This window comes from Candidatus Berkelbacteria bacterium (genome assembly GCA_016187225.1).
In the GTDB taxonomy this organism is placed as follows: Bacteria; Patescibacteriota; UBA1384; order JACPKC01; family JACPKC01; genus JACPKC01.
In genome coordinates, this window is record JACPKC010000010.1 from 56,858 (window position 1) to 287,543 (window position 230,686).

Consider the following 230,686-nt stretch of genomic DNA (forward strand, 5'->3'; position numbering starts at 1 on the left):
CGGTACAGGCGGCGGGTTTTGATTATGACGCGGTCATTCTGGGCGGTTCGGGCGAGTTCCAGCTTTCACGGCCCACTCCTGAACTTGGATGCGCTTTAGATGAACTTTGCCCTATTCTCGACCAAATTTTAGAACGAGAGTTGCCATTTTTAGGTATGTGTTTTGGCCATCAAATTTTAGCTTGGCACTTAGGTATGCCTGTTGAGGAAAATCACGAAGAATCTCAAATTGGGAGTTTTGAGGTTAGTCTTTCTGAAAATGGTCAAGCTGATCCAATTTTTCAAGGTATTCCAGCAACTTTCATAGCTCAACATGGGCATAAAGATTGTGTTATGCGACTGCCACTAAATGCAACTCATCTTGCCAGCGGCGCCCGACACTGTAATGATGGCTATCGCATTGGATCGCGGGCATATGGTTTACAATTTCATCCCGAGCTCACTCTTGACGATCTTATTGAACGACTAAAACTTTATCCGAGTTATTTGAAAGGTAAAACTCTTGAAGAAGCCCGCGGAGATTTTCAGGCTTCTCCAGAAGCGCCCAAGGTTCTCAAAAATTTTTTTGCCCTCGCTCGTATTGGCTAGTGTCAGCAGACGATTAGAGAGGATACACCTATGACCATACTCAAAACTCGTGGCGTTGTGCTCAAGCGTCGGGTTTACGGCGAGGCGGATCGAATTCTTACTATCCTGACGCCGCGTCTCGGTAAAATTACGGCAATCGCCAAAGGCTCACGTCGGCCAACGAGCAAATTGGTCGGCCATTTAGAATTATTCTATCTGGTTGATTGGGTGCTCGCTGAAGGTCGAACTTGGTACATTGTTTCCAGCGCTGAAACAGTCGTATCTTTTCAAAACTTGCAAAAAGAGTTGTCCATAACGAGTGCGGCTGGCTATATCGCCACACTCATTGATCGAGTTTTACCGGAGGGTGAAACATCGTCCCGACTCTATCATTTAGCAATCGAGACATTCACAACCTTGACCCGCGCCCATGCCGAGCTGATTCTTCGTCAAACTGAATGGCAAATTTTACTTGCGATTGGCTTACGGCCCGAATTACATCGGTGCAGTCATTGTGCTCAAGCATTAACACCAACTCATCTCGGTCTATGCCCAACACGAGGCGGTGCGCTGTGTGTGAATTGCCTGATGAGCGAAGCAATCCACATTCCAGTTACCGCAACCACACTCAAGCTTTTACGTCTTTTTGAACAGGCGCCAAAAATGCTTGCGCGGCGCCTAGTAGTCCCGAAAGCAATCACTCAAGAGCTTGAGCGGGTCACTCGCGCTTTCCTAGAACACGCCCTGGAGAAGCCAATCCCATTTCAAGGGTTAATCGCACATGCTAACAATTAACCTCGCCGCTATCCGAGAGAACATTCGGATTTTGAAAACAGCGGCGGCGCCTGCCAAATTCATGGCTGTCGTTAAAAATAATGCCTATGGTCATGGTCTAATCGAGGTCGCTCAAGCGGCGCTTGAAGCAGGCAGTGATTGGCTCGGCGTGATCCATGTGAGTGAAGGCGTCCAGTTACGCGATACGGGCATCACGGCGCCAATTCTTGTACTCGGCTACGTGCCGCCCGAAGATATTCCTCACGCAGTTCACTATCGTATCGATATTCCACTCATCAATCTTGAGCACGCGCACAAGGTGCGCTCAAAAATTCCGACTGGCAAGAAACTTCGCGTGCATCTCAAGATTGAAACCGGGCTCAATCGTTTTGGCGTCACAAGCCTTGAACTCTTGGAGCTCGCTCAATTTATTGGTTTAAGATCAGCGCATTCCGGACAAAACTCGGCTTTTAGCCCGATCGGAGTTTATTCACATTTGGCGGCTGTCGAAGAAGTGGCTTTTGGCCATGCTCGGCTTCAACTTGACAATTTTGATGAACAGACACGTCGCCTCGGCGCGCATAAAAATGGAGACTTATTGCGCCACATTGCCGCTACGGCCGCAATTTTAATGTTGCCAGAAAGCCATCTCGATTTAGTGCGTTCAGGGATTGGTATTTATGGTCTCTGGCCGTCAGCCGAGATTGCCCGTCGAGTTGACCATCCAACAGCTCGACTTCAACCAGCGCTCGAATGGAGCGAGCCGATCGCCGAGCTTAAAAAGGTTCAGGCAAATCAGCCTGTTGGTTACGGTTGTTCGTGGAAACCGATCAAAGATGCGACCGTTGCATTAATAGCAATAGGTTATGCTGACGGACTGGATCGGAAGTTTTCTAGCATTGGAGTTGTTGAGGTGCTGGATACAGAGTGTCCAATCGTCGGCAGAATTTGTACGAACGTGACTTTTATCGACGTTACGCATGTGCCACGGGTAACAGTCGGCGACGAGGTGATTTTATTATCAGCCTCACAAACTTCGCCTGCTTCTGCGCAGGCACAGGCGGATCGAATTAATACTATTCACTATGAGTTAGTTAGTCGATTGCCAATACACATCCAACGATCGTATATTCAATAACTTATGATCGGAATTTTTGATTCAGGAGTTGGAGGTTTGTTTGTTTTTAAGCGCCTGCAGAGCGCCTTGCCGAAGAATTCTTTTATTTATTTAGCTGATCAGGCTTTTGCGCCCTATGGCGAGCGAACGCAAAGTGAGATCCAAGCGCGCACAAAAAAGATAGTTGAATTTTTAGTTCATAAAGGCTCGCGGCTGATAGTAATTGCTTGCAATACAGCCACCCTGAACGCAGTGAACTTCCTCCGCAAAACATTCCCAGTCCTTCCTATCGTTGGTATGGAGCCGGCTGTTAAGCCCGCAACCAAAAGACATAAAAATATCATCGTTTTGGGTACGAACTCGACGGTACGGAATAGACGCTATCGCACGCTTATTAACCGTTATGCCGCTGGCAAACAAGTTTGGCACCTGGGCGCGCCAGATTTGGTGCGCCAAGTTGAACGCGGTGAACTCGATGATTTGACCGCGCTCAAGAATATTTTAAGTTCACCAACTCAAGCTGGTGCGACCGCTTTTGTAGTTGGATGTACTCACTTTTCATTTTTAACTCCGGCTATTCAACGCATCTGCTCAGGCCTTGAAATTTTCGATGGAGCCGAAGGAACGGTCGCTGAAGCGGCGCGCCAGGCGATTGCTTTGAATTTGAAAGATCACAAGCCGACCAATCAATTTTTTACGACTGGAGCAAGTAAAAAAGTTTCGTTTTTGGGGCAAGCCATTAACTTAAACGCTCTTTACCCGTCGCAAGTCACGGGTATACAATGCAAGCAATGACAAAATATTCAGAAAATTTTATGGAGATACTCGTTTCGCTCGCCAAGCGGCGTGGGTTTGTGTTCCCCTCGGCCGAGATTTACGGCGGTCTTGGAGCTGTCTGGGACTACGGTCCGCTCGGGGCACTTATGAAGCAAAATTTACGCACTCTTTGGCTCGAGCGGTTTATCTATAGTCGCCAGGATGTTATTCCGATTGAGGCTTCTATTCTTACTAATCGAAAAGTGCTTCAGGCTTCCGGCCACGAAAAAGGATTTAGCGACTCGCTCGTTGAGTGTCGAATCTGTCACGAACGGTTTCGGTCAGATCACGAGATACCACAGGCAAAAGATCACAAGCATGACCTGACTAAAGCAAAGCAGTTCAATATTATGTTTAAGACTTACGCTGGGCCAATCGAGAATGAGGGCAACCTAGTTTATCTAAGACCCGAAACAGCCCAAGGAATGTTTACTAATTTCAAACTTGTTGCCGATGCTCTCCGTTTGCACCCTCCGTTTGGCATTGCTCAGATTGGCAAAAATTTCCGGAATGAAATTACGACCGGTCATTTTATCTTTAGATTGCGTGAACTCGAAATTGCCGAACTTGAGTATTATGTCTTACCTGAAGACGCGGCGCGTTGGAACGATGTTTGGGTCAAGGAATGGCAAACTTTTTTTGCCGATCTTGGTTTGAGTGGTGATAAAGTTCGAATTCGAATTCTTGAGGCGGATGAGCGGGCTCACTATGCCGCCTCCAATATGGACTTTGAGTATGAATTTCCTTTTGGCTGGGGCGAATTTGCCGGCGTTGCTAATCGAACCGACTACGACTTGAAGAATCATATTGAGCATTCAGGCAAAGACCTAACCTGGTTTAATGAGGAAGCTAAAGAGAAAATAATTCCTTATGTGATCGAGCCAACACTCGGACTTGATCGCCTTTTGATGGCTCTTCTTGTGCAGGGTCTCATGATTTCTGATGGAACCGATGGGCGCGAAGCGGGGGAGATGGTTTTGAAACTCCATCCGCGAGTTGCACCAATCACGGTCGCAGTCTTTCCGCTTGTCAAAAAGGAAGGGCTGGCGGAGCTTGCGGGTGAAATTGCGATGGAACTTCGCACAAGCAGAATTGGTTATATTCAAACGGATGAGTCGGGTTCGATTGGACGACGCTATCGCCGTCAAGATGAAATTGGCACACCATTTTGCGTTACAGTCGATTTTCAAACCAAAGAAGATGGCACTGTGACGATCCGCCAGCGCGACACACTTAAACAGGAACGCGTTCATCGCACCGAACTCGCTGTTAAACTTAAAGAATCACTTGCATAAAAAACCTGGCGGGAGGATGCGCCAGGCTAAAGAAAGGGTGACTATAAAAAAACTTGTCGAGTGTCTGATGTTGCCTCGACTAATTTTCTACTCTCACCATCCGGAGGTCTCGTGTTCCAGGCACGCGATCTCGCCTTCTTCACAGATTGGCAATCCAGGCTTTTGCCGACCTGCGAGGATCGCATCGAGTTCATCGATGTCGAACGGCGCCGCGACGTATCTTTCCAGGATTTTGACCAGGAAATCCTGGAAAGATCGACCATAGTGGGCTTTAATCGGATGCAGATTGAAAGCCCAACAGATGGCCTCGCGAGCTATTCGTGAAACGCGGCGGTTGCCGACTGTTATCTCGGCGTACAGTCGCAGTCCGCGTTCGAAAAGCTCGCTTCGCTCGTCTGGCGAACATCTTCTGTGCCGATCGCCAACCAGCAATTGGACGATCTGGTGAACGTTGCCATTTTCGGCAACGTTGGTGGCGTCAAAGCCCGTGGTGCTGACGCCACACTCTTTGAGAAGCCCGAAGGCTTCTCGGACCTCTGTGACAGGGGTTATTGCCCCCATTCCAAAGATCATATTCAGTTCCTCCGTTCGCTTTTTGCTCGTGAGTGAGCACAAGCAGTATGATAATATCATAGAAAGACATCGAGATACTGAATATGAAGGAGGGGGATGGGGCAATTGAAAACCAGTTCGCCAAACGGCCGACTTTTAATTTGGGTTTATGCGCTTGGAGCCGGTGTGGCCGCAATGAGCACCCCGGTACTGTTTGTAATTCTGCCGTTTTTAATTCAAGAATTTTCTTTGAACGCAATGGACATTGAATGGACACTGGTGGCGCGCACGTTGCCATTTGTTCTGGCATTTCTCGTGGCCGGATCACTCGCCAGGCGATTCTCAATGCGAAACTTGCTGATTTTAAGCTCAATCTTTATTATATTCGGCTCAATTGCCGCCATTGATGCCTGGGCGCTAACTTCATTACTCGCGGCTCAAATTCTAATTGGCCTTGGAGCCGGTTTATTTTTGTCAATTAGTCTGACTTTTCTAAAAGCAGTGACTGCTAAAACGCAGTTGGCAAATATGATGCGCATATGGTTTTTAGGCGCTGTCCTTCTAGCCGCTCTCGGCCCATTGATTGCGGGTTGGTTAATGTTGAAAGGAGAGTGGCCAGCCGTGTTTTGGTTTCAGATTCTCGTTTTTGTTATTACGAGCGGAGCGCTTTTAAAGCAAGGTGCGATTGAGGAACCCGCAAGCTCAAAAATTGAGATTGATTGGCTAGGCTGGATTCTCCTGGCCTTGATACTTTTCGGTTTAAGTTTTGCCTCGATTCAACTGCCCAATTTAGGACCTAATAGTTTCTCTGTGCTCTTGGCGCTGACGGCGAGCTTTGTTATAGCAGTTGTTTTTATCTTCGTTGAATTAGCCGCTCCCGCGCCTCTGATAAACTTAACTCTTTTCAAATCAAGAACGCCTTTAGGCGCCAACGGCGCGAGTCTTTTACTTGCTTCGGCTCTGGGTATTTTTCTGATTGTTTTGACGCTTGAGCTTGAGCAGGTTCAAAAACTTTCTCCTCCCTTGATCGGTCTCACTCTGGCTTTGCCCGGCTTAAGCGCGTTGATATTGAGGGGGCCGGCGTATCTAATGACCGATCGTTTAGGCGCTCGACTTCCGCTTTTGGTTGGCGCAATTTTGATGGCCGTGGGTTTTATGGAACTTGCCCGGATTAGCCTCACTGCTCCTTACCTCTCCGACATCTTGCCAGGTGTAATTCTTTTGGGGTTTGGTTTGCCTTTCGTTCGCGCCTCGCTTAGACAGTCGGCATTGCAAGTTGAAGAAGAGCAAATTGAACACGCCTCAAGATTGAACGCCGGACTTGGCCACCTGACTTTCTTGATAGTGGCAACTTTTTTCTTGGGCAACATGATGAGCGCGACTAAGCAGGAACTCGTGCGTGAACTCAATGGCGTGATTTTACTCTCACAGGATCGCATTTCAATCCTAAAAGCGGCGCAGAACCTAGAGCCGATCACTTTTTCGGTTTCACTTGATGATTTTGCGCGCCAAGCAATTAAGCAGAGTGTTAAAAATGCCCAGCATTTAGGGCATAAAAAAATGTTTAATATTGCTTCAGCCTTAGCGTTTGGAGCCGCTTTAATTGCGATCTTTCTTCTGCCAGCGTATAAAACACCGCCGAATCCAAAAAGAAAAGAGGCTTTAACGCCTCTATGAGACCTGTTTCAAGGGTCTCTATTTCTTGCAACCAAGCTCAAGCGCCTGCCGGAGAACGATTAAGTGGGGTTCGGCCAAAAAAACGTGGAGCTCGCCACTTATCTCTCTGGGTTTGGGTTCGCCGTGAGCCTTGACCGCCCAATCGTATGAGATTGGCTGATTGATCTTGCGCCAACGCGTGTTGAGTGCGGGCAAGATCGGTTGCCACGGATCGCGTTTATGATATTTTTTCATCTCATCTAACGCGAGCGCCACGTTCACGAGGATGAGTTCGGAGATAATTCGAGACTCGAGAAGCGGGAAATCCACTCTTCTCGCCGTCACTCGCCCCAGGAGAAGTTTTTCCTGTTCTCTACAGTAGTAGAGATCACAATACTCTTTGGTAACAATCTCCACCTCGAATTCTTCCGACGTGAAGTGATAGGCCGGATGAATGTTGTCGGGAGTGAAATTGATATACACTCCACCCACAAAATCACCCGCCTTCTCGCGTGTAAGCACAAGGTCAACTGTGACCTCGTACTCATTGTGGCCGCGTCGCCGCCGTTGCCCACTTGCCATTTTAATACCTTCCTCTCGAAGAAAGTACGGGCATCCTAGGAGAAAATAGAATTGAAAGCAAGAGTAATTGGCCTGTTTGTGGTTTTCCACTTGTTACTTCTGACCCCAAAAGGTATTGTCAGTGGTGTCGCGTGGGGAGATGTGGAAAAAAGTGGGGAAAACATAAAAATCTGTGGAAAACTGAAAGATACCATGTTTGTCGGCGAGTACACCCACACACTTGATCCCAAAGGTCGCCTCGCGATCCCTTACCGCCTGCGTCGCGAACTGGAAGAGGGTGCCTTTATAACTCGAGGCATCGACGGTTGCTTAGCGCTTTACACGCGTCACGAATGGGAAAAAATAGCTGACAAAATTTCTAATTTGCCATTCTCCGACTCTAAAGCGCGGCGTTTCTCACGTTTTTTTCTTGCTGGCGCGGCTGAAGTCGAATTCGATAAACAGGGTCGCGTTCTTCTGCCCGGGTATCTGCGTGAATTTGCTCAATTGAAAACAGAAGTCGTGATTGCGGGTGTTTATACCCGAATTGAGATTTGGAGTAAAACGACTTGGGAGCAACAAAAAACAGAGCTTACGCCGGAAGAAGATCTAAAAGGCCTGGCAATTTGAGGAAAATTGGTGAGGGAGGCATTAACTCTTTCACCCCGTCTTCCTCAAGGGGCAGTTAAAAGGAGGGGTGCCTGATCCAAGTTACAACTGATTTGGGTTGGGTCCGGGCGCGCTGGCGTCCCAGTTTCGGAGGGGAAATTAGGACGCCGCGTTCCGGCACATGAAAGCAGAATACGTCTATTATGCGCCCGCTTACACATATCCCCGTCCTTGGTTCTGAAGTCGTCGCAAGTCTTAAGTTGTTGCCCGGAGACGAGGCGATCGACGCCACGCTGGGCTTGGGGGGACACGCGTCCCTGATCCTTAAAAATATTGGTCCGCACGGCAGACTATTAGGGATTGAGCGTTCGGCAAAAGGTTTGGTGAGCGCACGCATTAACCTTAAAGAATTTGACTCGCAAATTAATCTTGTTCAAGGCGATTTTCGCGATCTCGAGGCGATTGCTCGAGATCATGGTTACACCGAAGTCGCAGGCGTTCTTTTTGATCTGGGGTTGGCTTCATGGCAAATCGATACGGGTGAGCAAGGCGTAAGTTTTCAAGTTGATACCTTGCTAGATATGCGGCTCACGCCGTTTACTCCCCATGATTTTACTTCCAGCGATAGTGACCCAAATAAATGGACCGGAAACGCGGCGCTCGCACGGACTGTGAGAGCTTGGCGCTTCCGGTCGGCGCACGAATTTATTAATTCAGCGTCGGCGGGAGAAATTTCCAATGTGTTGCGGAGCTTTGGCGATATTCATATTGCTCGGCGCTTAACTGAAAGAATTGTCTCGGGGCGCGCGCAGACGCCGGTTGAGCGCACCAGTGATTTAGTTGCGCTGATTGGCAGTTCAACTCCACGTTTGTTGGCCTTGGTTTTTCAGGCACTTCGAATTCTTGTGAACGATGAGTTCGGTGCCCTCGTGGCTGGCGTTCGTGGTGGTTGGCGAGTGGTAAAATCCGGCGGTCGGTTGGCAGTGATCAGTTTTCAAAGCGAGGAGGATCGGCTCGTAAAACGAATTTTACGCTCACTTGATGGAGCTGGCCGAATTCTGCGCCTGCAGCCGTTACCAGCCGAGGTTAACTTAAACCCCCGCGCGCGCAGTAGTACGCTTCGGGTCATTGAAAGAAAGTAGGAGGCAAATGGGGCATACGATTCCACTTACAACAAACGGCAAATATACCGAGGGCGTTCGAAAACGCACTCTCGAAAGAACGGTCCAGCTCGGGCCAGTAAGTTTGCGTATTTTAACAATTGCTTCACTGGCGAGCTTGCTTTTATTTTACCTTGCCCAAACGACGCAAAGCGCCACTCGATCTTACGAGGTTCAGGCTTTGGAGCAGAAAAAACAAGAATTGCTCGATGAGGTAGAGCGTCTTGATCTTGAATCTCAACGTCTCCAATCACTCGGCAGTATTCAGCAAGGGCTTGGCGATGAGCTGAAAAAAGATTTTGAAACTGCCGGAGAACTTAAGGTTGTTGAATAGTTCATATGAACTATGAACTGTCGGCTCATTCCCCGCACATTGTCAGGCAACGCCTCAATATTCTTGTCGGTGGTGTCATACTGATTGCCGCTCTCATTTCTTGGCGACTCTTGCAAAAGGGTGTTATTGAGCATCCACTCTATGCCGCTCAAGCTGAAAATCAATATGAGATCTCAAAAGAGCTTCCAAGTCGGCGCGGAACTATTTATGCTCAAGACTATGAACTTGGCCGCCGCGTTCCAATGGCTTCTACGGAGGAGCGTTTCGATATTTCGGTTGTGCCCCGGAATGTCAAAGATAAACCTGCCGCCGCTCAAATTTTAGCCACCATTTTTAATCTTGAGAAAGAAGAGGTGTTGACAGCCATTAGCAACGAGCGTCTTTATCTGCCGCCGCTTGTCCGAGGTGTTCCAAAAGAAAAACGCGATGAAATTGTGAGCCAAGGTTTTGCTGGTCTTTTGGTAGAAAAGCGCCATGAGCGAGTTTACCCGGAAAATCAATTGGCGGCGCAATTGCTTGGTTTTGTGAATCGAGAAGGCGCTGGTAATTACGGGATCGAAGGTTATTACGATCGCGAGCTTAGAGGTGTTTCAGGGTCGGTGGTGGGTGAAAAGGATACTCTGGGGCGAATTATCTCGACGCTTCAAAAAGTTGCTCCCGAAGACGGAATTGATGTCGAGTTGACTCTTGATCACAATGTTCAATTTGCAGTTGAGGAACGCCTCTATCGCGGTGTTGAAGAATCCGGGGCGTCGGGTGGACAAGTTGTGATTATGAATCCGACGTCTGGTGAAATTATCGCCCTCGGTGGAACGCCGTCATTTGATCCGAATAAGTTTTCCGAGTTTGCTAGTCAACCTGATCGGTTTCGTAACCCGGTAATTGGCACAACGTATGAACCCGGTTCGATTTTCAAACCACTTATTATGGCTTCAGCAATCGACCTCGGCAAAGTCGAACCCGATACAACGGAAACTTTCAACAAGTCAGTTACGGTCCAAGGTTATGAGATCCACACCGCTCTCGACAAAGCCTATGGTAACGAAACCATGACCCAGGTTTTGGAAAATTCCGATAATGTAGGCATGGTTTGGGTGTCAGGCAAAATGAGTAATGAAGAATTAAGAAATAAACTGACAAGTTTTGGGATTGATGAAAAAACCGGCATTGATCTAGCTGGTGAGGATGCGGGCTTGCTATTAGCTTTGCCTCTTTGGAGGGAGATTCATCGCGCTACAATCGCCTTTGGGCAGGGTGTTTCTGTGACGCCGATGCAAATCGTGCGAGCCTGGGCGGCGCTCATCAACGGTGGCAAGCTTGTCACGCCGCATGTCGTCAAAGCGGTAACGGGTGAGCGTTCGATCACTCTCGCCGCCGATGCGCCGATTAAAGAAGGCGTAATTTCACAAGAAACGAGTTCCAAAGTTCGTGGTATGCTTGAATCGGTAGTTAAAAATGGCCCATATGGCCGCACGCGCATTAAGGGTTATCGGATTGGCGGTAAGACCGGCACAGCTCAAATTGCCTCCGATCAAGGCGGCTATTCTGAGACCGATTACACCCATTCACTGATTGGGTTTTTTCCAGTTGATGAGCCCAAATTTCTAATCCTCGTAAAACTTGACAAGCCTAAAAACGCCGAATTCGCCGAAAGTACTGCCGGTCCTATCTTTCACGACATTGCTCAATATCTTTTTGGCTACTATAAGATCCCGCCCACAGAATGAGTATGAAAAAATTTGCTAAATACATTCTTGAAAGCTTGCTTGCCTGGGGTGCGCATCGAACGATTAGGGTGCAAAAACCCTTGATTATCGGCATCACAGGCAGTTCTGGCAAAACTAGCACTAAAGATGCTATTGGTCATGTGCTCAAATACACATTACACGACCGTGAAATAAATGTTGCGGAGGGCAATTTGAACACAGAATTTGGTTTGCCGTTGGCTGTGCTTGGCCTGTCTAAACCAGAAACTAAACTTACTTGGTTGGAGGCTGGAATCAACGCTCTCTTGCTGGGCATGAGTCCAGTGCGCACGTCGCGTTCGCCAATCTTAGTTTTGGAATATGGCGCCGAACAGCCCGGAGATATTCACCGTCTGGTTAAATTTGCCCGTCCCGATATTAGCGTGGTGACGAACATCGGCGAAGCGCACACCGCCTTTCTCGGGTCGATCGAGGGAGTCGCGAAAGAAAAATCTTGGCTAGTCAAAGCACTGCCTAAATCCGGCATTGCAATTTTAAATGGAGACGACAAGCGTGTCTGGGCAATGCGAGAATTTACACACTCAACGGTCGTTAAAGTGATAGGCAAGGGGCAAGATTTTGCTCGGTCAGCCGCACTTGCGGTGGCTGAATACGGTTTCGGAATTCAGGCGAAGAGTGCGCGCGCGGCGCTCAAAAGTTGGGAACCACCAGTTGGGCGGCTTCGCCTGCTAAAAGCGGTTAACGGCGCTTGGCTGTTAGATGATACCTATAACGCCAACCCGCTTTCAACCACTCTCGCTTTGTCTGAACTCGGACGTTTAGGGCGAGAGAAGAAGGCTAAGCGTTTGGTTGCGATTTTGGGCGATATGCTCGAACTTGGCTCTGAAGAACACCGGGCGCATCAGGGCATTGCTTTGCTTGGCGACCGGGTGGCTGATCAACTCATTCTGGTCGGACCACGTTTTCGTCGAACTAAACTGGGAATCTGGTTTCCTGGCCCTATTCCAGCGGCCGCGTTTGTGCTCTCGCAAATTCAAAAAGGGGATTTGGTTCTCGTGAAAGGTTCGCAGAGTATGCGGATGGAAAAGGTAAGCGAAAGTTTGCTCGCCAATCAGCGTGAATCAAATCAGGTTCTTGTGCGCCAGACACGCTATTGGAAACAGAAACCGTACATTGCGCCCTGACGCACGCCTGTTTAGGATGTAAATATGGAAAGTATCTCGCTTGCAATTAGTGATCTCGCCTTTGTTTTTTGGCTCACAACGCTTTCATTTTTGGTAGCGATCGCCTTGACGCCCATCTTAACTGACTATCTCTATACTCATCGAGTTTGGAAGCAAATTAAAGACACGGCAATAACAGGTGAAAAGGCGCCGGTATTCTACAAACTGCATAAAGCCAAACAGGCGCGCAGGATCCCGACAATGGCAGGCATCTTAATTTGGGGCGTGGTTGCGCTGGTCACCTTGCTTTTCAATCTTGATCGTGCCGGAACTTGGCTCCCACTCTTTACCTTAGCGGCTGCCGGCGCGCTTGGCTTAATCGATGACTATATTAATATTCATGCTGGTAAGACAGGGATCAAGGGTATTCGATTTTGGCTCAAGCTTGGTCTTCAGCTCTTAATCGGCATCGTTGGCGCGTGGTGGTTCTACTCTAAACTCGGTTTTGATGTGCTCCATGTGCCTGGAGTGGGTGACTTTTCGATTGGCTGGCTATATATCCCACTCTTTATTTTAGTCATTATTTCATCTGCCAATGCAGTGAATATTACTGATGGTCTAGATGGTCTGGCGGGCGGTTTGTTGGCGATCACATTTACAGCTTACGCCGTTATTGCGCTGACAGAAGGCAAAATCGAACTCGCTGCCTTTTGCGGTACAATCGTTGGCGCAGTTCTAGCCTACACATGGTTCAATATTCATCCAGCTCGTTTTTTTATGGGCGATACCGGTTCGCTCGCGCTTGGAGCAACTTTGGGTGTAGTTGCAATGCTTACCGATACCGCCTTACCTTTAATAGTGATCGGCGGTGTGTTTGTCGCTGAAACATTTTCAGTCATTCTTCAGCTGGTTTCTAAAAAGATTTTTGGACGGAAAATTTTTTTTTCGACACCCATTCATCATCATTTCGAAGCAATTGGTTGGCCCGAAACTAAAGTTACGATGCGATTTTGGGTGATCGGAGCTGTTTTTGCCATCCTTGGTCTCGTCATCGCTCTTTTTGGTCGAGGTTAGAACTCTAGGTTGAGTTAACGTATAATAGTTACATGTTTCCCGATAGATTGCGACAGAGTCGAATCGGTATTTTAGGTTTTGGCGTGAATAACCGCGAATTGGCTCGTTGGTTAGTTCGTCATGGCGTTTCTAAATTAACAGTTTATGACGAAAATCCGGCCGTTACAGATGCACTTAAACGCCTTGGTCTGACTTCGATTCGAGTAGTTGCTGGCCCCGGCGCTTTCAAAAAAGTCGAAGCTGACGTTGCCTTTCGTTCACCTGGCATTCCACGCCATCGCCCGGAGTTTCAAGCGGCGCTTAAACGCGGCGTTGAAATCAGCTCGCAAACCGACCTTTTTCTAGAGTTTTGCCCGGCTCAAGTGATCGGTGTCACAGGAACAAAGGGCAAGGGGACAACAAGCTCTCTTATAGCGCACTTGCTTGCCCAGGAGAAAAAATCGGGCGCCCTTCACTTGGCAGGAAATATCGGTCAAGATCCTTTTGAATTTTTAGATGCGCTGACAGCTCAAGATCGAGTCGTGTTAGAGCTTTCCAGCTTTCAATTAATCGATTTAAAGCATAGTCCAAGCGTTGCCGTGGTTTTGGCGGTATCGTCGGATCATCTGGATCACCATTCAACACGTGAAGAGTATGTTGGCGCGAAGCAGAATATTGTTAAATACCAAAAATCGGACGACCTCGTGGTACTAAATTTAGATAACGCAACCGCGCTCGCGTTCGGCGCCGCAACGCGCGCGCGCGCTTATTACTACTCGATCCGCAAAAGCGTCGATGTCGGCGCCTTCTATTCGAAAGAGACAATTTATTGGCGTCAGCTTGGTCAGGAAATTCCGCAAGTTGTGGCGCACAGTGAAGATGTGTCTCTTATTGGAGAACATAATCGTCTAAACGTAGTCGCGGCGCTTACAACAGTGTTGGCTCTTGGTTACTCTCAAGATAAAATCGCGAGCGCCTTGCGTTCCTTTCCAGGTTTGTCGCATCGTCTCGAACTTGTTGCCGAGGATCAAGGCGTACGTTGGTACAACGATTCTTACGCCACCATTCCTGAAGCGACCATTGTCGCGCTCAATAGTTTTCAAGCGCCGATCCATCTCATCGTCGGCGGTTCGAATAAAGGCGCCGAGTGGCATGAATTGGGTGAGGCAATCGCGCATAGCCAAGTTAAGCAACTTTTAAGCATCGGCGAGACCGGGCCAAAGATCGCTGATGCGGCCCTGGAGGCTGGCTACGACAAAGCCCGGATTTTTGATGCCATAACCCTTGAGGCGGCTTTGCGACAAGCGCGGTCTCAAGCAAAATTTGGTGATGTCGTTCTGCTTTCGCCAGCTTCGGCGTCGTTTGACCAATTTAAGAATGCCAGTCAGCGCGGTGAGATTTTTAAATCCTTGGTCAGAGGTCAAATATGAGCTTGTCGCGTTTCCGTGGTTCGAATCGCGACAAGGTTGATTCTTGGTTGCTTTTGAGCGTGCTCATGCTCGTCGGCGTCGGTTTGATCATGATTTCATCAGCTTCAGTCGTGCTTTCATCAGAATACTTCGGCTCGAATTATGCCTATTCAAGCAAACAACTCCTACATTTTGGAATTGGTCTAGTCGCTCTGATTGTCGGTGTACTGGTTGACTATCGTCTATGGCAACGTTTAGCGCCGGCTCTTCTTGGCGTCATAATTCTGTTATTGCTTGCCACCCATATTCCTGGGTTGGCGCAAACTGCTCAAGGCGCCCAGCGCTGGATCGAACTTGGGCCGATCCAATTCCAGCCTTCGGAACTTGTCAAGATCTTTGCAATTCTTTACTTTGCCGCTTGGCTCGCGGCAAAAGGCAGTCATTTATCGAGTTTAACGCGAGGCCTTGTGCCATTTATCACCGTCCTCGGGGTGATTACTTTGCTTATTTTCGCTCAACCCGATGCTGGGACCGCGATGGTGATTCTATTTACGGTAACGACGATGTATTTTATTGCCGGTGCGCCTTGGATGCATTTGTTCTACGCAGGAATTTTAGGCGGTAGTTTGTTTGGGCTCTTGATTCTTTCGGCGCCATATCGGCTTCAGCGGTTTTTGGTGTTTTTGAATCCCTCTGAAGAAACTCTCGGCGCCGCTTATCACATCAACCAGGCTCTCCTTGCGATCGGCGCCGGCGGCATGTTTGGCGTGGGTTTCGGCCAGAGTAAGCAGAAATTTCTCTACTTACCCGAACCGCACACTGATTCAATTTTTGCAATTACGATTGAAGAACTTGGTTTTTTGCGGGCAATGTTAATCGTTGCTTTGCTTATTTTCGTAATGTTGCGGGGTTATCAAATCGCCCGGGTGGTTCAGGATCCTTTTGGTCGTTACGTTGCCGTAGGGATAACAAGCTTGATTGCCATTCAGACATTTATCAATATCGGAGCCATGTTAGGTCTAATGCCGCTGACGGGTGTCACCTTGCCATTTATCAGCTATGGCGGTTCCTCGTTAATCTCCTTGCTTTTTGGAGTTGGGATTCTACTTAATATCTCTCGACAAGCAGTTTTGATCCCGAAAGGAATGCATTAGATGTGTTCCTCAATAACCTTTATGTCTAAATCGTCTCGAATTTGGCTAAACCAAACGCTTGCCTCGGTCAGTGTAACTCTCGTTACGTCTCTCTCGGCTTTCATTCGTTTCGCTCAAATTCAAACCAATTTCGAGCATGAAATTATTGGGGAACACATCTAATGAAGCGCATGATCGTCCTTGCCGGCGGGGGAACCGCCGGACACGTTTACCCGGTTTTAGAAGTGATACAGGCGTTGAGAAACTTAGACCCACTGCTAGATTTTGCTTATATCGGAAATCAGACTGGCCCCGAGAGTCAGTTGGTGCGAGCAGAGCAGGTGCCATTTTATGGCATTCCGGCCGAAAAACTTCGGCGTTATTGGGATTGGCGCACCTTTCTTCTACCCTTTCGAATTTTCAAAGGCACAGTCGAAGCCTTTGGGCTTTTAAGGATGTTAAAAGCGCAAGCGGTATTTTGTAAAGGCGGTTATGTGTGCGTGCCAGTTGCCTTAGCCGCTCGCTTCTTGCGTATTCCGATAATTTTACATGAGACGGATTCGATCATGGGACTTTCAAATCGCTTAGTGGCGCCTTTTGCGCAAGCGGTTGCAATTAGTTTTCCACGGCCATCACTTATCGAAGCTGGTAAAAATACGCGCATCGTTTATACCGGTAATCCAGTCCGACGAGAATTTTTTTCTCAAAAAAAGATCGAGCGTGTCGATGATCGTCCCTGCCTTGTCATAGTTGGTGGTTCGCAAGGCGCACATGCAATTAATTATTTCATTCAAGTGATTTTGCCCAAACTGCTCGAGCGCTATCGAGTGATTCATATTACGGGGCCCCAAGAGTTTTCAAATTTCCGTCAATTTACTCGCACAGATGTTTACGAGCCGGTTGCTTACGCCGAGAAAATCGTTGATCTTTTAGCGCAGGCGGATTTAGTTATCTCGCGCGCTGGTGGCACAATCTTCGAATTGGCCGCTCTCGGCAAGCCGACAATCTTAATTCCAATTCCTAATTCAGCCAACAATCATCAGCGCGTGAATGCGGAAATTTTACTAAGTCGCGGGGCGGCGGTTATGCTGAATGAGCGTCAGCTTCAGCCCGCTCAACTTCTGAAAGAAATTACTACCCTTTTTCGAGATTCGATGCGTCGACAGAAGATGGGTGAACGGATTCGAGAATTTGCTAGACCAAATGCCGCCCAAGATGTGGCGACTTTAATTTTAAACTCGATCGAGGACCGAGCATGAGATATCATTTAATCGGCATTAACGGTTCGGCCATGAGCGGGTTGGCTGAAATTTTGCGTGGTTTTGGCCATACAGTAACCGGCTCCGATCTTGCAACTACCGGCCACAGCGCAACTAATGTGACTGGCGCCGAGCGGGTTATTTACACACCCGCCATTCGCGAGTCATCTCCGGGTTGGGTTGAACTTGCAGTGGCGCGAGCACAAGGGCTTGAAATCTTGCGCGCCGATGAGCTTCTTGGAGAACTTACACGGGACGCCAAACTAATTGCCATCACGGGCACACACGGCAAGTCAAGCACAACAGCGATGGTTGCTAAAATCTGTGTAGACTTGGGTCTAAATCCGACTGTCCTAATTGGCGCACCCATTCCTGCTTGGAAAGGAAGAAACTATCGACTTGGCAATCCAAAGTTTTGGGTGCTTGAGGCGGACGATTACGATCGTAAATTTTTGACCCTTACGCCTGACATCGCCGTCGTGACCAATCTTGAGGTTGAACATTTGGACGTTTATCGAGACCTCGCCGATATTCAATCCGCGTTCGCGAATTTTTTGCAGAAGGTCAAGGTTGATGGCACAATTATTGCTCATACTGAATCCACGGTCGACGAAATTTTGACGAATCTTCCGGTTAGAATTATTCATTATGGAGGGGCAAGCGATGAGTATGTGCCCGCACTTTTGCCAAAACTTAAAGTTTTAGGCGAACACCAGCGCTTAAATGCCACGGCCGCGCTCGCTGTTGCTGATGCACTTGGTCTCGATCTAGGCGTAGCCAAACGATCTTTGGCGGGTTTCACTGGAACAGGGCGACGATTAGAGTATCTGGGTGAAAAAGCGGGTGTGCTCTTTTATGATGATTATGGTCATCATCCAACAGAAATTCATGTAAGTTTATCTGCCCTGAAACAAGCATTTCCCAACAGACGTTTGGTTGTTGCTTTTCAAGCCCATCAGCATAGTCGAGTCAAAGCTTTGTTTAATAGTTTTACCAAGGCTTTTAGTAATGCAACGGTCGTTTACCTTATCGATATCTATACAGTTCCCGGTCGTGATGAAAATGTTTGTGTGGAGACGCAAGACCTTGCCGCGGCTATTAGTGCCGCTGGCACAGAAGCGCGCTATCTTGGTTCTTTGCAAGATCTCAAACGCGTGTTGCCCACCCTTGTGGATAGAGGCGATGTGTTTTTAACTTTGGGCGCGACCGATATTACGAGAGTCGGTCGAGATTGGTTGGGGAAAGATAAATGAACCAGCTTTATTCTAAACTTCAGCAGGAATTAAATGATCTCAAAGTTAATGAGTCGCTTGCACTTTTTTCCTATATGAAAGTTGGCGGTTCGGCTGATTATTTATATACAGCACGCACAACGGACGACCTGATCCAAGCTCTTCGCCTGGCGCGCAAATTTAATCTTCAATGGACAATTCTCGGCGGCGCAAGCAACGTTGTCATTTCCGACCAGGGGATTCGCGGTCTCGTAATTCGCAACCTCACCAATAATACTGGTTTTATCGTCGATGAAGGGCGAGCGATTGTCGATTCAGGTTTAAGTCTCGCGCGTTTTATTATGCTCGCAGCTCAACACGGCTTAGCTGGGCTCGAACCGCTTTACGGCATTCCAGGTACAGTCGGCGGCGCTCTCTATGGCAATGCTGGCGCGCATCAGACATCTATTAGCGATTATTTAGCTACCCTGACTGTTCTCACTGAAGCAGGTGAGATTGAGCAGTATGATAAGAGCTGGCTTAAACCTGAATATCGAGACACGGCGTTGAAATCCGCTCGCGCTCGGGGCGTAAAATCTGGCCCTGTAATTTTATCGGCTCAATTTCAGTTGACACAGGCTAAACCTGAAGTGATTCTGAAACGCATTCGTGAATTCAATAGTTGGCGACTTGAGCATCAGCCGATTGGCGAACCGTGTTGCGGCTCTGTTTTTCGAAATCCCGATCCAAAAGTAAAAGAAAAAACAGCCGGTTTCCTTTTGGATACCGCAGGTGCTAAACAACTTAAGAATGGCGGGGCGCATGTTTCAAAGAAACACGCCAACTTTGTTGTTCACGATGGTACAGCAACCGCGTTTCAAATTAGAACACTCTTCGATAGAATGCGAGCACTTGTCCAAACCCAGCACGCTATCGCACTTCAGGAAGAGATTGAATATCTTGGCGACTGGAGCCTGACAGCTAAAGAGGGGAGTCACGATGCCCCAGCCGAATTGGCGTGAGCGTTATCGTCATCCTAAAATTTATCGCGCTACACCGACCTATGTCCAGCCGGTTAAGATTCGGCTTGACCCAAAATTAATCGGCATGTCAGTCGGGTTGATTCTTTTCAGTGGTTTAATTTGGCTTATTCTCTTCTCAAAATTATTTATGATTCAGCAAATCGATATCGTCGGGACTGTTACGCCAGAAGTCCAAACCGAAATCACCAATCTGTATGGTAAAAATCTTTTAACTTATTCATCTGGCGGCATGGAGCGACGGCTCAAAGAGGCGCAATCATCAATTCGCGAGGTTCAGGTTTACAAAGGGCTACCTCGGACCTTGCGAATTGAAATTGCCGTTCGAACGCCGATCCTCGCTTGGCGATCCGGTGATACCACCTATCTTTTAGATGAACAGGGGATTGCTTTTCAAGCAGGCGTTGGTGTCGCAGTTGACGAACAAGGCAAATCGCTTATTACAGTTGTCGATAATTTTCGTCAGCCGATTGTTTTGGGTAAACAGTTAGTCCGCCGCCAATTTATTACGATGGCAGCTGAATTGAGTCGCACTTTTCCAGTCCAATTCCCGTTGATAATTGATCGATTGGAAGTTGGGCAAACCACTTTTGAACTCGTTGTTGTTACAAATGCCGGCTGGAAAGCGTATTTTGATACCACGCGTGATCTTGAGCCTCAACTCGAATCACTTAAAAAAATCTTTGAAAACTTTCACGATGCAATTAAAGAGTACGTTGATTTACGCATCGTGGGTCGCGCTTATTATAAATAGGAGGACAAGATGCATTTGCCGGAAACGCTGCGGATTGAAGAAGAAGTTGTCGAATCATTTGGTGTCTCAAAAAAGTATACGATTCTGATCATTTTGATCGGCTTCGCGATTATTGTTTTGAGTCTTGTGATTGGTACGGTTTTGGAAGAGTCGATTGCGACCGCTGTTCAAACCTTTGGCCCGCTTGCGCCTTTAATTGCAACCTTGCTTTTTTTAGTGCCGATTGTCCTTGGACTCTATCTTATTGCACTCGGACTTTACTTCCAGTTAGCTTACCAGTATTTTTTAACCACTGAACGCGTTATTCAGTCGATCGGACTCTTTGCTAAAGATACAACCAGCGCTGAATATAAAGGCATTACCGATATCACTTTGCGCCAGGATTTGTTTAATCGCTTGATCGGCACCGGGACATTGCTCATCAATACCGCTGGTGGCCCGATGGTCGAAATTAAATTGGTCAATATCGATCGGCCGAGTGAACGTAAGGAACTCTTGCGTCAACTTGCCCAGGCCTCGCACCGTGGCAAGAAGATCACGCGTGATCTGTACCGCAAGTTCAAGCACGCGACAGCAATGGCAACTAGAGAAGAGATGATAGCATCTCCAGAACATCCATCAATCGAAGATTTACACAGCGATGGGATCGATGAATCAGATCGATTGAGAGCCGCTCAAAAGCGAATTGCGGAATGAGTTCTAGCTTATATATTCCAGTCATCTTGGGGACGATTCGTCCCGGACGTCTTTCAGAGCGAGTGGCGAGGCTTATTTATACCGAGTTGACAAAACTCTCAAATATTCAAACTGAACTCATTGACATTCGTGCTTTGGATTTTGATTTCAAAAATGAAGGTCCGAGCGCCCGCATGCCTAAATTTTCTCGCCAAATGTGGCAGATGCACGGGTTAATTATCGTGGCGCCTGAATATAATCACAGCTATCCTGGAAGTCTTAAAATGATTATGGATACCAATCTGGCAGAATATCGCGACAAAGCTGTCGGGCTCGTTGGGGTTTCAGATGGACCTTGGGGAGGCGCGCGCTTGGTTGAAAATTTGATCAACTACACGCAAACACTTGGCCTCAAGCCGCTTCGCACCGCGCTCTATTTTCCTCAAGCAGAGAAAATCATTGATCCAGAAGGGCAATTGGTCAATCCAAACTACTTGCCGAGAATAAATCGATTTTTCCAAGATCTTATCCTCCTCGCTCAAACTTTGGCGCCTATTCAAAAACACGCATCAAAGATAGAAGCACTATGAGCTCACTGGAACGTCACTGGTTAGCGCCCGATCGCGTTCACGCTGATCTCGTTCGTCAACTTCTGGCGAATCGTTCGATTACCGATGAAGAAAAATTCTTTAATCCGGATTTTGAACGAGACAGCCATGATCCGTTTCTCTTAACTGGCATGGACAAGGCAATCTTGCGAATTCAGCAAGCGCTTTCAGTAAAAGAAGTAATCGCAGTCTTTGGCGATTACGACGCCGACGGCATTCCGGGGACTGCCCTGCTGGTTAAAATTTTGCGGTCTCATCAGGCAACCGTTATTCCCTACATTCCCAATCGTGAGAGGGAGGGCTATGGCTTAAATGAAGCCGCTTTACGGCATCTAAAAGATCAAAAGGTTGCCCTAGTGATCACAGTTGATCTTGGAATTACGAATAGGCATGAAGTCAAATTTGCGACCGAATTAGGTCTCGATGTGATTGTGACCGACCACCACCACATCGAGGCTCAACAGCTCCCTGACAAGGCGATCGCTCTTTTGCATCCCGCTCTGCCGGGTTCGCGCTACCCTTTTGCCAATTTGGCGGGCGGCGGTGTTGCTTGGAAGCTGACTCAAGCGCTTCAACGCACAACCGGAATTCCTTCCCTTGCACAACTTAAGTGGTGGTTCGAGCTCCCAGCTATTAGCACCGTTTGCGATATTGTTCCAATCGTCGATGAAAATCGGATGATTGTTCACTTTGGTATGAAAGTTCTGGCGCAAACTCGCAATGAGGGTTTGCGGGCACTTTACAAGACGGGTGGAATTGATTCCACCCGTCTCACAGAGAGAGTGATTGGTTTTCAGATCGGCCCTCGCCTGAACGCGCCGGGGCGGATCGATCATGCGGCTCTCGCGCTCGAACTTTTATTAACAGAAGATTCTCTTCAAGCCCAGGAGATTGCCGCTCGGATTGAGCTCCAAAATCGCACTCGACAGGAGCAGTTGGAAGCGATGGTCAATTCAGCGCGTCAAGAAATCTTACAGAACAAATACTACGATCAGGCGGCAATCGTACTTTTAAATGAACATTGGTCGATAGGTCTAATTGGACTAGCCGCCTCGCGCCTAGTCGAACAGTTCCATCGCCCAATTATCCTGCTTGGCGCCTATGGGAAAGAAGCGAAGGGTTCAGGACGGAGTATCGACGGTTTCAATTTATTCGGAGCCATTCATGCTCAAAGCCGATTTTTAACGAGTTATGGCGGACACGAAAAGGCGGCTGGATTTCATCTGCCGATTAAAAATGTCAACAAATTCAAGGCTCGATTTATTGAACATGCGCGGATACATCTCACGTCCGACCAACTTTTGCCGACGCTCAAAACTGACGCTGAAATCAAACCTGATGAAATCACCAATGAGCTGGTGACGAACCTCATGCGTTTCGCGCCTCATGGGCCGAGTAATCCAAAACCGCGCTTTATCATCGGACCGCTCACGATTGCGTCAGTGAAAGCTGTTGGCGCCGAAAGTCAGCATGTTAAGTTCAGTTTCAATGAGGGCGCACCAAATCAGCTTGAGGCGATTGGTTTTCGATTGGGTGAAAAAGCGAGGAGCTATACATCTCACGACCGTATTTATATCGTTGGGTCGCTCGAGTTCAACGAGTGGAATGGTCTTGACCGAATTCAAATTAAGGCCGACGATATTAAACTGGCTCAAGCGTGGGAGATAGAACAGAAATCGAGCGATAACTTGCTTTTTGATACGATAAACAAAAGTTAAGAAAGGCAACATAATGTCTTATACATTACCTCAATTAGGGTACGCCTACGACGCGCTTGAGCCGGTGATCGACGCCCAGACCATGGAAATTCATCATAAAAAGCATCATCAAGCCTATATCGATAAACTCAATACTGTTCTCAAAAGCCAGGCTGATCTTGGTGAATACAACATTAATGCGCTGATGAGTCAGCTCGAATCGATTCCTGAAGAAATACGAATGCTTGTTCGCAATCATGGCGGCGGTCATGCCAATCACTCATTTTTTTGGGAGATAATGTGCCCACTTCGTGACCGCGACGAGATGGCAGAAAAACAAGCCAAACAGATGCTTGCCAAAGTCTTAGAAGAAAATTTTGATAGTCTTGAAAAATTTCAAGCACAATTCACAGAAGCGGCGCTCAATCGTTTTGGTTCAGGTTGGACATGGCTCATGGTTAACAGTTTGGGCGATCTCGAGATCGCATCGACGCCAAATCAGGATAATCCCTGGATGGAGGGCAAGACACCGATTCTCGGTTTGGATGTTTGGGAGCATGCCTATTACTTAAAATATCAAAATCGTCGGGCTGACTATATCGAAGCCTGGTGGCAAGCAGTTAACTGGCCTAAGGCGGTCGAGTTTCTGAAATTAGCCCAGAAGTAACATTGCATCATAAAATTATTGGGGAACACATCGAATGGCAAAAACAGCGACAAGCGTTTTTGTTTGCACCGAATGCGGGAGTGAAACTGCGCAGTGGGTCGGGCGTTGCGGCGCTTGCGGCACTTGGAATAGTGTGCGAGTAATGCGTGGCTTATTGAGCCGATCACAAGTTCATCACGTTGAGCATAATCTTGGGTCAATCGACTTGACTCCGCTTGCGAACGCTAAACTTAAGGCGGCTCCGGAACGAAGGAGATCCTTGCAAGAAGTTGACCGTGTGTTGGGTGGTGGACTAATGCCGGGGAGCGCCATTCTTTTGGCGGGTGAGCCTGGGGTTGGCAAGTCGACACTGCTTCTTGAGATCGCAAAATGCGTCGCAGTTCAGGGCGAGGTGCGGTATATTTCGGGCGAAGAATCGGTTTTTCAAGTGAGTGATCGCGCTCGGCGCCTTCAAGCTCTCGCGTCCCAACTCGTAGCTATATCACTCACGAACGTTGATCAAATAATCGAAATTATGCGCCAAACGCCTCGGCCGGGGCTCGTGATGATCGATTCAATTCAAACCGTCTATGATCCTCAATTTCCTTCCACGCCGGGGAGTTTGGTTCAAGTTCGAGAATGTGCTCTCAAGTTAGTCGCTGAAATTAAACTCCTTAACATCCCACTTATTCTAACGAGTCATGTTACCAAAGAGGGTACCCTGGCGGGGCCGCGCGCGCTTGAACATTTAGTCGATGTCGTACTCTATTTAGAAGGGGAAAGGACACATGCTTTACGCATGTTGCGCGGCGTTAAAAATCGCTACGGCCCAACCGATGAGATCGGTGTTTTTCAGATGAAAGAGTCCGGACTCGAGGCAGTTGAGAACCCATCGGCACGTTTTTTAGCCGATCGCGCCGAGAATACATCTGGGTCAGTAGTTGCGCCAATTATTGAAGGCACGCGACCCTTTTTAGTTGAGGTGCAATCGTTGGCGACAAAAACGACATTTGGTTATCCTAAGCGTCGGGCGCTGGGTGTTGAGACTAATCGACTCGAGCTCATTCTTGCCGTCCTCGAAACCCGTGTCGGTCTGTGTTTAGCTGAATATGATATCTTTGTTAATCTTGTCGGTGGCTTTCGTGTGACCGAGCCCGCCGTTGATTTGGCAATCGCAATGGCCGTGGCTTCCGCCGTTACTAATCTACCGCTTGATCCACATCTCGCTGTTTATGGTGAAATTGGTTTAAGTGGCGAGATTCGCCCAGTAACTTTTGCTCTGCGGCGCAAAAAAGAGATGGAACGGCTTGGCTTTCACCCGCTGACCGGTAAGCGTTTGGTTGATATTTTGAATCAAGTTTTGCCTGGCTGGCAAAAAATCAAGGGCAGGGGATAGAATCGTCGGGTGGCCAACAAGCATCGGCATCTGTTGGGGGCTGAATATCGGTGGTTGAAAGCGGCGGTTCGCCGATTGGTGTGATACTTGTCGCCCCGCCTACATTATTAGGCGGCTCTGCTTTGGGTATTGAAACCACGATCGTGATTAAAATGCCGAGAGCAAGAAATCCAATTAATAACCAGAATGAGAGTGGCCATTTCATAACGAGGGTGTAGCTGAATCTTGATATCGAACGCCAGTTGCTTGGTTGCCGGACGAATCAACGCTGATAAGTGTGAAGTAATACTTGACCGCATTCGTCAGGCCGGTAACGGTATAGGTGCTGATTGTGTTTGGGTTTACTAGGACTTCAGTTGGATAGAGCGAGCCAATTTCGCTTGGCTTAGTTGAAAGATAAATGCGGACTCGTTCCAGATCTAGGTCAGTCGGATTCGTCCATGTTAGTTGAACTGCAGCATTGAGACCAGTGGCGTCGACATTGCTTACCGATTCAGGTGGAGTAGCATCTGATCGAACAGTTACAGTTAAGGTTTGGCTAGTTGAGGCGCCATTTTGATCGTAAGTTGTGACGGTCAGCGTATGATCACCTTCCCCTAGATCAGATGCTTGCACTGTAAATTGATAAGGCGACACAGCATCAAAGCCTCGACCTTGACCATCTATCGCCAAGTCAACTGATCGGACTCCGAAGGTTGCACTCGCTTCCGCGGTAATGGTCACTGTTCCCGAAACTACCGCGCCATTGGTTGGCTCGAGAATATTAACGATCGGGATAGTGTCCTCGGTATAATCAGTGTCAGTCTCAGTCGGCGGACTGCCAAGCTCGATTCCATTTGCTTGTGCCCAGGCAAGTACCGGATTCTCCCAACGCGGGTCGCCTGGTTTTTCAGAATGCAGAACGGTATAAGTTTTTTCCTCAACCAGACTTTGAGGCGTTAAGGATGTGGCGAGTTTACCGGTCAATTTGTTGATTTGAACTTTAACGTGAATGTCGTCTTTCTCTTTCGGAATTTGCCACGGGGCAAAGAGATCGCTCACTAATTCGCCAGAGCTATCGGTTGGCAATTTGTTTGAAAATTTATCCACAGAGAGCGTTTTAAGTGTTTCCGGCTTCGTGAAGGTGCGATTGTCAGTTGGGTCAAGAGCGGCACTTAAATAATTGCGAAAGATTGGCGCCGCCACGACAGAGCCATCAGCGCCCTGACGCATCGGTGAATTATCGTTGTTACCAACCCAGACCGCGGTTGAAAGCCCGGGTGTGTAGCCAACGGTCCAGCCGTCGCGGAATTCCTGGGTCGTCCCGGTTTTGGCCGCGACCGCGCGATTTGGGAAATAGAGCGCCGAGCGCGGGCCAAAAATTGGAGTCCGAGCGTTGTTGTCGGAAAGAATGTTGGTAATCTGATAGGCAACGTTTGGGTCCAGGACTTCTTTTTCGCCCTTCCCAGGCCGGTGTTCTTTTAAAGTCCGGCCATTTGCGTCTTCCACTTTAAGAATTGAAACCGGTGGGCGGTAGGTGCCGCCGTTAGCGAAAACGGCAAACGCCGTGGCCATATCAAGCGGGCGCACCTCGCCGCCGCCTAAAACCAATGATAAGCCGTAGCGTTCAGGTTGATTCAAAGTTGTAATACCCAGATCGTGGGCCGTCTTCAAGGTCTCATCGAGACCCACCAGCCATAGCATTTTTACGGCCGGGATATTAAGTGAATTTGCCAACGCGTGCCGAACTGTGACTGGCCCGCTGAACGATCCATTGTAGTTATTTGGCTCGTAGTTGCCAAAGTCAGTTTTTACATCCCAGAGTACAGAGGCGGGATTGTATTTTTCCTTGAAACCTGTCGCGTAGACGATCGGTTTGAAACTTGAACCTGGCTGACGGGCGGCAAGGGTTACGTTCACATTGCCGTCGTGTTCAGTGTCGAAATAGTTTGCCGATCCGACCATCGCTAGAATTTCACCAGTTTCAGGTTTAACCGAGACCAGTGCGGCGTTATTTCCGCCCTGTCGACGAACATTTTCAATGCCTTTTGAGATTGCCGTTTGAGCGTCTCGCTGAAAGTCGAGATCGAGCGTCGTTGTTACACGCAGACCGCCTTCTTCCACCATCTGTTCACCAAATTCTTCCACGAGCTGTTCGCGGACATAGAAGACAAAGTGCGGCGCCTCAATCGAATCTCGGCGCGGCAAAACTGAAATCGGTTTCGCCAAAGCGATTTCAGTCTCATCTTTTGTGGCGTAGCCCAACTCAACCATGGAATTCAAAATCCAATCGCGTCGGATTTTGAGATCATCAGTATGCGTGCCATAAGGTGAATAATAGGTTGGTGCTTGAGGAATAGCCGCCAGCGTTGCCGCCTCATGAAGTTCAAGATCTTTAGCGTCTTTGCCAAAGAAAGCGCGCGAGGCAGCCTGAACACCATAGCTGTTCGAGCCATAAGGAATTTCGTTGAGATAAAAAGTCAGAATCTCGTCTTTGGAAAACATCGCTTCAATCTCGAGCGTTAAGATTACTTCTTTAATCTTGCGGTCGAGAGTCTTTTTGTTGGTTAAGAGCGCGTTTTTAACATACTGTTGGGTGATCGTTGAACCGCCCACTCGAGCGCCGGTGAAAACGTCTAAGAAAACGGCGCGCGCCAAACCTTTAAAATCGAGGCCAAAGTGTTCGTAGAATTTTCGATCTTCAGCTGTAATCGTGGCTTGTTTGATTGAAGAGGGGATATCCTTATCAGTTAAAATAGTGCGGTTTTGATCACCGTGGAGTTCGTACAAAAGCTCGCCGTCGCGGTCGTAAATTTTAGTGGATTGAGCGGCTTCATACTTACGAATTTTGCCTGGTGTCGGCAAATCTTTAGAGTACCAAGCAAAGATCGCGGCCGTGGCGAACAAACTGACTACGACCAACGCCTTCAGCGCCCGCCAAAAAAAACGCTTGTTCCAGCCCCGCTTCTTGAAAGCTTTTTGGACGCCTTTCTTGATTTGGCGAGGACGAATGTTGAGAGGATTATGAAAAACAGGCATAGATTTAACTCATTGTTATTCTACCACATTCTTCTTATACTACTCATCATGACGACTCCTTACTGGCGTCTTGCCGCCGATAAGATTTATCCAAGCAAAGATAGGCTCGTTCGTACGTTGAAGGCGCGTTCGTTAAGGATCTACTTTGGCGCCGATCCGACTGCGCCTTTTCTCCATCTTGGGCACACTGTGCCGCTTAAAATTTTACGCGAACTGCAAGAGCAAGGTCATCGGGTCGTAGTCTTGTTTGGTGATTTTACAACTCTCATCGGAGACCCGTCTGGTCGCGACCAGAGTCGACCGACACTTGACGAACAAGCGATTGCGACTAATCTTTTGACCTATCGCGAGCAAGTTCTAAAAATTCTTGACCCTAAGAAAACAGAGTTTCGTTCCAATAGCGAGTGGTATTTGAACCCCCGTTCAAGCGGCGCGCTTAGAGAATTCCTGCGTCTTGGCCTAAACTTTACCGCGGCTCAACTTTGGGAAAGAGATTTATTTCAGGAGCGTCAGAAAAAGGGCCAGCCAGTCTCTTTAACCGAATTTATTTATCCTGTGCTTCAAGCTTATGATTTCATCGCCTTGGAGGCCGATGCGCAAGTCGGTGGCACCGATCAAACCTTTAACATGCTAGCTGGCCGGGATTTGGCGAAAAAATTAGGTAAAGGAGAAAAGTTTGTCATCACGACCCAACTTTTGCGTGGCACAGACGGGCACAAGATGGGTAAATCGTTTAATAACTTCATCGCGCTTACAGATGCGCCAAATGAGATGTATGGCAAACTGATGTCGGTTCGCGATGAACTTCTCCCAGAATATTTTATGCTTGCAGTTGGCATTGATCCAAATGCATCCAAAGTGCGAACACTAATCGATGCGAATCCGCGCGAAGCGAAAGCAAAAATGGCCTACGAAGTTGTAGCTTTTTATCATGGCGCCGACAGAGCTTTGATGGCTCAAAAAGCCTTTGATCAGCAATTTCAAGCAAAAGAATTGCCAGGCGAGATTGAAAATCGGACACCATCGGTAACCGGGAATGAAAAGCTTGCCTTTTACTTGGTTGACCTTGACTTAGCGACATCTAAAACCGAAGCAGGTCGCCTCATTGAACAGGGTGGTGTCAAAGTCGATGGCGCTGTTATTGCCGATCTGCACGCGCTGATCACGCCGCATGACGGCATGTTGATTCAGGTTGGCAAACGACACTTTGTCCGCATAAAATTATAGTTGCGAGATCATGACCCACTTTGAAAATCTTATCCATCGAGTTCGTTCATTGCTCAGTGGTGAATGCCAGATCACATTCGAGATTCCAAGCAATCAATCGGCATGGTTTTCGGTGCCAATTTTCCACTTGGCTCAAAAGCGCAATCAGTCAGTCGCCGAAGTTGCCAAGACGATCGTCTCTAGACTGAACTCTCTCTCTGGAGTGCAAGCGAAAGTCGTCGGCGGTTATGTCAATCTTGCGCCAACTTCAAGTTTCGCGAGGCAAATCTTGGCTGAACTGTCGACAAGTAAATATCAGCCAGAATCTCGCACCGAAACAATCGTCATTGATTATTCAAGCCCGAACGCCGCCAAACCGATGAGTATTGGCCATTTACGTTCGACTGTGATTGGGGATGCGCTCAAGCGCATTTACCAGTTTCTTGGTTATCAAGTAATTGGAGTAAATCATCTTGGCGATTGGGGCACGCAATTTGGCAAACTCCTTGTGGCTTATAAACGCCAGTTTGGCGATCTCACTCCACGGCCAGAGTTGACAGTTAAAGATTTACTTAATCTTTATGTGCAATTTCATACTGACGCCGACCAGGATCGGGCGCTTGCTGACGGGGCCCGGGCGATGTTTTTTCAATTGGAACATGAACGGCGTGCGCAAGGACAGGCGAGTGAATTGGTCGCGCTTTGGCGGCAATTGGTGGATCTCTCTAAGCAGGAACTTCAGAGTGTTTATCGGCGTTTGGGGGTGGAATTTTCTGACGAGGCGATTAAAGGTGAGAGTGAATATGATCTCGAAGTTAAGCAAGTAAGAAAACAAGCTCAAGAGATGGGGATTTTAGAAACAAGCGAGGGCGCTCAAATTATTCAAGTTGGAGATGCTTGTCCGCCTTTGATTTTTGAAAAAACTGATGGTTCCACTACCTACGGCGCCCGTGATCTGGGCGCGCTTCTTTATCGCTTAAAGACATATCGTCCAGCGCAAGTTCTCTATGTGGTCGGAAGCGAGCAGTCACTTCACTTTCAGCAGATTTTTGAGGCGGCGACTTCACTTGATCTTCTAGGTGTGAGAACGAATAAAACTATCCTTAAACATGTTAAATTTGGCCTTGTTCGTCTACCCGAAGGCAAGCTAAGCACGCGTCAGGGTCGCGTCATTTTACTCGAAGATGTTTTGAATGAGGCGGTGAAACGGGCGCAGGCGGTGATAGAAGCGCGAGTCGAAGGGCAACCAGGGGACGAGCGCATTAGCGAAGCAGTTGGAATTGGCGCCCTTAAGTATTTTGATCTCATGCATAATTGTCGCCACGATATCCTTTTCAATTGGGAACGCATGCTCTCACTCAAAGGCAACTCGGCGCCGTATCTTCAATATTCCTACACGCGCGCCGTCCAGATTTTAGCTAAGGAGAGCGACATCGAGCAAGAAGTAGGCGTCGTTCCGGTTGAACTTATGCCTTATATTCGCACCTTGGCTAGATTCCCATTGATTATTGAGCAAGTTGCCGAGCAGTCCACGCCGCATACCCTTGCTCAATATCTAGGTGAAGTCGCGGCGGATTTTCATGCCTTTTATGAACGCTTCCCAGTTTTGCAGGCGAGCGCCAGTGATAAGACAGTGCGCTTAGCCTACGTTCGGGCAACACAAAAAATTCTTAAGATTGGCCTTAATCTTCTGGGTATCGAAGCGCTTGAAAGGATGTAAAAGATCGTTGAGAAAGTCTTATTCTTGCTCGAATGAAGTGATAGCAAAGTCGAGAATCGTTCTATTTAGAACCCAGCCTTATAGAGTTTATTTTCCGCCAATACCCAGAAGACTTTACCATCTTCGTCAACTGCGATTTGATCGAGAGCTTGGACCCCATCCAAAACATACTGATTTTGGAATCGTCCGTCAGAGCCGAGAACCACAATTCGTTCGCCATCGACAACGTAAATTTTGCCACCCTCGCGAGTCGTTAGAATTTGTTTGGGCGAGGTGAAGTTCGAGGCTGGCGCTGGAATGTCATGGATACGAAATTCAACTCTTTTTCCGCGATTGAGTTTAATTACCTCTCCAAGTTTTGAAAGCACATAGACGTTGCCATCAATTGCTAAGTCGATGCCATCGCTAATTTGCGTGCCGTCGGTGATAAATGCTTCGGGCGCCTGAAGGGCGCCATCCACAGATGGAAATTTCCAGATCTGGTTTTCAGAGGGCGCTAGAAGATAGAGATTATTGAAGAATGCGGCGAGACTTTGGCCCAGCTTTGTATTTGCGCCTTGAGGATTTAGGGCATTAAGTGGGCCGCTAGCGTCGGTTAATTCATAAAGCGCGGGTTTGTCGGTGCTGACAAGCGCGCCAATTTTTTCATCGTAGACGCCAATAGCAGTGATTTTTTCATTGGCGGGCGAGACGACAGATACTTGCTCGCCTCCATTCTCGGGCAAGGTTATGAGTTTGCTATTCTCGACTATCGTCAGTTTATTATCCCAACGCGTTAAAGATGATCCCTGCTCAAATTCTGCCAAACTTGCTAAGTTTTTAAGGCGCGTGGTTTTAGTTAACTCGTCCAGGGCGGTTTGCGCTTCGTCGCGAACCTGTGTAGCGATTTCAGTTACCGGGGAATTTTCAAGCGTTGCAACGCCGGTGATAACTTCAGCAAACAGTGTCTGGGCTTTTTCAGTCTGATTGAAAATTTTGGCAAGCTTTCCTTCCTCTAACTTATCTTCTAGGTTCTGCAGTTGAGCAGTTGCCTCAACCCGTTTTTGCTCCTCGCCGCGACGAGTCGCGAGCGCGCGCAAGTTTATTCCAAGCAAAACTATTAAGATCGCGGCGAGGACAATAAAACCCGCCGAGCGCGAGGCAAAATTGACTTTTAATAAAGTTGGCAGAGGAAATTTGGCGGTCGGATGAGTTTGTGGGACTTGATCGTAGACGTGCACTGCGCCCACGGTTCCCAAGTTGTCTGAAGATGGGGCCGTGTAATCATGAATCGCGAACACCGACTTGCCAATCAGGCTTTCTGTTTTTGTCGGCGGAGTGGGTAGATCGCTTGAGGGGTGAGTTTTTGACAAGACGTCTGGTGGCGCCGCTGGGCGCCGATTTTTTAATTTTTCAATTTGATCGCGAAGAGCAGGCAGGGTCTTTTCACGAAATTCCTGATGGTGAGTTCGTGACCAGTTCTTAAATTGTGCCAGCGTTTGCTTGCTTCGCGGAAGCGCATGAATTCGAAAGGCGGTGTCTAATCTTCGATCCCAAACTTTCAGCCATCCACCTGCGGTTAAAGCAATTTCGTGCAAACGTTTCAGCCCTGCCAGACCAGTCAGACGCCAGTCGCTTACGCCGTTGCTGTCGAGATAAAACACTTCGGGGGATCGAGTTAAAGTTTGATTGGCTTGGGATGCGAGACTGGGAGATTCCAGAAGCAAAGCATTCACCCAACGCCCCTTTTTGGTTTTTAGAATGTTTGTCAAATGGTGAGCCGCTGTGCCTAGATCGGGTACTGAAAAGACATTTGCCTTGAGTTCCGGCACAGAGCTAACAGTTAAAAGGCCGATACTCCCGAAAAGAAAACGATCGCCGGATTCGAGTTTACCCGAAAGCACCGTCGAAAAAGTCTTGTTTGGTGTATTCACTGGGCTCGATGAGTCAAAAACATTCGAGGCCTTGCCTTCGCGAATCAACCAGCCGTGGATCGTGCCACAGGTTGTAATATGAATCTCATCTTGGATAACCAAAATTAACACGGCATTGAGGTGACCAAGCCAATCTGTTTGACCTGTCTGTGCCAAGTGTCCGAGAGTTTCATTGATTTTTTTAAGCGCCGTTTCAAAATTCACAAGTGGATCGCGATCAGCGCCGCGAAAATACTCTCTCGACGCAGTGTTGATGAGAGTTTGGCCAATTTGAGAGTTTGGGAACCATGGGCTCTCAATCTCGACTAAGGTAAAAATTCGACCAGCGGCGTTTGCCTCTGGATCGTGAGATTCCTTGACCTGGGTAGTTACATATCGATCCGAGAGTTTAGCGCTATTTGTAATGCGTACGTATCGAAACGCATCATTCGTTTTTATATTCGCTTGTGACTCTGATTCCATGTTGCCTCAATGTCTAACTTGGTCGGGGTGGGCGGATTTGAACCGCCGGTCTCCAGACCCCCAGCCTGGCGCATTTGGCCAACTATGCTACACCCCGGTTTGGTGCCCAGGAAAACAAGTATAACAAAAGGAGGATCAGCCTCCTATGAGAAACTGGGTAAGTCGAGTGACAGCTGAAACGAGTAAATCTCCGAGCGTCGTCGTTCTCAAGGCAATTAGAAGAAGGATGATAAGCAAAAAAGATGATGTTTCGAGCATTCGATATATTGGTTCACCCAAGAAAGCTCGCAAGAACTTTGAGCCATCCAGCGGCGGTACGGGCAACAGATTAAAGAGCATTAAAAAGAGATTAAGTTGAATCATTAAGATGCCGACCGTAGCGAGGTCAGATATTGGTATAACGCCGCTTCGGTATACAAGTGCGATTAGGCTGGCGAGGAGAAGATTGCTGGCTGGACCAGCGATGGCCACCAAGAATTCATCCAACGCTGGGCGGGTAAAGTATTGTGGGTTGACTGGCACCGGCTTGCCCCAACCAAATCCGAAAAAGAATAAGAAAACCGTGCCGAGCGGATCGAGGTGGGCGAGAGGATTGAGAGTGACTCGACCTTGATTGCGGGCAGTTGGGTCACCTAATCGATCAGCAACATAGGCGTGAGCGCATTCGTGAACGGTAATCCCTGAAAGCAGGGCAAGACAAAAAGCGACAAAACCGAGTGGGTCAGTGAGAGCGTTGAGAAGAAGCATAATTTGAGAGGGTTAAGATAGTAGAAATAACACCATCATAAGTTGCATAGAAACCTAAATTATGATAACTTAACTCACGTTTTCTTGAAAGGATACTGTATGCATGTTACTCACCTCTACGCGCCAGTGGCTTGGGTTTGCCAAGTGTGTGGTAAGAAGCCAGTCGCTGGTCGGGATCGATCGCACTCTATGCGTCAATCACATCGCTCAATCCGACCAAATCTTCAATCCTATAAAAATGGGAAAATTTGCACTCGGTGTCTGCGGACTCTGAAACGCAAAACTAACGCTAACACGGTGTAACTACAAAACCCCGCTTCTATGCGGGGTTTTGTGTAACGCTTGAGTAGTTAAAACTACGCAGCTTTAGGCATATCCGTGCTTGCATCTGATGCACCTGCATCTGACCCCGAATCGGAGCCAGCCCCTTGATTGCGACGGGCATTGAAGCATTCGCCGCAGAGGACATCATCCCGCTTGGGCGGGAATGGCACTTGTCCTGGTTTACCGCACTGGGCGCAGACGATGTCATACATCTGACCTCCGCCACCACGCTGTGAATCGCGCTCCGCGCGCTTTTTGGCGCGGCACTCTTTACAGCGAGTTGGGGCGCTCAAACCTTTAGTCGCGTAGAAATCTTGCTCACCTGCTGTCCAGGTAAACGTGTTCCCACAGTCTCGACAGGTGAGAGTTTGATCTTGATATTCCACTGGAACCCTTTTTTATCCATAAAACTTGTTCGACCACTCAAGCGTCTTGCGACCGCGCAAGAACTTATTCGCAGTATAGGCGCGAATGCCCTAAAATGTCAACGTCTTGATTGTCAATTTCTTGCCTGATACGCTACGAACATTATGTTGCCCCAAGCTTTTCAGATTTTACTTAAGCGCAGAGTTATGAGCCAGACCACGCTTTTGAGCGGTCAAACTCCTGCTAATCAACTCATGGTCGCTCGCAACATCGCTTCTATACTTAAAATCGCTCCAGTTGACACGCTTCTTGTTTTATCGCCGCCAAAAATCGCTGACCTGCGTTCAATTCTAGAACGTCTCCAATTTAAGCCCTACCAATCAGAATATGTGCTGGCGCTTTTGATCTCGGTCGATCAATGGTCATCTGAAACAGCCACGGCCCTGTTGAAAATTCTTGAAGAGCCGCCACCCCAGGCGCGCCTCGTTTTGTTTGCGCAGGACGAAGAGAGCGTTTTACCTACAATTCGATCACGAGCAAGCAGATTCAGGCTTCCTGTAACTTTTACGTCTCAAGAGCAGTCTTTGTCGCCCCTTGAAACACTTTTAAGCAAACCATTATCTTATCAAATGATGCAGACTGCTAAATATGCCGAGGAGTATTCAATTCCAGAAATTTTGAATTCTTGGCTTGTGCAGACTTCAAGCCGATCCCTTCAAGTTTATTTACTTACTTCTCTAACTGAAGTTGGAACACATCCGGTCAATAAACGCCTCTTTCTTGATTCATTACTCGTCAATGTTCCAGGAAGAAGAGTATGATTCTTGAGATTCTAATCATCGCGGCGATCATTGGCATGTTTATTATTTTGGCGCGGCGTCTGCCCGATGCACTTAAAGGTGAACAGGGTTCATTGCCGCCTCAAAACACACCCGCTCGTCCAGATTTTTTTACTAGAGCTCGAATTTGGTGGAAGACTGCTAAGCGAGAACAGTTGCGCCCGGCAAAATCACCAGTGGCTGTCGCTCAATCCGTCAAAGCGCCGAGCGAAGTGCTGACCGAAGATGTGCTCTTAAGAGAAGGCGATACTTACATGCAGGAGGGTAAGCTCAAGGAGGCCGAGCGGGCATTTTTAAGGGCGGTCGCCAAAAATCCTAAAAACCCCAAACTTTATAATCGCCTGGGTGCGATTTATCTTAAACAACGTAACTATTCAGATGCGCTCCAGGCATTTGAAGCCGCTCGCGATTTGGATTCGAGCAAAGCCTCGCGCCACTATAACGTCGCTCTCGCCGCCTGGCAGATGACTAATCTTTCCAAGGCTCGCCACTCGATTGCTCAAGCGATTAGCCTCGATCCGGTTTCGGCTAAATACCAAGAGCTTAAGCAACAGATTGAAGCGAAGTAATTTGTCCCTCGAGCAATTCAATGAGTTCGGATTCGTTTTCGTCAGCCTCAATCTTGAGAGATTCAAGATGAGCGAGAAATTCTTGACCCTGCCGCGCAACCTCGTCGCCAGTTGCGTAATTCAGTTTTGGATCTAAAAATTGCCGGTTACCAATTTTCATTGATATATATTCTCGATAAAAATACTCATTACTCTCTGCGTTCACTAAGAGTGTTTGGACCATTGAGTGTAGTTCTTCTTGGTGCTGTTTGAAATATTCTTCGATAAAAATAAACTCTTGCGCATGGCGCGCAAGTCGCGGCAAAGAATTTCGTAAAATATCCCAGATTAAGGCGTGGGATTTGCGTTTTTGAGGTGGAGCAAAGGTGCCATCTTCTTGAATCATAAGCGTTGGTTCAATGTAAATACCCGAAGTTTGATTCACCTCATCTTCATTATTGAGCGCTTCTTCAAGCACCAATCGCCATTCCTGCCGAGCAGTTTCAAGAAAAGCGATCTGCTCCGTTGCTTTCCACAACCTGCCTTCTACCGATGATTCTGGCTTTTTTATCACTTTCTTGACGCGCAACATATCCACATAGAGTTTTTCTTGGTTACGGATCTTTTCCAAATGCAGATTAAACTGTTTCTCGGCGATCTCTTGGTTGAACCAAGTTTTTGTGCCATGAGGAATGTCGCCCTGGAATGGCCCAACTTCTTCAATGTCATGCGTTGTCAGGAGTAGGGCATAAAATTTTCTGTCGATTTTAAGCTCCGGAACGCCGGCGTGGCCTCGCAACTTATTCTCGCGCGTCAAACATCCAAGGCCGCGTCGCAAACTGCCCTTGTGATGAGTGGCCACCGTTCCTTCATGAGGGTAGGGCGCCTCGCCATGAACATAAGGCGCGTAGCGTTTTTCTGTTTGCGCCGCCGGTGAATAAGCAGTTTCCTTAAGAAATTCCTCTTCTTCAGGCGTAAAGATAAATTGTTCAGGTGAAAATTTTCTCGATCCCTCCATCCCACCTCCTTTAGTTACCTAAAAAATAACAAATATTTGGCAGGAGCTGGAGGAATCGAACCACCGACCGCGGTTTTGGAGACCGCTGTTATACCACTTAACTAAGCTCCCTTTCTAATTGTTAGGTTCGCGGTTTTGGATTTGGCAATTTTGTCTCGTTATGTTGAGTGTGTTTGCGGCACCAAGTGCAGTATTTTTCAAGCACAAGCTTATCAGTTGTGTTCACAACATTTTTTGACACCACATAGTTGCGTCGCTTACATTCGACACAAGTGAGATTAAATTTTTGTCGTTTGCCTTTTTTTGCCATATTCTTCCTTTCTTTGTCTTTTTCTACAAAACTGGAGCCCACGGGCGGATTTGAACCGCCGACCTATTCCTTACCATGGAATTGCTCTGCCTCTGAGCTACGTGGGCTTGGTGCTGGGGGTAGGATTCGAACCTACGAAGGCGCTGGGCCGTCAGATTTACAGTCTGATGCGTTTGACCGCTTCGCTACCCCAGCTTGTTATCTGGAGCCACCTGTCGGATTTGAACCGACGACCTTCACTTTACAAAAGTGTTGCTCTACCGCTGAGCTAAGGTGGCAGGCAATTCTCCAGAAAAATAATACTAGCAAGGTAGAGAGGAATACTCAATGATGGGGGAGCTTATTTTATACACTCTACGAACGTTAAATGATTAGAGAGTGTCTAGATACTCATTTAACGTTCGTAGAGTGTATAATTGACAGAAGTGGAGTATTCTGATATATTGCTAATGTACGAAGTGTTCTATGGAGGGAAAATGGAAAAGAAGGATAAACAAAAAGACTTTCAACGTCTTTTCGATGAAATCGAGTTGCAAATTTTGTATGCCGAAACTCCAATTCAACTTTCTTCAGCGCTTGCAAAGATTACAAAAAACAATCGCTTAATCCAGCGAAATTTACATCGTCTATATGATATCGCAAGCCCGGCACGGATTCTAGGGTTAGTCTTACGCGGTTACGAAATTCCTGATGCTCTAACGCGTCTAGAATCAAATCGTTCTTTGCTCGATCTAAATAGAACCCTAGAGACTCTGTCGAGAACAGCGCTTAAGGAGCAAATTTGGCTCATGCTGGCGCAACAACGTGAAGTTCTGCTTGCTCAAATAGAACAAGATTTAGAGACACTTGTGCTTAGGTCGTCTGATCAGCGAGCGATTGCAAGTAGAAAACAAATTTTACTTGCAACCTACGAGCTAATCCAGGAAAATACAAAAATTGCAGTTGAAAAGGTTTTTGGGCGCGCTTTGTCGGTGGAGGGGTGATGATAACCGTTATTGAGGAATTTGAAGAACTGATTGACCATGGTCACGAGCATTTTGCGTGGATAGAACGCTTTATTGCGATCTATCTTTTTCATTTTGTGATCAATGTTCTAGCCTAAGGGGCTATCCCGAACAAGACAGTTTTTCTTCGTTTCAGGTAACCGGCTGAAAACTATTATTCTTCGACTCTCCGTTTTACGGCATTTTTTGAATGTCTCAAACAAGAGCCAGAAGTATAAACCCGTCAGTGCGGGCAGATTTTGTTATCGCGAGTGAACCGTAGCGATCCTGGTAGATTGTCGCGGTTGCAACCTCGTAATTTTCAGGATTGCTTCGTCGTCCTTGGCTCCTCGCAATGACGACAATGAGAAAGCCCTGATAAATAGGGAAACAGGGGATTGAAGGTGGCGTGGATAACTGTGGATAACTTTCACAATGGGGGAGTGAAAAGGGGATGCCGCGCCTAAACTGTTTAGGCGATTATATGGTGCATGAAAAAGTTTATAAGAGGGGAGTAAAGATTATTTAATGCTAGGGAAGTGCAAATTTTTTTTATTGTGTGTAATTTTTTATCCTACAAACTCTCCCCCGCTTTCAGCTTGTCGTCGTAAGTCATCCAATTTTTGATAGGCGCATGTTGCGTACGCTAAAAAACTCATTGATATTTTAGAAATAAAATACTACTCCCCTGCTCCAAATTTTTGCATCATTTGAGATCGTTAGGAAATTTATTTTCTGCACCTCGAAAAGAGCGCCAGCGACGCTTTTGCAGAGAAGTCCTCGACTATATAAATAATTCTCGATGCGCTTCGCTTACTCGAACAAGAATACTTTTTAACCATCAAAAACTTTCGACACGCCCGGACAAGAACCCAAGGCCAGTCTTGAGCAAAACATTTCTTGCTAATGGGCGGGAGACTTAAGACAGAGAGTTACTCGTTCCCGTGGAAGGGTCGGCGGATAATAAAGTATGAGACAATACCCGAAAGGATCGATGCTATCAGAAGAACAATGATTAGATTCGCTCCAGAACTTGCGAGTTTGACGGGTGCGCCTTTGCCGTCGGTTTTGGTTTGGACGACAACCGGTTCTTTTGCTGTTACTGCTTGTGTGCCAAGTATCTTCTCGCCTTGACGAACTGTAATCGTATAATTACCGGCCGTCGTGTAGGTATGTTTCAAAGTTGTTGGGCAAGTGACGTTGCTTTGCACAATGCCGTCTCCAAAATCAACAGTTAAGTTGGTAATCGTATCGCCGGTGCAAGTAAAGGCAACTTCAAACGGCACTGTGCCTGTGGTTGGGGTCACTGCAAAGGTTCCTGTTGGGGGAGTGACGACAGTTTGAATTTGGGTTTGTGAAATTGTAAAAGAGGCGCTCTTGCTTTGAGTTTTATTTTCGGCCAAATAACTAACAGTCACAATATAGTTGCCTGAAGCGGCCGTCAGGCCGTCGGATTTTTTCTGATCCCAGGTCCAGGTCTTCGACTGGCCAATACTTAAATCGATGAGCGCTTGAGTCGAGATCGGCTCAAAGATCGCCGTGGAACCTTGCAGAATCTTAAAGGGCGCCCCATTCGGCAATTGAACCTTTGCTTCGCCAGTGTTTTTAAGCGTAAATTCCACCAGTTCAGCCGGTTTGTAGATGCTTTTCGAGGTTGTCAAGCTAACCGAAATTACTTTAGGCTTCTCAATGGGTTTGGGTTCTTCTTTGGGCTGTGTAGTCGTGACGGTTTTTGTATCGACAGTCTTACCATTGACGATCAGAGTGACTGTAAAAGTTCCCACCGAAGTATAAGTATGGGTTTCAGCGGCATTTGCATCGTCTAGGGTTGTGCCATCGCCAAAGTTCCATTTAATCTTGGGCGAGGCGCTACCGCCTTGCGGCGGTGTATAGGTGGCTGTTACCTTTAAGGGAATATTTCCCGTTGTTGGCTCGACCACCATTGTGCCCAAATCATTTGGATCATGCAGAGCACTAAACGCAAAATCATCAATTCCAAAACCGTCAGTAGTGCCAGGAGCATTTTTCTTTAAGCGAATCTCGGCAATGCCACTATCCGCAGTGGTGGCAGCAAGAGTGACTGGTGAGTTTACGCACTGACCACCCCCAGGAGCATTAACGGTCTTTGTAGCGATGCTCTTACCGTCAATATCAAATGCTTCAATACTTACTTCGGCATTGCCAGCATTCCCAATAGAAAAATTCATAGAATCACTGACACGCCCCTGGGTAAACTTTATCACTAGAGGAGCGTATGAGCTTGGTTTTGCGATTAGAATATTTGGCTCCGACGGCACTTTGTAGCTTGGGCAAGCCGCACTTGCCCCAGACGCCGCAAAAAGCGTTGCACCGCTACCGCCGCCGTCCGGACTCAAAATCTCTACACCTTTGTCGGCATAGGCATCGCCAGCAATATCGCCTGAAGATTTATCATCCCAGTTGAGAGTGGTTTTTTCTGTCGCAATGTCGGCTTGTGAGAGCTGAAAAGTTTGAATGCTCCAATAGCCTAAACTCGCACTAAAAATTAGCGCGCTCACAACCAGCGCTTGCCGCACTCTCAAGTATAACGGTGGTATTTTAGCCACAATCCCTCCTTTTGCTAGTATTTTAATACTAAATGGTAAATACTAAATGGTAAATAGCGAACGGACCGAGTATTTTGATTGCTTTGCAAGTAAGCGGTGGAAAACATCGCTCACATATTTTTTCGGTCTGCTACAATATATATAATTGTTAGGCTAAATGAATCTATGGAGGGGTATGTCGTTTTTAGATAAACGTTCGTCAAGGCGAACCATTATTTTTTTGATCTTACTCATCCTGATTGCTGGAGCGATTCGTTATTTTACAATTAAGCCTCAAACTATTATCACGCCAACCACCGCAACCATTAATGAGCAACTGGCAGAAAAAACTGGCATAATCCGTTCATTTGATGGCGCGACCGTAAAAGTTACCGATCAGGAAGGCAATGAGCAAGCTTTTACTTTAACAGATGACGTTAGAATTCGCGTCACGAATGACGAGGGTATTTTTGTGGAAGGTAAAAAAGATGATTTTAAGGCCGGTCGCGCCATTTCCTATTATCTTTTAATCGGCATCTCGAGTCCGATGAGTAGTTCAGTTGATATCGTGAAGGAGTAGCCATGACGCATGCTCGATTTTTAGCCCTTTTTGCTTTTGTTTGGGGATTGTTATTCTTAGGGTCGGCGCAAGCCCAGGTTTATGACCACCCGGGTTTGGGTCTTAAGGTGCCAGAAACTTCATGTTATACCTACCGAACTGGTGTTAGATTTGCCATAACTAATAGTTCTTCTATACCAATAATTGAGTCGAATAATGATTCACAGTACGACTCATTCTATGCTTCATTAACAACGCCTGGCACAGGCGCACCAGCGAATAATTCAGTTTGTAACTTTGCAGTGCCGGCTGATACCGCCGAAGTGAAATTACTTGCCATTCAACGGCCAGGAAGTCAACAAGCAATGCAACAATGGGCAAATTGTCCTAATTTACCTCAGTGGATGCAAAACATATTTTGCCCCGGTGGCGCTAATCCAATGACTACGCCAGCTTCTATTAATTTCACGGGCGAATATCACAACTACGAGACCGGCAATCCTATCAATCCAAACGATTTCACTCTTTATAAGCAAACTCAATATGCGCTGAATCCGGTTGTGCTCACAAGTAATAGCAATGGTATTGTCGACTTTTCAAACATTACTCCGGTGGATGATCAGGTCTTGCCACCTCCGAATCTACCCACAGGCCGACCGTGGCAGTATCGAAATCAAAGAATCGGTATGAACAATGGGAGCAATGGGAATATTCAAATCGCAACGGCTGGGTCGGTTTTCTACGTTAACATTCGCAAAGGTGCGATTCAGAGTCTACCGGGAAACTTTAATTTAAATTCTCCGACAACCTCATGTTCAGGCAACTCGCCTCGAGTAACATTAAATTGGGGATCATCGCAAAGCGCAACTTCGTACGCAGTTTACCGTAATAATGTGGCGCTTAGTTTGAATGTCACAAGCCCTTGGACCGACAACTCCGTTGCGTCTGGCTCGCATACCTATAAAATTCGTGCTCAAAATTCAGTTGGCTATACCGAGAGCAACTCTCAATTAGTCAATGTGCCAACCTGCCAGCCTCAACCAGTATTATCCAGTGTTGCGATTAATCCACCTTTTGCCACAGTAATTACAAATAATATTGTGCAGTTTAGCGCCAATTGCCGCGATCAGAATGGCGCCAACTTTAATGGCGCATCCGTGCTTTGGGGCGCGCAAAGAGGATCAATCAATCAATCAGGCCTTTATACTGCTCCGGCGACTGCGGGTTCCGATACCGTGACTGCCCAGTGCGCGGCTGTGGGCCAGAATCCAGTTACTGGCGCCGCGCCTGTGACAGTTAAAGGGGGGCAAATAACTGGGGATATCTTTGCCGAGGGCGATGTCAGCAATCTTAATATCGATCCGGATTCAGTTGTCTCATCGAATGGAAGCGTCACTGTGACTGGCACGAATAACACAATTCAGCAATACGACAGCAATGCTTCTCAACAAGCAGATACTGTTATTCAAAAACTCATCAATGAGAAGGCCAATGTCCTTGGCGCTGGTAGTTCGGCAAGTTGCACTAATAGCAATAGCGGTAATTACACGCTCAATAGTGTCTTCAATCTAAATCCCAAACAAGCGGGCAATCCCAGTGACTCTGAAGAAAATGCCGCTAACCCAGAGGGCGGAGTTTGGTTTGTGCGTCACAATTTAATCATGCGCGGCGCTACCTTTAAGGGTAAAGGCACAATCATTGTCTGCGGAGATGTGAATTTAATTTCACCTTCGAATGAGAAAACTATTGCTTACCAAGACGGTGGCACCGGCGATGATCTGGTTGGATTGATTAGCCTGAACGGCAATATCGATTTAAGAAATTATGATAATCTAGTCGGCGCTTATTACGCGCCAAATGGCACGATTGATGTTGGGCAGGGTAGTTCCTCGCTTGGGCTTTATATTGGGGAAAATATTACCCTTCAAGCCGCTGATGTGACTGTTGATTACGATGGTCGCATTACTAACGGTCCACCCCCAGGCTTCAGCAAATCCTTCGTACCCTCGCTTTCTGAGGTCGCGCCGTAATCCAATGTGCTATACTTTAAGCATACTTTCTATTGAGGAGGGGCGTGTTAAGTTTCCAAAATGATGGCATTCAACCGGCTAAGACGCCGGCAAATGGAGCGGCAGGCCCAGCGCCTGTTCAACCAGCCAAATCTGCTCTTGACCCAAGTGTGGTAGCAATCAACCCGGAATCAAACGATTCGCTAATCGCAATTTTTGCGGGTTTAAGTGTTGCTCTTAGTCTCCTCGGCGGTGTTGCGGCCTCATTTTTGCGGGCCCAAGCGAAAGGAGAAGCTGAAGCCTCAAGTCAAAAAGTGACGAGCCTTCAGCAGGAATTCGCCTCGGGCGATCTTAAAACTATGCTCGATAAGGCTGGTTTAGTTGAAAAACAGCTCGAGGTCACAAAAGAATTCTCTGCCGCCCTGCCTTGGCCAAAGCTCTTAAAAGCTCTAGCCGACAAAGTCCCTGGATCGGTTAAATTTACGGCCAATTCTTTTGAAACTGACAAGTCATTAAGAATTGACGGCTCGGCAAATAATTACGCCGAGGTAGCGCGACTCATGACCGCCATCGAGTCGACGGATGAGTTTTCGGAGATTGCGCTGACGAGCGCAACTCTTTCTGAATCTGTCGACGGTAATTCGATTACTTTTTCAATCACGGCCAAATATGCGGCGCCAGTCGCTGGAGGGGATGATGGCGGAAATACAAACTGAATCAACTAAACATAACACTTTGTTGTGGCTAATTTTAGGCGTGATTGGTTCAGCCGCGGCATTCTATTTATATACCTTGCCTCAAATTCGCGAGCTCAAGCTTTTGCGCACGCAGTCGGCGACGCTTGAGGCTGATCTTTCAAGCTTAAACGAAAAGAAAACCACTGTTGTTAAATTAAACGACGATCTTAAAAGGAGCACTGCGCTGACTGACAAACTTGCTCTGGCTGTGCCAGAGGATGAGGCTATCGATGAGCTCATTACTTCACTTGAAAAGATTGTTGAAAAAGCGGGCATTACTTTGTTGTCGGTTCAGCCGGCAAGCAATGTTGAAACAGGCAAGACAACCGCTATGCTTTCAACCCGAGGCTCATATTCCGGCACAACACTATTTCTTGAATTTTTAGAAAAGAACCTTCGTCCGATTGGCGTCAATGATCTTGCACTCACAGCGACGTCGGATATTCAAGGCGCGTCGCTGATTAGCGCCTCATTCGAGATTACTCCTGCCCAGATTGCCAAGGCCGCACCGGCGGCAGAGACGTCCGCTCAAGACACAGAGACAAAAGGAGCCCAATGAATCGGCCCATAGTAATTGGCATCGGTTTAGGAGTGAATCTCATTCTTGCGGGTGTGACACTTTGGCTGATTATGCGCGCCGTGCCCATGACGTCGGATATTGAAAGCGCCCGGACAAAAGTTGAACCTGCGCCAAAATTTACGATCAAAGATATCGAGGCGCTTAAATTGGATGAAAAAACCCTGAATGGTGACTTGCCGATCTCGATTGATGGAGTTGGGCGTGTCGATCCATACGCGGGGATTTAGCAATTATGGTGAACCCTCAAGCCCAAAATAATTTGGAGATTCTCAAAAAAACGGCCGCTGAACTCGGCCTTGAGCTTGTCGCACTCACCCAGGACACTCCTGAACAATCCGCCCTGGCTCTGGTGCCCGAAGCATTGGCGCGTCAATATCAGTTACTGCCTTTAACTCTTAAAGAGAAATCACTCACTCTCGTCTTAACTGATCCAGCGCTCTTGACAAAACCAGCGCCCAAATTTCTGCAGGAACTCAAGCAAAACGGGTATCATCTGCGTTTGCAACTCACATCCAGCGAGGATTTTCAAACTGCTTTGGGAGCTTATCGACCACAAGTCAATGGCCAGAGGCCACTATCCAGAGTGAATAACGCTCAAAGTCAGAACATGCAAGCGAAAACAACTGTGCAGGCAGGTCCTCAACCAGTAACTAGTATACCCCCAGTCGCTTCACCCGCACTTTCGGTGCCAGCCTCGGTGCATTCGGCGCAAGTCGAGTTAGTTATATTGAAAAGCAGAGAAGTGCCTTTGAACGTTTTAAACAAATTCCCCCAGGACGTGGCGAAAAAGTATCAGATGGTTGTGTTTGAACTTTCAGCCGACGGTCAGGAGGCATCCGTTGCCGCCCTTAAACCTAACGACCGTCGAATTCGAGAAATTCTCAAGTTTATTGAGGCGCGAAACAAGGTTCGAATTCATTTATTCTCGGCGAGTAAAGAGGATATTGAAGGAGTATTGAAGCAATATGACACAGAGCACAGAGAAGACAAAAAACCAGCCCAAGCTCCAACGCCAATTTCTTCGATCTCTACTCCGCCTGCGCAGAAGTCAGCCATGGTTTCGGCGCCACTAAAGCCGAGTTTTGCGCCGACAATTCTCACTCCTTCAGTGAAACCTAATTCTGTGTCGCGCATTCCACCCAAACCCGTTTCAGCGCCGCTCCCAGTTGTCCCCAAAAGACCTATCTTGTCGCCTTTGCCGACGCCGCTGGCGGCGCGGCCAGTTACGCCCATTGGGCCCAAAATCGGCGGCCTTACACCAGCTCAACCAATTGCGCCCGAGACGCCAAATAGTTTGGGCACGACCGATCTTAAATCATACCAAGAAGCAATCATTCGTAATTCTGCCACTCTTCGAGATCCAAGTACGCCGGTTCCAACGGTCGAAGTTGGTGATTTACAACTCCCAACCAATCAACTTGGCGTGGGCGAGTTGCCGGAAGGACAAGCGCCGATTATGATAACCAATATCGGCGCAGAAGATAAAAATCTCGACATAGTTCTCGGCACGACCGTTGAAACTTCTGAACAACTTGAGCAAATTCTTAAATCTGGCATGGTGCCAAAAATTGTCGCCGCGATCGTGTTTTACGCCACTGCCGTGGCCGCATCCGATATTCACATGGAGGCTGGTGAGAAAGAGGTTCGGATTCGCTTTCGTGTTGATGGCACTTTACAGGAAATTATCAAATTGCCGGTTCAACTTTTGGCGCCGATTGTGTCGCGCATCAAAATTTTAGCCAAACTCAAAATCGATGAATCGCGCATCCCGCAAGATGGCCGTTTCGGGGTGATTGTGCAAAAGCGGGAAATTGATCTGCGAGTTTCAACCCTGCCAACAGTTTTCGGCGAAAAAGTGGTTATGCGGATTCTCGATAAAGAAAAAAGTTTGAAAAAACTCACTGAATTGGGTATTCAGGGTACTAATCTCGCTCGAATCCAGTCAGCAATCAAAGACCCCTTTGGTATCATTTTAGTGACTGGTCCGACCGGTTCAGGCAAGACCACAACACTTTACGCGATGTTAACTGAACTCAATACCGCAAGTGTCAACATTGTTACTCTCGAAGACCCGGTCGAGTATCAGCTTGATGGCATCAATCAGACCCAGGTCAAGCCAAAAATCGGCTTTGGTTTTGCCGATGGTTTACGTTCAATTCTGCGGCAAGACCCGAACATTATTATGGTTGGCGAGATTCGCGATGGAGAGACTGCCGGCCTGGCAACTCAAGCCGCGTTGACCGGTCACCTGGTGCTTTCAACTTTGCATACCAACGACTCATCTGGAGCGCTTCCCCGGATGATCGATATGCACGTTGAACCATTCCTCCTAGCTTCTTCGGTGAATATCGTGATTGCCCAGCGTTTGATTCGTCGCTTGTGCTCAAAGTGTCGCCAGCCAGCCTCAATTCCGGCCGAAACTCTCACTCGCATTCAGCAGGAGCTCGCCTCGGCATTCGCTCCTGAACTTAAATCAGCGGCGAGTAAGCAACTTTCTTTCTTCGGCCCAAATCAAAAGGGCTGCAATGTCTGTCATAATGGTTATAAGGGTCGGGTCGGGATTTACGAAGTTCTAATTACCAGTCCGGCTATCGCCGATCTCGTTCTTGCTAAATCCGCCTCGTCCAAAATTGCGGCTAAAGCTCACGAAGAGGGGATGATCACACTTAGAGAAGACGGCATCCTTAAAGCCATGCAAGGTGAAACATCGCTTGACGAAGTCATTCAAGCCACCAGCGAATAGGAGTTCCGATGGTTGAGACGCAATCCACGCAAGCCATGTTGGGCGCCAACGATCGCTCACTTTCACCACATTTAAGCGAGATGCTTAAATTCGCAATTGAACATAGCGCTTCTGACTTACACATTCAAATCGGCGTGCCGCCAGTTATCCGCATCGACGGCAAACTTCGCTCGGTGCCAGATCAGCCCCTTTATACTCAAGAATCGGCGGCCGCCGACGTGCTTTCGAGTCTAGGGACCGTGCAACGCGAACGCTTTGCGACCGAACGCGAACTCGACTTTTCTTTTACCTTTGAAACGATGCGCTTACGTTGCAATGTTTACTATGAAAAAGGCAACATCGTCGGCGCTTACCGATTAATTCCAACTCAAATTCGAACTGTTGAACAACTTGGCTTGCCGCCGGTTTTGGTTCAGTTAACCGAACACAAACAAGGACTCGTGATTATTACTGGCCCAACTGGCCATGGCAAATCCACCACGCTGGCGGCTTTAATCGACCATATTAATCACAATCGCTCCGAGCACATTATTACAATTGAGGATCCAATCGAGTACATTTTCGCAAATCAGAAAAGCGTCATCTCCCAACGTGAAGTGGGCTTCGATACCAAAACTTTCGCCAATGCCTTGCGCGCTTCCATGCGCCAAGACCCGAATGTAATTTTAGTCGGTGAGATGCGCGATTTGGAAACGATGGCTTCAGCGTTAACGCTCGCTGAAACTGGTCATTTAGTTTTCACAACTTTGCACACCAACTCCTCGGCCGAAACCGCTGATCGCATTATCGATGTCTTTCCGCCGCATCAACAACAGCAGATTCGCTCTCAACTTGCCTCGGTTTTATTGGGCGTCATTTCTCAACGTCTCCTGCCTAAAATCAATGGCGGGCGAGTTGCGGCGGCAGAAATTATGCTGGGCACAACCGCCGTTCGAAATACCATTCGCGAGGGCAAGACTCATCAGCTCGACAATATTATTCTCACCGGTTCAGCCGAGGGTATGATTAATCTCGATGCTGTGCTTGCCGGTCTCGTTAATAAGGGGGAAGTTACAATTGACGATGCGATCAACTGGGCGCGCGATTCTAAACAACTCAAGATTAATATCTTTTAGTTATGCCCGAGCCCGTAAAAAAACCCGCCCTCAAGTTCGAGATTGATATTCCTTTTTTGAATAATGTTTCAGTGAGAGAGAAGTCTTTTTTAGCGCGCCAGCTGGCCACGATGCTTGCAAGCGGTTTGGCGCTTAATCGTGCCGTGGCTATTCTCGTAGCTCAAACTCAAAACAAAACCCTTAAAACGGCGCTTCAGGGTATTGAAACAGATCTCGAGGGCGGCTTGCCGTTTTCGGGCGCAATTGCCAAACATCCAAAGATTTTTGACCGAGTTTTCGTGAACGTGGTAATTTCGGGCGAAAGCGTGGGGCGCTTGGCGGATGTGCTCAATCAACTTGCCGACCAGCTTGAAAAAGATTCCGGCTTCATGAATCGAGTTAAAGGCGCTCTGGCTTATCCAGCCTTTGTCTTTGTGGCGATGATCGTTGTCGGCGCAATTACGATGGTTTACATCATTCCGCAACTTCAAAGTGTCTTCGAGGAAGCCGGCGCCGAATTGCCATTTTTAACTCGCATGATTATCGCTATAAGTCATTTTCTACAAAACTATTGGTGGTTAATTATTATTTTTGTCGTCGTAGGTTTAGCTGTTGGTCGCACATATTTTCGTTCCAAAGCGGGCGAGCGTCTCTGGGGGCTGATTCAACTTCACCTTCCAGGGCATCTTGGCTACGATATCTATATGGCCAGGTTTAATCGCACCCTGGGAATGCTCGTGCAAGCCGGCACACCAATTATCGAAGCAATCAGTGTCACGGCGTCGGTGATGGATAATCTGCTTTATCGCGAGTATTTGGCGGCGGCGGCCGATCAAGTTAAACGCGGCGTCCCGCTTTCCGTGCCTCTTCAAAAAACCGCGCTTTTTCCGCTCATTGTTGGCCAGATGATCGCAGTTGGCGAGCAAACAGGTCGCCTCGATCAGATTCTCTTAAAACTCGCCGAGTATTATGAAGAGGAAGCAGATAGTAAAATCAAGCAATTAAGCAGTTTAATTGAGCCGATTGTAATCGTTTTGATCGGTGTTGGAGTGGGGATTCTTGTCTATGCGATCCTGGTGCCAATCTATAATATCGCACAGTTCTAAGGGTTTTACGCTTTTAGAGCTCATGATCGTTATCACGATCGGCGGTATTTTAATTAGTGTTGTCGGCATGAATTTTTCGTCAACGCGAAGGCAGGCGCGGGACGCGGTGCGGAAAAGTGACGTTGAGGCGATTCAAACGGCGCTCGAGCTTTATTACAACGCTCACAATGAGTTTCCCAATTTCAATACCTGGGCAACGAGCAATAACTCGATCGGATCTGGCAATTGGGCCTCGCTTCAGCAGGATTTAAGCCCATATTTAAGTTCAATGCCGACCGATCCGGTGAATGCGAGTGGAACTACGCCTGAAAATGGCGGGCTGGCTTACGGCTATCTATCCACAGCCGCCTATGGTTGCACTGGACAATGGTATGTTCTTGTTTATACACTTGAAGTTGAGAACGATCCCGCTTTAACTCGAAGCCCAGGGATTTCTACTTGCAACAGTCAAACGCTTAACGATAGCAACCTTGCAAGCGCTCCTTGGACGTTTTGGGTCGGTGTCTCTGGGAGTTAAAATATGCTAGAGTAATCAAAAGGTATTTATCGATCGAAGTTGAGAACGTCTTGGCTCTATCGGACAAAAATTATCACTCACAATAATAAAAGGAGGCAGAATGAATTTACATAGAAGTAAACAACGAGGTTTCACGCTCCTCGAGCTCCTCGTTGTGGTTGCGATTATCGCGATTTTAGCCGCGGTGATTGTGGCAAACTTAAACTCGGCGCGAAGTAAGGCAAATGATGCCAAGGTGAAGCAGGATCTCAATGGCGTCGATCAGGCACTTGCAGTTGCGACCGCTGACCCATCGGTTCTTGGATCGGCGCCTTTAAACGCCTTAAATAATGGCGGCGGCGTTTTAGTTGATATCGACACCGAAACGGCGCTAACAGTTAATGGTTATCTTAAGACTTTTCCAATTCCACCATCGGGTATAACGCAATATAACTATCGTAGCAACTATTCCAATGGGATTTTCGGCTATGTGTTGTGGGGTACACTCTCAACAAAAACTGGCGCAAACAATGACTGCTGGGTTATAAACACCGGTAACGCTTTTCAGTCGAACGGCTGTCTTGCCGCCGATACAACTGGTGTAACACTTCCGTAATTTAAGAATTTTCATGTCGGAGTTTGAGCAAGCGGTCAATTTTTGGCCGCTTGCGGCGATTTTTGGTCTGTTTTGGGGTTCATTCTTGAATGTTCTTGCTTTGCGCTGGGGTTCAAAGTATCGAGGCTTGACACTCGCAGAACGGAGTCACTGCCCAAAGTGCCAAAAAATTTTAAATTGGCACGAGCTTCTGCCCCTAATAAGTCTTATACTTTTACACGGCCGTTGCCGAGGCTGTCGAAAAAAAATTGACTTGCGCTATCCAGGCGTTGAAATTTTAACCGCAGTTTTTCTTGGGGGAATAGTTTTTAAGTATGGGTTGTCAGCTCAAGCCTTAACTCTGTCAGTTGCCGGGAGTTTGCTTTTGATCGCGGCGCTAGTTGATTTTGAAACTCAAATTTTACCCGATTCTTTAGTTGCAAGCGCTTTCGTTTTAACTCTCCTTGTAACACTTTTACTGGGTCAATCAGCGCTTGTGAATCTAGCGTTTCCAGTTTCCAGTTGGTGGCGGGGCGCCTTAACCGGCGGGTTGATCATCGGCGCGATTTTTCTTCTTACGCGTGGGAAGGGGATTGGTTTTGGCGATGTTAAATTAGCGACCGTGCTCGGATCAGTAGTCGGTATGAGCGGCGCCCTACTTATGTTGTGGAGCGCGTTTATTTTGGGCAGTCTTGTGGGCGGAACACTTCTACTTCGTCGCCGCGCAACCTTAAAGACCGCTCTTCCATTCGGCCCCTTTTTATTTGCTGGCTGGCTGATCGCGCTTTTTTGGGGTCGTGACATCATTGCATGGTATACTCAATTATAATATTGACGGGTAATAAGTTATGCGTAAAAACGATACTAATCAGGGTTTCTCGCTTATCGAACTCTTAATCGTCATGGTTATTATTGGTATGTTGGCAACCGTCGTTACTATTTCGTCTTCAGCCTCAAGGGCGCAGGCGCGCGATAGTCGCCGCAAATCCGATGTCCAGACCGTGGCCGCGGCGCTTGAAACTTATCGAGTTGAGAACAAAGTTTACCCAACCGAGAATAACTTCTCCGGAAGCTGGGACGACCTCAAAGTCGTGCTTTTCCCCGATTTTATTTCCGAATGGCCCGACGATCCACAAGGCAATGCCAGTCAATATGGCGAGGGGTATGTGTACGCAACCGACTCGCTTGGTTCGGCTTACGCGCTTGACGTCACCTTAGAAGGGGATGAAGACGTAACCTTGCAACCCAACGAAATCGACGAAACTTTGACAGTTAATCCAGATGAAGATTTTTTCGTCACAGGTATCTATAGTTATGGCGGCGACACCCATTACCGCTTCAGCGGCCGGTAAGGGCTTTACCCTTATTGAACTTATCATTTCGATGGCGATCATCGTGATGCTTTTAGGTTTGGGAATTCCAGCTTTTCGACGCTATGGTTTACGAGCTGATCTAGAAAATGCAGGTGTGACTTTAGCCACTAATATCTTTCGGGCGCGCACTTTAAGTTTGGCGCCCGAAGCGAGCAAAGAAGGTAATATCACGGCCTACGGCGTTGCTTTTGATGCTCTGAATAATAAATACCGCATTGCGCGCTTTAGTGGCGAGGGGGCAAACGTTCAAGAAGAAAGCGTCGTCGATCAATTTCTTTTACCCAATCAGGTCGCTTTTTCGGTTGCGCCTGCCGAGCCGATTCTTTTTCCGCTTGCTCTTCAAGGCGAGCCGGCCCAGCTGCCCGCGGATAGCAACCTCGCTCTTTTACACACTCGACTCGCCCAAAACAACTCGCGGACTATAAACATCAATCAAGTTACCGGTCAAGTCAGCTTAGAGGAGTAAAGTGAAGACAGCTTTCAACGCGCCACCGGCGACAAGAGGTTTCGGCTTGCTTGAGGTTGTGCTCGCAACCGGTATTTTGGCGCTCGTTGTTACTGGCGCAGTGGCGCTTTTGAATGGCGCCTTGCGCCGAGCGAATTTGTCAGCCGAGCGAACGACGGCTATGAACCTTGCGCAAGAGGGGATTGAGCTTGTTCGAGCCGCTCGCGATATCACCTTCATTGACGATGAGAATAATGCTTGGGATGCAAATTTACCGATCTCAACCGATGAAGGCACTTTGCAAGCGGCTGGTAGCGATCCTTATGGAATTGCTTATGTGCTTGTACCGGGAAGCGGTGGTCTTTATGCATGGCAACTTAGAAAAAATTACCCGCCCACAGCATTCATTGGCGGTGGGATCGCAAATGGCATCCAAACCATCCCACTCAATGATATCGATTACCAGCGTGAGGTTTATGTAACCGTGCCATCACTTGGTTACGTTACGCAGGCTGGCTTGCCAAATGGCGTCACCGATGACGATATTATCCGCAAGATTAAGGTAATTGTGCGATGGGGAGATAGCGCCGGGCAGGCGGTTGAGTCGATTACTTATCTCACTAATTGGCGAACGGGAACGTGATGACCAAAGGCTTCACTCTTATAGAGGTGCTTATTGCTTCATCGATTTTTGTTGGAGTGCTAATGATCGGCACAATCTCTTTCAGTTCAACAAGCACAAAAAGTGAAGAGGTGAAGCACATTCAAACCACAGCGCAAACCGCGAGATTGATTGCCGAGGCGATTTCACGCGATGTGCGAGCCTCTACCGGTGAGAAAGCGCCCGATGGCACATATCTGCAGTATCCTTTTACGCTTTTTAGTAACAATCAAAAAGTAACCTCTCTCGTATTGGGCGTAGCGAGTGGCGACGCACTCGAAATTGCGCGCTACGATCCGACTACGCAAGCTATCGTTACAAAGAAATATGCCGTAACTCTAAATGGCAATGGCGAAGAAATTTTTTCGGTCAGTAAAAATGGGGGAGTGGCCGAATCGCTTCTTCCAACTGGTTACTCAATTCAAGGCGTCTATTTTTGGGCTGTAACGCATGAACTTGCGGCCGATCGTTTTTATCCTTTTGTGAAATTCAGTTTTGCTGTTGTTCATAATGAGTCGGGCACTTCACAAAGAATCAGCTCGGCCGTTGCCACGCGGGAACTGTTCTAAACACAGTTGATATCCGCGTATCATTACGAGGAGCCAAGGGCGACGGAGTAATCTGGTAAAGATTACCGCATAGTCGAAAAGTCTCGACAAATTTGAGCAGAAACATGTACACTCGGCGGAGTTTTGTAATCTTTCCAAGGAGGTAAGTTGTTGTGCGTATTTTCTTCATTCTGGCTTTCAGCCTCCTCTCGGCCGTGCCTACCTGGGCGAAGCTAAGCGAGCAGGAGGTCCGAGCTGTTCTCATCGGAGTGGAAGAAGACAATTTAAACGATCGCTATAGCGAGTCGTGGTGGACACGAGAATTTCGTCTTTTCAGTGGCACGAACGACGAGTGGTCGCTTGATTCTTACACTCGACAACATGTGCAAAAAGAAATCAGTCGACTCCGGAGTGGCAAAACTCCACTCCGTATCTGGGAGTATGATCCAGGTCATGCGATTGTAGTCATTTACCATCTCTGGGATAAAGATCAATCCAGGCTTGTAACGAGTTCAATCGCGCACCTTGTGCGAGAGGAGGGTCGCTGGAAACAGTCGGCAAGTTCCGGAATCTGGTTGAATTATAGTGTCCTCGGTTTCCCGCGAGCAACTCCAGCTTATCTTGATCAGGATTTCGCAAAGTCTAAAAGGAACTTCTTGAACAAGAAACCCAAGAAGACTTTGGTGACCGCGGCTCAAAAAGCGCTTAAAACACTTATCCCAAAGTACGATCTGGGGGGAACATTGTCTTCGAGTAAGTGTCTGCGTGTCATACTTTGCGAGGGTTGGAACGAGCAACGTAAAAAGTCAACCATCAAACTTTTAATTGAGCTCAATCAACCACTTACTTCAAACACATACTCAAAATACGTCTTGTTCGAGGTTGGATTGGACGACCTGGCAACAGGGAAAACGCTTGTCGTGCGTCCACTCGATGAAAATGGAATTTTTGATTTCCCAAAGGTAGCGATTTCATACGAACTAGCCCCTCAAGTTGCGTTTGGGCCGACACGCCAGGCGCTTGCCGAAGCGAAAGGCGCGTATAAACAGGGGTGTGTTTTGTTTGCATCCTGGTGCGCCCTGAACCGACTCGATCGCGTTCAGACCTACTTTTCTTCTGACAAGCAGGGGAAAGTATGGTGGCAGGCGGCTTTCCCATTCGCCAAACTAACGTGGCAGAATGTCGAGCTCGTTGAGTTTAGCTCCGCCAAGGTCAAGCTCATCTTGCCCACCCGGCACGGAAAAACCGCGGTTGTCTTAGTGAAAGAAGGTAATCGTTGGCGCGCCCAGTCGGTCGACAATGAGTAGATGAGTGGCGGGGCAGGTCGCTCAATTTTCCAGGCCCCACAAGGGCCTTTTCTTTTACAGCTCACCCGAGCTTGTTATACTGCCACCATCTATGCAACCCCTTGAGTATATTGTTAACACCGACGGCGGCGCCCGTGGCAACCCAGGCCCCGCTGGCGCGGGCATTGTCATCCAAACCCAAACGGGCGAAATTTTAAGTGAGCTTAAAAAATCACTCGGCACGCTCACGAATAATCAAGCCGAATACTGGGGCGTTATTTTTGCCCTTGAAGAGCTCAAGCAGTTTATCGTGAATGATATTGCGCCAGTTCGTTTCCATCTCGATAGCCTGCTCGTAGTTGAACAACTCAAGGGAAACTATAAAATCAAGAATGAAGGTTTAAAGCCGCTTTTTTGGAAAGTAAAAACTTTAATCGACGAACTTGGTGTCGTGGTGAGTTTTAAGCACATTCCGCGCCGGGAAAATACTCGCGCTGACGAACTCGCCAACCAGGCGATGGATGAAGTAGATAGGTCACGAACGTGAAAAATATGCCGACGAGTAAATTGCAATCAGAAAAAAACGCAATTGTTCTTGCTGAAGAAAAAGTTTTAGATTTTTGGCGCGCCAAAAAGATTTTTCAAAAATCTCTCGAAGCACGAAAGAATGCCGAGCGGTATGTTTTTTATGATGGCCCGCCTTTTGCGACCGGCACTCCGCACTATGGCCACATCCTTGCCAGCGCCATTAAAGATGCTGTGCCACGTTACCAAACGATGCGGGGCAAGTACGTCGAGCGCCGTTGGGGGTGGGATACGCATGGTTTACCGATCGAGAACATAGTTGAGCGAAAACTTGCAATTTCGGGTCGAAAAGAAATCGAAAAAATTGGCATTGGAAAGTTTAACACAGCCGCCCGCGCGCAAGTGCTTGAGTATGCGCGGGAATGGAAAAAAACAATCGAACGCATGGCGCGTTGGGTTGATTTCGATGGTTCCTATAAAACAATGGATAACAGTTACATCGAGTCAGTCTGGTGGGCGTTTAGTCAGCTTTATGACAAGGGTCTTATTTATGAGAGCACGCGTGTTCTACCTTATTGTCCACGTTGTGAAACTCCAGTGGCTCAATCTGAAATTGCAATGGATAACAGCTACAAGAAAATTAGCGATCTTTCAGTCTATGTCGCGCTTGAACTTAGCGACCGTCCGGGCACGTATCTAGTGGTCTGGACAACGACGCCTTGGACCTTGCCGGGCAATACTGCGGTTGCAATTGGTAGCGACATCGACTATGTGCTTGTCGAGCAAGGCCATAAACAGTATTTTGTCGCGGTTTTTGCGAAAGAAAAACTTTTTCCAAATTCAAGCGTGATCGAGCAAAAACGCGGGCGTGACCTTGTGGGTCTCTCATATAAACCGCCCTTTGACTATTATTTGGAGCGAGAATTTCCCAACAAAAAAAATGCTTGGAAAATCTACGCCGCTTCATTTATAAGCAATCAAACGGGGAGTGGACTCGTGCATATTGCTCCGGCTTTTGGCGAAGAAGATATGGAGCTTGCGCGCACCAAAAACTTACCGTCTATTTGGCACGTGACAGGGCAGGGTAAATTCGCGCTCGAAGTCAAAGATTTTGCCGGTTTCGATGTTAAACCTAAAAACAATCATCAGCGCACTGATGTGGAAATTATCAAATATCTATTCGCAAAAGAAATCCTGTTTAAAAAAGAAATCGTTATTCACCCTTATCCGCATTGTTATCGTTGTGAAACGCCGCTTTATTACTATGCAATTCCAGCCTGGTTTGTGAAGATTCAGGCAGCTAAGCCGCGACTTGAAGAGCTCAATGAAAAAATTCACTGGGTGCCAACTCATCTCAAGCATGGCCGTTTCCTAAAAAGTATGCGTGAGGCGCCTGATTGGAATATCTCGCGCAATCGTTACTGGGCTTCTCCACTTCCAATTTGGAAGTGTCCAAATAGTCATCTCACGATCGTTAGATCTATAGCGCATCTGCGAGAATTAAGCGGCTTAGAATTGTCTGATTTGCATCGTCCGCATATCGATGCTGTCACTTTTGCCTGTCCTACGTGTCAGACAGAAACCAAACGTGTCCCAGAGGTTTTTGATTGTTGGTTTGAATCCGCCTCAATGCCATTTGCGGCCGTCCACTATCCTTTTGAAAACAAAGATTGGTTTAAAGCCAATTTCCCGGCCGACTTTGTCGTTGAATATATTGCACAAACCCGTACTTGGTTTTACTACATGCATGTTTTATCGACACTTTTATTCGACGAAGCGCCGTTCCGCCACGTGGTCACGACGGGTAATGTTTTAGCGCAAGACGGTCAGAAAATGTCAAAATCAAAACAAAATTTTCCTAATCCTTGGCAGATTTTTGATACCTATGGCGCGGATGCTCTTCGTTATTATCTCTTGGCCTCGCCGCTCATGAAGGCGGAGGATCTGAACTTTTCCGAAACAGGTGTCCTAGAAATTTACAAGCGTAACTTTCTTCGACTCAAAAATGTTCTTTCATTCTATTCTCTCTATCCTGCTGAAATTGAGGGCCAAGCGCCAAACGCACAATCAGCTAATATTCTTGATATTTGGATTTTGGAGCGTCTTCAGGAAAGCGTAAGCTTAATTACGAATGCCATGGAGCATTACGAGTTGGATTCAGCATTTAGGCCGGTCGAAACTTTGGTTGATGATCTTTCGGTTTGGTACCTGCGTCGTTCGCGGGAACGCTTAAAAGATGATTCTCCTGGCGCTCGGCTTACTTTAAGAGAGGCTCTGCTTAAAATGAGCCTGCTCTTGGCGCCTTTTGTGCCTTTTATCGCAGAAGAAATTTTTTTACAACTGCGTAGTCCAAAAGACTCGGAAAGTGTGCACCTAGCTGACTGGCCAGTCAGTCGCTCGGTCGATCAAAAAATTCTTGATCAGATGGCAACGATTCGTCAGGCGGTCTCGCTTGGGCTCGAAAAGCGGAGTGCGCTCAATCTTCGCGTTCGTCAGCCTTTAAGTTCGGCTAAAATTATGGGTCTGCCTTTTAAATTAAACGAACATTATGCAGAATTAATGCGAGCTGAACTTAATGTTCAAAATCTCGAATGGCACACCGGCGAAAAACTAACCGTTGAACTTAACCCACTCCTCACCGACGAGCTTCGTGTTGAGGGTTTAACGCGCGATCTTATCCACGCCATTCAAATTCTTCGTAAAAATGCTCAACTTAAACCCAACGAACAAGTGCTCATCGCAATTCATGGGGTTGGCGATCAATTCTTAGATATGAAGCAAAAACAAACTCAAATTGAACAAGCAACTCATGTTCGCATTGAGTGGCGAGCAAGCAGTAGTCAATACTCTACGACCGTCGATAAATTGACGATCATGCTCGAGCGATGAGGTTCCAACTCTTGCGCTTTATCGACTGGTACCTCGTCGGGATAGTTTTAATTTTAGTAGTTGGTGGTGTGGCGATGATCTACAGTCTCACTTTTGCCCGCTCCGGTTCCGAACTCGCTTTCACACAAGGCGCGTTCGTGATTTTGGGCTGGATCACGGCGTCCATTTTGGCAGTTTTTGATTACCGCCGACTGCGTTCGTTCAGTCTGCTATTGTATCTTGCAGTTGGCTTACTGCTCTTGGGCGTTACGTTTTACGGTACGGTCGTTTTCGGTGCGCGTCGCTGGATCGAGATTGGCGCATTCCAACTCCAACCATCTGAATTGTTCAAGCTAGTCGCGGTCATCTTAATTGCCCGAGTCCTCGCCGCTCGCTTTGGCGCGATTCGTTTTAGAGATTTATTTGTTGTTAGTCTCTTATTAGGTCTTCCGATTACTCTAGTGCTGAAACAGCCGGACTTAGGGACAGCCGGTGTTATATTTTTAACGTTCGTAATAATTCTGACGATCGCAAAACTGCCGCGCTCGCTTTGGGTTAGCATCGGCCTAAGCCTGCCCATCCTTATGTTGGCGATTTTTTTGAATCTTAAAGACTATCAAATTGACCGGGTTCAAGTTTTCCTCAATCCTGCGTCCGATCGTTACGGCTCTGGCTATAACGTCCTTCAGTCCTTAATTGCAGTTGGCAATGGCGGTCTGTTTGGTCAGGGACTGGGTCAGGGAACGCAGAGCCAGCTTGATTTTTTACCCGTCATTCATACCGACTTTATCTTTGCCGGCATGGCTGAAGCAGTTGGCTTTTTTGGCTCTTTTGCCTTTCTCGTACTTTTCGCCGCTTTAATCATTCGAGCGCTAATGATTTCTCATCGAGCGCCGGATGCATTTGGTTCATTCTTGGCCTTTGGCATCGCTAGCCTGTGGTTCGTTCAACTGGCGATTAATGTGGGGATGAATTTAGGGCTTGCGCCCGTAACAGGCATCCCACTTCCTTTCATCTCTTACGGAGGCACCGCGATTGTGTGTAATTTTATCGCACTGGGGATTCTTGAAAGCATTGCAATTCGGTCACAGCAAGGTTATTTTCGCACATATTGACCGGATTGGGAGAAAAGTATATTCTAATGGAACGCTCCGCGAGAAATTTTTTATATTGATGAATTAGTAATCCTCTGGAGAGATATGAAAAAAGCTCAAGCTAAAAAAGTAGCGATTATCGAAACCGGCGGCAAGCAATATCTTGTCCAGCCAGGCGATACCCTTAAGGTGGAACTGATTAGAACGGAGAAAAATCAACTTACTCTCCGCGATCTCTTGGCCAACAAAAATGTGACCGCAACCATTTTAACAGAAGGTCGTCATCCAAAAGTCTCCGGTCGCATCTTTCGCAATAAAGTCCGTTCCTCGCGTTTCCCTCGTGGCCATAAACAGCGCTATACTGCTCTTAAAATCGAATCAATGATTTAAGAATACGTATCATGATCCGCCCCATTGCATATCTTCGAGAAAGTTACGACGAATTACGGAAGGTGAAATGGCCAAGTCGCGAAACTACGATTCAATACACTTTAACCGTGATTGGCGCTGTTATTCTCCTGACAACTTTCTATGGCTTAATCGATTTTGGCCTTTCAGAAATTATCAGCCGGATGCTTAACCGTAGCTAAAGAGTCAGCATGACAGACATTTTTGATCAACCAGAAGAATTAGATTCCGAAACCTTAATCGGTGAAACTATTAAACATGCAAGTCGACGGCCGCGACCTTCGCTTCTTGGGCAGAAACAAGCCGGTGAGCGCGGTTGGTATGTGATTCACACCTACACTGGCTACGAGGATCAGGTAGCCGAAACTCTCCGCCAGCGTATTGAATCACTTGGCATGGACGACAAGATTTTTGATGTGATCGTGCCAGTCGAGAAACAGATTGAGATTCGCAATGGCAAACGCCGGACCGTTGAGCGCAAAATTTTTCCGGGTTACGTTTTGGTTGAAATGCTAGTGACAGACGACTCATGGTATGTTGTCAGAAATACTCCGAACGTTACTGGCTTTATTGGCTTGGGTGTCCGTCCAACGCCGATTCCGCTTGCCGAAGTTGATCGAATAAAAAAGAGAATGGGCGTTGAAGAACCCAAATATCAGATCGATTTCACAATCAACGATCTTGTAACAATTACCGATGGTCCACTTAAAGGTTTTCAGGCGACTGTGAGTGAGATTGATGAAGAAAAAGGGAAAGTTAAGGTTCTCGTCAACATGTTTGGGCGTGAAACGCCCGCTCTACTCGATTTCTTACAAGTTAAGAAAGTTTAGTAAATCTCAAAGGATGACTATGGCAAAAGCAATTAAGACCATGATTAAACTCCAAATTCCCGCTGGCAAGGCTAATCCGGCGCCGCCTGTTGGAACGGCTCTCGGGCCGCACGGCGTAAATATTATGGATTTTTGCAATCAATTTAATGAGCGCACCAAGCAACTTGGCAACACAATCATTCCGGTTGAACTTACGCTCTATGTGGATAGAAGTTTCGATTTCATCCTTAAACAACCACCAGCCGCCGTCCTATTGCGTCAAGCCGCTGGTGTTGAAAAAGGAGCAAGTGAGGTTGGTAAGCAAAAAGTCGGTAAAATTTCCCAAGCTAGACTTCGTGAATTAGCCGAGCAAAAAATGTCCGATTTAAATGCAAACGATATCGAATCAGCTATGAAAATTCTGACTGGCACCGCTCGCTCCATGGGAATTGAGATCCAGAACTAAAAGAGGCTGTCAGGAGTGGAAAGAATTACGCCAGCCGAAAGAGCCATCTGGGCAGCGTTTGCGAGCGATCTCTACTTCGGTCCAACTCATCTGAACGAACTTCTGGCATTGAATGAAACGTTGCAGAGCATTTGGGAAAAACCCGAGCATGAGCTCAAAAAAATTCCTATCCGATCGGCCACTCTTCAAGCGATCGTCAAATTACGGACGAACGTTGATCCTATAAAAGTTCTGACTAACCTCCAGAAACAAGGAATTAAATTTATTACTCGATTCGATGCCGATTACCCGGCGCTTCTTGGTGAGATTACTGTTCCGCCAGTAGTATTATATATACGCGGAAAATTAGAAAACAAAAATCATACGAACGTAGCAATCGTAGGCAGTCGACGCATGACAACCTATGGCAAGCGGACGGCTGAATATATCAGTCGGTCGCTCGCACAGAGCGGCATTACGATTGTATCTGGGCTCGCGCTTGGTATCGATTCGGTTTCTCACAAGGCCGCACTGGAGGCAGAGGGAATTACCTGGGCAGTTTTAGGTTGCGGATTAGATCAGATTTACCCATCCAGCCATACCCAATTAGGCGAAAGAATTTTGTCGAATGGCGGCGCTTTGATAAGTGAATTTCCGCCTGGTACGCCAGCGCTCCGCCACCATTTTCCGATCCGCAATCGTATTATTGCTGGCTTGTGTAGCGCAACAATTATTGTTGAGGCGACCGAACGCTCGGGGACGCTCAGCACTGCGCGCGCGGCCTTGGACGCAAATCGCGAAGTTTTTGCCGTGCCTGGCTCGATTTTTTCACCCAATTCAGTTGGTTCTCATGCACTCCTCAAATCTGGAGCTGGGCTTTTACATACTCCAAATGACATTCTCGAAGCGCTCGGCCTTGAAATGAAGTCATCGGATCGTCCAGTTACACAACTTACGAGCGTAGAAAGTGTAATTTTTGCCACCCTTTCACATGAACCGATGCTTCTCGACGACCTGATCACTGCCACCCAACTGACGTCGAGTGCGATTGTTAGCACTTTAACGTTAATGGAAATCAAAGGTCTTGTTCAAACGGCTGGGCAAGGGCGATACGTTCGATCGCACTCTTGACGCATGAGTGCATCTTGCGTTTACTAGAACCCATTGTTATGCCAGCCAAACATCTTGTCATTGTCGAGTCGCCTGCTAAGGGTAAGACGATTGAGCGCTATTTGGGCAAGGATTTTCACGTTCTGGCTTCATACGGACATGTGCGTGATTTGCCAGAGCATAACCTTGGTGTTGATGTCGAGCACAAGTTCAAACCAACGTATGTCATTCCGCAAAAAGCTAAGAAAACGATCAGCGCCTTAAAGACTGCCTTAAAGGGCGCTGACTCCCTTTATTTGGCAACAGACTATGATCGAGAAGGCGAGGCGATTGCCTGGCACATTCTTGAGGCGCTTAACCTCGAAAAGATGAAAATTCCTGTCGCTCGGATTACCTTCCATGAAATCACAAAATCGGCACTACAGGCGGCGATTAAAAAGCCGCGGTCTCTCGATCTTAACTTAGTTAATGCCCAACAGGCGCGACGGATTCTCGATCGTCTAGTCGGTTATACTTTAAGTCCGTTTTTGTGGAAAAAAGTAATGAAAGGTCTTTCGGCGGGGCGCGTGCAATCAGTTGCAGTGCGTTTGGTCGTTGACCGAGAGCGCGAGATTAAGGCTTTTGTGCCCCAAGAGCACTGGAGTCTTGAAGCGCTTTTGGCAACACGCAAAAAGGAAGAATTTCGAGCGTCGTTGGCTGAATTTAAGGGGAAGAAGCTTGATAAACTTGGAATTAAAACCGAAAAAGAGGCGCGCGCGCTTGAATCGGCGTTGGCTGGTGTGACTTACCAGGTTAAGTTGGTTGAAGAAAAAGAAATCACTAAACGCCCTTCGCCGCCGTTTACAACCTCCACTCTCCAGCAACAGGCCTCGCATCGTTTGCATTTTTCAGCCAAGCAGACCATGAAGCTTGCTCAGGATCTATATGAGGCCGGTCACATTACCTATATGCGTACCGACTCAACTAATCTGGCTGGCGAGGCTATTTCTGCCACCCGAGGATATATCGAAAAAACATTTGGCGCAAATTATCTTCCGTCTGTGCCTCAATACTACCGAACAAAAAGCAAAGGCGCTCAAGAAGCGCATGAAGCCATCCGCCCAACCGATGCAACCAAACAGAGTTCGGATTTAAACTTGCCTTCTGATAAACATGCAAAACTTTATGAATTGATTTGGCAGAGAATGATTGCTTGTCAGATGGCGCCCGCGCGCCTTAAAGCGACGACCGCCTTAATTCAGGCTGGAGAAGGAATTTTTAAGGCGCATGGCAACGTCGTGGCTTTCGACGGTTATCTAAGGGTCTGGCCGAGTGATCGAACTGATTCAATTCTACCCAAGTTAGCATCGAATGATTCGCTCACCCTACAAGAATTTTTTACAGAACAGCATTTTACCGAACCGCCGGCTCGTTATTCAGAAGCAACTCTCGTTAAGGCGCTTGAGGAACATGGCATTGGTCGACCGAGCACTTACGCGCCAATCATCAGCACAATTCAAGATCGAGGCTATGTTCAGCTATTTGAGCGTCGTTTTCAGCCGACTGAAACCGGCGAGATTGTGACTAATCTGCTCGTTGAGCATTTTCCTGAAATTGTGGACTTAACCTTCACCGCCTCAATGGAAAAAAAGCTCGATCAAGTCGCTGAAGGCGAACAGGATTGGACTAAACTTCTAGGTGATTTTTACACACCTTTTGACCACAAACTTGAAGTTAAGCAAAAGGAAGTTGAAAAACTTGATCTTACTGAAAAAACCGACAAAACTTGTCCAAAATGCGGCAAGCCACTCATTATTCGTCGGGGCCGATTCGGTCGATTTTTAGCTTGTACGGGTTTCCCAGAGTGTCGGCATACTGAAGCCATTGTGGAAAAAACAGGGATTCAATGCCCTGAATGTGGTCAGGGCGAGCTCATCGAAAAGAAGACTCGTCGAGGTAAGACTTTTTGGGGCTGTGAGCGGTACCCAGAATGCAAACATGCCACTTGGAATGACCCGCGTAGTCATGAATCATCTTCCTAAAAGCATCCAACGAGTCATTGAAGAATTGAGCAAACTGCCGGGCATCGGGGGGAAAACTGCCGGTCGGTTGGCATTTTATCTTGTCCGTCAGCCCCCAAGTCAGAGCGAGCGCTTGGGGCAGGCTCTGATCGAGCTACGAACTCAACTTAAATTTTGCTCAAATTGTTTTAATATTACCGAGCTCGATCCCTGCTCAATCTGTGCCAATGCTCGGCGTGATCAAACTTTACTGTGCGTTGTAGAACAGCCGCTCGATACAGTCGCTCTGGAAAAAACAGAGTATCAGGGACTGTATCATGTGCTTGGTGGTGTTATCTCGCCGATTGAAGGTGTTAGTCCAGATCAGTTAAGAATTCGGGAACTAATCATTCGTCTTGAGAGTTCATCCAGAATCAAGGAGCTCATCATCGCGACCAATCCCTCGCTTGAAGGGGAGGCGACTGCCTTGTATTTGCAAAAACTGATAGCCGATCAAGGTCTCAAAAAAATTAAGTTGAGCCGAATTGCTCATGGCTTGCCAGTTGGGGGAGACCTTGAGTATGCTGACGCCGTTACACTCACACGCGCAATTGAGGGGCGCCGTAGTTATTAAACCCGTTTATAGCGGGAGAAGGAGGGGAATGGCAGCGTATTTTTGCAGTGAATGCAACTATGAAACCGAAGAGAAACAATGTCCGCTCTGCGGGGGCGCAACCGAGATTCTAGACGTAAAAGACGATCCTTTGCTTGGTCAACTTTCACAGCATCCCCAGTATGCATTCGATGATGAGGAGCAAACATATATCTAAAATTATTTAACACTGCAACGCAGAAACTTGAGTCGTTCAAGCCAATTCGTCCGAATGAGGTAGGTCTTTATGCGTGCGGCCCAACGGTCTATCAGTTTGCCCATCTGGGTAATTTTCGCACCTACCTTTTTGAAGATTGGCTCCGTCGCGTTCTTGAGTACCACGGATATGCCGTCAAGCACGTGATGAACATTACCGATGTCGGGCATTTGGTGAGCGATGCCGACTCGGGAGAAGATAAGCTTGCCCTCGCCGCCAAGAAAGAGGGAAAATCCGCTTGGCAAATTGCCTCGTTCTATACAGACGCTTTCTTTTTTGACACTGATCGGCTGAATATTGAACGGCCGCACAGTACGCCAAAAGCAGCCGATCACATCAAGGATCAGATCGCGCTCATTCAACAACTCGACGCAAAAGGCTTTATCTATCAAACGAGTGATGGCGTCTACTTTGATATTCAGAAGTTCCCCGGGTATGCAATCTTAGGTGGCCAATCACTGACTGATCTTGAGGCCGGCGCGCGGGTTGAAATTAATCCAGACAAGCGCCATTGGGCAGACTTTGCCCTGTGGAAGTTTTCTCCTTCTGATACTAAGCGGGATATGGAATGGGAAAGCCCGTGGGGGACTGGGTTCCCCGGTTGGCATCTTGAATGTAGCGCCATGAGTGTCAACGAGCTTGGTCAACCGTTTGATCTTCATGCCGGTGGCATTGATCACATTTTTCCACATCATACGAATGAGATTGCTCAAAGTCAGGCGGCCACGGGCCTGCCACTGGCAAATTTTTGGCTCCATGGCGCGTTTATGCTTGTTGATAGCCAAAAAATGGGTAAATCCCTCGGCAACACTTTTACGCTTCAAGATATAGTTGAGCGTGGGCACGCGCCGCTGGCTTTTCGCTACCTCGCTTTGCAAACCCACTATCGCAAACAGTTAAACTTCACCTGGCAAGCGCTTGCAAGCGCCGAGCAGGCGCTTTTCAAGCTCTCGGCGTTGGCGGAATGTTTGCCAGAACAGGGGAATAAAGTGCCGGTGGAAATTGAAGAGAATTTTCGAGCGTTCATTGCCGACGACCTAGCTCTCCCTCAAGCAATCGCGCTTTTTTGGGAGGTCTTGAAATCCAATCAACCTGATGAAGTTAAGGCTCAAGTGATTGTTCATTGGGATCAGATTTTCGGCTTGGGGCTTAAAGAAAAGTTGGGGCAAGGACAAAAGATCCCATTTGAAATTCAACGCCTGCTTAAAGAGCGCGACCAGGCAAGATTAAACAAGAATTTCGTTATTGCCGATCGTTTGCGCCAGCAAATTGAGGAGCAAGGTTTTACGGTGCACGATAAAGATGCAGAGTCTTTCGCCACTCGAAATCCGAATGCCGATAGACAACCTTTCAACCATTGACAGAAGAAAAGGTATCTGCTAGATTTTCACGTTCGTTAATGATATAAATAAATAGAAACCAGTGGAGGGCCGCTGGTTTTTTTGTTCTTTCTCGCGTTCTGACTAGGAGCCGCGGAGAGTTGTCGGAGAGCGTTGCTCAAAGACAGTGCCCCTCCTTCCCGGCTGCCCCTCGGGTCTGGTTCCAGCTTGCTGGCGCCGGCCTGGTCAGAACATGGGGAAGAATAAAGAGGAAGCTAATGTCAGAAAATCACGAGCAATCGAGAGCTAATCCAACGCCTGAAGGTTCGCATCAAGTTGAGAGTCAGGCAATTTCGCATATCCAAAATGCAATTCCTGAATATCAGCAGAATACGCCAAGTTTCGTAGCGTACAACTCGCACACTACTCAATCTATTGCTTCTGTTCGCGCTCAAATTGCAAACTACACTGAAAAACATCGCTTGAGTCAGGAAGCGCTTGCTATCCCGCGCGCGAGCATGCTTGGCAAAATTAAACAATCGCTCACGGTTCCCGCCACACCCGAACACCCAACTCGACTCCAGACTTTTTCCTCAAAGTTTCGAGAGTTTTGGCACAAATCAAGCACGCGGTGGGCGCGTTTCGGCGCTGGCGCCGTTGCGACCGGTACAGCCTTCGTGGGCGTTGCCACAGCTAATCCGGTTTTAATTGGTCTTGGTTTAAGTGGCCGAGTCGCGCTTTCTGGAGCGGGCGCTTTCGCCACCTCTCAAACTTCTATGGAGGGCCGCGATTTGCGCCGTGAAACTAACACCAGCGAAAAACTCTCACCAATTCGTTGGCTAAAGGGTATCTTTAATAAAAACGCGCTTGCTTTAACTCCTCGAGAGCTTCAATCGATGCAAGTTGAGGAAAGGCAGGAGCGTTTAGGCAAAACTCTTGCAACGGCCCGAGCAATGGGCGCCGGGAATGTTTTTGATGTTACCAGCCAGCCAACGGCTCTTGAGCAACTCGTCACTTATTCTCTGCATACCACGCGCCGGGTTGAACAAGTGCGCCAGGCGCTTCAGAATCGTTTAGAGAGAACTAAATCGAAAGATGCCGGAGTTCAAGCGCAGGCGCTTCAAAAGTTTGATCAATACAAACTCAACGCAACTCTAAATCGAATTCATATTCACCGATCAAAGTTTTTTGATAATCAAGAAGCCAAGATCGAGCGTGAAAATTTTGTTCAAGCGGTGGAAAATCATGCAGTCAACAATTTGGTTGAGGCTAAGCAGACTGCTAAAAAGCGCACCTGGATTGCCGCCGCATGGGGCGCGGGTGCGGCTTTGGTAACGGGATTAACGGGTTTAAAACGCATTGAAACGGCTGAACTTTCCTCCAATTACGGCGAAGGTGTTGGGCCGGCGCTCAAACGTCTAGTCGAAGGAATTAAGAACATTCCGGGCAATCTAAAAGCGATGGCTGAACGCATCTACGACGATTATTTGCGGCCGACGCCAGAAGTGACGGTTCCCCCTGCCAGTATTTCTTCTACCGTTCCTGAAGTCATTGGCAGTTACGCTTATCAAAAATCACTCTTGCAAGCCATCGAGAAGGCGCGTGAAACTGGCACGAATGCGCCAATTTGGCAAGCGCTCACTGATCTTAAGAAGCAGGGAATTGTTTTAAGCGATGTCTTGACAGCAGACAATAAGAACGAACAGGGTCTCTCTTTCATTGATTACCTCAAGTTAAACGTTGATCGTTTTCAATCGCCAGAGGAACAGCCGGCGTTGCACAAGCTACTTTCCAGTCAGATCGATGCTCATGGCATCAGTTCAAGCTATGTCAATGAAAGTCATATCAACTACGCCAACGCGCGCGGTATCAGCACAACTCTTCACGGCAAAAAACTTGAAGCGATGTTCGATAGTCATGGCCGTGTGGCGGATTTAGAACTTGGCGGCGTCAATCGTCCGGATCTAATTGAATATATCTCAACTAGCGATGGCCGCTTGTGCTTTGATGAAGTTGCTTTTAGCGCCGATCACCCGATGCCGGAAGTTGCGCGTCGAAATCCTTTTGCTTTGCCGCAACTGGTTCAAGATGAAATGGTACAGGCAACCGGTAAATTGCCAGCCACCGACGTTATTGAGCAGCCACAACCGATCGATGCTTTTATTGGGGCGCATAAAGGCGTTAAATACTATGAATATAACTTTGGTGATCATGAGCTAGTGACTTTCACGCAACCGAGTGGAACATTTGAAGTTTGGGAAAAAGTTGATCTAGGCGTGCGCGGAGTCGGCATTCAACCGGCGGCCGAATTTAGGGAAATTTTTCAGGGCGCGGAACTGCCAAAGCCAGATTATGGCGTTGAGTATCAGGGCGAGTATCAGGTTTCATTTGAGAATGACTTTGGCGGTCCGATCACGGCCGAGCGAGTTGCTGGTTTCAGTCAAGAAGAGTTAGCGCACTTCAAGAAAGTGGCCGCCGATCGAGAATCGATCACTCGGTTCTTGAGTCGGCACAGTATTGAGAGCCAAAATTTCTTTGTGAATGCGGAATTAGTTAATAGCAAGAATGCGGCTGATGGTACCTGGACAACGTTCTATAATCCAAACGCCCAGTTTGGTAGCCCCGATACCGGTGTAAAGATTCGTTTCGACGAAGTTGGTCAGGTACAAGAAGTCAAAATGGCCCACATTCCAGTGAACGTTGAGGAAACCCGTCGCCTCGATGCCTATGTGAGCGAAATGGCCCGTCAGGCGGAGCAGAGTGGTACTGGCGTGAACACTGCCGAAACCGCACGGCTCGATGATGCAGTTCGCGCACTGGCTCGCGGAGATCAGGCCAAAGCCACAGTTACTCCAGTTGCTTCGTTTGTAACGAACTCAATGGTGAATACATCGGTTCTGGATGCGCGACCTGAAGTTGTAGCCCCGCCTATTCAACAAGATGTTATCCATGAGCCAGTAGTAAAGGTTCCAGCGCATACTGATTTTCAAACGTCGATAATGTCGCCTGCGATAGAGCAGGTTCAGACTCAAAATGAACTTCCTCGAATCGATCTCGCGCCTGAAATTGCGCAACCAGAAGCAATCACTTCAAGCGAAGTACCATTTATGCAAGTCATTCCTGAATCGGTTAACGAGACATCTCAAGCGCCGCGCTTGCCTGTAATTTCAGAAAATGTTGAACCGGCTGGATCGGTAGGAGAGAGCGGAGTTTTGCCGGTGATTCAAGTTGATTCCGAACTCGAAAAATAATCTTTGAGAGTCTTAGAGCTTTTCACTTTGTGTGTAAAGCTTGATAGGCGTTCAAAGCGGAACGTTAAAAATTTAGAAAAAATAAGAAGGAAGGGGGTACTCAAAGATGGGTACTCGTAAAAATGGGAACGTTTTTTTTCTTATCGTCGCGCTGGTGGTGAGTGTGATGACGATACCAGTGTTCGCACTGGGTTTTCTCGGGCCAATCCTGACTTTCGGGATGTGGTTAGCCGAACAGTTTCGTGACCAGCACCATCGGGCGGAGACTCATTCGCCGACGGTTTCATTCGTAATTCAGGTGCCTGACAAGTATCGTCAGCGCGCCGATGAATTTCGGATCGAAACCGACATGGTGATAATCCCGCCAAGCGAGTCGGGCTACACGTACCGACTCATTAAGGAAGATGGTGGGATGCTTTGGCCAACGACCGTCCGCGTCTGGACTCCGACTTCGGGGTATGAGATTGAAAAGGTCGAACTGCGGGAGGGGAACCACGTTGTCGATAAGATCGAAGGCAAGCGACTGAAGGCGATGAAGTATTTCGACCTTCAGTTGCCAGATTCGGTCGGTAACGCGCGGGGTTCGCCCGACCACTTCGAAGTGGTCTTCTACCTTCCGGACGATGAGGAGGAGCGCGTGTCGTGTTCCTTCAGTGTTTTGGCGCTGACGATCTACGACTGGTATCTGCAGTACGATGAACTGCAAAACCAGCGGATTGGGCGCCGAATGGCTGAAACGCCGCGCCAACTCCACCCTGAGCGGACCGAGACGGTGACGGTAATCGTTGAGACCGAGACCGGTCTGACGGTTATCGACACCGTAGGGGTGAATCCGCAGGACCGGGCGGCAATCGCTTTCTCGGAGAAGGTTCAGCCGGGTGTCTATCGCATTCGGGTCAAACCGGGTGCGGTCCGCATCGGTCTGGACCGGCCCGGAGTGGCGACTCCGCCGCCGATTCAAGACGGTTTCTACGCCGTCGCGCCTGGGTCGCAAACCCAGATCACATTGAAAGGGAGGTAGAAAAGATGAAAATTTTTTTCATCTTGTTAGCAGTTTTTTTTCTGGCGGGTCTGCCCACCAGTGCGCGTGGGTATTTGGTACCCGGCAAGAACCCGCAGTCGCCGGCGATCCGGAACGCGGGCAACGAAGTGACGGCGCTCCGGATCGCCCAGGAGAAGGGCTGGCGGGTCTACCAGTTGCCCGTCAATACCTACGTGGGTAACTACGGCGCTTCCGGCGAGTTTGTCCGGGGTGTCTTGCCCAGGGGCGCCTGGATGGGCACAGACGGTACCCACGAGTACGTCGTGGGTTATACCGACGGCCGAGGGGTTTGGCGTGGGTGCGGAAACCTGACCGATCGCATCCCACCGCCGCCGCCAGTGCGCATTCCACCACCATCGCCGCCGAAGCCGCCGCCCCTCATCCCCTTCATACCGATCACTTCGGGTCTCGTGGTGACTCACGAGTGGCGGGGTGAGAAGAGTGGCGCGGCGACCGCCAGCGAGTTCTTAACTCGCAACCCGGTTCAAGCGCCGACTATTGTCGGGGATGCCAAGGTGAGCATCAGCCAGGTGCAAACCCAGGCTCAACCCCTGGCCTTCCCAGACTTTAATATTTCGGCTTTGTCTTCGGCAAACGCCGAAACCGGGCCGATCCAAAACAACAACTCCGCCACCTCCCAGGCGAGTAACGTGAACACCGTGCCGATCGGTGTGAACACCGGGCCTGGGAGCGTGACGGTGACTGGGAGTGGCGCGGGTACGCAAACCGCGCCCACCCAGCAGAACAATTTGATCAGATAGCAACAAGGAGGAGTTGCTGTCTGACAGAGTCTTACCCCGAGCTTCGGCTCGGGGGATATTTCCTCTAGTCAAATCATGTTGACTGGAGGAAAGTATCAATTGAGGGCGTGCGCTGGTCGAAGCGGGCGAGAGTGCAAATATCGGAAAGGTGGTGAATAAACTATGCAAAAATCTATCGCAATCGTTGCGTTTGCCTTGATGGTGACAGCTGGATCCTCAAGTGTATTCGCGGCGACCGTGCAAAATAACAACAGCTCTACGAGTCAGAGCCAGAACACTAACGCCGTTACAACGGTTGTTAATACTGGCAGTGGCTCCGCGGCTGGTTCAAGTAGTTCGGCGAGCGCCCAGGATTCGTCAACGAATCAATCGAACGAGAGGCAATCAACTTCGACTTCGCAAAGTTCGGGCACTGCGACTACAGGTTTGGTGCAAAATAACAATGTTAGCACCAGTCAAAGCCAGAACGTAAACGCCACCACAACGGTTGTTAACACCGGCAGTGGGAATGTGAGCGGCTCGGCGAGCGCCAGTGGCGGTCAAGCGTCAGAAACAACGCAAAGCAACTTTGCTTCTGGAAACAGCCAAAATCGGACCGAAAATAACAACAGTTCGATTAGCCAAAGCCAGAACGTGAATTGCGGCACAACCGTTGTCAATACCTCATCAGGTGATGCCTCTGGTGCGTGTGCGGCGGCAGGTAGCCAAACGGCAACTACGACACAGTCGAACACAACCGAACAGACTCAAACGAAAAAGAATGAGACCAAGATTGAACAAGCCCAATCAGTGGCACAAGCAACTTCAGTGGCTGGTGTTCCAACCACAACCACTCAAGTCCCGCCGGTTACAACCAAAACCGAGCTTCCGAAAGAGCTCCTGAAGACGGGTGCAAATACGGTTGCTCTCGCGCTTGGTAGCGCAGTGATCTCAGCCGGTGGCGCAGCATTCGCTCGTCGCAAGCAGATGGTCGCAGATCTCATCGTTGGCTAATGCTAACGGTATGTTTTAAGGGGCCAAAACGACGCGGAAACGCGTCGTTTTGCGTTGAAGGAGGGGGAGCCATCTGGTACACTACCGAACCATGGAAGAGCAATTCGATGAGGGTAAACTCAAACTCTACGATCTTCTCAAACTCGGAGAGAAAGAAACGTTGATCCGGACCATCGAAGCCGAAATGGCACTGCCGGAGTTTTGGGCTGACCGAATCCGCGCTGAAACTCGTTCAAAAGAGCTGGCGAGTGCCAAATCACTCATCGAGGAGTGGGAGCGCGCAGAGACTCCAGAGAGTTTACGAACGTTAGAACTCAAAGCAGTGTTGGCCGGCCAGTACGATGCCAGCAACGCAATCGTCTCGCTTCATGCCGGTGCTGGTGGCACTGAAGCGCAGGATTGGACGAGTATGCTCAAGCGAATGGTAGAGCGCTGGGCGGAGCACAAGGGATTTTCAGTGACCCTGCTTGATGAATCCCGCGGCGAAGAAGCCGGACTCAAATCCGCAACGCTCAAGATTGAGGGGCCATACGCCTATGGATACCTCAAGGCTGAAGCTGGGGTTCACCGTCTTGTCAGGATCTCTCCGTTTGATTCCGATAAAGCCCGCCATACATCATTCTCGCTCGTAGAAGTTGTACCGGAACTACGCGAGGTAGGGGATATAGAGATCGACGAAAAAGATCTACGGATCGATCTCTTCCGAGCCGGTGGCCATGGTGGTCAGAATGTGAATAAAGTAGAAACGGCGGTTCGCCTTACACATATTCCGACCGGAATTGTTGTAACATCACAGAACGAACGATCACAGGCACAGAATCGAGAGTTGGCAATGAAGGTGCTGATTGCAAAGCTACAGGTACTTGCCGAACAGGCACATCTCGACAAGATCTCTGAACTGAAAGGTGAGCATCGGAAGGTAGAGTGGGGGAGTCAAATTCGTTCATACGTCCTCCAGCCGTACCGGCTGGTGAAGGATGTTCGAACGGGTCATGAAGAGTCTAATGTTGATGCCGTGCTCGATGGTAATCTCGATCCATTTATAGAAGCGTATCTCGAACAACAGGTAAAATAACCAACAAAAGACGAATAGAAGAAAGGAACATCAATGCCAGGCATGTTTGACCAAGCGAAAGCGCTCCTTAAGGCGCGGAAGGCCCAGCAAGAGTTAAAAAAAACCGAGATTGAGGCGAGTGGGGGAGAGGGTAAGGTATTGCTCGTTTTTACCGGAGATCTCAAGCTGAAATCGATTACTCTTGACGAGTCATTGCTTGCGCCAGAGCGTAAAGCCGAGCTCGAGCGCTTACTCAAGGACACTTTTACTCAAGGTATGCAGGAAACCCAGCAAGTGGCGGCCGATAAAACGCGGGGCGTGATGCGCGATCTCGGCATGAATATCCCGGGGATGTAGTGCTAGATGTGTTCCCAATAATTTTATGAAAATAATCGTTGGATTAGGAAATCCGGATATATTCTACGAACGCACAAGGCATAACATCGGTTGGCTGGCGCTCGATGTTTTGCGTAAGCAGTTGGTTTTAGAGCCAGATTGGCAAGTATCAGAGTGGGCCGAAAGCGAAAAATTTGAGGCTTTTATCGCAGAGGCGCATTTTAAAAAAGAAAAAGTCTTACTCATCAAACCGACTACTTTCATGAATAACTCCGGTCGAAGCGTTGAGCGGATTCGAGCCTTTTATCGTTTGGCGCCTGAACAAATTTTGGCTGTTTATGATGAGCTTGCTGTTTCCCTGGGTAGTATCCGGATTCGTTTTGGCGGGCAAACTGCAGGTCACAATGGTGTTGGATCGCTCATTCATCACCTTGGCACTGAAAATTTTTGGCGCGCGCGTATTGGCATTGCGCCTCTCGACCAAAGCCTGGTACAGACAGACATGACACAATTTGTTTTGAGTCAATTTACGACCGTAGAAAAAATGACGATCCACGAAGCAATTGACTCAACGGTTAAGTTTTTGATAAAATCACTGATCGAATCTGAATTAGAAGAAACAACGTTAAAAGTTGTGGAAGCTCGCAACCCGAGCGTTTGAACCACAGAGGAGTTTTATGCCTCGCAAGAAAAAGGAAGAAGCCGAGTCGCCGCTTGAGCAGGAAAGAATCGCCGAAGTTGAGTCTGAAGCCTCGACGGAATCAGATTCATTGAATGTCGGCGGCCAGCTTGTCGACGAAACCCAACTCGATCTAGCGGCTGATGAACGTGAAACCGATACTCAGCAGGCACGCCCAGCCGAACTCTCTGCGGTTCATACTGATACAGTGGTCGCCAAAGAGGCCTCGGGCGACTTGCCGGTCATAAAAGAGACCGGTAATAAACCTTCACCATCCTTTCGCCAGCGAAGCAAAAAATACGCCGCCGCTCTTACAAAATTTGATTCTAAAAAAATATATTCACTCGAAAAAGCGCTCGAACTTGCCAAAGAGACTGCGTATACAAAATTTGATGGTTCGATTGAGCTTCATGTTCGTCTCCAGCTGAAAAAAACAAAAGGGGAGAGCGATTCAATCCGCGGTCTATTAACCTTGCCGCACGGCACAGGCAAGAAGACTCGAGCAGTTATTCTAACCGAAGAGCTGGTTGATCAAATTGGACGCGCAAAGAAAACCGAATTTGATGTTCTGATTGCTCCCAAGGCACTTATGCCTAAAGTTGCCAAAATTGCAAAAATCCTTGGGCCGATCGGTAAAATGCCTAGTCCGAAAGCCGGCACGGTTAGCGACAAGCCCGAAGAGGTGTTTAAATCAATCCAGGCGGGCCGAATCGAGTACCGAGCGGATCCGCACCAGATTGTTCACCAAGTGATCGGCAAGACTTCCTGGGAAGCGTCTCAACTTCTGGAAAACGCTAAAGCGTTGCTTGGCACCCTTGCGGCTTATCAGTTGCTCTCGGTCACGGTATCGGCTACGATGGGACCAGGCATTCGAGTGAATCTGGCAAGCCTCTAAAACATTATTTAGATGAAAAAATCAGATCGCCCAGGATTCTTTATTGCCTTTGAAGGGTTAGATGGTTCTGGGTCGGCCCATCACGCCGCGGCCTTAGCTCGCATTCTCGAGCGTGACGGTTACCGTGTGGTGTTGAGTCATGAGCCGACTAACAGCATGATCGGTGGTTTGATTCGATCTCGTTTGGCCGGTGAGTGGGAAATTGCACCTGAAACTCTTCAGTTACTTTTTACGGCCGATCGTGCCGAACATTTGGCAAAAAAAATTCTGCCCGCGCTCGTTGCGGGGAGAGTTGTAATTTGCGATCGTTATATTCTTTCGGCGCTTGCTTATAATGTTGTCCTTGTTAACGATCCAGAGTGGCTTCGCAATTTAAACGCTCGTTTTATCGAACCACATCTGACTTTTTACATTCAAGTTAACGCCAAGCTCTGCGCTCGTAGAAGAAAGGAAGCTCGCTTTGAGCTCGACTTGCGCATCGAAGAAAAGAAACTTCTCCAGGTTGAAAAAGAATATAATCGTCATGCTGACATGATGGACAGCATTTATTCGATCAACGGTGAGCGGGACGATGTCGCGATCATCGATGAAATCCTTGAGATCACTCGCAAGCATCTCGAGCGCCACCCTGTTGACACTTCATAAATCGACTGATAGAGTAATCATGTTTCTCGATAATTCTTTTCTAAAAATTAATCCCAGAGACCACAGGGTTCGCCGGTCGGCGAATTAAACATTTTACCCTGTCAAGGGAAACAATCTCTTAGCATCTTCGATGTGGTCTCGTCTTTGGACGAGTTTTTTGTTTTCAAGCTTTCTCAACAAGGAGTCGCATATGGCGATAACACGAGTTAGAAAAGAGGAACAGCTTGCGCTCTTGACGGCAATGTTGCAAGAAAAAGCGATCGTTTTTACTCGCTACAGCGGCTTGACAGTTCGCGACCTGGACGAATTGCGTCGTGCTCTCCGAGCAGTCAAGAGTCGTTATCTAGTTACAAAAAATACTCTTTTGCGCAAGGCGATGGAGCAAGCGAATTTAACTATCCCATCTGAAATTTTTGATATTCAACTTGGAATCGCTGTCAGCGCAGATGACGAGGTCGAGCCAAATCGAGTAGTTGTTACCTTCGCAAAGACTCACGAAGCTTTCGGAATTCTAGGCGCTATCGTTGATGGAAAGTTTATTGATACTACGAACGTGAAAAGTCTAGCCGCTTTGCCAAGTCGCGATCAGCTTTATGCCAAAGTTGCTGGCTCGTTGGCCGCGCCTCTTGCGGGTCTGATGAATGTTTTGAGCGGCAATCTCCGCGGCCTGGTAAATGTTTTGCATCAATATCAGACAAAATTATCAACCAATAAGTAGAGTATTACAGAAAGGAGCCACAATGGCTGAAGAAAAAACAAGCAAATTTGGTGAACTTATCAAGCAGATTGAAGAACTTTCAGTTCTAGATCTAGCCGAATTAGTTAAGGAGCTCGAAGAGCGTCTCGGCGTCTCGGCCGCCGCTCCAGTTGCGATGACTGCCGCTCCTGGCGCAGTCGCGGGCGCAGAAACTCCTGCCGAGGAAAAATCTGTTTTTACCTTGCATCTTGCCGATGCCGGCACACAAAAAATTGCCGTCATCAAGGCGATTCGCGAGATTCGATCCGACTTGGGATTAAAAGAAGCGAAAGATCTCGTTGACAGTGCGCCAAAAGAGGTCAAAAAAGACTTGTCTAAAGAAGAAGCTGAAACCGCCAAGAAAAAGCTTGAGGAAGCCGGCGCAAAGGTAGAACTCAAATAACAACTAGACCGTTTGTCATTGAAAAAACATCTGGTCGAGCAAGAGCTGGTTTGCTAACCACGCCTCACGGTGTCGTTAAAACGCCAGCTTTTTTGCCGTGCGCAACGCATGGTTCAATTCGGGGCGTTGATCAGCGTTTGGTGGCAGATCAGAATTTTGAGCTTATTCTGGCAAACGCTTATCATCTTTACTTACGCCCCGGCATTGAATTGATTGAAAGATTGGGCGGCCTCCATGCTTTTATGGGCTGGAAAGGAGCAATCTTCACCGATTCGGGCGGGTTTCAAGCTTTTGCTTTGTCAAAACTTGTCCGTTTGCGGAGAGATGGGATTGAATTTCGCTCTCACCTCGACGGTTCTTTGCATGCGTTGACTCCCGAACGGGTCATTTTGATTCAAGAACAACTGGGCGTCGACATCGCCACTTGCCTGGATGTTTGCACAGGTTTTCCAGCGCCTGAAAGAGAGGTTGCCGCGGCCGTTGACCAAACGAATATTTGGGCAGAACGTTCAATAAAAACCTGGCATAAAAAGACGATGCATCTTTATGGCATGGTGCAAGGGAGTATCTACCTTCGTGAACGGGAGCGATCGGCAAAATTTTTACGAACGTTGCCTTTCTCTGGCTTTGCGATCGGCGGCAATATGTACACGTTCGGAGAATGTATAGCTAACCTGGAGAAGGAGAAGCCTCAAATGTGGAGTGTTGTCATGGCTACCACCGACATCCTGCCGGCAAATAAACCGCGACATTTACTTGGAGTCGGAGAGCCGAGAGATCTGATTCGCGGCGTTGCATGCGGTGTTGATACTTTTGATTGCGTGATGGCTACTCGAATTGCGCGACATGCGACCGCGTGGATTCGGCAGAAAAGCGATTCTTGGCAATATCAGCGCATAGACTTAAATCAGTCGCGCTGGAGCCAGGATTCAGCTCCGCTTGACGAGTATTGTCTTTGCCTAACCTGTCAGAGTCCTTACTCGCGCGCCTACCTTCATCATCTGGCCAGAGAAAATGATCCACTCCTTGGCGCCTTGCTTTCGCTCCATAATCTTTCATTCTTAAAAACCCTTATGCAAGCCTTGCGAGAATCAATTCTGACCGGCGTTGACTTACATTCAATCTTAAGCGTAAACTAAATTCTTATGATTCCACCTGTTGAATTACACAAACCAGAACATTCTCCAAATCAGGAAAATCAGGGCGGTGTAGAACCGAGAGCTGGACAACAACTAGAGCAATATCAGGCTCTCGATGAATGGCAGACAACATCACCCGGAGATACGATCTCACCGGTAGAGCCATTTGACAATGATCAATCTTCACCTGAAGAGAAAACATCGTCAAATTCTGATCTTGGGGGAGCAGAAAAATCGCCAATACCGGTGATTACATCGTTGCCCAACGGCGCTCTCAATGGTTCGTCTTTAGAAAGCAGAGTTGGTATCAATTTGATACAATAACAGAGTGCTAACTCTAGTTCTAATTATTATCTTTAGCGCGCTAATTGTACTTGGGGCGGTGGCGGTGCGGACTCGACGCCTCGAAACTTATGCGCTTGAATCCGCGCAAAATTTAGTCGTTCTTAAGGTGCTTGTGCCGAAAGGAATTGGCAAACAAGAAGAAGGCGAAACGGGCCCCAAAGATTTTCGTGAAGCAATGTCAGTCGCCGAACAGTTTTTAACGGCATTTTCATCGCTCTACGAAGCTTCGCTTGAGCACTTTCTCTACGGTCAGGAGACGATTAGTCTTGAACTCGTTGCAAAAGATCAGCGCATCACATTTTTTTTGATTGCGCCGCAACGACTTCAATCTCTAATCGAACGCCAACTGACAAGTTATTATCCCGATGCGGAGATCGAACCGAGTCAGGATTTTCGTCTTTTTGAAGCGCCGCTTCACTGTGCCGGCGCTTATTTTGCCACCAAAAAAAATTATAGTTACCCAATTCGAACTTACAAAGAGCTCGAGAGCGATCCGCTCAATGCTCTTACCAATTCTTTTAGCAAGCTCCCGATCGATGTGCGAGCAGGGCTTCAAGTCTTAATTCGACCAACTTCAGGTCGTTGGCGAGAGCGTGTTACAGCCGCCGCTCAAGCAGTTGCCGAAGGCAAGGGGACAACGCATAATCATTGGTTTTCCGGCCTTATTCTTAGTATCTTGTCCGCCCTGCGTTCGCAGAATGAAAATAAAACTGAAGAAGCAACTCGGCGTCTTACCCCAATTCAGGAAGAGATGATGAAGCGGATTCAAGAAAAGGGGAGTCGAGTTGGCTTTCACACTCAAATTCGGCTGATTGTTGCCAGCCCGAACTCCCAAGAAGAGAGTCAATTGGTATTAAAAGACATTGCCTCGGCTTTTAGCCAATACACAGCGCCGGAGCTTAACTTCTTGCGTCGAATAAAAGTTTCAAATGTGAAGCTATTTTTGGCTGACTATATTCTGCGTCGATTTCGTTCTTTCCCTAAAAGCTTGCTTTCAACTGAAGAGCTGGCCTCAATTTATCATTTGCCAAACCAATACATTGAAACGCCCAACATTGAGTGGCTAATGGCGCGTGTTTTACCTCCGCCGGCCAATTTCCCAAAAGAAGATGCTGAAACCGTTATCCTCGGGAAAAGTGTCTATCGTGGGCAAGAAAAACACATTCGTATAAAAACCGACGACCGTCGACGCCACTTGTATGCCATCGGTAAAACCGGGGTCGGGAAGACCACTTTTTTTACGCATGAAATCGAACAGGATATTTTAGCCGGTCGGGGCGTTTGTTATATCGATCCAAATGGCGATGCCGTTAATGAAATTTTGGAGTTGATTCCAAAAGAACGAGCTGAAGACGTCATTCTGTTTGACCCATCGGACACAGAGAGGCCGATGGGTTTAAATATGCTTGAATGGAAGCGCGCTGAAGATCGAGATTTTCTTGTTTCGGAATGGTTGGAGATTTTCTACAAACTTTTCGATCCGAATCGGACGGGCATGGTTGGGCCTCAATTCGAACACTGGGGGCGAAATGCCTCGCTCACAGTTATGGCGCGTCCAGGCGGTGGAACGCTGATTGACATCCCCTTATTGATTACTGACGACGCGTTCCGCGAAGACACATTGCAGTATGTAACCGACCCAGTCGTGCGAGCTTTTTGGGAACAACAAATGGCCAAAACCGCAGATTTTCACAAATCGGAAATGTACAACTACTTCATCTCAAAGTTCGGCCGTTTTATGACGAATGATTTGGTGCGTAACATTATCGGCCAGAGCAAATCCAGTTTTGATTTTAGAGAAGTGATGGATCAGGGCAAGATTCTGCTCGTCAATCTTTCCAAAGGCAAAATCGGGGAAGCAAATTCATTTTTACTTGGCATGATTTTGGTTAGTAAAATTCAGGTCGCGGCCTTTCAGCGCGCCGATATTCCTGAAGAAGAGCGCCGCGACTTTTATCTTTACGTTGACGAGTTCCAAAATTTCACAACTGATACCTTTAAAACTATTCTTTCTGAAGCGCGTAAATATCGCTTAAATCTTAACATTACCAATCAATATATTGCCCAGCTCCCGGAAGAGATTCGAGATGCCGTCATCGGCAATGCTGGCACTTTACTCTCATTTCGGATCGGTGCGGCCGACGCTGAATTCATGGCTAAAGAATTCCCCAATATTACCGAGCACGATCTCGTGAATCTAACTTTTGCCAACGCCTATATCAAGCTCTTGATCGATGGCACGCCAACTAAACCATTTTCGTTGCGAACAATTAAAACCGCTTCGCCTCGACACGCTGAACTTGGCGCCGCGATCAAGCAACTTTCACGCTTGAAGTACGGCAAAGATCACGAGCAGGTTGAACGGGAAATTACCAATCGCCGTCGAGTTATTCCGGCGAATAAACGCCACATTCCAGATTTTCCACCCGCACGAGAAGGCTAAAATGTTGCAAACCATTTCTATTCTCATTTTAGGGCTCGTCGCTTTCTGGCAAGGGAGACGTTTCTATGTTGAATGGAAAAAACGTCGCCGTGCCGAAGATTATCTTGAATGGAAGACGTTGCAACGCTATAGAGTGCTCAAAATTTTAGTGCCAAAAAATAATGAGAAAACTCCACTCTCGGCAGAACAGTTTTTTGCCGCAATCCACGGCATTTACCGTGACAATGTTCAATTTCAAGATCAGGTGAGTTTCGAACTTGCGGCTTTTGAAAAGTTTATTCACTTCTATGTTCACGTGCCCCAGCACCTTAAAGAATTCGTTGAAGGACAAATCTATGCTCAATATCCGACCGTTGAAATTCACGAAGTCGATGATTATACCGCGCTGGCCAACGCTTCAAGCGCGATGATTGGATCAGAACTCGTGCTTACAAAAGACGATGTTTATCCAATTCAAACTTTTCCAAATTTCACCGTTGATCCACTTTCGGGGATTACGGCGGTGCTCGGTAATCTTGGTCCCGATGAGCAACTTTGGATTCAGATAATCGTTCGGCCGGTGGCGGAAAGTTGGCAGGAAAAGGGGATTGAGTACGTTGCGGCCAAGCGGGCTGGCTTAAAACCAGCGACCCGAGGCGGCGCCTCGCGGTTGATAAGCATAATTGGCACTTTTTTTGCAGATTTTCTTCGAACAGCCTTACAGCCAGCCTCGGCAACGCCAACAGGTGATGAGGGAGGAGGGGAGACTGCCAGCAAGCCCCAACTTTCTGCACCCGAAGAAGTTGCTTTGAAGGGGATTGAGACCAAGGTGACTAAATTAGGTTATGCGACCAAAGTTCGTTTTATCGGTGTGGCAGGCGATTTCTATACCTCAAAAAGTCGAATCGAAGCGCTGACTGGCGCCTTTAAGCAATTCAATATGACAAATCTGAATGGTTTTCGAGGCGTTGAAGCAACTGACGTCAAAAATTTCCTCAAGACTTATATTGCTCGTGATTTTTCTGATGAAGGAATGGTAATGAATACCGAAGAGCTGGCTTCAATTTACCATTTGCCATCGGTTGCTGTGGAAACGCCTAATATTGTCTGGGCTGGCAGTAAGAAAGGCGAACCACCCTCAAATCTGCCGCTTGAAGGGCGCGATCTGACTAATGAGGTCACTTATTTTGGAACAACTGATTTTCGAAATTTTCGTCATAAATTTGGCATTAAATCACATGATCGGCGTCTGCATATGTACACAATCGGTAAAACTGGCACTGGCAAATCGACTTTGCTCATGAATATGATTCTCGATGATATTCAAAAGGGCAGGGGAGTCGGTGTTGTCGATCCACACGGTCAGCTAATCTATCATATTCTTCAGCGTATTCCGCCGCATCGGATTAACGATGTGATTTATTTCAATCCAGCGGATCGCGAATATCCAATTGGATTCAATGTGCTTGAAAATATCAATCCCGATCTTCGCAATGTGGTGGCTTCTGGGGTGATCAGTATTTTCAAAAAACTCTTTGCGGAATCTTGGGGTCCGCGTCTTGAATACATTTTACGCAACGCCTTGATTGCGCTTTTGCATTACCCCGACACCACACTTTTGGGCGTGAATCGCATGCTCGTCGATCCAGCCTACGAACACAGAATTTTACGCAAGGTCACCGATCCGGTTGTCCGTGATTTTTTTGAAAATGAATACGATAAATATGATCCCAAATTTCGGCGTGAAGCAATTGCGTCCATTCAAAATAAAATCGGTCAATTTCTTTCAACGGCAACGATCCGGAATATTCTTGGCCAGCCTAATAGCACAATTGATATTCGTAAAATTATGGATAATCAAAAAATCTTTCTTATGGATCTATCAATCGGAAAAATTGGAGAGGATAGCGCCGCGCTTTTGGGCGCACTCTTGATTACCAAAATTCAACTCGCCGCGATGGGACGTGCCGATGTGCCGGAAGAAGAGCGGCTCGACTTCTATCTTTACGTCGACGAATTTCAAAACTTTGCCACCGAATCGTTTGCCATCATTCTTTCAGAGGCGAGAAAATATCATCTGAATCTGGTCTTGACGAACCAGTACATTGCCCAAATGTCGGAAATCGTTGCCAAGGCGGTGTTTGGCAACGTTGGTACAATTGTTAGCTTTAGAGTTGGTCCAAGCGACGCAGGCGCGCTCGTGAAAGAGTTTGAGCCGGTTTTTGAGGCAATTGATCTTATTAATCTCGATAACTTTCATGTCTACGTTAAAATGGCGATTGACGGAGTGACGCGGCCAGCTTTTTCAGCAAAAACCTTGCCGCCCGGCGATTTGTTAGAGCAGGGGAATCTGGAAAAAATCGTTCGGGTCTCGCGAGAACGCTTTGCTAAATCGCGAGATGTGGTTGAAGGTAAAATTCTTGAATGGGCAGATCAGAGGCCAGAAGATCAAAAACCGAATGCCCGGGATGAGAAAAATTTTTTACTCAACGATGATGTAAAAATACAATCAGGACAGGGGAGTGGCGGGGTGGTTAAAAAATACGGTGATTTTGTGTTTGTTCGGAAGATAGAGGCTAAAAAACAAATTTCAACTCGAGTACCGGATAAAGTTAAAGAATCTTCAAGAAAACCGTCAAAAAAAACAAATTTCAAAGATCAAACTCATTCTAAAAAGCCGCAAAAATCTCTTATTCGCGATGAAGACATCGATCATCTACGTCAAATGGCCGAATCGGGCTTTTTAACCTCGGGTGAGGAGATTAATCTCTCCCCCAACCCCCTTTCGGGGGAAAAGGGGGAGGAGGGCGATAAATTAACGCGTTAATTTATTTGTTTTGATTAATTTGGATCAGCTCACCGTCTACCGGCGAGTGATGATCTAGATGATATAAATTTGATTTTTGACGCGGCCAGCTCAAGTTTGGTAGAAATTGAGATAATGTCGTACAACTTACATTGTGCGACATACATTCTCGAAGTCGCTCGCGCTGCATTCTATTCTCCCTCTCCCCCGCTCCTGGGGGAAGGGTTGCGACTCTGCCAGACCACCAATAGTTGGGCCGCAACGAAGATCGAGCTATAGGTGCCGACCCCTACTCCAATCAGCAAGGTACTGACAAAAGGTTTAATCGTACTCCCGCCTAGAATAAGAAGCGCTAAAAGCACAATCACAAGCGTAAGCGAGGTATTCAACGACCGTGTAATTGTTTGGATCAGCGAGGCGTGCACAATCTCCTCAAAAGGATGACTTGGATCGCGTAAGAGATTTTCGCGGATACGATCGTAAACGATGATCGTATCATGCACCGAGAAACCCATCACCGTTAAGAGCGCGGTAATGAACAATGAATCCACCTCATAGCCTAAAAAGTGGCCTAAAAATGCAAATGCGCCCGCGGTGATGATTAGATCATGCAGAAGGGCCAGGATCGCAGTTAAGCCGAATTGCCAGGAATTGGTCGGCGGTGGCACACGCCGAAATGCCCAGGCGATGTATAAAACAATCCCAATTGAGGCTAAAATCACTCCCCAAACCGCTTTGCGAGTTAAATCGGTGCCAACTGTCGGACCAACTTGTTCGAAGCGGATCTCTTCCCACTCCCCTATCTTATCCGACAGAAAGCCGCGTAGATTATCAATCGAGGTTTTCTCGGTTACGACGCTTCTCAAAAGGAAGGTGTTAGCGGTAGTTGCGGCGACTGATGTCAACGGGATCTTTCCCTCCTTCTCGGGGGCGGAGAGGGTTTCGCGCACTTTTTCAATGTCGACAGACTCCTTGAAGCGCGCTTCAAGGAGTTGGCCACCCTTAAAATCAATTCCGATGTGAAGCCTCCAAGTAGAAAGAGCCAGAATACTTGCCAAGATGGCAATCGCCGAAAGAGATAACCAAAATTTACGGTGTTTCAAAAATGTCATGCTTTAACCCTTCGTTCGCGCAAAATTAAACGCAAAAATGTCCGCGAAACTGTGATCGCCGTAAACATCGAAACTAGAATACCTAGCGCGAGCGTTACGGCAAAACCACGCACCAAACCAGTTGCTGTGTAGTACAAAATTGTTGCGGTAATCAGCGAGGATACATTTGAATCAAAAATACTTGACCAGGCGCGGCGAAAGCCTTCGTTAATTGCAAGATTCATCGGGCTTTCGCCGCGTAACTCTTCGCGTATACGTTCAAAAATCAAGATATTAGCGTCCACTGCCATCCCAATTGAAAGAATAAAACCTGCGATGCCAGCTAAACTCAAGGTAATGCCGAGCCACTCAAAGATAGCAAGCGTGAAGAGAGTATAAAGTAGGAGCGCTAGAGTCGCAATTAAGCCCATTAGGCGGTAATTGAGGATCATGAAGAGACCTACTAATATCAAACCGACAAGTCCGGCAAAGAGACTTTTTTGGACAGATTCCGTGCCCAAAGTTGCTCCAATCGTCCGTTCTTCAACTAAGGCAACTGATACCGGCAGGGCGCCGGCATTAAGCTGAATCGCGAGCTCCTTAGCGCCTGCAAGTTCGAAATCACCGGTGATAATCGCTACGCCATCGGTAATAGCAGTTTGAACTGTTGGCGCGGTAATAATTTCCCCATCCAAAAAGACAGCGATCTGTTCATCAACATGAGCTTCCGTCAGGGCCTTGAACTTCTCTTTACCCTCATCGTTGAATTGAATTTGTACCAGCGGGGCGCCGCCAATTGAGTTTGAGCCGGAGTCAAAAGTAACTTGAGCGCGCTTTAAATCAGCGCCTGTAAGAGATGTGGGTTTAAAGAAGCCAAAAAAAGTTTCAATTGCTCCCGATTCTCCTTCAGCCGACGACTCATAGAATTCGAGCTTGGCAGTTTTACCGATCAATTCTTTAGCTTGATTAACATCTTTAATGCCAGGCAATTCAACAATGACAACGTCCCGCCCGCTCACGCGACTAGCTTGAATTACGGGTTCGTTCACACCAAAAGCGTCGACGCGGCGCACAATCGCCTCGCGGACACCTTCGATTGCTTCTTTTCGATCTGATTCAGGAATGTCGGCCGTCTTCAGTTCGTAAACCAATTGGGTTCCACCCTGAAGGTCTAGGCCAGGATGAATTCGAATGTCACGTATAAACCAAATATCAGTTGGCCAAATTGCCATCACGGCCAGCGCTGTGATGGCAAGGATTCCTAAAAGTGTCCACCAGGAACGTCGACGCATACCGGTAGCGTACCGATTTTCAGGAAAGAATCAAGGTTGGTTGTCAAAGATGATCTTCGAGGTTGCGTTTTTTAAGCAAATCAACGATCTTCTTAACCTCTGGCGCGCGGCCCTTGGGGGTAATGAGGAGAGCTTCTGGCGTATCCACAATTACCATGTCGGAGAGGCCAATTGTTGTGACCAACTTCCCTTCTGGTGCGTAGATCAGCGAATTGGTCGTATCGAGTCCGTGCCAATTACCCTTCACTAGATTCCCCTGTTCATCTGTTTGATGGCCGAGTTGGTCGTAGAGCATGTCCCAACTGCCAAGATCCGCCCAGCCAAAATCACCCCGAATCGTTCGCACCGCCGCGGGGTTCATTTTTTCGATCACTGCGTAGTCGATCGATTTAGCCTCCATCTTGCCATAGACCTCGGTTAATGCCGCTCGATCCTTTAATTTAATTGCTTGACCGAGTTCATCCAGGTGATCACCAATTCCAGGCGCAAATTTTTTATAGGCCGCGATGAATTTGGCTGGTGTCCAGGCAAAATAACCAGCGTTCCAGAGGTAGTTGCCTGCAGTTAAAAATTTCTTGGCGGTTTTATAGTCAGGTTTCTCCTTCTGTCCGCCGAACTCATGGATATGGACCCCATCGCGGTCTTCTAAGAATTTCCCGATCTTTAAGTATCCCAGGTTTACATTTGGAAAAGTGGGCGCAATACCAAAATTAACCATTGTCCCCTGTTCCCGAATCAGCGTTTCCGTAACCTTGAGTACATCACGAAACATTGCCGCGTCGTTAATATGATGGTCGCTCGGCATAAGGATCATCGGCTCATTGGGTGACTCAACCGCTAGCCAGGCCGCGGCAAAGGCCATTGCCGGGCCGGTATCTCGTCGCTCTGGTTCAACAATGTAATGATCGAATGGCACTCTTGGCAATAATTCCTTGATGAGTGGTGCAAAGTTTTCGTTCGTCGAGATATAAGTTTGATCCCAATTAGCAAAACCATTAAGCCGATTGACGGTATCTTCAATCATCGTCACGTCAGAAACGAGTTTAGCAAGCTGTTTTGGTTGAAGCCTGCGACTCATTGGCCAGAGCCGTGTCCCCGACCCCCCAGCAAGAATGACAACATTCATAATGTTCGACTCCTTTCAGCGATTGGAGTAATTCCTAGTATTTTTTTTATGATACCAGCCACCTCTTGGATTGCCTTGTCCAGTTTACCCTCATGATTAATGACAACATGCCTATATTCTATTATCGCCGCCATTTCTCTCTGCGCTGAAGCTAGGCGCGTTGAGATTTCCTCCTCGGTAGCTTCCGGTCTGGTTTTTCGAATTCTCTTGGGTAGTTCTTCCAAGGATTCAAACGCGACAAAGATCGCGAGTAAACCCGGGAATACTTTTCGGTATGTCCGCACGCCCTGCACGTCAACCGCATTTTCTGGTAAAGGAAACTTTCCATGGTCGAGGATCTCTTGTATATGTTTTTTTTGGGCGCCATAGTAATGGCCGTGCACTTTCGCCCATTCGAGCATTCTCCCCGCTTCGATCAAACTCTTAAACTCATTTTCTGAAACGAAATAATACTTGTCATCAACGCTCGATCTTCGGTCGCGCGTCGTCGTAGTTTTGTAGAGTGCAAGTTGCGGGAAGCGATCGACGATTGCTTGAATGATCGTACTCTTCCCCACTCCGCTCGGCCCGGCAATAAGAATTGGAACTGGTGCGTGCATAGGTATTATACTCTCTTTAGCTGTTCTAACGCAGGCGTAAGATCACTGGCTAGTGGCGCTTCAATGATATAGGTGTGTCCGGTGGCTGGATCGTTAAATTGTAACAATTTTGCATGAAGAAATTGGCGGGCGATGCCTAGTTGTTGCGAAGCCGCGCGGCTTTCTTTGGTGTTATAGGTTTGATCACCGATGATTGGCCAACCGGCATCGAGAAGTTGAACGCGGAGCTGGTGAGTTCGGCCAGTTTTTGGTTTTAATATTAGCAAGCTGTAGCGATTATGATCGTTGCTCAACAGTTGGTTCCGCTCGTACCGAGTTTCCGCTGGTTTGGTGATGGCTTTTTCCCACGAGAATGAAAGGCGCCGCACAGTCTGACGAGTGTCGTGCGCCAGGCGACTGATATTTCCCTTCATTTCTCCAGATGGAGGTGTTTCCCCGTAGACGAGCGCCACGTACTCTTTTTCTATCCCACGATTTCTAAACTGATCTTGAAGATTATTGAGTGCCTTAGGAGTTTTCGCCACCAGAATCACGCCCGAGGTATCAGCGTCTAGCCGATGAATAATGCCTGGTCGCGAATTATTTGGCGAGAAGTGTTGATTGATCGCTGGTATGTGTTCGCGCAACCAATCAACAAGAGTCGCGCCCGCGTGCTTTTCTCCCGGAACGTCATGAATTACAAGACCAGGCGGCTTATCGATGGCCACCCAATCGTCGGTTTCTTGAATAACTTGTATTTGAGAGTCCTCGACTCCGCCCTGCTCCGCTCGAACCATACTTTTATCCTTTAACCCGGTTCGGTTTAGGCCTTACTCTGCCAGAGTCCCATTAGATTACCCTGGTTATCTTCAAAGTAGGCCGTCCAGCCCATCTCGCCAACTGGTTCTTTGCCACGAACCTTTTTCCCACCGGCCACCTCGATCTTTGACAAGGCTGTCTCAATGTCGGCAACCGCGATAGTGACGATTGGTCCTTTAAACACACCTTCTCGCTTAAAGATGCCACCGTTAATCGCGCCGGGGTTCTTTGGTCGTTGAGATTGTTCATCAACTTCCGTTGTCACGGCCATCCAATACTCCTGTTGACCCCACTGGGAGATATTCCAACCAAACACCTCATTGTAGAACTTCTTGGCCTCCTTCGGCACATTCACAGGGATCTCAAAATGAACAATTGAATCCATATACTTCCTTTCTATGCGGCTTCTTCGCTTCTTTCTGGAAGCGTTGCCGCAAGTTCTTCTTGTTCTAATTCAAGGACGGTGTCAACCTTGCTTGCGAGGCGAAGATAGTCTTGCTGAACGCTATCCATTGAGTTTTTCGCATTCCCAATATGCTTGCCAAGAACTCGGACGTTATCGCCAAACTTGTGGGTTTCTTGCTGAATTGCTCGAACGGTCTTGAGCACTTGGTGCGCCATCTGATTTAAGCGCTGGCCTTCCAGACCGATCATGATGGTTCGTAGATAGTAAAACAAGGTTGATGGGCTTGTCACGATCACTTTTTCGCGAGCGGCATATTCGTAAAGATCACGGAACTTTTCATTTGTCACCACTTCATAGTAGACAGTTTCACTGGGCAGATACATCATCGCAAAATCGACCGTGCCTTCATCTGGCAGAATGTATTTTTTAGCAATCTCGTTGACGCGATTCCGGAAATCACGGCGAAATGCGTTGGCATGGCTGTTTTTTTCCTGTTCTGAAGTCTCGCCTAAATAGCGGTTAAAATTTTCAAGCGGGAATTTAGAATCGATTGGGACAATGCCAGCCGAAAGTTTGATCATCGCATCAACAATGTCGCCTGTCCGAAAAGCGTGTTGAAAGCGAATCACATCGGCGGGAAGCGCTTGGTTTAACAAGTCTTTAAGGCCTTGCTCGCCTAAGCCACCCCGAAGTTTTGGCGACTTCAAAAAATCTTGAAATTGGGCAAGTTGCGTGCCGATCTGACTCATCGCGCCGAGTTCTCGGTGGACCGAACCAACAACCTGGGCGGCTCGGTCGAGGCGCTCGTTGATCGCATGAGTGGTCGCATCAATTCGTTTCTGCATTTCCTGAAGATTTTGGTTCAGGAGCGTTGTCGACTGGTCGCCCTTGCGTACTTCTTCGAGCTGACTCATTCGCTGGAGAATCAGAGCAAATCCAATCCCTACCCCAATGCCAACCAAAACAACCAGAGTAATAAGTGTTGTTTCCATACTTTTATTCTACCTGGATTGCGCCTCGCAGTCACCTCGCACCCTTGACAACCCCCCCTATCTGGTACAGTTCTCTGTTTTCGCACTTTAAAAATTATGTTCAACTGACACTTCTCGTTTTCTAGATGAGGGACAGTTTTTTTGTTCGAGCTCCGCCTGCTGGCGGATCGAGAACTCCAAGATCATTAACCTCATCTGGAGGATGAGGAGTGTCAAAACTCTCAGAAAAAAAGGAGGAAGTTGAAAATGATAGAAAAGGTGCAGGATGTTCTAAAGGCATATGGGGTACCCGCCAACCTCGTCGATAGAGCTAGTTCTATCGACCCTGGGTCTGTGTACCGTGATGAAGAGGTTGAGGTCGAGTGGGGCCTTAACCCAACCTGGCGCATCATGTGGTCTCCCTGCCCCCTGATCAGCCTGACCGTCTTCATAATATTATTCGTGGGGAAGGAGTATGATTTTCAAGGATATTCGATATCCTTGTCTGTCAGGCAGTTTCCTGCATTGCAGGAAATGCCCCGCCAGAGTCTCTCGGGGTGGAAGAGCGTAGTTAACGTCGGTGACGGAACGCAGTTCCATATGCATAGCAGATCAGTTGAGACGATTTGGACAGATTTTTTCCTAGAGGTACCGGTCTAACCCAGTCGTTTCATTTTGAATAAAAAAGCGCCTTAAACCCTAGGGCGTTTTTTCATGTACATCATCCTACTATTCGTAATCCGCGAAAATGTTGTTTGGGTTCGGGGCGAAGGATTTAGCGAGGATGCCGTCGATTGTTTCTTGGATGAGTTTCTCTGTTGAACTGATCATTGTTTCATCGGGGGTCAGCGAAGCTCGGAAATCGACCTCAACAAAATCGAGGGAGACTTGTTTAGGTAGAGCGCCAAATCGCTGCCTATAGGCCAGGGCGTAGATCCGAATAGGAATATTCTTCTTCACCCGTTCATTCGCATCTTTTTGATCCTTCACATTGCTCGTTTTGAAGTCGCGAATCTCACCCTGGCTCTCGAAGATTGCATCCATTCTTCCGCGCAGACGGGCGCGTGGCACTGTCAGAGTAAAAGTCTCCTCAACCAATGTGGGGAGTGGCTCGGCGCTCGCTCGTTCCACAAAGCGCTGGAGCGTTGCCGTTCCTTGCTCGAATTGACGATTCTCATCAGCGCGACTCTCGAAGCCCTCGCTCTTCCACGCTTCACTGTAGCGTTGGAGAATATCTTCGAGTGTCACGGTTGTGCCGCCGATACGGCGGCGGTAGTAAGCTTCGATGGCGGAGTGAATCGCGTTTCCGTAGACAAAGTGACGACTCGGAGTTGATGGCGCCTTGAGCACGTATTTCCAATAAAAGTCATACGGATCATTTTGGTAACACTCGATCATCGCTGGCGAGAGGAAGAGAATTCCATCGTTGACGGGTAGTGTGAGGGTTGGAGTCGCAGGCGCCTGTTGTGTGGCGAATTGTTTCAGTACGCCCTCCTTCGAATGACTGGGTTGGGGTTTGAGTGGTGTCATGAGCTCAAACGCCTCAACAACAAAGGGACTGATTCGTTTAGTTCGAACGCCCTCGCCACTTCGTTCGGCGCCCGAGAGAATCAGTTCGTGGCGGGCTCGAGTCATCGCCACGTAGGCGAGACGTCGCTCTTCCTCCAAATGTTCATCGCCAGTTGGTAATGTTTCAGCAATTAGCGCGTCGGGGAGGGTCAGCACCTCTTTCTTGGCTCGGGCTGGGAAGCGATCAGCCGTCATACTCGGCAAGAAAACCGTATCGAACTCCAGGCCTTTCGAGGCATGAACCGTCATAATCCGGATTGCATCCATATCAGGCTCAACGCTGACCGTTGGTGGCGTAATATGCGAGAGAAATTCATCGAGTCGATCAATAAAAGTAAGTGAAAATGGGTCACTGCCCGATTCAATGTAACCCCGAATTGCCTCAAAGACGGCGGCGAGATTCTGCACCATCACCAAGCGCTCGGCCTCGGGCGTTTCTCTTAAGAGTGTTGTTTGAGTACCTGAAGTTTTTAGTTCAGTTTCGAGGATGCCACGGTCGTTGAGAAACCGGTACAGAATTTCTCCTGGATTCTTGCTACCGAGTAAGTGGCGATAGCGAACGAGGTCGTCCCGCAGTGCCTCCATTGCCTCTTTACCCTCTGGCGATAATCGTGTCCAGGCGATCGAGTCGTTAGTAGCGAGAACATCGTGAAACGAGCGATTTGCGCGCCGGGCCGCATCGTTGAATGGCAACACCCATTCAGGAGAAAGTTGGTAGTACGGTGACAGTGCAAGTTTCATGTAGGCGAGTGAATCATCAGTGTAGGCAAGACACTTTAAGAAGGCGATAATGCCACGAATTTCGGGTCGGTGAATAAAGGAGCGGTCGGTACTCGTAGAGAATGGGATGTCTGCTTGACGCAGGGCCGTGGCAATTGGAGCGATGAGCGTGTTTGAACGGACGAGAATCGCCATAGTTGAAAGCGCGAGTGTTTTCTGGCGCTCACGGATTGCCGCAACTAGCGCCTCAATCTCATCAGCTTCATGGGTGTACCAGTGGAAGTCTGGTGGCACGCCGGATGTTTGCCCAGTCAGATGTTTGTTAATGCCAAGCTTACTTTCTAAGCGATCTGGATCATTGTTTCGAATTAATGTGTAGGCAGTGTCAAGAATTGCTTGGGTTGATCGGTAGTTCTTGGTGAGCACAACAGTTTTCGCTTTCGGAAAATCGCACCGAAACCTCAAAATATTACTCACAGCCGCGCCGCGGAATTTGTAGATTGCCTGGTCGTCGTCACCCACCACAGTCAGGTGTTGGCTGGGACTAACCAGGCGGCGCACGAGTTCGTATTGAGCGACATTCGTATCTTGAAATTCATCAACGAGAACATAGCGAAAGCGTGTGCGAAGCGTTTTTAGAATCTGTGGGTTTGCATCCAGGAAGAGGACTAATTTGAGAATTTGATCACCAAAATCGATTACGCCACGCTCATCCTTGAACTGTTCATAGGCGGCATAGATTCGAGCAATATCCAATTGCCGTGCCGCTTCCCTTTGTTCTTCCTCGGTTATTGCTTGATCCTCTAATGTTTCTGCGACCCGAAAATACTGTTCTGGCACGACGAGTTCATCTTTGGCGCGGCTGATCACCTTGAGAATGGCGGCAATGTATTTGCGAGGATTGCCTATTGGCCGCAACGCCGTGAGTCCATCAATCTCATCGAACCGCTCGGCAAGAAAGAGCGCTTGTTCATCGCTCCCAAGAACACGAAACTCTGGTGGCAAGCCCAAGCTAAGCGCGTACTCACGCAGGAATTGATCGCCAAATGAGTGGAAGGTGGCGATGGCGGTATCGGTGTAACCATAAGGAAGAAGCTGGTCGACACGCGTTTCCATCTCTGCCGCCGCTTTTTCCGTGAAAGTCAGGGCTAAGATTTCTCGTGGCTTGGCCAATTTTTGCTCAATAAGCCATGCGATCCGATGGGTGAGTGTTTTTGTTTTGCCTGTACCAGCGCCGGCCACAACCAAAAGCGGCCCCTCTGTGTGGGTTACGGCTTCAAGTTGAGCCTCATTCAGTGAATCATTTAAGTCTGGCTTAATAACCAGGGGGAGGAATTCGATTTGCGTTTTTTTGCGTGCCATTTCTCTACTGTAGCAGAGGTCTAGCTATTCATAGCCTTTAACGCGAGCGAAGATGATCTGATACATTTTGATCGGGTCGTCGGTTTCTGAAAAAGTTGCATCCAGAGCGAGAGTTGATTGGCTTGGCTTTCTGCCACTCTCCCCAGGCGGTGTCTTGAAATTTAGGGAGGTGTAGAAAATTCGTTCAGCGCCGAGTTCAAAAGCGCGCTTGGTACTTGCCAAAAGTTGGGTCGCATTGATCTTTGCATCTGTGCTTAAAAATGTTTCGGCTTCGGTTACCCAAATTGGTTTTTGGATTCCGAGTGAATTCAGGAGATCTTTATAGGGCTCAACATTTAACGACTCATACGAATCGTTTGAGATCGTGTGGACATTGGCAATATCAAAAGCAGATTGAACATCTGAATCGGCTAAAACCTCGCGCCAGAAGGCTAAAAAGTTATCGTTGCCTCCGGCCGCACCCGCGATCACTACTTCAGCCTTTGGATCCGCTTTGCGAATCGCCGCCGCAGTTTTAATCAATATTTCTTGGTAGGCATTCGCGCCCTCGGCATGGAACTTAAGATTTCCCGGCCCGCCAGTCTGGCCAAGATCAGGTTCATTTCCGATTTCCCAATACTTCACTCTGATAGGTAAAGATTCAAGATCGTCGATACCATCCCCATCGTAACGTTCAACGATTCTTTGAATCCAATTAGCATAGGCTTTCCAATCGGTGGGATTACAGCGATATATCCCAAGCGCCCAGCCGAATTCATCATCAGAGAGGCAGTCTGAACCCTTGGAATGATTTTTTTGATCCCACTCGGCAAACGGCCAGAGTGTGACGAGCGCTGCAAGTTTGGCTCGGCCGATGGCCTCGATCTCTTTATCCGTGTCAGAAAAGTCGTACTCTGCTCCTCGCTTTTTTTCAATCTGTCCCCACACGAATTCACCCGGATGTGGTCGCACCCAACCCGCCCCAGTTTTTGCATAGTCTGCATACTCGCCCAGATGCGGACTACCTAAAAAACCATATCGATTCGCTTCATCAGGTGTTTTTACTCTCCTAGTTGCCATCGGCGCGCTTGTGCTATTTTTTTCATCCAGCGCAAACCAGATTGAAAAACCGACGAGCGTGATCAACACTGCTAAAAAACCAAATCTTACAATTTGCGGTTGCATTCTTTAAGTATAGCAAGGGCAAGACCTTTAGCGCTGATACCCGCTCGCTAAACGGAGCCAGCCGATTATCCAGAGCGAGAATGTGATCATTGCCGAGCCCAAACAGTAGACGCAGATCGCTTGCAGGACGCCAAATTGCAAGTAAGTCAGACCAAGTGAAGCGAAGAGTCCAAGGCTCACAAGAACAAAGAATAAACCTCGACTCACACGAGTTGGTAGGTGTAGAAATACTAGCAAGGCTAGATAATAAAGCGTGCCAAAAAGTGCAATTGGAACATCGCCCAAAGTTGCATAGGAACTAGTCAGTACCTCATCGCAACCTTCCGTCAGAGAGCAAATTGGCACAATTCCTTGGTAGTGTTTGATTGTGAGATATAAGGCGTCGGCAAAGCCAAGTAAGCACAGAAGGCTGCCAACAAAAGTTAATATCCTATTCTTCATCTTTCACTTCCTTGTCAGGCGCTCCAATTTTAGCTCGAATCAAGCCTCGAAATTCATCGAGCGAACTCGGGTTTTTGATATATTCGCCATTGAGAATGAAGGTCGGTGTGCCGCTAATTTTAGCCAAGTCGCCGGTGCGAATATCGTCATTGATGGCTTCGTTTACGGCGTTAGAGCTAAATGCCTCGTCGTAAAGGGTAAGATTGAGGCCGATATTTTTGCCGTAGGTGCGAAAGATTGCTTGCGCTTCTTCTTCAGATTGTTTTGACCAGTCAGTCTGATGAGTAAAAAGCTGACTGTGCATTTCCCAAAATTTTCCCTGTAGACCCGCCGCTTCAGCCGCCTTGGCAGTTGATTCGGCGTGCTTATGAATTGATTTCAGTGGATAATGACGATAAACAAATCGAAGTTGGTCACCAAACTCTTGCTTGAGTGTTTCGACTGTTGGGAAATAGTTGCCGCAGGCTGGGCATTGAAAATCGCTATACTCGATTAAAGTTACCGGCGCCTCATTGGGACCAGTTGTCCACTCACCTTCTTTAATTGTTGCGACTTCTGCTGACGTTGTGCCTGAAACTTGGCGTTGATTAGTATCAAACATAATGATGCCCACAACCAGTAAAACTGTCGCTCCAACCGCAAAAAACCAAGGCCAGAATTGATTCATCTAGTCCTTTCTGAAGAGTCAGATAGCAAAATGCCTTGGCAACTGCCAAGGCATTTTGCTTGATGCGGTTTAGGCGTTGCCTGCGTCTCCCGTATCATCCGCGCCGTGCTCGTGACCTTCGGCCGAGCCACAACTTGGGCAGACGCCATCTTTCATCTCTGCCCCGCAATGTTCACACATGTTCCCACTTTGCTCTTCCATTGAGCCTCCTCACTTCACTAATACTAATACTGCCGTGAGTATCACAAACCTCTCTTGGCTTGTCAAAAAATCGTATCAATGACTTCCTTGGCGCCTTCGATACTGGTTACAAGGACTTTTTTAACCGAGTCTGCCGTTGCTTCACTAATTTCGCTTGCTCCATTGACTGCGCCAATTATCGCTTCTTTTGTGACACCGCTGACGTCCCCACCGACTTCCTCTGTCGCCGCGATCGCGCCTTTAACGGCGCTCACGGCCGCTTGGGTTGCGTCTTTGCCGGTATCAGCCGTGCTTTTGACAGTTGTCGAAACGATCTTTCCCGTGGCGGACACCACATCTCCACCAACCATCGAGACGCCCTTAATCGCACCTTGGACGACGCCCTGGATACCTGCCATCGTATCGACACTGGTATCGGCCACCCCTCGAATCGCCCCTGTAATTACATCGGTTGCAACTTCTACTACTCTATCGGCTACCGTATCGCCGCCTTGCAACGCCGCGGAGAGTGATTTTGAAACTGCGCCTGCCGCACTCGTCGCCACATCCCCTGTTCCTTCAACAACACTCTTAACTGCATCTCGAGTTTGCTTCGCCAGATCACTTATAAGTTCGTTCATATTTCCTCCTGCTTCCTTTATGTATTCTATTCTCTGCACTATAGCAAATTATGCCAAGAGCTTATCCACGCGCGTCGTCAGCTCCGATTTATCAACTAAGCCTGTGACTTGGTCGACTGGCTTGCCGTGTCTGAAAAAAAGCGTGGTCGGGATACTCAAGATGCCGTATTGCTGGGTAACTTTAGGGTTTTGATCGACGTTGAGTTTATGAAAGGCGACCTTGCCTTGATAGTGATTCGCCACTTCCTGATAAATTGGCTCCATGGCGACGCAGGGTCCACACCATTCGGCCCAAAAATCAACCACAACTGGTTGGGTCTTTGAGGCCTCTATGACCTTTGCTTGAAATTCAGATTCGTTGATTTGCATCTCTTCAGACATTTCAAAACTCCTTTATTAGCTACACTTTGAGTATCCACAGCTTGGACAGTCCATGCAACTCTCGCGAAAAATCAGGGCGCCGCCGCAAGACGGACAGGCTGGCGCAAAGCCAAGATTAGCCACCGATTCCATCTCACCCCGTAGGCTAACTTGATTGCCAGTCACATCGATGCTCTGCAAGCCGGCTGGCACGGGTACGGGCGCTTCGGTGTTAATAAGCGTTTCGGGCGCCGTTTTTTCTTTGAATTCCAGATTTAGCTTACCCTGTTCACGGTGGATATGCCGAATCATGACTTGCGCGATTGCGTCAGGCAATGAAAGCACCATCCCATTTTCAGACCAAATTGGACTCGGACCACGAATGCCTTTAATTTGGTCAATCACAACTTCGGCGCGTATGCCGGATCGAAGCGCCAGTGAAATCAGGCGCGAGATCGCTTCAGTTTTAGCGGCGAAGAAGCCGCCAGTTTTACCAAGCGCGGTGAAAATTTCATAAGGTTGGCTCTTCTCGTCGTCGTTAATCGTCACAAACATCGAACCATAGGCGGTCGGCATTTTATACGTTGTGCCACGCATTACATCTGGTCGCTTACGCGGAACAATCCCAGCCGCAGTCGCAAGCGCGCTCGCTTTGCCATTCTCCTCAAGTTTTTTAAGCGCCGCCGAATCATTGGCCGATTGCTCGCCTTTAGTGTGCGAAAGAATCTGAACGTCGCGCGAGCCGTCGCGATAAACAGTGCCGCCTTTGCAATTGAGTTTGTGCATGAGCTTGTAAATGGCGCCGACCTGATCGCGCGTGTATTCGTTTGGCACGTTGCAAGTTTTACTGATGGCCGAATCCACCCAGCGCTGAATCACGGCCTGAACGCCCACGTGCTCCTCGGGTGAAAGATCCATCGCAGTTACAAAATAATCTGGTAAGGACTCGTTCGGATGTTCGGTTTGCCATTGTTCATAAACCTCAACTTTTTCCTCATGTATACCCAGGCGCGATTTACGTTGGTATGTCCAGTAATAAAATGGCTCAATGCCGCTCGAGGTGCCAACCATCGTGGAAATTGTGCCATTGGGCGCTTGGGTGAGAAGTGTCACGTTGCGCACACCAGTTTCGCGAACCTGATCGCGGACTTTTTTGGGTAAACTTTTCATGTAAGCGCTCTTGAGGTATTTGGCGGCCTTGAACTTTGGGAAAGTGCCTTTTTCGATAGCCAAGTTACTGGAGGCGCGATAAACTTCAGTTGCGATAAATTGATAAAGTTTATCTACAAATTGATTACCGAGTTCACTGCCATACCGAATGCCCAGTTTTATCATCATCTCGGCAATTCCCATTGTATTTAGCCCTACTCGCCGCTCATTCATCTGCTGAACGCGATTCTCTTCAAAAAAGTACGGTGTCGCATCGATAACATTATCAAGGAATCGGGTTGCAACTTGGATTGTCTCGCCCAGTTCCTGCCATTCAACCTCTTTGCGAGTCTCATTGACAAACTTAGCTAAGTTGATTGCGCCCAAATTGCACACTGCCCAGGCCGGCAGAGGTTGCTCGCCACATGGATTAGTGCAGATAAGTGGTGAGAAATACCAGGAATTTGCGTAGCGATTAGCTTGATCGATAAAAAATAATCCAGGTTCTGCCGAGGCCCAGGCGTTATCGATCATTTTGTCCCAAAGTTCGCGCGCGCGAACTTTTTTAGCCGGTTTCACCGGTCGCCCCGCCGCTCGCCAGGCATCAAGATTGCCGTTCCATTCGGTGTCGTAAGCTGGATGATCGCGATCCGGAAAAATAAACTCCCAGTCGGTATCTTTCTCGACTGCTTCCATAAAATCATCGGTAATGCCGACCGAGATATTGGCATTCGTAATCTTCCCCATCTCGGTTTTTGAGCTGATAAATTCTTCAATATCCGGATGCCAAATGTTTAAGATTAGCATCAAAGCGCCGCGCCGCGACCCACCTTGCTCAATTAAGCCAGTCACAAAGCTATAGAGCGATCCCCAGCTGACTGAACCGGAACTGCGACCATTAACACCTTTCACATAATCGTAACGAGGTCGTAAACTTGAAAGATTAATCCCAACACCGCCGCCGCGCGACATAATTTCAGCCATACGGTTGAGCGTCTCGATGATTCCACCGCGTGAATCGTGCGGACTCGGAATTACATAACAGTTGTAGTAGGTCAAGGCCTGGTTGGAACCAGCACCGGTTAAGATGCGCCCAGCTGGCACAAATTTCCAATCCTTGAGCGCTTGCTGAAACTTACCCTCCCACTTATTTTGGAGCGCTGGGGTTTTTTCCACAGAAGCAATTCCGCGCGCAACCCGTGCCTGCATTTGGGTCGGATCAGTTTCGAGCGGCTTATCGACATGCTCAACGGCTCGTGTAATTTCGCTCCCATCGGTGCGAAGCTTGATCGTCACCTGCTCGTGGTCAAGTTTGGTGACGATGCCAATCTCACGTTGGCTCGTCTCGAGATCGACGCAGACTACAACCGTATCGCCCACAGAAAGAGTTTCTTTTTTACCATCTTTAATGGCATAGCGATCAAGAAAAATTTTATACCCGATTTCGGATAGCTTATTGACCGTTGCAGTCGCTGGATCATAGTCAACTTGCGTTTTTACCATACTCCCTCCTCTCTTGAATTTTTTAGATGTGTGCCCGACCATTGTTTTCTTAATCTGTTTCGACTTCCACTTTTTCTTTACAAACCCGTTCGTTCAAAATTTTTTGGAGTTCAGCTTCGAACGACTCAAGGTCTGTAAACGATCGATACACTGATGCAAATCTCATGTAAGCAACTGGATCGATTGCTTTTAATTCCTTAAGAACAAACTTGCCGATCTGATGCGAAGTGACTTCATCTTTGCACCGAGCATAAAGATTACGCTCAACCGTGTTGGCAATTTCCTCGGCGCGCGCCAACATCTCGGGCCGCTTTTCACCAGCTAGAAGGATGCCTTTTAAAAGTTTCTCTTTTGAAAATGGTTGGCGAGTGCGGTTGCGTTTAATGACCATTAAATTAATCACTTCAATGCGCTCAAAGGTTGTAAAACGGAACTGACAGGCCAAACATTCACGCCGTCGGCGCACCGCTTGCTCATCTTCGCGTGAGTCAATCACTCGCGTTTCACCTTTACGGCAAGCGGGACAGACCATTCTTCTCCTAAAAACTGACTACTAGATATTGGGGTATAATTTTTACTTTATGCCCCATATCTTGTGTCTGCAAGGTAAAAGTGTGGATATTTCCAGCTTGTTTGAGCTTGAGATTAAAACGTTCAATAATTTTGCTCGAACCTAATTAGGCTGCAAAATCGGATTTGGATTGAGAGCTAAGAATATCCTTGTAGGCCTTGCCTACTTCACGTCTAAAATTATCAAGTCTAACCTTAAGCTTTTCTATTTCTTCCGAAGGAGGTGTTTTTCTATTTCTATCGTTCAGAATGACACTTAAAGCCCTAAATTCTTCTTGAAGCTTATCATAGACTTCATTTTGCCATTGCGACTCTTCATCGAAATTGACGCCGCGAGGAACATGATTTTCATACTCTTGCCAGAAAGTCACCAGTTCCTCTAACTGAATTCCGAGTCCTCTAAATTTCTCATTATTCCCATCTAATCGCGGCGAAAATTTTTCCATACAATTTATTTTAGTTTTCTACGAATAAAGGCCGGCACATCGATTTCTTCTTCATCGGCTTGCGGAGTAAAAGCAGGTTCGGTTTCGGGCGCATACGGTTGATATTGAGGCGTTGACGGTTGTTCGTTGGGTTGAGATTGAGGTTCATATTGAGGGCGAAAGCGGGTGCCAAAACGATTCGCAAACGCGCCTAATCGCGGCGCAGGTTGAGCTGGAGTTTGATTTGGCTCGCTTTCGCGTTGGCCGCGACTGCGGATTTCACGCGTTTCGTCGAAGCCAGTCGCAATTACAGTAATTTTAACCTCGCCTGCCATTGCGTCATCGATAATTGCGCCAAAGATAATGTTTGCCTCTGGGTCTGCCGCTTCTGTGATTGTTTTCGCCGCCTCGTCAATTTCGTACATCCCAAGATCAGGCCCGCCGGTGATGTTAAAAAGAATTCCTTTAGCGCCGTCAACTGAAAGTTCCAAAAGTGGCGAGTCAATCGCCGCGCGTGCCGCCTCTACCGCCCGGTTATCGCCGGTACCATAACCAATACCCATCAGCGCCGAGCCCGCATCGGCCATAATCGTTCGCACATCGGCAAAATCGACATTGATAATGCCATGAAGAGTAATAAGATCAGAGATACCCTGGACGCCTTGACGAAGCACGTCATCCACAATTCCAAACGCATCCATGAGTGAGGTTTTTTTATCCACAATCTGCAGAAGACGATCGTTGGGAATAACAATTAAAGTGTCGACTTTGTCTTTGAGTTCCTGAATGCCTAAGTCGGCGATCTTACGCCGGCGCGCGCCTTCAAAGGAAAATGGTTTAGTGACCACACCCACTGTTAGCGCTCCGAGTTCCTTGGCGATTTGGGCAACAAGCGGCGCCGCGCCCGTGCCCGTGCCGCCACCCATGCCGCAGGTTACGAACACCATGTCGGCGCCTTTTAAGACCTCGTAAACCTCATCCTTATTTTCTTCAGCCGATTTGCGGCCCACTTCAATATCAGCGCCTGCTCCAAGGCCCGCTGTCGTCTCCTTGCCAATCTGAACTTTAATCGGCGCCTGATTATTGAGCAGAGCCTGCGAGTCCGTATTGATGGCGATAAATTCGATTCCCTTGACCTTGGCCGCGATCATTCGATTGACTGCGTTGCCGCCCGAACCTCCGCAACCCGCCACTTTAATAATGGCAAACGACTCGATCTCGCTATTTTGGCTCATCGAGTTCTCTCCTTTTGAATTACTATGGAAGCAGTTGTTTTAAGAAATCTCGCGCTTTCCCGACAACCCCCTCCATCGTGTCAAAGGAAATCGATTTTTTTTGTGATGCGATTGGCGCTCGGCCTGCCAATCCCCAGAGCGCTAAACCAACACTGGTAGCGTATGAAGGATCATCTAGCTTGTCAACACTGCCGGCGAATTCGAGCGTCGGTCTACCGAGAGTTGCCGGAAGATGCAACGCCTGTTTAGTAAAATCAATCAGGCCATTCAGCTTTGAGCCGCCGCCTGTTAAAACTGCGCCCGCGGGCAAGGTGCCGTCTCGTCCAATTTTGCGAAGTTCATCGTTGATCATCAAGAAAAGTTCCGAGAGTCGCGCTTCAATAATTTCGGCGACGTATTTGAGTTTTGGTCGCTGATTTTCGTCTGGATTGATCTCGGCCAGTTCGATCAATTCCGTTTCTGAAGTTCGCTCTTTGAGCGCCGAGCCAAAGCGCATCTTAACAATCTCGGCTACGTCGATCGAAGTGCGCAGGCCAATTGCAATATCGTTAGTAATGTGCATCGAACCGATCGGCACAATCGCGGCATGCACCAAATCGCCCTCTTCGTAGATGGCTAGGCTTGTCGTACCGGCGCCGATATCAATCAAGAGCGCGCCCGATTCTTTTTGGCGTTTATTGAGCATGATTTCGGCTGTTGCGAGGGGGTCAAAAACTAAATCATCAACCTGCAGACCTGCTTGGGTAACGGCGCGTAACGTATTTTTAACCGCTGATGAGGCACAACTTACAACGTGCGCTTCAACTTCCAAACGAATACCGGTCATGCCGACTGGGTCGACGATTCCTTGCTCGGCATCGACCGAGAAAGCTTTGGGGAGAACGTGGATAATTTCTCGATTGGCTGGCATCGCGACCGCGCGAGCGGCTTCAACTACTCGATCAACATCTTGACTGGTGATCTCTCCATCAGGGCGTGAAACTGCGATCACACCCTTGGATTTAGTCGTTTCAACGTGCGCTCCGCCTAAGCCAACAAAAGCGCTTGAGATTGTGACTTGCGTCGTGCGTTCCGACTCTTCAAGGATGGCCGAGATCGCCGAAACAGTTTCAGCGATATCAATCACCTGCCCTTTGCGAAGACCGGTATTCGGAACCTTGCTCATACCTAGAATTTCAATCCCACCTTCGGCAAAATGGCCGACCGTTGCCGCCACCTTGGTTGTTCCAATATCTAAACCCATAACCACATGCTTTGGTTCAGACATGTTTTTAGTCCTCCATTGCGATGCGCCTAGTATAGCGCAGGCGCTTTACAATCACCAAATCAAATCGTAGGCGTGTTTTGTTCTAATTCTTCAACCACCTCATCGTCGATAATTTGAGAAAATGACTTCATTTGAAAGACTTTCTCTCTCGTCATTGCAAGAGCTAAAACGACGAAGCAATCTGGAAGGTGTATACTTATAAAATTGGAGGTGACAATGTCACCCCTTGAACAAGCGAAAATCTCATATCTTATTCTACATCGGAGCCCAGTTTTTGTGCTCCTCGACTTACTTCTGATTGAATGTGTTTATTTTATTTTTATTGCTCTTCTGCTTTGGTTCCTACTCGTTCTCTTAAATCAAATTACTCTGTCTCCACTGGGTTTAATCGCAATTTTGTTTGTAAGTTTAGTCCTTAAGGCCGGAGCAGTTGCGTTGGCTGGTGTCGGTTGGTTGCATGAATACTACGAAATTCGCGTCGCGGAAATCACGCACCATCGAGGTATCTTTCGCAAGTATCATGAGGTTTTAAGCACCGGCGAGGTGCGTTCAATCACACTGACACAGGATTTTTTGGGTCAAATCTTGCGGTATGGAACACTCACCTTACATAATCCCGCGCTTGGTCAAGAAATTCGTTTAGCGGGCATTTCAAATCCAAATCGGTGTCAACAACTGCTCGCTCAATTCTTGCCTAAAATTGAACAGCCGCCATCCTTTATTCAAACTGGGGGGATTGCGGCTTCGTGATCTTATCCCCAATTGATTATGAAATATCCCGAGCAGAGAGTATTATTTAATTAAATATTAGTTCTCCTTAAAGGAGGGGCAATGGATAAACATCGAAAGGTGCTCTTGCGGAGTATATTGTCGCTGGTGAGCGTGCTTGCCATCGGCGGCGGCGTCACGTATGCATTATTCACCTCGAACACGGTGACGGTGGGTCAAAGTCAGATGACAACCGGTGGCGCCGATTTACGAATTTGCAACTCGCTCAATTCAAACCCTGTCGGTTCGAATACCTGGAAGGATTCAATTTCACCCACGATCGATTTTTCAGCAGTCAATCCGGGCGACACCGACATTGACGTTACGCTTGGCCATGAGATGTATTTAGGCAACGACGACGGCACGCTCGAAGATGCGGTTGGTGGTGGGATTTGCAGTGGCTATGATGGTGCTATCACGCCCGGGAATTCAACCGTTCCACTTAACATGATTCCAACAATTTCGAACATTGTTTGCACCGGTGGTTCTGATCTGGAAAATCAACTTTCATTGCGTTTTAATCTCGGCGGATCTTTTACCGGCTATAAAACTTTGACCGGCTGGTCAACAAATACCACAGATTATTTGCCAGATTTTCTGACTGGCGAGGCGAAAATGTTTTCGATGCAAGCAAAGTTGCCTTCGGCCTATGCTCTGCAGGATGCAACTTGCACTTTTGACACTAACTTCCAAGGCGAGCAGGCTTAATTCGCATTAAGTTGAAAGCTTCATCCTTGCCTGGCTACGCAGGGAGTGGAGCTTTTGCTCTTGATGCGAATCCGATCCATGCTTCAAAGCTTAAGTTTAGTCCTGCTCATCGGCGTCGGAGCTATTGCCCTATCCGGTCGAACAAATCTACTGGGCGATTACCATTTCTATGCAGTTTTGACTGGTAGCATGGAGCCAGCAATCCCAACTAACTCTCTAATCTTTGTGCGCAAGCCCAATTCAAGCGCCCAAATTGTTCCAGGCGATATTATTACCTTCAAATCCCCTGACGCGTCTGAGCAACTCATTACTCATCGCGTGGCGAGTTTTGAGCAAGGAAGTTTCCGCACTCAAGGCGACGCGAACCCTAGCCAGGATCCATGGCGCCTCAATTTTAATGACATTCAAGGTCAGTATCAGTTTCACCTTCCCTACCTTGGCGCTGTGCTAACCTTTCTTCGCACCCCGCTTGGCATCGGTCTTTTGGTCGGAATTCCAGTCTTAATTTTAGTTTTTCATGATTTGTTTTCAATTAATACTGCTCTTTTCGAGATGAAACTTGAGAGAGAACGGAAAAAAGCGAGTTAAATGTGGCCCGCAAACGCCAAGCGCAGATCGTTGGATTTTTGATTTTCGTTTTTGTTTTTAGCGTCAGTGAAGCCTTTGCTCTGTTTTTAAGCAATCGCGTGTTTGTTCAGAACATTAAGATTAACGTTGCCGCTTTCCCTTCGATTAAGGTCTTTGCCTCTAGCGACACCGCATTTGATCAAGACGATGTCGAAGAAAACTTTGGGAATGTCGATGAAGAGGACGTTAGTTCAAAAGACGGTCAAAATCGACGACTGGCTTTTCGTTTCGATATCCCTACGCTCCCAACTGGCGTCACTCTGGTAGGTTGCTCGCTGAATCTTTTCATGAACGAGGCGCCTTCGTTTGAAAGCCGTTCTCATGGCGCGTACCGATTTACTCTCCATGAGAACGAGTGGGGCGAGGGTGCGGGCGGGCCGGATGAAGCCGAGGTTGGCGAAAGTAGTTGGCAGTGGTACGCTCGGCCCGATGAATGGGCTACGCCTGGTGGTGATATTAGCGACTCACCGATTGCAGTGGCGGCTACTGGTCTCGAGGATGAAGTTTGGCAGGCGTGGGACGTCACGGCCGACTGCGCTCCTGGCGAAACCCGCTCTTGGCTCATTCGTGATACCAGCGAAGATGCGCCAATGACAAGAGATGCCGAGTATAACTTGCGTGAAGACGGCTTCGCTACCGCTCCATATCTTTTACTTACCTACCAGGTGCCCTAACGGATTCTAGCGCCATCTTCCTTCATCATCGTGATCGTGGCCGACAAGGTGGCGTACGCCATGCTCAACAAGTTCTAAAAACAATTCTTCAAGCTTTTGACCAAAGCGCGTTGCCTGCCGCCTAACTGTTTCAAGCGAAATAAGAATTGTGCCGAGGCACAGTGGAGCTTGAGTGTGATTTGGGACAACCGTACCTCGTTCAACGTCCATTGCCATCGGCAAGGAGAGCACGTCGGTTGGAGCTTGAATGCCACGGTGTTGATGATTGAGAATCTGCATCTCGCGATCATCCACAATTACAAGCTCTAGAGTTACTTCCGTCAAAAACTGTGCATGTGTCGCTAAAACCTCTCGAATTTTTTGCTCAATCAAATGCCGCTTGATCGGAACGGGTAAGTTTTCGATCAAGTCGAGTTCGAGTTTGATCACGAGAGGTGTTTGCGAACCATGGCTGAAACTCGACTGCCGCCAGCTCGCCCTTGAAGCCTTGGCATCAAGGCGCTCATTACTTTTCCCAGCTCGGCGGCTGAACGCGCGCCAGTTGCTTGAATCGTTTCGCTGATGAGACGAGTCAATTCTTCGTCTGAAAGTTCGGTCGGCAAGTAAGCATTTAAAATTGCTAGTTCCGAGCCTTCTTTTTCAGCTAATTCGGGCCGATTTCCTTTTTGATATTCGGCTTGTGCCTCCCTGCGTTGTTTGGCTTCTTTTTGTAAGACAGCTAACGCTTCTACGTTGTTCAACTCATGACCCAATTCGATCTGCTTGTTTTTAAGCGCGCTTTTGACCATTCGCAAAGTCGAAAGAAGTTCTGGCCTACCAGCCTTAAGCGCTTCTTTGGCATCGCTATTAATTTGACTAACTATATTCATATTCTAGTATCCTCGGCGCAATCTTTTAGTAACTGCTTTGCGGCGCGCCGAAATGCGTCGCAGACGCCGTGAAAGCTCTTTAGCATGGTATCGGCGTTTTTTTACTTCTGAAAGGATGCGACTCTGTTGAACCTCGCGAAAAAAACGACGAAGTGTCACTTCAAAAGACGGCCGCCGCTCGCGCGTTGTGCTAAATTCAGTTCGTGAATCCTGAAAATCAGCCATCACACTCACCTCATTTCTGATGGCCAGAAAACTTTACGGAAAAACAATGCCTGGACTATACCATGCTTCCCAGTCGATGTCCACCGAGTAAATGCAAATGAATGTGATCAACTACCTGTCCGCCATGCGCGCGGGTATTAAAGACCAAGCGATAGCCGTCGCTCGATATCTTCTGTTCATCGGCAATTTTTCGCGCAACGTTGATCATATAGCCAATTAGAGGCTCATGTTCCCTCGTCATTTCCGCTACGCTCGTGAGATGTATACGGGGAACAATCAGAATGTGTATCGGCGCCTTGGGCGCAATATCATTGAAGGCACTTACGCGCCTATCCTGAAAAATTAATTTAGTTCCCTCTTTACCGGTGGCAATTTTACAAAAAAGACAGTTTTCCATAGAGACTCCTTTTAACTTTATGATTGGCGCGAACGTAATCCGTCCAATGCTTTTTGAGCCAATTCTCTTGAAATTTTAGCACCGCGCCCAAGCCACGTTTTGCAAGCTCGCGATCGACGACGCCGCCGTGATGAGGGTGTTTGTAAAGTTGTGGTCGGGGGCTCGAAAACCCATGCGCATAATGAACGAGTTCATGTGCCATCACACCTAAAACGACCTCGTCGGGAATCTTAGGATCTTTGAGGTGGCTCGTAATCGTGATAATACTTCGCCGCTCAAGCGCGCCGCTTTGTTGTCGAAGCGGTTTTCTCCCCCACTTAATTGAACCGAGTCGCGTGATGGCTGGCTGACCAAATTTAATCACAACGTCATTTGGTTGATCAATATCATCAAAATAGCGATACCATAGCATCGCGAGTTGTTCGGTCAGCCACTCATTGGTGCGCATTGAGAGGTTTTTCATTCTTTACAACTTAGCGTATTTCGCTTGTCTTTCATAAGTTTACTCCTTATGCTCTCAATGTCCCAAAATTTTTAGGGAGGTAGTTTTAAATGTCGTTTTTAGAACTTATCGAAGCTCGCTTCGATAAAGGCTTGCGTTTGTGTGCCGGCCTCGATCCAGTGCTCGACCGAATTGCGTCTTATTTCCCGAACGGAAATCGGGAAAGCGTCTATCTCATCGAGCGGTTTCTGAGACCGATCATCGACGCAATTCATCACCTCGTTGCGGCCTTTAAACCGAACTCGGCTTTTTTCGAAGCCCATGGGCCTCAAGGGATGCTCTTGCTAGAAAGTTTGATCAATTACATCATCACCCACTATCCGGAAGTCCCCATTATTCTGGATTGGAAACGGGGTGATGTTAGAGCCAGTAATCAGGCTTACGCGCAGGCTTTCGTGCGAACGAAAGCTCATGCTTGCACACTCAATCCTTACGTTGGCGGGCAGGCGCTCGCGCCTTTCTTGGAGCTTGAAGGTAAAGGGCTCTTCTTCTTATGTAAAACCTCAAATCCTGGCTCCGATGAGTTTCAGGATTTGAAACTCTTTGAGTGGGAAAAGAGACTCTGCGAGAAGGTCGCCTGTCGTGTGAAGAGCTGGCAATCTGCCTCTACTAGAGGACTGGTTGTGGGCGCCACCTATTCACAACACCTGGCCGCAATTCGAAAAATTGTTGGCCAAGAGATGGTTTTATTGGTGCCCGGCGTCGGGTCACAGGGAGGCGAACTGGAGGCGGCGCTCTTGGCCGCAACCAATGATGAGGGAAAAAATTTCCTTATCAATGCTTCACGTAGCCTGCTCTACGCAGGTCAACCTGGCGATGGAAGTTTTGTCCGCGCTTCCCAGGAGTATGTGCGGATGCAGAACAATCATATTTCCCAGACACTCGCGACCCTGGCGTCCAGTCCCGCCAATCGGTAAAGACCTTTGTGATTCAAGCGGCTTCGGCCGCTTCTTTTTTGCCATTTATAACAAACCATATATTTGCATTAAAACTATTGACAAATACTAATTATATGGTATAGTTCTACACGTTTCCTAATCAAACTTCTGAACCTGTAAAACAGGTTCATTTTGTTTCCGGCGAGACCCGATTAATACTCGGCGCAGTAGCCGCTTGGGAACGGGAGCTAAAATTTATGTTTCTCCTTGCAAAAGGGAGGGAGAAGCAAAAAGCTACAAAAGTATTTTTAGTCGGGGTTTTGATATTTGAATTAGTGTTGGGCAATTTTGCACAAGCCCAAGAAGCTAAAATGCCGCTTGTTTCGACCCTGGTTTTAGATCCGCAGTCTTCAAGTGTAATTGTAAATTTGTCGCCCCGACGCGAGTTAACTATTACAGTGATTGAATCGAGAGCCGAGCAAACGGCTCGACTTGCGCGTATGGAAGCGGTGCGTAAGCAGAAGCCGCAAGTCGTAACGAGAGTTGAGTTAAAAGTTCAAGAGACTGATGTTGGTTTTGAAACCAAACGGGCTTTGGCTCAAAAAGCCGCCGCCGCTTATGGTCTTGACTGGAAAATTGTCGAAGCTGTTTGGCAGGTTGAGTCCGGTAAACGTTGGGTAACGTCCGTTCGATCTTATGCTGGCGCCCAAGGCCCAATGCAATTTATGCCAGGCACCTGGCGTCGCTATGGTGTTGATGGAAATGGTGACGGTGCTAAAGATATAAACCACGCCGAGGACGCTGTCTTCGCGGGGGCTAACTATCTGGCCGCCAACGGCGCCGCTTCTAATATCGACCGTGCGCTTTTGGCCTACAATCATGCCCAGTGGTATGTGGATAAAGTCAAAAAGCTCGCCGCTTCGATCGAAGGGTAGATCTTTCTAAACACCACCCCGCCCCGGCGGGGTGGTGTTGTATTAGAGGGAGTTATGTAGTATATAAAACAGTCTTTGTAAGACAATTAACAATTAAATTTTACGAAGGAGAGGTATGCACAGATGCATATTTTTGAGATTGAACAGGCAATTCTGGCTAATCAGAAAGTTGTTCGAAAGCATCTTCTATACTGCTGGGAAGATGTTAATGAGACCCTCGACCTTTGTTACGCTCTCGGGCGCATCTTCTATCGCGGCCTCGATCAGCTCAAGAGATCCGAAAAACGCAATTTTCAGCGTTGTCTTAACGCTATTCGGAAAGCCACGGAGCGGATCGATTCTGATAAGATGATCGCGATTGCTAACGCGCATAGAGCCTACACCGTTAGGGTCGGCATGAACTTTGCGACCATTTTTTTAGGGTCTGATGCGAATGACTTCGAGCGATCGGAGAAGATCGTCAGCTTGCTTCATCAGGCAAGGATCAGGACCTACCCTGATGAACTCTCGCTGACAGAACAATACAATGAATTTGCATCTATCTTGTCTCTTATTGGCACGTTGATCCATGGCGCCTCGCGAACATGGACAAACTTCTTGCGCTCAGTTGCAAGCGGGTCTCAAACGGCGGGTGCCATTTTCGATCACATAGTCTTTTTCTATGCTTCGGTTAGGGCAAACGTGAACCTTGTTCACTTGTCTGAATGGCCTTTTCAAACAGCGACTAACATAGAAGAGACAATCTTGGTCGCGATCGGCGGTGAGCATGACCCAGTCTTTCTGCCTGTGCCAGATGAGATTATTGATGCAATCAACGGTCGCATCCACGCATTCAATGCGTGGATTGACAGGCAAAACATTCTCACCCGAGAGTTAGTTGCTTGGTTCCAGACTAAGCGCGACGATTTTCATTCCAAGGAGGAGCAGATGTGGCAGGAGATCGTTATGCAACCCAAATATGGCCTGCGACCAGCCGGTCTCGATAAGCTCCGCGTCGATCTAGCAGATAGTTGTGAAACTTATGTACAACTAATTCCGGTCGGTGATTTTCCTCTGACTCATGTCAAGCTCTGGATGAGATACCGTTACCTTAGGTATTGGTATACGGCGTCCATTATCCTCGATCCAAATAATTGGCAGGAAGTGGTGTGTTCTGATTGTTCTTGCACACGGGAGGGGGTGCAGGAGATGGATCGGGTGCACAGATTTGTCTGCCTCTACTGTCTGTGGTGGATAGTCACAGGCCAGGGTGTGAAGGCGTCAACGTATCATGAAAAAGGAGGTAAGAAGTCGAACGGATTTGGCGTCCCCGCGTCCAAAACACCGATTCGAGCGCATTTTCGTCGACTGCCTCTTGGCAGGAATCCATCTGAAGCAGCTCAACTTCGTGCGATTGATACGTTAGATGTTTTGCCGCCAATCGGTACGACCTTTGTGCGCTCTCATCTGCGCAATAATACGCCAACCGAGCAGGAGATTCGCGACTTCGAAAAGATCGAGCCTTTGCCCAATTTTATTTTTTCGTTCAGTAAGTTTGGTTTCGCTTGAGCTAGCGGAGACCAAAATGATGCAAACGACCGCCCAGGCGGTCGTTTTAAAAATTTAATTTATCGTTCCTGATAGGTTTGCATCACCCGTTGCGGTTAGCGGTGGAGTTTCGGTGTGTGTCACCGATGTGCCGGGCGGAATCACCTCAAACCAAGTCTTGCCCTTGATGAGCGTTAACTCATTGCCGTTGCTATCGTACAAACGTAACATCTCGTCGGTGCTGGATTTTTTCCACTTGCCTTCAGTTGCAGTGCCATTTTGAATGAGCGTTGACTTCCCCTCTCCTTCTGTGGTCATAAACCATTCGCCTTTGCCCTGATTTGTTTTAGCGTCGTAGACGCGCTCCACTTCGATGACAGCGATGTTTTTGGCTGTAATTTGATCGCCCGTAACACGATCAATGTGCGCCGCACCCGCAAGTGAACGTTTATAGATGTTCTCTTCGCGCTCATAGACCCACTCCGCTTTGTAAGAAGGTGTTGAAAAATCAATAGCAAGGGTTGCCGTGGCCGCTCGTTGCTCACTTGCGATATCGTCAGCAAATTTAAGCGGCGTGAACTCGCTTTCTAGTTTCACTTCTTTTTCTTTGGCGAATTCATAGAGCTTGGCGCTTGAGGTGAAGAGCGTATGTTCAACCGCGATGCCTGGTTTTGGTTCGCGTTCAAAATAAGCGGCTGTATGGGGTAAATCAACGATCGCCGGTGTCTTAGGAATTAGGGCCAGCGCCGCTTGCGATCCGCCTGCATGCGTATACAGCGCTTTGTAACCAGCGGCATAGTGGACAAAGTACGGTCGAGCCGATCTTACAGGTCCGATTTTTTGCGCATCGGCTGGACCAAAAATTGCCATAAAACGTGTGATGCCGCCTTCCACAATCACCTCGAAAACAACACTCGCATCGATCAGCCCAGCTTGTGGGCGCGCGTCGGGGTGATTCTCAATCATCACTGCCAGGGGCCGAATTTTGGCCTTACTGGGATCAACTTCAGTCCCATCTAAAGTTGATGGTTCGGTTTTGGGTACTTCCTTAACTGAAAGATTTGGCAAGATCGAGTTATTCGCGGATTGAAGATTAAATCCTTCGGGTACGAAATATCGATAATAAGCAGCCGTGCCCGCCGCACCAAATACAATTATGAATAGGCTGATTATGAGGGTTGCGTGTCCGCGCCGGCTATTTATAAAACGCACAAGACGTTCGCGAAAATTACCCTTCTCGAGATTAAGTGTCTCCATAAAATTACTTCCTGGCTGTTCGCAAATTAAACCAAGCGAAACGAAGCAGGGTGCCAAAGCCTACACACCAGGCGCCAAAAATTAAAATCCAACCTAAGAATGGAATGAGCTTAAGAATTACCAGCACAATCGACCCAACGAGAAATGCATTCACAAGTGTGAGTTTCTGCTTGAAGAGAAGGTCGCCGACCCAAAGATTGGCCACAGCGCCGGCTAGAATCGCAAGCGCTCCAACCAAGAAAATTTCAAGAAATGCGAGTGGTAAAGTTATATAGAACACAAAGAGGAGAATTAAGATAAAAGGCGCCGCTCCAAGCGAGACTAATCCGACGAGGAGTGCATTGAGCGGTTCCTTATAAGCTTGAGCGCGCAGGACCTCAACGGTTTTTGGAGCGAGTAGATAGATTAACGCGCCGGTCATTAGCAAACCGAGGATAGTCGCCACTTCGGCAAATAAACTACCCAGACCAAAGCCAAACTGTTGGGCTTCATCAGTATCTGTTTGACGTTTCAACTCAACCCCACCAATCACCATTGCACCCTCCGGTTTAACGAATGGTTTCGTGGTCGTGCCTGTCAGTTTGCCTTCAATTTTAGCTGTATCAGATAATGTAACCGACTCGGTCCCAACATTCACATTGCCATCCACGGCGCCGGCCAGATGCAAGGTGCCTGCATAAACAGTAACGTCGCCAGCCACGCGCCCGCGCACTTCAACGTTGCCGGCAAATACCAAGAGATCACCGTCAATAGTTGCATCCGATCTTAGAGTTACGGTACTGCCGGCAACTAAAACATCGCCCTGGACTCGGCCATTGATTTTTATACTCGAACCAGCGGCAAACACATTGCCACCGACACTATCATCAATTGTGACTGTATTGCCAGCCGCTACAAGGTCGCGAGCCACTCGCCCTCGAATATCAATATCGGCGCCGGCCGTAATTAAGGTATCGTTAATTATCTGACCACTTTCTACTACGACATTGCCCGAGCTTTCGGGCTGTTGGAATTCGAGAGCTTGAACATCGCTCAATCCCAGTGTAAGAACCGATAGAATCGCGAGCGTAGAGATGCTGTGCATTTTCATCTTCCCTCCTTGTTTACATCATTAAGATAGCATGTAAGTTCATTTGGTTTCAAACTTTTTAGAAGCCATCGATCAAGTGGTCGAAAAAAACGGCTTGAAAATTGTTCATTTTGACTCAACGGTTGGACGAGTGCGGTTTGCATGCCGGCTAAACGTCCGCCGATTATATCGGCTATCAAAAGATCGCCAATGATTAAAGTTTGAGCTGGCGAGACTTGCATCGCTTGTGCCGCTTTGAATAGGAAATAAGGCAAAGGCTTAATGAGTAAGCCGGTTGCAAACGCGCGCAGGCCTAATTTACTGGCTTCTGTTTGCAGACACTCTTTGCCAGTGCGTGTCACCTGATTAGAAACGATTGAAATTTTTTGCTTGGAAAAAACTTCAATCCAACACTGAAGGTGTTGAATGAGTTCAGCTCGAATCACGGGTTCAGGATAGTATTTGAGAGTATTGTCAAAATCGAAAATGATTGCTCGAATACCTTTTGCGTAAAGTAAATTTGGATCAAGATCATCTAATTTTGCAATATAATAATCTGGCCAGTACCATGGTCGGTTAATCATATTAAATCATCATATCATCCATTTTCTACACTAACCGACATATTGTACCGATTAGTAAATATAGCCGCGAATGACACCACTGGCGCTTTTCATTCTCCGTTTCGATACTTTGCCCCAGCCGATCATGTTCATATCCGAGACGATTAATTCGTCGCCCTCGACTTTTTCGACATACCCGACATGACCGAGTGGTCCCTCACTAGTTACAATTACCGAACCAGCTTGAGGCGTTTTCCCAGTTGCAAAACCCGATCTTTGAGCGCTCTTGAGCCAGGCGCTTGCATTCCCCCAGCGATTGGGGATATCTGGTCGACGTTCTTTTGCCCACCAGGTGCAGTAGCCATAGCTGTAAGTGTTACCGGCAGTCGTGGCAGTGGCTTGAAAAGCGCTTGTTTGGGCTGAAGGTTTGAACGCTCGTCGTACCTGTGTTTTGGCGACCTGGGCAAGTTGAGCTTTGCTAATCCGTTCTGCTTCCTCGCGTGCTTGAAGTTCTTTTTCGGGGCGGCCAATATCTGTTGTTAGTACGGTTGGCTTCTCGATAAAGCCATCGGCAAGATGCGTTTCATGGGCAGAGGGTGTATCAAAGGGAATTTCTTCAACAGTTTCAAACGAGAAATCAGCGAGTTGCGCTGTAATCGAGGTTGGCCCGGCGGCGGCCAGCGCCTTATTACTCGCGAGTGGATTCAAGGCGATTAAAAGCACGGTTGCAATAACAGTCCGCCAGCCACGTTGCAGTGAGGGTTGGATGAGTTTTCGAGTAAGCCAATAACGACGCCGTAAACTCAATCTCCAATTGTGAAAGCTTCGCTTCAAGCGTATAAGCGGTGGCTCCGCCTGCTCGGCAACCTGAATTGAAGTCATTATTTCTCCTCTCTATAAAACCTATTTTTGGACAAATAAAATAACTACCACTGGTAGCTACATGGGGAGTCTAGCAGAGTCAGAAGTACTGTCAAGTTATAATGTGGATAATAGACGTATTCTCCAATAAAAATGAGAAACACCTCGCGCAAGGCAAGGTGTTTCTTTGAAGCGTGGTTACGTGAGGAGGGTAACACGCAACCAACACTCATTTAAATATTATGAGAAAGTGATTTAGATGTCAAACAAAATTTCAGTGGTCTTATGCGGGGTTATTCTTGACCCGCAACAACTAACAACTGATCCGGCTTAGGTAAATCACTTTCTTTTAACTCGGCCGATTCCCAATCGAGAAGATATTGAACCTCCTGGGCCTCGCTCATAAATCCAGGCAGGTAATAAATTGTTGAAATCTGGTGAGTCGTTTTGGCATTGCCAATCGATGAAACATTAATTTGAGCGCTTTTTAATTGATCGCGAATCTTAGCGGCTACCCCAGTCGCGCTCCCGCCATTTAGGACTCTTACCGTGAAAGTCTTTGGAGTTTTGGGCGCAATTTTTTCTTCTTGAGGCGCGGAATTTGTGGTTGGTTGGTCGAGAATCACCAGCGCGTCGAGTGAATCTTCAATTTGTGCGACAGGTGCTTTAAATGTTTTTGCGGGCGCGCGAGTGTCATTATCTTCGTCAGCAGTTATAATTTCGTCTGTAAATTTTTCTTCAGCAAGTAATTTTTCGGACAATGATTCTGTTTCGCGCGACAGTGTCGGTCGGATAAAAAGGAGCGCTAAAACTGCAACCACAGGCACAAACAATAAAACCCCATCTCTTGATCGCTTCGATCGAGGTCGAGTGTTGTGAGTTAGCTTTGATTGTAGAACCGTGCGCGGCGACGCTCGAATCCCATCAAAAGTCGGCACACTCCTCCTGTATTGGCTTTAATAGATAGGTGAAAATTGTCTAATCACACCGAGCACTCTCCCTTGAATTGAAACGTCATTGGTGTAGATCGGCGGATATTTAGGGTTAGCTGGTTGTAATCGAATTCGCCCCTTCTCTTTATAATAGCGTTTGAGTGTCACATTCTCTTCTTCCAGAAGAGCCACCACAATATCCCCATTTTTTGGTTGTTTTGTGCGTTGAATTACCACATAGTCTCCGTCTAAAATTCCATCGTGCACCATGGAGTCGCCGCTAACTTTAAGTGCGTATACATCATGACCCATCATTGAGCGTGGAATATCGATCGTCTCGTTGGTTCGAATCGCCGCAATCGGATTACCCGCCGCGATCACGCCCAGAAGAGGAATCTCGTGAGTACGCTCATCCCAAGCGGGTGTTACTTGCACGGCACGCGCGCCTTCATCTTTACAAATATGGCCCTTGAGTCTTAGTGATTCGATATGCTCCGCGACTGTCGCTACCGATTTCAATTCAAAATGTTGGGCAATTTCTCGGTAGCTCGGCGCATACTCATGATCATTGATATACGTTCGTAAGTACTCAAGAACGGCTTTTTGTTTGGGTGTAGGAAGCTGGTGCATAGTGTTACTTTATACCGAACAAAAACCGTAAACAATAGAATTTATCCACATAAGAGTCTTCTGCTTCTTCCGTCTAAAAGGTTGTGCATTTTTACTCCAACGCTCCAGCCGCTTTGCACACTTGTTTCGCCAAAGCGGGCTCGAATTTTATTGATTGCCATTGTCAGGTTTGATGAATTAGCGTCGAACGGTAATCGAACAGGCGCTTGAATTTTTGGAGTCAGAACGGAAACAGTGACACTTGGCATGCGTACTAAAGTCTCCAGAGTTAATTTGTCGCCTCGCTGGCAGGCCGAGGAGATGAGCTTCCAGGCATAGCATTCGATATCTCTGTCTGATTCAATTCGGTATGAAGTCTGAAGAGTTGAGCCCCAGCTGGGCGCATTTGTGCGGCGTAAATAAATTTGAATTGATTGACCGACAAATCCCCTCTTTCTTAGTCGATTCCCCACTTTCTCGCTCAAACGAAATAAGATTGGTCGTAATTCGCGTACCGGTACGTCGTGCGGCAAAGTGTATTGATGACCGATCGATTGTTCAGCTTTTTGCCGCCAATATGGAACAACACGAGCAAGGTCGATGCCCTGCCCAATCAAATGCAGTTCTTTTTCGTATGGGAAAACTAATGTCCGCAAGGTATCAAGTGATTGTTGGGTAAGATCGGCCAATGTCTGAATACCGGCGGCGCGCAGTCTTCGGCCAAGCCGTGGCCCGATACCACACAATTCCTCAACCTGTGTTTGGGTAAAAAGTTCTACTTGTGTCCAGGCCGTTACCCCCTCCCGGCGCAATTTTGCAACTGTTTTCTCCTCGGCGTTATTTAAAAGTGCGACAAGTCCATCGGGTTTTTGCGATTCGCTTGCCAATTTAGCAAGACGTTTATTACGCGCGATCCCAATCGAAGCGGTCAGCACCGGCCCGAGTTGATTGTGAAATTTAGTTTTAATCGTGCGAGCGATATTGATAGCTTGTTCCAAGCTAGTATCGATCTCAATGAAGCCCTCATCGATCGAGAAGGGCTCGACCGCCGGTGAGAATTGCTCAAGAATTTGAAATATATGCTGACTAATTGCCTGATATCGTTCGTAGACGGGTGGCACAATGATGAGTTGCGGACAGTGTTTGAACGCTTCCCGACCGTTCATGCCTACCCGAACACCCAGCCGTTTTGCTTCTCTCGAGGGCGCCACAATCACTGATCGTGTGCCTGGTTTGCCACCCACGCCAATTGCTTTGCCACGAAGCGCCGGATTATATTGTTGCTCGACTGAAGCAAAGAAGCTGTTCATGTCGATGTGTAAAATCCAGTTCATTTTGATCTCCATTTCGAGTTCCACCATCTGCCAACTTGCGAGGGCGAAGTTGAGAACCATTCACAAACCAGCCTTGTTTAATTATACACGAACAAAAGCCGAACAAATTGTGGAACTAATTTTGGTCGGCGTTGCCGTGGGGATGTTCTTCTTTGGGATGGGGATGACCAGGCGAGAGTCTGGGGCTTCGATCAAAAATAAGACTCCGATCAAAAAAGATCTACAGGGTGCCAAGATTGGTGTTGCCTGCATTGAGCCGAATGGCTCGGTTCACGACCTCGAGGCCGAGGTGATCAATGCCGTCCTGGGGAATGGCGGACACTGTGTGGCCACCAATCGAAAACGAGTGCATGAGCTCATGAAGGGGCTCGACGTTACCGACGGTGGTGGCCGAATAGTTAATGCCGATCTACTGATCGCCGGCATTGTTACCGAGCAGACCGAGGAGCTCCAACTTGGGGGAGCGGCGACTTATACCCAGGAATTTATTGCTTGGGTATTCCACCACTATCCGCGGGCGCTGGACAGGTATCAGTACTTCAAATCTGATTACGAAATTGGTGGTGACAGCAGGTGGAAACCATACCCGGAAATGGATCTCAAAAAGATCCAGGCACAGTACCAGAAACAGATGCAGGTACAAACCACTGTCTGGAGTGCTCGCAAGCAGTCCCGTCGAACCGTCACCGTCGATTTTCGTTGCTTTAGCGCCTATGGCGAGGTAATGGGCGCCGGAGTTCTGACGGAGACTGTCAAGAATGCTGACAGCCCAGCGAGCCTGCTGACGCTCGCCCAGCAGATCGTCGCCCGGTTGCACGTCCACCGGTCGGAAGCGGAGCTCGAGCTCTGGTACGGCGACGCCCGAGCTGCCGCCATTCATCGGCCGATCGTGCCACTCGCACCACCCCAGCTCCCGACGAGCTCCAGCCACGTTGAAGAGCAGGCTCCTCCTGCTCCATGGCGTGAAGAACAACCGGAGGGATCACTGCTCTGCGACTATCGCACCAAGCGGATAGGGGTGGACGACTAGAAGACGGGTTTGAAATGCGGCCCACCCGGGCCGCATTTTTTATTGCTGAATATTTTTGAGACCATTGAAAAAAGTGTTCATGTTCTAACTTGTCGAGAACTATTCATTACGAGTTTCTCCACCAAAAGGTCCAGGTATAGTCCTTAGTTCTTTTACAGATGTTTCCCAGGGACATTAAACGAAGGAGGGTGATGACGATGTCGACCCCATCGATCACGCCTATGAATACAACCCCGAATGAATTTGCCGATGAACGAGTGAGACCGCATGCGGACTTCGTTTACGACTCAAACACTTTGCCAACTCTCAATAAGCAGGAGAAGAATCTCCGCAAAGTCCTGGGAATGAAGAAAAGTGCCCAGATAGTCCGGATTCCGTGGCAAGTTGAGATACCTGCCGAGGCCGATGGCCTCATGCTGGTTTCCTCGCTTTCCGATCTCGGCAAAGTGTTTGGTCTTAATGACCCGCTCGGTGAGAATTACGGCCCACTCTGTATTTAGATTGTGGAGCGAGTCGGGAAGTCCCGGCAACCCTTTGCCAACTACTGCTACTGCGAGGATGTATTTTTCAGAGAGCGCATTCGTCTTCACACCGACGTCCGTAGCCGCTGGGAAACACTTGAGGAAAAACACTCAGTGGAACAACTCCGGCTGTTTGAGCTCCCGGTCTCAACCGGCAGATTATACCAAGGCTACTCACCCCGAAACGCTCGGCAGGACGCCTTCATAAAAGGTCAGTTGTCACTTGATCCGGCCACAGGCGTCTGTGTTCTTGCGGCTTGGCCGAACCGACTGACTCGTTATCCGGAAACCTTTATGGATTTTCCAGGTGCGGAATACGCGCCGTGCGCTGACGGCGACTTCGTCCATGTCCTGTCTTTCAGCTGGGAAGCTGGCGATTCTTGGCTTCGCTCCGTCCGGGCCGAGTTTGTCTTCGGATGCTATGGGTCCGCCGTGGTGTTCCTCCCGGAGTGATATCCCTGGGGACTTGAGGCCTTGGTGTCTTTTGTTCCCCTGGAACACGTTCAGGAGATTGGGAGTGGATTGGATGTTACCCGTCCCGTCCACTCCTTTTTTATTGCCGTAAGTGGGCGAGAGCAATGCCGTAGGCCACGGTTACATTGAGCGATTCTTTTATGCCGAGCATGGGAATTTGGATAGTCTGATTAGCTAATTTAAGCGCTCCTTCAGAGACGCCGTAAAGTTCATGACCAACAACAAGCGCGATAGGCGCGTTGCTTGGTGGCGAATACGTAGTAATAGATAGCGCTGTCGGGGCTTGTTCAAGAGCGAGGATAAACAAACCATCTCGTTTTAGTTCTCTTATCACCTCGATTGCCTGTGGCGCATACGACCACGGCACAGTTTGTTCGGCGCCAAGCGAGGTCTTTGTGATTTGAGCTCTCTGCTTTGCTTCGGCCGGCGTTCCAGTGAGGCCGCATAAATACAGATGCTCGATCGCAAACGCATCACTGGTTCGAAAAATACTCCCAACGTTGTAGAGACTCCGAATATTGTCGAGCACCGCAATAATTCGAGATTGGCGCTTAATCATTTATATCAATTTGCGTTCATCTGGTGTGACATCAATACTGTCTGGGTGTCTATTCTTTTTGATAAGCGGAGTTCTTTTATTCCGTTCACACAACCGGTCGGCAAGTTCTGGCGAGACATACCAAATAATCTTCTGCTTGTCGTAATTGTAGTATTTTTTCTTTTCTTCGTTTGGATGGGTCACTTCTTGGTCCGCCCAAGCGGCAAGAACGTTGTAAGCGCGTCCAGATTCCTCTGCCAGATCAATTAATGCAATCCAATCAGTTGGCGCCACCTCTTTGTAAAGAATCTCTGCCCGAAGTCGAGGATTCTCGCGCATTGCATCAATATCAAGAATTGCCTTGGGTGAGCAATAGTAGCCGATTCGGAAACCTTGTCGAACTTGTCGTGAGATAAATTTTCCAGCCCCAGGATGATTAACCCGTTGGATTTTTCGGAAATACTGCTGTGCCGTTGAGGTTGATATGTTTCGGTCACTAGCATACTCATATGCATTGATCCAACCTGTTGGCGGTGACCCAAGTTTGCGCATGCTTTCAATCTGTTTTTCGATTATTTTAACTAGTTCAGGCGCAATAAAATCCGCCTGGCTCCGCCCTCGGCCACCCAATGGTCTTTGGATGCGAAAGCGTTTAAGCCAATCTGGATTTTCAACGAGGTTCTTTGCTATCCAGTGCCGGATCGTGCCCGGATCAAGATTATAGTGAGTCGCCAATTCACTTAACTGACGCCAACCTGCTGGCGATTCATCTGAAATTTTTTGGCGAGGTGACTGAAGGCTTGGCATCTCTGTGCGTTCGAGTGTCTCCACGACGGTTTTTTTCCACGTTTCAGGATCACTCGTATAGGAGATGCGACTCGTTGGGAACAGTGTGCCTAAATCATCCTTTGTTGTTTCCAAAATTGAATTAATAGCTTCTTCCCGCACTCCATAAACCACAAATGTTGCATTTCCTTCTTCATTGCAAATTAGAATAAGTTGGTTTTTGTCGGGCAGAAAAAAGGCGACATACGGCTGTTTGCGTATTTGAGTCGATTCAACTCTGCCGATTTTAACATCATAGTTAAGATTAAGATTGCTTAGAACTTCAATGAGATAAAGTGTTCTTGGAATAATTTGCTTCCCCCCATTATTGTTTCCGCTCTCTCCTGATTGAATAGCGCCCATCTCGCTAGGCGGTAGAATCACCTCATCAATTTGATCCCAGTGTTCAGGTAGCTTGAATTCGTTGTCGGTTTTAAGCGTGTGTTCTATAAAACCTTGAACGTCAAAACTGATAATCTCCCCGGCCTGTCGATTTTTGGATAGTGTTCGTCGAATAAAAGATTGCGCATTTAGAATCTCGGCCAGAGTTTGCACATCTGTATATTTGGTAAGAAGCTCATGAATTTTGCGTTGAAGTTCGGCTTTTTGTAATTCAGGGCGTGCTTCGTGATTTGACCCTTGTGCTTCCTCCAGCATTGGTTAGCTTTCATTGAGTTCGGCGAGACGTTTTTCAATTACAGATTCGACATCGTCGAAGTGAACTGTTTCTTGGGTGCCGTCGCTCATCATGCGGACGATAATCGTATCGTCGATTGCCTCGCGTTCACCAACAATCAATGCCAATCGGGCGCCCATTTTATCGGCGCTTTTGAGTTGGGCTTTCAAGCTCTCTTTGCCAAGCGCCATTGAAGCAGCCAAGCCTTTTTTCCCTAAGCTCACCAAAAGCGGGATCGCCTTCTTTTTCGCTCGATCGCCCAATTGAATAATCAGAATTTCTGCGCCTGCTTTTTCGATTATTGGAATTTTTTTCTCAACTAATTTTTCAATCAAACGTTCGAGGCCAATGCCAAACCCAAAAGCGGGTGTTGCTAATCCGCCCAGTGATTCCACCAAAGTATCGTATCGCCCGCCGCCGCCGAGCGAGGCTTGGCGGTGAGTGTCGTTTCGGTCACGGATTTCAAAGACGGTGCGCGTGTAATAATCCAGGCCGCGCACTAGAAACGGGTTGAGTTCGTAAGGCACTCCAGCGCTGTCAAGATACTCAAGGACAAGCATGAAATGTTGACGAGAGGCATCATCGAGGGAATCCACAATTTGTGGCGCCGTTTCTCTATAGGGCTGACACTGCTCTTCTTTGCAATCGACTAGGCGGAGGGGATTAACCTTAAAACGTCGCTGACAGTTGGCGCAAAGTTTTGGCAAGAGTGGCTGATAATATTCGTGTAAGACAGTGCGAATTTGTTCGCGTGAAGCGCTGTCGCCGATCGAGTTGAGCTCAATCACCGCGCCTTGATCGAGTTCGAGATCTTGCAGAATTTGCCAGAGAGCCAAAATTGTCATGGCATCGGTGAGGGGTTCGCCATCGCCGAGTACCTCAACATTTAGCTGGGTATGCTGACGATAGCGCCCTTTTTGCGGTCGGTCATAGCGAAAAATCGGCATGAATGAAAAAAGTTTAACTGGTTGAGGCCAAGTATGCATCCCGTTTTCAATATAGGCGCGAACGATGCCAGCTGTACCTTCGGGACGCAAGACTAGTTCCGGTGTCTGGTTTGGAGTGTTCTGTTCAGTTTGATGAGTGCCGAGACGGACAACGCCGAACAGCTCTTTTTCAATTAGATCGGAACTTGTCCCGACGCCTCGAACAAAGAGATCTTTTGCTTCGATAATTGGAGTATCGATGCGTTGAAAACCGAAACTCCGCAAGCGATTAGTGGCAATAGTCTGAATTTTTGTCCAGTACTTTTGTTCTGTTGGTAGAACATCGCGCATCCCGCGAGCAATTTGAATCGATTGAGGCATTCATTACTCCTTATATACAGGAGAATGCTAGCATCTTTTCAGATGAAGAGCAAAGCCTTCCACTTTCTAATCACGAAATTCCGAAGCGGCTTTTAATACTGGTACGAGCCTTTTGCGTTTTTGCAAAACGGAGCCAATCGCGTTTCGGCCCTTGCGGTTTTTTGGTCACTAAAATTTCTACAATGTCGCCATTTTTAAGTTCAGTATCAAGCGGTTTGAGACGGTCGTTGATTTTGGCGCCTGTACAGTTATCGCCGATGTCGGAGTGAATTGCGTAAGCAAAATCGATTGGCGTACTTTGGACTGGCAAAGTAATCACATCGCCAAGAGGAGTAAAAACAAAGATTTGATCACGAAAAAATTCCAGTCGGAGCATGGCCTGAAGCTCCTTGGGGTCCTTCAAGGTTTGTTGCCATTTATGCAAATCTGCCAGCCAGCTGGGTCGTGGTAAAACATCGTCTTTTTTTGATTTGTGCTCGGTGTAGTGCCAGTGGGCGGCAATCCCCCACTCTGCTTGCTCGTGCATTAATGGGGTGCGAATCTGAATCTCGGTAATCTCGCCGTCGACGCCAAAAACCGTACTGTGTAATGATTGATAACCATTCGGTTTTGGAGTTGCAATATAATCTTTAATCCGACCAAGAAGAGGATTCCAGCGGCTGTGGATCAGTCCGAGAACTTGGTAACAATCAGCAGGTGTTGGCACAATAATGCGAATTGCGATTAAATCATAGATCTTGCTTAAGTCGCCTTGGTAACGTTGGAGTTTTTGCCACAGGCTGTACTCATGCTTAACGCGACCGTGAATATCAAGCATCTTGATGTGCTCCGATTCCAGATATTGCTTCAAAGTGCGCTGAAAACGCACGATGTACTGATCGCGCTCGCGGATTCGTTCGCCTAGTTGATCGCGCAGAAATTTGTGTTCTTTAGGATAAACATAAGGAAAAGCTAAATCCTCCAGTCGACCTTTGATGTCGCCCATTCCGAGGCGGTAGGCGAGCGGCGCATAAATTTCAAGTGTTTCTTGAGCGATTCGGGCTCGTTTATCGGGGCGGACAGCGTGAAGTGTTTCCATATTGTGAAGCCGATCGGCAAGTTTAATAAGAATCACTCGGATGTCATCAGTCATTGCAAGTAACATCTTGCGCAATGATTCCACTTGGCGCTCAAACGCTACTCGCTCCTCCTCTCGGCGCAAAAGAAAAGCCGGCAGAAAACGGCCGGTTTTTTTAAGACGAACGCGGGCGAGTTTTGTAACCCCGCTTACGAGTTTGGCGATCCCAGGTCCAAATCGGCGTTCGATTTGTTCGGCGGCGATGCTCGTGTCTTCGAGAACATCATGCAAAAGCGCCGCGGCTATAGTTTCAACATCGAGTTCAAGTTTAGCCAAAAAAAGCGCGATTCTGACTGGATGAGTTAAATACGTTTCACCACTTTCTCGCTTGATGCCCCGATGCGCCTCCTCGGCATATTGGTATGCTCGTTCAACTAAGGCCCGATCTTCTTCATTCATGTAAGATCGAATTGTCTCCTTAAGTTGTAAGTACTCTTTGTCGTGCATTAATCGCTAACGTTTTACCTTTAAGATCGATCTGAAATTCATGGCGGGTTGGGAAGCGCAAACTTGCATCGGCCACGAGCGTCGCAACGTGAGTTTCGATTAGGCGCCGAATAGCCCGCGCTCCTTCTTTGTTTGCGACAATTTGTGCGATTAGCCAATTTTCTGCTTCGGGAGTAAGCATTATTTCAAGGCTAGTTGAGCGCGCATAAGTTTTAAGACGATCAAGTTCAAGCTGAACAATTGCGCGTAAAGTTTCTTCTGCAAGTGGCTGAAAAATTAAGATATTATCCAACCGATTCAAAAACTCGGGCCGAAAATGCTCTTTAAGTTGATCTTGAAGCGGTGTTTGCCACCACGGTGTTTGTGAGCTGACCCGAAAACCTATTCCGCCTGCACGTTTCCACAGCTCGCCTCCAATGTTTGAGGTTAGAATGATAAGAGTTTCCCGAAAGCTAACGGCGCGACCTTTGGAATCAGTAAGTATGCCATCTTCCATCATTTGCAGGAGCAAGTGAAATACATCTGGATGCGCTTTTTCAATTTCATCAAAAAGCACCAAACGATGCGGTCGTCGCCGGACACTTTCAAGTAGTTTCGCTGGCTCGTCATGGCCAACATAACCTGGTGGTGCGCCTAAGAGTCGAGCCACCTGATGACGCTCCATGAATTCGCTCATATCAAGTTTAATGAGCGCATCTTCGGTGCCAAAAATTTCCTCTGCTAAAACCCGAGCAGTTTCGGTTTTACCCACTCCACTTGGACCAACAAACAAAAAGGCGCCTATTGGACGATTTGGCGATTTTAATCCGCTTTTGGCGCGTCGAATTGTTTGAGCTAGAGTTTTCAAGGATTCAGTTTGGCCAAGAATTTTAGTCTGAAGAGATTCTTCAAGTTTTAAGAGATTGCGACGATCCGCGTTTCCCAAGCGTTCAATGGGAATTTTTGTCCAGGTGCTTAAGACATGGCGAATATGGTCGAGAGTTAGCGATTTAGCTCTAGTGGGTGGCGTTTTGAGTTGGGCTGGATCAGCTTCTTTTTGCAAAAGTCGGAGTTTAATCTCTTGGTCACGCAGATATGCCGCCCGCTCAATGTGACCGGTTTTGAGTTCATACTCTTTTTGATTTTTGAGCCTTTTGAGCTCGCGTTCGATGTCGTGTGCAGTAGCGCGCCGGCGCGGCGCGGGTGTGTTCTTGGCTCGCATCGCGGCGGCGGCTTCATCAATGAGGTCGATCGCTTTGTCCGGAAAATTCCGATCATGAATATAACGATGCGCCAGTGTCACTGTTTCTTCAATCACTTCAGATGGAATACCAATGCCGTGGAAGGCCTCGTATTTTGGCGTGAGACCTTTGAGAATTTCAACTGTTTCCAACTGCGTGGGTTCACTGACGACAATTGGCTGAAAGCGGCGTTCAAGCGCCGCATCCTTTTCAATATATTTTTGATATTCAGTACTCGTGGTGGCGCCAATGAGTCGCAATTGACCTTTGGCAAGCAAAGGCTTTAAGATATTTGCCGCATCCAGAGCGCCCTCGGCGCCACCGGCGCCGGTCATGGTATGCAGTTCATCGATGAAGAGCAGAATGTCGCCTTGAGTTTGCACTTCTTCCACAAGATGGCGAAGGCGATCTTCAAACTGGCCGCGATACATTGTGCCGGCAACCAGGATACTCAATTCCAAACTGACGATTCGGCTGTCAGCTAGATATTCTGGTACGGCGCCACCGACAATTCGTTGCGCCAGTCCTTCAATTATGGCTGTTTTCCCCACTCCCGGCTCGCCAATTAGAACGGGATTGTTTTTAGTTTTTCGCCCTAAAATATGCATCAGCCGCTCCAGTTCGGCCTCTCGACCAATTAAAGGATCGAGCAGTTTCTCATGCGCTAGCGCTGTAAGGTCAAGCGTGAACTCATCTAGAAATGGTGTTTCCGTTTGTTCGTCGACCTCTTCGGGTAGATTAAGTTGGGGGCGATGCGTCGATGGGATAGGCTCCTGACTAAGTTGACCGACCACGCCGAGAAGTTCAATTTCTTGGTGAACCATCGTATTCGGTGATGATTTTTGTTCTGCAAAAAAATGTTCAAGTGATTTTCGAATTGTTTTTGGTTCGATGCCAAGTTGGAGCACGATTTCGTGAGCGCGAGAATTGGTATCCGAAATCAGTGCCCAAAGCAGATGTTCTGGTTCAATAAATTGCATGCCAAGTGTTGTTGCCTGAAATGCCGCTCGCTCCAAGACTGCCTTGGCTTCTATTTTCATACCCATGCCGCGTTCGGAAGAAATCTCTTTTAATGAGAGCGCCAGACGAATTTGGTCAGGTGTAATTGGCACCTTTCGGAGAAGATTGTAAGCATAGGTATCGGGCGTGATGCTGATGGCGAGAAGTAGATGCTCTGAACCAAGCACATTCCCCATCGCCTCCGCATAGCGTTGCGAAGCGAGCAAGACTATCTTTGCCGACGGAGAGAATTTTCCAAAACTTGCAGATTGCGCGTCATTCATTCTGTTGATTTTTTCCTTGACCCTCATCTTTTGTCGACTCATCCTCGGTTGGAATTTCTTTTATTTCTTTATCTTCGTCTGTATTTTGATCTTTAACTATATCTAACTCCCAACCAGTTAGTTTACTTGCAAGGCGAACGTTTTGTCCACCCTTTCCAATTGCCAGTGAGACTTGATCCGCTGGCACTCGAATGGTGGCTTTTTTGAGAGCTTCATCAAGAATAATTTCGTCAACCTTGGCCGGCGAAAGCGCATTGGCAATAAGTTTTTTTGGATCGGCATCCCAGAGAATGATGTCTATTTTTTCATTACCCAAATCAGAAAGAACCGCTTGGACACGAATCCCACGTTGCCCAACACATGAGCCAACCGGGTCAAGACCTTCTTGGTGAGCGGCAACAGCAATTTTAGTGCGTGAGCCAGCCTCGCGCGCGATTGTTTCGATTGTTACAGTTCCCGATTGGATTTCTGGCACTTCTTGGGTAAAGAAACCGCGAATAAGATCAGGATGCGAGCGCGAGACCATAACTTTTGGGCCGCGGTTGGTTTCCTCGACGCCCTTAACGTAGATCTTGAGACGTTGGCCAATATAGTAACGTTCCTCATGAATTTGGTCGGGAAGCATCATCACGGCATTCATGCGCCCGATATTAATAACAATGTCTCGTCCATCGATTTGTTGAACCGTGCCGCTGACAATTTGTCCTTCTTTACCTTTGAATTCAGAATAGAGAAGGGATCGTTCAGCCTCCGCTATCCGTTGAATGATTACCTGTTTGGCTGTTTGAGCCGCAATCCGTCCAAAATCGGCTTGGTGTGGAAGGGGCATACTTACTTCTCCGCCTATATCTGCCTTGTCGTCGAGTTTTTGAGCTTCAGTTAGAGTAATCTGCCGTTCCGGTTCCTCAATTTCCGCATCATCGGCAACAATCTCGAAAACTTGTCGCATTTGAGTTTTGCCGATGTCATTTGGATTTAAGGTTGCGCGAATCACTTGGCCGGTTCGTCCATAGTCTTTTCGATACGCCGCCGCCAGTGCCGCCTCGACAGTTTGAACGACAGTTTCAATAGGAAGGCCGCGTTCCTCGGCAAGTTCCTGAAGGGCAACTAAAAAAGGTGAATCCTTCATATTTATCCTTTCTTATTTAGAGTATATAGGATCAATTCCTATAAAAAAACAGCCACCATTCTTGGTGCTGTTGACTACAGTATAAGGTGAATCGATTTAGTCGTCAATCGTATGCGGGGTTTCTATGAATTTTTGTATTGGCGTGCCCAAAAGACTTTCCACGGGAAAACCAGCGTTGCTTTGAGAATACGGCGCCAACGCCAGGGTTGAATGAGTAAACGCCAGCACCATTCAAGGCCAAGCGAGCGGAGCCAGGCAGGGGCACGGGGGACAATACCTGCAAGATAGTCAAATGCTCCTCCTACCCCAAGCATTAATGAGATGCCGAGAATTTTTTTATGTTCATGAATAAAAAGATCTTGTGTCGGCGCTCCCAATGCTACCAGTAGAATGTCTGGCTTGAGAGCGCGAATGCGGTGAGCCAGTAAGTTAAGTTCATCTTTGCGTCGCTTGCCTTGAACTGATTTTGCCACTCCCGCTTCGGCGCCGACGACTATTAATTCAGGATAATGTGTACGTAGTTTAATCGCAGCTTGTTCGGCTATTCCCTTATCGCCACCGAGAAAAAAGAATTTCCATCTGTGTTTTGTTCCGTATGCCGCCAGTTGATCAATTAAATCGACGCCTGTGATAATTTCAGGAATGGGATGATTTAATTCCTTTGACTGAAGAATAAAAATCAGGCCTACCCAGGCCCCCGCTAAAAGCCCAACCACCAGGCGAGCTGGTTGCCAAGTAGGAAAAGAAAGCGAATTATAGTACGCGGCAAGTTGAATACCTTTGCCATCGGCTGTAGACATTTCAGCATCCCCAAGAGCAGTGCGAAAAGCGCGATTCGTTTGGGCTTCAAGAATAAATTCCGGATTCACAGTTACAAGCTGACTTGGCAAACGAGCTTGAATAATATTTGCACAACTTGCTAGTAAATCTGGGCGTAAGCGACAGTCGATTGACACTGAAAGAATTTGCGCTCGTTTCATATTATTTTATTGTGACGCTCATCATCTGGTCACCGACTTGAATTTGATCCACAACATTCATGCCGTCAGTTACCTCGCCGAAAATCGTATAGTTTGGCGGTAGAGGCTTGTCTTCTAGCATGATAAAAAATTGACTGCCATTAGTGTTTGGTCCACTGTTTGCCATAGCGACTATCCCGCGTTTGTACTCTTGTCTAATAGGTTCATCTTTAAATGTGTATCCCGGTCCGCCGGTACCGTCACCATTTGGGTCGCCGCCCTGGATAACAAAACCCGGCTCAACACGATGAAATGTAAGGCCGTCATAGAACTTTTTCTCAATAAGCGTGATGAAATTGCTAACTGCCAGCGGCGCGTCATCTGGGAGTAGGCTGATTCGAATTGTGCCTTTAGGAGTTTCAACGATTGCAGTTTTATTCTGAATTTTTTCCCCTGGCAAAATAGTTGGCGCCTGACTTTGATTAGTCATAGTTTTCTCCTTTACGCAACCTGTTAACGTAGTTGCGGTGGTTATGGCTATGAGTACATAGAGTAAGATTTTCATAATTTAGATGTACTCCTTAACAATTTTATGAGTATTATTTGGGGACTCGGTTATTATTTCCCCTATTATGCTTACCTTGCTATCTTATTGACGTATGCAAATAAATGGCCAAGAGCCAATCGGACAACTTATTAAAGATTATCCTGTGCTTAAAGAAGTTCTGCAAGCTTACGGTTTACACTGCGCTGGTTGTTTTCTGAATGAATGGGACACGCTTGCTGGAGGCGCTAGATTGCATGGTATGAGCGAACGTGAAATGTATAATCTCTTGAGGGATGTTAATGAAGTTATAAGGACTAGAGTGCTCTATGCTGAAACTCAATAACTTATCGATTTCTGTTGGTTCGCAACAAATCGTGTCAAATTTTTCTTTAGCTGTAAATCCTGGAGAAATGCATGTTTTACTTGGCCCAAACGGTTCAGGTAAGAGCACGCTTGCGGCCGCACTCATGGGGCACCCTGATTATTGTATCACTTCGGGTGAAGCCATGCTCGACGGTCAGGATCTGCTCGCTCTTACTCCTGACAAGCGAGCGCAAATCGGATTTTTTCTGTCTTTTCAAACTCCGGTGGCTATTCCTGGTTTGAAACTTGAAAGTTTTTTACGTTCAGCGGTTAATCAGGTGAGGGAGAGTCAAAAGAAGTCCACCTATTCGGTATTAGAGTTTCGCAAGAAATTGCAAAGCGCAATTGCCCTGCTCGGGTTAGACGCTTCATTTTTGGCTCGCACATTAAATGATGGTTTTTCTGGCGGCGAACGCAAGCGCTGTGAGATTATGCAGTTTCTCCTCTTTGAACCAAAATATGCCATCCTAGATGAGTGTGATTCCGGCCTCGATGTCGACGCCTTGCGTTTGATTGGGGGGTTACTTAATCGAGCGCGGACAAGTGAGCAGGGTGTTGTTCTGATCACCCATTCTCCGCAACTCCTGTCTTATATCGAAGCGCCTAAGCGCGTTCATATCATTCGTCAAGGCGCACTTGCGCTTTCCGGTCAAGACGACCTGATAACAAATTGGGCAGAGCATGGTTTCCAAAACGCTTAATCTCGCGCTCGGGTACAAAGAAAAGTATGGGTTTTCAACCCGCCACATACCCTACCTTGAGGCACCGACCGGTTTAAATGAGTCTGTAATTCGTTTTTTGAGCCATACCAAACGAGAACCTATTTGGATGCTGACGCGTCGCCTGCAAGCGCTCAAGGTTTTTTGGAGCAAACCTCTGCCAACTTGGGGTGCAGACTTGAGTCGTCTGGATTTTTCGCAAATTACCTACTATATCAAATCGACCGAGGATCAATATCGACGGTGGGAAGATGTGCCGCCGGAGATTACTCAAACATTTGAGCGACTCGGTGTGCCGCAAGCAGAACGAGCTTTTCTTGCTGGCGTAGGCGCTCAATTTGAATCTGAAGTGGTGTATCAACACCTAGAGGCGGATCTGGCGAGCAAAGGTGTAATTTTTACTGATATGGATAGCGCGCTTCAACAATATCCAAAATTTGTAAAGCGCTATTTAGGTACAGTAGTTTCGTTGGCTGACAATAAATTTGCCGCTCTTAATAGCGCTGTATGGAGCGGCGGTAGTTTTGTTTATGTACCTGCCGGTGTCGAAATTGATGTACCTCTACAAACTTATTTCCGAATCAACGCTAAGAATATGGGTCAGTTTGAGCGTACGTTGATTATCGCCGAAGAAGGCGCTCGTGTGCATTACGTTGAGGGGTGCACCGCGCCAGTTTACGCTTCAGATTCGCTTCATGCGGCTGTGGTAGAAGTAATTGCTAAGCCTGGCGCGCAGGTGCGTTATACGACCATTCAAAATTGGTCGAATAATGTTTACAACTTAGTCACTAAGCGAGCGATCGCTTATCAGGATGCAAAGGTGGAGTGGATCGATGGCAACATTGGAAGCGGGGTAACAATGAAGTATCCGTGTGTGGTTCTTGTTGGTGAGCGCGCCCAGGCTCAAATCTTAAGCCTAGCGTATGCTGGTAAAAATCAGTGTCAGGATACGGGTGGCAAAGTTATTCACGGCGCACCCAATACATCTTCCACGGTCGTGAGTAAATCAATTAGTCGGGATGGCGGGCGAGCAACGTATCGAGGACTAGTCAAGGTTGCACATCAAGCAACTAACACCAAAGTCTCGGTCAATTGCGACGCCTTGCTTTTGGATAATATTTCACACTCAATCACCTTGCCTGATATGCAGATCATGAACGACGACGTTGCCATCGCTCATGAGGCCAGCGTCGGACGAGTTAGTCAAGATCAATTATTTTATCTGCAAAGTCGAGGGGTTCCCCAAGCACAGGCGCTTGCTTTGATAATTCATGGCTTCATTGAACCAATCACGCGATCTTTACCTTTTGAGTACGCTATTGAACTTAATCGCTTAATCGAACTTGAAATGGAAGGATCAGTTGGATGAAAAATTTCTTGCGCATTCAAGCCAGAAGAAACACCTTTGTGTTAGAAAAAGCCGGTGAGTATTTTTTACCTATTAGCGTAGAGAGCAAATCCGATTCCCTCTCTCTGTATGTCGACATAATTTCTACGAACGTTAAATTAATAATTATCTCAACATTTCTTGGTAAAGCTCAAGATAATTTTCAGTTCGACATTCAGATTCACCACCGTGCGCCTAAGACGCAATCCGATATCAAAATTTTTGCCGCTCTTTTTGAAATGAGTCAATTATCAGTCAACGGCGCGATTAATTTACCAACCGGTGTTAAAAATTCCAGCACCTATTTTTTTGTCAAAAGTTTACTCCTCTCTGACAAGGCGCGCACACGAGTAATTCCCTCTCTTGGGATTGAAGAAAATGAGGTCCGAGCCGGGCACGGTGTAAGTATTGGACGCATCAGTGATGAAGAGTTGTTTTATCTCATGTCGCGTGGCTTAACGCAGGCCCAGGCCCAGAATCTTTTGGTTCAAAGTCTCTTTGAGCCGGCACGAGAAAAAATAAGAGAGTATGGTTTATGAATTCAACGGTCGTAGAGCATATAACTAGAAAAGATTTTCCTTTCTTTAGATTTAATCCGAACGTTGTTTATTTAGACACAGCCGCAAGCGCTCAAAAGCCCCAATGCGTTATTGATAGAATACAAAAATTCTACGAACGTGAATACTCTAGCGTTAATAGAGCAGATTACTACGAAGCGCTTGTGGCGACAGCTGAATTAGAGAACGTGCGTTTGGCAGTAGCTGACTTTATTCACGCATCTGCCAGAGAAATAATATTCACTCGAGGCGCAACCGAGAGCATTAATCTAGTCGCACAGTCTTTCCTCAAGGCGTGTTTACAGCCTGGCGAGGTTGTTCTTGCAACTTCGGCAGAACATCATTCCAATTTTTTGCCTTGGTTAAAAGTGTGCCAGCAGACTGGCGCAGAACTTTTGATTTTGGACATTTCTAAAAACGGAGCATTCCCATTGCAAGAGTATCAGGCCCAACTGAAGAATAGACGTGTGAAGTTTGTGGCCCTTGCTTACGTTTCGAATGTTCTAGGTTGCGTTTTTCCAGTTAAAAAAATTATCGACCTCGCTCATCAATCAGATTGCCAAGTACTCGTTGACGCAACTCAAGCTGTGCCGCATCTGCCAGTCGATGTTGCTGAATTGGGAGCAGATTTTTTGGTTTTCTCTGGCCACAAAATTTACGGTCCAACCGGTGTCGGTGTCCTCTTTGTTCGTCGAGCCTTGCTCGAGAAGATGAAGCCAATCAACCTCGGCGGCGAGATGGTGACTAAAGTTTGGCATGGTGGCTACGAACTTCAAGGCATTCCCCAACGCTTTGAGGCCGGTACTCCTGCGATTGCAGAAATCCTCGGTCTAGGTGAGGCTGTTCAGTATCTTAATAGGTTCAATTGGTTTGCTCTTCGTATCCATGAAACAAACATCTTAAACATGTTCCTCAAGAAGTTGGAAAAATTTCCCAGTATCCAAATTTTAGGACCGAACAGTGAAGAATCGCGCACAGGTGTTCTTGCTTTTTGGAGTAACCGTTTGCATGCACATGATATCGCAAGTTTATTAGCTGAAGAGCGGGTTGCAGTTCGAGCCGGTTATCACTGTGCTGAAATTTTACATCGATCCCTAAAAATTCCTGCGACCGTGCGTTTAAGTGTTGGTATGTATACTTCTTATAATGATGTTGAGAGATTTTTCGCCGCTCTGGGTCGTTCTTTGAAAAGGATAGGAATTGTCATCTAAATGCAAAGTCTATATTCAGAATTAGTGCTTGATTATTTTTATACCCCTCGCTACACGCCGCCTTTGGCTAATCCAGATTACGAGAGTCAGCTTCATAATACTTACTGTGCTGACTCTATATATCTCACGTTCGTAGTAAATAAGCAGATGGTTATTCAAGCTGTTGGAGCAGAGGTTAAAGGTTGCGCTCTTGCACATGTGGGCGCCTCTGTGCTTGCCGAACAAATAATCGATAGAACTCTGTCAGAAGTTAAAAATTTTCAACCCGAGCAAATTTTATCCACTCTTCAATTAGTCTCAATCTCTCCTCTGCGCCTCAACTGTTTTTTACTAGCTTATCGATCGTTCCAAAAAGCTCTATGTCCTCAAGCCATACCCTCGTCGGAAAAGACTGACGGTTAGAATCGACAGACCCGTGATTGACACTAAAATTAATATCAGACCAGTAGTTGGATTAGTTTCTCTAATACCGATCATTGAATAACGAATCCCGTCGATAAAATAAAAAAACGGATTAAAGCGCGCAATGGTTTGAAGGTTTGCGGGCAACATATTGATTGAATTGAAGACGCCGCCAACAAAACTTAAAGGCATAATCACAAACGTATTTAAAATATTGAGCTGTTCAAAGCCTTTTGCCCAAAGGCCAGTTAAAATCCCCAAAAAACCAAAAATAATCGAAACAGAAATCATGTAGAACAAAAATGCGCCAACATGATTTAGATTAGCCGCACTGAATAAAACAGCGATTAAATAAATTCCAACTCCGACAACTCCGGCCCGAATCATTGACCCAATCACGTAGCCGATAATCATTTCTGCATACGAAAGAGGCGAGACTAAAATTTCTTCAATATTGCGGGCAAAGCGTTGAAAGTAGAGGGAGAACGAAGATTGGGAAAACGCCGCCATCAAAACATTCATCATGAGAATGCCGGGGAGCACGAAGTCGATATATTCCACGCCTTCAATAAAATTAATTCTCTGTCCGACCACTTGTCCAAAAACAAAAATATAAAGAAGAGCGCTAATCCAGGGCGTAATTAGAGTTTGAATTGAAACTTTGAAAACACGTTCTGCTTCTTTTTGAATTATCGTATAAAGTCCAGTCCAGTTTCTAATCATTTCATACTCCGTGTTAAATTCAGATAGATGTCTTCAAGGCGTTGACTGCCTTTAGTGAGCTTCTCTAGAGTATCATTGGCGACCAATTGTCCTTGGGAAATTATAGCGACTCGGTAACATAATTTTTCGATCTCTTCTAGATAATGTGAAGTTAAAATAATCGTTTTCCCTTCACGATTCAATTCTTTTAAGTAACGCCAGAGTTCTAATCTCAACTCAACATCGACACCCGCTGTGGGTTCGTCGAGAATCAAGAGTTTTGGATCATGAATCAAGGCCCGAGCTAGTATGACACGCCGTTTCAATCCACCCGAAAGTGTCTGAAATTTTTTGTCCGCATGTTGCGAAAGATTGAAACGTTCTAAAAGTTCATCGATGCGCTGTCTGCGTTTTGAGCTTGGCATACCATAGTATCCCCCCATATAGTCGAGAATTTTTCGAGTAGAAAGAAAAATATCAACATTAAATTCTTGTGGCGAGAGACCAATTTGTTGCCGTGCCTGGCGATAATCGACAACGGCGTCATAACCAAAAATACTGATTTTTCCGCTTGTAATGGTTGCGATGCCGGTGACGCAGTGGATTGTGGATGATTTTCCAGCTCCGTTTGGACCAAGGAAACCAAAAAATTCTCCCGCCTGAACTGTCAACGTAAGATCGTGCACCGCAGTTACGGCGCTATATCGTTTAGTAAGCGATTTAATCTCAAGCGCAGGTTCTTTTTGACTCATGATTTATCTTTCGCTAGCCTTTTTGTAGAAGTTATTGTAGAGTTCCTGCGTATAAGATTGCTGTAAGGAAGAATGAATACTGTTCAAAAAATTCATCCATTAATGTTTACTGGTGGTTTTGCACTGGCATTGATTACACTTGGCGTGCCGGTTCTTTCGATTTGGTTTAGTTTTTTTGTCTTAGGCAAGATTAGCTTCTTTGCGAGAATTCTCCAAATCAATAGCTATCCCCTTTTTTCACTCGCCCCCGGATTCATACTTGGTGTTTTTATTATTTTGATTGGGCTAGTGCTTGCTCGCAAGCAGAATGAATTAGCTTTACGGTGGGTGACAGCGCTTGTAGGGGGAACGATTATTACCTCAACGATTGTCGCGTTTTGGGTAATGCTTTTAATCCAAATGCCCCGTTTTCAAATTTATCAGATCGCCTTTGAACAAACACGCTGGAATCAAAGTTCATGCAATTATAGTCGTGTTCGTCAGCAGATGTTAAGCGATTTGCGCACACGTGCTCAAGGTAAAACCAAGGCAGAACTCGAAGCGATGATTGGTCGTCCAACTGATGGTCAAAATTCATACTGTCTCGGCCCAGAAGCACACGTCATTCCGATAGATCGAGTTTTTATGCAACCTATTTATAGTCGAGATAGCCGTGTCACTGATTTGAGAATCACGGCGAGCTAGTTTATACATTTTACGGACGTTGATTATTTGCCGATAATTTATCGTTGTCATTGAGTTCTCCCCTATTCTGAAATTTTTCCTGGATAATCATAAACTCGTGTTCAATCGTTGCAAGTTTTTTTTGAGCACATTGCAAGAGACGATTCCCTTGTTCATATAACTTCAGACCCTCTTCGAGCGGTGTCTTTTCACTCTCAAGTCGAGTGGTAATTTCTTCAATCGCATTCAATAGATCTTCAAATGATTGTTGTTTTTTCATATTTGAACCTTAGATACAAAAGACCCATCGGCAACTCGGGTCCGTATTACACTTCCTGCCAGGGCTAGAGTGGCGCTTCGAATTACTCTGCCTGATGTCTCATTGGTAGTCACCGAATAACCACGTTTCAAAACGCTTTGAGGGTTAACAGCTATTAAAATTCTCTCATACCCTTCAAGCACCACGCGAGCAGTTTGGATAGGCCTTCTTAGAATGGCAAAAGTTGAACGCAAAAATATTTGTTTTGATTCAAGTTTTTGTTGGAACAATTGTTTGATTCGTATACCAGAATGGCTGATTTCGGCTTGGAGTGTCATTCGATCCGGCACAGCTAATTGAGCGGTGTTGCTTGGCGTCGCGGCCCGGGCATCAGCCACTAATTCGGCGATTGTGACATCTCGCTCGTGCCCAATTGCGGCGATGATTGGAATTCGGCTGGAAAAGATTACCCGCGCCAAGCGTTCATCGTTGAATGCTTGTAAATCCTCAAGAGATCCTCCGCCTCGGGTTAAGATAAGCGTATCGACCGGATGGTGGGTATTGAAATAATTAATTGCATTCAAGATTTCGTCTACAGTCGTAGTGCCTTGCACTTTTACCGGAAATAAATAAAGCCGAAAGCCTCCCCAACGTTCGCGCAAAATTCGTCGCACGTCGCCGAGCGCCGCTCCTTGACTTGAGGTAATGAGACCGATTGAGTCGGGAAAGCGCGGTATGATCTGTTTATGTTTTTGCGCAAACAAACCTTCTGCCTCAAGTTTTTTCATAAGTAGCAAATAAGCGCGATGCAAAGCGCCCGAACCAACAGGTTCGATCGCCAAGACATTAAAAGAATATTTACCGTAGGGGAGATAGATTCTGGGAATACCCAGAATTCGCACTTCCATCCCATCTTCGATCACAGTGCCAATGCGAGTTCGATGAGCGAAGCAACTCAAAACACTAGTTCCGTCCTTGAGATCAAAACCCACCCAGGCGTTGGCTCGGAGCGTGTACCCGTTAACCTCGCCCCTTACTAAGGCTTCGCCGATTTGTTCCGTTAGCAGATTATTCACCAGTAAGTTAAATTCACTAACGGTGTAACACGGAATACTAATTTTCGAGCTCACGGCTTACCTCTCGGATGCGTTTTAAAATAGGCTTCAGAGTTTTATATGAAATTATTTGCTCAAGTTCAGTGGGAGTTGCCCATCTAAGATCTAAGATTCTCTCTTTGATTTGTGGTTTTGGCTCGGTTCCTATCAGTGTTTCAAAAAGAAAATGGTCGATGAATTTATGCACATTTTCTCCGGGCTGTTCAAAGCGATCGTGGAACCAAAATTCGCTTGTTCCTAGAGAACGAATCAGAATGAGATCATCTAAGCCAACTTCCTCACGAGTTTCGCGTCGTGCCGCTTGGATAGGTGTTTCGTTAGGTTCAATACGTCCTTTTGGGAATGCCCAACCTCCATGAGAATCCTGAATCACAAGAATTTCGATGCCACGTTTAGGATTACGACGCACGACAATACCGCCGGCAGATCGTTCAATGCGCATTGCGAACTTCTTGCACCGCCGATTCTAGCACTCCAACCGTTGTTAGGGCGGCACGTTCCCAACTGAATTGCTTTGCTCGTTCCAGACCTTTGGACTGTAATGATTTTTGTACATATTGACGTTTTAGAAGCGGGAGGATGCCCTCGGCGATTGCTTCAGCACGTGTATGATTGACGAGAATTCCAGCTGGCCCTACGATTTCAGGCATCGATGAGATGTTGCTCGCGACAACTGGTATACCCGAAGCCATGGCTTCGACAATCGGTAAACCGAAACCTTCGAAACCCGAAACAAAAACTAAACAACTGGCGAATCGAAGCCAAGTCGCGTGTGCCTGATCGCTTAAGTAGCCGAGGAGATGAATGTCGTCACGCGTATTTTGAGGTAGCTCTTTGAGAACTTGTTCAATTTCGGCATAACCATATTGACCAGGTGTGCCAGCGATGACTAAATGATGTGGCATCTGGTATTTTTCTTTTAGAATCCGAAAAGCACGCAGGAGTTGGACTGTGTTTTTTTTGGCCTCAAGCCGGCCGATTGAATATAGATAAGGCATGTATTCATGGATGCGCAAAGAGGGCTTGCTGAGTGGATCGACTGGGTGGAAAATCTCGCGATCAACACCATGATGGATTACATGAATTTTACTCGCTGGAAATTGAGTATAATGAAGAATATCGCGTTTAGTGGCGGCTGAAAAAGTTATAATCCTGGTCGAGGCGCGCAGAGCTTGAGTAAGACCAAACTCCTGGTAGACACGCTCGAGTCGACTGTAGTACTCGGGGAAGCGTTTAAATCCCAGGTCGTGAATTGTACTTACGGTTGGCGTTGGATGAATGAGTGGAACAGTGTGGGAGGGAATAAAAAGAACATCAGTGTGACAGTGCATTAGAAATTCCGCGCTTAATCGCACATGTGTCCACAATTTGGGGAATGGAATAATGCGCCAGTCAACTTGCGCGTTGGCGGTTTTAAGCGGTTTCGTACTCAATGCCGGCGCGTAAATTGTATAACGGTGATGCGGCGCCACCCTAAACATTTGCTCGAAAATCTGGTGCGAGTAATGTTCCGTGCCAGTGTAGTGCGCTTTTGCAATTCGTGAGCCGTCGAGGCCGATATGTAGATTCATACTTATCTTTCTCTAACTTTTTGCCCAGAGAACAGAGCGCTTGTATGCTTCCAGATGCTCAACAGCCATCCCTGCTCCTTTGACTACGCAAAGCATTGGCTCTTCAGCAAGTTGGCATGGCACGCCGGTGACTTTAGTAAACAAATCATCAATTTGAGTTAAAAGCGCTCCGCCACCGGTTAAGACGATCCCTTTATCCATCACATCCGAGGCAAGTTCGGGCGGTGTATGCTGGAGTACGTCCTTCACGGTTGCAATAATTTCGCTAATCGGTTCTTTAACTGCTAAAACTGTATCATTCGTCGTAACGATCACACTTTCAGGTAAACCTGTAACGGCATTTGAGCCAGAGACCTCCATCGTTAATTCTTTTTTAGGCGTGATAGCCGCTCCAATCTGTATTTTGACTCCTTCAGCGGTTTGATCGCCGATGATTAAATTATATTTCTTACGAATATAGCCTGCAATTGCTTGATCGATCTTATTCCCGCCAACGCGTACTGAAGATGAGGCGACAATATCGCCCAAAGAGATTACCGCTACTTCAGAGGTGCCACCACCAATATCTATCACCATGTGCCCGCTGGGTGATGCAATCGGAATGCCGGCGCCAAGCGCCGCGGCTACCGGAGATTTAATAATGTAAGCTGACTTGGCGCCGGAGGCAATGCAGGCATCGATTACAGCGCGGCGTTCGGTACTAGTCGCCCCAGCCGGCGCCGCGATCATAATTTCAGGGCGAAAAAAGCGTACACGTCCGCCCAGACGATTTACAAAGTAGCGTAACATCGCTTGAGTTACACGGTAATTTGCAATCACACCATCTTTTAGTGGATGCACTGCGATAATACTTTCAGGGGTGCGGCCGAGCATTGCCCGTGCTTCTTGACCAATAGCCATGACCTGATTGGTTGCCGCATCAACGGCAACTACTGCAGGTTCATTGATAACAATGCCCTGACCCGGCACATGAACTAAAACATTTGTTGTTCCTAAATCAATTGCCAGACGGCGTAAAAAAAACGGCATAGCATTAACTTTTCTGTCGGCGGATATTTGCTCCAAGTGCAATTAATTTCCCTGACAGATTTTCGTAGCCGCGATCCAAGTGCTCCACCCCAGTTAGCCTTGACTTGCCGGACGCAATTAAAGCGGCGATCACGTGTGCCATTCCAGCTCGAATGTCAGGCATTATTACTTCAGCGCCGCGAAGTTGAATCGGTCCGTTCAGGTAAGCAACGTGAGGAAAATTTTTGTCTGCAAAACGGCATGACTGTTCGGGTGGACACTGAGTGTGAATTTCAACCTCAACGCCCATAGTCTTAAAACTGGCTAAATAGCCGAATCGGTTATCGTAGACCGTTTCATGAATTATTGATTTCCCCTTTGCGGTAAGTAAGATCATTGTTGAGGGTTGTTGCCAATCTGTCATAAAACCCGGATGGACATTGGTTGTAATATGAGTGGCTTTAAGTTCCCCATCGGCTTGGAAAAGGATTCCTTTAGCAGTCGTTTGGGACACACCGCCTATACATTTCACGAACGTTAGAAATTTGTCGAGTACAGCTAGGTGAGCATCTTCAATTAAAACACTGCCGCGAGTGGCGAGAGCGGCGGCGGCGTATGAGACGGCCTCAATTCGATCCGGCATCACTTTTTGCGCAGCGCCACTTAATTTGCTTTTGCCGAGGATTATCCAGGTCCGGTCATGACGTTCAATGCGTACCCCAAGACTTCGCAAGAACTTTGCAAGCTCTAAGAGTTCTGGTTCGGTCGCGCCATTTTGAATTCGAGTTTCCTCGGGAATGCGACTTGCAGTGAGTAGAATTGATTCTGTCGCACCCACACTCGGGTAAGGCAAAATAATTTTTGTGCCACGAAGAGTGTTTGCTTGAATGTCTACGTAGTCACTAAACTGAAAAATTTGCGCGCCAAAGTTCTTAAGCGCTGAAAGATGGAAATTAATCGGTCGATTTCCAATGCGATCACCGCTAGGCAGGGGGACGAGCGCTCGACCATCGCGATGCAAGAGCGGCCCGACTGCTAAAATTGGTAACCTGTTTGTGCCACTTTGCCGCAAATCGTAGTTATGATGAGATGCAGATGTAACTTCAATGCTATCGACTCCGCGCCAATCAACTCTCTTCCCTGCTCGTTCGAGAATATTAGTCGCGATCAAGGTTTCACCATGTCGAGGCATGTTTTCCAAGAGGCATGTTTCATCAGTCAGAAGAGTTGCTAAAAGCAACTTACTGGCAAGATTCTTGGCACCTGAAAGTTTAATCGTCCCCATAAGAGGTCGACCACCAATGATTTCATAGCTTTCCATTAGTGAGAGCCTATCAGTATACTGTCTTCTATGCTACAACTGCGTGGTCAGACGGGGTGGGATGTAACCGCTTTCATTCTTCAGACTGTCCTCACGTTATTGACTGGAGGCATCTTGGTCGCCCAAGCAAATGGCTATGACATTGATTTTCGAACCCTTGCCGTTGAGAAGACAGGGCTTTTAGTGTTAGATGTTCAGCCAGCTTCTGCTCAGGTTTTTGTGGATGAACAAGAGCTTTTTGAACGGAATGGCGAACGTGTTCGCCAGCTTCTGCCGGGTCCGGTTAGGATCCAGGTCACAAATGCAGACTACATATCCTGGAATCATTTCGCGGTTATTGATTCGGGGCTGACAAAAGTTTTTTCTAAGGTGAGACTTTTTTTTAAAGAACCGCTCATAATTAGAACACGCTCGGTGACGAAAAACGAATTTTTATCTCCATTCATTGATTCATCTCTGCGTCTTGATCAGGGAGAAATTTGGCGAATTCAAGGTGAGACAGCGCGCCTTATTACTCGCCTGTCCAGACCAATTTTAAGCGCGACGATGCTCGATGAGGGCCACGTTGTTTTTCAAATTGAGCGAGAAATCCACATTCTTGATCTTGATGGCAGTAATGACATCAATCTTTTAACACTTGAATCTGATCGTGCGATACAACTAATTAGTCTGTATGGTGGCAATGTATTGGGCGTGCTTTCGGAAGGCATTTTAACTGAATATCAAATCAGTTAATCAGATATATATCTGTGAGACTTGCATAAACTATTAGACGGTTCAAAGTTGTACCGACTGGCGTACATGTCATCAGAGCGAGTTGGTTTTGTGTCAGAGTTTCGTCCCGCACAACTCGAACTTCCGTTGGCCTTACAACCTCGCTCCCAGTGACACGATAACGATAGATTTTCTCGTCTTTGCGCACAAAAACTTCGTCACTTGGAGCAAGACGGTCCAGTACGCTAAATACTTTTGTCCAAGGATTACGATTCCACCAGTATCCTGAAGAATGGCCAATGATAAATGTTCGTCCAATCTCCCCCGGCAGGACTGATTCACTCGTCTGGACGACACCTTTTTGTAAGCCGTTTAGTGACTCGACAAGCGGTATTTGCCACTCAATCGGCGCCCTTACTTCGATTGTCGGAATGAGGAGGGTATTATCTTCTAATGTTGGGATGATGTGATCGACCGAATAATTTAAGAATGACGATGGGCTTAACCATTCGCTCCCTTCACTGTTTGTAGCTTGAACTAAATCTTTTACAACAAAACGCAAGCGTTCCAACTGCGCCGGGCCAGATAGAACCAGGAAGACTATACTCGCAATTCCGACCCCATAAAGAAGTTGTTTAAAGCCATGAAAAAACAGCCGCTTGCGCCGGCTACATTCAAAATGCCTCTGAACGTTTAGAGCCTCATTGAAGGTGATAAAACTTTGCATTTTTTGACTCAAAAACACCACACTATACCTGATATAATCTTCCATGTCAATCAATAGGTATTATTCATTTTACACAGAGCACTTGACAGAGAGTGAGGATTTACGAGAAAAGAAAATATATCTAACTTGACAAGATCTACGGACGTGCTAGTGTCAAACATACGAAGAAAACCGGCAAAAAAGTCTGAATTCTACTTACGAACGTTGAGAGATTAAAACAAATCAACAAATAAGCAAGTTTGGGAGGTAGGCATGAGGCAAGACGCAACTAGAGCGATTGAACCGCACCAAGGTATCAGAGAACTCATGCGTGGTCTAGCTGTCACGTTTTACATTGCCTCATTAGTCTTATCACCGGTATCGGCCTTAGCGCTCGAAGGTGATCTGGCGAACACAGAAACTGGCTCCAACTCGACCAATGCAAATGACATTGATCAGGACACAACGATTTCATTCAATATTCGCAATGAGGGCGATGCAGATACTGATTTGGATTTTAATTTTAATACTGGCGGCAATACAGTGGTTGATAATACGACCGTCGGCGATATAACTACCGGTGACATCGAAGTTGAGGCCGAAGTTGAAACGGAGATCAATACCCAGCAAGTCGATCTATCAGAATTAGTTGAGGAATTAAATCACCTCGGTGAAGTGAATATCGCATCAACTAACGAACAAACCGGCGCCTCAAGTACCAATGTCAATACAACATCGACAACTAACACAGTCAGCGTAGCTGAAACGAACACAGCCAATTCTACAACCAATGTGGTCCTAGCGCTTAACACTGGCGGCAATACAGTTAGTCATAATACGACCGTTGGAGATATAACTACCGGCAATATTATTGCCTCTTTGACAGTTAGTAATCGTCTCAATGTTCCCAGTGAAGAACCATCCGTATCGTCAGCAACTCCCACTGGCGGTGGCATGATGCCGACAACATCTCCTGCCTCTTCTTCTGCTCCTTCTCAAATCCAGCCAATAACCAGCTCAAACTTACCCGCGGCATTGCCTCAAATTGCTCAAGCCGCCCCAGTTTCATCTCAAAAGCAATTAGCCACCGAACGTCAAGAATTTTTTCCAGCAGGCGCAAGCGGATCATTGTTGACACTCTTGTTACTTGCGAGTTTTGCTTTAATTTCTGTTTATGCGCCCGAACTCATTAACCTCATGGCGCGCCAGAAACATTTTTTGCATCGCTTAAGCGCTGTCTTGCCACTCCTCTAATATCTTTGAGGTCGATACTTTTTCGCTCTCGTATGCGGCGCAAAAGTCATAAACAAGCATACTCCTACAAGTTAAAATATATGGGAAAGGAGTTTTTATGAAACTCAATCTCATTTCCGCACGTAACCGCATGCGGGTAATGGCTGCAGTTGCGGCAGTTGCCCTCATGAGTGGTGCTGGTTCAGCCTGGGCAGACGTTGACCTAAGCGCTGGCAACGACATCACAGGACCAGATTCGGTTAATCGCAACGACTTCGACATCACTGACGATCTCGATTTAGATATCGACAATGATGCTGACGCTGACAACGACATCGATCTCGATGCCGACAGTGGCGATAACACCATCGATAGCAACACCACGGTTGGTGATTTCGAGGGTGGCGATATTGAAGTTGAAGGCGAATTTGTGACCGAGCTCAACACGGGTGAAGTTATGCTTGGGGATATGGAACTCGGTGATGTTGATGCTGATTTCAGCAACGATACCACCGGTCCTAACTCCGACAACCGCAATACACTCGATATCGATCGCACTGCTGATATTGATGTCGATAATGATGCCGACATCGACAACGACTTTGACGTTGATGTTGATACCGGTGGCAACGACATTACTAACAACACAACGGTTGGTGATATCGAAACCGGTGACTTTGAGATGGAACTAACCGTCGAGAACACCGCGAATATGGGTGCGTCACAGGTGACGTTGCCAAGTATGGGCGACCAGGATGTCGATGCTGATTTCAGCAACGATACCACCGGCCCTAACTCTGTTAATCGCAACACGCTCGATGTGGACAACACATTGAATGTTGATGTCGATAACGATGCCGATGTTGACAATGACCTAGATGTTGATGTCGACAGCGGTGATAACACCGTTGATTCGAACACAACTGTTGGTGATATTACAACCGGCGACGTGTCAATTAACTTCAGCTTCACCAATATTTTGAACTAAAATAAAGGAAGTTCGAAGTTTGTGTAGGCTCGAGGAAGTTGCTTCCTCGGCCTCACAAATATCGAAGCGGGGAGAATATATGCACAAATCCAGATTTAAGAAATTCCGGCGAGTCTTTGCAATTTCTATGGTCGGACTCATTTTGAGTTTTTCTTCAATCGCGCCCGCCCTTGCGGTTGGGCCAATCGGACCAGTTGGTCCACAAGGCCCAGTGGGGCCCCAGGGTCAGGTTGGTCCACAAACCCCAGTTGGCCCCCAAGGCTCTATCGGTCCTCAACCAGTCACAGAACAAGGTCCAGCTTCAACATCAACAGCCGAACCATCAGTGATTTCAAATGAACCACCAGTTGCACAACTCACTAATAACTCGAACGTAATAGAGCCAGGCGTTCAAACTTCCACTCCGCTTGAACCAGTCGCACCAATCGAGTCGACCAGCGCTTCAGCCGACCCGGCGATTGAAGGCACGCAAGTCAGCGCCGGCGAACTTACGAATGAGCAAACTGGCTCGAACTCGGAGAATTCAAATGCCGTCGGTGTCACAAATTCGGCAATGGTTGAAACGACAAATTCGGCCACAGTCGGCAATAATCTTAATTTAGATGCGGCGACCGGCGATAACGAAGTTACGAGCAATACCATGGTCGGAAGTTTCACGACTGGTGATATTCAAGGTTCGATTAACATCATCAACGCTACGAATTCAGAATTTGCCCCTGGCAGTACCGTGGGTGTTGGCGAGATCACAACAAATGCAAGTGGTGATGTTTTCTTGCTTGATGGAGTGGATCGGTTATATTTACCAAGCAACAATGAAACTGGAGTGAATTCAGCTAATACAAACGTTATTAATGACACGAACGTGGTACGTATAATTACAGATAATAATGCCGACATTGATAATGTTATCGATATTAGTGCCGATACCGGCAATAATACGCTCACCAGCAACACAGTGCTCGGCGATATTGCGACCGGCACGATCGACCTTTCATTGAACATCATCAATTTACTTAACCTACTTATGCCGGACACGCTTTTTTCGCTCGACCTTTGGTCAATTTTTGGCGACCTTGCGAGTGATATTATTCTCCCCATGGTCAATGAACTCACCGGCGTAAATTCGGAAAATACAAATTCTGCTATCCAAAATACAACTGTCGATGTTACCCTGGCGAATAACGCTCAAATCGATAATATCTTCGACATTCAAACCGAGACAGGCAATAACGCACTCGCCAGCAATAGTACTGTCGGAAACATCGAAACCGGCGGCACGCGGATCGAGGGTGGAGTTACAAATATTGCTAACAGCGCCAATCCGACACTTTATCTCTTTAATGTTTTGGGTGACTGGACTGGGAGCGCTCTCGGATTGCCAGGCGGTAATTTTATTGTGAATGAACTTTCCAGCCTACTAACGGGTCCTAATTCGCTCAATGAGAATACTGCCCAGCAAACAAATGATGTTTTAGTTGACGTAACCAATACCGCCAACGTTTCCAACCAGCTTTCTTTGAACGCAAATACCGGCGCTAACACGGTTGAGCGAAATTCAAAAGTTGGCAATATTAAAACCGGCGATATTAATGTCATGGCGAATGTGGTCAATTTCCTTAATTCGTTTGGGAGTGATCTTAAAAAGTTTTCTCTCAAGGTTGTGAATATTTTTGGAAACTGGAATGGCACCGCGAAATCAACGCCCGATCCAGAAATTCAAACTGCAAGCGCTCTCGCATCGCCAGAGAACATCGATAATCAGTCATCGCAAAATTCAAACACTGCCGATGTGTGGGTTACACAACCAGTCGCCGCAACTTCAATAGAGATTTCACAAGCATCATCAAATTCTACCGGTGAAAACAATCTATCGGAAACTGTGATAGCTAGTGTTGCCGAAGATCAGTCGCCTGAAATGCCAAGTTCGCCAGTTCAAGTTGCAAGCGCGAATGAAAATACAAGACTTGCGTTTGTTGAGCAAAAACAGAATTCTAATGACGAATCGAGATTATCTGAAGATGCTACACCCGAAGAAAATCTCACTAAAATTGCTTCAGCTCACATTGAACAACCTGTCTTGGTTGGGGCTGAAAAGAATAAAATAAATTGGCAACTGATACTAGTCTTAAGTCTACTTAGCTTCTTCGCTTTAATCTGGGGTTCTCTTGAGATTGCCGCCGTTAAATCAATTCGTCGTTAAATTCCTACGTTCGATTCTAGCTTTTTCGCTTTTGTTATTATTTTGGTACGCGCCGCTCATTTTTTCACTTACTCAACCGACCCTGATTGAAGCTGGTGTACTAGGTAAGAGGATTGCTGAAGCGCCGGTCGCTGACACTTTTAGATACGAAAATTTAGGGATTGAGGTTCCAATCGAAAAGGCCGCCTGGACATCACCCTTAAATACAAAAGATTGGCGTAAAATTCGCTCGGCGCTCGAACGGGGCGTAAGTTTGGCATATGAGGGCGAGTTTTTGGAGAGTGTTACCCTTGCCTTTATTACCGGTCACTCGAGCGATGTCTATCCACACAGATATAGTTCCGTTTTTGCCAGCCTTGGCCAAGCGCAAAGAGACGATAATTTTACCTTGTGGCTTAATCAAAATCCCTACCAGTTTAAAGTTACTGGGGTCAAAATTATTTCACCCCAGGATGTTGAAGAGTTTCAGGCCCTGAATCCGGGAGAGAAATCAGACATCCAACGAGTTGCTCTGGTAACTTGCTGGCCGGTCTTGACAACTCGCTCAAGACTCGTTGTGATTGGAGAACGCAGTTTGAGAGGTAGCTTATGAATAGTTATAAAATTTTTATTACTGGTCTAGCATTGTTGATTTGGTTTAGTATTAGCTTGCCTGCAGAAGCAAGTCAAACGCGGGTTCAGGTTGGCGAACGCAAAGTTGTAAAATGTAAAATTTCGCTTGACAAGTGCGCCAACGAACTTCGTTCACAAGGTGTGCTTGTAAAGAGAAAACTTTCGTTTATTCAAGGCGTGGCGGCGAATTTGAATAGTGAAAGCGAGGCGAAACTTATAGCCACTGGTGTGATTCAGAACGCTGACCCAGATATTGAGATTTCTGCTTTAAGCCATCGCGACCAGGCTCAAATTCTAACCTGGAACATTGCCCGAATCCAAGCCGATCGAGCACAGGCAAAGAGTACTGGATTAGGTATTGATGTGGCGGTGATTGATACAGGTATCGATCTCGATCACCCGGATTTAATTGGTAGAATTAAGGGCGGTATCAACCTCATAAATCCTTGGGCCAACGCTGATGACGATAATGGTCATGGCACACATGTTGCTGGAATTATAGCGGCGGAAAATAACGGTTTTGGCGTTCTCGGTGTTGCTCCGAAGAGCAACTTATACGCAGTTAAAGCTCTTGATCGGCGTGGCCGTGGCTATCTTTCAGATATTCTTGCTGGCATGGAATGGGCGCTCAATTCCGGGATTGAGGTGATCAACTTGAGTCTTGGAACGCCGGTTAGCATTCCCACACTTCAGGAGGCCACAACTCGGCTGGTGCAGACTGGGATTGTAGTTGTTGCGGCGGCTGGCAACGACGGCGCCGCCGTGAATTATCCAGCGGCGTATCCAGGCGTAATTGCTGTTGGCGCAGTCGGTGATGAGGACGAATTACAACGTTGGTCATCACATGGATCCGCGCTCGATGTTGTTGCTCCAGGCGATCATATTTATTCCACTTATCGAAGAGATCGGTATCGAACCATGAGCGGAACATCGATGGCAACCCCTCATGTTGCCGGACTTGCAAGCTTACTTCTTGCTTACCCGTCAGCTTGCGACCAAAATAGCGATAATCAGTGTTCGGCTGAAGAAGTTGCCGCTCGGATTTTTGCAACGGCAGACAATTTAGATACACCTGGCTACGATTTGACTACTGGTTATGGCGTGATTAATTCAGCTCGAGCCCTAGGACTTTAGAACTCATTGTTTGTCCTATTAAAGCCTGTTAATATAGCAGGCGGTGCCGCGGTGGCGGAACCGGCAGACGCGCTGGACTCAAAATCCAGTGATCGCAAGATCGTGTGGGTTCGACTCCCACCCGCGGCACCAAAACAAAACCGGACGGCTTTTTGAGAGCCAGATCGTGGGTGCTCTTGTTGTGAGCAACGGCTAATATCTTATACTTACATCTGGTCGATGCCGGTTGCAAATTGACGTTTATTGTCCCCTACGCTTTCAATTAAGAAGTAACCCAAGCGTGGCGCGGCCGATGCTTTTTTACTGAATTCGGCATTAGCATTTCCGCTTTCGTTAGTTGAAAAATTACCGATTGACACTTTGGTGCCATTGTAAATGTTATTGCCATCCGGATTCGCGCCAGTATTCTTGAGACTAATGAAGAAAAGCTTATAAGTTTTCTCTGCAGAGGCACCCTCAAGGTGAACGTCAATTTCATCCTCTGTCACCGATACTTGTCCTTCCTGCAGAGGATCAGTACCTTTTTTAACGGCATTACTGCCGCAATCGTTACCGCTTTTAGTATCAGCACAGCGAATGAGGTCGCTTTCCATCGAATGCCATTCGGAAGCAATTGCGTAGACAGCGCTCGCCGAAAGAGTTAATAAGACAAGTGTTAGAATTACTAATTTCCATGATTTCATTTCACTCACCTCCTCTCTACATTGAATATATTTAAAACAGATGGGATTGTAAATTATTCAATTATTAAATTGGAGTAAAGTGTGCATTGCCCTGCCTGATCAGCGTGGGCGGGGTAGTTGTGAGATCGACGACAGTTGAAGAAGGAACTTGTGGCAAAGCGCCGGCATTGAGAATCAAATCCGGTTGAGATTCTTGAGGGACGACATGAAGAAAATGTTTCTTAATGTCTTCAAGTGAGTATAAGGCGCCTTGTCCAGATAGATTGGCGCTGGTTGTAATATAGGCGTCGTGGAATGTCTGCGAAATAACTTGAGTGATCGGGTAGTCGGGAATGCGAATACCGATTGTGTTCGTTGGAGAAATACCGAAATCGGCATTGAGTAAGATAAAAGTATACGATCCAGGCAGATAACGTTTCAGCGTTTCGCGTTGGTAATCGGAAAGCTGGGCGAGCCTTTCAATGTGTTCAAGGTCTTGAGCAATAACAGAAAATTTTTTGCCAGTCTCTCGATCTTTCAGGGCAAGGAGACGTTGAATTGCGCGCCGATTGCGCGCATCAGTTCCTAAACCATAACAAGTATCGGTTGGATAAATTAAGACACCGCCTCGTTTTAACACTTCAACTGCCGCCTGAATAGCGCTCGAATCCGGTTTTTGAGGCGAAAGTGTCAGTATTTTCATCATTAGTAACGTACCAGTAAATCTGATAAGATGCATCTTATCTGGGCCGTTAGCTCAGCTGGTAGAGCGCAGCATTCGCATTGCTGAGGTCGGGAGTTCGATTCTCCCACGGTCCACCAAATTAAGAATGATTTTTATGTCAGAAAAAACAATTTTCAATATTGCCTTTAACTGCGATAGCACGCTGGTTTCGATTGAGGGCCCGGTTGAACTAGCACGTCGCTTAAAAGTTCAGGGGATCGATGAACTTACGGAGCAAGCTATGCAGGGCGAGGCGTCATTTACCGAAGTTTTCCGGCGTCGTTTTGAGCTTTTGCAACCCAGTCTTCCAGACGTTCAATGGCTTGGTTCGCGTTATCTTGAAACTATCGTTCCTGGTGCAAGAGAAGTTATTCAGACACTTAAAGATCAAGGCCATCGCATCTACCTTATTGCTCCAGGGTATCGAACCGCAATTCTTAAACTTGCAAAATATCTTGGCATTCCTTCACTCAACGTCTGCGCGGTTGATATCGAATTCGACAGCGTCGGAAAATATCTTTCTTTTGATGAGGATAATATTCTTACAACTGATGAGGGCATTCCTATGGTTTTAGCTGAAATCGCTAAACTTGGTCCAACAATTTATATTGGTGATTCCGTGCGCGATTTAGATACTCGCTCGGTCGTTGATCTCTTTATTGGCTTCGGTGGAGTCCGTTTTCGACAGAAAGTCGCCGATGAGGCCGAAGTGTATGTCAAAACACCGAATTTTTTACCAGTTCTTGCGCATATTCAAAACAGAATACAAATTATTCACGAACGTAGAATGAATAAAGCGGCGCTAGCGATGGTCTAGCAGAGGAGTTTTATGCCCGTCCTTGATCTTCAGGAAAATTTTCAGACACTTGATCGTGAAAATATGCTCCAGTCGATCGAAGACATGCCAGCTCAATGTATGGCGGCTTGGGAAGGAATGAATTCAATTACTTTGCCAACTCATTATATTCAAGCCAATCAGATGATTTTATTAGGCATTGGCGCGAGTCGAGTTGCGGCTGAATTTGTACAGGCGATCGCTTTAAAGACTAGTACAATTCCCATTGAAGTTTTGACTGGTCCGGATTTGCCAACTTATGTTGGCAGTCAAACGTTGGTCATTGCCATAAGTTATACGGGAAACACGCGCGAAGTGGCTGCCGCCTTTCGCTCTGCTGGTGAGCGTGGGGCAAAGTTATTCGGTATTAGCGCTGGTGGGGATTTAGCCGCTCTCTGTCGTAAATACCGAGCTCCATATTTCTCGATTCAATATGGTGCTCAACCACGAGCGGCGATTGGTTATCTGATAATGCCGCCTTTATTGGCGCTCGAGCGCCTTGGTTTTGTTGAATTCGAAACCCAGGATCTATTGGCCAAGGGAGTTGAAACCTTACGCCAATGTGCCGAAATTCTACGTCCGTCAGTGTCGACTCCACAAAATCAAGCAAAACAACTCGCCCAACGTTTGATGGGTAAGATCCCCGTGATTCTTTCGCCTGATTTCCTTCGAGCAGGCCGACATCGTTTTCAAATGCAACTTCAGGAAAATGCTAAAACCTTTACGGTTGAAGTTGAACTACCTGAAGGCTTTCATACGTTTATCGCCGATCTAAAATTTCCTCAAAGTATTGCCAGTGAATTAGCTTTCGTTTTGCTCCGTTCGCAATACGAATCGACAGGTTTGCGTGAAGAATACGAAACTTTGGGCACTCAACTCAAGCAAGGGCACCTACAAATAGAACAGATCAAGCTTAAAGATGGCAATACATTTCTTGATGAGCAATTCGGTTTTTTGAGCTGGGCTGATTACGTTTCATTTTATCTGGCTCTCCTGAATGGAGTTGACCCCTCGCAGTCAGGGGATATGATAAACATTCAAGCATCAAAAGTTGGCTTAAAGGCATTTTTCCAAACGTAATCATTAAGGAGGGATATGAGCGTTATTAAGTCGATTCAAGCGCGTGTCATACTTGATTCCAGGAGCGATAAAACACTCGAAGTCGACGTTTGGTTGGATGATGGTGTTCGTGGTCGTGCCTCGGTTCCGGCAGGCGCATCAACGGGGATTCATGAAGCCGCTCAAATCAAAGATATGGATCAGGCGAAACATAATGTGAACACACTTGCTAGTTTAATTCTAGGTCAAGACCCAAGTCAGCAGGAGCAAATTGACCGCACCTTACTTTCAACCGACGGCACCGAAGAGAAAAGCGCTTTGGGTGGTAACGTAATTTTAGCGCTTTCATTAGCGGTTTGTGATGCCGCCGCTCAAAGTCGTCATTTACCGCTTTTTAAGCATATTCAAGAACTTGCGGGTCTGAAGACTGGGTCACGCCTGCCAACGCCGATGTTCAATATCATTAATGGCGGCAAACATGCTGATAACTCACTGGAATTTCAGGAATTTATGATTGTCCCGGCGGCCGACGAGCGTTCATTTCGTGAAAAATTGATGATTGGCGCTGATCTTTTTCAAAAACTGCGAGCGGTTCTGCATAAAATGGGGCACTCGATCGCACTTGGGGATGAGGGCGGTTTTGCTCCACGGCTCAACTCAAATGAAGAGGCATTGGAAATTTTAGTTCAAACGATTGAGGGCGCAAATTACCAACCGGGTCGTGATGTCACTTTGGCCTTGGATATTGCCGCGAGTTCAATTGCCGATCTCACACCAGTTACCTACCCGCTAGATTCCAACTCGTACTACAAAAAATTAATTTCAACTTATCCGATTTCTTCACTGGAAGATCCATTAGCCGAGGAAGATTGGCAGGGTTGGGCGAAACTGAATGCCCTAATCGGTTCGAGTATTTTAATTGTCGGTGATGATCTTTACACAACCAATCCGAAAAGACTAGCAATGGGAATTCAGCAAAAGGCGGCAAACGCAATTATTATTAAGCCGGATCAAATCGGCACACTTACCGAGACTTTGCAGGCCGTGCGCCTTGCAGAACGGGCTGGTATGACAATTATCGTCTCACATCGCTCCGGGGAAACAGAGTCAACCTTCATTTCTGATCTTGCCGTTGGCACTGGCGCGGCCTTCATTAAAACCGGCGCTCCCGCGCGCGGCGAGCGGGTCGCCAAGTATAATCAGCTTCTTAGGCTTGAGGAGTTTTTACAGGAGAATCAGGCATGAGCGCCAAAGAAAAACCAAAAGCTATTTTAATTATTCTCGATGGCTTTGGCCTTTCGCCCATTACCAAAGGCAACGCAATTTACCAAGCTAAAACACCAAATCTCAATCGAATTTTAGCAAGTTATCCATATACGGCTTTACGCGCTCATGGCACCGAAGTTGGTTTGCGATGGGCGGAGATGGGCAATTCTGAAGTCGGTCACTTAAATATTGGCGCCGGTAGAGTCGTTGAGCAGGATGTAACGAAAATTTTTCATTCAATTGACGACCGTAAATTTTTTGATAATCGTCCGTTACGCGAGGCATGTAGTCAGGCTAAAAAATCCAAATCAACTTTGCATCTGATTGGTTTAGCTTCAGCCGGCGGCGTGCATGGGCATATTGATCATCTTAAGGCGCTCCTGGAATTGGCTCATTCATACAGAATCGAGCATGTTGCTTTGCACCTTATCGCTGATGGCCGTGACGCAGAGTCAAAGTCGTTGGCAAAATATCTTCCTGGCATTGAAGAAACTCGCGCGCGTTTTGGTGGCGAATACGCAACTCTCATTGGTCGCTACTATGCAATGGATCGCGATCGACGCTGGGAACGAACGCAAGCCGCTTATCAAGCAATGGTGAGCGGCGAAGGGCAAAAGGCGGCAACGCTCGAAGAGGCATTAGAGTTGGCCTATGCTCGCAAAGAAACGGATGAGTTCATTCGGCCGACTGTTATTAATCCTGCAAAAAAGGAGTTGCGAATTCAAAATGGCGACGTCGTAATTTTTGCCAACTATCGGCCGGATCGCGCACGTCAACTTGCCGCCGCCTTTCGAGGGGCGGATTTTGATGGATTTGTCCGTAAGGAACGGAATATTCATTTTGTGACATTCACAGATTATGGAATTGAGCTTAAGCACTCCGTGGTCGCTTTTTTGCCTGAACCAGTGCCACGTCAACTCGCGAGTATTTTGGCTTCGGCTCACTTGAGACAGTTGCATATTGGGGAAACCGAAAAGTATGCTCACGTTACTTATTTTTTCAATGGCGGCGTGGAGAAACCTTTTGACGGAGAAAAACGTATCCTTATCAATTCGCCCAAGGTTGGCACTTACGATGAGGCGCCTGAAATGTCGGCTCGCGAAATTACCGATTCATTACTCACTGCTTGGTCGCGTGACAGTTTTGATGTTGCAATCGTTAACTATGCAAATCCTGATATGGTCGGTCATACCGGAGATCTGGCGGCAACGGTGAAAGCGTTAGAATTTTTGGATCAGTGTTTGGGCAAGATCTTTGAGTTGGCCGAAAGTCAAGGCGATTGCATCCTAATTACCAGCGACCATGGCAATGCCGAACAGCTTCTGAATCCTATGACTGGAGATGTTGACAAAGAACATACCGTTAATCCTGTGCCTCTGATCCTAGTTGCTCCCACCGTCAAGCATCGCCCGAAAGGCGGAGATGTGAAACTTGAGCTTCTTTCGCAATCACCGGTGGGTATTTTGGCTGATGTAGCGCCAACCTTACTCGCACTTCTTGATATCAAACGACCAGCAGAAATGACTGGAGAGAATCTCCTGCATGAACTGCGTTAAAAGGAATGACGGATGGGAACCCAGTCAATTACCGACGTAAAAATTCATCCTAGGCCGATCGTTCTATTAATTTTGGATGGTTGGGGACTTTCGCCCTCATGGGGTGGAAACGCAATTGCCCTCAATGATCCGCCAACTTTTAATTATTTGTGGAAGTATTATCCACATACTGTTTTGCAAGCCTTTAAGGTGATTGCGGGGCCTTCTGGGATTGTTGGCTCATCCGAGATTGGCCATGCTTCAATTGGTTCCGGGCGAGTCGTTCAACAAGATTTGACCGAAATTAGTCTTGCGATTGAGAGCGGTGTTTTCTATAAAAATCAGGTCTTGAAAGATGCGTTTGCCACCGCTAAAGAAAAAAAGAAGCGTGTGCATCTAATCGGCTTACTTTCCGAAGGTGGCATTCATGGTTCGCTGAAACACGCGCTTGCTTTGGTTGAATTTGCTAAGCGGGAAGGCGTAAAGGATTTATGGCTACATCCATTTACCGATGGCGAGGATTCTGATACTCATTCAGCCCAAGAAAATTTGCATGCCCTGCAAGCGACTCTCGGCAGAATTGGAGTGGGTAGGATTGGTACAATCAGCGGTCGATTTTATGGGCTGGATCGAGATGGGTATTGGGATCGGACAGCGCGAGTTTATGAGGCGTTGGTGTATGGTCGTGGTGAGCAGGCATCAACACCTGCGCAAGTCGTCAGTCGAGCTTATCAAGCAGGCTTGGACGATGAACACATCCCGCCAACGGTGATACAAGCTCAAAGCGAAATTAGCGCGAGTCGCATTCAACCCGGTGATGTAGTGATTCATTGGAATTTTCGCGCTGATCGAGCGCGGCAATTAGTTCGCGCTTTTCTTGATCGCAAGGTTTTTCGGCCATATTTCATTCATCGGCGCTACCCTTTAGCGGGAGTATCCGTAGTGTCGTTTACTGATTACCATCTTGATCTTCCAAATCTAACGATTGCATTTCCATCGGCAGTGATTTCAAATACTTTAAGCGAACTTTTGGCGACGCATAAATTGACTCAACTCCATGTGGCCGAGAGTGAAAAATACGCTCACGTCACCTATTTTTTCAACGGTGGTCTCGAGGAGCCGCATCTAGGTGAGGACCGGATCATTGTGCCCTCTCCTCGAGCTCAAGCATACGACACTGTGCCGGCGATGAGTGCGGGGGCGATCACGCGCATTCTAGAAAGATCAATTCGTCGGAAATCTCATGATTTCATTGTTGCGAATTTTGCCAATGTAGACATCGTCGCTCATACCGGCAATCTTGCCGCGACTGGCAAAGCGGTTCTGGTTGTTGATGAGGCACTGCGCCGAATTGCCAATGCCGTCATTGATGTGGGCGGCGCTCTATTCATTACAGCAGATCACGGGAATGCCGAATCGGTTGCTCGACTCAAATTAGAGCAAGACAGTCGCGAGACGCTCCATACCTTGAATCCAGTTCCATTTATGTATATAGCCCGTGAAGTTAAAAAAGTCGAGCAACTTACTCACGCTTTACTCGGCAAAAGTTTGGTTGGTCAGATGCTAACTCTTGAGCGAACCTTGGCTGATGTGGCGCCAACGATTCTAGATGTGATGGGAATACCGGCGCCAAACGACATGACTGGCGCATCGCTCGTGAAAGAATTTGATTAACTATGAGCTCAATGCTTAGACAAAAACGAGCGATTGAAATTGTCAATAAATTACGCTTGCAAGGTTTTGTCGGTTATTTTGTTGGTGGGAGTGTGCGCGATCTCCTCTTGAAGCGCACACCCAAAGACTATGACTTGGTGACCGATGCAACACCAGACGAAGTGGCAAAGATTTTTCCCAAACACCACGCGATTGGCAGAAAGTTCGGTGTGTTGACAGCCATATTCCCTGAAGGTACATATGAGATCGCGACTTTCCGCGCGGAAAAAACATATGAAGACAAGCGCCGTCCTAAAGAAGTTTTTTGGACCCACGCTCGCGAAGATATCTCGAGGCGCGACTTCACAGTGAACGGTCTTTTGTATGATCCGATCGCAAACAAAGTAGTGGACTACGTTCATGGCCAGCGCGATCTTGAGTTACGAGTGATTCGTTTTATCGGACACGCAAAAAAACGCATTCAAGAAGATCCAGTTAGGATTCTTCGAGCAGTGCGGCTAAAAAATAAACTTCGATTCCAATATGATCCAACTACCTACCGAGCGCTGACCGCCTTGAGCGCGGAGCTAAAACATGTCTCACTGGAACGTGTTCGCGATGAATTGAACCTGATGTTGAGTCAGGCGTCACGTCTCACGGCGCTTCAGGATTTAGATCGAATCGGCGCCCTGAAAATACTTTTGCCGGAGATTGACGCCTTAAAAGGTGTTCCCCAACCCATTGATTATCATCAGGAAGGCGATGTCTACGACCATACTCTTCGAGCGCTTGCAAGTCTTGAGACTTATAGCCCAAGTTTTTTAATTTGGGCAGTGCTCTTGCATGATAGTGGCAAACCAACCACCCTCTCTTACAAACAAGTTCATGGCAAACCGACCATTACAACCAACCACCATGCCGAAGTTTCGGCTGAAATTGCAGAACAAGTTTTACGCCGTCTGCATTTTTCTGCAAGTGAAACGGACACAATCGCATGGATGATTCGTCACCATATGAGTCTCAAAGATATCGAGCAGATGCGTCCGGTGCGTCAGGAGGCTTATGTTTTAGACCCGCGCTTCCCATGGTTATTGGAACTGCACAAGGCTGATGCCTTGGGCGCCAAGCCAATCGATCTCTCGCTTTATGCACGCGACTTAAAACTTTATGAAGGAATGAAGCAACGTCGCCTCGCCGCCATTAAACTCTCCCCTACTCCGCTCCTAAACGGGCATATTCTACAATCAGAGCTTGCGTTAATGCCTGGCCCGATGCTTGGTGAGCTTCTTGAAGAAGTGCGCAACGCACAACTTCAAGGCTTAATCCGTACTCCGAATGAGGCGATCGAATATGCGCGCGCTCTCATAAAAACCAATTCCACAATTTCTTCTAGGCAGAAAAATTAAGTGTAGGTATACTGTTTACTAACTATGGATCTGAATAAATTTACGGTTAAAACCCAAGAAGCCTTGTTTCAGGCGCAAAACGTCGCTCTTGAACGTCAACAACAACAGGTTGATGTTGCGCATGTAATGTTAGCGTTAATCGAGCAAACAGATGGCATTGTCCGCCCGTTACTCCAAAAAATTAACGTAAGTGAGCAACTTTTGCGCTCGCGGATTAATCAATTGATTGAACTTATGCCGCGCACAATTTCGCCTTCAGGTCAGTTTGGTCAGGTATATATTGCCGAATCTTTGCGCCGAGTTTTGGTTCAAGCCGGGAAAGAAGCCGAACAGCTCAAGGATGAGTTTATTAGCACTGAACACGTGCTTTTAGCAATTCTTGAAATCAACACTCCAGTTAAGCAGGTTTTGAACGCATTGGGCGTTCATCGTGAGGAAGCGCTTAAGGCGCTTATGGATGTGCGCGGCAGTCAGCGCGTGACCGACCAAACACCTGAAAACAAATATCAAGTTCTTGAAAAATATACGATTGATCTAACGGCCGAGGCTCGCAACGGTAAACTCGACCCTGTTGTTGGGCGCGATGAAGAGATTCGGCGTGTTATGCAAGTTTTGTCGCGCCGCACTAAAAATAATCCTGTTCTCATCGGCGAACCGGGAGTTGGCAAGACCGCAGTTGTCGAAGGTCTAGCCCAACGAATTGTCGCCGGCGATGTCCCGGAATCGATCGCTAATAAACGTCTACTTTCACTCGATCTGGGCTCCATTATTGCCGGAACAAAATTTCGAGGTGAATTTGAAGATCGTCTCAAGGCGTTGCTTAAAGAGATTGATCAGTCGGCAGGCCAAATTATTCTCTTTATCGATGAACTGCACACTTTAGTTGGCGCGGGGGCAACAGATGGGGCGATGGATGCGGCCAATCTCCTTAAACCCGCGCTTGCTCGCGGCAAATTGCATGCGATTGGCGCCACGACACTTAAAGAATACCAACAACATATTGAAAAGGATGCGGCGCTTGAACGGCGCTTTCAGCCAGTGATGGTGAAAGAGCCAACGATTGAAGACACGATCGCAATTTTACGGGGAATTAAAGAAAAGTATGAAGTTCATCATGGCGTGAAGATCACCGACTCTGCCATTGTCGCGGCGGCTAATCTTTCCACGCGCTATATCACTGATCGTTTTTTGCCCGATAAGGCAATCGATTTAATTGATGAAGCAACTTCTTCGCTTCGGATGGAAATCGATTCTATGCCGGTTGAGCTGGATTCACTGAAACGCAAGATTATTCAGTTAGAAATCGAGCGTGAAGCCTTAAAGCGGGAGACGGATAAAGAAAGCAAGGATCGTCTTAAAGAACTAATGGAAGAACTAGCAGGTTTACGTGAAGATGCTGAACAGCTTGAATTGCGCTGGAAGAATGAAAAAGAGATTATCACCAAGCTTCGTGATCTTTCGATGAAGCTGGATCAAGCGCGTGTCGATGCCGAGCAGGCCGAGCGTCAGGGCGAACTTGAAAAAGTCGCTATGATTCGATATCAGCGTGTGCCTGAATTGCAAAGAGAGCGCAAAACTTTAACTAAGCAATTAAGTGAAGTCCAAAAGGACAGTAAGATTTTGAAAGAAGAAGTGACTGAAGAGGATATTGCGCAAGTGGTTGCGCATTGGACAGGCATTCCGGTAACCAAAATGCTTGAAAGCGAGGCGAAAAAACTTGCCCACATGGAGACCGAGATTAAAGCTCGAATTGTCGGCCAAGAAAACGCTATCACAGCTGTTGCAAACGCAATTCGTCGATCTCGGGCAGGCATCTCTGAAGAGTCGCGCCCAATCGGATCCTTTATGTTCTTAGGCCCAACAGGCGTGGGCAAAACCGAACTGGCGCGCGCCTTGGCTGAATTTATGTTTAATGATTCAAGTGCGATGATTCGGATCGATATGAGTGAGTATATGGAAAAACATGCGTCGAGCAAGTTGATTGGCGCTCCGCCTGGTTATGTCGGTTACGAGGAAGCCGGCCAACTCACTGAACAAATTCGTCGGCGCCCCTACTCCGTTGTGCTTTTTGATGAAATTGAAAAAGCTCACCCAGAAATTTTCAATATGCTTTTGCAAGTTCTCGACGACGGTCGCCTAACTGATTCTAAGGGTCGAGTTGTGAATTTCAAAAATGCCATCATCATTTTAACAAGTAATTTAGGTAGTCAGATTATCCAGGATTACACCGCTCAACGTCAAAGTCACGCTATTGGTTATCATGTCGCCGAGCAAGCCACTGATGAAAAACAGGAAATGAAAGATAAAGTTCTCGAAGAAGTACAGCGCTTCTTTAAGCCAGAATTTTTGAATCGCTTGGATGAGATTCTAATTTTTGATGCTCTTTCCGAAAAACAAATTCGCCAGATCATTGATCTTCAGTTGGCCCATGTTATTGAGAGAGTAGCGAAACAGCGTGGTCTAAAACTCACGATCAACACAGAAGTTAAACAAGAACTTGCCCGACGTGGGTACGACCCTGTTTATGGCGCTCGTCCGCTCAAACGTGTCATTCAACATGAAATTTTAGATCCCCTAGCCTTGATGGTCCTCGAGCATCAATTTCCCGAAGATACAAATCTTGATGTTGTGATTAAAGATGGTAAGATAACTATTCTTCCTCAACTTGAACAAATGCCTCCCAAAGAAATTAGTTCAGCGAAAACCGTTCCTGTATAAGATGCGCTACGATCACAAAGTAATTGAGCAAAAATGGCAAAAGCACTGGGCGTCTCGGGACGCCTATCGTACGCCAGTAAAACCTCAAAAAAAGTTCTATTGCTTGGATATGTTTCCCTATCCTTCAGGCGTTGGCTTACATGTTGGTCATCCGCGTGGTTATGTTGCGACCGATGTCGTCAGTCGTTTTAAGCGTGCGCAGGGTTTTGACGTGCTCCATCCAATGGGTTGGGATTCTTTCGGCTTGCCAGCTGAAAATTATGCAATTAAAACTGGCATTCATCCTGCAACTACAACCGAGCAGTCAATTCGGAGATTTAAGTGGCAACTGCAATCGATGGGTTTGAGTTACGACTGGGAGCGTGAGATTACTACATCAAATCCTGATTATTATCGTTGGACCCAGTGGCTATTTCTAAAACTTTACGAGCATGGCCTTGCCTACCAAAAGAAAGCACCTGTTAACTGGTGCCCTTCGTGTAAGACAGTGCTCGCAAATGAACAAGTGACGCAAGGTAAGTGTGAGCGTTGCGGGACAATGGTGATTCAGCGCCATCTTAAGCAATGGTTTTTCAAGATTACAGAATATGCTGAAGAACTGTTAGCTTCGCTTGATAACCTTGATTGGCCGGAACCGATTAAGGTTATGCAAAGGAACTGGATCGGCAAGAGCGTTGGCGCCACGATTCAATTTGCAGTTAAAGAGCATGGATTCACGGTCGATGTCTTCACTACACGGCCGGAGACTCTGTACGGTGTCACTTACCTTGTCTTGGCGCCAGAGCACTCACTCGTAAAAAACTTAATAACAAAAAATCAACGAACGTTAGTTGAATGTTACCAGCAAGAAATTAAAACACATTCCGAACGCGATCGTCAGATGAATGCTAAAACGGGAGTTTTTACCGGTGCGTTTGCGCTTCATCCTCTTACTCAAGTCAAGCTCCCGATTTGGATCGCAGACTATGTTCTGCCGCATTACGGGAGTGGTGCAGTGATGGCTGTGCCTGCCCACGATAAACGTGATTGGGAATTTGCTCAAAAATATCGTTTGCCAATAAAGTTTGTCGTCGAGACTAGCAACGAACGTGAAGTGTATACAGAGCCTGGAAAATTAATAAATTCGCCGCTCTGGAAAGGCCTCCATTCAGAGCGTGATTTTAAACAAATTATTCAAACTCTTGAGGAGCAAAAAATTGGTTTGAGCGATACACGTTTTCGGCTTCGTGACTGGCTAGTCTCGCGTCAACGTTATTGGGGCACGCCAATCCCAATCATTTATTGCGGCGCTTGCGGAGTTTGTCCGGTGCCAGAAGCAGATTTAGTCGTCGGACTGCCACATGACGTTGATTTTAAGCCGACGGGCGAATCTCCACTTACGCGTTCGAAGGAGTTTCAAAGCGTGCGTTGCCCAAAGTGTCAAGGCAAAGCGCGGAGAGAAACTGATACCCTAGACACATTTGTTGATTCGAGCTGGTACTTTTTGCGTTTTGTCAATCCGCGTCTTGCAGAGGCGGCCTTTCGGAAATCTGAAATTTTGAGTTGGTTGCCAGCCGATCTCTACGTTGGCGGCGCTGAACATGCTGTCCTCCATCTTTTGTATGCTCGTTTTATCACTAAGGCCTTGGACGACATTCTGAATTTAAACCTGCGCGAGCCATTTAAAAAATTAAAAAATGTTGGCTTAATCTTGGCTCAAGATGGCCAGAAAATGAGTAAATCACGCGGGAATGTTGTTAATCCTGATGATGTGATTCTTAAGTTCGGCGCTGATACGCTCCGTTGTTATGAGATGTTTTTAGGCCCCTTTGAAGAGAGTATGCCGTGGAGCGCTGATTCGGTAATTGGTCTCCGCCGCTGGCTTGAACGTATTTGGAAACTTCAAGATAAAGTAGTTGAAGTAGGTGGCTATTCGCCTCTCAACGTAAATGAAGTCGTCAAAAAGGTCTCAAATGATATTGAGCATTTCAAATTTAATACCGCCATCAGCGAGTTGATGATTTTAACCAGCGATCTCAAAAGACAAATGGAAATTTCACGCCAAGCCTACAAAACTTTAGTGATCTTACTGTCACCTTTTGCGCCTCATTTGGCCGAAGAACTTTGGCAAAGTCTTGGTTCTAAAAGTTTAATCGTTCATGCTACCTGGCCGAAAATTTCCGAAACAGCACGAATGCGCGTGATCACTTTGCCAGTAGTAATCGATGGCAAACTACGGACAACATTGACTCTTAATCCCAATCTAGCCGAAGAGGCAGTGGTAGATTTAGCGCTTAAAGACGCTAATGCCAAAAAACATCTTGAAGGGAAAAAGATTGTTCGCAAAATATATGTGCCGAATAAAATTCTTAATTTCTTAACTGGTAAACAGAGTTGAGTTGTAGTAGGATAGATCAAGTGTAAAGGAGCAATATGGCAGAACCGAAAAAGAAACGATCACGTACCCGTACTCAAAGAGCACGGGCAAACCAAATCCTTGAAGCTGATCAACTTTTACGTTGTAACCAATGTGGCGCTCAAATTCTCCCCCATACCGTCTGTATCCAATGCGGTTATTACAAAAAAGCTAAAGTCATCGGCTAATTTTGTTCTATGGCAAATCGACATCTTTCACGCACTGTTGCCGTCCAAGCCTTATATGAGTGGGATTTTCGGCGTGAAGATTCAGTTCGGGAAATCGCTCTCCGCGGCATTGAAGTCTTTGTCAACGAAGTTGATGCAGGCTTCATTTACAGTATTGTTGAGGGCGTGGTCGAGAATCTTGATAAACTTGACGAGACCATCGCACAGTACGCGCCCGAGTGGCCACTCGAGCAAATTGCTGTTATTGATAAAACACTTCTGCGTGCCGCCGCCTATGAGCTCCTTTATCTTGCCGATGCTCCACCTAAGGTTGTGATCAATGAATCGGTCGAGTTGGCAAAAACCTTTGGTGGTGAAAACTCGGCAAAATTTCTTAACGGCGTTCTTGGCACAATGTATCGAACAAACCCTAAATTTGAAGCGGAAAATAAAGAATCCCTCACCACACTGGAGGAACTTTCGGATGAGCAATGAATCTCTCGAGGCATTTGGTCAAAGACTCGGCTTAAACTTCCAAGACAAAAATTTATTTCAGCAAGTGTTTGTACACCGGTCATATCTTAATGAACACCGATCATTTTACTTGCCCCACAATGAAAGATTGGAATTTTTAGGCGACGCGGTGCTAGAATTAGTTGTAACTGAATATCTGTATCGAACTTACAATAAACCCGAGGGTGAGCTGACAAATTGGCGGAGCGCGCTAGTTCGAGGAGAGATGCTGGCGGAGATTGCTACCGAACTGACGATGGAACCCCATTTACTCTTGAGTCGCGGCGAGCAAAAAAGTACTGGCAAAGCACGTAAGCTTATCCTTGCTAATGCCTTCGAGGCCTTGATAGGCGCGCTTTATCTTGATCAAGACTTCACTGCCTGTCGCGAGTTTATTACAAAACATTTAATCTCGAAGCTTGATGACGTGTTGACACGTAAGATTTACATAGATGCCAAGAGTTCTCTGCAAGAGCAAACCCAAGAGCGTCTCAATCTCACCCCAACTTATCAGGTGCTTTCGTCGATCGGTCCGGATCACGACAAAAAATTTATTGTTGGAGTGTATTTTGGAGAGCGTGAGATTGCTCGAGGCGAAGGAGGCTCCAAACAACGTGCTGAACAGGCCGCCGCCGCTGCCGCGCTCGATCGCGGAGAAGAAATTTTCTCTCGTCCATAAATCAAATATATTTGCTTCAAACAAACGTCAAATGAGTTCTCAGCCTTCCTTATAGCAATAAGGTCGGAGTTTGGCATACCGATCGTGGGCACGATCCCGTTGATGGTCGGATGGCTCGAGGTGTGAGGGGAATTTAGGGTCTTGTGAAAGTAATTTGGCATAACGAAAAACCAACAGTCTTGCTTCTAGGGCTGGATGTTCGGTCCGGCGTAAATATCGATCGGCTTCCTCAATGAATAAATGGTAGGCCGCATTAAGCTCTTGCCAGTTCCATTCAAAAGAATTAACTAATTTTTGTGATTCTTCAGGCGTAAGCTTGGGTTGAAGAACGATCACGCGTCCTTTAATATGCGCCAAGTCAAGTAGATCATCGAATTCAAAACGAATATCTCGAGCAGTGACCCAGAGACTATTTTGGACACGACCAAAACCAAGATTACTTAAACGATTGCGCAAAACGTCTCGCTTATGACGATGTTTTTCAGGAATGTTGAAAATTACAAATAGCCACTCATCTTTCCAATTTGTATCATCAATTAGTTTAATGTGTGACAGAGTTTTAGTGATCTGCTCTTGACCAGCTTGAGTGATGCTGTAAATATTGATTCGACGCAAACGGTCACGTTCAGTCTTTACCCAGCCCTTGCTTGTTAAACGCCCAAGTGTTGAAGAAAGCGTTTGGCGAGTTCTTTGAGGAATTGAAAACGCACACTCGTCAAGTGTTCGTGTTACGTTATCATCGAGCAAAACGAGGAGCTCGTCTATGATTGTTATCGGGATCATATTCTACGTTCGTTTAATGTATAGAGTAAGCGTACTCCCCTTCTTAAAGTGTGTCAAATTATCACCACGAAAATCCATTTAATGCCCAGAGTAATAATTTTCGACTTTCCTTTGCGCTGGCTTCGGTTGTATTTTCAGCGGTGCCTAAAACAACGCTGACAACTTGATGCCCATTACGTTCTGCGCTGGCAACTAAACTATGACCTGCCTCGGGCGTAAAACCGGTTTTCAAACCGGTTGCATCTGCCAAATAGAGCGGATGATCTTCCTTAAGAAGACGATTAGAAGTCTCGAGTTGATGTACGTTTTTTTGATCAACTGAACTTACGACGGCCGATTTTAGGTGAGCGATCCCACGGATTGCATCATTCCGCAGGGCATAGGCCGCAAGAATCCCAAGATCGCGCGCGCTCGCATGTCCGGTATCGTCTAAACCAGCCGGATCCTTAAATTTTGTCTCCGTAAGACTTAAAAGGCGGGCTTTCTCATTCATTGCATCGACGAAACGCTCATTCGTCATGTGTTCTGCGAGGGCGATTGCGGCATCGTTGCCCGATTGAATGAGAAGCCCTTTAATAAGTGAATCGACGGTGATTTTTTCACCCTCAACTAAATTAATGTTTGAGCCAATTGCTTGAGCGGCGCTCTGGCTGACGGTTACAACTTCATCCATTTGGTAAGATTCAAGTGCGATAATAGCAGTCATTATTTTTGTAGTTGATGCGATCGCAACAGGTTCGTTTTCATTGTAGGCATAAAGTGGGTAGCCGCTCTCAACATCGATTAAATAAACTGCTTGCGCTTGGATATTGGGATTAGGCACAACATTTCTTTGGGGCGGATGAATAACTTTAAGTTCGCGTGCAGTAGTTTTTGCCAAAGTTGTGACAGTTGCGCCCAAAATACGTGGCGACGCAGAACTTTTTTGATTCAAAAAACGAAGTAAAGTTGTCGCAACAACGGCAACTGTCAGAAAACCAACAACGAAAGGTCGAGAACGCATTAAATTCCTCCATACATTTCACGTTCGTAAATTTTTTGTTTCAACTCGGATATGCGCTTCTTCGAGCATTTTTTCGGGCAGTTGAGTCGGCGCCCCAGTCATTGGCTCGCGGACATCTCCTGTTTTTGGGAATGCCATAACTTCTCGAATATTCGCTTCATCAGCTAGAATCATTGTCAGTCGGTCAATCCCTGGCGCAATTCCGCCATGGGGTGGCGTGCCATATCGAAATGCTTTAAGTATGTGTCCAAAACGCGTTTCAATGTCTTGATCATTAAGTTTCAGAATTTGGAGAACTTTTTTTTGTAGATTCGGTTCGTGAATTCTAATACTGCCCGAAGCAAGCTCAAAACCATTACAGATCATATCATATGCACGCGCCCGAACTTTTAAGGGATCCTGGTCGAGAAGTGAAACATCATTCGGGTTAGGCATGCAAAAGGGATGATGTTCCGCTGTAATATCACCTTTAGCATCGACCCCAAAAAGTGGAAAGTCAGTTATAAAAGCGAAAGCGAGTTCATTCGGATCATTTAGGTTAGACCTTAAATCTGGTTTATCAGTTTGATATTTTTCTATTGCTTCACGATAAGTTAGTCGTGGCCAAGGTTTTTTAGAAAGTTTTTTTTCTGGAAACTTTTTCTCAATGAGCGCAGTCAACATTTCTTCAATCAGAGCGAGTATGTCTTCTTGGTCAATAAACGCCATTTCAATATCAAGTTGGGTATGTTCGGACTGACGATCACCGCGTTGGTCCTCGTCTCTAAAACAACGAGCTAACTGATAATAACGATCGATGCCTGCTACCATTAAAAGCTGTTTATATTGCTGGGGAGATTGAGGTAAAACATAAAATTTTCCTGGATGAAGTCGCGCGGGTACAATGAACTCTCTTGCTCCCTCTGGGGTTCCCTTGGTTAAATTTGGAGTTTCAACTTCAATGAAGTCGCGTTCATTCAAAAATTGTCTTAGAAAACTGACAATCTTGTGTCGGAGAATAAGATTTCTTGTCATCCGTTCTGAACGCAGATCAAGATAGCGATAGGTCAAACGGAGCTCTTCATCAATGTCTAAGGTTGAGCGATCGAGTTCGAAAGGCGGAGTCTCTGCTTGAGAGATAAGTTTAAGTGTTTCAGCCTGAAGTTCAATTGTACCAGTTGCAATATTGGGATTTACTAATTTTTCAGGTCGTTTCACAATCCGGCCAGAAACCTGAATGACTGATTCTGATTTCAGGTCTTGGGCATTAAAAGTTTCTTTATTCAAGACCACTTGTATTAGTCCCCAGCGATCACGGAGATCAAAAAAAGTTACAGCGCCATGGCTACGTTTTGAATGAATCCAGCCAAAAATTGTTATTCTTCTATCAATGTGCTTGAGCGTTTCACTCGTTATTGTTCGATTCATGGTTCTCCTATCTAATTTGTGCTTTGAAGGTTGAGCGGAGCGAGTCTTCGATTGAACTATGGACAAGATTTATCTCTTCATCAAAAAGTGTACGTTCGTGAGTTGAGTAATAGACATGAAAAGCGATGCTTTTCATGTCTATGCCGAAGCGATCTGAAATGAATTCATCAAAAAGTTCTACATATTCTACGAATGGATTAAGTGTAGCGATAAATTTGGCGACTTGGTCACTATCCGTTGTGCGGAGCAAGATTAAGGCAATATCGCGTGTGACTGGGGGGTATTTTGATATTGGACGGTAAGACACAATGTTTATGGGATTATAATACCGACTCGGGATGGCACGCGCCTTTAACTTTAATGTTTCGAGAGAGATTTCAATTAGGGTTACACGGGGTTTGCGAATTTTATACATTACACGTTCGTTGTCTTTTAGTTCTACAAGGTGGAGAGAGGCGTTAAATTCCTTGGAATCGAGGCCGAGAGCATCTGCTAAGCGGCTTGTCCAGGCGCTGGTTGGCTCTTTTGTGCCTGCGATCGCCAAAGCAAAATTTATCTGTTCAGTTGATTTATTGGGAAACACATGTCCAATTTCGAAGATTAAAATTGGATCGAAAACCGCATTCTGTGACACTGCGCGTGCGAGGCCAGGCAAAAGCGAGGGACGCAAAAAACGAAGTGTAGGGTTGAGTGGATTGGCAAGTTCGCCGGTATCGGGAAGCCCGAGGATATCAAGATCCTGACGACTAATAAAGCTATAAGTTAAAACTTCAGAAAAACCCAGATCAACGATGCGATCCTTGACGCCTTCGCTCCATTCAAGAAGTGATTCATGTTTTGAAATTAGAGTTTTGGAAAGCTTCTTATTTGGGATCACTGCGTCATAATTTTGCATGCGAGCAATTTCTTCGGCTAAATCCTGCCAAATAATTAGGTCAGTCCGCCACGCTGGTGGAACAACTTTGAAATTTTCAGCCTGTATGACCTGACAACCCAGAAGTTCAAGAATAGATGCTTGTTTTTTGAATGTAGTTCTAAAACCAAGCAGATGATCAATTTTTTCAGGTAAATAGACAATCGGTCGGATTTTGCGTGTGGACATTTCATGATTTAGAGAAGAAACAGCTTTAGCTTTGCCAAATTCTCTTGAGCGTAGAAAGTGGATTGCCTGATCGAGAACCGGCACTGCGATTGATGAATCAATACCACGTTCATAACGCAGGGACCCATCTGTTTTGAGATCGAGGATTTGACTTGTCTTGCTAATTATTCTCGAATCGAAAACCGCTGACTGCAAAAGAACATGAGTCGTGCGCGTAGTCACTTCGGTATTGAGCCCACCCATGATGCCGACCAAGTCGATCGGTTCCTTGGCATCAACTGCCACTAGCATTTCAGGCGTTAAAATCCGCTCTACGTGGTCAAGAGTTTCGAGTTTTTCGCCCGTTTTCGCCAGACGAATCGTGAAAGTATCGCCAAGAATAGCATCCGCATCGAAGGCATGCAGAGGCTGACCGTATATCAACATAAGATAGTTTGTCAGATCGACGATATTATTCACAGGCCGATGACCCATTAGAGCTAATTCAGTTTGCAACCAACGAGGACTGGGTTGGATAGTGATATTTTCAAAGAGGACTGCCCGATATTGAGGCACAAGATTATTTTTTGGCATTTTTAGCTGGAATGTCTTGAGATGCGGTAAAGCTTCAAAGAATCCCATTGCCTCTAACCGAAGAGTAGGTACTTGTTTATTTTTTCGAAGGGCATTCAAAGCTCGGAGTTCGCGAGCAATGCCTAGGACCGATAAGGCGTCGGGTCGATTAGGAGCAAGATCAAGTTCTAAGATGGATGTAGCTCCTTCAAGCACTTCAGTCTCAAAGCCAAGCGCTGACAGTTCGACGCGTAATTTTTCAATCGACCAAGAGGAAATTTCAGGAGCGAGTTGGGCTAATTGCTTAGGTATGATTCGCATTTTTTACCTTTTGAATTGTTTAAGAAAACGTAAATTGCCACTATAAAATAGTCGCACATCATCAATGCCATGCAAAAGCATAACTAGTCGTTCGATACCCATTCCGAAAGCATAACCCTGAAAATGTTCGGGATCCACGCCCATATTTTTCAAAACTCCTGGATGAATCATACCCGCGCCACCTATTTCGAGCCAGGAACCTTTAATTTGCATGAACACTTCTAAACCAGGTTCAACAAAGGGGAAATATCCGGGCACAAAACGCACTGACGCATCGGCGCCATAAAGTTTATGAATAAATTCAGTCAAAGTGCCTTTGAGATGAGCGAAGCTTACCGTTGTATCGATCACAAAACCTTCAAGCTGATGAAAAGTAGTCTCATGAGTCGCGTCGGTTGCTTCATTGCGAAACACGCGACCCGGAATCAAAAATCGCACTGGTGGTTTGCGATTACACATTGCTGGAATCTGATGTGCCGAGGTTTGAGTTCTGGGTAGGCGACCGTCGATCAACCAAAAAGTATCGTGCAGACTACGCGCGGGATGATGAGCTGGGATTAAGAGATCATTAAAATTATGTTTTTCGCTGACTACCTCCGGGCTGTCTAGTATTTCAAAGCTCATCGTTTTGAAAATCGCAATCACGCGCCGTAGATATTGTGTAATTGGATGCAGGGTGCCTTGAATCATGTAGTTTCCTTAATCCTTGAGAGCGACGCTCTTGGCACGGTAGACGAGGGCGATTTCAGCGAAGGCAACGGTAGCAATTAAGAAGCCCAATTCCCACCAAGTTAGGCCATTGAATGCCCAAAGCATTATTCCACCGACGATTAAAAGCGCAGATTCCAAGCCTTGGCGTAAAGCATTTTGCTCGCTTTTAACATTAACTTGACCTCTTCTTCCGAGTTGACGTAGCTTGATTCCAAGAAAAGTTATTAAAGACGAAAAGAAAAGTACAAAACCGGCTCCTAGAGCGGTGTAGATCAATGAATCCGCTTCTGCTTGAGGGATAAACATTAAGACACTCAACACCAGCAAGGCGCCTAAAAACACACCCGATGCAAGCCAGTATCGAAATGAAAACGTCATAAAGAATCTAAAATTTGTTCAACGCGTTCAATGTTATTGCTGTTCGCATCAGCCTTAAAGGTGATTCGGGGAATGATTTTAAAAGCTAATTGCGGTTTAATAAGGCACTGAAACTCTCTCGCTCGGGCATTCAGCGCTTCAATATGCACAGACAAATTACTATTTGCATTGACAATCACTAAAGCCGTGCTTAGATCACGCGTCGTACTGACATCTATCAATGTTACGAGGTCGTTACCAGCATTGTAGTCGTTGGCGAGGATATTGCTCAATAACTCCTTGAGCAAAACATTAACTCGTTCCATGCGGTGAGATCTCTGCATAGTAGAAATACTTTAGCAGATTTCTCGGAGAAAAGGCAAATAAATTATTTCTAACGTTTAGCCCACTGTGGAGCTCGCCGCGCACGCTTGAGACCTGGTTTCTTGCGCTCTTTTTCGCGTGGGTCGCGCGTCAAGAGCCCGGCTTTTTTAAGTGTTGCTCTGGTTTCTGGGTCAAATTCAGCCAGAGCTCGAGCAATGCCATGCCGGATTGCTCCGCACTGACCGACCTTTCCGCCTCCGAGTACCTTTACACTTACGTCAACCTTGTCTGTCAAGTCAACAAGCTGGAGAGGTTCGAGAATGATTGAATTCTGGGTAGATAGTTGGCGCTCGTTGATAGTAATGGCGCCTTTTCCCGTGCTAAGACGAACTCGTGCTACCGCTCGCTTGCGTCGCCCAACAGTTGCCACCTTGGTATTGGATGATTTTTTTGTCGTCATAATTCTTCTTCCTTATAAATCGTCAGTCGTTTCATGAGTTCAGAGCGCAGACGATTCGCTGGCAACATGCCATAGACTGCTCGTCGGATCACTTCGCTCGGATCGTGTGCCATAAGATTGACTAAGGTCATCTCCTTCAGGTTGCCAAGATAGCCAGTATGATGATAGTACTTCTTTTGATTAAGCTTGTTTCCGGTTAGATGTATATGTTTGGCGTTAATGACATTAACGCGTTGCCCCTCGATGCGATGAGGCGCAAAAGTCAATGAGTGTTTGCCGCGTAGAATTGTAGCCACGCGCGAAGCCAGTCGTCCCAACACCTGGCCTCGGGCATCGAGAGTCTGTACGGGGGAGTCATCTTTTGGAAGATACGTTTTAGCCATCATTAGGCCTTTTTAGTTTCTGCCGAAGCTTTCTTGATTATTTTAGGTTTTTCTTTGACTGGCGTTGGTTTGTCAACAAACTCAACTAAAACACGTGGCGCGGCATCACCTAACCGACGACCAAGTTTTAGAATTCTTATATAACCGCTTGGGCGATTTTGAGTGCGTTTGGCTACATCGGTGATAAGTTTTTTAATCACTGTTTGATCCTGAACTTCACCCAGAAGTTGTCGCCGTAAGTTTAATTGTGTGGCGCCTTGAGTCGAAATGATGCGTTTCGCGAGTGTGATCCACTGCTCAAGTGTGCAACGCATTTCCTTGGCCTTTGCCTCGGTCGTCTTAAGGCGTTCTGCAAGTATCATCGAACAGCTCAAATTTTTGAGTAAATGGGTGCGATGATCTTTTGTTCGCCCAAGGATTCGCGGCATAAAGTTTACTCGGTTTTCTTCCCACGCTTCTTTTTCTTGGCGGTTACTTCAATTTTTGCCGCTACTGATTTATTTGCGGCATCTCGAATCAAGGTGAAGTGTTCAATTAGAATTGTTGAGGCGTGCGCCATTGCCTCTGCGGGTGTAACTGAACCATCAGTTGTCAGTTCGAGGCTTAATTTATCATAGTCTGTTTGGCCGCCGACCCGCGTGTGCTCAACCTCATAATGGACTTTCTTAATCGGAGTGAAAATTGAATCAACGGCGATTGTGCCAATCGGCAATTGATCACGACTTTTTTGTTCAGTTGGGAGATAGCCGCGTCCACGTTCAATCGTAACTTCCATTGAAAGCTTGCCGTCTTTATCAAGCGTCGCCAGATAATGATCGGGGTCGATAATGTCAACATCGGCATGTTTGGCAAAATCTGCCGCCGTGACGATACCTGTGCCTTTTTTGTCAAGTTTCATTAGGACAGGTTCAGACGCATTAAGGCGCACACGCATTGATTTAAGATTTAAAATTAATTCCACTATATCTTCACGCATGCCTTTGAGGGTTGTAAACTCATGGTCAGTACCCTGGATTTTTACATACGCAACCGCTGCGCCCTCAAGAGACGTTAAAAGCACACGGCGTAAAGAATGCCCGACAGTCATGCCATAACCAGGTAGGAGAGGTTCAATAATAAAACTTGCAACCCGATCCGATTCACTTTCCTCGGTCACTTTAACATTTTCAAGTTCAGGTAATGTATACATAAGTGCTCCCTTGATTCACTTAACGTGAATAAAATTCAATAATAAGTTGCTCTTCAATCTCAAGTGGGATTTGTTCACGACTTGGCACTTCAATTATTTCACCCATAAGCCCCTGATTGCGCCTCAACCAAAGCGGTACTTCAGATTCAGTTGGTTTACGCTCAATTTTAACAAGTTCAATTTTTTGCTTTGGTTTAACTGTATATGAGGGAATGTTGGTATTCTTGCCATCAATTCGGACGTGGCCGTGCGTGACATACTGACGAGCTTGGCGGCGACTATCTGCTAAACCAAGTCTGAAGACAACATTGTCCAGACGCAATTCCAAAATCTGCAGAAGCGTTGTGCCGGAATCTTTTTTAGAGCGAACTGCTGTTTCATAGTAGCGCCGAAATTGGCGTTCGAGGATACCGTAGATCGCCTTGGTCTTTTGTTTTTCGCGAAGCTGTCTGCCGTATTCTGAAAGTTTACCCACCCGTTTATTCGGCCCGTGCTGGCCAGGCGCGTATGAACGTCGAGAAAAAGCATTTTTTGGTCCGTAACTACGTTCGCCCTTAAGAAACAGGTTAACACCTGCGCGGCGACTAATTCTCTCAACTGGACCAGTGTAGCGTGCCATCTTAATCTCTAAACTCTCCGTGGTTTCTTCCGTCGGACGCCATTATGGGGAATTGGTGTGATATCCTTGATGCCCATGACGCGAACGCCAGTGATGCCGATTGAGCGCACTGCTTGTTCACGCCCCGAACCAACGCCAGCTACAAAAACTGATGCCTCTTGGAAGCCATGAAGTTTTGCTTTATCGATTGCCGCATGCATTGCAGTTTGCGCGGCGTAAGGAGTAGCTTTGCGGGCGCCTTTGAAACCTTGACCACCCGCGCTCGCCCACGCAATGACATTACCGTTGTCATCGGTAATTGTAATAATAGTATTATTGAATGTTGCCTGAACGTAAATTCGTCCGGAAGAAACATTCTTTTTTTTGATCTGTTTTTTGTTATTTGATTTCATATTGTCTTATTTTATGTCTTCTGCGTAACCGTCTTCCGACCCGAACCGACCGTGACGCGCTTACCGCGTTTTGTGCGCGCATTTGTCTTTGTGCGTTGACCACGGACAGGTAAATTACGAATGTGTCGATTCCCTCGATAAGTTCCAATTTCTTTGAGACGTTTAATGTTTTGCGTAATCTGCATTCGCAGTTCGCCTTCAACCGTTTGATTTTGTTCAATAACGGTGCGAATCCTCTCAAGTTCATCGTCAGTTAAAGTTTGGGCTCTTTTACCTGGTTCAACCTTAACTTGCGTTAGGATTGTTTTGGCCACTGATCTGCCAATACCATAAATCGCCGTCAATGCGATCCAGGCGGGTTTTTGATTTGGCAAATTGACACCGGCGATCCGAGCCATCTCTATCCTTGTACTTGCTTATGTCTAGGATTTTGGCAAATCACGCGGACCTTGCCTTTGCGCCGAATCACTTGACACTTCTCGCAACGTGGTTTGACTGAAGCGGAAACATGCATAATGATCTACTTAATGATTCTTGAATTCGATTTGTTGATCGCGTTGGTCGACACTGTATCGGTAGCTAATTCGTCCGCGCGTTAGATCGTAGGGCGTTAATTGTACTTTAACTCGATCCCCAGGTAGGATTTTGATCCGATGCAAGCGCATCTTGCCTGAAAGTGTGGCAAGAACACGGTGTTGATTCTGCCCCGCTTCTACATCAACACGAAACATAGCATTCGGAAGCGCTTCGGCTACCGTGCCGTCTAATTCGATTACGTCTTTCGTCATGTAATTACTTTAAGACTGGTTGAATATACGCAAGATAAGGAGAAATGTCAACGGGTTGGGATATATTTCATTTACTATAGGGTAGTTACTTTACAAGGTGAGGATCTCAAAGCCGCTATGCGTGACTAAAATCGTATGCTCTTCATGAGCAGAATAAGAGCCATCAGATGTAATGTAGGTCCAGCCATCTCTGGCGACTTGAACGTCAGATGACCCTGTGGTTACCATCGGTTCAAGGCAAATTGTCATGCCAGCCTGAAGAACTGGACCTGTGCCCCGCTCGCCATGATTTGGGATAGAAGGCGGTTCATGTAGTTCACGCCCGATCCCATGACCCGTTAATGAGTGTACTAGGCCAAGATTTGCATTTTCAATTACTTCTTGAATGGCCGCTTGAACATCGCCTAAATGTATTCCAGCCTGAACTTTCTTAATTCCTGCCCACAGGGCTTTCTTAGTCGTATCAATCAATCTCTTATTTTCGGCACTGACTGGCGCAAGGCCGACCGTAGTTGCGGCATCAACATTCCAGCCTTGGTAGCGTATGCCAAAATCAAGCTTGATAACGTCGCCAGCTTGAATCGGCGTTGTATTCGGCAGACCATGGACGAGACCATCGTTGACAGAAAAACAGATACTGGCTGGAAAATTTTTATAACCCTTAAAGGCTGGCTCTGCGCCCTGGGTGCAGATGTAGTTTTCAACGAGTTGATCTAAATGAGAGCTCGTTTCTCCAACAGTTAAATTTTGAATCAGTAAGTTACGCGTTGCCGCCAAGATACTACCTGCTTGCCGCATAGCATCGATTGCTTCTTGTGATTTAATCGAAATTTTCATGATTAGTCACTGATCAGCCCTTGAGTTTTAAGTTTGGCCACGATCTCGGCTTGGGTATCTTCGATCGACTGATCAGCATTGACTTCGGTGATCTGGCCGAGCTCGCGGTAGAGATCCACAACCGGTAATGTTTGTTGTTCGCTCCAACGAAAGCGTTCAGCAAGTTGTTCTGGTTTATCATCTTCTCGGCCGCGAATCAGGAGCCTCGCTAATGCCTGATCGCGATTTAATCTTAAATAAATTAAGTAAACAGCCGGCAAGTGTTTTGTTGAGATTATTTTAGCGAGTTGACTAACCTGTTCAGGGGAACGGAGGACACCATCAAGAATGACTCCTTGGCGAAGGTCCTGCATCTCCAAATAATGGCCAACAACTGCCGCCCATTGCTCAATCGTCATGATTCGACCATGATTTAAGTTATCCGCTACTGATTTACCAAGCGGAGTTGGCTCTTGAGCAACTATGCGAAAAATATCACCCGCAATAATATGTTGCAAGTTGAGTTTTTTGGAAAGTAAACTTGCTTGAGTGCCTTTTCCCGATCCTTGAATACCAATAAATACTAAGAGTTTTGGTTTCACAAGCTTCATTTTTCTCCTCTCGCCCAGCCGATAATGTAGGTGGCTCTCCCGAGAGTCTGGATTTGTCTCCCGGACCCATCCAAAATATTTACCTCGCCTAAGGTTGCGGGATTATTGGTTACTTCGTTGCTGATAACGGCCGTAAATTGATCAATCTCTGTGGTGCGCAGAGAGCGTTCCTTGCCCGGCAGATTAGCGAAATCACCATAAGCGCCAGTATTGAGATCAACCAAAACTATTTTAGCTTGATTTTGGCCATCACGATTAACTGGTTCAAGAACTGCTAGTAAGGAAGTGGCGTTAAGCCAGACAAGATCCGTCGCAACTGAATCTTTGGCGAATGAAGTAGTCGTTTGAATTTTGTCCTCAAAATAAGTTTTGATCGCTTGCCCATTTTCGTCGGTAGCTTGGCCGCTAATATAGGCCAGACGCGTACTCGTTTGATCCCAGACTGGCAGGGTCAGGCCGGTACTATTTTGATCGATCAAGGTAGCTTGGCCGCCGAGCGTACCAGCGAATAAATTGAAACCAAAGTCGCGTTCATCGTTGTTAAAACTAATGGAAGCGATTTTTTGTCCATCCGGGCTTATTGCGGGCGGCGAAGTTGAAGAAATTTCTTGACTTTGAAGTGTGAATACGCCTTGTTCATCGGTGCTAATAGTTGCCAGACGCGTTTGTGTTCCATCCGAAATTGTTGCATAGATCAAATCGCCAGCCAAACCTAAAAGAGTTTGAACTTTTAGAGTTTCGTCGGCGTCGGTAAAAAGCAGACGTGCTGGCTCGTTCACCTTTCTTGCCTCAACTTTGGTCGTGTTATTTTCGGTGATGCCCACAAAGAGAGTTGGTGGCAGGTTTCTTTGACTTGCCTCATCCTGGTTTTGATCTGAAGGCTGAATAAGCTCTTCTGGCGATAAATTATTTGGCGCGCCACCTTGAGAGGAATTGCTAATGTTTTGATTAACAAGCAAGAGGGTGGCAATTATAAGGCCAAAAAGAATCAAGTTCGTTATGAGGCCTTGCGATTTTCTAGAACTCATAGCGATGGGTAATAAGTTGAGCGCGAATTTGCCGCATAGTCTCGAGGCAAACTGAAACCACAATCAAGATTCCAGTTCCTCCGAGAACAAGCGTTTGAATTTCAGTTAGGCTTTGAACAATAAAGGGAAGAACGGCAATCGCCGCGAGGAAAATTGCGCCAAAAAGAGTGACTCGATTGAGTACCTTACCAAGGTAGTCAGCAGTTTCATGGCCAGGGCGCAGACCGGGCACGAAACCACCCTGTTTTTGAATATTTTCAGCCACTTGCTCTGGTTGGAAAATAATTGAGGTGTAGAAGAATGTAAACAAAATCACGCAAATAAAATACGCGATTGCGTAAAATGTATTGTCGTTGAAAAGTTCCACTACCCAATCGGCGACACGCCGAACTTGCTCGATATCCGTTCCTTGAAAAAAACGGGCGACGACCGGCGGGAAAATCATCATTGAAAGCGCGAAGATAATTGGGACAACGCCCGCCATAATTACCTTCAGGGGTAGGAAAGTTGCAACTCCGCTTGTTTTTTGAAGGCCACGGACGCGGCGCGCATAGGTGATTGGTATCTGTCGTTCAGCCTCGCTGACGGTTACAATTGCTAAGGTGACAATGAGTGAAATTGCCAGGAACGCGGCTAAGTTGACAACATTTAATTGGTCAATAACTGCGAAAGTTTGAGACAGAGCAGTTGGGATGCCAGCTAAAATTCCCAGTGTAATAATGAGTGACATGCCGTTGCCAATCCCGTTTTCGGTAATTAATTCACCGAGCCACATTAAAAGAACTGTGCCGGCTGTAATAGTTAGAAGAATCGTAATTAAATCAACTGGCGCGAAGGTGCCGACAATACCTTGATTGCGAAGTAAAATGAGCGTGCTGTAACCTTGCAGAACAGCCAGAGGAACGGTAAGTAAGCGAGTATATTGGTTGATTTTTTGGCGACCTGATTCACCTTCTTTTTGAAGCTCCTCAAAGCGAGGAATGATAATAATCAAGAGCTGAAAGATAATCGAAGCGGTAATATAGGGTCCAACACCCATCAGAACAAGCGAGAAGTTTTCCATTGAACCGCCCGTAAAAAGGTTGAGAAGTCCAAAGAGACTATTGCGGGCAAAAAATTCCCTAAGGGCCTCAAGGTCAACGCCGGGCATCGGCAGGTGCGCTAAAATTCGAAATAGACCGAGAATGCCTAGAGTATACAAAACACGTTTTCGCAAGACGGGATTTTTGAAGATCGCGCGGAGCGTTTCCATCTTTCTTTCCTATTTGAATTGTTGATGAATTGATTGCGTGAAACGCACTCCGCTAAACTTGAGCGATTTAGTTAGTTGGCCGCGCTTAATGATCTTTACTGAAATTATTTTTGGTTTAATGAGACCCTTGTTCTTAAGAGTGCGCACAGAAACACGCTCACCTACTTGGTAGACTTGGTCAAGTTTTTCAAGCGTAATCGCGGCACGATCAAAACGTGGACTAAAACCTTCGCCGCGGCGTTTGGGCAGACGAATGTATAAACGGGATTGCCCACCCTCGAAGCCTGTGGGAATGTTTGCGCCAGTGCGAGCTTTTTGACCTTTTGTACCCCGACCGCCAGTTTTACCTTGCCCGGCGGCTATGCCACGGCCGCGACGCTTGGCTCGATTGGAAACTTGTTTCAAATTATGCAAGAAAGCCATGGTTATTCCTTTGAGTTCAGCGCGCGTTCATTGATTTCTTTGAGCGCGGCGAGAGTTGCGGAAACATTATTGATGTTATTCGATGAGCCGATAATTTTTGAGAGAATATTTCGAATGCCGGCTAATTCGATCACAGCTCGCACTGCTCCGCCGGCAATCACTGAAGTGCCGCCGCCAGCTGGTTTGAGAAAAATTTTGGCGCTTCCATATTTATACATTGTTTCGTGAGGAATTGTATCATTGACAATCGGAACTTCAATTAGATGTTTCTTAGCGTCAGCCGAGGCTTTTTTAATTGCCGCTTGCACCTCGCCTGCTTTGCCAATACCCATGCCAACACTCCCTTTGTGATTGCCAAGCACGACCAGTGCTCGGAAACGCATGCGTTTGCCACCTTTAACAGTTCGGGAGACGCGATTCACCTCCACGACGCGTTCTTCAAATTCCTTTTCAGATTGTTCTTTGGGACGAGACATGATGCTCCTCTAAATAGTTAAACCTGATTCACGCACTGTCTTGGCAAAGGCCGCAATCCGTCCATGATAACGGTAACCGCGTCGATCCAAGACTGCCTGTTTTAAGCCGGCTTGTTTAGCTTTTCCTGCGATTGCTTTTCCGACTGCGTGCGCCTGCTGGATGCCGGTAAGTTTGCTTTTGAGTTCATGGTCACCTCCGGCCAGCACAGTTTTACCAGACTGATCGTCAATAAATTGAACACGGAAATGCTTGGCGGTTCGTTCAATACAAATACGTGGCCGTTCAGCTGTGCCGCTCAAGCGCGCCCGAATGCGTCTGATTCTTTGAATGCGTTTTGGATCCATAAGATGTCCTTAAGCCGCTCCGGTAGCCTTGGCCGCTTTTCCGGCCTTGCGGCGAACAATTTCATCACTATAACGAATTCCTTTACCTTTATAAGGCTCGGGTGGTCGAACGCGTCGAATTTCAGCGGCAGTTTGGCCAACTAATTGTTTGTTTATGCCGCCGACATTAATTGTATTTTTTTGGACAGTAAATTCAATTCCCTCTGGGCAGTGAATAAAAACTGGATGAGAAAAGCCGATCGCAAGCGTTAAATTTTTATCCTGTAAGGCGGCGCGGTAACCCACTCCGTGGAGTTCGAGTTTCTTAATAAATCCCTTGGTCACGCCCTCAATCGCGCCTGTAATTAAACGTGCGGTTAAGCCCTGCAAGGATTTTTCGAGCTTGGAAGCGCTTTTAATTTCAAGCCTAAGTATGGAGTCGGCTTGATTAAATCCAAGGCGTTTATTTAGAGGAACCTTGAGTTCACCCTTTGGGCCGCTAATGATGATCTCATCACTAACGAGCGTGACAGTCACGTCTTGAGGAATCTTAATTGGGCGGCGGCCGATTCGACTCATGATAACACCTCACAGAGCACCTCGCCGCCTAAATGTTGACGACGCGCTTGATCGCCAGTCATTAAGCCGCTGGGTGTTGAAATGATTACTAATCCAAATCCACCCTTTGGCCGGGGAATTTGATTAGATTTAACGTAAATGCGCAGACCTGGTTTAGAGATACGCCGGATCACTCGGATTGCCGATAGGTCGCCTCTGTACTTTAGTTTTAGAGTAAGAGTTTTTTTGTTTTCTATCTCACTCGTTTGGGCTGAACTCAAAAAACCATGCTTAATCAAAAGTTGGGCAATCGTTTCTTTTAAGCGTGAATGAGGCAAATTTATCTCGATCTGATGACCGAGTGCCGCATTCCGAATTCGAGTTAGCATATCTGCGATTGGATCCATCACAACTCCTACCAGGATGATTTTACAATTCCAGGAATTTCGCCACGCACCGCTTTTTCACGAAAACAAATCCGGCATAAACCGAAAGCACGTAAGTAACTACGATTGCGACCACAGATGCCACACCGGTTAACTCCGCGTGTTGAGAATTTTGGCGAACGAGAAGCACGGGCGATAAGTGATTTTTTGGCCATACTATTTATCTCCTTGAGGCTGGGCGAGGGGTAAACCGAGAGCGCGTAAGAGAGTTTCACCTTCGGCGTTGGTGTGAGCCGACGTTGTTAAGGCAACTGATAGGCCATAAAACTGACTGACCGATTCATGGTCAATTTCAGGAAAGACTGTGTGCTCTCGAATCCCAAAGGTGTAGTTGCCCTTGCGATCAAAATTTGAAAGCGATAAGCCTCGAAAGTCGCGAATCCGCGGCAAAGTGATCCGCACTAGTCGCTCGATGAAATCGTGCATTCGTTGGCCACGAAGTGTGACCGAGAGACCAATTGGCTCTCCTTGGCGTAACTTAAAGCCGGCAATCGCTTTTCGAGCGCGTCGCAGAATCGGTTTTTGCCCTGCAATACGTTCGAGGTCTTTGGCGATGGTTTCAGTGAGATTTGAAACTTTTCGAAGCGATCCAAGGCCGACATTGAGCGTTACTTTAAATAGCCTGGGCACGGCTAGGTGGTTCTTAATTCCTAACTCTTGGGCGAGTTTAGGGCGAATTTCAGTTTTCATTCGATGCAATAAGGTCATGGGGCCTGCTACTTTGCTTCTTTGGGAATTGAAACGGCGTTTTGGCATTTCTTGCAGATTCGAAGACTTCCCTTGGCAGTGCTCTTATGATTAATGCGTGTTGGTTTTCCGCAATTGAGACACATAAGCATAACATTGCTGACATGAATCGGGGCGGCAAAACTAATAATATCGCCATGTGGCTGACGCGGTGTTGGCTTAGTGTGACGTTTGACAAGGTTCAAGCCTTCAACCACTACTCTTTGTGCTTTCGGTAAGGCGCGGATCACTTTGCCGGTTTTACCCCTGTCTTTTCCAGATAATAGTTTGACTGCATCGTCTTTTCGAATTTGCATCACACTACCTCCGGCGCGAGTGAGATAATTTTTTGATAGCCCCGACCTCTAATTTCTCTGGCGACCGGTCCTAAGACTCGTGTCCCACGTGGCTGATCGGCGTCATCGATAATTACCACCGCATTGTCGTCAAAACGAATCGTGCTACCGTCGGGTCGCTGAAAAGGAAAGCGCTGGCGGACAATAACGGCTTTGACGATTTGTTTTTTTAAAACTGTGCCGCGGGGTAAAGCATCTTTGACCGTCGCGACGATTACATCGCCGATTTGAGCGGCATCTTGCTTGGCGCCTTTAATAACACGAATGCACATTACTTCTTTCGCGCCAGAGTTATCGGCTACTCTAACTCGACTGTAGGATTGAATCATAGTTCAGTTTCCTTGGCCGCTTCAGCTACCTTGAGCACGACCCAAGCCTTACGTTTGCTGATCGGACGGTTTTCTTCAATTTCTACGAAGTCGCCAATGTTAAGGGTAAGCTCGGCAGGTATATGCGCCAGAATATTTCGGCTTACTTGATATGCCTTATCGTAAAGTGGGTGGCGGTGCATACGGTCAACACGAATTCGCGCCGTTGGGGCGTTCACCTTAACCACTTTGCCAATTTTACGCTTTCGTGCCATAGATAATCCTTATGCCTTGTGGGCAGTCACTTTTTCACCAAGCAGAGTCCAAAGTTGAGAGAGTTCTCTTCGAGCTATGCGGAACTCTTTAAGCGCGCCAACTTTACCAAAACCCAGGTCAAAACGCAAGGTGCAAAGGCGGTCATACCGCTTGGCAATTTCTGCCTTAAGCCAGAGTTCATCCTGGCCACGGCTAGACGTTAGGAATGAATTAACTTTAGACATCTTAAATCTCTTCTTTAATGATTATTTTTGTGCGGACTGAAAGTTTTTGAGCGGCCAGCCGCAGGGCTTCGCTGGCAATTTCTTGAGATACGCCGTCGAGCTCAAAGATAATGCGGCCGGGCCGAATGACAGCCACAAAGTGGTCGAGAGCGCCTTTGCCGCTTCCCATCGGTGTTTCAGGCGAGGCTTTAGTGACTGGTTTATCTGGGAAAATACGAATCCAGACTTTACCGCCGCGTTGGATGTAGCGCGTAATTGCTCGCCGCCCAGCCTCAATTTGGCGTGAGCTCACCCAGCCTCGACTTTGCGCTTTCACGCCAAACTTGCCAAAACTCAATTGGTTACCCCGCTGGGCGTTGCCACCGCGCTTGCCGCGATGTTGTTTTCGATGTTTAAGTTTTTTAGGTAAAAGCATAGGGGTTCACCTTAAACTTGGCGACGGCCTTGGGGCTTCAAAACATCGGCCAGTCGATCGCCACGGTAAATCCAGACTTTCACGCCGATTGTTCCGTAGGATGAAGTTTTAGCGTCAAAGTGGGCATAATCGATGTCATTTCGGAAAGTTGAGAGAGGCACGGTGCCTTCAGAGAATTTTTCACGACGGGCAATATCCGCGCCATTCAGACGGCCAGCGACCGCGATTCGAATGCCCTGCGCATTGCGTTGGATTGTTCTTTCAATTGCCTGGCGCACTACTCGCCGATAGGGCATCCTGTTTTCAATTTGATGGGCAATTGTTTGAGCAACGAGCGCGGCATAAAGCTCTGGCGCCTTAATCTCGATAATTTCTAGTTTCAAACCGGTTGGAAGATCTTTCTTGCGCTCGGAGGCGACGCGCACATAATTAGACAGATTGCGATCCCGAAAAGATTGAAGTTTGCGTTCCAGAGTAGTGCGTAAACCTTGGACACCAGCTCCGCCGCGACCAATCACAATACCCGGTTTTGCGGTATGGATGATCACCTTAACTTCTTGAGCATTTCTTTCAATTTCAACGCGTTCGATCGCCGCATCTTTTCGATAAGTAGTTGTGATGAGTCTGCGAATGAAGGCATCCTCGATAATATTGTAGGGTGCGAGATGAGTTGCAAACCACTTTGAACGCCACTCGCGAGTGAGCGGTAAACGATTAGCAAGAGGATGAGTTTTGTGTGACATGTTTATTCCTGATCTTTTTGAGTGCGTTCAACGACTAGAGTTAGATGAGAGCCGCGTTTGGCAAATCGACCCGCTCGGCCGCGACTTTTGATACGTGTTCGATAGAGTCGTCTGGCTTCATTACAGAAAATTTCTTGCACTCGAAGTTCTTCCGGTCGGATGGCTGGATCTCGGTCGCGCGCCGCGGAAATTGAGGCTAAGAGGAGCTTATAGATTGGTTCGGTGGTTGTACGGGGGGAATTTTTCATTTGTGCCAAAGCCATTGGGATTGAAGTATGGCGAAGCTGACCAAGAACGGCGCGAATTTTTCGGGGCGCTATCAATAATTTATTGTAGTGAACGGTAACTTGCATAATTATTTACCTGTTTCTTGAGTCTTAGCTTGCGCTTCGGCTGTTTTACCGCCATGACGCTTGAATTTACGCGTTGGCGAAAATTCTCCGAGCTTATGACCAACCATATCTTCCACAACTGAAACCGAAATAAAATCCTTACCATTATGAACCTGAAAAGTTAATCCGACCATTTCGGGTGTAATCGTGCTCGCCCGTGCCCAAGTTCTGATCGCCGAGTTTTTGCTTCGAGGGGCAGTTTCGACTTTTTTCATAAGTTTTGGGTCAAGAAAAGGACCTTTTTTCAGTGAACGGCTCATAATTTATCTCCGTGTTTCGTGACGACTGCGCGCAATGAAGGTATTGGTTCTCTTATTCCGGCGAGTGCGCTTACCCAGAGCATGTTTGCCCCAGGGTGTTTTTGGATATTTAAGGCCGATCGAGTTACTTCCTTCACCGCCGCCGTGCGGGTGATCATTCGTGTTCATCGCTTTACCGCGAACTTGTGGTCGCCAGCCCATGTGGCGCACTCGGCCAGCCTTGCCCAGCATGACACTTGAATGTTCAGGGTTGCTTACACTGCCCAACGAGGCATACGCGGCTGCTAAAACTCGTCGAATTTCCCCAGAAGGCAATTTAATTTGAACATAACGGCCATTATCTTCATGCGACTGAATGGTCGCGCTTGCCCCGGCTGATCGAACCATTGCGCCTTTGCGGTTCGGGTCGAGGGCAATGTCGTAGATTTGAAAACCTCGAGGAATCTTACCAAGTGGCAGACGATTGCCGTTTTCAAGCAGCGCCTTCTCACCAGCCTCAATGATTTGGTCGATCTTCATCTCATGCGCCGCCAATATATAAGCACGCGTTCCTTCATTGTATTCGATGAGCGCGATGTTGGCGCTTCGGTTTGGGTCGTATTCAAGAGCAAGAATTTTGGCTTGTGTCACCGGCCCCTTCTCTAAGGCGCTAATGATTCGATAATGTCGTTTATTTCCGCCACCTCTATGCCGAATGCTGATTCTTCCAAAGCGATCCCTGCCGGCATGTTTTTTGAGAATCTCGGTGAGAGATTTTTCGGGTCGTTTTTTAGATAAATGTGTTTGCCGATTAATTGACATGCCGCGTTGGCCTGGTGTCGTAGGACGGCGAAAAATAACAGGCATGTTACTTCTCCTCGCTTTTTTGAGCTGGCGTTTCTACTGGCAGTTCAAAACCGGGGATTTTTTCACCTTTTTTGAGGCGGATAATTGCCTTAATCTTGGGTGAGGTTACCCCATTGCGTTTGGGTTTGGCCGCGGTTTTGGCGATATTTACATCAATCACATGCACTTTATAGGCCTGCTCGACGGCGCGTTCGATCGTTAATTTATTGCTATATCTCGGGATGCGAAATGTAAATTGACTCTCACTAACCAGGCGAAGTGATTTTTCAGTAATTACCGGTTTGAGTTGAATATGCTTCATACCTTCGATTTCCCAGGTGCACGGCGAGTCGGTTTTGTGGACTCTATTAAGTTTGCGCGTTTTTTAAGATGAGTTAAAGCTTCATCAGTGCCCAAGATGGCGTCGGCTCGGAGTAGGTCTTCGGCAGTTACGTTCTTAGCGAGGCGGATTTCGACGCTGGGTAAATTTTTGACAGCGCGGCTTAAAGTTAAGTCGCTTTTGACGAGGATGATTGTGATTTGCTGTTTGTCAATCGAACTTAATGCTTGAGCCAAGGTTTTTGTTTTTCCGTCGGTCGGCCAGTTTTTCATTTCAATAAGACCGTTCGCTTGAGCTTGAATCGCAAGCGCGATTTTAAGCGCGTGTTTTTTAAATGAATCAGTTAGCGCCAGGCGATAATCACGTTTTTTTCTTGGACCGAAAACTACTCCCCCGGTTCGCCAAATAGGATTGCGGATTGAGCCAACTCGAGCCCGTCCAGTCCCCTTTTGACGCCAAGGTTTGCGTCCGCCTCCGCTGACTTCGCCCCGCGTTTTTGTGTTCGCCAAAACTTGGCGACGATTCGCCGCATAACCGCGCAGTGCTAGAGCGAGGGCAATTTGCTTATTACTCATCACTGGCCTCGCTTAAACTCATGATTTTGACAATCGCGCCTCGGATGCCCGGGACGGCGCCTTTAATCACCAGGAGGTGTTCATCGGGTAAGATGTCAAGAATTTCAAGATGGTGAACAGTTGCTTGGCGACCGCCAAGACGCCCTGCCATTCGCTTACCTTTAATCGTTCTTTGCGGGTATGTTGAGCCAATTGAACCTGGTTCGCGAATATTCATCGAACCGTGGCTACGCGGACCCATGTGAAAATGATGACGTTTAACCGTACCAGCAAAGCCGCGGCCGCGTGAGGTTGAGGTCACGCTGACTCTATCGCCGAGCGTAAATTGTGTCACATTTAAACTCGAACCGACTTGAGGAAGTTCGCCTTCCATACGGAATTCCTTAAGAATCGCACCAGCTTGCGCACCGATTTTTTCAATTTGAGTTCGCTGGGGCTTTTTGGCGCGACTTGGATCGCCATAGCCAACCTGAAGAGCGCTATAGCCGTCGTTGGCCTTTGATCGAATTTGCACGACTGAATTCGGCAAGGCTTCGATGACTGTGGCACCAACAATCTCGCCTGTATGAGTGGCGACGCGTGTCATCCCAACTTTTCGGCCGAGGATTACTTTCATAAACAAAATAAATGGCCGGGATCTACTCACATTTGTTTGGTGAACGATCTCCCGACTTTTTGAATCCACTTTTTATGAATTTCTTAAATTTTACAGGTGGAACTGAAAACTGTCAACAAGGAGCTATCTTGTACAATGGACAGGTGACTGATATTGTTTAAAGTGTTTTACAATGCTGGAGATCAAAACTATCGCGTATCGGTAAAATAAATATTCGAATGGGGGTGATACGCCTTGAAAATGACAACACTTGACTGGGTCGCAATGATTCTTGTGATTATCGGGGGTATTAACTGGGGTCTAGTTGGCCTCCTTGATTACAACCTCGTTGAAAGTCTATTTAGGGAAGGCACATTCCTCACTAAGATTATTTACGATCTCGTCGGTCTTTCAGCGATTTACATGATTTTTGTTTCAATGAAGCAAAAAGAAGTTTAGCTGATCATGATTCCTAAATTAACAAGCTCCTCATGGGATGAGGAGCTTGTTGGTTATTTATGATAACTTCTTCGGCAAATCTGAATATGAAAGGAGTCTAGTGTTTTTTTCTGTCAGCGGCCAATGCTTGACGTTTTGAATAGGATATTGCGTAGGCAAACATGAATACAAATGAAACTAATGCGGCATAGAAACTAAACTGCGAATTAACAGTTTGCCCGATTTTGTCGGGATTCAGGTGCGGGACAGTGTGGAAGATTATAAAGTAGGTGCCGAGCGTTAATACTCTCGCCTGAAGCCATCGCTCCCTGTCTATGAGTGCAACGACGAATGCCGCGGCGAGTACGGCAAAATGTTGTATAGCGCTTTCCACGCCAAAATTAAGATATACAAACACCCAATTCCAAATCGTATAACCCGCTATCCACTGAAGGGTCATACCGCGCCACGACAAATCTTTGTGCTTTGTTTTTGAGTCTATGTGAATCGAACTTATTTTCTCGAGAGTCAAGACAAGCAAAACACCTGCCACCGCATTTAGATAGTTTGGGGCGCCGCCTGATATGACATCTCTGAAAACCGCTTCGAAAATATTAGTGGCCAGAAGGCCGTATATTACCCATTGACCAAACTTGTGTTTTCCAAGGCTAGTGTTTCTATATATGGAGAGAACGATGATGCCGACCTCGATCGAGAACACCTTCATCCATGGAAACCAATCTGACTCGCCCCAAAGCAGTAACCAACACGTATAGAGTATAAACGGAACGGCCAACCAAAAATAAAGTGTAAATTTGGGGTACCGACGAAATAATTCCTGGGAAACTAGCAGTACTAAAAATACGCCCATGGCAACGATGAAATTCATGCTTAGATTATATCATGCATCAGCTCAAATTGTATAATCTGAAAGCCGTGTTTCTTAACCTCCTCCGACGACCAAAAAGTTAAGCTCTGGTTTTTAAAATGTGAATAGCAATAACCTAAACTTTTCTTATTCTTTTGTATCTTTGTCCTACGCCTCTAAGACTAAGATATTACCACCAAACGAGACTTGTTCGGAATTAAGAAAGCAGAGCGTTTTGCGGAAAACCCTGATTAATCGCCTCCGCTTCGTTTCGGGCATGTCGGACGCGGCGGAGGGTGAGCGCTTCAAAATATGAATCAACGCAGATAAATGGCAGATTCTCTTGATCGAGTTTAGTTGAGCTTAAAGTTGCGAAATTGGCAAACCAGACGACTAAAATTCATTAGTCTTGCAAAAATTTAGACCTTGAGCAGGCCACGGAACCCCCTGGCGGCATAATAGGATTCTGCGCCATTGTGATACGTAAAAACTGTCTCGTAGCGCCGGTCGCAAAAGAGGGCGCCGCCAAGCATACGAATGCTCACAGGCGTTTGCACCCAACTCGATGTCTTCGTATCAAAAATGCCCAGTTTCTGTAACTCGCGATATTGTTGCTCCGTTAAAAGTTCAATGCCAATGGCCGCGGCCAAATCTAGAGCGCTATTTTTTGGCTGATGTTTTTTTCTTGATCCCAACGCCTCGTGGTCGTAACAAACATTTCTGCGGCCGATCGGACTTTCGGCCGAGGAATCAACAAAAAAGTATTCATCTGTTTTCTTATCGAAACCAACAACATCCGGTTCGCCACCAGTTGCTTCCATTTCATTAAGCGACCATAACTTTTTAGGACTATTTGTCAACTTGGTTTGTATTGTTACCCACTCGAGACCTTGATGGCGGTTCATGTTTTTCTCAAAACGGACTTTCAATACTTGAAGCATTTTTTCGCGTTGTTCTAATGATAACTTATTTTCATTGCTTTTCGTGTTGCTCATGTTTTGATACTACCTCATAAGTTCACCTTAGAAGAGCAACGAAGGCGGAGTGTACCTTTGCTTTGAACTTTGCCATTATTGAGATCAGCGAAGTAACTGCGTCGCCAATAAGTCTTCTTAACACTTCCCCAATAATTACCCATAATTATTTTGCTTTCGGCTCAAGCAGAATAATTTAGAAACTATTTTACTCTGAACTCAAAAACGTCAAAGGTAAAGTCAATACCCTGCGGCTTACTAAATTTATTGACAAACTCATATCCATTTTCCCCTGCAAGCTTAAATGGCAAATCGACATCAATGTCGGCAAAATTCGCCCAGCCAAAGTATATTCGTGCGTTAGGTTTGAGATATGCGCCAACTTCCCCAAAAAATTTGCGTTTCATTTCATCTTCGGGGTCCCAAAACATCCGGTCAATGACGTTTTTAAATACGTTTGATTTATTGACTACTCATAAATTCTTCGCAATAAGTTTAGAGATTTCTTCCAACTCTGCTTCGGGCGATTCCTTTCTTTCGCCTGGTCGGTATAGGAACTTTCTTGGCTCATATTCATAAGTTCCAGCATCACCTTCTTTGCGCGGGATAATGTGTAAATGGAAATGCGGAACGGATTGACCTGCAAGTTTTTCATCATTCCAAGCAAAATTGAAACCAGCGGCGTCAAATGTTTGAACAAGTGCACCTAATATTTTTACTCGCAGGTCTTCAATTGCCCGCATTTCCTCACCTGTCAGGTTTTCATATTTAGCGACATGTCTTTTAGGAACAATGAGCGTATGGCCTAGGACAATAGGCATTTTCCCCAAAAACGCAAAAGCTAAATCATTCTCAATAATTTTCCGCTTTTGTATATCTGAAGATGTGCAATACGGACAGCTCATAAATTTTCCAGAGGATAAATATCAAAAGTAACTTCCTCGTACGAGTGAACGCTTTTCAAAACTCCTCCCAGCCACGTTGTTTGTCTATTTTTTGTTTTTCTTTATTAAGCCGAGTATTAAGGAGGGTCTGGTAGCAGTTAAAGAAAATTATCTTCGCATCTTGCTACTGCCACTTATCTGCGAAAAAATTTGCTCAGGCGTTTGGTTTGCATTAATCATTCTTATATTTAGCTTTTTTGCTTTTTCTTCAATTTCCTTTGCCCAGTTTAAAGAATTTTGAAGTTGATAATTAGTTCTACCCATTGGGTTTTCTCGGCTCTCATGTCTTAATCGTTGGGCAAGAATTTCCGGTGATGTTTTAAGGAAGTAAACTTCGTCGAACAAGTCTATCATGTCGAAAACATTTCCTGACATTCCAAAAAGATAAATATCATTTTGTTGCTCTGCAAGAAATTTTGATAAGAAATTTCTATCCATCAGAAATTCGTGGTTATCCAAAAATTCTTTATTCACATTTTGGCACTTTGTTATATTGCTGGATAATATTATACTAAAATACACTATGGTACTTCTTGATTTAGCCGCCGGATTTTTTCGCCGAAATGCCAGAGGCGCTGGCTCAGGCAATCTTTCTTCAAATCTGAAATGGTGGTGTTTGTTTAAAAAAGTCAGAACCCATTTTGCGGAGAACCCCAATTAAGGAAGCCAGCCCGCCGCCGCGAGCTGATGCTCGCCACCCAGCAAAAAAGTTTTCTCTGCATTTCTGATTTTGCGCGCGGAAGAATTTCTCTTAAATGGAAAAGAAAATTTTGTTTCTGGTGTTCTGCCCTCAAGGTCTCGGGCAGTTGGCGGGGCTAGATTTGGACTCGGAAAAGTGAAAACTATTTTTTGGGGATTAGGATTTCACTTTTCCGAGACTGATTTTTTGATTTGGGGATTTTGTCCGCCCGCAGGAGGGGTTTGGGGAGGAATGCGGGCGGGTTTTTCTTTTTGGTTTTGGGCTAATTAGAGACAATTTCATTAAGAATCAAAACGGAAACATCGATATTAGTATCAGCACAATCAATGCTGTTTGTTAGATAAAGTTTTGAATATGATTTTTTAAGTCTTTGTGTTCCCGAATCAAGCAAGCCGTGCGTTACGAGTGCAATTACATCTTTCGCTCCAATCTTTTGACATAGCTCAGCAAACTTTACAGCAGTGCCACCAGTTTCAACCAAATCATCAATAACTCCAACTGTCTGGTTTTTTACGGTCTTAATAAAATTTTCGTCATGTACGATATCAATTTCAAAAGAATTTATTCTCTTTTTTGCAGTCCCTTGTAGCAACATTCTTCTCTGAGAGCCTTGATCTGGAGCCAAAAAAATAGCAGAAGGATAGTCAATTAACGCGGCATCTTTTAACATTGGCGTAGCCGAAATGTTTTTTATTGGATATTTTCCAAACCATGGCTGTCCGAAAAAATGAGCGTCAAGGACATAGATTTGTTTTATGTGGTAATAATCAACCAATTTTATGATAAGATTTTCGGCGGCATTTGTTTCTCCTGAATACTTCGGATTATCCTGCATACCATATGGAAAGTAGGAAAAGAAAATTTCTATATTTTTATAACCAAGATTTGTTAGTATATTGAGAAGCATTTCAAGCTCGATAATTCCTGCATTTGGGTCTGGGGCTCCAGTATGAAGAATTACAATTCTTTTATTCAGTTCGATTTTCTGAAGTTTTACATATACCTCACCATCAGGAAAAAATCGTTTTCCATCTTTATTTCCCTCAAGAAAAACAATCTCACAGTCTTTTGGTACTGACATAAGTCTGGCAAGATGTTCCGCATGTAGCGTAGGAATAATTGTTACATTAGGCATGATGTTTTATCAGGTCTTCAGAGTGTTTTTTTACTTTTTCTGAAATTATTACATCAACGGTGATATTTTCTTTTTCAAAATTTAGAACATCATCAGGTAATAATTCTATTTGTGCTTCAGCTCTTTCTTTTGCAGTTTTTGTTAAATCAATATCCGAGGTTTCCCATTCTCCAATAATATTTCCATTTGAAACAACCTGTTTCAGTAATGGTTCGCCGTCAATTTTCTCATCATACATTCCGATTACATCATGTTTAAGTAAACCTGTTTTTTTATCCAAAACTCTAAAAACCTGATGCGAACCTGGCAAAGTGGTCTTACCTTTATCAGCAGATATTTTTATTTTTGAAATGACTTCATCCCCGTGCTTAATTCCTTTTAATTTGTAAACCATTCCTAAAGCAGGTTTTTCTCCTCCAGTAACAAGTTCAGTACCAACACCAATAAAATCTGGAGTAACCTTATTTTTTGCTAGATCAAGTATTTTATATTCGTTCATATCTCCAGTAAGCATAATTTTTACATTAGGAAAACTCGCTTCAGAAAATATCTTTTTTACTTCTGGAATCAACTCTTTAACATTTCCGCTATCAATTCTTACCCCAAATAATTCATGACCATTTTGTCTCATTTCTTTTGCAACCTCAACAGCATTTTGCGCTCCTTTTATAACATTGTAGGTGTCAATTAAAAAAGTTACTTTGTTTTTATAGGAAACAAATTCATAAAAAGACTTAAATGCTTCTCTTTCATTTTCTCTTCTTTGTATATCAGCGTGCATTAAACTACTTCCGCTTACAGGAATACCAAATAGTTTTCCAGCAAGTGAATCTGAACTAATTGAAAATCCTGATATATAAGCCGCCCTAGCGCCATAATGGCCAGAATTTGTTTGCGAACGCCTAAGCCCCATTTCAAGCAGTGAGGCGTTATTACCCATTTGTTTTGCAGCCCAAACGGATCTAATGGCTTTTGTTGCAATTAATGTTGGATAGCCAACTTGACTTAAAAAATAGGTTTCCAGTAGTTGTACAGCTACTGTTGGCCCCTCAATTCGCATTATAGGTTCCTGGGGGAACATTATTGTTCCTTCTTCAACTGACCAAATATTTACATCCTTAAAAATATTACTTCCTTCTTTAACTAGATAATCAATAAAATCTTTTGAAAATCCTTGGTTCAATAACCATTCAGAATCACTTTCATCTAATTTTGACTTTAAATAACGTAGGGCATACGGCATACCGACAGCGATAACAAAATTGTTACCTTTGTATGGAGGAATTCTAAAAAACATCTCATGTACTTCAATTTCTGAAAAGTTTTGAGCCCAATTTCTTTCGGAAGCACGAATATTATATAAGTCCGTATTTAGAATCGACGGAATATCTTTTATTGATTGGCTCTCGTTATTATTTTTGTTCATTTTCTTGTTTTAGTTTTGCATATTTTAATAAAATTGGTTCTATTTCTTTTTCACTTTCTATAAAATAAACATGGCCCCAAACATTTTGGTCGTATTTATTTTTTATTTGTTCCTCATATTCTTTTTTCCAATGTTCACCAACAAAAATAACAGGGTTCGGTAATTTTCCTACATGTTTATCAAATGAATCTATTTTATCCAAAGCAAAACGCATTTCAGTTTCTGTTCCAGTTCCTTTTTTACCCCCAGGAAGAACAATATATGCGCCACTTCTATTAAATAAACCTCTGAATTTTCCAGCTTGCTCGTCTTCGTAATATACTCCGCGCAAATGACCAGGAATATTTTCAGTAGCAAACCCAGCTTCTTTTCCAACGGTTGTTTTTACAACAATAACTTTACCCTCATTTTCCACCACACCAGAGGAAACATTTTCAATTGAACCTTTATCTCCACCAACGATAACAGTTAGACCTAAATCTGCGAGTTCCTTGCCAAGCTCCTTCCATTTTTCAACCGCTTCAGGATTTTGTTTATCGAAGGTGCCAAATACAGAAATACGTTTTATTTTTTCCTTAATCAACAAAGCATTCTTATCGTTTCCAGTAGAAATTTTTTGAGGACTAACAATTTCCCCTGACTCTTGTTTATCACTAAAAAATTGCTCTTTTTCCATATGTATGATATTAGCATTTTTTTAATCTTCTACTAGCCCAAAACCAAAAAGAAAAACCCGCCCGCATTCCTCCCCAAACCCCTCCTGCGGGCGGGACGAGAGCCGAGGCAGGGCGAATCCATATCCCCAGTCAAATGTTTCGCCCCGCCGAGTCCGCATTAGTTTTCAGGGTTCTCCACAAAATGGGTTCTGACTTTTTCAAACAAACACCACCATTTCGAATTTGCCGAAGAAGTTGCCTCGGGGCTTCGCCCCTCGGCATTGGTTTCCGCCAAGAAATTCCAGGGGGTTTTGAATTCCGCCAAAAGAATTCCCGCCGAAATTCGGCGGTTCCCAAACGAAGTTTGGATTGCGCCAAAGGCGCAAGAGCCGATGAAGAGAGATTTTTAGAAATTGTCGGTGTAAGTGCATTGCCTTTATCAATTTAATTCCCGAAGCTATGGTCAAATATTTTATATACTGTAGAAAATCAAGTGAGGATGAAGAACGCCAAGTTTTGAGTATTGAGGCTCAATTGACGGAGCTTCGGGAATACGCCAAGCAAAATAATCTTTTCGTTGTAAAAGAATTTTACGAGAGTAAAACTGCCAAAGAGCCGGGGCGAGAGATTTTCAACGAAATGCTTGGCGAAATTGAAAAAGGTTTTGCCTCTGGAATTTTAGCGTGGAATCCAGACCGTTTAGCGAGAAATAGTATTGATGGTGGTAAGGTCGTATATTTTGTAGACACTTTGAAAATTGTTGCGTTAAAATTCCCGACATTTTGGTTCGAAGCGACACCTCAAGGAAAATTTATGTTGAGTGTTGCTTTCGGGCAAGCAAAATATTACACCGACAATTTGAGAGAAAACATTTTGCGTGGTATTCGCCAAAAGATACGCCGTGGTGAATTATCGGCAAAAGCCCCTTTAGGATATTTTAACGAACCACGACTTCGAACGATTGAACCTGATAAAAAAACTTTTAGTAAAGTAAAAGAAGTATTGGAGCTTTTTGCTACTGGCGAATATACGCTCACGGCGATTCAACGCAAAATGTTTTCTCTCGGCTTGGTTGGCTCCCGAAGTGGAAAACCTCTCGCACTCGCCTCGATAGAACATATTTTGAAAAATCCTTTTTACTACGGACACTTTCAGTACCGAGGCGAGGTGCATGCCGGATCGCACAAGCCAATGATTTCAAAGAAACTTTTTGACAAAATCCAAGAGGCACTTGTCGCCAATGGAAAACCCCGCAAAAAGCGAGGAGCAAAAAATTTTCAGTACTTAGGTTTTGCTACTTGTGGGATTTGTGGCTATGCCATAACAGCTGAAAGACATATCAAAAAAAGTGGCTTAAAATTTGTATATTATCGTTGCACCCACAAGAGCAAAATTATTACTTGCACTGAAAATCGTTTTTTGCGGGAAGAAGTTTTAACCGAACAAGTGAAAAATCTTTGTCAAAAAGTTTCCTTGCCTGATGAGTGGCGGGAAAAGTTTTTAACTAAACTGGAAACTGAAAATATGGAATCCCGCCACTCATCAGACCTTTTCGTTCAAAATCTCCGTGATAATATTTCCGCCATTAAAGAAAAGTTGGAACGACTAACTGACGCATATTTATCCGAGGCGTTAGAACTTGTGGAATATCAAGAACGAAAAAATCTTTTAATGGCGGAAAAGAAAACAAATGAGGAGAAATTATCGGAATTTGAACGAAAAGGTAATCATTGGCTTGAACTCATGCGAAACTGGATTATTGAAGCCAACCAAGCCGTAAATCTCTATAAACAAGAAAATCCCTCACGGATGAGAGATTTTCTTGTTTCCATCGGCTCGAACCGCCGACTTTCTGCGGGAATGCTTTTGGCGGAATTCAAAACCCCCTGGAATTTCTTGGCGGAAACCAATGCCGAGGGGCGAAGCCCCGAGGCAACTTCTTCGGCAAATTCGAAATGGTGGACCGTACTGGATTCGAACCAGCGACCTCTTCCATGCCATGGAAGCGCTCTACCAACTGAGCTAACGGCCCTTATTGCAATTGCATTTGAATAGCAGGATCTTATCTGTTTTAGCTGAATTCGTAAAGATTCTTCGGTTGACGTGATAAACTAATATTATATGGGAGGGAAGAAGAATATCGTAATTCTTGGAGGCGGCTTTGCCGGTGTGCGAGCCGCTCTTGATTTGGCGCGTGATCGTCAGCTCATCGATACTCATCGCATTGTGCTCATTGATCGTGAAACATATCATCTCTTTACACCTTGGCTCTATACTCGAGCCTCTACCGGAGCGCCTCGCCGCGGGGTGAGAATTCCATTTCAAGTGATTTTCGCCACTCAACCTGTCGAAGTGATTCGCGGCGAGGTCAAAGCAATTCATCGCGGAATGCATGCCGTTACTCTTAAAGGCGGTCAAGAAATTGATTATGAATACCTAATCGTTGCGCTTGGATCGGTGAGTAATGATTTTGGTATTGATGGAATTGCCAAGCATGCCTTATTTTTGAAAACTTTTGAAGATGCCGAACGAATCCGTTCTAAAATTGAAAAACAGTATCGTGCATTTGCCGTAAGCAATCAGGTCGGTGAACTTTTTCAAGTCATAATTGGCGGCGGCGGGTTGACGGGCGTTGAGCTCGTTGCTGAATTGCATAGCTACCTGAAAGATTTGGCGCGTAAATATGAACGTGGCCGCGGCTCGTTCATTATTAAAATTGTTGAGGCGGAACAGCGTCTCTTGCCTGGTTTGCCAGAGTGGGTTTCAAATAAAACTCATGCTCGCCTTGGCTCATATCGGCATGTTGAGATACTGCTTCAAAGTATGATTGCAAAAGTGCGAACACGAAAAATCGAACTCAAAAATGGCGACACGCTCGAATATGAAATTCTTATTTGGACTGCCGGCGTGCAAGCGCATCCTTTAATTGCCTCGCTTGAGCAACCGCTTGACTATCATAAACGTGTAATCGTGAAGTCCTCGCTTGAGTTGCGCGACGATAGTCATGTTTATGTAATCGGAGACGCGGGCGTTGTTTCGGTTCGAACAAAAATTCGTGATACTGAAACGATTCTTAACGCCTACAAAAAAGGAGAGGTAGCGGCGGCAAATATTGTTCGCGCGTTAACTAGAAAGCCTGGGTTAAGCTATCAGCCGGTTAATCCCGGCTGTATTATTCCTCTTAGCGGCGCCTGGGCAATTTCAACGATTGGTACTCCACTGATCGGACGAGTAGCTTATTTGTTTTTACGCCTCATTCATTTGCGCTACTTTTTACACATCCTGCCATTTTCAGAAGCATTCAAACGGTGGTATGGTTCGGGTTAAGAGAAAGGAGGAAAATGACAATCGCTGTTATTTTACATGTGATTGGAACCGTCCTTGGTGTCGGCGCGGTTACCGTCAACGACGTGATGTTGCTTCGTGCGCTCGGTGACGGTGATCAAGGTATTGCTTACCAAAAAAACGCTATTTGGTTCTCGCTCATCATTTGGATTGGCTGGATTATCTTGGCGGGGAGCGCGGTCTATTTTGCGCTTACTAATAGCTGGGTCATGCAGAGTGGCAAAATACTCCTCAAGCTATTTCTGTTCGGCGTCTTAACTATTAATGGCTTGATGATGAATTTTATTTTAACGCCGGCCTTAGAACGCTTGAAACGTGTTGACTGGCAGGAAAAACGTCCAGCGCTCAAACGCATAGTTCGATTGGGTGTCTTTCCGGGAGCGCTCTCGATTACTTCGTGGTACGCCACTTTGATTCTAGGCGCCGCGGGTCGCCAAACCTGGACAGTCGAGCAAATGTTTTCGATCTTTGCTCTTGCGCTTCTTGTCGCCTGGCTTGGCGCCTATTTTGTGACCAACTGGCGACTTAAGACTTAATTAAGTCTTCACCTCAATATCAACTCCGGCGGGGAGATCGAGACTCATTAGGGCGTCGATTGTTTTTGCGGTTGGATTCAGGACGTCGATCATTCGCTTGTGAATTCTTTGCTCAAATTGCTCGCGAGCATCTTTGTGTTTAAAAGTTGAACGAAGCACCGTTACCTTTTTAATTTCAGTTGGCAGAGGAATTGGCCCATTAACAGTCGCTCCAGTCCGGCGCGTAGTTTCCAAAATCTTACGCGCCGATTGATCGATGACACGATAATCATAGGCTTTTAGACGAATCCGAATGCGCTGGGTAGCAGTGGAGTCAGAGGCTTTAGCCATGGTAAGGTACTCGTCTTCTCCGATTACTTAGTAATTTCAGTTACGACCCCGGCGCCGACCGTGCGACCGCCTTCACGAATCGCGAAGCGCATTCCTTGCTCAATCGCTACTGGTACGATGAGTTTCACACCAAAAGTAATAGTATCACCCGGCATTACCATTTCAGTTCCCTCTGGCAACTCAACCTCGCCGGTCACATCGGTTGTGCGAATATAAAATTGGGGTTTGTAACCTTTAAAAAAGGGCGTATGGCGACCACCTTCTTCTTTATTGAGAATATAAACTTCAGACTTAAATTCGGTATGAGGTGTGATTGAGCCTGGCTTGGCGAGTACCTGCCCCCGCTCGATGTCAGTGCGTTCCACCCCCCGCAAGAGGGCGCCGATGTTATCCCCTGCTTGTCCTTGATCGAGAAGTTTGCGAAACATCTCAACACCAGTCACGACGACTTTCTTAGTCGGCTGGAGTCCAACAATTTCGACCTCCTCATTAACCTTGACGATGCCACGCTCAACACGACCGGTTGCAACCGTCCCCCGGCCCTTAATTGAAAAGACGTCTTCGATTGGCATTAAGAAAGGTTTATCAGTTTCACGGACAGGTTCGGGAATCGTTTCATCAAGAGCGTTCACAAGTTCCATGATTTTATCTTGGTTTTCCTTGTCGCCTTCCAATGCCTTGAGGGCAGACCCGCGAATGATTTTAACCTTGTCGCCGTCGTACTCATATTTAGTTAGGAGTTCGCGAATTTCCATCTCAACCAAATCCAGAAGTTCAGGATCATCTACCATATCGACTTTATTTAGGAAGACCACGATTGCCGGAACGCCGACTTGCCGCGCCAAAAGAATGTGTTCGCGAGTTTGCGGCATTGGACCATCGGCGGCTGAAACAACAACAATCGCGCCGTCCATTTGCGCCGCACCGGTGATCATATTTTTTACATAGTCTGCGTGACCTGGACAATCAACGTGGGCATAATGGCGTTTGTCCGATTCATACTCAACGTGCATCGTGGCAATCGTGATCCCGCGCTCTCTTTCTTCGGGCGCGGCATCAATTTGATCAACACCTTTTTTATCAGCAATAAATCCTCGGTCTCCCAGAGTTTTTAGCAAAGCGGCAGTGGTCGTTGTTTTGCCATGGTCAACGTGACCAATCGTGCCAACGTTCACATGTGGCTTTGTGCGTTCAAATTTTTCGGCCATAAGACTCCTTTCAAAGTAATCTGTAATAAATTTAGATCAGTATAGAATAAGTACCTTGATTTCGCAACCAGTTCATCGACTTCGGCCAGCGATTATCTCGGCTTCGATATTTTTAGGTAACTCTTCATAGCAATCAAATTCCATCGAATAACTGGCACGGCCTTGAGTCATACTGCGTAGTTGAGTGGCATAACCGAACATTGAGGCAAGCGGCGCTTTGGCGCGAATCACTTTAGCGTTGCCGCGATCTTCGGTTGCTTCAATTCGGCCACGTCTACTGTTTAAATCACCCATCACATCGCCGAGAAAATCCTCGGGAGTTACAACCTCAATCGCCATAATCGGCTCAAGGATCACTGGCGAGGCTTTCTTGGCGGCATCTTGAAGCGCCATTGAGCCTGCAATTTGAAAAGCCAACTCTGAAGAATCAACCTCATGGAATGAACCATCATGGAGTGTGGCTTTGAGATCGATGAGTGAGTAGCCAGCTAGAATCCCTCGTCCCATCGCTTCTTTAATTCCCTTTGCTATTGGCGCGATATACTCACGCGGAACGATACCGCCTACAATTTTATTGATAAAAACGAAATGCTCTTCAGGATATTCAACACGATCATCTTCGTTCATCGGTTCGAGATCGATGACGGCGTGCCCATACTGCCCGCGGCCACCGGTTTGACGAATAAATTTACCTTCGCCAGTTGCCTTGGCGCGAATTGTCTCGCGATAGGCAACTTGAGGCTGGCCGACGTTGGCCTCAACCTTAAATTCTCGTTTCATTCGGTCGACGATAATTTCAAGATGAAGCTCGCCCATACCGGCGATTAAGGTTTCACCCGTTTCTTGATCGGTACTGACACGGAAAGTCGGGTCTTCATCGGCTAGACGGCTCAAAGCCAATCCCATTTTTTCTTGGTCGGCCTTTGATTTCGGCTCAATCGCAACTGAAATAACAGGTTCAGGGAAGGTGATTGCTTCGAGTAGAATTGGTTGATCTAGATCGCAAAGTGTATCGCCCGTTGTACCCTCTAGCCCGACGGCGGCTGCAATATCGCCTGCATAAAGTTCTTTGACATCTTCACGCTGATTAGCATGCATGCGTAAAATTCGGCCGACTCGTTCTTTTTTGTTGGTATTCACATTCAAGATATAGGAGCCTGCGTTCAAGGTACCAGAATAGACTCGGAAAAAAGCAAGCTTGCCAACAAAAGGATCAGCCGCGATCTTAAACAGGAGGGAGGCAAAGGGCTCGCTGTCCGAAGCTTGTCGAGTTAGTTTATTATCTGGATGTTTAGGGTCAGTACCTTCGATTGGTGGCACATCGATTGGGCTTGGCAGGTAGTCAACGACAGCATCCAACATAAGCTGAACTCCTTTGTTCTTGAGTGCGGAGCCAGTTAAGACAGGAATAATTCTGTTCGAAACAGTGCCCTGGCGGAGGGTGGCAATAATTTCTTCATCTGTAAGCGGTTCTCCGCCAAGATATTTTTCAAGTAAGTTATCATCAAGCTCTGCGACTTTTTCTAAAAGTTTCTCACGCCACTCTTTGGCAAGTTCAAGCATCTTGGTCGGTATTTCTTGCTCTTCAACATCGGTGCCTAAATCATTGGTATAGAGATAGGCTTTTTTGCGGATTAGGTCGATGAGGCCACGAAAATCGCTTTCATTCCCAATTGGAAGCTGGATTGGAATCGCATTTGCGCCCAAGCGTTCAAGGATGGAGTGATACGAACGAAAGAAATCGGCGCCAGTTCGATCGAGTTTATTAATAAAACAAATACGCGGGACATGATATTTATCTGCTTGGCGCCAAACGGTTTCCGACTGTGGCTCGACACCGGCGACACCATCAAAAACAACTACTGCGCCATCAAGAACGCGAAGCGAACGTTCAACTTCAACCGTAAAATCAACATGTCCGGGCGTGTCGATGATATTGATTCGGTGCTTATTGTCAGGGCGCGTGGTTGGCGACCAAAAACAGGTCGTTGCCGCCGATGTGATTGTGATCCCCCGTTCTCGTTCCTGTTCCATCCAATCCATCTCGGCTTCACCCTCATGCACCTCGCCGATTTTGTGCTTTTTTCCAGTATAGAAAAGAATGCGTTCTGTGACGGTTGTCTTGCCAGCGTCAATATGGGCGGCAATGCCGATATTGCGAGTCTTTTCTAACGGATATTCACGTGCCATAATTTCTTACATCTAATACTCTTTGTTAAAATCTCGCGTAGTGGGCAAAGGCTTTATTCGCCTCGGCCATGCGATGCATCTCATCGCGTTTAGCGATTGCACTGCCTTGACTTGCAAAGGCCGCCTTTAATTCTTCAGCTAAAGAGACTTGCATAGTTTTACCTTTATTGCCGCGTGCGGCATTGATAATCCAGCGCATCGAGAGAGCAACCTTTCGTTCCGAGCGAATTTCCATTGGGACCTGGTAAGTTGCGCCACCAATGCGTTTTGCGCGCACTTCAACCAGCGGTGAAACATTCTTAAGCGCCTGATCAAAAATCTGAAGCGCTGGCAATTTTAACTCCTTTTCAACTTGAGCAAGAGCTGAGTAGACAATTTTTTCGGCAGTTTGTTTTTGGCCGCGCAACATAACTTTATTAATAAACTTAGCCACCAGAATTGACTGGTAGCGATAGTCGGGTTTAATTTGGGGGCGCTTAATGCGCTTTTTACCTCGCATGATCCGCCTTAACTCTTTTTAGCGCCGTAGCGTGATCGGCTCTGTTTCCGCTTTGCAACGGCGGCTGTATCGAGCATGCCACGCACAATGTGATACCGCACACCAGGTAAATCTTTGACACGTCCACCTCGAATCAAGACGACCGAGTGTTCCTGTAAATTGTGGCCTTCGCCAGGGATATAAGCTGTTACTTCCTGACCAGAAGTTAGCCGAACACGAGCAATTTTTCGCAGTGCAGAGTTTGGTTTTTTTGGTGTCATGGTTTTGACCAGGACGCACACCCCCCGCTTAAAGGGTGAACCAAGACGTGAGCTTGTTGGTCGATTTTTGATAAAATTGAAACCACGATGAAGCGCCGGCGCTTTTGATTTAGGTGTTTTTCGGACTCGACCACTTCGAATAAGTTGATTGATAGTTGGCATAACGTCGGTAAGTATACGGGTACTTCTGTTCTCGGTCAATGTTTGGCTTTTTCTTTGAGACGCTTACGAAAGCCGGTTCCGGCGGGAATCAGGCGACCAATGATTACATTCTCTTTAAGCCCGCGCAGTGGGTCGATGGCGCCACGCACGGCGGCGTCGATTAATACGCTGGTTGTTTCTTGAAATGACGCCGCTGACAAAAAACTATCAGTTGTGAGAGCGATTCTGGTTACACCAAACAAAGTATCGTTAAAACGAATCAGTTTTTTGCCTTTAACCTTAAGCTTCTCATTTTCTCGTTCAATAGACCGTCTCTCTATAATCTGTCCCATTAGATATTTTGAATCGGCGCCGTCAAGAATCTGAACTTTAGAAAACATCTGACGGAGAATAATCTCTATATGTTTATCATTCACCTCTTGACCTTGAGAACTGTAAATTTGCTGAATTTCGTGAACAATGTATTTTCGCGCCGCTTCTAATCCTTGATATTCCAAAAGTTTTTGCAAATCCAGGTGCCCTTCGGTAAGTGCTTGACCGCGTATGACTTTTTCACCGGTTTTAACTTTGGCGCTTTGAGTTGAGGTAAGCGGATACTCTTTCACCAGTGGCTCGGTTGCCTGAATCATAACTGTTTTTCCCTTGAGAACCACCTTGCCGCCCAGGAGGCTTCGGAGCGCTTTTTTGTCAATTGCGGAAGCGATCGCTTGTTTAGGATTAACGAGCTCATTATCCTTTACAATAATCTCGTAACCTTCAGGAATATCATGTGTTTCCGATCGGAGTTCTTCGGAAGCGACTCTAATGATGGTGCCATTTTTTCGGTCGCTAATACGTATGGCGCCTTCGATATCACTCATAATTGCCGGGCTTTTGGGCGAACGGGCCTCAAACAGCTCTTCAACTCGTGGCAAACCTGTAGTTACATCTTCACCCGTTGCAACACCGCCTGAATGAAAAGTATCGAGCGTGAGTTGAGTGCCAGGTTCGCCAATTGCTTGGGCGGCCATGATGCCAACCACTTCACCAAGTTCGATCAATTCACCGGTTGCCAAATCGCGCCCATAACATTTTTGGCACAAACCCCATTCAGCTCGACAATTCAAGGGTGAACGCACGCTAACACTTTCAATTTCGGATTCAGTAATCAAGCGAGCGGCGACTTCGTCAATTTCTTGGTCTTTATCGATGATTTTTTTGCCAGTGACTTTAATCGCTTGCAAACTAAATCGACCGATTAAGCGCGAAGCATAGTCAATATTAAGTTCATCGGCATCAGCCCGTTTTACCTCGATCCCGGTGTCACTGCCACAATCGGCAATTTCAACAATTACATCTTGAGCAACATCGACTAGCCGTCGGGTGAGGTAGCCTGAATCCGAGGTCCGAAGCGCGGTATCCGATTTTCCTTTTCGGGCCGCGTGAGTTGAGGTGAAATATTCAAGTTCTGTCAGACCTTCCTTGAAGTTGGAGGTAATTGCAGTCTCAATAATTTCACCGCTTGGATTAACCACCAAGCCTTTCATTCCGGCCATCTGATTGAGCTGGGTAGTCGAACCGCGCGCGCCTGATTTAACCGCGATGAAAACCGGCCCGTTTACGTCGTAACCTTCGACGACTTTCGCGCCAATTAAGTCTCGCGCTTTTTCCCAAAGTCGAATCGTTTGAATGCGGCGTTCATCATCTGTGATGAGGCCAAAGTGGTATTGTTCTTGAATTTTTTCGAGGTCCGAGCGAGTCTCTTGAACGATCTTATATTTAGCATCTGGGATCTGGATGTCGTTCATGCTGATTGACATGCCTGAAAGTAAAGCGTGTTCAAAGCCGATTTTCTTAATTTTATCAACTGTCTCGGCCGTCGCGTCACCGCCGAGAAGTTTAAAACACTGGAAAATAAGTTTTTTGAGCGCCTTGGCATCCATCGATTCATTTAGATAACGCAATTCTTTTGGAATAACATTGTTGAAAAGAATCCGACCAACCGATGTTTCCATGATTTTAGGCGTGGCGCCTTCCTTGGGCGCTAAGAGAACTCTGATTTTAGCGCGGATGTGCAAGTTTCCCATTTGATAGGCTAAAATTGTCTCATTTTTGCCTGAAAAGGCTTTACCTTCACCACGCACGTTTTCTTGAAAAGTTGTCAGATAATAAACGCCGTAAACCATATCGAGTCGCGGGGTGACAATCGGTTCGCCCGAAGCGGGTTTGAGCAGGTTCTTTTTTGATTGCATGATCTCTGACGATTCCCATTGCGCCTGGCTTGAAAGCGGCACATGGACAGCCATCTGGTCACCATCAAAGTCGGCGTTGAAAGCTAGACATGCGAGAGGGTGAAGTTGGATCGCCTTGCCTTCAATTAGGACTGGTTTGAAAGCTTGAATGCCTAAGCGATGCAGAGTCGGCGCGCGGTTCAAAAGCACAAATTTTTCTGCTGTAACTTGTTCTAGCGCGTCCCAAACTTCTGGCGCGCCGCGTTCAATCAGCCGGGCGGCGTTTTTGACATTCTGAATATAGCCCTCCTGAATTAGACGACTAATAACGAAGGGTTTAAAAAGTTCAAGCGCCATTGTTTTCGGTAAGCCGCATTGATTAAGTTTGAGTTCCGGACCGACCACAATGACCGACCGCCCCGAGTAGTCGACGCGTTTACCCAAGAGATTTTGACGGAATCGTCCTTGTTTGCCACGTAGCATATCTGACAGCGAACGCAAACGACGTTGCGTGGCGCCGGCGTTGACAGCTCGACCACGTCGCGCTGAATTATCGATCAGAGAATCGATTGCTTCTTGAAGCATTCGTTTTTCATTCCTGCAGATCACCTCGGGTGCGCCTTGCGCGAGAAGCTTTTTCAAACGATTATTGCGATTCAAAACGCGGCGGTAAAGATCATTCAAATCCGAAGCGGCAAAACGTCCGCCATCGAGCTGTACCATTGGACGCAAATCAGGTGGAATCACTGGAATTCGCGTCATGACAAACCATTCAGGCTTGATACCCGCTGAAGAAATTTGCTTCAATAACTGCAAGCGTTTTACATAACGGCGGCGAACTGTTTCACCCGCCTCCTCAATTTTTGCGCTCAAATCTTTCATGATCGCGTCTAAATTAAGTTCTTTCAAGAGCTCTAGAATCGCTTCGGCGCCTATTCCTACTCGAATTACATTGCCGTATTTAAGCGAAATCTGTTGATATTTTTCTTCGGATAAGATCGTGTACTTTTTGAGAGAAGCAAGCTCTTGTTTAGTTTGACGATAGGCAGTTTCAATCTCGCGTTTTTGAGTGTCATTTAATTGACTATCTCCAACCAATTCTTGATACTCACCTTCTAGCTGGATCAAAAGCTCGGAGCGCAATTCTTCGTCAATTTCAAGCACAATAAAGCCTGCAAAGTAAATCACTTTTTCTAGGTCAGCGACCGAAAGATCAAGAAGCTGGCTTAAAGCGCTCGGGATGCCGCGAACGTACCAGATATGCGAAACTGGCGAAGCGAGCTCAATATGTCCCATCCGTTCGCGCCGAACTGAAGATCGAGTAACCTCGACGCCACACTTGTCGCAAATGACACCCTTATAGCGGATTTTTTTGTACTTGCCGCAATAACATTCCCAATCTTTTGTTGGCCCAAAAATTCGTTCGTCGAACAAGCCGTCTCGTTCAGGTTTTTGAGTGCGGTAATTGATTGTTTCCGGTTTCAAAACCTCGCCGTATGACCAGGCTGAAATTTTTTCGGGGCTAGCGACAGAAATTCTGACTGAATTAAAATCCGTGAGGCGCAGAATACTTTCATTTGTCCGTTTGCCTTTTTGAGCTAGGTTTACCATTGCTTACTCCTCATCACCTGGCATGACTTCAGTCTCACTTGCTTGGGGCGGATTTTCTTCTTGCCCTGCAAGGAGTTCAGTTGTTTCCTTGTCCTGATCGACGCTCGCGGTTTTAGTCTCTGCTTCGGCCATTTGAGGAGCCTTGCGAGAGGCCGTACTTGGGTCGATACGCTCGCCCTGGGGTGTTAAGAGTTCGATGTCCAAACCCAGGCTTTGCAATTCGCGAACCAAGACATAGAAGGAAGCAGGGATAGAAGGTTTTTGGATTTCTTCGGCGCGAATGATGGACTCATAAGCTTTACTGCGCCCAACAACGTCGTCAGATTTAATTGTTAACAGCTCCTGGAGAGTATGTGAAGCGCCGTAAGCTTCGAGTGCCCAAACTTCCATTTCACCAAACCGTTGGCCTCCAAATTGCGCCTTACCACCAAGAGGTTGTTGAGTTACCATCGAATATGGACCGATCGAGCGGGCATGCATTTTATCGTCGACTAAGTGAATAAGTTTGAGAATGTAGTTATAGCCAACGGTGGTAGTTTGATCAAAAGGTTCGCCAGTTCGGCCATCGTAAAGCTGAATCTTGCCATCTTCGGGTAAACCAACCTTCTTCAGTTCGGACTGGATAATTTCTTCTTTAACACCTTCGAAGACCGGTGAAGCGATCGTTTGGTCAAGTTTATGCGCCGCCCACCCTAAATGAGTTTCAAGAATTTGTCCAAGGTTCATCCGCGAAACGACGCCTAACGGACTTAAAATGATGTCAATTGGTGTGCCGTCGGGCAGAAACGGCATCTCTGCCTCGGGCAGAATAACTGAAATTACACCCTTGTTGCCGTGTCGGCCGGCGAGTTTGTCACCGACCGAAATTTTTCGTAGTTGGGCAACCGAGACCTCGACAATCTGATAAACACCAGTTGAGAGTTCGTCACCCGCTTCTTTAGAGAAAATTTTAATTCCAACAATTTTACCCCGCTCACCATGCGAGAGGCGAAGTGAGGTGTCTTTAACATCTTTCGCTTTCTCGCCGAAGATTGCTCGCAAAAGTTTTTCCTCGGCTGAGAGTTCAGTCTCACCTTTCGGAGTAATCTTGCCGACCAAAATATTGCCGGCTGAAACTTCGGCGCCAATTCGGACAATCCCCTGTTCATCTAGATTGGCAAGCGCGTCTTCGCCGACGTTGGGAATATCACGCGTGATTACCTCTGGGCCGAGCTTGGTGTCTCGAACTTCAATTGCATATTTCTCAATGTGAATTGAAGTATAACGATCTTCGCGGACGAGACGTTCTGAAATGATAACTGCGTCCTCGTAATTAAGTCCGTTATACGACATATAGGCAACAAGAATGTTTTGCCCAAGCGCTAGTTCTCCACCTTGGGTCGAGGGACCATCGGCTAAAACATCGCCGCGTGCGACCGTGTCGCCAACTTCAACGAGCGGTTTTTGATTGATGCATGTTGCCTGATTAGAGCGAACAAATTTATCAAGCCGATAGCGATCTTGAATTTTTTCTGCTTCGCCTTTGCCTTCAATGAGAATCTCATCCGCGCTTGCATACACAACCTTGCCGGCGCGACGAGCTACCACTGCACTTCCAGAACTCACGGCGGCTGGTCCTTCAAGACCAGTCCCGATCAGCGGCGCCTGCGGTCGAACCAAAGGAACCGCTTGGCGTTGCATATTTGAGCCCATCATCGCTCGAACCGGGTCGTCGTTTTCAACAAAGGGAATCAGCGCCGTGGAAATTGAAACGATTTGTTTGGGTGAAACGGTAACATATTGAATCTCGGAAACACTAACAAGCTCTGGTTTGCCGGCGCGCCGCGCGTACAGGCGATCAACTGTAAAACAGCGCGATTTATCGAGGGGCGAAGAAGATGGCGCGATCACCGAACCCTCTTCAGAAGCGGCATCAAGATAGACGAGTTCATCACTAACCGCGTATTTATTACCCTTCTGAACAACTTTTAGATAGGGTGTTTCAATAAAACCGAATGGATTAACGCGTCCATAACTTGCGAGATAACCGACCAAGCCAATGTTCGGCCCCTCGGGGCTTTCGATCGGACAAATACGACCGTAATGAGAAGCATGAACGTCGCGCACTTCGAAACCAGCCCGTTCACGTGAAAGGCCGCCGGGTCCAGTCGCATTCAGGGTGCGCTTGTGCTCGAGTTCTGCCAGCGGATTGGTTTGGTTCATAAACTGAGACATCTGCGAACTCGCAAAGAATTCTTGCAGGATCGCAACAATCGGGCGATTATTTACGAGCGAAGCTGGCGTAAGAGCAGTTGGATCGGCAACTGACATGCGATCTTTGACGATCCGCTCGGTTCGCAAAAGTCCAACCCGCAAGCGCCCTTGAAGAAGTTCACCAACAGCTCGCACGCGGCGATTCTTGAGGTGATCGACGTCATCGGCTTTGGCTATCGGATCATTATTGAGTCGAATAATTTCTCGGATAACCTCAATCACATCTTCAAGGCGTAGAATCCGATTTTGACCATTTTTTATCGGCTCGAGATTGAGTCGTTGGTCGAGCTTATAACGCCCAACTCGACCCAAATCATAACGCTTGGGGTTGAAGAGCATGGTTTCAAGAAAACTTTTAGCGGTTTCGGCGGTTACTAGGTCACCAGGTCGAATGCGTTTATAAACTTCAACGAGAGCGTCTTCATAGCTAGCGGTGATATCGCGTGCGAGCGTGGTTTCAATGTATCTATGATTTTCGTCGGTATCCACACCTTGAAATGCTTGCTGAATTTGCGCTTTCGTTAAACCGCCGATTGCTCGCAAGAAAGTACTAATCGGAATTTTTCGCTTTCGATCGATCTTAATAGAAATGACATCGCGGCCACTCGTCTCAAATTCTAGCCAAGCTCCGCGTGAAGGAATAATCTTTGCGCCAAAAAGTTTTCGACCAGCGACTTCTTCGGCGCTAAAAAGAACACCATAGGAACGAACAATTTGTGAAACCACAACCCGTTCAACGCCATTAATAATGAATGTTCCGCGACCCGTCATGATCGGAAAGTCTCCTAAATAGACGTCGCCTTTTTTTATCCTTTTAGTCAGTTTATTGTTGAGTGTAACTTTACAATGAAGCGGAGCTTTGTAGGTAAGGTTGCGAGATCGAGCGGTTAACTCTGTGATTTTTGGTTGATCGAGAGTGTATTCGCCAAACTCAAGAGTGTAATTTTCGCCAGTAAAATCTTCAATCGGCGAGATCTCATCAAGCAGTTCACGCAAACCTTCGCGGAAAAACCAATCATAGGAAGCGGTTTGAATCTCAATTAAATCAGGTAGAGCAATTGAGATTGGAAGCTCTTTATATTGAGTTCTGGGCATTGATTTCTCCAACTCGCCATTCAATAGCTAGAAAACTGTCCGTGAACACAAAAATTAGTCGCACGTACAACGACTTTCCTCCAGGTCTAGGTTCTGGATCCTCTAGGCGCCACTCTCTTCTTTCGACGCAATAATTGTGATTTAGTTAAGATACTATCAGCAAGATGAAATTTGTCAAGCCCCAATTTTCTGTAAAGATAGGCGAGTGCGGAAACGAAAGAATGTATCAAAGAAGGTATATTTCACGTTCTAATCAAGTTTAGGAGTTTGGCAATTCGGCTTTGCAATTCGTTCAGACCCTGGCCTGAAACGCTACTTAGAACGATTGGATGAAATGAATTAATTTTGATTTTCCGTTTTAGTTGTTCTGTTTTCGGCAATGTGTCGGCTTGAGAGAGGACTACGATTTCAGGCTTCGCGATTAGGTCTGGGTTAAAGTTTTTTAATTCAGTGCGAATTTGAGCATAGGCTCTGTCTGGGTCCGCATTTTGCAAACTAATAAGATGAACCAAAATTTTTGTGCGGCTAAGATGGCGCAAAAATTTGTGTCCCAAGCCTTTACCTACGGCCGAACCAGCGATCAAACCCGGAATGTCCGCCATTACAAAGCGAGTCTTATCGAATTCGGCAACACCAAGATGTGGTTCAAGTGTAGTAAAAGGATAGTTAGCAATTTTTGGACGAGCCTGGCTTAGGCGAGCAAGTAAAGTTGACTTGCCAGCGTTTGGCAAACCGATTAAACCGACATCCGCCAGATGGTGAACAATGAGCCGCAGGTGTTTCTTCTCGCCTGCTTGTCCGAGTGTAAATTCTCTTGGTGTCTGGTGAGTAGCTGTGGCAAAGTGCACATTCCCCAATCCGCCCCGGCCACCCCGCGCGATACAAAATAACGAAGCGCTGGAGCTTACAAGATCGACGACAAATTTAGCTTGATTTTTCGAGTCCAACTCATAAATCTGTGTGCCTGGCGGGAGGTCGATAGTTAAATTAGCGCCGGATTTACCCGATTGTCTTTTAGGTCTGCCCGCCTCGCCATTTTTTGCTCTGTAAAATCGAGTCGCAGTATGAGCGGCTAGACCATGAATATTTTCTCTCACTCGAAAATAAACACTCCCGCCTATTCCGCCATCGCCGCCATCTGGCCCACCTTTAGGAACGAATTTTTCACGCCTAAATGAGGCGACGCCGTCTCCGCCTCGTCCTGCCTCTATTTTTATCTCTGCCTCATCGATAAACATGCCAGGCAGTTTAACACTTAAAAGGGTGTGAGAACAGAACCATTCCGCCGAGTTTCGAAATGTAAGTGCGGACCCGTTGAAAATCCCGTATTCCCAGAATAGGCAATTACTTGACCTTGGGAGACATCTTCGCCGGCACCAACAGCTACCCTTGAAAGGTGGGCGTAGCGCGTTGTGAGTCCGCCGCCGTGGTCAACTAACACTGATATGCCGAAACCACCGGCCCAACCCTTCGTGACCTCAATCACGCGTCCGGTTTGCGCAACCTTAACACTGGTGCCTTCATTTGCTCGATAATCGATGCCCATATGGAAACGCGAGACACCACGCGTGATGCCGTTGTGGGCAATTGGCACGATAAAGTTCGTCCCTACCGAGCCGCTAAAGCCGCCCGATACACGCTCACGAGTTGTCGTTTTTCCTCGTGCCAAGCGCCGTTCTTGTTCTTGAGCTTGCTTCTTGGCTTCAGCTAGTTTTCGAGTCCGTTCTTCTTCCTTCTTTTGGTTCAACTGCACTAACCAATTCTTAGAATCCGTTGTGTCGGTGGGGGGAATGATTAAAATTTTGCCGGGCGCAATTTTTTCGATCTCGTCGATGCTGATGTTATTGCGTTCGGCGATTGTCGCAACGTGCAGGCCAAATTTATCTGCGATTGCGGTAATGGTATCGCCATCTTGGACAGAGTACTGGGTCTCAAGCTTAGTTGCCTCTGTGACAAATTGATTTTCGACGTTTTCGCGTCCTACAAAACCCGAATTCATAGTTGAATCAATCGACTGATTTAAGTCGACATTGCTTTCATTGATAATTGGCGTGTATTGGTCGAGCGAGGCAAGAATGCCATTGGCCAGGATCGGCTCAAAATTCAAATATTGCTGTTGAGCGCTGGAAGCGTACACAAAACGACTTTGGTCGGCTTGAAAAAGGTTCCAACCAATTACAAGAGCGCTTAGGCAAAAAAAGACTACATGTCGATGCGGAGAAATACCGCCTCCTCTGTTGCAAACATTCTTACCAAGTTTGCGAGTTTGGTCAAATTCAGGTATTAGTTGGAGGTTTTCCCCAGGTCAACTACCACAGTTTGAGGTGAGACGCCAACCACACTTAAGCCGCTTGGAACTTTTATTTGCTCTTTGCCAATAAGGAGTGTTTGCTTGCCAGATTCAAGCGTGACCGGAAGCGTGAGTTCAAATAAAATTTGATCTTCTTTGAGCTTCGCAAGCTGATCAATTGAGCCGTGAATTTGAACCTCAGCTAATGTTGGCGCAATTGAAATTATTTCTAAGCCAGCCGTTGGAGCTGTCAGATGAATTGGAACTGAAAAAGATCGCGTTAGCCCCACCGTTCCAAGTTCAACCGAGATTGAGACGGTATTGACCGGTGGCTCAACTAGACGGATGCCGGCTGGTAGCTCAAGAGTCGATTCGAAAGTTTTGCTCTCATTTAAATTTGAGAGATCAATTGCTGTTGTTGTCAAAGATCGCGTTTGAGCTAGCGCCCCAAGCGCGCCATTAATAGTGACGACGCTCGGCGCGACACTTAGAGATTCAATGACCTTGCCGCCGGGGAGTTGGCCTTGGGTCTGAACCGTGACACCAACTGTTTTAACGTTACTCGCTCGTACAATCGAAGCAGTTACTTCAACTTCGTGTTGAGCGAGGGTGAGTGAAGTTTTGGAAAGGTCGAGCGTCTCTGGAAGGTGAATTTCAATTTGACGCTTAACAATATCGCGTTCACCATTCAATGCCAGTTTGCCAAGCGCTTCCGTGACTTGATTAAGTTGGCTCATGGCACCTGCAACTTGGACGGTCGCTGGAGAAATGGTGATGTCGCCGGTCGCAAAACCGTCCGCTGGCTCGCCTTCAATTTGAATCCGAATTGGGATTTCTTTTGTCTCAATCGGCTCCAATCGCAAAAGCAGACGATCCGGTTCAATGCGTAAAATATCAACATTATTCAACTTGCTTGTCACTTGGATCGGTCGATCCACTAGGCCCGCTTGAGCATTAAAAAGATCGACCGTGGCTTCAAAGGAATTAGGATTGAATTGTTGCCAGAGTGTCGGTTCGGCGCTGATAGTGACTTGCACTTTTTCTTCTTCCATAAGAGGAATCAACCCAGTTGGGATGTTTTCGAGTGTAATCGGAATGCCACCTGGGAATAAAGCAACTCTCTGTTGACTACTACTGACAATGAGCCACAAGAAAAGCGCGAAGCCTAAACATAGAATTTGAGCAATCCTATCTCGTCCTAATCGCCAGTGAATCATTTCATCGTCCTTGGTAAAATTAACTGAAGGAGTCGACGTTCTACTTGATCGCGATCCGGCCTAGAAACTTTGCCACGATGAATAATCGAAATTCCGCCCGTCTCTTCAGAAACTACAATGACAACCGCGTCAGTGTCTTTTGTAACCCCTAGAGCGGCTCGGTGGCGGGTGCCTAGAGAGCGATCGATTGTCTCATTGTCGAGAGGCAGGAAGGCGCTTGCCGCGACAATTTTGTTACCGCGAATAATCACTGCGCCATCGTGCAGAGGTGTTTTCGGAGAAAAAATTGATAGCAACAACTCCTGCGAAATTGCGGCATTCAATTGAACCCCGCTATCTGCGAAATCTTTAATCCCTGTTTGGCGCTCAACAACAATCAAGGCTCCGATCTTATTTTGTGAAAGCCTAAGAGTTGCTTGGGCAAGAGTGGTAACGATATTTGAAACAGCCTCTTTAGATTGCCCTAAAAATCCCGGCACTAATTCGCCGCGGCCCAAGCGTTCTAGGGCTGAACGTAATTCCGGCTGGAAAACGATTGGAATAGCGACTAAAGCTACGGTCACAAGTGAACGAAGTAGAAAGTTGAGAACGATTAGATTCAAGTATTGAGCTATGAAATAAAACAGACCCAAGATAACTATTCCATATAAAATGCGCTCGGCGCGCGTCTGTCGGATCAGGAGATAGAGACCGTAGAAAATTGTCGCCACAATTAAAATATCAACTAGCGAATTCCAGTTAAACAGTGCGAACGTAGCAATCGTTTCCAGAACCCCTCCCCGGCTTGAATCCATTGTCTTTTATTATGCCTTCTCTGCTAGTTCAATGACAAGCACATCATCAATTTGAATTGTTTCAGTCGTTGAGATGCCTAAGCCACACTCCTCGCCTGCATGCAGTTCAGCCACTGCTTCCTGGCCTTTTTGTACGCTTTCAATGATGCCAGTGCCAAGAATTTCTTTCTCCCTAAGGATCGTCACTCGTGCGCTCTTAACGATCCTACCTTGCTCGATCCGACCTCCTAAAATTTGATGAGTTTTAGTCGTGCGAAAAATTTTAAGTACCTTGAGTCGACCTATTTCGGTTAAAATCTGGATGGGCAGATGCAAATGTTCAGCGCTCTTTTGAACATCTTCGATCAAACGATAAATAACATCATAAGAGTGAATTTCGATATTGTTTGTGCGCGCGAGGTGACGCGCGGCTACTGTGGCGCCAGTGCGAAAAGCCACAATATAAGGTTGCCCTAGAGACGTTCCGATATTAATGTCTGATTCAGTCACGTCGCCGACGCCTTCTAAGATAACTTTCACTTCGACATCCGGAATCTCGATCGCCTCGAGAGAAGTTTTTATGGCTTTCAGGGAACCGTCAACGTCGGCTTTAACAATGATTGCAAGCGAACGTTCTTTTTCTGTTTCTTGACTTTGATGAGTGACGTGTTTTAAGCGCTTTTTTAAACCTGCTTTTTGGGCAAGTTGGCGCGCTTCTTTTTCGTTTTGGCAAACTTTTAAGTGTTCGCCGAAAGCTGGCACACCAGAGAGACCGGCAATTCGCACCGGCGTTGAGGGACCGGCCTTGGTGTAACGTTGACCGCGCTCATTTTCCATCACTCGAATTTTGCCGAAGATCGGTCCCAGCACAATCGCATCGCCAATTTTTAGTTCACCGGACTGGACAAGAACAGTTGCCACAGGTCCAACTCCTTGTTGTTTATTCGCTTCGATGACAATACCTTCGGCTTGACCCTGGGTTTGGGCGCGCAAATCCTGCAGATCGGCGACAAGCAGAACAACGTCCAGCAAGTCATCAATGCCCTGGCTGTGTTTTGCGGAGATTCGCACTAAAGGAGTTTTTCCGCCCCAATCCTCCGGCGCCAAGCCAAGTTCGGCTAATTCGCCTTTGACTCGATCAGGATTCGCCTCCTTTTTATCGATCTTGTTAAGAGCAATAATAATTGGGATATTAGCCGCTTTGGCGTGACTCATCGCTTCTTTGGTTTGAGGTTTAACGCCGTCATCGGCGGCAACCACTAAAATTGCAACGTCGGTGATAGTTGCCCCGTGCGCTCGCATAGCTGAAAACGCCTCATGTCCCGGCGTGTCAATAAAAGTGATCGGGCGAATCTGATCTTGATTATCGGTCCATTGCACCTGGTAAGCGCCGATATGCTGGGTGATGCCGCCTGCTTCAGAGGCAACAGTATTCGTTTTCCGAATCGCGTCGAGCAAAGTCGTTTTGCCGTGGTCGACATGCCCCATGACCACGACGACTGGTGGTCGAGTTTCACTTTGAGCCTTACCAGATATTTTTTGCATTGAAGGCACAACTTGGGATTCAGCATGAATCTCTAGGTCGAGCTCATCGGCAATAATTTCAACAGTCTCGCGATCGATGGAATCATTGACGGTTGCCAAAACGCCGTTTCGCATGAGGGCGCCAACAATTTCGGCTGGTGTGCGGCTCGAAAGATTGGCTAACTCGGCAACTGTAATCAAACGTGGAATTTCGATCTTAACTTGAGACCGAGTTTTTGCTGGCACCGAAACAACTTCGGTGGGCGTATCCGTATCATGTTTGCGTTGGGCTCGCAGTTCTTTTTTACTAAATTTTCTTTTATTTGATCTTCGTAACATCGTTGCGGAGTATACTAGGAAAGAACCTATTGTTCAAGGAAAACCGCCATCGACGCCACGCCATCATCTTTTTCCTTGAAGCGCATGAGGGTAACTCCTTGAGTATTACGCCCCAAACGTTTGACAGCTCGCAAAGGCAGACGAATTGTTTGGCCATGTTTTGAAATCATCACAATTTCACCCTCATCAAGTTTGACCAACTCGGCCGCAACAACCGGACCAGTTTTTTTAGTAACGCGTGCGGCGCGCAGGCCAATCCCACCTCTGTTTTGAAGGCCAAACTGTTCAATTTTTGTTCGTTTGCCGAAGCCATTTTCAAGCACCACAAGAACGTCGCACCCCTCCTCAACCACATCGAGCGCAATGATTTCATCTTCACCGCGCAATCGAATTCCTCGAACACCTGCGGCGCCACGGCCCATTGGCCGCGTGTCCGTCTCTTCGAACTGAATCGCTTGCCCAAGGCGCGTGATCATGAAAATTTTATCGGTGCCACGGGTGATCTTGACCCACCGCAACTCGTCATTCGGCTTGAGCCCAATTGCGATGATGCCTGATTTGCGGATATTTCGATAAGCATCAATTTCGGTTTTTTTAATACTCCCCAAACGCGTACCCATAAAAAAGTATGTGCCAGATTTTTCTTGAGCTGGACTTAATGTAATTAGAGCAGTTACCGTTTCGTCAGGCGCGATTTGAATAATGTTGACAATCGGCGTACCTTTGGCCTGACGTGAAGTTGCTGGCAATTCATAAACCTTAGAGGCAAAAAGACGACCTTTAGAGGTGAAAAATAAAATTTCATCATGAGTGTTAGCGACCCGCAGTTGCGCAACCAGATCCTCTTCTTTGGTTGTCATGCCAACGATGCCTTTGCCGCCACGATGTTGAGTTTTATACGCCCCAATCGGGACACGCTTAATGTAATTTTCAGTAGTGAGAGCAATCACAACTTGCTCATTCGGAATTAAATCTTCGGCTGAAAACTCACCGATGGCTGTCGGGACAATCGTTGTTCGGCGATCGTCACCATGTTTTTGGGAAATTTCTTGGAGTTCATTTTTAATGATTGCCCGCACTCTCTCATTGGAACCTAGAATTAATTTCAGTGTTTCAATGAGAGTTTGTTTTTCAAGAATTTCATCCAAAACTTTTTGGCGCTCGAGACCAGCTAAGGCAACTAAGCGCATATCGAGAATTGCATTGGCTTGAATTTCGGTCAGCGAAAAATGTTCCCTTAGCGCTTGGTGTGCAGTTTCGCGCGTTTCGGCTTCACGAATTAAAGTAATGATTTCGTCAATATGATCGAGCGCGGTTTTAAGACCAAGAAGAATGTGCAGGCGTTGCTCGGTTTTTCTAAGATCGAATTCCGTGCGGCGCCGCACAACCTGACGGCGATGCTCGATGAATTCTTGAATGATATCTTTGAGTGAGAGAACGCGTGGTTGAATACCATCAACCAAGGCCAGCATGTTCACATGAAACGCGGTCTGCATAGGAGTTAATTCATAAAGCCTGTTTAAAACCTTTTTTGGATAGGCAGTCTGTTTAAGCTCGATCACAATTCTGACGGCATCGTTGCGATCCGATTCATCGCGCAAATCTGCGATCCCTTCGATTTTTTTTAGCTTGACGAGCGTGGCGATCTTAGTGACTAAATCGGCTTTGTTGATTTGATAAGGAATAGCCGAGACAATAATTTGCTGACCGCCTGTTTTTTTCTCTTCAATTAAGGCGTTGGCGCGCATCACGATTCTGCCTCTGCCTGTGGCATACGCGGCTTTAATATCCTCACGATCATAGATTGTTCCGCCGGTTGGGAAGTCAGGTCCTTGAATGAATTCGGTCAATTCGTCAATGGTGATTTCTGGGTTATCGATTTGAGCTGTAATGCCAGCCACGAGTTCGCGCAAATTGTGGGGCGGAATAGTCGTTGCCATTCCAACCGCGATTCCAACGGCGCCGTTGAGAAGTAAGTTTGGCACTCGGCTGGGAAGATATTTTGGCTCTAAAAGCTCGTTATTGTAGTTTGGAACAAAATCGACTGTTTCTTTTTCGATATCGGCCAGCATCTCTTCGGCCAAAGGCGCCATGCGCGCCTCAGTATAGCGCATCGCCGCCGGTGAATCACCGTCCATCGAGCCAAAGTTACCTTGCCCATCAACGAGCTGATAACGCATCGCAAAATCTTGCGCCATGCGCGCGAGCGTGTCGTAGGCGGCTTGGTCACCATGCGGGTGAAATTTACCTAAAACTTCCCCGACGATTTTAGCGCATTTTGTATGCTTGGTTCGGGCACGAATGCCCATTTGGTGCATGGCATAAAGCACTCGCCGATGAACTGGCTTCATACCATCACGCACATCTGGGAGAGCGCGCGCAATAATTACGCTCATAGCGTAGTCGAGATAGCTCTCGCTCATTTCAAGCGCGATGCTTCGCGACTCTACTTGCCCGATATTTGGATCGATGGATTCTTCGGTCATCATTGCCTAAACGTCAAGATTTTTAGCGGTTTTTGCTCGGCTTTGAATAAAACGTTTTCGGGGCGCGACTTCATCACCCATAAGCATCGAAAAAATTTGGTCGGCGCGTTCAGCATCATCGATATCGACGCGTAAAAGTGTGCGGCGCGCTGGATCCATAGTTGTTTCCCAGAGTTGAATCGCGTTCATCTCACCCAAGCCCTTGTATCGGTCAACCCGCGCCTTGCCTTTTGAGATTTCTGGTTCTAAGTTATCTTCACCCACTTCGACTCCGGCTGACAGTGTGATGCCTAGATCCCTCAAAATCGTATCTCGTTCTGTGTCAGAATAGGCATAGCGGATAGTTTTGCCTTTGGTGATTTTGTAGAGGGGTGGCTGGGCAATATAGATATAACCACGGTCGAGCGCCTCGCGAAAATGACGGAAGAAGAGAGTAAGAAGCAGGGTGCGAATATGTTCGCCATCAACATCTGCATCGGTCATTATAATAATGCGATGATAACGAATTTTTTCGAGATTAAGCTGGTCACCGATACCTGCGCCCAGCGCGATAATCAATTCTTTAATGTGTTCAGTTTGAAGCATTCGATCGAGTCGGGCGCGTTCGACATTGAGAATTTTTCCTCGGAGGGGCAAAATTGCCTGGAACTTGCGATCGCGTCCTTGTTTCGCTGAACCGCCAGCTGAATCGCCCTCTACAATGTAGAGTTCGGATTTTTTTGGATCTCGCTCTGAACAGTCGGCCAATTTACCGGGAAGAGTCATGCCTTCTAGGGCGCCTTTGCGAATAACTGTTTCACGCGCCGCCTTGGCCGCCAAGCGAGCCCGCGCCGATAAAGATGCCTTGGTAATAATTTTTTTCGCTTCGTTGGGATGCTCTTGTAGATAGTATGACAAGCCCTCGGCCGTTACTTGTTCAACAATTGTTCGAATTTCTGGATTGCCGAGTTTATCTTTTGTTTGCCCCTCAAATTGAGGGTCACTTAACTTAACGCTGACAATCGCGGCCAAGCCTTCGCGAACGTCTTCACCGGAAAATCCGCTGTCGGTTTCCTTTAAGAGCTTTGAACTTTTAGCGTAGTCGTTCAAAACTCGTGTCAGAGCGGTTTTGAATCCAGTCAGATGAGTGCCGCCACCTGGCGTGTTCACTGTGTTGGCAAAGGTAAAAACGCGTTCGTTGAAATCCTCTGTGTATTGAAGGGCAATCTCAACCGAAATGTCATTGGTAATTTTTTCGATATAAATTGGTTCATGGAGATTGGCTTTATTGCGATTCAAATAGCGAACATGTGATGCGATGCCGCCCTCAAAATAAAAACTGTAGCTTTCTGAAGATTCAGCGCGATCATCTTGAGCGCGAATAAAGATGCCCTTGGTCAGGTAGGCTTGCTGGCGGAGTCTTTCGAGGATCGTTTCCCATTTAAAATCAATGGTTTCAAAAATGGTCGGATCAGGCGTAAATGTGGTCTGGGTGCCTGTTGCGTGGCCTGGGTCGTCAGCGCTAGTCAATTCACCAGCTGGTTGACCTTGTTTATAGAGTTGCTCATAGCGCTTGTCATCACGCCAGACCTCGGCCACAAGCCAAGCCGAAAGAGCGTTGACAACCGAAGCGCCAACACCGTGCAAACCAGCTGAAACTTTATAGCCCTCGCCGCCAAATTTTCCGCCAGCATGCAGGGTTGTCATGACCGTTTCAAGAGTTGATTTTTGAGTTGCCTTGTGAACTTCCACTGGAATGCCACGACCGTTATCGCGCACTCGAACGACATTTTTAGGTAAAAGTGTTAGCTCAATTTTTGAAGCGTAGCCAGCCATCGCCTCGTCGATTGAGTTATCAACGATCTCCCAAATTAAATGATGAAGACCAGCTTCACCCGTTCCGCCAATGTACATCCCCGGCCGTTTGCGAACAGCCTCTAGGCCTTCAAGAACCGTGATATCGGCGGCCGAGTAGGACGATTGATTTTTTTTGACTTCATCGGCCATAGAAAAACTCTCAAATCACTATTAACAAAAGAAGCTTCTAACTTCTTTTAATTATTATAACACTTTTTACAGGAGTAAGGAAGGGGAAAAGTCAAAATTTAACCGTGGCATCAGTCGATAAAAGCGCGTTGAAAACTGTTCGGTCACCTACACTAACTTCGAGCGCCTCTGCCAGCGTGCCGGATTGTTTTTGATAAAACAAACTCTGCCGATTTTGATCTAACTTCACTAAATATTCTAAAACAAGTTGACTCGTGGCGCCCGGTTCAGTGTCCACATGAGTGCCGAAAACGGTTTTATTGAATGCAGGTTCAATGTTGATCTGGTCGAAGCGGTCACTGCCATTAAATGTCGCCGAAATCAGTTTAGCGTTGCTGGGAACAACGATACGCAAGTAGTTATTATTCGTGTGATCAGGCCAAACGCCAGTGCCTTGATGGGTACGCTCAATTATAACGCGATGGTAAAGTGTTTCATTTGTTTCGAGTTCGATTTTTACAGTTGTTTTTTGACTAACATTTAAACTGCTTTTTTGACCGCCGACATTGGCGTTGAACAGCGCAAGATAATCCCCCTTTGTTTCTGAAATTGCCCCACCCCAGTTAGCGGCCAAAATGTTTGCTTCAACGTTTTCATCGGTGTGATACAACTGAATCTGACGCTCGTTGAGTTCTTGTTGAATAAAAGCGGGCAAACGCACAAGCACATTCGCTTGCTTGAGACGCGAGATAAAAGTCGGAATCAGTTCCTTGATGACAGTTTTGGGTTCATTTTGTTGACGTTGAACAGGATCGTAAAAATATTCTTTCTCGATTATATAATGGAGCGTGGTGAAAAAATTTTCCGCTTTAAGTTCATCGCCCGTCGGCAGAGGAATGGACCCGATGATTTTGAGTAAATCTTGAGCGACAGTGGCGTTAATTGCAATGACACCATCGACCGCCTCCCCGCCTTCTTGTTTATAGAACCAGCTGACCCGTTCCGCGGATGAGCGGAAATCAATGTCCCAGTTACTGTCGCGCATAGCCAGACGGTCATTGGTAGCCACTCCTTTAAGCGGCTCGGGTGGCGAAATTGCCACTCTTTCAGTAAAAGCGTTATCGCGTTTATAGATATTGGTGTCGACCACAAGATTTTCGTAACCACTCGCGGTAATGTCGAGAGTTGCAAAACTCCCGATAAACCCCCCACTCGGCCTCTGCTCGGCATTGTTTTGGAATAAAACCAAGTAGTGACCAGGTGGGATCATTTGTTTTAAGCGCCAGAGCCCTAAAAAATCGTCGGCGAAGACTAAAGACGCACTGCTCACGCCAAGCGCAAGAATACCGAACGCCAACCAAAATTCCCGCCAATTCTTTTTGGTTTCTGTTTTAACATATCGTTTAGTCGACTGAATCCCATCAATAAATACCTTCGATGATTTCATGTAAGCTGTTGTTTAACAGGCGCCACGGAAGCAGTGATAAGAAAGATGAAAATCGTGATAAAAATACCGCTTGTCAGGCCGAGACCGAGCGCAAAAGGCAGACTCTGGGAATTCTTGGTTACCAAAACATCGCCAGTGATCAGACTAAAGTCTTTATAGAAACCCTGACTCTGAAGTGTTTCTAGGCGTGCCGTCACAACTGATTTGATTGCTGTCAATATCCGGTTAACTTCTTGCTCATCTAACCTGTTTAACATCACCTGTAAACCAAGTCGACCCTGGGATTTAATCTCAAGCATTCGGCTTAAACTCCTGATAGTTTGATTAGCGGACGATGCTCGCGCTTCTACTAAAATCGTATTCACTGTTGCTGGATCTTTAAGCCAACTAGCAAGGTAGTCCGACAAGAATCCACTCCCCTGCAGACTATAAAATTCTCCGTACTCATAAAAATCGGCACTCGTCGGCGCTGATTGGGGAGCTTGAGCGACCGAAAGAAAAAGGCTCCCTTCAAAGCGCGGCTTTTGATTAAAAGATAAGAGAACAATGCTTAAAAATGTTAGACAAAAAACACCTAAGTACAATGTCAGATGTCGCCTTAAAAGCGTTACATATAGATCAAGATCCATTTTTGCTCCTTTGTTGAGAAATTAAATTTTCTACTATCTGCATAACAGATTGAGTAAAGATCGAAACATCGAATTGCTTAACGTGCTCTCGGATTCGTTTTTGATTATACCGCTTTTCGTCAAATTGATTGAGGATGCCTTTGAGCGCGGCAGCCGATTGTTCATAAAAGAACTCGCCGGTAATGCCGGGTAAAATCGATTCAAGCGCCCCGCCTTTTCCATAGGCAATTACCGGCCGGCCGGCCGCCATTGCTTCAAGAGGTGTAATGCCCGCATCTTCCTCGCCTGGGAAGATGAAAGCACGTGCCTGGGCGTAGAGCGCGGGTAAGGCTTGATCCGATACACGACCAAGAAATTCAATTGTCGGCGCCGACCGATACTTGGTCTTATACTCACTTAACATACTCCCGTTGCCCGCGACTTTAAGAGGAAGCTTGAGGTCGGCGCAGGCTTCGAGAACCAAATCGACTCTTTTGTATGGCTCAAGACGCGTTAAAATCAAAAAATAATCCTGAATTTTTGCCGATAGTGCGAATTTTTTCAATTCAACAAACGGAAAAATTATTTTTTCAGGCGATCGATCATAATAGCGTCGCATTTGTCGAGCAACATTGGTGGAATTGGCAATGTAGGCATCGGGTTTTTGAGCGGCAAGGTAATCCCAACGCTTGATCCAGCTTAAGACAGGCTGAACGAATGGGCGAATATAAAATGGAATTGGCGCATCCCTCACATACTCATTGCGCACCGACCAGAGGTAGCGAGTTGGAGTGTGTAAAAAGCAAAGGTGAGGAATATTTTTAGAAACATTGACGCCTTTTGCAAAGGCGGAAGAATCCGAAAGGACCAAATCGACATCGGCTGGCAGCTTGATATGTTCAGTTGCCCAAGGCATGAGGGGCAAATGCCATTTATAGTATTGTTTTGAGAACGGCAAATTTTGCAGAATAGAAGAGATGATCTGACGATCGCCGAAGGCGTCTTTCATTTTAAGTGGATCGTAAATGAGAGTATAAATCGGAGCGTCGGGAAACATCTGGGTAAATTGTTCGAGGATGCGTTCTCCGCCACCATACTGCGTCAAAAATTCATGCACCAACACCACTTTAAGCGGACGGGTTTTCACGCCGCTTTCCTTGTGCGTGAACGCAAAAGCGACATCGGAGTGCGCAAAAGAATAATTAGGTCTTGCCAAAAAGACCAGCGCTCAATGTAGCCAATATCAAGCCGTGCCTCATCATCGAAATCCAAATCTGAACGACCGGAAATTTGTGCAAGCCCGGTAATGCCGGGTTTAATAGTAAAGAGCTTTTCTTGCCAAGGCTGATACAGAGCAACTTCACGCGGTTGATGCGGGCGCGGGCCGACCAAGCTCATCGTGCCAAAGAAAACATTAAAGAACTGCGGAAACTCATCAAGGCTGGTTGTGCGTAAAAATTCTCCAATCGGGGTCAAGCGTGGATCATTGGCAACCTTATACACAGCGCCTTTGCGACTGTTTTGTTTTTGGATAAGTTGGCTTTCATATTGAAGCGCCTGTTTGCCGCCATAACTGTCGCCAGTGCAATACTCGATACGCATTGTTCGAAACTTATAGGTTTCAAAATGCTGTTTATCCTGACCAACCCGCGTATTTCGATAAATAATCGGTCCGGGGGAGGTGATTTTGACTGCGAGTGCGGTCAACAACATGATTGGTGAGACAAAAATTAACACGAACAAGGAGCCGATAAAGTCAAAAATGCGCTTCGCAACCCTACCCCACCCTTGAAGTGGTGTGCGTAAGACCTCAATAATTGGGATGCCTGCCATTGTTTGATAACTAAAATTTGTCGTGTGCACGCCAACGATATTAGGCGTGAGGCGAAGATCAATTCTTTTTTGGTTTGTTAATGCTAGCAATTTCAACATCTCTTTATCGTGAATACGTGTCGTCGCGATGATTAGTTCGTCGGGTTGATAGTGGTCAAGGATGCGTTCTGAATCCTCGAATGCGCCGAGGCATTTACCGAGTGGTGTAGTTTGCGAGTGAGTGTGTTCGGCAATCGCAATGTGCCCCAAATAGACGTAACCTAAACGCGTATTGACAGTGATTTCTCGAACGATCTGATAGGCTAAATCATTTGCGCCAATTACAATCACGCGATGCACGCCAACGTTATATTTATAAAGAGCTCTGCGAATCCAGTTTAAGATCGAACGGCCAAAGATTACAAAAAGAAGCGATAAGAGGTAGGCATATAAAAGAATAACTCGCGAGCCGATCCGGGTATCGGTGACAAAAATCGCGGCCGTAAAAAGTAAAGCTCCAAGCGACGTGCCTAAAAAGATGTCCGCAAATTCATCCAGACCCCGCCGTCCGCTCTCGGCCGAATAAAGCCCTTCGAGAGCATAAATTAGAATCCAAATTGGCAAGAGTGTCAAAATGAAAGTTAGATATTCGGGTAAAGATAAAATGTAGATTACTTCATTTTGTGTACGCAAAAAGTAAGCAAACAGAAAAGCGCTCAAAACCATGACGGCATCGAGCGGAATAAGAAGAACACTAAAAAAGAGCTCTGATCGTTTCATGGCACTCTTTATACATTAATGATAGCAGAATTCTCCAGGTTTTCACACAAAAGAACCCGCCTGGGCAGGTTCTTTTATTCACAAAGCCAGCTTTGTTTACTGCTGTTGAATTCTTTTTAACATTGGCAAGCCAGTCCTAGCATTTTCGATGACATCATATCCATCCGGCAAATCCTCGATTGGATCGCCTTTAGCATTTTGAGAATCGCGCGAAAAATAGAAAATTCGTTGTTGGCGCCCACCTCGCAAGGTTACCTCTTTACTGTAGAGGTAATATGTATCACCTGTTTTTTTTGATTGTACCGCGTATGGCATGGAACCCTTCACCTCCTCCCACTCCTTATGAAACTTGTTTTACTATACGTATTCGACTTCGAGTGTCAATCGAGAAGGTGTGGAAAGCTTTGGTTCCGGGAGAAGGATTCGAACCTTCGTACCCACCTCCAAAGGGTGGTGTCCTGCCGTTAGACGACCCCGGATGATTCTTTATTATCCTACCAAAAACCCGTCGGATGACGGGAGTTTGGCGCACACAAGATTCATAAGCCGGGTTCTGTTTCGCCGGTGGCGAAGGCAGTTATCTATCTACGCGTTCGGACTCGTGGACATCCCTGCGAGTCGCAGGTTTGACGACGTTCGAGCCCACCGAACTTGCACCATGCAGGAGTTTTGCGCCAACTCGCCTTTTGACGAATTGTTGGGAGCTCTTACCTCCACTCTTTTCACCCTTACCCAACTATAGGCTGGGCGGTATTGTTTCTGTGCCACTATCCCTGGCCTCACAGCCGCCCCGCTTACACGGGGTGCACTACTCTTTGGTGCCCGGACTTTCCTCACCTATTTGATTAAGAGCAACTGCCACGATCTGTGCGCAATATTATATTAACATAAAAACGTATTTTGCCCAGGTTGACATTAAATTTCCACACCAGGTGGGCCGACATCAGTTTGAGCCTCGACCTCACCGCTTGGATTACCTCCAGCCGGCGCCGCTGTTTTGCCTGGTTCTTTCTTTTTTTCTCCAGCTGGATTCGATGAGGGCGTATTTTCACTTTGAGGCGTATTCTCTTTGGATGCTTCAGAGGTCGTTCCAGCTGGAGTTTTGGGCTGACCAGTCTTAAAAGACTCAACAATTAAAGGAATTAAAAGCATCAGCGCAAGACCTGTTAAAGCGGCTGTGAAAACTTCCTTGGCTTCTTTTACTTTTGCCTCGTCGCCAAATGAGGAAATGTACAGATAACCCGAGTAAATCATCATTAGAAAAGCAAGCAGGAAGAGAATCGGAAGCAAGTTTTGATAAAGTTCAGGTAAATTTTCCTCGATTGATTTTTTGGGATTAAATAATCCATTTGATGAATTGGCGTTTTTCTGGTCTATTACTGCATTGGCTACATCTTCGGCAACTTTTTCAGAAGACGTCTTAGTGGGTGATTTATCAGCGCTTTGATCTTTACTTAAAATATCATCCGTCACATTCTCTGCATTATCAGTTTCTCCATTATTAGCCTCTGTCAGATTTGAAACATTAAAAAAAATTGAGTAGGTTGCGATACTCAAGGACGCGAACGCAATTAACCCAACAAAGACTTGACGGTGCGATAATTTGCCCATTTTACTCCATGCATGAAGGTTATTGAGAAACCTGTCTATTATAGCACGCCCAAAATGTCGCTTAGATATTTTCCCGTAATTGATGCTTTATTTTTTGAGAGCTGTTTTGGTGTGCCTTCAGCCACAATCTGCCCACCCATGGCTCCGCCTCCTGGCCCGAGATCGATCACCCAATCTGCGCATTTAATGACGTCGAGATTATGCTCGATCACCAAAACAGTATTCCCTTTATCGACTAAAGCCTGTAAAACGCGGAGTAAAAGCGCAATGTCTTCAAAATGCAAACCGGTTGTCGGCTCATCGAGAATATACAAAGTTGAACCTGAAGAATGCCGTGCGAGTTCCGTAGCAAGTTTGATTCTTTGCGCTTCGCCGCCAGAAAGAGTAGTGGCTGGCTGACCTAGTATCAAATAGCCTAGGCCAACGGCCGCCAAAACATCGAGTTTGCCAGCGATTGTCGGCTGATCAGCAAAAAAGTCACAAGCAGTCTTAACGGTCATGGTTAACACTTCAGCGATATTCCTGCCCCGGTAAAGCACATCGAGAATTTCCTGCTTAAAACGCGTACCCCGACACGTTTCGCAAACAACATAGACGTCTGGCAAAAAGTGCATCTCGTGGCGGATCGAACCTTCCCCACGGCAAACTTCACACCGTCCACCGCGGACGTTAAAGCTAAAATGGCCGGCGCTTATCCGACGCTTTTGAGCAAGCTCCGTGGAGACAAAAAGGTCGCGGATCGCGCCAAAGACATTTGTATAAGTTGCTGGGTTAGAACGCGGCGTCCGACCAATTGGCGACTGATCGACACTAATCACTTTATTAAGATTCTCAAGGCCTGTGATTTTTTGATGGATGCCTGGCTCGGCTAAGGCGCGGTGATAATGTTTAGCAAGGGCCACCGCCAAAGTGTCTTGTACAAGTGTTGACTTGCCAGATCCCGAAACTCCGGTAACGCATATCAATGCTTTAAGCGGAACTTTCACCGTAATATCCTTGAGATTAAAATTTTTTGCTCCAATAATTTCGAGATACGCGCTCGTTTTGACCTGCCTTTTAGTTGGAATTTTAATCATTTTCTCACCTCGCAAATATTGAGCGGTTAAAGAATTTTTTGACACGAGAAAATCATCAGGCTTACCTTCGGCGACTAACTGCCCACCCTCTTTGCCAGCTCCAGGCCCGATGTCGATTAAATAATCGGCCGCTCGGATAATCTGCTCGTCATGCTCAACAATGATTAAGGTGTTGCCTAGATCTCTTAATTCTTTTAAGATTTGAATTAATAGATTGATGTCTTGAGGATGCAAGCCTATCGAAGGCTCATCGAGCACATAGAGAACGCCTGTTAGCCCCGACCCGAGTTGCGTCGCGAGTCTAATTCGTTGCGCTTCGCCGCCAGCTAGGGTTTCTGCTCCTCGGTCAAGTGTTAGGTAGCCTAAGCCAACTTTTGTTAAATACTGAAGTCGCAAATTCATTTCGCGCAAAATATTTTCAGCCAAGACTTGCTCGGTCTGATTAAGCGTTGGAATTAAATTTTGGAAAAATTTCAAAGTCTCGCTGATTGTTAGCTGGGCGACTTGGTTGATCGTTAAACCACCAACCCGCACGCATAGTGCCTCATTTTTTAGACGTTGTCCTTTGCAAGTCGGGCAAAGCCGTTTGACCATATATTTCTCAATTTCAGTTCGAACGTAGGCTGAATCGGTATTCATATAACGTTCGTTAATAATTTGTATTATGCCCGGGAAATCTTGCCCGTCGCCAAACAATAATGTTTGTCGTTGCAGAACCGTTAAATTGCCAACTGGGGCATTGACTGGAATATGAGTAGTGATTTTAATCTGTTTAAGCACCTTCTCAATGCCCTGTCCGTTATTACTCAAACGCACCCATGGGCGAATCGCTCCCTCTTCTAAAGTTAGACGTGGATTTGGCAAAATGCGCTCAAGATCAAGCTCGGATCGTTGCCCGAGTCCGCGACACTCATGGCATGCCCCTTGAGGGTTATTGAATGAAAATAAACCAAGCGTTAATTCAGGAAAATTTTTCTGGCAATTTAGACAGTTCAAACCTGGTTTGTTTGACTCTGGCAAGATAATTTTTTTTAACTCTGCAAGGCAGGTCGGACAATTAGCCTTGCCAAGGCGCGTAAAAAGCAAGCGCAAGTAGTCGTAAATTTCACTCATTGTTCCAACTGTCGAGCGCGGCGAACGGGTAGTGTTTTTTTGATCAATTGCAATCGCTGGAACGAGTCCGCTAATCAAGTCAACGTCGGGTTTTTCCAACGTGCCAAAAAGATGCTTGGCATAAGACGAAAGCGACTCGACATAGCGCCGCTGACCCTCAGCGTAGATTGTGTCAAATGCGAGAGAAGATTTACCCGACCCGGAGAGACCGGTGATGACGGTAATCTTGTTACGTGGTATACGAACGTGAATATTTTGCAGATTATGGACTCTCGCCCCTTGGACGACAATTGAATCATTGGGAGTTGGGTTTTGGGGGTTAATCATAAGATCGTACTCGCGGAATTGTCGGGTGAGAGTGTAGCGAATCCATTCCCCTCTTGCAACCGTTTACTCCCTTCTGTATTCTAATAATTATCTTATCAGCGGCGACATTGAGGGGAAGGAGAATCGATGTTTGATGGCGCAACGCAGGATAGTGCGGTTGGAGGCCCAGGAA

At 46.7% G+C, this 230,686-nt stretch carries 238 protein-coding genes, 9 tRNA genes, 1 other RNA gene and 1 pseudogene (2 of these 249 cut by a window edge); 114 read left to right on the plus strand and 135 right to left on the minus strand.

The genetic code is table 11. The features are described from left to right. The 5 genes in view from HYW32_03045 to HYW32_03065 are tightly spaced (at most 30 nt apart) and all read left to right on the plus strand, a layout consistent with a single transcriptional unit that may run on beyond the window. Positions 1-587: the 3' portion of a hypothetical protein gene (locus tag HYW32_03045; protein ID MBI2589968.1), read on the plus strand. 127 nt of this gene lie to the left of the window's left edge; the window shows 587 of its 714 coding nt (coding positions 128-714); its start codon lies off the left edge, out of view; it ends in the stop codon at positions 585-587. 30 nt (positions 588-617) lie between these two features. Then, positions 618-1,361: a DNA repair protein RecO gene (recO, locus tag HYW32_03050; protein MBI2589969.1), complete on the plus strand. Its 744-nt coding sequence runs from the start codon at positions 618-620 to the stop codon at positions 1,359-1,361. Beyond that, the gene (gene alr, locus HYW32_03055; protein ID MBI2589970.1) at positions 1,348-2,478 is read left to right on the plus strand and encodes an alanine racemase; all 1,131 of its coding nucleotides are present in this window, start codon (positions 1,348-1,350) and stop codon (positions 2,476-2,478) included. Before recO ends, alr begins: the two co-directional genes overlap by 14 nt. Positions 2,479-2,481: 3 nt before the next feature. Beyond that, positions 2,482-3,252, plus strand: a complete 771-nt coding sequence (gene murI, locus HYW32_03060; protein MBI2589971.1) for a glutamate racemase — start codon at positions 2,482-2,484, stop codon at positions 3,250-3,252. Positions 3,253-3,272: 20 nt separating this feature from the next. Beyond that, positions 3,273-4,568 (plus strand): glycine--tRNA ligase, encoded by a 1,296-nt coding sequence (locus tag HYW32_03065; protein MBI2589972.1) that lies wholly within the window; start codon positions 3,273-3,275, stop codon positions 4,566-4,568. 93 nt (positions 4,569-4,661) lie between these two features. Here the strand turns inward: HYW32_03065 and HYW32_03070 are convergent, their stop codons facing one another. Further along, the gene (locus HYW32_03070; GenBank protein MBI2589973.1) at positions 4,662-5,141 is read right to left on the minus strand and encodes a hypothetical protein; all 480 of its coding nucleotides are present in this window, start codon (positions 5,139-5,141) and stop codon (positions 4,662-4,664) included. Between the two features lie 96 nt (positions 5,142-5,237). On the opposite strand from HYW32_03070, the gene HYW32_03075 reads away from it, so the two are divergent. After that, positions 5,238-6,797, plus strand: a complete 1,560-nt coding sequence (locus tag HYW32_03075) for an MFS transporter (GenBank protein ID MBI2589974.1) — start codon at positions 5,238-5,240, stop codon at positions 6,795-6,797. Between the two features lie 18 nt (positions 6,798-6,815). Here HYW32_03075 and HYW32_03080 read toward each other — a convergent pair whose 3' ends face one another. Then, positions 6,816-7,358, minus strand: a complete 543-nt coding sequence (locus HYW32_03080; protein ID MBI2589975.1) for a hypothetical protein — start codon at positions 7,356-7,358, stop codon at positions 6,816-6,818. Between the two features lie 192 nt (positions 7,359-7,550). Between HYW32_03080 and mraZ the strand changes: the two genes are divergently transcribed. From mraZ to radA, 18 genes are all read left to right on the plus strand, one after another. Next, on the plus strand, positions 7,551-7,967 hold the full coding sequence (mraZ, locus tag HYW32_03085) for a division/cell wall cluster transcriptional repressor MraZ (GenBank protein ID MBI2589976.1): 417 nt from the start codon (positions 7,551-7,553) through the stop codon (positions 7,965-7,967). 182 nt (positions 7,968-8,149) lie between these two features. After that, positions 8,150-9,088 (plus strand): 16S rRNA (cytosine(1402)-N(4))-methyltransferase, encoded by a 939-nt coding sequence (gene mraW, locus HYW32_03090; protein MBI2589977.1) that lies wholly within the window; start codon positions 8,150-8,152, stop codon positions 9,086-9,088. Between the two features lie 7 nt (positions 9,089-9,095). After that, positions 9,096-9,440, plus strand: a complete 345-nt coding sequence (locus HYW32_03095) for a hypothetical protein (protein MBI2589978.1) — start codon at positions 9,096-9,098, stop codon at positions 9,438-9,440. 5 nt (positions 9,441-9,445) lie between these two features. Then, entirely contained in the window at positions 9,446-11,167 is a 1,722-nt protein-coding gene (locus HYW32_03100; GenBank protein MBI2589979.1) for a penicillin-binding protein 2, read from the plus strand. 2 nt (positions 11,168-11,169) lie between these two features. Further along, positions 11,170-12,330, plus strand: a complete 1,161-nt coding sequence (locus tag HYW32_03105) for a hypothetical protein (GenBank protein ID MBI2589980.1) — start codon at positions 11,170-11,172, stop codon at positions 12,328-12,330. A gap of 24 nt (positions 12,331-12,354) precedes the next feature. Further along, a complete protein-coding gene (gene mraY / locus HYW32_03110) occupies positions 12,355-13,383 on the plus strand; it encodes a phospho-N-acetylmuramoyl-pentapeptide-transferase (GenBank protein MBI2589981.1) in 1,029 nt (342 codons plus the stop codon). A gap of 32 nt (positions 13,384-13,415) precedes the next feature. Continuing rightward, positions 13,416-14,792 carry a UDP-N-acetylmuramoyl-L-alanine--D-glutamate ligase gene (gene murD, locus HYW32_03115; protein ID MBI2589982.1) on the plus strand — a complete coding sequence of 459 codons (1,377 nt, stop codon included), beginning with the start codon at positions 13,416-13,418 and terminating at the stop codon, positions 14,790-14,792. After that, entirely contained in the window at positions 14,789-15,925 is a 1,137-nt protein-coding gene (gene ftsW, locus HYW32_03120) for a putative lipid II flippase FtsW (GenBank protein MBI2589983.1), read from the plus strand. Before murD ends, ftsW begins: the two co-directional genes overlap by 4 nt. A 21-nt stretch (positions 15,926-15,946) precedes the next feature. Then, positions 15,947-16,087 carry a hypothetical protein gene (locus tag HYW32_03125; GenBank protein MBI2589984.1) on the plus strand — a complete coding sequence of 47 codons (141 nt, stop codon included), beginning with the start codon at positions 15,947-15,949 and terminating at the stop codon, positions 16,085-16,087. Next, positions 16,087-17,163 carry an undecaprenyldiphospho-muramoylpentapeptide beta-N-acetylglucosaminyltransferase gene (gene murG / locus HYW32_03130; protein ID MBI2589985.1) on the plus strand — a complete coding sequence of 359 codons (1,077 nt, stop codon included), beginning with the start codon at positions 16,087-16,089 and terminating at the stop codon, positions 17,161-17,163. The genes HYW32_03125 and murG overlap by 1 nt, the downstream gene beginning before the upstream one ends. Further along, positions 17,160-18,416: a hypothetical protein gene (locus tag HYW32_03135; protein MBI2589986.1), complete on the plus strand. Its 1,257-nt coding sequence runs from the start codon at positions 17,160-17,162 to the stop codon at positions 18,414-18,416. The genes murG and HYW32_03135 overlap by 4 nt, the downstream gene beginning before the upstream one ends. Further along, positions 18,413-19,396, plus strand: coding sequence for a UDP-N-acetylmuramate dehydrogenase (murB, locus tag HYW32_03140; protein MBI2589987.1), 984 nt, complete (start codon positions 18,413-18,415; stop codon positions 19,394-19,396). The genes HYW32_03135 and murB overlap by 4 nt, the downstream gene beginning before the upstream one ends. After that, positions 19,374-20,168: a hypothetical protein gene (locus HYW32_03145; GenBank protein ID MBI2589988.1), complete on the plus strand. Its 795-nt coding sequence runs from the start codon at positions 19,374-19,376 to the stop codon at positions 20,166-20,168. The genes murB and HYW32_03145 overlap by 23 nt, the downstream gene beginning before the upstream one ends. Positions 20,169-20,177: 9 nt before the next feature. Continuing rightward, positions 20,178-20,864 (plus strand): PH domain-containing protein, encoded by a 687-nt coding sequence (locus tag HYW32_03150; protein ID MBI2589989.1) that lies wholly within the window; start codon positions 20,178-20,180, stop codon positions 20,862-20,864. After that, positions 20,861-21,433: an NAD(P)H-dependent oxidoreductase gene (locus HYW32_03155; GenBank protein MBI2589990.1), complete on the plus strand. Its 573-nt coding sequence runs from the start codon at positions 20,861-20,863 to the stop codon at positions 21,431-21,433. Before HYW32_03150 ends, HYW32_03155 begins: the two co-directional genes overlap by 4 nt. Further along, positions 21,430-23,169 carry a single-stranded-DNA-specific exonuclease RecJ gene (gene recJ, locus HYW32_03160; GenBank protein ID MBI2589991.1) on the plus strand — a complete coding sequence of 580 codons (1,740 nt, stop codon included), beginning with the start codon at positions 21,430-21,432 and terminating at the stop codon, positions 23,167-23,169. Before HYW32_03155 ends, recJ begins: the two co-directional genes overlap by 4 nt. A gap of 13 nt (positions 23,170-23,182) precedes the next feature. Then, positions 23,183-23,815, plus strand: a complete 633-nt coding sequence (locus HYW32_03165; protein MBI2589992.1) for a superoxide dismutase — start codon at positions 23,183-23,185, stop codon at positions 23,813-23,815. Positions 23,816-23,849: 34 nt separating this feature from the next. After that, positions 23,850-25,190, plus strand: coding sequence for a DNA repair protein RadA (radA, locus tag HYW32_03170; GenBank protein MBI2589993.1), 1,341 nt, complete (start codon positions 23,850-23,852; stop codon positions 25,188-25,190). On the opposite strand, the gene HYW32_03175 is transcribed toward radA, so the two are convergent. Both HYW32_03175 and HYW32_03180 read right to left on the minus strand, forming a co-directional pair. Then, on the minus strand, positions 25,174-25,395 hold the full coding sequence (locus HYW32_03175) for a hypothetical protein (protein ID MBI2589994.1): 222 nt from the start codon (positions 25,393-25,395) through the stop codon (positions 25,174-25,176). The genes radA and HYW32_03175 overlap by 17 nt on opposite strands. Next, positions 25,392-28,208 carry a PBP1A family penicillin-binding protein gene (locus HYW32_03180; protein ID MBI2589995.1) on the minus strand — a complete coding sequence of 939 codons (2,817 nt, stop codon included), beginning with the start codon at positions 28,206-28,208 and terminating at the stop codon, positions 25,392-25,394. The genes HYW32_03175 and HYW32_03180 overlap by 4 nt, the downstream gene beginning before the upstream one ends. Positions 28,209-28,256: 48 nt before the next feature. On the opposite strand from HYW32_03180, the gene tyrS reads away from it, so the two are divergent. Together tyrS and argS are read left to right on the plus strand one after the other, a co-directional pair. Continuing rightward, a complete protein-coding gene (gene tyrS / locus HYW32_03185; GenBank protein MBI2589996.1) occupies positions 28,257-29,435 on the plus strand; it encodes a tyrosine--tRNA ligase in 1,179 nt (392 codons plus the stop codon). Between the two features lie 10 nt (positions 29,436-29,445). Further along, on the plus strand, positions 29,446-31,134 hold the full coding sequence (gene argS / locus HYW32_03190) for an arginine--tRNA ligase (protein ID MBI2589997.1): 1,689 nt from the start codon (positions 29,446-29,448) through the stop codon (positions 31,132-31,134). Between the two features lie 65 nt (positions 31,135-31,199). Here argS and HYW32_03195 read toward each other — a convergent pair whose 3' ends face one another. The 3 genes from HYW32_03195 to HYW32_03205 all read right to left on the minus strand — a co-directional run bounded on the left by HYW32_03195 (position 31,200) and on the right by HYW32_03205 (position 34,256). Then, complete coding sequence (locus tag HYW32_03195) at positions 31,200-33,509, minus strand: hypothetical protein (GenBank protein MBI2589998.1); 2,310 nt, start codon at positions 33,507-33,509, stop codon at positions 31,200-31,202. Positions 33,510-33,528: 19 nt separating this feature from the next. After that, a tRNA-Pro gene (locus HYW32_03200) sits at positions 33,529-33,606 on the minus strand. A gap of 38 nt (positions 33,607-33,644) precedes the next feature. Next, positions 33,645-34,256 (minus strand): site-2 protease family protein, encoded by a 612-nt coding sequence (locus HYW32_03205; GenBank protein MBI2589999.1) that lies wholly within the window; start codon positions 34,254-34,256, stop codon positions 33,645-33,647. A gap of 126 nt (positions 34,257-34,382) precedes the next feature. Here HYW32_03205 and HYW32_03210 point away from each other — a divergent pair, with 126 nt between their 5' ends. Beyond that, positions 34,383-34,559, plus strand: coding sequence for a 50S ribosomal protein L28 (locus HYW32_03210; protein MBI2590000.1), 177 nt, complete (start codon positions 34,383-34,385; stop codon positions 34,557-34,559). Positions 34,560-34,612: 53 nt separating this feature from the next. Here the strand turns inward: HYW32_03210 and HYW32_03215 are convergent, their stop codons facing one another. Then, on the minus strand, positions 34,613-34,966 hold the full coding sequence (locus HYW32_03215) for a zinc-ribbon domain containing protein (GenBank protein ID MBI2590001.1): 354 nt from the start codon (positions 34,964-34,966) through the stop codon (positions 34,613-34,615). 186 nt (positions 34,967-35,152) lie between these two features. Here HYW32_03215 and HYW32_03220 point away from each other — a divergent pair, with 186 nt between their 5' ends. Both HYW32_03220 and HYW32_03225 read left to right on the plus strand, forming a co-directional pair. Further along, the gene (locus tag HYW32_03220; protein MBI2590002.1) at positions 35,153-35,767 is read left to right on the plus strand and encodes a hypothetical protein; all 615 of its coding nucleotides are present in this window, start codon (positions 35,153-35,155) and stop codon (positions 35,765-35,767) included. Further along, a complete protein-coding gene (locus tag HYW32_03225) occupies positions 35,764-36,354 on the plus strand; it encodes a tetratricopeptide repeat protein (protein MBI2590003.1) in 591 nt (196 codons plus the stop codon). Before HYW32_03220 ends, HYW32_03225 begins: the two co-directional genes overlap by 4 nt. Here HYW32_03225 and HYW32_03230 read toward each other — a convergent pair. The 6 genes from HYW32_03230 to HYW32_03255 all read right to left on the minus strand — a co-directional run bounded on the left by HYW32_03230 (position 36,329) and on the right by HYW32_03255 (position 37,939). Then, positions 36,329-37,351 (minus strand): hypothetical protein, encoded by a 1,023-nt coding sequence (locus HYW32_03230; protein ID MBI2590004.1) that lies wholly within the window; start codon positions 37,349-37,351, stop codon positions 36,329-36,331. The two genes, HYW32_03225 and HYW32_03230, sit on opposite strands and share 26 nt — an antisense overlap. 37 nt (positions 37,352-37,388) lie before the next feature. After that, positions 37,389-37,462 (minus strand) — tRNA-Trp (locus HYW32_03235). 10 nt (positions 37,463-37,472) lie between these two features. Then, on the minus strand, positions 37,473-37,661 hold the full coding sequence (gene rpmG, locus HYW32_03240; GenBank protein ID MBI2590005.1) for a 50S ribosomal protein L33: 189 nt from the start codon (positions 37,659-37,661) through the stop codon (positions 37,473-37,475). 32 nt (positions 37,662-37,693) lie between these two features. After that, positions 37,694-37,768, minus strand: a tRNA-Thr gene (locus HYW32_03245). 1 nt (position 37,769) lies between these two features. Further along, positions 37,770-37,856 (minus strand) — tRNA-Tyr (locus HYW32_03250). Positions 37,857-37,864: 8 nt separating this feature from the next. Next, positions 37,865-37,939 (minus strand) — tRNA-Thr (locus HYW32_03255). A gap of 198 nt (positions 37,940-38,137) precedes the next feature. On the opposite strand from HYW32_03255, the gene HYW32_03260 reads away from it, so the two are divergent. Next, positions 38,138-38,644, plus strand: coding sequence for a hypothetical protein (locus HYW32_03260; protein ID MBI2590006.1), 507 nt, complete (start codon positions 38,138-38,140; stop codon positions 38,642-38,644). 932 nt (positions 38,645-39,576) lie between these two features. Here the strand turns inward: HYW32_03260 and HYW32_03265 are convergent. Next, positions 39,577-41,229, minus strand: a complete 1,653-nt coding sequence (locus tag HYW32_03265) for a PKD domain-containing protein (protein ID MBI2590007.1) — start codon at positions 41,227-41,229, stop codon at positions 39,577-39,579. A 175-nt stretch (positions 41,230-41,404) separates the two neighbouring features. On the opposite strand from HYW32_03265, the gene HYW32_03270 reads away from it, so the two are divergent. The 42 genes from HYW32_03270 to HYW32_03475 all read left to right on the plus strand — a co-directional run bounded on the left by HYW32_03270 (position 41,405) and on the right by HYW32_03475 (position 84,394). Beyond that, positions 41,405-41,788: a hypothetical protein gene (locus HYW32_03270; protein MBI2590008.1), complete on the plus strand. Its 384-nt coding sequence runs from the start codon at positions 41,405-41,407 to the stop codon at positions 41,786-41,788. A 2-nt stretch (positions 41,789-41,790) separates the two neighbouring features. Then, positions 41,791-43,797: a hypothetical protein gene (locus HYW32_03275; protein MBI2590009.1), complete on the plus strand. Its 2,007-nt coding sequence runs from the start codon at positions 41,791-41,793 to the stop codon at positions 43,795-43,797. Between the two features lie 44 nt (positions 43,798-43,841). Further along, positions 43,842-44,492, plus strand: coding sequence for a PilN domain-containing protein (locus tag HYW32_03280; GenBank protein MBI2590010.1), 651 nt, complete (start codon positions 43,842-43,844; stop codon positions 44,490-44,492). Further along, complete coding sequence (gene pilO, locus HYW32_03285; protein MBI2590011.1) at positions 44,470-45,072, plus strand: type 4a pilus biogenesis protein PilO; 603 nt, start codon at positions 44,470-44,472, stop codon at positions 45,070-45,072. The genes HYW32_03280 and pilO overlap by 23 nt, the downstream gene beginning before the upstream one ends. Further along, entirely contained in the window at positions 45,069-45,320 is a 252-nt protein-coding gene (locus tag HYW32_03290; protein MBI2590012.1) for a hypothetical protein, read from the plus strand. The genes pilO and HYW32_03290 overlap by 4 nt, the downstream gene beginning before the upstream one ends. 5 nt (positions 45,321-45,325) lie before the next feature. After that, positions 45,326-47,836 (plus strand): Flp pilus assembly complex ATPase component TadA, encoded by a 2,511-nt coding sequence (gene tadA, locus HYW32_03295; GenBank protein ID MBI2590013.1) that lies wholly within the window; start codon positions 45,326-45,328, stop codon positions 47,834-47,836. 35 nt (positions 47,837-47,871) lie between these two features. Continuing rightward, complete coding sequence (locus tag HYW32_03300) at positions 47,872-48,951, plus strand: type IV pilus twitching motility protein PilT (GenBank protein MBI2590014.1); 1,080 nt, start codon at positions 47,872-47,874, stop codon at positions 48,949-48,951. 2 nt (positions 48,952-48,953) lie between these two features. Then, the gene (locus HYW32_03305) at positions 48,954-50,036 is read left to right on the plus strand and encodes a type II secretion system F family protein (GenBank protein ID MBI2590015.1); all 1,083 of its coding nucleotides are present in this window, start codon (positions 48,954-48,956) and stop codon (positions 50,034-50,036) included. A 22-nt stretch (positions 50,037-50,058) separates the two neighbouring features. Next, the gene (locus HYW32_03310) at positions 50,059-50,553 is read left to right on the plus strand and encodes a hypothetical protein (GenBank protein ID MBI2590016.1); all 495 of its coding nucleotides are present in this window, start codon (positions 50,059-50,061) and stop codon (positions 50,551-50,553) included. A gap of 100 nt (positions 50,554-50,653) precedes the next feature. Then, positions 50,654-51,148 (plus strand): prepilin-type N-terminal cleavage/methylation domain-containing protein, encoded by a 495-nt coding sequence (locus HYW32_03315; protein MBI2590017.1) that lies wholly within the window; start codon positions 50,654-50,656, stop codon positions 51,146-51,148. 13 nt (positions 51,149-51,161) lie between these two features. After that, positions 51,162-51,956: a prepilin peptidase gene (locus tag HYW32_03320; GenBank protein ID MBI2590018.1), complete on the plus strand. Its 795-nt coding sequence runs from the start codon at positions 51,162-51,164 to the stop codon at positions 51,954-51,956. 19 nt (positions 51,957-51,975) lie between these two features. Then, positions 51,976-52,479, plus strand: coding sequence for a prepilin-type N-terminal cleavage/methylation domain-containing protein (locus tag HYW32_03325; protein MBI2590019.1), 504 nt, complete (start codon positions 51,976-51,978; stop codon positions 52,477-52,479). Continuing rightward, complete coding sequence (locus HYW32_03330; protein ID MBI2590020.1) at positions 52,409-52,966, plus strand: prepilin-type N-terminal cleavage/methylation domain-containing protein; 558 nt, start codon at positions 52,409-52,411, stop codon at positions 52,964-52,966. Before HYW32_03325 ends, HYW32_03330 begins: the two co-directional genes overlap by 71 nt. 1 nt (position 52,967) lies before the next feature. After that, positions 52,968-53,588: a hypothetical protein gene (locus tag HYW32_03335; GenBank protein ID MBI2590021.1), complete on the plus strand. Its 621-nt coding sequence runs from the start codon at positions 52,968-52,970 to the stop codon at positions 53,586-53,588. Further along, positions 53,588-54,175, plus strand: a complete 588-nt coding sequence (locus HYW32_03340) for a type II secretion system protein (protein MBI2590022.1) — start codon at positions 53,588-53,590, stop codon at positions 54,173-54,175. Before HYW32_03335 ends, HYW32_03340 begins: the two co-directional genes overlap by 1 nt. A 152-nt stretch (positions 54,176-54,327) precedes the next feature. Beyond that, entirely contained in the window at positions 54,328-55,461 is a 1,134-nt protein-coding gene (locus HYW32_03345; GenBank protein MBI2590023.1) for a hypothetical protein, read from the plus strand. A gap of 91 nt (positions 55,462-55,552) precedes the next feature. Continuing rightward, positions 55,553-55,987, plus strand: coding sequence for a ribonuclease HI family protein (locus tag HYW32_03350; protein ID MBI2590024.1), 435 nt, complete (start codon positions 55,553-55,555; stop codon positions 55,985-55,987). A gap of 5 nt (positions 55,988-55,992) precedes the next feature. Then, positions 55,993-58,854: an isoleucine--tRNA ligase gene (locus HYW32_03355; protein MBI2590025.1), complete on the plus strand. Its 2,862-nt coding sequence runs from the start codon at positions 55,993-55,995 to the stop codon at positions 58,852-58,854. Beyond that, positions 58,851-59,948 carry a rod shape-determining protein RodA gene (gene rodA / locus HYW32_03360; GenBank protein ID MBI2590026.1) on the plus strand — a complete coding sequence of 366 codons (1,098 nt, stop codon included), beginning with the start codon at positions 58,851-58,853 and terminating at the stop codon, positions 59,946-59,948. The genes HYW32_03355 and rodA overlap by 4 nt, the downstream gene beginning before the upstream one ends. Positions 59,949-60,032: 84 nt before the next feature. Beyond that, a complete protein-coding gene (locus HYW32_03365) occupies positions 60,033-60,317 on the plus strand; it encodes a bL21 family ribosomal protein (protein MBI2590027.1) in 285 nt (94 codons plus the stop codon). Between the two features lie 11 nt (positions 60,318-60,328). Continuing rightward, complete coding sequence (gene secE / locus HYW32_03370; protein MBI2590028.1) at positions 60,329-60,517, plus strand: preprotein translocase subunit SecE; 189 nt, start codon at positions 60,329-60,331, stop codon at positions 60,515-60,517. A 9-nt stretch (positions 60,518-60,526) separates the two neighbouring features. Next, positions 60,527-61,165 carry a transcription termination/antitermination protein NusG gene (nusG, locus tag HYW32_03375; GenBank protein ID MBI2590029.1) on the plus strand — a complete coding sequence of 213 codons (639 nt, stop codon included), beginning with the start codon at positions 60,527-60,529 and terminating at the stop codon, positions 61,163-61,165. Positions 61,166-61,184: 19 nt separating this feature from the next. Continuing rightward, positions 61,185-61,610, plus strand: a complete 426-nt coding sequence (gene rplK / locus HYW32_03380; GenBank protein MBI2590030.1) for a 50S ribosomal protein L11 — start codon at positions 61,185-61,187, stop codon at positions 61,608-61,610. 15 nt (positions 61,611-61,625) lie between these two features. Next, positions 61,626-62,720, plus strand: a complete 1,095-nt coding sequence (dprA, locus tag HYW32_03385) for a DNA-protecting protein DprA (GenBank protein MBI2590031.1) — start codon at positions 61,626-61,628, stop codon at positions 62,718-62,720. A 14-nt stretch (positions 62,721-62,734) separates the two neighbouring features. Further along, positions 62,735-64,720 carry a type I DNA topoisomerase gene (gene topA, locus HYW32_03390; protein ID MBI2590032.1) on the plus strand — a complete coding sequence of 662 codons (1,986 nt, stop codon included), beginning with the start codon at positions 62,735-62,737 and terminating at the stop codon, positions 64,718-64,720. Beyond that, the gene (gene recR / locus HYW32_03395; GenBank protein MBI2590033.1) at positions 64,704-65,312 is read left to right on the plus strand and encodes a recombination protein RecR; all 609 of its coding nucleotides are present in this window, start codon (positions 64,704-64,706) and stop codon (positions 65,310-65,312) included. The genes topA and recR overlap by 17 nt, the downstream gene beginning before the upstream one ends. 186 nt (positions 65,313-65,498) lie before the next feature. Continuing rightward, positions 65,499-66,908, plus strand: a complete 1,410-nt coding sequence (locus HYW32_03400) for a cysteine--tRNA ligase (protein MBI2590034.1) — start codon at positions 65,499-65,501, stop codon at positions 66,906-66,908. Between the two features lie 236 nt (positions 66,909-67,144). After that, positions 67,145-70,117 carry a hypothetical protein gene (locus HYW32_03405; protein MBI2590035.1) on the plus strand — a complete coding sequence of 991 codons (2,973 nt, stop codon included), beginning with the start codon at positions 67,145-67,147 and terminating at the stop codon, positions 70,115-70,117. Between the two features lie 166 nt (positions 70,118-70,283). Further along, positions 70,284-71,138 carry a hypothetical protein gene (locus tag HYW32_03410; protein ID MBI2590036.1) on the plus strand — a complete coding sequence of 285 codons (855 nt, stop codon included), beginning with the start codon at positions 70,284-70,286 and terminating at the stop codon, positions 71,136-71,138. A 5-nt stretch (positions 71,139-71,143) separates the two neighbouring features. Further along, complete coding sequence (locus HYW32_03415) at positions 71,144-71,920, plus strand: hypothetical protein (GenBank protein MBI2590037.1); 777 nt, start codon at positions 71,144-71,146, stop codon at positions 71,918-71,920. A 162-nt stretch (positions 71,921-72,082) separates the two neighbouring features. Further along, positions 72,083-72,913 carry a hypothetical protein gene (locus tag HYW32_03420; protein MBI2590038.1) on the plus strand — a complete coding sequence of 277 codons (831 nt, stop codon included), beginning with the start codon at positions 72,083-72,085 and terminating at the stop codon, positions 72,911-72,913. A 91-nt stretch (positions 72,914-73,004) separates the two neighbouring features. Next, positions 73,005-73,988: a peptide chain release factor 2 gene (gene prfB / locus HYW32_03425; protein ID MBI2590039.1), complete on the plus strand. Its 984-nt coding sequence runs from the start codon at positions 73,005-73,007 to the stop codon at positions 73,986-73,988. A gap of 33 nt (positions 73,989-74,021) precedes the next feature. Further along, positions 74,022-74,324, plus strand: a complete 303-nt coding sequence (locus HYW32_03430; protein MBI2590040.1) for a YbaB/EbfC family nucleoid-associated protein — start codon at positions 74,022-74,024, stop codon at positions 74,322-74,324. A 25-nt stretch (positions 74,325-74,349) separates the two neighbouring features. Then, positions 74,350-74,964, plus strand: coding sequence for an aminoacyl-tRNA hydrolase (locus HYW32_03435; protein ID MBI2590041.1), 615 nt, complete (start codon positions 74,350-74,352; stop codon positions 74,962-74,964). A 16-nt stretch (positions 74,965-74,980) separates the two neighbouring features. Continuing rightward, positions 74,981-75,877, plus strand: coding sequence for a 50S ribosomal protein L1 (locus HYW32_03440; protein MBI2590042.1), 897 nt, complete (start codon positions 74,981-74,983; stop codon positions 75,875-75,877). Positions 75,878-75,889: 12 nt separating this feature from the next. Beyond that, complete coding sequence (gene tmk / locus HYW32_03445; protein ID MBI2590043.1) at positions 75,890-76,522, plus strand: dTMP kinase; 633 nt, start codon at positions 75,890-75,892, stop codon at positions 76,520-76,522. 190 nt (positions 76,523-76,712) lie between these two features. Then, positions 76,713-77,240 carry a 50S ribosomal protein L10 gene (locus HYW32_03450; protein MBI2590044.1) on the plus strand — a complete coding sequence of 176 codons (528 nt, stop codon included), beginning with the start codon at positions 76,713-76,715 and terminating at the stop codon, positions 77,238-77,240. Positions 77,241-77,262: 22 nt separating this feature from the next. After that, positions 77,263-77,661, plus strand: coding sequence for a 50S ribosomal protein L7/L12 (gene rplL / locus HYW32_03455; protein ID MBI2590045.1), 399 nt, complete (start codon positions 77,263-77,265; stop codon positions 77,659-77,661). Positions 77,662-77,711: 50 nt separating this feature from the next. Next, positions 77,712-78,800 carry a tRNA guanosine(34) transglycosylase Tgt gene (gene tgt / locus HYW32_03460; GenBank protein ID MBI2590046.1) on the plus strand — a complete coding sequence of 363 codons (1,089 nt, stop codon included), beginning with the start codon at positions 77,712-77,714 and terminating at the stop codon, positions 78,798-78,800. A 6-nt stretch (positions 78,801-78,806) separates the two neighbouring features. After that, complete coding sequence (locus HYW32_03465; GenBank protein ID MBI2590047.1) at positions 78,807-79,124, plus strand: hypothetical protein; 318 nt, start codon at positions 78,807-78,809, stop codon at positions 79,122-79,124. Between the two features lie 4 nt (positions 79,125-79,128). After that, complete coding sequence (locus HYW32_03470) at positions 79,129-81,588, plus strand: ATP-binding protein (GenBank protein MBI2590048.1); 2,460 nt, start codon at positions 79,129-79,131, stop codon at positions 81,586-81,588. A 1,018-nt stretch (positions 81,589-82,606) separates the two neighbouring features. After that, positions 82,607-84,394 carry a type IV secretory system conjugative DNA transfer family protein gene (locus HYW32_03475; protein ID MBI2590049.1) on the plus strand — a complete coding sequence of 596 codons (1,788 nt, stop codon included), beginning with the start codon at positions 82,607-82,609 and terminating at the stop codon, positions 84,392-84,394. Positions 84,395-84,564: 170 nt separating this feature from the next. On the opposite strand, the gene secF is transcribed toward HYW32_03475, so the two are convergent. The 7 genes from secF to HYW32_03510 are packed head-to-tail and all read right to left on the minus strand — an operon-like array spanning position 84,565 to position 90,677. Then, complete coding sequence (secF, locus tag HYW32_03480) at positions 84,565-85,485, minus strand: protein translocase subunit SecF (protein MBI2590050.1); 921 nt, start codon at positions 85,483-85,485, stop codon at positions 84,565-84,567. Continuing rightward, on the minus strand, positions 85,482-86,756 hold the full coding sequence (secD, locus tag HYW32_03485; GenBank protein ID MBI2590051.1) for a protein translocase subunit SecD: 1,275 nt from the start codon (positions 86,754-86,756) through the stop codon (positions 85,482-85,484). Before secD ends, secF begins: the two co-directional genes overlap by 4 nt. Positions 86,757-86,799: 43 nt before the next feature. Next, on the minus strand, positions 86,800-87,882 hold the full coding sequence (locus tag HYW32_03490; GenBank protein MBI2590052.1) for a mannose-1-phosphate guanylyltransferase: 1,083 nt from the start codon (positions 87,880-87,882) through the stop codon (positions 86,800-86,802). Beyond that, on the minus strand, positions 87,879-88,481 hold the full coding sequence (locus HYW32_03495) for a guanylate kinase (protein MBI2590053.1): 603 nt from the start codon (positions 88,479-88,481) through the stop codon (positions 87,879-87,881). Before HYW32_03495 ends, HYW32_03490 begins: the two co-directional genes overlap by 4 nt. Before the next feature lie 5 nt (positions 88,482-88,486). Beyond that, positions 88,487-89,257 carry an RluA family pseudouridine synthase gene (locus tag HYW32_03500; GenBank protein ID MBI2590054.1) on the minus strand — a complete coding sequence of 257 codons (771 nt, stop codon included), beginning with the start codon at positions 89,255-89,257 and terminating at the stop codon, positions 88,487-88,489. A gap of 26 nt (positions 89,258-89,283) precedes the next feature. Further along, positions 89,284-89,664 (minus strand): VOC family protein, encoded by a 381-nt coding sequence (locus HYW32_03505; GenBank protein ID MBI2590055.1) that lies wholly within the window; start codon positions 89,662-89,664, stop codon positions 89,284-89,286. Positions 89,665-89,675: 11 nt separating this feature from the next. Further along, a complete protein-coding gene (locus tag HYW32_03510) occupies positions 89,676-90,677 on the minus strand; it encodes a DNA recombination protein RmuC (GenBank protein ID MBI2590056.1) in 1,002 nt (333 codons plus the stop codon). A 240-nt stretch (positions 90,678-90,917) separates the two neighbouring features. Here HYW32_03510 and HYW32_03515 point away from each other — a divergent pair, with 240 nt between their 5' ends. Further along, on the plus strand, positions 90,918-91,316 hold the full coding sequence (locus HYW32_03515; GenBank protein ID MBI2590057.1) for a hypothetical protein: 399 nt from the start codon (positions 90,918-90,920) through the stop codon (positions 91,314-91,316). Between the two features lie 69 nt (positions 91,317-91,385). Here the strand turns inward: HYW32_03515 and HYW32_03520 are convergent, their stop codons facing one another. The 11 genes from HYW32_03520 to ftsA all read right to left on the minus strand — a co-directional run bounded on the left by HYW32_03520 (position 91,386) and on the right by ftsA (position 103,909). After that, positions 91,386-94,307, minus strand: a complete 2,922-nt coding sequence (locus HYW32_03520) for an ATP-dependent helicase (protein ID MBI2590058.1) — start codon at positions 94,305-94,307, stop codon at positions 91,386-91,388. Positions 94,308-94,331: 24 nt separating this feature from the next. Further along, positions 94,332-95,471 carry a hypothetical protein gene (locus tag HYW32_03525; protein MBI2590059.1) on the minus strand — a complete coding sequence of 380 codons (1,140 nt, stop codon included), beginning with the start codon at positions 95,469-95,471 and terminating at the stop codon, positions 94,332-94,334. 27 nt (positions 95,472-95,498) lie between these two features. Further along, positions 95,499-95,912, minus strand: a complete 414-nt coding sequence (locus HYW32_03530; GenBank protein MBI2590060.1) for a vitamin K epoxide reductase family protein — start codon at positions 95,910-95,912, stop codon at positions 95,499-95,501. Beyond that, on the minus strand, positions 95,902-96,579 hold the full coding sequence (locus HYW32_03535) for a thioredoxin domain-containing protein (GenBank protein MBI2590061.1): 678 nt from the start codon (positions 96,577-96,579) through the stop codon (positions 95,902-95,904). Before HYW32_03535 ends, HYW32_03530 begins: the two co-directional genes overlap by 11 nt. Positions 96,580-96,842: 263 nt before the next feature. Further along, the gene (locus tag HYW32_03540) at positions 96,843-97,400 is read right to left on the minus strand and encodes a hypothetical protein (GenBank protein ID MBI2590062.1); all 558 of its coding nucleotides are present in this window, start codon (positions 97,398-97,400) and stop codon (positions 96,843-96,845) included. A 48-nt stretch (positions 97,401-97,448) separates the two neighbouring features. Continuing rightward, the gene (gene trxA / locus HYW32_03545; protein MBI2590063.1) at positions 97,449-97,769 is read right to left on the minus strand and encodes a thioredoxin; all 321 of its coding nucleotides are present in this window, start codon (positions 97,767-97,769) and stop codon (positions 97,449-97,451) included. A gap of 27 nt (positions 97,770-97,796) precedes the next feature. Further along, positions 97,797-100,412: an adenosylcobalamin-dependent ribonucleoside-diphosphate reductase gene (locus HYW32_03550; GenBank protein MBI2590064.1), complete on the minus strand. Its 2,616-nt coding sequence runs from the start codon at positions 100,410-100,412 to the stop codon at positions 97,797-97,799. Positions 100,413-100,461: 49 nt separating this feature from the next. Then, positions 100,462-100,944 (minus strand): transcriptional repressor NrdR, encoded by a 483-nt coding sequence (gene nrdR, locus HYW32_03555; protein MBI2590065.1) that lies wholly within the window; start codon positions 100,942-100,944, stop codon positions 100,462-100,464. A 145-nt stretch (positions 100,945-101,089) separates the two neighbouring features. Beyond that, positions 101,090-101,428 (minus strand): hypothetical protein, encoded by a 339-nt coding sequence (locus tag HYW32_03560; GenBank protein ID MBI2590066.1) that lies wholly within the window; start codon positions 101,426-101,428, stop codon positions 101,090-101,092. Between the two features lie 5 nt (positions 101,429-101,433). Continuing rightward, positions 101,434-102,642, minus strand: coding sequence for a cell division protein FtsZ (gene ftsZ, locus HYW32_03565; protein MBI2590067.1), 1,209 nt, complete (start codon positions 102,640-102,642; stop codon positions 101,434-101,436). A gap of 22 nt (positions 102,643-102,664) precedes the next feature. Then, positions 102,665-103,909, minus strand: a complete 1,245-nt coding sequence (ftsA, locus tag HYW32_03570; GenBank protein ID MBI2590068.1) for a cell division protein FtsA — start codon at positions 103,907-103,909, stop codon at positions 102,665-102,667. A 216-nt stretch (positions 103,910-104,125) separates the two neighbouring features. On the opposite strand from ftsA, the gene HYW32_03575 reads away from it, so the two are divergent. The 4 genes from HYW32_03575 (at position 104,126) to HYW32_03590 (ending at position 106,686) form a co-directional block, all read left to right on the plus strand. Further along, positions 104,126-104,659, plus strand: a complete 534-nt coding sequence (locus HYW32_03575; protein ID MBI2590069.1) for a PH domain-containing protein — start codon at positions 104,126-104,128, stop codon at positions 104,657-104,659. Between the two features lie 81 nt (positions 104,660-104,740). Beyond that, positions 104,741-105,385, plus strand: coding sequence for a hypothetical protein (locus HYW32_03580; GenBank protein MBI2590070.1), 645 nt, complete (start codon positions 104,741-104,743; stop codon positions 105,383-105,385). Between the two features lie 78 nt (positions 105,386-105,463). After that, positions 105,464-105,973 (plus strand): signal peptidase I, encoded by a 510-nt coding sequence (locus HYW32_03585; GenBank protein ID MBI2590071.1) that lies wholly within the window; start codon positions 105,464-105,466, stop codon positions 105,971-105,973. A 2-nt stretch (positions 105,974-105,975) separates the two neighbouring features. After that, positions 105,976-106,686, plus strand: coding sequence for a hypothetical protein (locus HYW32_03590; protein MBI2590072.1), 711 nt, complete (start codon positions 105,976-105,978; stop codon positions 106,684-106,686). A gap of 6 nt (positions 106,687-106,692) precedes the next feature. Here the strand turns inward: HYW32_03590 and ybeY are convergent, their stop codons facing one another. From ybeY to HYW32_03615, 5 genes are read right to left on the minus strand one after another with little or no spacing between them, the layout of a single operon-like run. Further along, positions 106,693-107,115 carry an rRNA maturation RNase YbeY gene (gene ybeY, locus HYW32_03595; protein ID MBI2590073.1) on the minus strand — a complete coding sequence of 141 codons (423 nt, stop codon included), beginning with the start codon at positions 107,113-107,115 and terminating at the stop codon, positions 106,693-106,695. Further along, a complete protein-coding gene (locus HYW32_03600) occupies positions 107,112-107,549 on the minus strand; it encodes a GatB/YqeY domain-containing protein (protein ID MBI2590074.1) in 438 nt (145 codons plus the stop codon). The genes ybeY and HYW32_03600 overlap by 4 nt, the downstream gene beginning before the upstream one ends. A 9-nt stretch (positions 107,550-107,558) precedes the next feature. Continuing rightward, entirely contained in the window at positions 107,559-107,780 is a 222-nt protein-coding gene (locus HYW32_03605; protein ID MBI2590075.1) for a 30S ribosomal protein S21, read from the minus strand. Positions 107,781-107,835: 55 nt separating this feature from the next. Continuing rightward, positions 107,836-108,177 (minus strand): histidine triad nucleotide-binding protein, encoded by a 342-nt coding sequence (locus tag HYW32_03610; GenBank protein MBI2590076.1) that lies wholly within the window; start codon positions 108,175-108,177, stop codon positions 107,836-107,838. Beyond that, positions 108,155-108,640 carry a hypothetical protein gene (locus HYW32_03615; GenBank protein MBI2590077.1) on the minus strand — a complete coding sequence of 162 codons (486 nt, stop codon included), beginning with the start codon at positions 108,638-108,640 and terminating at the stop codon, positions 108,155-108,157. The genes HYW32_03610 and HYW32_03615 overlap by 23 nt, the downstream gene beginning before the upstream one ends. 89 nt (positions 108,641-108,729) lie before the next feature. Here HYW32_03615 and pyrF point away from each other — a divergent pair, with 89 nt between their 5' ends. The 3 genes from pyrF (at position 108,730) to HYW32_03630 (ending at position 112,040) form a co-directional block, all read left to right on the plus strand. After that, positions 108,730-109,596 carry an orotidine-5'-phosphate decarboxylase gene (pyrF, locus tag HYW32_03620; GenBank protein ID MBI2590078.1) on the plus strand — a complete coding sequence of 289 codons (867 nt, stop codon included), beginning with the start codon at positions 108,730-108,732 and terminating at the stop codon, positions 109,594-109,596. 218 nt (positions 109,597-109,814) lie between these two features. Next, positions 109,815-110,492 carry a lytic transglycosylase domain-containing protein gene (locus HYW32_03625; GenBank protein MBI2590079.1) on the plus strand — a complete coding sequence of 226 codons (678 nt, stop codon included), beginning with the start codon at positions 109,815-109,817 and terminating at the stop codon, positions 110,490-110,492. Between the two features lie 123 nt (positions 110,493-110,615). After that, positions 110,616-112,040, plus strand: coding sequence for a hypothetical protein (locus HYW32_03630; protein ID MBI2590080.1), 1,425 nt, complete (start codon positions 110,616-110,618; stop codon positions 112,038-112,040). Between the two features lie 54 nt (positions 112,041-112,094). Here the strand turns inward: HYW32_03630 and HYW32_03635 are convergent, their stop codons facing one another. From HYW32_03635 to HYW32_03665, 7 genes are all read right to left on the minus strand, one after another. Then, positions 112,095-113,276 (minus strand): DUF3048 domain-containing protein, encoded by a 1,182-nt coding sequence (locus HYW32_03635; protein ID MBI2590081.1) that lies wholly within the window; start codon positions 113,274-113,276, stop codon positions 112,095-112,097. A 4-nt stretch (positions 113,277-113,280) separates the two neighbouring features. After that, complete coding sequence (locus HYW32_03640; protein MBI2590082.1) at positions 113,281-114,366, minus strand: polymer-forming cytoskeletal protein; 1,086 nt, start codon at positions 114,364-114,366, stop codon at positions 113,281-113,283. Further along, entirely contained in the window at positions 114,363-114,929 is a 567-nt protein-coding gene (locus HYW32_03645; GenBank protein ID MBI2590083.1) for a YqeG family HAD IIIA-type phosphatase, read from the minus strand. Before HYW32_03645 ends, HYW32_03640 begins: the two co-directional genes overlap by 4 nt. A 51-nt stretch (positions 114,930-114,980) precedes the next feature. Then, positions 114,981-115,790 (minus strand): CHAP domain-containing protein, encoded by an 810-nt coding sequence (locus HYW32_03650; protein MBI2590084.1) that lies wholly within the window; start codon positions 115,788-115,790, stop codon positions 114,981-114,983. Between the two features lie 272 nt (positions 115,791-116,062). After that, positions 116,063-116,707: a LytR C-terminal domain-containing protein gene (locus tag HYW32_03655; protein MBI2590085.1), complete on the minus strand. Its 645-nt coding sequence runs from the start codon at positions 116,705-116,707 to the stop codon at positions 116,063-116,065. Between the two features lie 18 nt (positions 116,708-116,725). After that, positions 116,726-117,331: a transcriptional repressor LexA gene (gene lexA / locus HYW32_03660; protein ID MBI2590086.1), complete on the minus strand. Its 606-nt coding sequence runs from the start codon at positions 117,329-117,331 to the stop codon at positions 116,726-116,728. 41 nt (positions 117,332-117,372) lie between these two features. Then, positions 117,373-118,704: a DNA polymerase IV gene (locus HYW32_03665; protein ID MBI2590087.1), complete on the minus strand. Its 1,332-nt coding sequence runs from the start codon at positions 118,702-118,704 to the stop codon at positions 117,373-117,375. Between HYW32_03665 and HYW32_03670 the strand changes: the two genes are divergently transcribed. Both HYW32_03670 and HYW32_03675 read left to right on the plus strand, forming a co-directional pair. Continuing rightward, a complete protein-coding gene (locus HYW32_03670; GenBank protein MBI2590088.1) occupies positions 118,694-119,674 on the plus strand; it encodes a hypothetical protein in 981 nt (326 codons plus the stop codon). The two genes, HYW32_03665 and HYW32_03670, sit on opposite strands and share 11 nt — an antisense overlap. A 197-nt stretch (positions 119,675-119,871) precedes the next feature. Next, a complete protein-coding gene (locus HYW32_03675) occupies positions 119,872-120,174 on the plus strand; it encodes a hypothetical protein (protein MBI2590089.1) in 303 nt (100 codons plus the stop codon). Between the two features lie 574 nt (positions 120,175-120,748). Here HYW32_03675 and HYW32_03680 read toward each other — a convergent pair. The 8 genes from HYW32_03680 to HYW32_03715 all read right to left on the minus strand — a co-directional run bounded on the left by HYW32_03680 (position 120,749) and on the right by HYW32_03715 (position 130,660). Next, positions 120,749-121,228, minus strand: coding sequence for a TrmH family RNA methyltransferase (locus HYW32_03680; protein MBI2590090.1), 480 nt, complete (start codon positions 121,226-121,228; stop codon positions 120,749-120,751). Next, positions 121,229-122,689: a hypothetical protein gene (locus HYW32_03685; GenBank protein ID MBI2590091.1), complete on the minus strand. Its 1,461-nt coding sequence runs from the start codon at positions 122,687-122,689 to the stop codon at positions 121,229-121,231. Between the two features lie 3 nt (positions 122,690-122,692). Then, entirely contained in the window at positions 122,693-124,015 is a 1,323-nt protein-coding gene (locus HYW32_03690) for a histidine--tRNA ligase (protein ID MBI2590092.1), read from the minus strand. A gap of 70 nt (positions 124,016-124,085) precedes the next feature. Next, positions 124,086-125,579: a bifunctional (p)ppGpp synthetase/guanosine-3',5'-bis(diphosphate) 3'-pyrophosphohydrolase gene (locus tag HYW32_03695; GenBank protein MBI2590093.1), complete on the minus strand. Its 1,494-nt coding sequence runs from the start codon at positions 125,577-125,579 to the stop codon at positions 124,086-124,088. Continuing rightward, entirely contained in the window at positions 125,551-128,082 is a 2,532-nt protein-coding gene (locus HYW32_03700; protein MBI2590094.1) for an ATP-dependent Clp protease ATP-binding subunit, read from the minus strand. Before HYW32_03700 ends, HYW32_03695 begins: the two co-directional genes overlap by 29 nt. Next, entirely contained in the window at positions 128,075-129,211 is a 1,137-nt protein-coding gene (nusA, locus tag HYW32_03705; protein MBI2590095.1) for a transcription termination/antitermination protein NusA, read from the minus strand. Before nusA ends, HYW32_03700 begins: the two co-directional genes overlap by 8 nt. Positions 129,212-129,333: 122 nt before the next feature. After that, the gene (locus HYW32_03710; protein ID MBI2590096.1) at positions 129,334-130,191 is read right to left on the minus strand and encodes a WecB/TagA/CpsF family glycosyltransferase; all 858 of its coding nucleotides are present in this window, start codon (positions 130,189-130,191) and stop codon (positions 129,334-129,336) included. 1 nt (position 130,192) lies between these two features. Further along, on the minus strand, positions 130,193-130,660 hold the full coding sequence (locus HYW32_03715; protein ID MBI2590097.1) for a peptidylprolyl isomerase: 468 nt from the start codon (positions 130,658-130,660) through the stop codon (positions 130,193-130,195). Positions 130,661-130,829: 169 nt separating this feature from the next. Here HYW32_03715 and HYW32_03720 point away from each other — a divergent pair, with 169 nt between their 5' ends. The 6 genes from HYW32_03720 to HYW32_03745 are packed head-to-tail and all read left to right on the plus strand — an operon-like array spanning position 130,830 to position 135,356. Then, entirely contained in the window at positions 130,830-131,060 is a 231-nt protein-coding gene (locus HYW32_03720; GenBank protein ID MBI2590098.1) for a DUF1858 domain-containing protein, read from the plus strand. Continuing rightward, a complete protein-coding gene (sufC, locus tag HYW32_03725) occupies positions 131,044-131,781 on the plus strand; it encodes a Fe-S cluster assembly ATPase SufC (GenBank protein ID MBI2590099.1) in 738 nt (245 codons plus the stop codon). The genes HYW32_03720 and sufC overlap by 17 nt, the downstream gene beginning before the upstream one ends. Beyond that, on the plus strand, positions 131,762-133,168 hold the full coding sequence (gene sufB, locus HYW32_03730) for a Fe-S cluster assembly protein SufB (GenBank protein ID MBI2590100.1): 1,407 nt from the start codon (positions 131,762-131,764) through the stop codon (positions 133,166-133,168). Before sufC ends, sufB begins: the two co-directional genes overlap by 20 nt. Beyond that, on the plus strand, positions 133,165-133,725 hold the full coding sequence (locus tag HYW32_03735) for a SufD family Fe-S cluster assembly protein (protein ID MBI2590101.1): 561 nt from the start codon (positions 133,165-133,167) through the stop codon (positions 133,723-133,725). Before sufB ends, HYW32_03735 begins: the two co-directional genes overlap by 4 nt. Then, positions 133,722-134,954 carry an aminotransferase class V-fold PLP-dependent enzyme gene (locus HYW32_03740; GenBank protein MBI2590102.1) on the plus strand — a complete coding sequence of 411 codons (1,233 nt, stop codon included), beginning with the start codon at positions 133,722-133,724 and terminating at the stop codon, positions 134,952-134,954. Before HYW32_03735 ends, HYW32_03740 begins: the two co-directional genes overlap by 4 nt. Continuing rightward, positions 134,955-135,356, plus strand: a complete 402-nt coding sequence (locus HYW32_03745; protein MBI2590103.1) for an iron-sulfur cluster assembly scaffold protein — start codon at positions 134,955-134,957, stop codon at positions 135,354-135,356. It begins immediately after the preceding gene. On the opposite strand, the gene HYW32_03750 is transcribed toward HYW32_03745, so the two are convergent. Next, on the minus strand, positions 135,312-136,079 hold the full coding sequence (locus tag HYW32_03750) for an ABC transporter permease (protein ID MBI2590104.1): 768 nt from the start codon (positions 136,077-136,079) through the stop codon (positions 135,312-135,314). The two genes, HYW32_03745 and HYW32_03750, sit on opposite strands and share 45 nt — an antisense overlap. Next, positions 136,076-136,810: an ABC transporter ATP-binding protein gene (locus tag HYW32_03755; protein ID MBI2590105.1), complete on the minus strand. Its 735-nt coding sequence runs from the start codon at positions 136,808-136,810 to the stop codon at positions 136,076-136,078. Before HYW32_03755 ends, HYW32_03750 begins: the two co-directional genes overlap by 4 nt. A gap of 72 nt (positions 136,811-136,882) precedes the next feature. Between HYW32_03755 and HYW32_03760 the strand changes: the two genes are divergently transcribed. Further along, positions 136,883-137,494 carry a hypothetical protein gene (locus HYW32_03760; protein ID MBI2590106.1) on the plus strand — a complete coding sequence of 204 codons (612 nt, stop codon included), beginning with the start codon at positions 136,883-136,885 and terminating at the stop codon, positions 137,492-137,494. 10 nt (positions 137,495-137,504) lie between these two features. Here HYW32_03760 and xseB read toward each other — a convergent pair whose 3' ends face one another. From xseB to murA, 6 genes are read right to left on the minus strand one after another with little or no spacing between them, the layout of a single operon-like run. Then, on the minus strand, positions 137,505-137,753 hold the full coding sequence (xseB, locus tag HYW32_03765) for an exodeoxyribonuclease VII small subunit (GenBank protein ID MBI2590107.1): 249 nt from the start codon (positions 137,751-137,753) through the stop codon (positions 137,505-137,507). Continuing rightward, positions 137,750-138,862, minus strand: coding sequence for an exodeoxyribonuclease VII large subunit (gene xseA / locus HYW32_03770; GenBank protein ID MBI2590108.1), 1,113 nt, complete (start codon positions 138,860-138,862; stop codon positions 137,750-137,752). Before xseA ends, xseB begins: the two co-directional genes overlap by 4 nt. Continuing rightward, entirely contained in the window at positions 138,846-139,289 is a 444-nt protein-coding gene (locus HYW32_03775; GenBank protein ID MBI2590109.1) for an NUDIX domain-containing protein, read from the minus strand. Before HYW32_03775 ends, xseA begins: the two co-directional genes overlap by 17 nt. Then, a complete protein-coding gene (locus tag HYW32_03780; GenBank protein MBI2590110.1) occupies positions 139,279-140,418 on the minus strand; it encodes a glycosyltransferase family 4 protein in 1,140 nt (379 codons plus the stop codon). Before HYW32_03780 ends, HYW32_03775 begins: the two co-directional genes overlap by 11 nt. Before the next feature lie 12 nt (positions 140,419-140,430). After that, a complete protein-coding gene (locus HYW32_03785; GenBank protein ID MBI2590111.1) occupies positions 140,431-141,447 on the minus strand; it encodes a rod shape-determining protein in 1,017 nt (338 codons plus the stop codon). Between the two features lie 4 nt (positions 141,448-141,451). Continuing rightward, complete coding sequence (murA, locus tag HYW32_03790) at positions 141,452-142,747, minus strand: UDP-N-acetylglucosamine 1-carboxyvinyltransferase (protein ID MBI2590112.1); 1,296 nt, start codon at positions 142,745-142,747, stop codon at positions 141,452-141,454. Between the two features lie 30 nt (positions 142,748-142,777). Between murA and HYW32_03795 the strand changes: the two genes are divergently transcribed. After that, positions 142,778-143,482, plus strand: a complete 705-nt coding sequence (locus HYW32_03795; GenBank protein MBI2590113.1) for a hypothetical protein — start codon at positions 142,778-142,780, stop codon at positions 143,480-143,482. On the opposite strand, the gene HYW32_03800 is transcribed toward HYW32_03795, so the two are convergent. Beyond that, a complete protein-coding gene (locus tag HYW32_03800; GenBank protein MBI2590114.1) occupies positions 143,475-144,233 on the minus strand; it encodes a class E sortase in 759 nt (252 codons plus the stop codon). The two genes, HYW32_03795 and HYW32_03800, sit on opposite strands and share 8 nt — an antisense overlap. A gap of 207 nt (positions 144,234-144,440) precedes the next feature. Here HYW32_03800 and HYW32_03805 point away from each other — a divergent pair, with 207 nt between their 5' ends. From HYW32_03805 to HYW32_03830, 6 genes are all read left to right on the plus strand, one after another. Beyond that, positions 144,441-145,421, plus strand: coding sequence for a hypothetical protein (locus tag HYW32_03805; GenBank protein MBI2590115.1), 981 nt, complete (start codon positions 144,441-144,443; stop codon positions 145,419-145,421). Positions 145,422-145,551: 130 nt separating this feature from the next. Further along, the gene (locus HYW32_03810) at positions 145,552-146,388 is read left to right on the plus strand and encodes a hypothetical protein (GenBank protein MBI2590116.1); all 837 of its coding nucleotides are present in this window, start codon (positions 145,552-145,554) and stop codon (positions 146,386-146,388) included. Between the two features lie 79 nt (positions 146,389-146,467). Continuing rightward, the gene (locus HYW32_03815; protein ID MBI2590117.1) at positions 146,468-148,588 is read left to right on the plus strand and encodes a collagen-like protein; all 2,121 of its coding nucleotides are present in this window, start codon (positions 146,468-146,470) and stop codon (positions 148,586-148,588) included. Positions 148,589-148,619: 31 nt separating this feature from the next. Continuing rightward, positions 148,620-149,180, plus strand: coding sequence for a sortase (locus HYW32_03820; protein ID MBI2590118.1), 561 nt, complete (start codon positions 148,620-148,622; stop codon positions 149,178-149,180). Next, positions 149,177-150,334 (plus strand): S8 family peptidase, encoded by a 1,158-nt coding sequence (locus HYW32_03825; GenBank protein ID MBI2590119.1) that lies wholly within the window; start codon positions 149,177-149,179, stop codon positions 150,332-150,334. Before HYW32_03820 ends, HYW32_03825 begins: the two co-directional genes overlap by 4 nt. 45 nt (positions 150,335-150,379) lie before the next feature. Beyond that, a tRNA-Leu gene (locus HYW32_03830) sits at positions 150,380-150,466 on the plus strand. Positions 150,467-150,540: 74 nt separating this feature from the next. Here the strand turns inward: HYW32_03830 and HYW32_03835 are convergent. Further along, positions 150,541-151,017: a hypothetical protein gene (locus tag HYW32_03835; protein MBI2590120.1), complete on the minus strand. Its 477-nt coding sequence runs from the start codon at positions 151,015-151,017 to the stop codon at positions 150,541-150,543. A 64-nt stretch (positions 151,018-151,081) separates the two neighbouring features. Next, positions 151,082-151,702, minus strand: coding sequence for a threonylcarbamoyl-AMP synthase (locus tag HYW32_03840; protein MBI2590121.1), 621 nt, complete (start codon positions 151,700-151,702; stop codon positions 151,082-151,084). Positions 151,703-151,742: 40 nt separating this feature from the next. Between HYW32_03840 and HYW32_03845 the strand changes: the two genes are divergently transcribed. The 12 genes from HYW32_03845 (at position 151,743) to rnc (ending at position 165,946) form a co-directional block, all read left to right on the plus strand. Beyond that, positions 151,743-151,818: transfer RNA gene (locus HYW32_03845), tRNA-Ala, on the plus strand. 17 nt (positions 151,819-151,835) lie between these two features. Continuing rightward, positions 151,836-152,537: an HAD-IB family phosphatase gene (locus HYW32_03850; protein ID MBI2590122.1), complete on the plus strand. Its 702-nt coding sequence runs from the start codon at positions 151,836-151,838 to the stop codon at positions 152,535-152,537. 12 nt (positions 152,538-152,549) lie between these two features. Beyond that, positions 152,550-153,635, plus strand: a complete 1,086-nt coding sequence (locus HYW32_03855; protein MBI2590123.1) for an SIS domain-containing protein — start codon at positions 152,550-152,552, stop codon at positions 153,633-153,635. 15 nt (positions 153,636-153,650) lie between these two features. Next, positions 153,651-154,859, plus strand: a complete 1,209-nt coding sequence (gene eno, locus HYW32_03860; GenBank protein ID MBI2590124.1) for a phosphopyruvate hydratase — start codon at positions 153,651-153,653, stop codon at positions 154,857-154,859. Further along, entirely contained in the window at positions 154,856-156,436 is a 1,581-nt protein-coding gene (locus HYW32_03865; protein ID MBI2590125.1) for a 2,3-bisphosphoglycerate-independent phosphoglycerate mutase, read from the plus strand. Before eno ends, HYW32_03865 begins: the two co-directional genes overlap by 4 nt. A 12-nt stretch (positions 156,437-156,448) precedes the next feature. Then, positions 156,449-158,089 carry a 2,3-bisphosphoglycerate-independent phosphoglycerate mutase gene (locus HYW32_03870; GenBank protein ID MBI2590126.1) on the plus strand — a complete coding sequence of 547 codons (1,641 nt, stop codon included), beginning with the start codon at positions 156,449-156,451 and terminating at the stop codon, positions 158,087-158,089. Positions 158,090-158,091: 2 nt separating this feature from the next. Then, positions 158,092-159,474 (plus strand): CCA tRNA nucleotidyltransferase, encoded by a 1,383-nt coding sequence (locus HYW32_03875; GenBank protein MBI2590127.1) that lies wholly within the window; start codon positions 158,092-158,094, stop codon positions 159,472-159,474. Between the two features lie 24 nt (positions 159,475-159,498). After that, the gene (clpB, locus tag HYW32_03880; GenBank protein ID MBI2590128.1) at positions 159,499-162,192 is read left to right on the plus strand and encodes an ATP-dependent chaperone ClpB; all 2,694 of its coding nucleotides are present in this window, start codon (positions 159,499-159,501) and stop codon (positions 162,190-162,192) included. A gap of 1 nt (position 162,193) precedes the next feature. Further along, positions 162,194-164,569 (plus strand): leucine--tRNA ligase, encoded by a 2,376-nt coding sequence (locus HYW32_03885; protein MBI2590129.1) that lies wholly within the window; start codon positions 162,194-162,196, stop codon positions 164,567-164,569. 35 nt (positions 164,570-164,604) lie between these two features. Further along, on the plus strand, positions 164,605-164,775 hold the full coding sequence (gene rpmF, locus HYW32_03890) for a 50S ribosomal protein L32 (protein MBI2590130.1): 171 nt from the start codon (positions 164,605-164,607) through the stop codon (positions 164,773-164,775). 9 nt (positions 164,776-164,784) lie between these two features. Further along, the gene (nusB, locus tag HYW32_03895; GenBank protein ID MBI2590131.1) at positions 164,785-165,249 is read left to right on the plus strand and encodes a transcription antitermination factor NusB; all 465 of its coding nucleotides are present in this window, start codon (positions 164,785-164,787) and stop codon (positions 165,247-165,249) included. Then, positions 165,239-165,946, plus strand: coding sequence for a ribonuclease III (gene rnc, locus HYW32_03900; GenBank protein MBI2590132.1), 708 nt, complete (start codon positions 165,239-165,241; stop codon positions 165,944-165,946). The genes nusB and rnc overlap by 11 nt, the downstream gene beginning before the upstream one ends. Positions 165,947-165,985: 39 nt before the next feature. Here rnc and HYW32_03905 read toward each other — a convergent pair whose 3' ends face one another. The 39 genes from HYW32_03905 to rplC all read right to left on the minus strand — a co-directional run bounded on the left by HYW32_03905 (position 165,986) and on the right by rplC (position 188,327). Next, on the minus strand, positions 165,986-166,729 hold the full coding sequence (locus HYW32_03905) for a hypothetical protein (protein ID MBI2590133.1): 744 nt from the start codon (positions 166,727-166,729) through the stop codon (positions 165,986-165,988). Between the two features lie 61 nt (positions 166,730-166,790). Further along, the gene (locus tag HYW32_03910) at positions 166,791-167,732 is read right to left on the minus strand and encodes a D-alanyl-D-alanine carboxypeptidase (protein MBI2590134.1); all 942 of its coding nucleotides are present in this window, start codon (positions 167,730-167,732) and stop codon (positions 166,791-166,793) included. Between the two features lie 18 nt (positions 167,733-167,750). Further along, positions 167,751-169,139, minus strand: a complete 1,389-nt coding sequence (gene aspS / locus HYW32_03915) for an aspartate--tRNA ligase (GenBank protein MBI2590135.1) — start codon at positions 169,137-169,139, stop codon at positions 167,751-167,753. Between the two features lie 7 nt (positions 169,140-169,146). Further along, entirely contained in the window at positions 169,147-171,114 is a 1,968-nt protein-coding gene (gene pheT / locus HYW32_03920; GenBank protein ID MBI2590136.1) for a phenylalanine--tRNA ligase subunit beta, read from the minus strand. A gap of 3 nt (positions 171,115-171,117) precedes the next feature. Then, positions 171,118-171,804 (minus strand): phenylalanine--tRNA ligase subunit alpha, encoded by a 687-nt coding sequence (gene pheS, locus HYW32_03925; protein MBI2590137.1) that lies wholly within the window; start codon positions 171,802-171,804, stop codon positions 171,118-171,120. 9 nt (positions 171,805-171,813) lie between these two features. Next, a complete protein-coding gene (locus tag HYW32_03930; GenBank protein MBI2590138.1) occupies positions 171,814-172,203 on the minus strand; it encodes a hypothetical protein in 390 nt (129 codons plus the stop codon). Beyond that, positions 172,200-172,526, minus strand: coding sequence for a ribosome-binding factor A (locus HYW32_03935; GenBank protein MBI2590139.1), 327 nt, complete (start codon positions 172,524-172,526; stop codon positions 172,200-172,202). The genes HYW32_03930 and HYW32_03935 overlap by 4 nt, the downstream gene beginning before the upstream one ends. A gap of 50 nt (positions 172,527-172,576) precedes the next feature. Continuing rightward, a complete protein-coding gene (gene rpsI, locus HYW32_03940) occupies positions 172,577-172,966 on the minus strand; it encodes a 30S ribosomal protein S9 (GenBank protein ID MBI2590140.1) in 390 nt (129 codons plus the stop codon). Beyond that, positions 172,963-173,352, minus strand: coding sequence for a 50S ribosomal protein L13 (gene rplM / locus HYW32_03945; protein ID MBI2590141.1), 390 nt, complete (start codon positions 173,350-173,352; stop codon positions 172,963-172,965). Before rplM ends, rpsI begins: the two co-directional genes overlap by 4 nt. Further along, entirely contained in the window at positions 173,352-173,777 is a 426-nt protein-coding gene (gene rplQ, locus HYW32_03950; protein ID MBI2590142.1) for a 50S ribosomal protein L17, read from the minus strand. The genes rplM and rplQ overlap by 1 nt, the downstream gene beginning before the upstream one ends. Positions 173,778-173,782: 5 nt before the next feature. Beyond that, positions 173,783-174,538 carry a DNA-directed RNA polymerase subunit alpha gene (locus HYW32_03955; GenBank protein MBI2590143.1) on the minus strand — a complete coding sequence of 252 codons (756 nt, stop codon included), beginning with the start codon at positions 174,536-174,538 and terminating at the stop codon, positions 173,783-173,785. A 19-nt stretch (positions 174,539-174,557) separates the two neighbouring features. Continuing rightward, positions 174,558-175,157 (minus strand): 30S ribosomal protein S4, encoded by a 600-nt coding sequence (rpsD, locus tag HYW32_03960; GenBank protein MBI2590144.1) that lies wholly within the window; start codon positions 175,155-175,157, stop codon positions 174,558-174,560. Between the two features lie 8 nt (positions 175,158-175,165). Further along, a complete protein-coding gene (rpsK, locus tag HYW32_03965) occupies positions 175,166-175,549 on the minus strand; it encodes a 30S ribosomal protein S11 (protein MBI2590145.1) in 384 nt (127 codons plus the stop codon). Positions 175,550-175,560: 11 nt separating this feature from the next. After that, positions 175,561-175,947 carry a 30S ribosomal protein S13 gene (gene rpsM, locus HYW32_03970; protein MBI2590146.1) on the minus strand — a complete coding sequence of 129 codons (387 nt, stop codon included), beginning with the start codon at positions 175,945-175,947 and terminating at the stop codon, positions 175,561-175,563. Positions 175,948-175,949: 2 nt separating this feature from the next. Further along, entirely contained in the window at positions 175,950-176,063 is a 114-nt protein-coding gene (rpmJ, locus tag HYW32_03975; GenBank protein MBI2590147.1) for a 50S ribosomal protein L36, read from the minus strand. Positions 176,064-176,073: 10 nt separating this feature from the next. Further along, the gene (gene infA, locus HYW32_03980; protein ID MBI2590148.1) at positions 176,074-176,337 is read right to left on the minus strand and encodes a translation initiation factor IF-1; all 264 of its coding nucleotides are present in this window, start codon (positions 176,335-176,337) and stop codon (positions 176,074-176,076) included. 90 nt (positions 176,338-176,427) lie between these two features. Beyond that, complete coding sequence (map, locus tag HYW32_03985; protein ID MBI2590149.1) at positions 176,428-177,174, minus strand: type I methionyl aminopeptidase; 747 nt, start codon at positions 177,172-177,174, stop codon at positions 176,428-176,430. A gap of 2 nt (positions 177,175-177,176) precedes the next feature. Beyond that, on the minus strand, positions 177,177-177,764 hold the full coding sequence (locus HYW32_03990; GenBank protein MBI2590150.1) for a nucleoside monophosphate kinase: 588 nt from the start codon (positions 177,762-177,764) through the stop codon (positions 177,177-177,179). Then, entirely contained in the window at positions 177,761-178,792 is a 1,032-nt protein-coding gene (locus tag HYW32_03995; GenBank protein ID MBI2590151.1) for a hypothetical protein, read from the minus strand. The genes HYW32_03990 and HYW32_03995 overlap by 4 nt, the downstream gene beginning before the upstream one ends. Beyond that, complete coding sequence (gene secY / locus HYW32_04000) at positions 178,782-180,044, minus strand: preprotein translocase subunit SecY (protein ID MBI2590152.1); 1,263 nt, start codon at positions 180,042-180,044, stop codon at positions 178,782-178,784. Before secY ends, HYW32_03995 begins: the two co-directional genes overlap by 11 nt. Before the next feature lie 9 nt (positions 180,045-180,053). Beyond that, the gene (gene rplO, locus HYW32_04005) at positions 180,054-180,467 is read right to left on the minus strand and encodes a 50S ribosomal protein L15 (protein MBI2590153.1); all 414 of its coding nucleotides are present in this window, start codon (positions 180,465-180,467) and stop codon (positions 180,054-180,056) included. A gap of 2 nt (positions 180,468-180,469) precedes the next feature. Further along, positions 180,470-180,943 (minus strand): 30S ribosomal protein S5, encoded by a 474-nt coding sequence (gene rpsE, locus HYW32_04010; GenBank protein ID MBI2590154.1) that lies wholly within the window; start codon positions 180,941-180,943, stop codon positions 180,470-180,472. A 9-nt stretch (positions 180,944-180,952) separates the two neighbouring features. Beyond that, on the minus strand, positions 180,953-181,288 hold the full coding sequence (gene rplR / locus HYW32_04015; GenBank protein MBI2590155.1) for a 50S ribosomal protein L18: 336 nt from the start codon (positions 181,286-181,288) through the stop codon (positions 180,953-180,955). A 9-nt stretch (positions 181,289-181,297) separates the two neighbouring features. Next, positions 181,298-181,846 carry a 50S ribosomal protein L6 gene (gene rplF / locus HYW32_04020; protein MBI2590156.1) on the minus strand — a complete coding sequence of 183 codons (549 nt, stop codon included), beginning with the start codon at positions 181,844-181,846 and terminating at the stop codon, positions 181,298-181,300. Then, a complete protein-coding gene (gene rpsH / locus HYW32_04025; GenBank protein MBI2590157.1) occupies positions 181,843-182,232 on the minus strand; it encodes a 30S ribosomal protein S8 in 390 nt (129 codons plus the stop codon). Before rpsH ends, rplF begins: the two co-directional genes overlap by 4 nt. Positions 182,233-182,240: 8 nt before the next feature. Then, positions 182,241-182,426: a type Z 30S ribosomal protein S14 gene (locus HYW32_04030; GenBank protein MBI2590158.1), complete on the minus strand. Its 186-nt coding sequence runs from the start codon at positions 182,424-182,426 to the stop codon at positions 182,241-182,243. 1 nt (position 182,427) lies between these two features. After that, on the minus strand, positions 182,428-182,979 hold the full coding sequence (rplE, locus tag HYW32_04035; protein ID MBI2590159.1) for a 50S ribosomal protein L5: 552 nt from the start codon (positions 182,977-182,979) through the stop codon (positions 182,428-182,430). Positions 182,980-182,987: 8 nt separating this feature from the next. Continuing rightward, the gene (locus HYW32_04040; protein MBI2590160.1) at positions 182,988-183,314 is read right to left on the minus strand and encodes a 50S ribosomal protein L24; all 327 of its coding nucleotides are present in this window, start codon (positions 183,312-183,314) and stop codon (positions 182,988-182,990) included. After that, positions 183,314-183,682 carry a 50S ribosomal protein L14 gene (gene rplN, locus HYW32_04045; GenBank protein ID MBI2590161.1) on the minus strand — a complete coding sequence of 123 codons (369 nt, stop codon included), beginning with the start codon at positions 183,680-183,682 and terminating at the stop codon, positions 183,314-183,316. Before rplN ends, HYW32_04040 begins: the two co-directional genes overlap by 1 nt. After that, positions 183,679-183,936, minus strand: a complete 258-nt coding sequence (locus tag HYW32_04050; GenBank protein ID MBI2590162.1) for a mitochondrial small ribosomal subunit protein uS17m — start codon at positions 183,934-183,936, stop codon at positions 183,679-183,681. Before HYW32_04050 ends, rplN begins: the two co-directional genes overlap by 4 nt. A 9-nt stretch (positions 183,937-183,945) precedes the next feature. Continuing rightward, positions 183,946-184,161 (minus strand): hypothetical protein, encoded by a 216-nt coding sequence (locus tag HYW32_04055; GenBank protein ID MBI2590163.1) that lies wholly within the window; start codon positions 184,159-184,161, stop codon positions 183,946-183,948. A 1-nt stretch (position 184,162) separates the two neighbouring features. Next, complete coding sequence (rplP, locus tag HYW32_04060; GenBank protein MBI2590164.1) at positions 184,163-184,576, minus strand: 50S ribosomal protein L16; 414 nt, start codon at positions 184,574-184,576, stop codon at positions 184,163-184,165. An 11-nt stretch (positions 184,577-184,587) separates the two neighbouring features. Further along, a complete protein-coding gene (gene rpsC, locus HYW32_04065; GenBank protein MBI2590165.1) occupies positions 184,588-185,319 on the minus strand; it encodes a 30S ribosomal protein S3 in 732 nt (243 codons plus the stop codon). Positions 185,320-185,321: 2 nt separating this feature from the next. Then, positions 185,322-185,672 (minus strand): uL22 family ribosomal protein, encoded by a 351-nt coding sequence (locus HYW32_04070; GenBank protein ID MBI2590166.1) that lies wholly within the window; start codon positions 185,670-185,672, stop codon positions 185,322-185,324. A 2-nt stretch (positions 185,673-185,674) separates the two neighbouring features. Beyond that, a complete protein-coding gene (gene rpsS, locus HYW32_04075) occupies positions 185,675-185,971 on the minus strand; it encodes a 30S ribosomal protein S19 (GenBank protein ID MBI2590167.1) in 297 nt (98 codons plus the stop codon). A gap of 3 nt (positions 185,972-185,974) precedes the next feature. After that, the gene (rplB, locus tag HYW32_04080) at positions 185,975-186,817 is read right to left on the minus strand and encodes a 50S ribosomal protein L2 (protein ID MBI2590168.1); all 843 of its coding nucleotides are present in this window, start codon (positions 186,815-186,817) and stop codon (positions 185,975-185,977) included. 1 nt (position 186,818) lies between these two features. Beyond that, the gene (locus HYW32_04085) at positions 186,819-187,118 is read right to left on the minus strand and encodes a 50S ribosomal protein L23 (GenBank protein ID MBI2590169.1); all 300 of its coding nucleotides are present in this window, start codon (positions 187,116-187,118) and stop codon (positions 186,819-186,821) included. Then, on the minus strand, positions 187,115-187,711 hold the full coding sequence (gene rplD / locus HYW32_04090; protein ID MBI2590170.1) for a 50S ribosomal protein L4: 597 nt from the start codon (positions 187,709-187,711) through the stop codon (positions 187,115-187,117). Before rplD ends, HYW32_04085 begins: the two co-directional genes overlap by 4 nt. After that, a complete protein-coding gene (gene rplC / locus HYW32_04095) occupies positions 187,704-188,327 on the minus strand; it encodes a 50S ribosomal protein L3 (protein MBI2590171.1) in 624 nt (207 codons plus the stop codon). The genes rplD and rplC overlap by 8 nt, the downstream gene beginning before the upstream one ends. 240 nt (positions 188,328-188,567) lie before the next feature. On the opposite strand from rplC, the gene HYW32_04100 reads away from it, so the two are divergent. Then, positions 188,568-188,765 carry a DUF378 domain-containing protein gene (locus tag HYW32_04100; GenBank protein MBI2590172.1) on the plus strand — a complete coding sequence of 66 codons (198 nt, stop codon included), beginning with the start codon at positions 188,568-188,570 and terminating at the stop codon, positions 188,763-188,765. Positions 188,766-188,862: 97 nt separating this feature from the next. On the opposite strand, the gene HYW32_04105 is transcribed toward HYW32_04100, so the two are convergent. The 8 genes from HYW32_04105 to HYW32_04140 all read right to left on the minus strand — a co-directional run bounded on the left by HYW32_04105 (position 188,863) and on the right by HYW32_04140 (position 195,467). Next, on the minus strand, positions 188,863-189,633 hold the full coding sequence (locus HYW32_04105) for a hypothetical protein (protein MBI2590173.1): 771 nt from the start codon (positions 189,631-189,633) through the stop codon (positions 188,863-188,865). 398 nt (positions 189,634-190,031) lie between these two features. After that, entirely contained in the window at positions 190,032-190,607 is a 576-nt protein-coding gene (locus tag HYW32_04110; protein MBI2590174.1) for a DUF4256 domain-containing protein, read from the minus strand. Between the two features lie 182 nt (positions 190,608-190,789). Next, a complete protein-coding gene (locus tag HYW32_04115; protein MBI2590175.1) occupies positions 190,790-190,993 on the minus strand; it encodes a hypothetical protein in 204 nt (67 codons plus the stop codon). Positions 190,994-191,059: 66 nt separating this feature from the next. Beyond that, positions 191,060-191,491 (minus strand): HIT family protein, encoded by a 432-nt coding sequence (locus tag HYW32_04120; GenBank protein MBI2590176.1) that lies wholly within the window; start codon positions 191,489-191,491, stop codon positions 191,060-191,062. 147 nt (positions 191,492-191,638) lie between these two features. Further along, positions 191,639-192,004 (minus strand): hypothetical protein, encoded by a 366-nt coding sequence (locus HYW32_04125; protein MBI2590177.1) that lies wholly within the window; start codon positions 192,002-192,004, stop codon positions 191,639-191,641. Positions 192,005-192,492: 488 nt separating this feature from the next. Further along, positions 192,493-193,365, minus strand: coding sequence for a ribose-phosphate pyrophosphokinase (locus HYW32_04130; GenBank protein ID MBI2590178.1), 873 nt, complete (start codon positions 193,363-193,365; stop codon positions 192,493-192,495). Beyond that, complete coding sequence (pncB, locus tag HYW32_04135) at positions 193,358-194,791, minus strand: nicotinate phosphoribosyltransferase (protein ID MBI2590179.1); 1,434 nt, start codon at positions 194,789-194,791, stop codon at positions 193,358-193,360. The genes HYW32_04130 and pncB overlap by 8 nt, the downstream gene beginning before the upstream one ends. Beyond that, the gene (locus tag HYW32_04140; GenBank protein ID MBI2590180.1) at positions 194,778-195,467 is read right to left on the minus strand and encodes a hypothetical protein; all 690 of its coding nucleotides are present in this window, start codon (positions 195,465-195,467) and stop codon (positions 194,778-194,780) included. The genes pncB and HYW32_04140 overlap by 14 nt, the downstream gene beginning before the upstream one ends. Before the next feature lie 182 nt (positions 195,468-195,649). Between HYW32_04140 and HYW32_04145 the strand changes: the two genes are divergently transcribed. Both HYW32_04145 and HYW32_04150 read left to right on the plus strand, forming a co-directional pair. Continuing rightward, positions 195,650-195,895: a hypothetical protein gene (locus tag HYW32_04145; protein MBI2590181.1), complete on the plus strand. Its 246-nt coding sequence runs from the start codon at positions 195,650-195,652 to the stop codon at positions 195,893-195,895. 11 nt (positions 195,896-195,906) lie between these two features. Then, positions 195,907-196,356, plus strand: a pseudogene (locus HYW32_04150) (recombinase family protein). Positions 196,357-197,403: 1,047 nt separating this feature from the next. On the opposite strand, the gene HYW32_04155 reads toward HYW32_04150, so the two are convergent. After that, a tRNA-Ala gene (locus tag HYW32_04155) sits at positions 197,404-197,479 on the minus strand. Between the two features lie 89 nt (positions 197,480-197,568). Between HYW32_04155 and HYW32_04160 the strand changes: the two genes are divergently transcribed. After that, positions 197,569-198,774, plus strand: coding sequence for an NAD(P)/FAD-dependent oxidoreductase (locus HYW32_04160; protein ID MBI2590182.1), 1,206 nt, complete (start codon positions 197,569-197,571; stop codon positions 198,772-198,774). Positions 198,775-198,788: 14 nt separating this feature from the next. After that, the gene (locus HYW32_04165) at positions 198,789-199,328 is read left to right on the plus strand and encodes a hypothetical protein (GenBank protein MBI2590183.1); all 540 of its coding nucleotides are present in this window, start codon (positions 198,789-198,791) and stop codon (positions 199,326-199,328) included. Here HYW32_04165 and rpsJ read toward each other — a convergent pair whose 3' ends face one another. From rpsJ to uvrA, 23 genes are all read right to left on the minus strand, one after another. Beyond that, the gene (rpsJ, locus tag HYW32_04170; GenBank protein MBI2590184.1) at positions 199,329-199,658 is read right to left on the minus strand and encodes a 30S ribosomal protein S10; all 330 of its coding nucleotides are present in this window, start codon (positions 199,656-199,658) and stop codon (positions 199,329-199,331) included. It abuts the gene before it with no gap. Between the two features lie 23 nt (positions 199,659-199,681). Then, positions 199,682-200,866, minus strand: coding sequence for an elongation factor Tu (tuf, locus tag HYW32_04175; protein MBI2590185.1), 1,185 nt, complete (start codon positions 200,864-200,866; stop codon positions 199,682-199,684). A gap of 72 nt (positions 200,867-200,938) precedes the next feature. Next, a complete protein-coding gene (gene fusA / locus HYW32_04180; protein ID MBI2590186.1) occupies positions 200,939-203,056 on the minus strand; it encodes an elongation factor G in 2,118 nt (705 codons plus the stop codon). A 25-nt stretch (positions 203,057-203,081) separates the two neighbouring features. After that, positions 203,082-203,555: a 30S ribosomal protein S7 gene (rpsG, locus tag HYW32_04185; protein ID MBI2590187.1), complete on the minus strand. Its 474-nt coding sequence runs from the start codon at positions 203,553-203,555 to the stop codon at positions 203,082-203,084. A gap of 8 nt (positions 203,556-203,563) precedes the next feature. Further along, the gene (gene rpsL / locus HYW32_04190; GenBank protein MBI2590188.1) at positions 203,564-203,977 is read right to left on the minus strand and encodes a 30S ribosomal protein S12; all 414 of its coding nucleotides are present in this window, start codon (positions 203,975-203,977) and stop codon (positions 203,564-203,566) included. 35 nt (positions 203,978-204,012) lie between these two features. Then, positions 204,013-207,798, minus strand: coding sequence for a DNA-directed RNA polymerase subunit beta' (gene rpoC, locus HYW32_04195; GenBank protein ID MBI2590189.1), 3,786 nt, complete (start codon positions 207,796-207,798; stop codon positions 204,013-204,015). Positions 207,799-207,801: 3 nt separating this feature from the next. Beyond that, a complete protein-coding gene (rpoB, locus tag HYW32_04200; protein ID MBI2590190.1) occupies positions 207,802-211,146 on the minus strand; it encodes a DNA-directed RNA polymerase subunit beta in 3,345 nt (1,114 codons plus the stop codon). Between the two features lie 242 nt (positions 211,147-211,388). Then, on the minus strand, positions 211,389-212,384 hold the full coding sequence (gene obgE, locus HYW32_04205; GenBank protein ID MBI2590191.1) for a GTPase ObgE: 996 nt from the start codon (positions 212,382-212,384) through the stop codon (positions 211,389-211,391). A 17-nt stretch (positions 212,385-212,401) separates the two neighbouring features. After that, positions 212,402-213,283, minus strand: coding sequence for a LysM peptidoglycan-binding domain-containing M23 family metallopeptidase (locus HYW32_04210; GenBank protein MBI2590192.1), 882 nt, complete (start codon positions 213,281-213,283; stop codon positions 212,402-212,404). A 146-nt stretch (positions 213,284-213,429) separates the two neighbouring features. Then, positions 213,430-214,653, minus strand: coding sequence for a hypothetical protein (locus HYW32_04215; GenBank protein ID MBI2590193.1), 1,224 nt, complete (start codon positions 214,651-214,653; stop codon positions 213,430-213,432). Then, complete coding sequence (locus HYW32_04220; GenBank protein MBI2590194.1) at positions 214,650-215,447, minus strand: TIGR00159 family protein; 798 nt, start codon at positions 215,445-215,447, stop codon at positions 214,650-214,652. Before HYW32_04220 ends, HYW32_04215 begins: the two co-directional genes overlap by 4 nt. Positions 215,448-215,456: 9 nt before the next feature. Then, on the minus strand, positions 215,457-217,289 hold the full coding sequence (locus HYW32_04225) for a translation initiation factor IF-2 (GenBank protein MBI2590195.1): 1,833 nt from the start codon (positions 217,287-217,289) through the stop codon (positions 215,457-215,459). Between the two features lie 26 nt (positions 217,290-217,315). Next, positions 217,316-219,775 (minus strand): DNA gyrase subunit A, encoded by a 2,460-nt coding sequence (gene gyrA, locus HYW32_04230; GenBank protein ID MBI2590196.1) that lies wholly within the window; start codon positions 219,773-219,775, stop codon positions 217,316-217,318. A 6-nt stretch (positions 219,776-219,781) separates the two neighbouring features. Continuing rightward, complete coding sequence (gyrB, locus tag HYW32_04235) at positions 219,782-221,761, minus strand: DNA topoisomerase (ATP-hydrolyzing) subunit B (GenBank protein MBI2590197.1); 1,980 nt, start codon at positions 221,759-221,761, stop codon at positions 219,782-219,784. 91 nt (positions 221,762-221,852) lie between these two features. Further along, a complete protein-coding gene (locus HYW32_04240; GenBank protein MBI2590198.1) occupies positions 221,853-223,187 on the minus strand; it encodes a DUF4012 domain-containing protein in 1,335 nt (444 codons plus the stop codon). Next, positions 223,184-223,816 carry a hypothetical protein gene (locus HYW32_04245; protein MBI2590199.1) on the minus strand — a complete coding sequence of 211 codons (633 nt, stop codon included), beginning with the start codon at positions 223,814-223,816 and terminating at the stop codon, positions 223,184-223,186. Before HYW32_04245 ends, HYW32_04240 begins: the two co-directional genes overlap by 4 nt. Continuing rightward, entirely contained in the window at positions 223,806-224,942 is a 1,137-nt protein-coding gene (locus HYW32_04250) for a glycosyltransferase (GenBank protein MBI2590200.1), read from the minus strand. The genes HYW32_04245 and HYW32_04250 overlap by 11 nt, the downstream gene beginning before the upstream one ends. Continuing rightward, on the minus strand, positions 224,939-226,387 hold the full coding sequence (locus tag HYW32_04255) for a sugar transferase (protein ID MBI2590201.1): 1,449 nt from the start codon (positions 226,385-226,387) through the stop codon (positions 224,939-224,941). The genes HYW32_04250 and HYW32_04255 overlap by 4 nt, the downstream gene beginning before the upstream one ends. 96 nt (positions 226,388-226,483) lie before the next feature. Further along, the gene (locus HYW32_04260; protein MBI2590202.1) at positions 226,484-226,702 is read right to left on the minus strand and encodes a hypothetical protein; all 219 of its coding nucleotides are present in this window, start codon (positions 226,700-226,702) and stop codon (positions 226,484-226,486) included. Positions 226,703-226,792: 90 nt separating this feature from the next. Continuing rightward, positions 226,793-226,866 (minus strand) — tRNA-Gln (locus HYW32_04265). Positions 226,867-226,912: 46 nt separating this feature from the next. Then, an RNA gene (rnpB, locus tag HYW32_04270) (RNase P RNA component class A) lies at positions 226,913-227,259 on the minus strand. A gap of 43 nt (positions 227,260-227,302) precedes the next feature. Continuing rightward, a complete protein-coding gene (locus HYW32_04275; protein MBI2590203.1) occupies positions 227,303-227,998 on the minus strand; it encodes a hypothetical protein in 696 nt (231 codons plus the stop codon). 38 nt (positions 227,999-228,036) lie between these two features. Beyond that, complete coding sequence (gene uvrA / locus HYW32_04280) at positions 228,037-230,514, minus strand: excinuclease ABC subunit UvrA (GenBank protein ID MBI2590204.1); 2,478 nt, start codon at positions 230,512-230,514, stop codon at positions 228,037-228,039. A gap of 126 nt (positions 230,515-230,640) precedes the next feature. Here uvrA and HYW32_04285 point away from each other — a divergent pair, with 126 nt between their 5' ends. Continuing rightward, positions 230,641-230,686: the beginning of a polymer-forming cytoskeletal protein gene (locus HYW32_04285; protein MBI2590205.1), read on the plus strand. The gene runs 428 nt beyond the window's last position; 46 of the gene's 474 nt are visible here — the first part of the coding sequence; it begins with the start codon at positions 230,641-230,643; the stop codon falls past the right edge of the window.

Bases quoted from the DNA above. Each gene is read 5' to 3' on its own strand.
- HYW32_03135 (MBI2589986.1), top strand. From the start codon at position 17,160: ATGAGATATCATTTAATCGGCATTAACGGTTCGGCCATGAGCGGGTTG.
- eno (MBI2590124.1), top strand. From the start codon at position 153,651: ATGAGCGTTATTAAGTCGATTCAAGCGCGTGTCATACTTGATTCCAGG.
- HYW32_03635 (MBI2590081.1), bottom strand. From the start codon at position 113,276: ATGGAGACACTTAATCTCGAGAAGGGTAATTTTCGCGAACGTCTTGTG.
- recO (MBI2589969.1), top strand. From the start codon at position 618: ATGACCATACTCAAAACTCGTGGCGTTGTGCTCAAGCGTCGGGTTTAC.
- alr (MBI2589970.1), top strand. From the start codon at position 1,348: ATGCTAACAATTAACCTCGCCGCTATCCGAGAGAACATTCGGATTTTG.
- HYW32_04255 (MBI2590201.1), bottom strand. From the start codon at position 226,387: ATGAAACGATCAGAGCTCTTTTTTAGTGTTCTTCTTATTCCGCTCGAT.
- HYW32_03180 (MBI2589995.1), bottom strand. From the start codon at position 28,208: ATGCCTGTTTTTCATAATCCTCTCAACATTCGTCCTCGCCAAATCAAG.
- HYW32_03775 (MBI2590109.1), bottom strand. From the start codon at position 139,289: ATGCGCATTGAACGATCTGCCGGCGGTATTGTCGTGCGTCGTAATCCT.
- HYW32_03500 (MBI2590054.1), bottom strand. From the start codon at position 89,257: ATGGTTCGAGCGGAGCAGGGCGGAGTCGAGGACTCTCAAATACAAGTT.
- HYW32_04110 (MBI2590174.1), bottom strand. From the start codon at position 190,607: ATGAGCAACACGAAAAGCAATGAAAATAAGTTATCATTAGAACAACGC.
- HYW32_03800 (MBI2590114.1), bottom strand. From the start codon at position 144,233: ATGGAAGATTATATCAGGTATAGTGTGGTGTTTTTGAGTCAAAAAATG.
- radA (MBI2589993.1), top strand. From the start codon at position 23,850: ATGGCAAAAACAGCGACAAGCGTTTTTGTTTGCACCGAATGCGGGAGT.
- infA (MBI2590148.1), bottom strand. From the start codon at position 176,337: ATGACGAAAGACGTAATCGAATTAGACGGCACGGTAGCCGAAGCGCTT.
- HYW32_04050 (MBI2590162.1), bottom strand. From the start codon at position 183,936: ATGGCACGAAAGCGTAAAATTGGCAAAGTGGTTAAGGTGAACGCCCCA.
- murG (MBI2589985.1), top strand. From the start codon at position 16,087: ATGAAGCGCATGATCGTCCTTGCCGGCGGGGGAACCGCCGGACACGTT.
- HYW32_03350 (MBI2590024.1), top strand. From the start codon at position 55,553: ATGCAACCCCTTGAGTATATTGTTAACACCGACGGCGGCGCCCGTGGC.
- rpoC (MBI2590189.1), bottom strand. From the start codon at position 207,798: ATGGTAAACCTAGCTCAAAAAGGCAAACGGACAAATGAAAGTATTCTG.
- HYW32_03530 (MBI2590060.1), bottom strand. From the start codon at position 95,912: ATGAAGAATAGGATATTAACTTTTGTTGGCAGCCTTCTGTGCTTACTT.
- HYW32_03540 (MBI2590062.1), bottom strand. From the start codon at position 97,400: ATGAACGAACTTATAAGTGATCTGGCGAAGCAAACTCGAGATGCAGTT.
- HYW32_03825 (MBI2590119.1), top strand. From the start codon at position 149,177: ATGAATAGTTATAAAATTTTTATTACTGGTCTAGCATTGTTGATTTGG.
- HYW32_03410 (MBI2590036.1), top strand. From the start codon at position 70,284: ATGACGATACCAGTGTTCGCACTGGGTTTTCTCGGGCCAATCCTGACT.
- HYW32_04115 (MBI2590175.1), bottom strand. From the start codon at position 190,993: ATGAAACGCAAATTTTTTGGGGAAGTTGGCGCATATCTCAAACCTAAC.
- HYW32_03230 (MBI2590004.1), bottom strand. From the start codon at position 37,351: ATGGAGGGATCGAGAAAATTTTCACCTGAACAATTTATCTTTACGCCT.
- rpsL (MBI2590188.1), bottom strand. From the start codon at position 203,977: ATGCCAACTATCAATCAACTTATTCGAAGTGGTCGAGTCCGAAAAACA.
- rplB (MBI2590168.1), bottom strand. From the start codon at position 186,817: ATGCCTGTTATTTTTCGCCGTCCTACGACACCAGGCCAACGCGGCATG.
- tadA (MBI2590013.1), top strand. From the start codon at position 45,326: ATGGTGAACCCTCAAGCCCAAAATAATTTGGAGATTCTCAAAAAAACG.
- HYW32_03145 (MBI2589988.1), top strand. From the start codon at position 19,374: ATGCCCCAGCCGAATTGGCGTGAGCGTTATCGTCATCCTAAAATTTAT.
- HYW32_04245 (MBI2590199.1), bottom strand. From the start codon at position 223,816: ATGGATCTTGATCTATATGTAACGCTTTTAAGGCGACATCTGACATTG.
- HYW32_04215 (MBI2590193.1), bottom strand. From the start codon at position 214,653: ATGATTCACTGGCGATTAGGACGAGATAGGATTGCTCAAATTCTATGT.
- HYW32_03850 (MBI2590122.1), top strand. From the start codon at position 151,836: ATGTCAGAAAAAACAATTTTCAATATTGCCTTTAACTGCGATAGCACG.
- murB (MBI2589987.1), top strand. From the start codon at position 18,413: ATGAACCAGCTTTATTCTAAACTTCAGCAGGAATTAAATGATCTCAAA.
- rplN (MBI2590161.1), bottom strand. From the start codon at position 183,682: ATGATTCAATCCTACAGTCGAGTTAGAGTAGCCGATAACTCTGGCGCG.
- HYW32_03435 (MBI2590041.1), top strand. From the start codon at position 74,350: ATGAAAATAATCGTTGGATTAGGAAATCCGGATATATTCTACGAACGC.
- HYW32_03325 (MBI2590019.1), top strand. From the start codon at position 51,976: ATGCGTAAAAACGATACTAATCAGGGTTTCTCGCTTATCGAACTCTTA.
- HYW32_04240 (MBI2590198.1), bottom strand. From the start codon at position 223,187: ATGAAATCATCGAAGGTATTTATTGATGGGATTCAGTCGACTAAACGA.
- HYW32_03935 (MBI2590139.1), bottom strand. From the start codon at position 172,526: ATGCAGAGATCTCACCGCATGGAACGAGTTAATGTTTTGCTCAAGGAG.
- HYW32_03835 (MBI2590120.1), bottom strand. From the start codon at position 151,017: ATGAAATCATGGAAATTAGTAATTCTAACACTTGTCTTATTAACTCTT.
- murA (MBI2590112.1), bottom strand. From the start codon at position 142,747: ATGGAAAGCTATGAAATCATTGGTGGTCGACCTCTTATGGGGACGATT.
- HYW32_03715 (MBI2590097.1), bottom strand. From the start codon at position 130,660: ATGACTAATCAAAGTCAGGCGCCAACTATTTTGCCAGGGGAAAAAATT.
- HYW32_03855 (MBI2590123.1), top strand. From the start codon at position 152,550: ATGCCCGTCCTTGATCTTCAGGAAAATTTTCAGACACTTGATCGTGAA.
- HYW32_03580 (MBI2590070.1), top strand. From the start codon at position 104,741: ATGGATAAACATCGAAAGGTGCTCTTGCGGAGTATATTGTCGCTGGTG.
- HYW32_03510 (MBI2590056.1), bottom strand. From the start codon at position 90,677: ATGGAAACAACACTTATTACTCTGGTTGTTTTGGTTGGCATTGGGGTA.
- HYW32_03310 (MBI2590016.1), top strand. From the start codon at position 50,059: ATGATCGTTATCACGATCGGCGGTATTTTAATTAGTGTTGTCGGCATG.
- HYW32_03070 (MBI2589973.1), bottom strand. From the start codon at position 5,141: ATGATCTTTGGAATGGGGGCAATAACCCCTGTCACAGAGGTCCGAGAA.
- HYW32_03685 (MBI2590091.1), bottom strand. From the start codon at position 122,689: ATGCTGGAGGAAGCACAAGGGTCAAATCACGAAGCACGCCCTGAATTA.
- HYW32_03610 (MBI2590076.1), bottom strand. From the start codon at position 108,177: ATGGAAAACTGTCTTTTTTGTAAAATTGCCACCGGTAAAGAGGGAACT.
- HYW32_03415 (MBI2590037.1), top strand. From the start codon at position 71,144: ATGAAAATTTTTTTCATCTTGTTAGCAGTTTTTTTTCTGGCGGGTCTG.
- HYW32_03735 (MBI2590101.1), top strand. From the start codon at position 133,165: ATGAAAAATTTCTTGCGCATTCAAGCCAGAAGAAACACCTTTGTGTTA.
- HYW32_03755 (MBI2590105.1), bottom strand. From the start codon at position 136,810: ATGAGTCAAAAAGAACCTGCGCTTGAGATTAAATCGCTTACTAAACGA.
- sufC (MBI2590099.1), top strand. From the start codon at position 131,044: ATGCTGAAACTCAATAACTTATCGATTTCTGTTGGTTCGCAACAAATC.
- rpsS (MBI2590167.1), bottom strand. From the start codon at position 185,971: ATGAGCCGTTCACTGAAAAAAGGTCCTTTTCTTGACCCAAAACTTATG.
- HYW32_04055 (MBI2590163.1), bottom strand. From the start codon at position 184,161: ATGTCTAAAGTTAATTCATTCCTAACGTCTAGCCGTGGCCAGGATGAA.
- HYW32_03630 (MBI2590080.1), top strand. From the start codon at position 110,616: ATGCATATTTTTGAGATTGAACAGGCAATTCTGGCTAATCAGAAAGTT.
- rpsC (MBI2590165.1), bottom strand. From the start codon at position 185,319: ATGTCACACAAAACTCATCCTCTTGCTAATCGTTTACCGCTCACTCGC.
- HYW32_03080 (MBI2589975.1), bottom strand. From the start codon at position 7,358: ATGGCAAGTGGGCAACGGCGGCGACGCGGCCACAATGAGTACGAGGTC.
- HYW32_03550 (MBI2590064.1), bottom strand. From the start codon at position 100,412: ATGGTAAAAACGCAAGTTGACTATGATCCAGCGACTGCAACGGTCAAT.
- HYW32_03955 (MBI2590143.1), bottom strand. From the start codon at position 174,538: ATGTATACATTACCTGAACTTGAAAATGTTAAAGTGACCGAGGAAAGT.
- HYW32_03665 (MBI2590087.1), bottom strand. From the start codon at position 118,704: ATGGTTCTCAACTTCGCCCTCGCAAGTTGGCAGATGGTGGAACTCGAA.
- rpmJ (MBI2590147.1), bottom strand. From the start codon at position 176,063: ATGCATGTTTCCGCTTCAGTCAAACCACGTTGCGAGAAGTGTCAAGTG.
- argS (MBI2589997.1), top strand. From the start codon at position 29,446: ATGACCCACTTTGAAAATCTTATCCATCGAGTTCGTTCATTGCTCAGT.
- HYW32_04140 (MBI2590180.1), bottom strand. From the start codon at position 195,467: ATGGAAAAAGAGCAATTTTTTAGTGATAAACAAGAGTCAGGGGAAATT.
- HYW32_03840 (MBI2590121.1), bottom strand. From the start codon at position 151,702: ATGATGAAAATACTGACACTTTCGCCTCAAAAACCGGATTCGAGCGCT.
- rpoB (MBI2590190.1), bottom strand. From the start codon at position 211,146: ATGCCCAGAACTCAATATAAAGAGCTTCCAATCTCAATTGCTCTACCT.
- HYW32_03175 (MBI2589994.1), bottom strand. From the start codon at position 25,395: ATGAAATGGCCACTCTCATTCTGGTTATTAATTGGATTTCTTGCTCTC.
- HYW32_03340 (MBI2590022.1), top strand. From the start codon at position 53,588: ATGACCAAAGGCTTCACTCTTATAGAGGTGCTTATTGCTTCATCGATT.
- HYW32_03750 (MBI2590104.1), bottom strand. From the start codon at position 136,079: ATGATTAGAAACTGGACTGGACTTTATACGATAATTCAAAAAGAAGCA.
- HYW32_03300 (MBI2590014.1), top strand. From the start codon at position 47,872: ATGTTGGGCGCCAACGATCGCTCACTTTCACCACATTTAAGCGAGATG.
- HYW32_03075 (MBI2589974.1), top strand. From the start codon at position 5,238: ATGGGGCAATTGAAAACCAGTTCGCCAAACGGCCGACTTTTAATTTGG.
- rplF (MBI2590156.1), bottom strand. From the start codon at position 181,846: ATGAGTCGAATCGGCCGCCGCCCAATTAAGATTCCTCAAGACGTGACT.
- HYW32_03990 (MBI2590150.1), bottom strand. From the start codon at position 177,764: ATGAAGCTTGTGAAACCAAAACTCTTAGTATTTATTGGTATTCAAGGA.
- HYW32_03305 (MBI2590015.1), top strand. From the start codon at position 48,954: ATGCCCGAGCCCGTAAAAAAACCCGCCCTCAAGTTCGAGATTGATATT.
- rpsJ (MBI2590184.1), bottom strand. From the start codon at position 199,658: ATGGCTAAAGCCTCTGACTCCACTGCTACCCAGCGCATTCGGATTCGT.
- HYW32_03535 (MBI2590061.1), bottom strand. From the start codon at position 96,579: ATGAATCAATTCTGGCCTTGGTTTTTTGCGGTTGGAGCGACAGTTTTA.
- obgE (MBI2590191.1), bottom strand. From the start codon at position 212,384: ATGTTTATCGATGAGGCAGAGATAAAAATAGAGGCAGGACGAGGCGGA.
- mraW (MBI2589977.1), top strand. From the start codon at position 8,150: ATGCGCCCGCTTACACATATCCCCGTCCTTGGTTCTGAAGTCGTCGCA.
- HYW32_03910 (MBI2590134.1), bottom strand. From the start codon at position 167,732: ATGCGTTCTCGACCTTTCGTTGTTGGTTTTCTGACAGTTGCCGTTGTT.
- HYW32_03575 (MBI2590069.1), top strand. From the start codon at position 104,126: ATGTCACCCCTTGAACAAGCGAAAATCTCATATCTTATTCTACATCGG.
- ftsA (MBI2590068.1), bottom strand. From the start codon at position 103,909: ATGTCTGAACCAAAGCATGTGGTTATGGGTTTAGATATTGGAACAACC.
- recR (MBI2590033.1), top strand. From the start codon at position 64,704: ATGAATCATCTTCCTAAAAGCATCCAACGAGTCATTGAAGAATTGAGC.
- HYW32_04225 (MBI2590195.1), bottom strand. From the start codon at position 217,289: ATGTTACGAAGATCAAATAAAAGAAAATTTAGTAAAAAAGAACTGCGA.
- HYW32_03220 (MBI2590002.1), top strand. From the start codon at position 35,153: ATGAGCCAGACCACGCTTTTGAGCGGTCAAACTCCTGCTAATCAACTC.
- pheT (MBI2590136.1), bottom strand. From the start codon at position 171,114: ATGCGAATCATACCTAAGCAATTAGCCCAACTCGCTCCTGAAATTTCC.
- rpsI (MBI2590140.1), bottom strand. From the start codon at position 172,966: ATGACGACAAAAAAATCATCCAATACCAAGGTGGCAACTGTTGGGCGA.
- HYW32_03760 (MBI2590106.1), top strand. From the start codon at position 136,883: ATGAATACTGTTCAAAAAATTCATCCATTAATGTTTACTGGTGGTTTT.
- pilO (MBI2590011.1), top strand. From the start codon at position 44,470: ATGATGGCGGAAATACAAACTGAATCAACTAAACATAACACTTTGTTG.
- HYW32_03690 (MBI2590092.1), bottom strand. From the start codon at position 124,015: ATGCCTCAATCGATTCAAATTGCTCGCGGGATGCGCGATGTTCTACCA.
- secD (MBI2590051.1), bottom strand. From the start codon at position 86,756: ATGCGTCGACGTTCCTGGTGGACACTTTTAGGAATCCTTGCCATCACA.
- HYW32_03870 (MBI2590126.1), top strand. From the start codon at position 156,449: ATGGGAACCCAGTCAATTACCGACGTAAAAATTCATCCTAGGCCGATC.
- nusB (MBI2590131.1), top strand. From the start codon at position 164,785: ATGGCAAATCGACATCTTTCACGCACTGTTGCCGTCCAAGCCTTATAT.
- HYW32_04165 (MBI2590183.1), top strand. From the start codon at position 198,789: ATGACAATCGCTGTTATTTTACATGTGATTGGAACCGTCCTTGGTGTC.
- tyrS (MBI2589996.1), top strand. From the start codon at position 28,257: ATGACGACTCCTTACTGGCGTCTTGCCGCCGATAAGATTTATCCAAGC.
- HYW32_03065 (MBI2589972.1), top strand. From the start codon at position 3,273: ATGGAGATACTCGTTTCGCTCGCCAAGCGGCGTGGGTTTGTGTTCCCC.
- rplO (MBI2590153.1), bottom strand. From the start codon at position 180,467: ATGGCTTTCTTGCATAATTTGAAACAAGTTTCCAATCGAGCCAAGCGT.
- aspS (MBI2590135.1), bottom strand. From the start codon at position 169,139: ATGAATCGAACAATAACGAGTGAAACGCTCAAGCACATTGATAGAAGA.
- HYW32_04030 (MBI2590158.1), bottom strand. From the start codon at position 182,426: ATGGCCAAAAAATCACTTATCGCCCGTGCTTCTCGTTCGCCAAAATTC.
- clpB (MBI2590128.1), top strand. From the start codon at position 159,499: ATGGATCTGAATAAATTTACGGTTAAAACCCAAGAAGCCTTGTTTCAG.
- HYW32_03995 (MBI2590151.1), bottom strand. From the start codon at position 178,792: ATGAGTTCTAGAAAATCGCAAGGCCTCATAACGAACTTGATTCTTTTT.
- HYW32_04070 (MBI2590166.1), bottom strand. From the start codon at position 185,672: ATGCAAGTTACCGTTCACTACAATAAATTATTGATAGCGCCCCGAAAA.
- HYW32_03150 (MBI2589989.1), top strand. From the start codon at position 20,178: ATGCATTTGCCGGAAACGCTGCGGATTGAAGAAGAAGTTGTCGAATCA.
- HYW32_03885 (MBI2590129.1), top strand. From the start codon at position 162,194: ATGCGCTACGATCACAAAGTAATTGAGCAAAAATGGCAAAAGCACTGG.
- HYW32_03105 (MBI2589980.1), top strand. From the start codon at position 11,170: ATGAAAAAATTTGCTAAATACATTCTTGAAAGCTTGCTTGCCTGGGGT.
- HYW32_03330 (MBI2590020.1), top strand. From the start codon at position 52,409: ATGAAGATTTTTTCGTCACAGGTATCTATAGTTATGGCGGCGACACCC.
- HYW32_04260 (MBI2590202.1), bottom strand. From the start codon at position 226,702: ATGCCATACGCGGTACAATCAAAAAAAACAGGTGATACATATTACCTC.
- HYW32_03605 (MBI2590075.1), bottom strand. From the start codon at position 107,780: ATGGCTGATTTTCAGGATTCACGAACTGAATTTAGCACAACGCGCGAG.
- rplC (MBI2590171.1), bottom strand. From the start codon at position 188,327: ATGAAAGTAATCCTCGGCCGAAAAGTTGGGATGACACGCGTCGCCACT.
- HYW32_03905 (MBI2590133.1), bottom strand. From the start codon at position 166,729: ATGATCCCGATAACAATCATAGACGAGCTCCTCGTTTTGCTCGATGAT.
- HYW32_04275 (MBI2590203.1), bottom strand. From the start codon at position 227,998: ATGGGCAAATTATCGCACCGTCAAGTCTTTGTTGGGTTAATTGCGTTC.
- ftsW (MBI2589983.1), top strand. From the start codon at position 14,789: ATGAGCTTGTCGCGTTTCCGTGGTTCGAATCGCGACAAGGTTGATTCT.
- HYW32_04120 (MBI2590176.1), bottom strand. From the start codon at position 191,491: ATGAGCTGTCCGTATTGCACATCTTCAGATATACAAAAGCGGAAAATT.
- HYW32_03450 (MBI2590044.1), top strand. From the start codon at position 76,713: ATGGCGATAACACGAGTTAGAAAAGAGGAACAGCTTGCGCTCTTGACG.
- HYW32_03805 (MBI2590115.1), top strand. From the start codon at position 144,441: ATGAGGCAAGACGCAACTAGAGCGATTGAACCGCACCAAGGTATCAGA.
- mraZ (MBI2589976.1), top strand. From the start codon at position 7,551: ATGTTTGTCGGCGAGTACACCCACACACTTGATCCCAAAGGTCGCCTC.
- rplP (MBI2590164.1), bottom strand. From the start codon at position 184,576: ATGCTTTTACCTAAAAAACTTAAACATCGAAAACAACATCGCGGCAAG.
- HYW32_03720 (MBI2590098.1), top strand. From the start codon at position 130,830: ATGCAAATAAATGGCCAAGAGCCAATCGGACAACTTATTAAAGATTAT.
- nusG (MBI2590029.1), top strand. From the start codon at position 60,527: ATGACAGACATTTTTGATCAACCAGAAGAATTAGATTCCGAAACCTTA.
- HYW32_03625 (MBI2590079.1), top strand. From the start codon at position 109,815: ATGTTTCTCCTTGCAAAAGGGAGGGAGAAGCAAAAAGCTACAAAAGTA.
- HYW32_04160 (MBI2590182.1), top strand. From the start codon at position 197,569: ATGGGAGGGAAGAAGAATATCGTAATTCTTGGAGGCGGCTTTGCCGGT.
- rplD (MBI2590170.1), bottom strand. From the start codon at position 187,711: ATGAGTAATAAGCAAATTGCCCTCGCTCTAGCACTGCGCGGTTATGCG.
- rpsE (MBI2590154.1), bottom strand. From the start codon at position 180,943: ATGTCTCGTCCCAAAGAACAATCTGAAAAGGAATTTGAAGAACGCGTC.
- HYW32_03475 (MBI2590049.1), top strand. From the start codon at position 82,607: ATGAATACCGAAGAGCTGGCTTCAATTTACCATTTGCCATCGGTTGCT.
- HYW32_03695 (MBI2590093.1), bottom strand. From the start codon at position 125,579: ATGCACGACAAAGAGTACTTACAACTTAAGGAGACAATTCGATCTTAC.
- HYW32_03700 (MBI2590094.1), bottom strand. From the start codon at position 128,082: ATGAATGACGCGCAATCTGCAAGTTTTGGAAAATTCTCTCCGTCGGCA.
- rpsM (MBI2590146.1), bottom strand. From the start codon at position 175,947: ATGGCTCGGATCGCCGGTGTCAATTTGCCAAATCAAAAACCCGCCTGG.
- pncB (MBI2590179.1), bottom strand. From the start codon at position 194,791: ATGAACAAAAATAATAACGAGAGCCAATCAATAAAAGATATTCCGTCG.
- HYW32_04085 (MBI2590169.1), bottom strand. From the start codon at position 187,118: ATGAAGCATATTCAACTCAAACCGGTAATTACTGAAAAATCACTTCGC.
- HYW32_04130 (MBI2590178.1), bottom strand. From the start codon at position 193,365: ATGCCTAATGTAACAATTATTCCTACGCTACATGCGGAACATCTTGCC.
- HYW32_03505 (MBI2590055.1), bottom strand. From the start codon at position 89,664: ATGGATTCAATTGTTCATTTTGAGATCCCTGTGAATGTGCCGAAGGAG.
- rnc (MBI2590132.1), top strand. From the start codon at position 165,239: ATGAGCAATGAATCTCTCGAGGCATTTGGTCAAAGACTCGGCTTAAAC.
- pyrF (MBI2590078.1), top strand. From the start codon at position 108,730: ATGTCGTTTTTAGAACTTATCGAAGCTCGCTTCGATAAAGGCTTGCGT.
- HYW32_03740 (MBI2590102.1), top strand. From the start codon at position 133,722: ATGAATTCAACGGTCGTAGAGCATATAACTAGAAAAGATTTTCCTTTC.
- HYW32_03520 (MBI2590058.1), bottom strand. From the start codon at position 94,307: ATGGCACGCAAAAAAACGCAAATCGAATTCCTCCCCCTGGTTATTAAG.
- HYW32_03365 (MBI2590027.1), top strand. From the start codon at position 60,033: ATGAAAAAAGCTCAAGCTAAAAAAGTAGCGATTATCGAAACCGGCGGC.
- rplL (MBI2590045.1), top strand. From the start codon at position 77,263: ATGGCTGAAGAAAAAACAAGCAAATTTGGTGAACTTATCAAGCAGATT.
- HYW32_03490 (MBI2590052.1), bottom strand. From the start codon at position 87,882: ATGAATGTTGTCATTCTTGCTGGGGGGTCGGGGACACGGCTCTGGCCA.
- rpmG (MBI2590005.1), bottom strand. From the start codon at position 37,661: ATGGCAAAAAAAGGCAAACGACAAAAATTTAATCTCACTTGTGTCGAA.
- HYW32_03405 (MBI2590035.1), top strand. From the start codon at position 67,145: ATGTCAGAAAATCACGAGCAATCGAGAGCTAATCCAACGCCTGAAGGT.
- HYW32_03560 (MBI2590066.1), bottom strand. From the start codon at position 101,428: ATGGAAAAATTTTCGCCGCGATTAGATGGGAATAATGAGAAATTTAGA.
- sufB (MBI2590100.1), top strand. From the start codon at position 131,762: ATGGTTTCCAAAACGCTTAATCTCGCGCTCGGGTACAAAGAAAAGTAT.
- tmk (MBI2590043.1), top strand. From the start codon at position 75,890: ATGAAAAAATCAGATCGCCCAGGATTCTTTATTGCCTTTGAAGGGTTA.
- secY (MBI2590152.1), bottom strand. From the start codon at position 180,044: ATGGAAACGCTCCGCGCGATCTTCAAAAATCCCGTCTTGCGAAAACGT.
- rplQ (MBI2590142.1), bottom strand. From the start codon at position 173,777: ATGCCGCGAATCCTTGGGCGAACAAAAGATCATCGCACCCATTTACTC.
- HYW32_03260 (MBI2590006.1), top strand. From the start codon at position 38,138: ATGGAAAAGAAGGATAAACAAAAAGACTTTCAACGTCTTTTCGATGAA.
- HYW32_03785 (MBI2590111.1), bottom strand. From the start codon at position 141,447: ATGCCGTTTTTTTTACGCCGTCTGGCAATTGATTTAGGAACAACAAAT.
- uvrA (MBI2590204.1), bottom strand. From the start codon at position 230,514: ATGATTAACCCCCAAAACCCAACTCCCAATGATTCAATTGTCGTCCAA.
- HYW32_03680 (MBI2590090.1), bottom strand. From the start codon at position 121,228: ATGATTAAGCGCCAATCTCGAATTATTGCGGTGCTCGACAATATTCGG.
- HYW32_03225 (MBI2590003.1), top strand. From the start codon at position 35,764: ATGATTCTTGAGATTCTAATCATCGCGGCGATCATTGGCATGTTTATT.
- HYW32_03615 (MBI2590077.1), bottom strand. From the start codon at position 108,640: ATGAAAAACCTCTCAATGCGCACCAATGAGTGGCTGACCGAACAACTC.
- rpsD (MBI2590144.1), bottom strand. From the start codon at position 175,157: ATGGCACGCTACACTGGTCCAGTTGAGAGAATTAGTCGCCGCGCAGGT.
- HYW32_03585 (MBI2590071.1), top strand. From the start codon at position 105,464: ATGCTTCAAAGCTTAAGTTTAGTCCTGCTCATCGGCGTCGGAGCTATT.
- HYW32_03420 (MBI2590038.1), top strand. From the start codon at position 72,083: ATGCAAAAATCTATCGCAATCGTTGCGTTTGCCTTGATGGTGACAGCT.
- secE (MBI2590028.1), top strand. From the start codon at position 60,329: ATGATCCGCCCCATTGCATATCTTCGAGAAAGTTACGACGAATTACGG.
- HYW32_03430 (MBI2590040.1), top strand. From the start codon at position 74,022: ATGCCAGGCATGTTTGACCAAGCGAAAGCGCTCCTTAAGGCGCGGAAG.
- HYW32_03155 (MBI2589990.1), top strand. From the start codon at position 20,861: ATGAGTTCTAGCTTATATATTCCAGTCATCTTGGGGACGATTCGTCCC.
- HYW32_03100 (MBI2589979.1), top strand. From the start codon at position 9,446: ATGAACTATGAACTGTCGGCTCATTCCCCGCACATTGTCAGGCAACGC.
- HYW32_03125 (MBI2589984.1), top strand. From the start codon at position 15,947: ATGTCTAAATCGTCTCGAATTTGGCTAAACCAAACGCTTGCCTCGGTC.
- xseB (MBI2590107.1), bottom strand. From the start codon at position 137,753: ATGAAAAAACAACAATCATTTGAAGATCTATTGAATGCGATTGAAGAA.
- HYW32_03780 (MBI2590110.1), bottom strand. From the start codon at position 140,418: ATGAATCTACATATCGGCCTCGACGGCTCACGAATTGCAAAAGCGCAC.
- HYW32_03095 (MBI2589978.1), top strand. From the start codon at position 9,096: ATGGGGCATACGATTCCACTTACAACAAACGGCAAATATACCGAGGGC.
- mraY (MBI2589981.1), top strand. From the start codon at position 12,355: ATGGAAAGTATCTCGCTTGCAATTAGTGATCTCGCCTTTGTTTTTTGG.
- HYW32_04105 (MBI2590173.1), bottom strand. From the start codon at position 189,633: ATGAATTTCATCGTTGCCATGGGCGTATTTTTAGTACTGCTAGTTTCC.
- nrdR (MBI2590065.1), bottom strand. From the start codon at position 100,944: ATGGTCTGTCCCGCTTGCCGTAAAGGTGAAACGCGAGTGATTGACTCA.
- rodA (MBI2590026.1), top strand. From the start codon at position 58,851: ATGAGGTTCCAACTCTTGCGCTTTATCGACTGGTACCTCGTCGGGATA.
- rplM (MBI2590141.1), bottom strand. From the start codon at position 173,352: ATGATGGCTAAAACGTATCTTCCAAAAGATGACTCCCCCGTACAGACT.
- pheS (MBI2590137.1), bottom strand. From the start codon at position 171,804: ATGATTCAAGGCACCCTGCATCCAATTACACAATATCTACGGCGCGTG.
- HYW32_04100 (MBI2590172.1), top strand. From the start codon at position 188,568: ATGACAACACTTGACTGGGTCGCAATGATTCTTGTGATTATCGGGGGT.
- HYW32_04040 (MBI2590160.1), bottom strand. From the start codon at position 183,314: ATGCAAATTCGAAAAGACGATGCAGTCAAACTATTATCTGGAAAAGAC.
- rpsH (MBI2590157.1), bottom strand. From the start codon at position 182,232: ATGGATCCAATCGCAGATATGCTAACTCGAATTCGGAATGCGGCACTC.
- HYW32_03795 (MBI2590113.1), top strand. From the start codon at position 142,778: ATGCTACAACTGCGTGGTCAGACGGGGTGGGATGTAACCGCTTTCATT.
- HYW32_03875 (MBI2590127.1), top strand. From the start codon at position 158,092: ATGAGCTCAATGCTTAGACAAAAACGAGCGATTGAAATTGTCAATAAA.
- HYW32_03640 (MBI2590082.1), bottom strand. From the start codon at position 114,366: ATGAAAATGCACAGCATCTCTACGCTCGCGATTCTATCGGTTCTTACA.
- rplR (MBI2590155.1), bottom strand. From the start codon at position 181,288: ATGGATCCAAAACGCATTCAAAGAATCAGACGCATTCGGGCGCGCTTG.
- HYW32_03195 (MBI2589998.1), bottom strand. From the start codon at position 33,509: ATGGAATCAGAGTCACAAGCGAATATAAAAACGAATGATGCGTTTCGA.
- HYW32_04145 (MBI2590181.1), top strand. From the start codon at position 195,650: ATGGGTTCTGACTTTTTCAAACAAACACCACCATTTCGAATTTGCCGA.
- HYW32_03710 (MBI2590096.1), bottom strand. From the start codon at position 130,191: ATGAAACGAGCGCAAATTCTTTCAGTGTCAATCGACTGTCGCTTACGC.
- HYW32_03205 (MBI2589999.1), bottom strand. From the start codon at position 34,256: ATGCTTCTTCTCAACGCTCTCACTGACCCACTCGGTTTTGTCGCTTTT.
- prfB (MBI2590039.1), top strand. From the start codon at position 73,005: ATGGAAGAGCAATTCGATGAGGGTAAACTCAAACTCTACGATCTTCTC.
- HYW32_03930 (MBI2590138.1), bottom strand. From the start codon at position 172,203: ATGACGTTTTCATTTCGATACTGGCTTGCATCGGGTGTGTTTTTAGGC.
- rpmF (MBI2590130.1), top strand. From the start codon at position 164,605: ATGGCAGAACCGAAAAAGAAACGATCACGTACCCGTACTCAAAGAGCA.
- HYW32_04220 (MBI2590194.1), bottom strand. From the start codon at position 215,447: ATGGATTCAAGCCGGGGAGGGGTTCTGGAAACGATTGCTACGTTCGCA.
- gyrA (MBI2590196.1), bottom strand. From the start codon at position 219,775: ATGACCGAAGAATCCATCGATCCAAATATCGGGCAAGTAGAGTCGCGA.
- map (MBI2590149.1), bottom strand. From the start codon at position 177,174: ATGAAAATTTCGATTAAATCACAAGAAGCAATCGATGCTATGCGGCAA.
- gyrB (MBI2590197.1), bottom strand. From the start codon at position 221,761: ATGGCCGATGAAGTCAAAAAAAATCAATCGTCCTACTCGGCCGCCGAT.
- HYW32_03165 (MBI2589992.1), top strand. From the start codon at position 23,183: ATGTCTTATACATTACCTCAATTAGGGTACGCCTACGACGCGCTTGAG.
- HYW32_03745 (MBI2590103.1), top strand. From the start codon at position 134,955: ATGCAAAGTCTATATTCAGAATTAGTGCTTGATTATTTTTATACCCCT.
- HYW32_03650 (MBI2590084.1), bottom strand. From the start codon at position 115,790: ATGACTTCAATTCAGGTTGCCGAGCAGGCGGAGCCACCGCTTATACGC.
- murI (MBI2589971.1), top strand. From the start codon at position 2,482: ATGATCGGAATTTTTGATTCAGGAGTTGGAGGTTTGTTTGTTTTTAAG.
- trxA (MBI2590063.1), bottom strand. From the start codon at position 97,769: ATGCAAATCAACGAATCTGAATTTCAAGCAAAGGTCATAGAGGCCTCA.
- HYW32_03865 (MBI2590125.1), top strand. From the start codon at position 154,856: ATGAGCGCCAAAGAAAAACCAAAAGCTATTTTAATTATTCTCGATGGC.
- HYW32_03270 (MBI2590008.1), top strand. From the start codon at position 41,405: ATGTCGTTTTTAGATAAACGTTCGTCAAGGCGAACCATTATTTTTTTG.
- rplK (MBI2590030.1), top strand. From the start codon at position 61,185: ATGGCAAAAGCAATTAAGACCATGATTAAACTCCAAATTCCCGCTGGC.
- ftsZ (MBI2590067.1), bottom strand. From the start codon at position 102,642: ATGAGCCAAAATAGCGAGATCGAGTCGTTTGCCATTATTAAAGTGGCG.
- tuf (MBI2590185.1), bottom strand. From the start codon at position 200,866: ATGGCCGAAAAATTTGAACGCACAAAGCCACATGTGAACGTTGGCACG.
- secF (MBI2590050.1), bottom strand. From the start codon at position 85,485: ATGACATTTTTGAAACACCGTAAATTTTGGTTATCTCTTTCGGCGATT.
- HYW32_03810 (MBI2590116.1), top strand. From the start codon at position 145,552: ATGCGGGTAATGGCTGCAGTTGCGGCAGTTGCCCTCATGAGTGGTGCT.
- murD (MBI2589982.1), top strand. From the start codon at position 13,416: ATGTTTCCCGATAGATTGCGACAGAGTCGAATCGGTATTTTAGGTTTT.
- rpsG (MBI2590187.1), bottom strand. From the start codon at position 203,555: ATGCGAGGTAAAAAGCGCATTAAGCGCCCCCAAATTAAACCCGACTAT.
- rpsK (MBI2590145.1), bottom strand. From the start codon at position 175,549: ATGAAATCAAATAACAAAAAACAGATCAAAAAAAAGAATGTTTCTTCC.
- HYW32_03465 (MBI2590047.1), top strand. From the start codon at position 78,807: ATGATTCCACCTGTTGAATTACACAAACCAGAACATTCTCCAAATCAG.
- HYW32_03675 (MBI2590089.1), top strand. From the start codon at position 119,872: ATGTCGACCCCATCGATCACGCCTATGAATACAACCCCGAATGAATTT.
- HYW32_03320 (MBI2590018.1), top strand. From the start codon at position 51,162: ATGTCGGAGTTTGAGCAAGCGGTCAATTTTTGGCCGCTTGCGGCGATT.
- recJ (MBI2589991.1), top strand. From the start codon at position 21,430: ATGAGCTCACTGGAACGTCACTGGTTAGCGCCCGATCGCGTTCACGCT.
- HYW32_03355 (MBI2590025.1), top strand. From the start codon at position 55,993: ATGCCGACGAGTAAATTGCAATCAGAAAAAAACGCAATTGTTCTTGCT.
- HYW32_03275 (MBI2590009.1), top strand. From the start codon at position 41,791: ATGACGCATGCTCGATTTTTAGCCCTTTTTGCTTTTGTTTGGGGATTG.
- HYW32_03525 (MBI2590059.1), bottom strand. From the start codon at position 95,471: ATGCAACCGCAAATTGTAAGATTTGGTTTTTTAGCAGTGTTGATCACG.
- nusA (MBI2590095.1), bottom strand. From the start codon at position 129,211: ATGAAGGATTCACCTTTTTTAGTTGCCCTTCAGGAACTTGCCGAGGAA.
- fusA (MBI2590186.1), bottom strand. From the start codon at position 203,056: ATGGCACGTGAATATCCGTTAGAAAAGACTCGCAATATCGGCATTGCC.
- HYW32_03645 (MBI2590083.1), bottom strand. From the start codon at position 114,929: ATGATTAACCGACCATGGTACTGGCCAGATTATTATATTGCAAAATTA.
- HYW32_03495 (MBI2590053.1), bottom strand. From the start codon at position 88,481: ATGCACGCACCAGTTCCAATTCTTATTGCCGGGCCGAGCGGAGTGGGG.
- HYW32_03815 (MBI2590117.1), top strand. From the start codon at position 146,468: ATGCACAAATCCAGATTTAAGAAATTCCGGCGAGTCTTTGCAATTTCT.
- lexA (MBI2590086.1), bottom strand. From the start codon at position 117,331: ATGCACCAGCTTCCTACACCCAAACAAAAAGCCGTTCTTGAGTACTTA.
- HYW32_03315 (MBI2590017.1), top strand. From the start codon at position 50,654: ATGAATTTACATAGAAGTAAACAACGAGGTTTCACGCTCCTCGAGCTC.
- HYW32_03440 (MBI2590042.1), top strand. From the start codon at position 74,981: ATGCCTCGCAAGAAAAAGGAAGAAGCCGAGTCGCCGCTTGAGCAGGAA.
- HYW32_03290 (MBI2590012.1), top strand. From the start codon at position 45,069: ATGAATCGGCCCATAGTAATTGGCATCGGTTTAGGAGTGAATCTCATT.
- rplE (MBI2590159.1), bottom strand. From the start codon at position 182,979: ATGACCTTATTGCATCGAATGAAAACTGAAATTCGCCCTAAACTCGCC.